This is a genomic window from Microbacter margulisiae (genome assembly GCF_014192515.1).
GTDB lineage: Bacteria > Bacteroidota > Bacteroidia > Bacteroidales > Paludibacteraceae > Microbacter > Microbacter margulisiae.
Genome location: NZ_JACHYB010000002.1, coordinates 461,374 through 692,059, shown reverse-complemented (window position 1 = coordinate 692,059; position 230,686 = coordinate 461,374). Strand labels below are relative to the sequence as shown.

The following is a 230,686-nucleotide window of genomic DNA, read 5'->3' as shown; positions in this document are numbered from 1 at the left end:
CGCTTGCCGGGACCAAAGACGCGGCATAGCAGATCGGCATTCTTGAGTGCAATATCCAAGAAGTTACGTTGTCCGGTGGCCTGGTACCAGGCAGCGGCAGCTTCAAAGAGATGTCCCGAATCGTAGGTTTCATGGCTTAGTATCGATTCATTTACCCATCTTTGGGCACCGGACCATGGGTGCGGATGTTCCGGGTCAATGGTGCGGGCGGTATATAAATATCCGTCCGGTTCCTGGGCTTTCCCAATAATGGTGATCAGGCTATCCACATACTTTTCGAGCTTCGGGTCAGGGTGGACTGTCAGGGAATAGGCAGCTCCCTCAATAATTTTATATATATCCGTGTCGTCAAATGGATATTGGGTCTGGAATTTTCCTTTAAAGGAAGGGTCTGCATTTTTCTTCCCTGCAAGGATAAAGTTTTCTACCCTCCCGGTTTCTTCGCACTTTTTGAACGATGAGGGGATGGTTACTGTCCGGTTAGTGTCAATCCTGGGAAGCCAAAACTGGTCGTCAATAGTTACTTTGCTGAACGGAACTTCCTGAATAGGATAGTCTCTCCTTTGAGCCATCAAAGGCAGTGATATCAGCATTATTCCTAATAATAAGTGCTTCTTATTCCTCATGGTAATATGGATAAAATGCGTGTTTTTACGGGTTGCTTAAAACTTGCTATAATCGTATATTCCCAAATTTTGAATCTGCTTATCGGACTGACTCATCTCCTGAAAAGCTTTATCAGGTCCGTTTGCTTCCTTTTTTTTATTGCCTTTTTTGTAATTTGTATAGCTTCACTCCATGCCGGGGAACCACACAGGTGAATGTTTCGCCAAAATGGCCTTCTGTTTTATGTGTCCAAATATTAGTGACCATGCAGGACGATGCGACTCCTGCCAATTGCCGGTTGACGGACACATGTTGAGGATTCTGATCATCCGTGGCATTAAAAACAGCCAGATATTTATCTCCTTTGGGTGAGTCTGCTGTCCAGATCACTATCCCGTTATCGTTTTTCAACAGCCTGTTATGGATGCTGTGTTGATCAATATACAGCACATCCGGATTTGTGATGAGCGATAAGGTAAAAGCGTCGTTTGAAGGTAAGTCTCCTCCAAAGATCAATGGCGATTTACAAATTGCGAAAAGGGACATCAGCGTATATTGTTCATCGGGCGTGAAGTGTGTGAGCCGATTGTTACCCCGCTCTGAACGAATGCCTATTCTGCCAAGGGGCAGCATATCCCCATCCGGCCAATGCCCATAGCCTGAATACCGAATCCATTGTTCGAACAGGGCAAAATGTGCTTTCTCTTCAGGCCAGTTATCCCAGAAGTCGTCCATAATACGCCACATGTTGGCATGGGTTTCGATGTGGTCTGCCTCGGTAATGGGCGTTGCTCCCGGAGATGTGCTTAATACGATCGGACGGCCACATTGATCTATGGCTTTGCGGATCATATCAATCTCATCTTTGTGGTAAGGACGAGACAGGTCATCGACCTTGACAAAGTCCACTCCCCATGATGCATACAAATCGAACAAAGAGTTATAATAAGCCTGTGCTCCCGCTTTTGTGGCATCTACGGTGTACATGTCATGCAACCATTGGCATAGTTCATTCGTGTTATAGATATCATCTGCATGATAAGGAGAGTTCAGGATAGGCGTATTTTCTTTGACTGCAATCTTGGGTATGCCACGCATGATATGAATTCCGAATTTCAATCCAAGATGGTGCACATAGTCAGCCAGCGGTTTAAATCCTTTATTATTGGCAGCAGAGGGGAATCGTACCGGCGAAGGGACAAAGCGTCCGTATTGATCTAAGCAGTACTCGGGGTTTGTCTCGTTGTATCCGTGGGTTTTAGGATTACTGACGTACCAGCGGATATCTACCACGATATATTTCCAGCCAAATTTTTTCAAATTATGGGCCATATAACTGGCATTTGCCTTAACCTCTTTTTCTGTTACCGTAGGACCATAACAGTCCCAACTGTTCCATCCCATTGGCGGAGTAGGAGCCCATTGGAGAAACTTCAAACTATCGCGAACAGCGGGATGGGCAAATCCGGATATTCCTAATGACAAAGTCAATAACAATATAGCAATACGGGTCAATTTCATGGTTTAGTAAAATATTAAAGAATGTGTGCTTTCAATATGATGTATTTCTATCGTAATAGAGTGTATCAGCAACAACAAGCCTTGTCTCTTTTTTATTTTTGCATAATTAGTTAAGCTGAAACCACATATGTGCCTGGCTTCAAAGAATAAAAAAAGAGGTCCTAATGGTCAGAATTAATGGGTGTAAAAATAACACTTATTTCGTACAGCCATCATTTTAATTATATGTTATGCAACATAAAAAGATTCCCCTCTTAAATCCAATCATGTTGATGTGGGTATAATGGAGTCAATGGTCAGTTTTTCAGCTGATTGATTTTATTACAGGCAGGGTTTGACTATCCGGAAAAGAGGAATGATGGATGGATAAAAAAGAATGCCGGGTAGTATGGCTGTCACCCAACATTCTTCTTTATGAGCAGGGATTCCTTTCATGATCTCATCTGGCTTGGTTTATCCGTGCTTTCTGCTGTTCTTGCTCCTTAACTATTTACGGGGAAATAACGGCTTTCCCAAAAGGAGGTTACGATAACGCGTCAATGCTTCGATGTAATAGTAGTCGGCATAGGTAAGCGGGACATCTATTTCTGTATGTCCCGGCAGGTTTCCTACACTGTGCATGAGAATGAAATCTCCGTTTCCCCCCAACTTTGCCCGGAAGGCAGGAGAGGAGAGTGTCCTGATCTGGGTAGCTGCCACCTGCAAATATTCCTTCGCCTTTTCCCTGGGAACATATTGGCTTAATTCGATCAGCGCCGAACAGATGACCGCTCCTGCCGAAGCATCACGGTAGGTGTGGGGAATTGCCGGATCGTCAAAATCCCAGTACGGAATCTTATCCTTGGGCAGATGGGGATTGTTCAACAGGAACGAGGCTACCTTTTCTGCCTGATGCAAATAGGCCATATCCCCTGTTTCGCGGTAACACATGGTGTAGGCATACAAGGCCCATGCCTGTCCACGTGCCCATGAGGATGAATCGGAATAACCCTGTACCGTTTTATGTGCAACAGCCCTGCCGGTAATGGTGTCATACGAAACAAGGTGGAAACAACTACCATTGGGTCTGAACTGATTCTCCAGCGTCTTGTTGGCATGGGAAACCGCGATCTGCCCGTAGCGTTTGTCTCCTGACAGATGGGCTACGTTAAAGAGCAGTTCCAGATTCATCATGTTGTCAATGATCACCGGATATTCCCATTGTGTACCGTTCCATGAGCGGATGCACCCCACAACCGGATTGAAGCGGGTACTTAACGAGTGGGCTGCGTTTTCCAGTACCTGCTTATAGGCAGGATTACCCGTGATGCGGTATCCGTTGCCGAAGCTGCAGTTAATCATGAACCCGACATCATGGGTATCTGTGTTGTATTGTTGACTGGCCACCCGTTGGGTAAAGGTTTGGGCGTACGACTCCAGGTGTTTGTCTTTTGAATATTCATATAAATACCAGAGCGATCCCGGGAAGAAGCCGCTCACCCACCAGGTAGGGGAACAAGTCACTAAGTTCCCCTGCCTGTTGATGGTTTGTGGTAATCGTCCTGGATAATGGAGCATTGTTATTGCCATGAGAGAGTCTTGCTTAATGGCAAAACTCAGGTTATGGTCAATGAGGGATAACAAGGATTCAGCCCTGGCCTGGCTCACTGGAACGGATAACAACAGGACTAGCCCGAAAAAATATTTTCTGATCATAGGCTATGTGATAAAAAGAGTTGGATCAGTAGTCGGTCTTAACGAAAAGATGAGTGTGCCTACTGCATCCTGAAATTTCCTTTTAATTGAATATCCTGTGATGAAGCAGCCGCATATACTTTATACACTCCCGGCATGATTTTCCATGCATGGGAGGTAGTGTCCCAGTACGACAAATCATGTGCGTTCAGTGTGATGCTGACATGGGCCGATTGTCCCGGCGCCAGATTTACCCGCTTAAAGCCCTTTAATTGCAAAGGCGGTTGTGGAATAGCCGGCGTGGAAGGCATACCGAGATAAAGCTGTGCCACTTCGGCCCCTGCACGTTTCCCGGTGTTGGTTACGATGAATCCTACTGTCACTGTGTTATGCTCAGGTTTGGAAATGGTGAGATCTTTATAGGCAAAGGTTGTATAGGACAAACCATAACCGAAGGGGAACAGGGGTTTAATCTGTTTAGCATCATACCAGCGGTATCCTACCAATATGCCTTCCGAATAATGCACTGTCCCATTTACGCCCGGATACTGTTCCACGGTTTGTGTGGGCAGATCGCTATCCTTTTGCGGGAAGGTGATAGGTAGTTTCCCTGAAGGATTGACTTCGCCGAACAATACGGATGCTACTACATTGCCGTCTTCCTCGCCCGGATACCAGGCTTCAAGAAGCGCTGATGCTTTCGCAATCCAGGGCATGAGGACAGGGCCACCTGTTTTTAAGACCACAATAGCATGGGGATCTGCATTCAGTACTGCTTCTGCCAGTGCGTCCTGATTGCCGCTAAGGGTGATAGGATGATCGCGTCCTTCTGTCTGCCTGTCACCCAGCATAAGGATGGTGACATCTGCCTTTTTGGCTATTGCCAGTGCCCGGGCGATATCCGTCCCGTCATTGACCTGTATGGAAACATTGGCTCCTGCCAGTTTCTGAATGCCTTCCATGGGAGAAACGGTGAGGATGGGCTCCACATGGGAACTTCCGCCACCTCCGGTCATAGCCTCTCCGGCAAAGGGTCCGATCAGTGCAATGGAATGGATTGCATGGATATCCAACGGCAGTACATTATGCTGGTTCTTCAGCAACACCACCCCTTCTGCTCCAATCTTCATGGCAATGGCTGCATCCTTCATCACCGGGATGGCACCTTGTTGGGGAGTCTCCCATACACCGAAGCGCATCATGGTACTATACCTGCGGATTAGCTTTTCATTTAACAGGGATTCGGAGACTTCTCCCGACATGACTGCTCTTTTCAGTGCATTGCCGAAATAGATGCCAGTAGGCATTTCCACATCCAAGCCTCCCCTGGCGGCAGGGACAGTGCTATGTACGGCACCGAAATCGGAAGTAATAAAGCCATCGAACTTCCACTCTTTCCGCAGGATATCCGTTAACAGGAAGTCATTCTCACTGCAAAAAGTACCATTGACCTTATTATATGCTGCCATGACGGAGCCTACATGTCCTTCTTCGACAGCTGCCCTGAAAGCCGGCAGGTAGATCTCCCGCAATGTACGTCCATCAATGATCTCATTGATTTTGAACCGGTCGGATTCCTGGTTGTTAGCCACATAATGTTTCACATTGGCAATGATGCCGCAACTTTGAATGCCTTTGATTTCACCCACTCCCATCCGGCTTGTCAGAAAAGGGTCTTCCCCGAAGCTTTCGAAGGTTCTTCCGCCGTGGGGAGTGCGTGCTATGTTAACATCCGGCGATTCCAGGAAGATGTTGCCTAACAACAGGGATTCCTCACCAGCCACTTTGCCATAATCATATGCGGCTTGCGTATCCCATGTAGCTGCAAGGGAGATAGGGGCAGACAATGCAGTTGCTTTTCCCTGGTGGCCATATCCGGCAGGTCCCAGTCCGGCAGGCCCGTTGCAGACGGTCAACGGAGGGATGCCCAGCCGGGGGATGCCGGGGACAATGCGGAAGTCGGTGTCATTCTGTATCCCGTGAAGCTGGGATATCTTCTCATCCAGTGTCATTTGGGCAACGATCTTCCGGGCACGGGCATTGAAATCAGGATGATCGGCTTTTGGAGCTGTAATAGCCCCCTTCAGCGCCATCGGTAATGCAAGGCATACAGCCATACCGATAAAAATAATCTGTTTCTTCATAGTGTAGTGTAATTTATAGAGTGAATAGATAGTTAAATGCGTGAATATGAATTGTCTTAATGGTTGTGTTCGCGCACACATACCGGGATAGTGTAATCATTGGTTTTGATAGTAATCAATGTTTTCGGGCAAAAGAATATCAATAGGGAGATAATTTTCTTTTGGCGGGGTCTTCTTTAGAATAAGGTATTCGCAGAGCGATTTTATCCCTTCATAGCCCTGTTGTTGTGGGCGTTGTGCGATCAGGGCTTTGATGATGCCTTCCTTGAGCAGTTTGATGTTTGCTTCGATGACATCATACCCGATGACACTGATGTCGTTGATGTTTCTTATTTTCAGATAATTGGCAAGGATATGGGCTTTGGAGTTAAAGACAATGCCACCCCTGATTTTCGGTTTACTCTTTAGCAGAATATCGAGCTCCCTGAAGTTATAAACCGGATCATCCAGATACAGCTCAATACGATGGATTGTGCCGCTATAGGCGGTATGGTTCAGGTAATCCAGGAATCCGGTTTCCCGGTTGATCCATTGATTGGAGTCCTGATCGCCTATGTTTAATATTTTGGGAATGACAATATCAGCATTCTTTTTGATGTTATACAGTAACATCTTGGCTCCGATCTCACCGCTATCCCCGGAATTGGTTCCAAAATAGGCCAATTGCTGCTGTGCGGGGATATTGGCATCGATATAATTATACGGAATCCTGAGAAGATCCAGCGTTTGGGAAAATTCAATCATCAGGTTCGAAAACAGGGTAGCCATTAAGACGGCATTAAAATCAAAAGATCCTGCCAGTAGCTCGTTGATGATTTTGCGTAGTGAATGGCTGTTGTGCTGGTCGAACAAAAATTTCTCAAGATGTACGCCATAGCCCGCAAACTCTCCTTCAGCCCGTTGTATGCCTTTATATACCTTTTCCCAGTACTCTCCCGGTTGAAAAGCGGGAATGATGACGGCAATTTTATAGTGTTTCTTTGAGGCAAGGGTCCGGGCCATCATGTTCGGCTGATAATTGACCACTTCCAGAATGGCTTTTACCTTTTTGAGGTTTTCTTCAGACACCCGCCCCCTGTCATGCAGTACGCGGTCGACTGTGCCAACCGAAACGCCAGCCATTTGGGCAATATCTTTGATCTTGATATTTTTATTTTCAGCCATAGTAAAATGTGCGTGGTTAACCACTGCAAATATAAAAAATAAAGTTTGGATATTTGTTGTGTGTGCGGGCACATTTTTCGGGATAAACTGATCTCCTTTCTGCAATTTCAGGGATGAAGGGTTTCCCTCATTTCTCTTCTCTTCGGCTACTATTGAAGAAGAAGCCGTCTTGATTTTTTCCGGAAATAAAACTTTTTTGTCATTTCGGCTTATTGGTCTCTCCCGGCTTTCGGCCATTCTCTTCCCGTCTCGTCGGATGTAACAATCCGATGGGTCAGGCAACCCTGTTCGCCTTGGTTTGTTTGCCAGATTGTTCTGCCCTTCTGATGAAGGGAAGTACCCGGAACGGGGTTAGGGTTAGGTTTTCTTTAACCTCGTCGCGTTGGATTTACAAACCCGACATGGCAGGGGCATCATTGTGCCAACTGATTTAATATTACGACGCCCTGCATCTTCCTGGCGATATCGTATCATCCTTCTGTAACAAATATTGAGCGGCTCTGCAGCAAGGGAAGGAAAGCGAAATTTGGAAACAGGATTTATGCCATACGGAAAAACACCCGAAGATATGATTGTAAACCAGCAAAGCCGCTCTGCTTCCGTCGCGACGGATTTACAAATCCAACGGGTCAGGCAACCCGATTCGCCTTAGCTTGTTTGTCAGATTGTTCTGTCCTTCTGATGAAGGGAAGTACCCGGAACAGGGGTAGGGTTTGGTTTTCTTTATCCTTGTCCCGTCAGATTTATAAATTCGACGGATCAGGTTGCGTTTTATGTAACATCTTGTTATTGTGTAATATATGGTCGTCATTGTGTCAACTGATTCAATGTTACGATCACATTTTTAAAGTAATAATGCACATTGTTAGAGTATCAATGCACATTATTGGAGTATCAATGCACATTATTAGAGCATCAATGCACATTGTTGGAGTATCAATGCACATTGTTGGAGTATCAATGCACATTATTAGAGTATCAATGCACATTGTTAGAGTAATAATGCACATTATTAGAGTATCAATGCACATTGTTGGAGTAACAATGCACATTGTTGGAGTAACAATGCACATTGTTGGAGTAAAAATGTGATCTGAAATTTTATGCATTGCTATGGATCTCCTTTCTTGTTAGTGAATCATCTAAAGCCTGTCCTGTTTTAATAATTGAAAACTCATTGTTTTTGGTTGAAATAAAATAAATGTGGAAAATCATAATTTGCCTCTTTAATTAACTATTATTTTTGCAATTCAAAATTTTAATACATGATATGATAACAGTAGAACAAATTGTGCATATTACGCGTATACTGGAGCACATCGAAGCCAATCTTGGCCATCACGGCACTTATATGGAGATTGCCCAAATGGTTCCTGTTTCAACCACTAAATTGTGGTGTTTGTTTAAAGAAATAACAGGAGAATCCTATGATAATTATATTATACGTGTCAAGATGGAATTAGCCTACCGTATCCTGCATGCCGAACCTTCCCTGCTTATTCAGCTTATTGCAGTCTTGTTAGGCTATGGGTATTCCGGTAGCTTTAGTACTGCCTTCAACAAAGCCTTTGGCATCCTGCCTTCACATGCACGGTTTCTGAAGCAGAAGCCTGTCACGCGCCATATCAATCCTGATTTTGAATCCGACATCCGGTTCGGGGGCATTTGTGAGATGGCCGATCGGTTTGTGGTATACCGGAGGGTATTCAAAGGATATACTCCTGAAAAAATCCGTAGCAACTTTTGCTCCTTGTCCACCTGCGTTATGCAGGACAACCTGGAGGTATGCCAATCCATCGGGGTGATACACGATGACCCCGATTACACACCTCACAACAAATGCCGCTATGATGTTTGTTTTTCCATAAACACGGCGTTTACAAAGCCACGGCGTTTGTACAACTCGAAATGGATAAAGGGTGGTACTTATGCCTGTTATCATTTCTCGGGAAAAGAAGAGGAACTGCATGCCGCATGGAATTATATCACACGGAATTGGCAAGACGGCAATGAATACATGATTGATATAACTCCCCGTCTTGAAATTTTTTCCAAACACTTTAATAACAATCGGGATAGGTTTCATGCAACATTATACCTGCCTGTCAAAAAGAAAAAACGGTTGAAATCATAAACCGGTTGAGAGTGCATCAGTAGCTACCGCTCTTCATTGGTTTCGTGCATATCAATCGCCTGACTTTATTTATTTAACAATTAAAACAAAAAAAGTATGACAAACACAGCTAGAATTCCACGTTCGATAAATCAATTCGACGAGTACATCACCACCACCACAGCCTATCTTGAGGCGGGGACACCCACCACAAATGCCACCCGGTTGGGAATCACAGAAGAAGAGGTGACGCAGTGGAAGAGTTTCAACACCCAGTGGAGTCCTCTCTATGCCCTCTATGTGGACAAGAAAAACAGCCGTACCACCACCGTAAAAGACAAATTACTGAAAATCATCAGCAACACAGTCGATTTTAATAAATTGTCCCACTTTCTCGATCGTATTGCGGCCTCGGTCTCCGTCACTATTGACGACCTGGCCATGTTTCATATCGGTAAAGGCACTTTGGATGCTGAAGCACGGACAGTAGGGGAGAAACCCATTCAGGAATCGGTGTCGGTGACCCTTGCTCCCTTGGGGGGTAACGTGGTGTCGGTGAAATGCCGTAGCTCTATCGGGAGCCGTTACTCCATTTATCCCGGAGCCAACTGCGTGCAATATCTCTACATGGTGAGCGAAACACCACCCGAATCGGAAGAGGCGCCGGGCCTGAAGATGAATATCTCCACAAAGGCGATTTTCAATCTTTCACTCGGGGCAGGCAACATAGGTAAATTCCTCTATATCTACCTCCGATGGTACAACACCAAACATCCTGAACTGGCCAGCCCGTGGTCAAAACTCGAAAACACAATCGTGACCTAGCCGTCGTAACATCTCATCCGGTGGTCTCTGGCCACCGGGTGGATTGTTGGAGAATCAAATGACTGCATGACCGATTCCATTGACAATTGACAGTTGACAGTTGACAATGGAAATCAACATACAGCGGTTAGCGATAAATGATTAAAGAACTCTTTTCTTGAGACTTGTTGTTGCCTTTCAACTTTACACCTTAAACTTTCAACCGTAGTTCTCTATAAACTTTACACCTTAAACCTTCAACTTTTAACCAGTTTGCCTTTAGACTGTTGTTTCTCTATAAACTTTACACCTTAAACTTTCAACCGTAGTTCTCTTTAGACCTCTTCCACTTTCTGCCTGTTGTTGCCTTTCCATCTTATATGGAAAAATAATTGATATTTGTTATTGTAGCATCAGAAATAATTTTTTATGTTTGTGACTTAAAATTGAGAAACAAAGAAGATAAGTTATCTTACGATACATACGCCTAAAATTGGGCAAAAGGAGAGGGAAAGAGACATACACTCATATTACAAACAAAGGATTTGATCAAATCAAAAGTCCCTTGGATAAATTAGAATTATAATTATATTGATAAACTGGATATGCGCCACATTATGGCGTATACACAGATGTTGAACTAAACCGTTCCGGTAAATGAGATTTGTGATAATTTTGAAGGATATAAACTTCAAAAAAATATCACTATGAGCCCAAACAAGTCCTTCGAGAATTTGCTGATCAGGGAGATGCAGATTCGCAATTACAGTCCGCGCACAATTGATACCTATTGTAAACTACTTTGCAATTTAGAAAAAGAATTTGGGAAATTGTTGTATGAGATTACCACCGAAGACTTTAAATCTAAGTTGCATTTTATGATTACCCAAAAAGGGGCTTCTGTTTCCACCGTAAATCAACTTATTAGTGCGTTCAAAATCTTTTATGTAGCTGTATGTCATCGTGAATGGGAAGAATTCCGTGTAAAACGACCACGCACAGAGAAAAAACTACCTATTGTTTTATCGCTTGAGGAAGTTGGGAGGATGATTTCAGTAACGAATAACCTGAAACACAAAGCCATCCTTATGCTCACTTATTCTGCCGGTTTACGCAGAATGGAAGTATTACAAATTAAACCAAAAGACATTGATTCGCAGCGGATGCAAGTGCATGTAGTTCAGGGAAAAGGTAAAAAGGACAGATATACTATTCTTTCACAAAAGACACTTGAAACACTCCGTGAATACTACAAAGCGGAAAGACCAACAAAGTTTCTCTTTGAACCTGCCGGGCATAAAGGACAACCCTTGTGGGAAAGATCTATGGAACATATCGTTAAGAACAGTGCAAAAAAGGCAGGTATAAAAAAAGACGTTTCATTTCATACCTTACGGCATTGTTTCGCTACACATTTATTGGAAGCAGGTGTAAACCTGAGGCAGATACAACAGTTCATGGGACACACTTCATTTAAAACCACAGCCGTATATTTGCACGTAGCTCATATAAAAACCAATGAGTTTACTTCTCCATTAGATAAAATAAACCTGTATTGATTTTATCTAATGGAAAATAAAAAGCAAACCATAGAAATTGCTGACATTTTCCGGGATTACAAACATGACTTAGCAGACAATCTTACTCTTTGCGCTGTTCAGCAAAAAGCGTTTGAAGATATTGTAGCTTGCCGAACATCCGAGCTAGGTGGACATACTTTATATTGCAATAACTGTGATAATAAGGTTCAATCATACAACTCGTGCCGTAATCGTAATTGTCCCAAATGTCAGTACATAAAACGAATGCAATGGGTGGATAAGTTAGCTGCTAATCTTCCAGCGGTAAAACATTTTCATATTGTATTTACCATTCCATCGTGTCTGCATAATCTGTTTTATATCAATCAACAAGTTGCTTACGGCTTGTTGTTCAAAGCGGTCGGAAAAACATTGGTTCAATGTGCTAAGAATACAGAATATCTTGGAGCACAAGCCGGAGCTGTTGCACTGCTGCATACCTGGGGACAAACTCTGGCGTATCATCCACATATCCATACCATAGTTCCTGCAGGTGGGTTATCGGACGATGGAATGGAATGGATACCGAGTGCCAAAAAGTTTTTTGTTCCGGTAAAAGTGTTGAGTGCAGTTTTCAGGGGTATTTTATGTCGGTTCTTGGAAGAAGCCATCAACAAAGGAGAAATAAAACTACCTGAGGATACTGTCTGTTTTCAAACACTGAAAACAAAATGCTATGATAAAAAATGGGTAGTATATGCTCAAAAACCGTTTTCTTCACCTGACAATCTTATCCGTTATCTGGGAAATTACACGCATCGTGTAGCCATTAGTAATCACCGTATTGTGGATTATAAAGCAGGTAAAGTGACTTTTTACTACAAAGATAACAAAGCAGGGGGAACAAGAAAAGCCATGACTTTAGAGGCCCGTGAGTTTATCCGCAGGTTTATGCAACATATTTTGCCAACAGGATTTTGTAAAATCCGTTACTTTGGCTTTATGGCTATGTGCAACCGAAAATCTCAACTTGACTTGTGTTACTCCATCATACTTACTCCAACCTGTTTATCAAAACTCACGGGATTACAAGCCATGGAAGTATTACAAATCATTACAGGCAAAGACCCTGTTATTTGCCCCAAATGCAACAAAGGAAAGTTAACAATAATTCCTAATAACAGCAATTTACATATAGAGCCGGGCTAATCCTGCTGTTTGTAAAAGCGTTCTTTAAAAAATTGAAAACTATCCCGAAAAAAGATGATCAAAATCTACCGGGGAAAACTATGTCTGTATGTAAATAAAATTCAATCAAAATAACAACTCTGTACTGCATGAAATCTAAAACGCACTTTCTTCTATTTTAAATTCGAGCCAAATATAAAACCTGCCCAAATACCTTTCCCATAGCAATAGGTTCCGTTCAACTATGTTTTATTCACCATTTTCTTCTGCACATTAAATAATGGTCGTAAAAATTTGAAACTTAATTTCTTTTCAATAACTTTGGTGCACGAAAATGATGAATAAAACACTAAGATGTTACATTTTAAAACAGAGACATGCCAGCATCTGAAATACTATTGAAAATTCATACAGACACTAAAGAGGAGGAAAGAGAGATTATTGAACAATTTCTAAAGAGATTGCAATACTCGCCCACATCATTAGTTACTTCTGAATGTCCTGATTACGAAATAGAAATCGATAGTAAACTGATTGGTGTAGAGATAACAAAATACTATTCTGATTTTACCAGAAAAGGTTCGATGAGACAGAAAAAGTTAAGCGAATGGAAAAAATTTGTTGATGAATTAAAGAAAAGATTATCCGCCGTTGAACCAGCCTATGATTACTTATATGGAGTGATTCATTTTCATAATGACCAAGTTAATTATAGGGAATTATTAAATGATAATTATTTCAATGAAATAGTTAAGGTCATTAAATCGGCAAAATTGAATAGAGGTGAACAAAAAACAGAAAAAGTATCACATGACAAGTTCCCAATTCTAAGCAATTATATAGATTCAATATCCCTTTGTGATAAATATCCTGAAAAGAAATACCTGTGGTGGGATTCTTGCTTGCAGTCAGGTGAGATATTGCAAAATGAAACAGCTATTCAAGAAATAGTTGATAAAAAGGAAAAATCTTCAAAGAAATACAAGAACAATTATATACAAAAATGGCTAATAATCTATGCTGGAGGATTGAGTTTACATGATATGTTTATTTTTGAAATGCAAAACACATTAAGACAAGGCGAGATTTCATTAATGCAATTGGATAGTAAAGAGAGAGAATTAATTTTAAATCTTAAATCAGACTATTTTACTCATATCTTCATATGGGATAAGTTTACTGAACGCATATTTCAATTATATCCTTACACAAAGAAAATATTGGACTTTGGTGAAAGGAAAATTTGGATTAATCATTTACCTTTAAAAGAATAAAAACGTTGCATAATACTTAGGCTTCCTGCGGTCGGGACGACCCAGCAAGGAAGCGTGGGTTGAACCCCGTATAACGGGGTAAACCGTATTCCCTGTTCGAGAAGTCTGTTCAGCGAGCTTGGAGTAGAAATGTTGTTATGGAGAAAGCGGCCTGTTTTGATAGGTTGTTGCAGGGAGGAAAGGGCAAAAGAAAGAACAAATAGTGCTGTAATCAGTAGATTTTCTACAAGAAAGCAGCAGATAAAGATAAAAAAACAAGCATAAACAGCGGTTTTTGCTACTGTATAGACAAAGCAATGGCCATCCCTGCGTTATACAGGGCTTTGAGGTTGAGAGATTACAGGTTCAGGTTTGTTGTTCGGGGATAAAACACGTTATCGGGCGAACGGATACGCGGGATTATTTCTACCGGAATCATATTGCCGGTTTTGCATCGGGGGCATTTGCAGGAATTGAATCCGGTAAGCCGGACGATACGTTGCTGTCGGGTTTCCCTCGCTACCGCAGATTTGTAATTACGAGTGTTCGGAAGATTATTAAGTATTCAAAATTAGTAATTTCTCTACTGCCGCAGAGTGTGCTGTGAGAAAAGATTTATCTTTTCGTAACTGCTAATAAGATGATGGAACCGACCTACACGCTGCGGTAGCGTGGGGAGGAGTATATTACTACTATCTGAGAGACCCCCAAGGCACTGAAGTATGAACCAGGCAAAAATGGAATAGAACAAACCATATGGAATCAAATACAACCTATGTTATTAATCATCTGCCTTCGATAAAGTTACGTATTTGGAAAGGGGCACAAATCTTTGTGCTTCAATTTATACTTATTTTTGTTCTTATGCACAAAGAATTTATTTATGGATGGATAGTGTATTTTTTAATTATAGCTTTTACAGTTTGGCAGTTAATAAGCAAAAGAAGCAGGCAGGTTGTTTCTGTTTCTATAGATTATAATAAAGAGGAACTATTGATACAGTACAATCAATTACTACGAACAAAAACAATCAGGTTACCTTTTGAATCATTTAACTATACCTATGCTCATGAGCTTTACGATCGAATCCACACACCAATGACTTTAGTGTTTTATGATAAGAGAAAATTAGTTGCCCAAATCATGCACAAATATAGCGGTTGGTCGGATGATCGAATAAAATCAATTTGCGAAACGCTACTTTTAATAAAAGACCCTGTTAATGATAAAAGGTTATTTGGAGGCAGACTAAAGAAATAAATATTTCTGATACTATCCGGTTCGGGAATGGACAACAGATTATCAACAGCTACGACGCCATGGCGCTGTCAAGCAACTTCAGGGGACAAAAAAGATCAGTTATACCTATAATGTGAGCAGTTGGCTGATGAACATCGCTGGCGGCTATTTCACAGAGAACCTCTGCTACGAGACCCTGTGATGCATATTTTTTGTAAATAAATTCCAGTTATATCCGGAATATATTTGTACTTTTGAATAAAGATATTTTCATTGTAAACTAAAACCAATTCAGATGAAACAGCTAATCTATGTATTAATGGCCATTTTGTGCTTATCCGCAGGGCATTCGTATGCACAAAAAAAGGCTTTTACCATTGCAGACTTGTATAAAATGCGCAATGTAGGCACTCCTGTGGTTTCTCCCGATGGCAAACAGATTGCATTTACCCTGACGGATTATAACCTTCCGGCAGGAAAAGCAATGGTGAATATTTACGTTGCCGATGCCAATGGCAGTCACCTGAGGCCGATTACCTCTAACGGCAAAGGGAATGAGAATCCTCTTTGGACAAACGATGGCAGGGGTATTTACTATGTTTCCAGCGCATCGGGTACGCCGCAATTGTATCTTTATACATTCAGCAGCGGCCAGTCACGCAAGATTACCAACTTTTCCATGGGCGTGGACGCTCCGGTGTTGTCGCCAAATAACCAACTGATTGCATTTGCTGCTGACGTATATCCCGAATGTGGTGCTAACAGCCGGTGCAATGAGATAACCGATTCCCTGGCTACGAATGGTCCTGTGCAGGCATACCTGGCCGATCATTTATTATTCAGGCACTGGACGCAGTATGCAGCCGGGAAGTATTCCCATGTTATCGTGTATAATCTGCAAACCCATACCTATACCGATGTAACTCCCGGGAAGTATGTTTCCCCCACCTTTATGCTGGGAGGCGGTATCGGATATAACTTTTCACCGGACAGCAAGGAGCTTTGCTATGTCTCTAATCATGATGCGCATCCCGAAGCTTCCACCAATGCCGATCTTTTTATCGTGCCGGTGACCGGAGGGAAAGCCGTGGATATCACAAAGGATAACAAAGCATGGGACGGTTCTCCTGTTTATTCTCCCGATGGAAAATATATTGCTTACCGCAAGCAGGTCATTCCGGGATATGAGTCCGATCTTTTCCGGATTGCCTTATACAACAGACAAACAGGCGAGTCAAAGATCATTACCGGTTCGTTTGATAACTGGATTGACGATCTGAAATGGGGCGCCGATTCCAAATCGATTTATTTTACCGGAGAGGTGCTGGGTCGTGAGCCAGTGTATAAAATAGATATCGAGAACCAGGCTATAATAACGCCTGTCAGTGGCGCAAAGACGATCTACGGCTTTGACCTTGACCGTCAGGGAAATCTTTATTACACTGCCAGTACAGTAGGCAAGCCGGTAGCTTTATACCGCATGGATGCTTCGGGTAATGCACGGGCCTCTCAATTGACTTTTTTCAACCGGAAGCTGGAAGAAGAAGTGGATATCCGTCCTGCCGATACGATGTGGGTAGCCGGAGTGGATGGCAAAAAAGTGGAAGTCTTCATTGTTAAGCCACATGATTTCAATCCGGCCCGCAAATATCCGCTTATCCTGAATGTACATGGTGGTCCGCAAAGCCAATGGATGAATTCGTTCCGTGGCGACTGGCAGGTTTATCCGGGTGCAGGCTATGTGGTGGCATTCTGTAACCCGCACGGATCAACGGGATACGGACAGGCATATACCCGTGAGATATCGGGCGACTGGGGCGGAAAACCTTTCGAAGACCTGATGAAAGTGACAGATGCCCTTGCTAACCTCTCTTACGTTGATTCAACACGCATGGGTGCTATGGGATGGTCATACGGCGGATACATGATGAATTGGTTCCAGGCCAGAACCAAACGCTTTAAATGCCTGGCTTCGATGATGGGGCTTTACGATTTGCGTTCCGAATGGGGAGCAACAGAAGAACTATGGTTTCCAAACTTTGACCTGAAAGGCCAGCCGTGGAATTCGGATTTGTATAAGAAATTCTCCCCATCGGAATATGTGCGGAATTTTGCTACGCCTACGTTGATTATTACCGGGCAACTTGATTTCCGGGTTCCATATACGCAGGGGATTCAGTATTTCACAACATTGCAAACTTTGGGAATCCCATCCCGTTTGATCATCTTTAAGAACGATGGACACTGGCCCAACGTGGTTAAATCCATGCCTTTGTATTACGATGCCCATCTGGATTGGTTCCATAAATATCTTGGCGGAGCGCCTGCTCCATATAATGTAAAGGAACTGGTGAGGAACCAGGTCTTTTCGCCTGTAAAGGAGTTGAAGTAATCTGATTGCCGGTATTCCGGATAGCGGATATCCAAAACTTGTCTATGGCCATTTCTGTTCCCCGAAAATGGGGGCAGGGATGGCCATTTTTAGTAGTCTGATGTAGTGTCTCCTGTGGCTTTTTTGTTGCTTTTCCGTCCCTGTGGAGTACCAAACGGCGATTTTTTTTGTATATTTGTGATAGTTTATTCGGGTAGATTAATGATATCCGGTTGAAAATTAGATGTCTGTAAAAGTAACCGAATGAGAGATTCAGAACAAATCATCAAAGTATAAACTAACAACTAAATTATTTTCGATTATGAAACATGAACTACCGGCGCTGCCATATGCAACCAATGCTTTAGCGCCAAAAATCAGCCAGCAAACAATTGAACTTCATTGGGGCAAACACGCACAAACATATGTGAACAACCTGAATAACCTTATTCCGGGTACTCCCTTTGAACATGCGTCACTGGAAGATATCATTCTAAAAGCTGAAGGCCCTATCTTTAATAACGGAGCGCAAACCTGGAACCATATTTTCTATTTTACTCAATTTTCACCTTCTCCGAAAGCAAAACCGGAAGGGAAGCTTGCAGAAGCTATTGACAAGAGCTTTGGCTCGTTTGAAGCCTTTAAGGAACAATTTTCTAAGGCTGCCGTTGGCCTTTTCGGTTCAGGATGGGCATGGCTGGTAAAGAAAGCTGACGGCTCTCTTGAAGTTATTCAGGAAAGCAATGCAGGCAATCCTTTGCGCAAGGGATTAACCCCTGTTTTGACATGCGATGTTTGGGAACATTCCTACTATGTTGATTACCAAAATCGTCGTGGCGATTATGTTTCTATCTTCTGGGACGTCTTAGACTGGAAGGTCATTGAAAGCCGTTTTTAATCACAAGCATTTTTAATCCGGATTTTAAAAAGCGCGTAAGGTTGAGGCCTTAGGCGCTTTTTGTCAATCATGCGCTGGTTGTTTAATGTAAATATTTATATAAAGCATTTATCAACAGGAATATATTGATGTAAGGCCATAAATTTTAATGCATTCACCAAACTAAATTATTATCATATGAGAAGGAATATATTGTTCATTATTCTTTTATTCATACTTCCCAGTGGTATAATAGCCCAAAAGAATCCACGTTACACTATACAAGGTCAGGTCATAGACAAAAATACAAGAGCACCTATTTCATATGCCAGCGTGATCATCTGGAATAGTCAAATCGGAACAACGGCTGATTCGATTGGCCGTTTTAAGTTATCCAACATTGCTCCGGGAAGCTATCGGTTACAGGCTTCTTTTATTGGTTATGCCAACAGTATCACTCCTGAATTTTTAGTTATTAATAATAAGGGATTTGAAACCATAGAATTGGAAGAAACTGCCAAAGCCCTGCAAGAAGTTGAGATAAAGGGAGTCAGCGGTCCATTTCGAAGGTCGGCTATCAGTCCGCTCTCATTAAAGGAAATCGGATTTACAGAGATTGAAAAGAGCGCGGGTTCCAACCGGGATATATCCCGTGTACTCGAATCTTTTCCTGGCGTGGCTTCGTCTACCGGAGGTTACAGAAATGATTTAATAGTGAGAGGAGGTGGCCCTTCTGAAAACAGCTATTATATAGAGGGTATAGCAGTACCCACCATCAACCATTTTTCAACACAGGGGGCTTCAGGTGGGCCTGTTGGAATTTTTAACGCGGAACTGATAAGCAAAGCTGATTTTTATACGGGAGCTTTTCCTGCTGACCGGGGGGATGCGCTAAGTTCCATTTTAAATATCGATTTGAAAGATGGTTCAGCCACTTCTTATAATTACAGCGGTGTGGTTGGCTCATCTGATCTCGGATTCAATACTGATGGCCATATCGGGAATAAGATCACCTATCTGTTTTCTGCGAGGCAATCCTACTTGCAATATCTTTTCAAAGCATTGAAACTTCCGTTTTTGCCAACCTACTGGGATAGCCAGTTTAAGGTTAAAATCAGATTCAACCGCTATAACCAGTTAACCCTACTTGGCCTGGGAGGTATCGACCGGATGACACTCAACACCGATACTACCGGGCAAACGGATGGAAATAAGTATATTGTGGCAACACTGCCTATCATTTCGCAGAATACATACACCGTTGGAGGCGTTTACAAACATTTTGCAGGAAATAGCACGCAATCCATCGTATTAAGCCATGATTTCTTTCAAAACACCAACTTGAAATATCTTAATAATGATGCTGCTTCCGGAGATAAAATTCTCAATTACAATTCATACCAGGCTGAAACCAGATTCCGGTTTGAGAACAGTACCCTGTTAAATGCTTTTCGTATTGACGCAGGAATACATGCGGAATTAGATCATTATTTTAATCATACAGGACAGACCTTATATAGCAATGGAAATGCCTACAAACTCAATTATTTGACTAATTTGTCGTTAATGCGTTGGGGTATTTTTGCTACCGGTGTCTATAAAAGCCCCAATGAAAAATTGACATTGGCTGCAGGTTTCAGAACGGATGCTACTAATTATGCTTCAACAATGAATCATCCGTTTGGGCAATTTTCTCCACGGGTTTCTTTATCGTATCAGCTTTTGCCTAAATTCTATCTGAATGGGAATGTAGGTACATATTTCGAATTGCCTCCCTATACTGTTTTAGGGTATAAAAACAACGAAAATCAATATGTCAACAAAGGCAATGGAATGAAATATCTACAATGCAATCAAGTTGTGATTGGAATAGAACATCAACCCAAAGATTATCTTCGATTATCATTGGAAGGATTTTACAAGAAATATATCAATGGATTATATTCACTGTCTGATTCTATCCCATTAGCATCGGAAGGTGCTGACTATAATGTTTATGGCACAGAAAGTGTCAGTTCAACTGCTACCGGACGTGCTTACGGAGTGGAAGCATCAGCACGTTGGTTTGGATTTGATCATTTGAACTTTATTTTGGCTTATACTTATGTGAGAAGCGAATATATCAATCCAAATACCGGCAAATATATTCCATCCTCATGGGATAATCGAAATCTTCTGACTGTTACCAGTAACTATCAATTTCCCAGAAACTGGGCTTTGGGCATGAAGTTTAGAGCAATCGGCGGAGCGCCCTATACTCCCTATGATTATGCAAAGTCATCTCTTAAAGTTGCGTGGGATGCAAAAAACAGTCCTTACCTTGACTATGCACTTTACAATACCAAAAGACTTGCTACGTTTACTGAACTGGATTTGCGGGTGGATAAGACCTATTATTTCAAGAATTGGATGTTTGGATTCTATCTTGATGTTCAAAATGCTTTGGGAACCACATATCGCGAAGCGCCTGTTTTGTATAGTACCGGGCTGACTGATCCAACAGATCCTACTCACTATTTGATGAAAACTGTTCAGCCAACAAGTGGAACGATTTTGCCCTCTATTGGCATTATGGTCGAATTTTAGGAATACCGACTTTGCGCTTGTCCGGGTTTTATATGTTATGAAACCCGGATAACGTTCCTGTCAGGAACATAGCAAAGAAAAGCTTGTGCCGTAAAGCCCATCTCTTCGAGCAAGCGTTTGTATTGCAACACCTGGCGATGATGGCTGGGATGGGGCATCCCGAATTTGTAGTCGATAATCGTTGCGTTTTGATGATCAAATACGACGCGGTCAGGGATATAAGAAGATTCGCCCGGAATCAGAATGGCTGTTTCGTTTTGCGCTCTCAATGCAGGATCAAACCACTGGCTTGTTTCCGGAATCGTCCAGAATTCCTTCAGCATGTTTTCAATCTCCTCTTTTTCTTCCTGTGATATCTTCCCGGAACGTTCTAATTCTGCTATCACCTTATTCCCGTCATCGATATGTCGGATGCGTCGCAGGACATCATGCATCAGTACACCGTAATTTAACCGCGAAGGTGTTGCCGCTGTCTTTTGTTCCCAGAAGTTTTTGGAATGAAATTTGACATTGAGGATTCGCTTGTCACCGGAAGTTTCTGCATAGGAGTAGTTGATCTGATTGTGTTCGGCTGTGGTTTGTCCGAATAAGTTTAAATTTCCTATTTCAAGCATTAATGAATCCGGATTCCAATATGACAAAAGAGCATTATCCCCGCTGCTGTTGGATGTTATGCACTGATAAAGCAATTCAGCAAAAGTAGCCGCCTCTTTTCCTGGCTTTTCCGGCTTAGGGGCAAATACTACCAGCGCCTCTTTGGCGCGCGTTAACGCAACGTACGCCACATTAAGGCTATCAATGAAAGTTGCTGTTTTCTCTTCCAGAAAGTCTTTGATAAAGATCGTATCAACCAGTTTTGTGTTATAACTTACCGGCACCAGCGGCAAAGCATTAAAGGGTGCTTCGGTGGGCTCGCACCAAAGTATCGCCTTTTGCGGGTCTAATTTCCAATCGGTGAATGGCACTAAGACAGCCTTAAAACCAAGTCCTTTTGCCTTGTGAACAGTCATCACACGCATTGCATGCGATGTGTCCGGCGAAGGCACCTTTTTTTGTGCACCTCCGGTGTCCCACCATTCCAGGAATGCATCGATACCCATGGAATCGGATAACGAAAAATGATGAACCCAATCCTGAAAGGCTTGTAAAAAGACGGATTCATCTGCAACCGTGGCTTGCGGTAGCAACTTGATTAATGATTCCGTCAACTCAAACAGCGACCCGTTTTTCCCTTCCTTCACACAACTCCATACAGCTTTCTCGAAAGCATCAAACGCTGTGCCAGCGCTTTCTTCGGACAGGAAGTAGGTAGAGGCTATCTCTTCCGGCTTCGTTTTCCCTGAAAGTTGAAAAAACAGCATGGCAATTTTAGCGCGTAACAAGGTGTCATCGGCATGTAAAACATACTGAAGTAATAAGATTAATAATTGCACGGATTGCGCATTGGAGATCATTAATGCCTCGTCGGAAATGACACTGTACGAATAGGTTGGTTTAGCGTTCTCACTGTTTTGATAGTGCAGAAGATAATCGACTATTTCTGTGGCTTCCACATTCCGTCTCACCAGAATGGCTATCTCGCCTGCATCATATCCTGCATCCTGCCACTTTTCAATCCAGGTTACCATATTTGCCAATGCTGCTTCGTGATAGCTTTTTTCCTCATCATCGATAACCTGGATGATGACATTCCCTTCTATGGCGGTTTCGGGGCACTGTTGAGCTAAATTGTTGTAAGCATGGGCGATCTTTGCGTTTAGTGGGGCAAGACGTGGATCTTCTGCTGAAGTTACAGGTATCAATTGCCGGATTTGTTGCTGCAGAACATCTGAGGCAAGCTTGAAAAAAAGATTGTTGAACCGGACAATGGCACGCCCGCTTCTCCAATTATCGTTCAGGTAGATCTCTTCTATATAATCATTTCCAAGATCTTTGAATAGTTGACTGTCAAGTAGTTCCCAGTTTGAATTACGCCAGCGGTAGATGCTTTGTTTCACGTCTCCAACTACCAGATCATCATTACCAGTTGCCAGGCTGTTTAACAGCAAAGGCTTGAAATTAAGCCATTGCAAATCGGATGTGTCCTGAAATTCATCCAGCAACAAATGTTGAATATGGACTCCTATTTTTTCAAAAACAAACGGGGTGTCGCTTCCATCTACAATGCGGGACAATAATTCTGTCGTATCCGTGATAAGCAACCGGTGGGTCTCATCCGATTCCAATCGTATTTGCTCGTCAATATCCATCAGGATGCCAAGTGCATATAATTGTTTCAGGATGGTTTTTGCTGTTGAATAGGCACGAAAATGATTCTCAAATAATTCGATAATCAACCCTACTGTGGTATTCAGGCCATCCAGATAGGCTGTTTTGATGCGTGCAGCCTCCGGGGAGTTCTTTGTTGCCCATTCCTCAGGTTCGTTGTATAGTTTCAAAAACGAATTGGATGGGAATGCTATCTCTTTGCGTGTAAATTTCAACAATACATTCAAAGGAGTCCGGGACTGATTTTTAAAGTCAGTGAGCTGTAATCCGTGTTTTTGTATAATTGCCAATGCTTGCTGAGCTTCCTGCATCACCTTTGTCTCAAAAACAGTAATGAGTTTGATCAGAGAAGCTTGATAGTTTTCTAAAAAGTTTTTATCCAAAAGCTTTTCACGAATCAGCGGAAACTTTTTTTTGAAAGATTCTTTGAAGAGTTCTTGTGCTAATGTGCGAAGATGGTTTTTGAGATTCCATTTTTTACCTTCCTCGATTTGATTTGTGGTGAGGCGCATCAACCAGTCAAACAGTTGTTTGTCTTCTTTTGAATCGAGCTGGGCAAGTAAGTTGTCAATGGCTTTTTCCAGAATTTCATTTGTTTCGATTTCAATGGAATAGCCTCCATTCAATCCGATCTCTCTGGCAAAATTGCGTAGTACCTGTTGAAAGAACCGGTCGATGGTGCTGACAGCAAAAAAGGCATAATCATGTAAAAGCTCTTTCAGACATGTCTCTGCGTATTGGTTAACTTTTTTCTCATCCCAATCGTAACGTTGCTTCAACGGTTCACGGAAAGGAGAGGGTTTGTCATGAGCCAGTTTGTCTAACGCATCTACGATACGCAGTTTCATTTCATCCGTTGCTTTATTGGTGAATGTAACGGCCAGAATCCGACGATGGGCATAGGGCTGATGATCGTCAAACAGCATTTGAATGTAGCGTTGTGTCAGGCGGAATGTCTTTCCCGAACCGGCAGAAGCGCGATAAAGTTGCAGCATGTATGAATGTTTGACGACAAAGATAGCACAAAACAAAAAAAGGACTTACCTATTAAAGCTGTTCTTTTTGTTAAAATGAAGTGGTTGAATCAGATTTCTTTTTTGTTTTGATGTATTGAACACCGGCATAGAGCAGGGCAAAAATTAACATGGGCCAGGTACCATCACCTACAGGTAGTGGTTCACTCGGATCTGGTAACCAACCACCATTTCCATAATGACCATGTTGTCCCTGATTATTATGAGTATATGGGTTAGAAGAACTTAGGTTTGTTGTTGCCAAGCTATATTGAGTCAGGTTTGATGTAAATAAAGAGTATCCTCCAAGAGAGGAACTACTACTAGCGGATGAACCGCCACCTCCTGAGCTGCTATTACTAATACTTCCGCTACTGCCTAAAACAGTTTCATCGGCTGCAAGAGGAATGGATAGACCGGAAGATGTATTTGATGATGTTGATGTAGAACTTACATTAGAATTACCTGATATGCCAGATGAATATGAGTTTGCAGTGACCGTGCCCCACATCGGGGAAGTGTTAGATTCTTCACTATTGGATACAATGGAGTGATGTGTTGTAACAATGCCCGATGATTGTTGAAAGTCATTGTAATAATAGATCTGTCCTGCTTCTCCTCCTGGAATGGTGACAGCAGTGGGTTTGCCGGATTCTCCGGTGAACAAGCTTTTTAAAAATCGGATAATTGGTGATGAAGAATGATCCCTTTGATAGACTACCGCGTAACTATCAAGGCTGCTCAATAATAATGCCAATATCAGAATACTATATTTTATTTTTAAGTTCATTGAGTTCCTCTCGGACATTGTATTTATCCTGCTAAAGGCCGGATTTTATTTTTTAGAAATATCAAACGTTCAATCTAATTATCTGTGTTTTAGTTTCAGACTAAACCGGATGCAAAGAATTTATATGCAAAGATAGCATTTAAAAGACCTTATTCAAATGATGCATTGCATTTTGCCAAATTCTGTTTGAAAAGAATGTGCTGTATCCTTGCAACGAATTGTCTGTGCAAAGAGAGCTTGCGTAAAAAACGAAATGAAACAGATACATAACTGGTTCAGGAAACTGTATGGAAAAACCTGTCATATGTTGGAAAAACGGCAATTATGCAATAGCTTTGCACGTACAATTCGCTGGAAAATGTAAGTTAGTCTTCTAAAAACCAATTTATGCAAACTGATAAAATTATATTGAGGACAATAATCTTTTTGATGGGATTATTGATAATAAGTTGTGGTAATTCTGATCAGCAAAAAGCACAAGAATTACTAAATAGAGCCCAATTGCTTTACAACCAACAGCATTATAATCAGGCAAAACTTACGTTAGATAGTGTAAATGTACTGTTTCCTCAAATGATTCCAATGCGTCAAAAAGCAGATACGGTTATGTATCGAATTGAATTACAAGAGGCTATTCGTGATTTGCGTTTTGCTGACAGCACATTGGTTGTGACACAGCATCTTGCTGATTCTTGCGCTCATCCGTTCTTGTTTACAAAAAATACTAAATATGATGAGATTGGACAATATACTTTGAAATCTCAACAGTCTGCCTTTTATGCTACGCATACGTTTCTCAAACCCATTATAGATGAAAATGGTACGTTGACCATAATGAGTGTTTATTGCGGATCCCCCATCGGGCACACTACGGTTAGGGCTTCTGCAAACGGAGTATTTGCAGAAACAAATCCTGCATCTAAATCTAGCTGTTTTAGCTATAGCAATCAAGGGAAAACGTGGGAAAATGTTAATTTTACAGGCAAAGATATTAGTGGCTTAGTATCCTTTATCGCGAATAATCTTAAAACGCCAGTCGAAATTTCATTAGAAGGAGGAAGACGGATCGTAAGGTATGTAATTCCGCAGGCTGATAAAGAAGGCATTCTGCAAGCATACCATTTATCGGAAGCGCTTAAAGAAGTTCGGCAATTGAAATTGAATGTTTTGCAGTCTAAGCAAACCATTGTAATTACCTGTGGACATTTGCACTTAGATCCGGCTGGTTATATTCCAATTAAAACTGTTGTAGACAAAAAATAGTAATAGATTTCGGCAGATGTGAGATTCTGAGCTGTGGATCTTTATCGCCCGTCGTACTGAAATGCATCTTCGCGATAAAGGGATGGAAATAATTTGACCCATGCAAGTACAACGGCTATTGTGCCAACGCCTCCCAGAATAGCTGCCGGCACTACGCCAAACCATGATGCTGTGACTCCCGATTCAAATTCTCCTAATTGATTTGAGGTGCCAATGAAGAGTTGTGTTATAGAGTTTACACGGCCTCTCATGGCATCAGGAGTCCCCAATTGAACAAGAGTTGAACGGATGACAACACTGATTACATCTGCAGCACCGAGTACAACGAGCGCAGCCAATGAAAGCACAAATATTCTGGAAACAGCGAATATAAGGGTTGCAATCCCAAAAACCACTACAGCAGCGAACATTGAACGTCCAACCGCACGTCGAATCGGATGACGTGCCAAATAAAGGGATACTAACATAGCTCCCACTGCCGGGGCCGACCGCAACATCCCAAGCCCAAGTGATCCTGTTTTAAGAATTGAACTGGCATAAATAGGAAGTAAAGCGGTTGCACCTCCGAACAGGACAGCAAACAGATCAAGTGAAATTGCCCCCAGGATGGTAGGTCTTTCTTTAATGAAAGAAATGCCCATGACAAGCGATTTTGCTGTTACGGGTTCTCGTTGTTCCCGGTTCTGTGATACTTTTATGAATAGAACAATGATCGTTGATATTAAGGCAAAAGATCCGGAAATCAGGTAAACTACTGAGGGGCTAAGCAAATATAGGATTCCTCCGAGAGCAGGTCCGACAATAGTTGCTACCTGAGTTAATGAGGAAACGCCAGCAGTAGCTTGCGTAAATGATTCTTTGGAAACAATATTTGGCAATAAAGAACGTATGGCAGGTCCCTGAAACGCATTCGCTGTCCCCAAAAAGAAGACGATACCTAAAATCCATTCCCTGTTAACCCATCCCATATGGCTGCTTATAGACAGAAAGATAAATGCAGCAGCTAGTACAGCCTGACTAATGCAGATGATAAGCTTTCGGTTAAAACGGTCAGCTACCATGCCCACGATCAGGGTAAACAGGACCATGGGTATGAATTGAACGAGACCAACCAATCCAAGGTCGAACGCAGAATGTGTGATGGAGTACATCTGCCAGCCAATGGCCACAGAAGTCATTTGAAAAACAAATGTACTAAAGACTCTGACAATAAGAAAAATAACCAGGGATTTATTCTTGGTAAATGCAGAATATCTTAACGTCGGCATTGACAAATATAGAAAAACTTATGAACGACGGTTCATTTTTGCGGCCAGCAATGTATTTTTCAATAACTCAACCCGCGTCATAGGCCCAACTCCGCCTGGCACCGGTGTGATGTATGAACATTTGGGAGCAACTTCGTCAAATTTAACATCCCCTGTCAGTTTCCACCCTCTTTGTCTTTCAGGACAAGGCACGCGTGTTGTCCCAACGTCAATTACCACAGCACCTTCTTTTACCATCTCGGCTTTTACAAATTCAGGCTGCCCTATAGCTGCAATTAAAATATCGGCCTGACGACATATCTCGGTAATGTTTTTTGACCGGCTGTGGCAAACCGTTACAGTAGCATCTCCGGGATATGTTTTTTGCATCATCAATCCGGCTACCGGTTTTCCGACTATATTACTTCTTCCGATGACTACACAATGCTTTCCGCTGGTTTCAATGTTGTATCTTTTTAATAATTCCAATATTCCTGCCGGTGTTGCCGATACTAAAGAGGGGAGCCCAATCAGCGTCCGACCTACATTCACCGGATGAAATCCATCTACATCCTTCTTGGGATCAATGGCTTCAATAATTTTTTGTTCGTCAATATGCTTAGGCAATGGAAGCTGCACGATAAATCCGGTTACCGAGGCATCCTTGTTTAGTTTGTCGATAGTGGACAGTAATTCGGCTTCAGTCACATCATCTTCATAGCGAATCAGTGATGATTTGAATCCGACCTCTTCGCAATCTGTAATTTTACTGGCGACATAAGTTTCGCTGCCTCCATCGTGGCCTACCAGAACGGCGACTAAATGTGGTATAGCTTCGCCTTTTGATTTCATGGCAAGAACTTCTTGTGCGATTTCTTGCTTTACTTGAGATGCAATTAATTTTCCGTCAATAAGTTGCATAAAGATATGAGAATTTGATTAAACTTTTAGAAAACAAAAAGGGCCGACTGAATTACATTCGAAGCGGTCCTTTGACTGATAGCATGATTGATTGTGCGTTAGATTAATATTGTTCTTTTTCGTTTGGAAAATCTCCTGACTTTACATCCTTGGAATAATGTTGAGCAGCTTCAAAGATGACATCATGTAGATTGGCGTATCGACGTAAAAATCTGGGAGAAAAGCCATTTGTCATTCCCAACATATCGTGGATAACTAAAACTTGTCCATCTACCTGATTCCCTGCTCCGATACCAATAATTGGAATTTTTAGTTCTGAAGCAACCTGTCCGGCAAGCTGAGCGGGAATTTTTTCCAGTACAATCGCAGAACAACCGACTTCTTCCAATAAATGAGCATCCGAAATTAAGCGTTTAGCTTCTTGTTCCTCCCGGGCACGAACAGTGTAAGTGCCAAATTTATTTATTGATTGTGGCGTCAATCCTAAATGTCCGATGATGGGAATGCCTGCAGAAAGAATACGTTTAACCGAATCCAGAATTTCTTCGCCTCCTTCCAGTTTCAAACAATCAGCTCCGGTTTCTTTCATAATGCGGATAGCTGAAGCTAGTGCCAAGGTTGAATTACCCTGATAGGAGCCAAAAGGCATGTCGACTACTACCAAGGCTCTTTCAACGGCTTTCATAACGGATCGCCCATGATAGATCATTTCATCAAGGGTCATTGGTAGCGTGGTAATGTTGCCGGCAATAACATTGGAAGCCGAGTCACCGACCAGAATGACATCAATCCCTGCTTGGTCAACAATTTTGGCCATGGTATAATCATATGCCGTTAGCATGGTAATTTTTTCATTTCGCTCTTTCATTTCAAAAAGGCGATGCGTCGTTACCTTTCTCAACGGTTCAGCAGCATGTACAGACATAATATTAAATATAAAATTGGACTGCAAAGGTACAACAGAAAGACAGGATTGTCATAAAATCATGTGTATTTTTTGCCTGTGCATCAAAAAACTTCAATGCAATCAATGCTTCACAAGATTTATTTTAATTAGCTGAAGACAAAATGCTTGGTATGAAAAAAGAGAATATGAGAATTGCTTTTTTGTACTTGTATTGCAAGCACAAAAAAGTTATGTAAATTTGTACCTAAAATATACATTCTTCAAAAGATAGATTGTCAGGGATAAATAGAATCTATTTTTGTTTACAATAAAAAGTTTCTGGCTTTTTGAAGAATATCAGGACGCTATACGAGCTCTTTAAATCATAGAATATTCAATTTTAACTACTTATTAATTATGAACATTCCCGAAAATCTTTATTACACGCCTGAACATGAATGGTTACGCGTTGAAGGAGCTAATGCTTATGTTGGCATTACAGACTTTGCACAAAATGAATTGGGAGAAATTGTATTTGTTGATGTCAATACGGTTGGAGAAACGTTGAAGGCTGGCAATACGTTTGGTTCCATCGAAGCCGTTAAAACAGTTTCCGATTTATTTATGCCTGCAAGTGGTAACGTTCTCGAATTGAATGAAAAATTAAACGATCATCCTGAATTAGTTAATGATGATCCTTATGGGGAAGGATGGATTATTAAAATTTCGCTGAGTGATTCGTCAGAAACAGTCAATCTCTTAACTGCTGAGAAATACAAAGCTCTGGTTGGTTAAATAAAAGTTGTCTATGAACACACTCCTCAATGAACTATTCTTCCGTACTTCGCCTGTTGATGATCTGGTGTCTCATTTTGATGCCACTCTTTGGAATAGCGCAGAATGAACAGGTGATTGTAGGACAAATCATTGACGGCACAACATTACACCCTGTTGCAAATGCAACAATTCGTTTTTCAAAGACTCTCATTGTCGCTCATAGCAACAGTGAGGGTTATTTTTTTCTCCGGAGTGATGGCAGCCATACCAAAGTAGACTTTTCAGCACAGGGTTATGCTTCCCGTCATTTACGGATTAAACCAAACCGTAGCGCTGTTATTAATATTAAACTAAGGCCTTTGAAGGTTTCAGAACTTCCTTTAGAGGTTTGCAGGCAGGATACTGTAGCAAAATCTATTATTTTACAGGTCATTCAACATAAGCCAGTTAATAATCCCGAAGTGGGTTTTCATCCATCTACTGAATCTGAACGTCTAAAGGCATACGTGTACCATTTACCGCCAGACTGGATTCAAGGCACTCAGGTAGCCGATGCAGCAACCTATTCAATTGATTCGCTTTGTTCATTGCCCTTGTTTACAGAAGACAGAATTTATCGCCAACCTGATTTCCCGTCGGTAAGAGAAGATAAAGAGTTGTTTTTCAATAAAGAATTGTCTGTTTCGCCGCTTGGTAAAGAGTATGTACGAAGATTAGTTGGTTTATTATTGCCTCACCAAAATTTTTATGATAATAAGGTAATCCTTTTAGGGCATTATTTTATTAGTCCGATAGCAGACAATGCGATCCTTCATTATGCTTATTTTATGAAAGATAGTGATGTAGTGCAAGGTCGCAAAATATATACCATCGGATTTCTTCCTCTTCGCCGGAATGATTTTGTTTAATGATTATCCGCAAAGCGACCTGTAGAAAAAGAGGCCAGAATTACGGTTGAGTTTGTAATAAAAAGTTCTCAATATATTTGTATAATTCATTGAAATACATTATATTTACAGCGTATTCAACAGTAAAAATACACGCTATGAATCTCTTGAATTTCATTCTAAATTTTCCCGATGAGGAATCCTGTATTGCGCATTTTAAGGCGCAACGGGATCAAATCGGTATTGTTTGTCCAAAATGCGGCAGCACAAAACATATTTGGCTTAAAAACAAGCTACGTTACGAGTGTACGCATTGTCATCATCGCCAGTCCATACGAAGGGGTACAGTATTAGAATTTTCTAAACTCCCTTTTCGTTACTGGTATGTTGCCATGCACCTTTTGACCAGTACCAAAAAATCTTTTTCGGCTTCCGAGTTGCAACGGCAACTGGGACATAAACGCTATCAACCCATTTGGGAAATGCACAAGAAATTGAGCGACATAATGGGTAAACGCGACAATGAATATCAGCTTTCGGGACAAATAGAACTTGACAATGCTTTTATTACCACTCTGATAAGTGATGACTGTAAGCAACAGAACTTAAAACGTGGTGCAGGCAGTCAGAATAAGTCTAAAGTCCTTGTAATGACAGAAAGCATTGTGGTTGAAAATCCAAAACCGGGTAAAAAGCCCAAAAAGATAAACCACATTAAAATGCAGGTAGTGCCTGATTTAAGAGCTGACACTGCCGTTGAAATTGTCAAAGAACAAATTGATTCAAAGGCGGAATTAACCACCGATGATTCAAAAACATTTTTTAAGCTACATCAAGCTGTGGAGTCTCAAAAGGCTCAGGTTATTGAACCAGAAGACCTTCAGAAGATACTTCCATGGGTTCATATCAGTATTGCAAACGTGAAACGTTTACTACTTGATATGCACCACCAGCTTAAAAAAGAGTATTTACAATATTATCTCAATGAGTTCTGCTATAAGTTCAACCGAAGATATTTCGGGGAAAAGATGTTCGATAGATTAGTGTTTGCCGCTGCAAATTACAATACCGATTTCAAATCCAGAATTTATAACAGGTCGCTTTGCGGATAATCATATTTTGTTTTAAAGGGGTTTTTATCCGTCGATTCGGCTTCCTGTGCAATGACCCATATATCTGTTTGCCTGCCTCGAAATATAAATATTAACTTTATCCATTCTATTTCGGTAGATCAGTCTTTTGCATTCGATCGTGGTCAGTGGTATTATCATAAAATTGATGATTTTCTTACTTTGGAACTTGCTCCTGTCGGTGCATCTTACAAAAAACCGTTTGAAATAGCCATTGCTAAAAATCTGCTTTTTGCTCCACCTAGAGCCAATGATGAAGATTTGAAAATATTGCACAGAGAAAGAGAGGTGTCTTTGGTAAACCCGACTAATGATTCTTTGTATCAACGATTGTCACGATTTAACAATACTCATTTTATGAAGCAGGTGACATGGTTGACAAATCTGTTTATGTATCAATATGCTCATGTTGGGAAAATTGATATTGGGCCTTTCAACCAACTTTATCATAATAATGCGATTGATGGACCGACTGCAGCGTTGGCATTGAGAACCAATCAGTTTCTTTGGAAACGCTTTAGTATTGGTGGAAACATTGGTTACGCTTATCGGGATCATAGCTGGAAATTTGGTGGAACGACGCTTTATCGTTTACCTACCAAACATTTTCAACAAATAGATCTCCAGTATAACAAAAATGCTTATCAGACAGGTTTTAACGAAGATATTTATTTAGTAAGCGAAGGGAAGGTGTCTCCCAGTGACAATGATGTGTTTTCGTCTTTCTTCCGTTATAAGCCGGATACGGTAGCGAATGAAGTTGCGTCTTGGCGTTTTCGTTACCAGCGGGAATGGACCCGGGAATTTAAAACTACGCTTACATTGTTCGATAACTGTATTTTCTCAAATCAATATATTCAGTTTGTTCATGACGGTACTCCGGTAGAGAGTTTCTGGCAAAAAGGGATAAAGATTGATTTCCGTTTTTCCCGCGATCAATTGATATGGGATAATTGCTTTGATAGGAGATATTTGTCGAATCAGTATCCGGTGATTCATTTTCAACTAGAGGGTGGTAATTATGATTTTGATCAAACAAATGGGGATTATCTCAAACTAGTGTCTACCATTAATCATAGTTTTTCGTTTGAGGGGGGGACTTTGTCCTATGTAGCTGAGGCCGGATATATATTAGGACATGTGCCTTTTCCGTTGCTTTCGATAGCAAGAGGGAATGAGACTTATTCTTTCTCTGCTTATAACTTTAATTTAATGAATGATTTAGAGTATGCAGGTGATAAATATGTACATTTGCATATTCATTACTATTCGTCAGGATTATTACTTAATAAAATTCCAATTGTAAAAAAGCTTGGATTGTTAGAGTCGTTTTCTTTAAAAGTTGCTGAGAGTGGATTGAGTAAAGGATATAATGATATTTTTACGATGCCTTCCGGGATGCAGCCGATTTATGTTCCTTATGTGGAAGGGGGAGTAGGAGTGTACAATATATTGAAAGTGTTAGGCGTTGAGTCCGATTGGCGTATTACGCATCGAAATGATCCTAATGCAAATAAATGGGGAATCCGCTTTTTCTTTTATATAAGTCTTTGATTTTAATTGTAGTTGTTCCTTTATGATGCGTCTGTCTTTTTCTTCTATAATTATTATTGCGGTCGTGTTTATCTTGTTCGGATGTACTACAGATAGCACAACGATTCCACTGGCTCCTGTCAATCTTCAGGTCAATTTATTGCAAGCGACTACACTCACAGCTATTGGTGCAACTGAAAGCTACACAACGCCTAACAGTAGTTTGGAGGCTTTAGGATATGGTGGCATTTTGGTGGTACATACTTTAAGTGATTCTTATGTGGCTTTTGATTTGTCATGCCCGTATGAGGCTCAGCAAAATGTGCGTGTTGTGGTGCAATCCGATCTAACAGCTAAATGCCCGGTTTGTGGTTCGGTTTATCGCATTATGGATGGAACAGGCTGGCCAATCAGTGGGCCTTCCCGGCATAAACTGAAACAATATCATGTATATCCGGATGGAAATGTGTTGAATATTACAAACTGATTTATTACAGAATTTCTTTCAATTAAATGGTATGGAAAAAAGAGATTATCTGGAACGCGAAATAGAGAAAATGAGGGCTGTCATTCAAAAGATTTTCAAATTACGCGTAGATAAACCGGAAGAGGTACGAGATTTGATTAGTACGGAATTGAATCAATATTTTCATCTTTCTCTACCGCTGATATCCACTATGCCTGATGAAACATTTACACAATATGTTCAGACATTAAACATTGCTTCTCTTGAATTCTTAGGTGATCTGTTATTTGCTTCTGTCGATTTAAATTATTCCTTACATCAGGAAGATGTAAAAATTCTTAGGAAAGTTTTGTTTGTTTGGGATAACTGGGAATTAAAGACAAAAACATTGGATTGGGAAAAACTGGATCTAAAACAACAGATCAAAACTTTGATTATTGCTTCAGAAAGGGAGCAACTTGACTCATAGATTGTGGTGCAACATCCGAAATTTAGCCATTTCTTCGTACCTTGTGTCTGGTAATCCGTAGTTACAATACGGATGAATGCTAATGCCACCACGTGGCAGAAATAGTCCGGTTACCTCAATATATTTTGGAGCCATCAGCTGGATGAGATCTTTCATGATGATATTGACACAGTCTTCGTGAAAATTGCCATGATTACGAAAACTGAACAGATATAATTTGAGACTTTTGCTTTCCACCATCTTTTCCGCCGGTAGATAATCAATTATAATCGTGGCAAAATCGGGTTGTCCGGTAATGGGACACAATGTCGTAAATTCAGGGCATTCGAATCGTACCCAGTAATCATAGCCAGGATGCTTGTTCCCAAAGGTTTCAAGAACAGAAGGATCATATGAGGCAGGGATTTCAGATTTTTTCCCGAGATGTTGCAAAGAGTCCATAGGTCATGTTTTTAATGAGTTATAAATTTCAGAGAAGCGTTTTTATCCTACTTCAGTGATTTTCCAGATGCTATATGAAATTTCGCGGTCGATAATGTCTGTTTGTTCTCTTTGTTTGATGTAGATTACGATACGTTGTGTAACAGGCAAAATAATGATTTCATAAGCGGTTTTTAAGAAAGCTTGTGTTGCAATCATTATAAGGAGTTGCCGCCATGAAAGGATCGATAAAAATGCAATAGTGATAAAGATTGTCGAATCAGCACTTTCTCCAACAATGGTAGATACGATGACCCGCAATGAGAATTTTGCTCCATTCATTGCCGATTTCATTTTGCTCATGATATAAGCATTCAAAAAAGATCCTACCAGAAAGGCAAGCAAACTGGCAATAGCAATTCTTGGTGTTTGTCGAAGTACGTTAGCGAAGGCGTTTTGGCCTTCCCAAAATGGAGCGGGAGGTAGTGCTATAGCAAACTGATAAAATAATACGGCAAAAAAATTCATGCCGAAAGCAGTCCAAATCATTAGACGAGCTTTACGGAATCCCCAGACTTCGGCAATACAGTCATTGATAATGTAAGTTACCGGAAATAGGAATATTCCTGCGGGAACCACAATAGTTCCCAGCATGACAATTTTAAATGCTACTAAATTGGAAACCAGTAAACAAGTGGTAAATACCACTGTCATAAATAAGAAAAGCGGAGAAAGAGAATTTTTCATTGTCTTGTTTTTTACGTGGTTACCAAGAACACGGATCAAAAAAGATCAAAAATATCTAACTAAAGGGGTGGGCAGTGATGGATTCGAACCACCGAAGGCATCGCCAGCAGATTTACAGTCTGCCCCATTTGGCCACTCTGGTAACTGCCCTTGTGCTCAAAAAGGAGTGCAAAGATAACGAAATTTTAAATAGATCGTTTCAGATGCACCATTTTTATTGCTGTAATAGCTGCTTCATCTCCTTTATTGCCATGAATTCCTCCTGCCCGATCCAATGCCTGTTGCATCGTGTCTGTTGTCAATAATCCGAATATCACCGGAATGCTTTGAGAAATATTCAGTTGCGTGACTCCTTGCGTGACTCCTTGACAAACATAATCGAAATGAGGTGTGCCACCGCGCACAACTGCACCTAATACAATGACGGCATCTACAGCACATTTTTCAGCTAGCAGTTTCGCGCCAAAGACTAATTCAAAACTTCCCGGGACGTGTTGAATTTCGATCTGATCTGGCGTTACTCCATGTTTCTGAAGTGTTTCATAGGCACCGGCGAGCAAACGTTCTGTTACATCTGGATTCCATTCTGAAACAACAATGCCAAACCTCATATTTTCTGTTGAAGGGATAGCCGAGGCGTCGTATTCGGATAAATTATGATAAGCAGTTGCCATAATTAACGTAAAAGCAAATGAATTGATTTTTAAGACAAAATAATAACTGCTTCAACAAAGGCAATTGAAGCAGTTATTGATACGATAAGACTATGTTTATATTTATTGCTTGCCTGCCAAAACAGTGGCTCGACCAATATAGCGTTCAATATCCGATGCTTCCTGGCTTTGAGCATATTTTTCTTTTATTTTGGAGTAGATGGCTAAAGCATCTTTGTATTTTCCTAAACTTTCGTACGCAATCCCGGCCTTCTTCAAGTAAATAGGACTTACTAAATCATTCTGAGAATCAGCAGCTTTTAGAAAATATTTAATACCTTCTTCTGTCTGTCCTAAATTGACATAGCAATCACCTATCAGACCGGTAGCTGCATAGGATTCGTTGATATCATCTGCATCAAATTTTTTCAAATAATGAATGGCATTCTTGTAGTCGCCTAAGTGGTAATAGCAAATTCCGGCATAAACATTTGCCAGATCGCCTGACTTTGTCCAGCCATATTCGTCGATGATGCCTTTAAAACCAATGCATTGATCGGTACCATTCCCATTAAGAGCGACCTGAAATGAATCTGCTGCAAAATAGCTTTGGCATACCGCTAATTTGTCTGCAGCAGTGTTTTCCCTCGGAACCATGTACCAATTGCGGAAGGCTAATATTGCTAAGACAACCAATACGACAACGCCTACAGCATATATGATTTGTTTTTGATATTTTTCTATGAATATTTCCGATTTGGTCAATACATTTTCAACATTTTGAAGATTATCGGGCGTGTTATTGGTATTCTTAGATGCCATACAATTTGAATTTATAAAACAAAACGATAGTTAGGCCACAAAAGTACACATTTCTCAGCAATTAGAAAAACATTCGGTGCTATTTTTATTGAGACAGATGGTGTTTTGTGTAATTATCAAGTAATTAGTGTTTTAATAAAGCAAAGAAGAAACAAAAATTTTTCTTCATGGGTGAGCATTCCTAATAATAAAGATTTTTCCGAAGCGAATTTGGAAATATCATATTTTAATCTATACTTAAGTAGTCATAATGCACAAAAGGACGCTGTCCTTTTTGCCCCATGATTTCTCTCGCTAAGACCGAGTCATATTGCACTTTGCCAACACCAATAGGAACGCCGTGTTCATCTGTTAAACGTACAATGTCTCCTTCTTCAAAATCTCCTTCGATATTTATAATTCCAATGGGTAATAAGCTGTTGGCTTTTGTTTTATCCAGCAAAGCCTGAACTGCTCCATCGTTTAAAGTGATGATTCCCTTGGCAAAGTCTTCACTGTGGGCAATCCATTTTTTGACACTTGATATACCTTTTTCTGAGGGATAAAATCGAGTACAAAGCGTGTGCTCGGGATGTGCCAGCAACTCTACCAAAATGTTTTCCCGTTTCCCGTTGGCAATCATCACAGCGATTCCTTCTGATGCCACTTTCTGTGCAATACTGCATTTAGTGCCCATGCCTCCGCGTCCTAATGACGATTTGTGATCTGATATATAAGATGCAAGATCAGTGTCGTCAGGTTTGACTTCACGTATTAATTTGGCATGCCCTCCCACCGGGTTCCCGTCGTATAACCCATCAACATTACTTAATATGACTAGTGCTTCGACATCCATCATAGTTGCCATTAACCCGGATAATTCGTCATTGTCGGTGAACATCAGCTCCGTTATAGAAGTAGTGTCATTTTCATTTACAATAGGAATCACGTTGTTTTCAAGCATTACCCGAATGCAATTTTGCTGATTCAGGTATAATGATCGAGAACTGAAGTTTTCTTTGGTTGTTAGAATTTGTCCACAGGCAATGCCTTGTTCTCGAAATAGTTCATAATACCGGTTTATTAATTTAGCTTGTCCTACTGCTGAAAAAAGCTGACGTGCGGATACCTCGTCCAGTTTTTTTGTGGGTTGAATTTCTCCACGCCCGGAAGCAACAGCTCCGGAGGAAATAAGGATCACTTGCACTCCTGCGCGGTGCAAGATGGTTATCTGATCGACTAATGAAGAGACTCTTGTTACGTCAAGTCTGCCATCTGTTCTCGTCAGAACATTACTCCCTATTTTAACAGCAATTCGTTTATATATCATTTAATGAATGCTTTGAGATTGCTACTTCTAATTATTTTATGAATACAAAGTAAGTGAATTTTGTGATAGGTTGGTGTGTATGCTTTGAATCCCTTCACATGGTTGTTTTACAGGAGAATGAATTGTATGTATTTCTCTCCAATAATATAAAGTTGTAGAGAAATATGTGTAAGTTTGTGCTTTTAAAGGGGAAAATGACTATTTCAGAGAACATTTTATCGGTGCATTAAGTGCGGAAAAATGCTGGACAGATAATCTAATTATTTAAAAATGAACCTAACACAAACACTGGAAATTATTCCTGCTGCGGTAATCGGACTAACCGTACACGAGTTTTCACATGCGTATGCTGCTTATCGCTTAGGTGATACAACGGCAAAAGAATTAGGGAGAGTGTCATTAAACCCGTTGAAACATATTGATTGGATTGGATTTTTTTTGATTGTAGTTGCAGGATTTGGATGGGCAAAACCAGTTACCTTTAATCCCCAAAACCTAAAGAACAAACATCGGGATGAGATATTAATCTCTATTGCAGGTCCACTTTCGAATCTTATTTTAGCTATCTTGTTTTTTGTCATTGCGCGAATCTTGTACTTTGTTTCGTTTTTTAATGGCACTGATCTTGGTTTATGGATTATCAACTTAATTGTGCTTTGGGGAGTAATTAATATTGCGCTTTTCATCTTTAATTTGATCCCATTACCTCCGCTTGATGGGTCCCATGTATATTTAACATATATACAAGATATTAACCCAAAACTAATGGTGAATTTATATAAATACGGAACTGCTGTCCTGTTTGCTATTATCATTGGTGAAAGTTGGTTGCATATCAATATTTTACATATATCAGAGATGATAAACGCTGTATCATACATTTTTCTGAGGATGTTGGCGTTTCCAGGATGATGCATGATATCTGGAAAGTGAATTGGAGTCGGGAATGGAAATCCTTTCGATCATGAATCACATAAAGTATCTATTTAGAATGCATTCCCCGGTTGTGCCCAATGTCATTAAGTTAAGGCCATCAGAAAGTATTTTTATTGTTTTTCAGCAACTTCGGTTTACCTCTTTTTCTGTATTTGTCAGTATCTCTTTCAAATCTTCTATTTGGTCGTATTGGTATCGTGTGTTTTTTAAACAACGCTTTGAGTTCTGATACTATTTCGTTCATATCCTTTTCCGAGAAAAACAGTAAAATTATCCTGTCTTTGAGAAAGCCGTATGATAAATTGCTATTGACTTTGTATTGATATTGATATTTGGTTGATTCTTTGGCTAATTCATCATTTATGTCTCCAACGATTAAACTCTGAACGTTTGACACAAATAAGGCTGCATAAAAATCCTGCAATATACAATGCTCTGAATAGCCTGAAAAATGTTCTATTTTTATCTTGTTCTTCAATTCATCATAAAACGTTTCTACTCCCCACCTTAAAAAATACAGTTCTTTAAATAAAGAGACTGGATATTTTTTTGAATCAAACAAAGAAGTTATCAGTATTTCTATTTCTCCATCAGGTAGTTCAACCCGAACCAACCGAACTTCTTTGAATGCATTCTTCGAATACGGTTTATCCGACAGTTTTATGTTCTTTCCAGGTTGCATTCGAGCAATAGCTGACTGTAGTCCACTCTGGTAAAATTCCCGGGTGAGGTTACTAAAATCAGCTTTAACCCGAATGAGAAAATCTACTCCTTTTTCAAAATGCTCATAAATCAAATTGAAAGAAGGATAACCTCTATCGTAAATAATCAAGTCGTTAGCTTTTGCAAAAACCAAATGATTCAACGCCAAAACACTCTCTCCAGTTGACAGGGGAGCTAAAACACCATCTATGGCAAACCGATTCAAAACATCGTACAATACTGATATTCTGGTCTGTACCACCCCTGTTTCAGATTGGTTTTTAGTCCTACCATAAATACTTTCCAACTCCTGAGTATCGGGCAAAACCAATCTTGACCCATCAACAGCCAACAACCTAAATCCATTCCAGAGCTTTATCGATGCATCATTGTCTGTATAAAACTCCTCAATCAAACTATCTGAAAGTGACTTAAACACTTCCGGCTTTATCTTTTTACGATACTGTACAAAAGCACTTTTTGTAATACCATTTATCGAAGCACCAGGCATATTGTACTTTATGAAACTAATAAAGTTAGTTATCTCAACCGAAAGACTTTTAGTGAGAAAATTTATCATAAAGACAATAGCACTATGAAATGATTGCTTCCTGTTTCTTGTAAAATCTGTCTCTAACATTTTGAACTGTAAAACTATTTCTTGCGAAAATACTCTTTTCCTTATCAGTTCCAATATACTTTCCGGCGTTTTTTTTCATGATAATAACTATTTGATTCTGAAACAAATATACAAAAAATAACTCATATACACAAGCGTTTATTGTTGATAATCAGATAATTATATCGCTAACTTAATGACATTGCGGTTGTGCCTGGCAATTCTTCAATCTACCGATATGCCCGACGATATTACTGCTGAAGTTACATACGAAGGATTGGTCAAAACTTATGCGAAAATCAAAAGCATTCCGATTCGTGTAATGAAAAAGTTGGAACGACTACAGCCGGTAGCAATAACTCTTATGGAGATGTAAGAGAAGTTGTTTTTCTGAATCCTTCATTGTAAGAGTATATCATTATGATACTGCTTTGTTTCATTGTGGAGGGGCATATGCTTTGCTTATAAAAGTTTAATCATAAAAAAACATAATATACGCTGTGCTATGTATTAATTATATACTTTTGCACACGTGTGCAAATTTGTAAGATATGCAAGGCAAACCAACAATAAAAGACATAGCTAAGGCGCTGAATATACACCATACAACTGTATCCAGGGCCTTAAGGGGTGATTCACGCATAAAGGAGGAAACCTGCAAAAAAGTAAAGGCTTATGCAGCCTCTATTGGGTATGTGGTTGATCAGAATGCGGTGAACTTGCGGAATAAGACTATTAACAATATTGCAGTAATTGTTCCTAACATCAGTCATAACATCTTTTCGAGTTTTATTGGTTTGATTACAGAAATGGCTGATAAAGAAGGATTAACTGTGTCTGTGTTTCAGTCTAAGGAACAGTTTGACCTTGAAGCAAAAGTGATTAAGACGATTGTTCGCCATCGGGTAGGAGGGGTAATTGCATCTGTTTCCAATGAAACACAGAATGGAAAACATTTTGAACCGCTGAAGAAATTTGGAATTCCTTTGGTGTTTTTTGATCGCGTGTGCGAAGATATGAGTGTCTCTAAAGTGTTGGTAAATAATTATGAAGGAGCGGGAAAGGCTGTCGATTATTTGATTGAAAAAGGATACCGGCGCATTGCTCATCTCACCGGTAGGCAGTCTATAAACGTGTTTCGTGATCGTCATAAAGGCTATTTAGACGGTATTGATCGTGCCGGATTGACATACCGGGCAAGCGTTTCCATTGAGAAAGATTTTGAAATTTTTGATGGAGAGAATGCTATACAAAATCTTTGGAATCAAAAAGAAAAACCGGACGCCATATTTAGTGACTCATTTATTCTTTCGGCTGGAGTAATTAAGCAATGCCGTCAGTTGGGAATTCATTTGCCAGATGAATTGGGAATGCTGACCATTACAAACGATCCGTTCAGTAATTTGATTTTGCCTCATCAGACGGTGATGGAGCAACCGTTGGCAGAATTGGCTGCTTCGTCGTTCGATCTATTAATGAAAGCAATGAAAGGAGAGCAAGCCAATGTGCATAGTGAAACCCGGTATCATGCATTCCGTATGATTGAAAGGGATTCTGTCAGAACCTTATAAAACTTTACAAACAATACCACAACAAAAATTTCAAAGAAAAACGCCCATGAAAAAAAACACACAACCACTTACTACGAAGGAGAATCTTATTCCATTTATTTTAATCACTGCGCTATTCTTTCTTTGGGGAATGGCTTTTGGCATGTTGGACGTGCTTAATAAACATTTTCAGGATGTGCTCGCCATTTCGAAAGCAAAATCTGGACTAATTCAGTTTTCTGTTTACATTGCCTATTTTCTTATGGCGCTTCCTGCCGGAATGTTCATGAAACGGTTTGGCTACAAAAAGGGAATTGTTATGGGATTGCTTTTATTTGCAGGCGGTGCTTATGTCATTGTTTCCGCATCTATTCTGCAATCATTCTGGTCGTTCCTGATCGGCTTGTTTATTGTGGGATGTGGTCTGGCCTCGCTCGAAACAGCAGCTAACCCATACACAACACGACTTGGCCCGAAAGAAACAGCGGAACAACGTATTAATTTCTCGCAGTCATTCAATGGGTTAGCATGGATTATAGGACCGATTATCGGAGGCCTGTTCATTTTGGGAAATCATGCAAGCCCAGATGGGAATCAATTGCATTCATTGATTATGCCGTATGCTATTATAGGAACGGTTGTGTTGCTTATCAGCATTATCTATATCAGGACGCCACTGCCTGAGATTGTGGAAGAAACCGTTGAGCAACACAATACTACTGGAAAAGTTCAAAAACCATTGTTCAAGCATCGCCATTTTGTGCTGGGAGTTATCGCTCAATTTGCTTACGTAGCCGCTCAAACAGGTATCTTTAGTTTTTTTGTAAATTATATGACAGACTCAAAATTAACTCCTCATGTTGACAAGGAAACTGCTGCCTTTATGTTGGGGTTAGGAGGCTTCGGTCTTTTTATGGTAGGACGCGTTACCGGAACATTTATTATGAAGTTTGTTCGTCCAACCCGATTATTGGCTATTTATGCTTTTATGAGTGTGGTGCTTTTGCCTGTCATTAGCCTGCGTATTGGCATGGTTTCCATCGTGGCATTGTTTCTTTCGTTCTTTTTCATGTCCATTATGTATCCAACCATCTTTTCTCTTGGTATCAAAGATATGGGAGAGCAAACAAAACGAGCCTCTTCTTTTATTGTAATGGCTATTGTTGGTGGTGCCATATTTCCCATATTTATGGGATGGATAGCTGATATCTCATCTATGGCAATCGGATTCTTTGCTCCAATGCCATGTTTCCTGTTCATTTTGTATTATGCTGTGAAAGGGTACAAAATACGTGCATAAAATTACTCTTTGCCGCTATGGAATATATAGAACAACAGACATATCTAGAATTTAAAAGATTCTGTAAAATATTGTTTCTGGAAGATGATCCTGATTTAATTGCGTCTTATAAAAAGATACATGCTACAGGAGCTGCCTGGCCCGAAATTACACAGGGAATGCGAGACGTAGGTATCCTCGATATGGAAATTTATTGTTCTGGAACTATTTTATTTATGATTATGGACACAATCCCTGATTTTGATCATGAAAAAGCTATGAATGAACTTGCAGGGAAACCACGTCAATCAGAATGGGAAGCATATGTTTCGAAATTTCAGAAAACATCGTCTGCTTTATCAGCCAAGGATAAATGGCAATCGATAGAACGGATTTATAAATTAGGAGAATAATAGTATAAATAAATATAAACAACATGCAAATCAATCAATTAAATCCAGAAGCAATTGACCCAAACAAAGTCCCCAAGAAAATATTAAATAATGGCACAATGATGCCTGTGATTGGATTAGGTACTTTTGGTTCAGATCATTATGATAACGAAGCTATTGCCAAAGCAGTACGTGATGCTATCCAGATGGGTTACCGTCATATTGATTGTGCTTCGGTGTATGGAAATGAAAAAGAGATTGGGGTGGCACTTGCCGAAGTCATATCAGAAGGGATCGTTAACCGGGAAGATTTATGGATCACGTCAAAAGTCTGGAACGATATGCATGATCATGTAATCGAATCTTGCCAGAAATCCCTGGCAGACCTGCAACTGAATTATTTAGATCTTTATCTTGTTCATTGGCCTTTCCCGAATTCACATGCAAAAGGAGTTTCGGTGGAGTCACGCGATAAAAATGCAAGGCCTTATATTCATGAAGACTACATGAAAACATGGCGTGATATGGAAAAGCTGGTTGGGATGGGGTTGGTAAAAAGCATTGGAACTTCAAACATGACGATTCCAAAAATGGAGTTATTATTGCGGGACTGTGAGATAAAACCTGCCTGTAATGAGATGGAACTTCATCCTCATTTTCAACAACCTGAGCTATTCCAATATTTACTGGAACATACTATTCAACCCATTGGTTTTTCGCCTATTGGTTCTCCGAATCGACCGGAAAGAGATAAAACGCCTGAAGATACAACTCCTATTGAGGATCCGGTGATTGTTGAGATTGCCAGAAATCATAATATCCACCCTGCCGTTGTCTGTATTAAATGGGCAGCTCAAAATGGTCAGATTCCAATTCCATTCTCGGTGAAGCATGAAAAATTACAGGGTAATCTGCGCAGTGTTACGGAAGATCCGCTAACAGATGCTGAGATGGAAGCGATTAAGAACGTTGACAAAAGATGCAGGTTGATTAAAGGTCAGGTATTTACCTGGAAAGGGGCAACCTGGGAAGATTTATGGGATGAAAACGGTGTGATAAAGGCATATTGATTTATAATGAGTTATTAAACGTGATTTTCAATGAAACAAACAATGCAAGCGGCATATTTGCCCGGAAATAGCACGGTAGTGCTTAAAGAAGTAGATATTCCTGTCCCTGGACATGGTGAAGTTTTGATCAAGATGAAGTCTTCGACGATTTGCGGAAGCGATATTCGGGCTATTTACCGGGAGCACTTGGGGAAAGGCCCTGAGGGTTATCAAAATAAAATTTGCGGGCATGAACCGGCAGGTCAGATTGTAAAATGTGGCCCTGGCCTTCGCCGGTTTAAAGAAGGTGACCGGATTATTGTTTATCATATTTCCGGCTGTGGGGTATGCAATGATTGCCGACGGGGTTATATGATTAGTTGTACTAGTCCCTATCGTCGTGCTTATGGCTGGCAACGGGACGGTGGTATGGCTGAATATTTATTAGCGGAAGAAAAAGACTTGGTTTTATTACCTGATGAATTGAGTTATACGGATGGAGCTCAGGTAGCTTGTGGTTTTGGTACTGTTTACGAAGGCCTTGAAAAAATTGGTATTTGCGGGAATGATGCCGTGCTTGTGGTAGGCCTTGGCCCAGTAGGCCTCGCTGCATGCATGTTGACAAAAGCTATGGGCGCTTCAAAGATTATAGGCGTTGATACAGTTCGGGAACGTGTTGATATTGCAATTGATAAGAAATTGGTTGATCATGCTTTCGTAACTGATGACCAGGCTATTTCCAAGATTTTGGCGTTAACTGGCGGGATGGGAGTTGAAAGAGCGGTTGATTGCTCCGGACATACTTCAGGTCGTCAGTTGGCTGTGAGAGCAACCCGTAAATGGGGGAAAATTGTTCTTATCGGCGAAGGAGGCACTATGGAGCTTAATCCAAGTCCTGATCTTATTCATGAACAAAAGACTATCTATGGCTCATGGGTTACAAATATCTGGCGTATGGAAGAGCTGGTTGAACGAATCGTTCGTTGGGGTATTCATCCGGACCAGTTGGTCACTAACCGGTTTACCCTGGATCAGGCTTCTGATGCTTTTGCCCTGATGGCTGGCGGTAAATGCGGAAAAGTGGCTGTGGTTTTTGATGAAGAAATAAAGTGATCCATATCTTTTGTCTGTAAACCATGGAACAGAAAAATTACAAAAACGATAAAGAGTTCTTATCCAACCATCTCCGATTGGTTGAGTTAGCACGTGATGGGAAGAAGGTTTTACTATCACAGGATCTTCAGGGACGCGTTTTGACCAGTACAGCGACAGGAGATGAAGGAGATAGCTTTGGGTGGCTTAATTATGATTTAATTGCAATGGGGAAATTTCTTCCTCATTGCAATAATTTTGGAGGTGAAGATCGATATTGGCTGGGGCCTGAAGGCGGACAATTTTCTGTCTTTTTTTGTGAAGGCAGTGATTTTAGTTTTGATGACTGGCAAGTTCCTTCGGCAATAGATACCGATTCGTGGAATCTTTTTCCGGTAGATTCTACGAAAGTGAAATTTTCAAAATCCGTAAAACTACATAACTGGACGGGCAAAGATTTGCTTTGCCGCTTGGACAGGTCTGTTGAATTATTGGATGATGATACTATCAGGAAAGAAATCGGTATAGAGATTCCAAAAGGAGTTGATTATATTGTGTTTAAGTCGGAAAATCAATTGACCAACATCGGTACTTTTCAGTGGAACGAATCGACAGGTATGCTGTCAATCTGGATCTTAGGTCAATTTATTCCGTCAGAAAATAATATTGTCATAATTCCATACAAAAAATCAGATCAAGCACAGATTAATGACAGCTATTTCGGGAAGATTGATGCTGATCGGTTAACGGTGACCGATAATGCTATTTTTTTTAAAGGAGATGGGAAAAACCGTGGAAAAATAGGCATTCCTCCAGAGATGGTTGTTCCTTTTGCAGGTGCATATGATTCTGTGAACGGTATACTTACTATTGTGCATTTTAACTTCCCCGGAAGTAATGAAAAGTATGTGAATGCTATGTGGGAGTATCAAAAAGAACCATTCAAAGGAGATGTCATTAACTCCTATAATGACGGTCCTCTTGACGACGGAAGCATAATGGGGCCTTTTTATGAACTGGAGACTTCTTCACCTGCAGCACGTCTAAAGGTCGGAGAGTCTATTACGCATCGGCATGTTACCATGCATTTTAAAGGGAATTTGGAATCATTGAATATGTTGGCTATGAAGTATCTCGAAACGAATCTGCAAGATATTGAACTTTAATAATTAACCCGGCAACTGTAATTTAGCGTTATTGTAGTTGGTATAAAAATCGAAAACATGAACACAAACAAAAGCAGAACTGTATTTATGATTGGGATTTTTCTTTGTTTAGGCATTCCGTTTGGTTTTGGTGCAATGCCTGACAATCAATCTCTTCGCTTGTGGTATAACCATCCTGCTGAAAAGTGGGTTGAAGCCCTTCCTATTGGTAATGGACGTTTGGGAGCTATGGTTTTTGGAACACCTGGTACGGAAGAGTTACAATTGAACGAAGGAACTGTTTGGGCTGGAGGTCCCGGAGATAATATTAATCCGGAAACAGGGAAGGCTATTCCTGTAATTCGTAAATTGCTTTTCTCCGGCCATTATGAAGAGGCTCAACAATATGCTAATGCTCATGTACATTCCACAGATAACGGAATGCCTTATCAACCGGTTGGAAGCTTGTTCATTGACTTCCCTGGACAATCGCAATTTACCGATTATTATCGCGATCTCAACATTAGCGATGCTATAGCCTCTGTTTCTTACAAAGTTGATGGTGTGACGTACAAAAGAACCATGTTTTCATCGTTCGCGGATAATGTTATTATTGTGAAACTTACGGCGAGCAAGGCAGGAAGCATTACCTGTGATTTGCGAATGAAAAGTCCGCAAAAACACATTGTTTCTGTGAATAGCGATGAGCTCATGTTGTCGGGGATAACAGGTGATCATGAAGGAAAAAAAGGTCAGGTGAGATTTGTGGCATTGGTTAAACCTGTTCTAAATGGAGGTTCTTTGAGTAAGGATTCATCCACCCTTTCTATTTCCAAAGCAAATGAAGTGACGCTTTACATTTCTATAGCTACTAATTTCAAAAACTATCACGATCTCAGCATTGATCCTTTTCAGAAAGCATCTGCTTATTTAAAGACCGCGATGGAAAAAAACTATGATCAGGCTGTTATTGATCATGAGAAAGCATATCAACACTATTTCGACCGTGTTAAACTTAATCTGGGAACAACAGATTCGATAAAGAACCCAACAGATCAACGCTTGGTACAATTTGCGCATGATAATGATCCTCAATTGGTCGCCCTTTATTTCCAGTTCGGACGTTATTTGTTGATATCCAGTTCGGAACCAGGAGGCCAACCGGCTACTCTACAAGGTCTTTGGAATGATCAAATGTTACCGCCATGGGATAGCAAATATACAATCAACATTAATACAGAAATGAATTATTGGCCGTCAGAGATTACCAACTTGAGCGAGATGCAGCAGCCTCTTTTTCATATGCTTCAAGATCTTTCGGTTACAGGTCGTCAGAGTGCGCGGGAAACTTATGGGGCAAGAGGTTGGGTAGTACATCATAACACAGACCTTTGGCGAATTACTGATCCGGTTGATGGAGCATTTGACTGGGGTTTGTGGCCGATGGGAGGCGTCTGGTTGTCACAAAACATATGGAAACATTATTTATATAGTGGCGATAAGGTATTTTTGAAGAAATACTTTCCTGTTTTACAGGGTGCTTGTAAATTTTTTATAGACGAATTACAACCCTACCCTGAACATCATTGGCTCGTGGTTGCTCCTTCCGATTCTCCTGAACACGAGTATGTTTATGATGGAAACAAAAGGGCTGCAATTACAGCAGGTGCTACAATGGATAATCAGTTGATTTTTGACCTTTTTAGCAGTGTAATTTCTGCCACGAAGGTTTTAAATACAGATCATGCCTTTGCCGATACGCTTGAAACAATGATTAAACGGTTACCACCTATGCAAATTGGGCAGTATGGCCAGTTGCAGGAATGGCTACACGATTGGGATAATCCAACAGATCATCATCGTCATGTGTCTCATTTATATGGACTTTTCCCGTCGAATCAGATTTCTCCTTACTATACTCCAAAATTATTCGAAGCCGCCAGAACCTCTTTGATCGAACGTGGAGATGTATCTACCGGGTGGTCGATGGGCTGGAAAGTAAACCTTTGGGCACGTCTTTTGGATGGCAATCATGCCTACAAACTGATTAAAGACCAATTAACACCTGTTGGTACTCAAAACGGAGGCGGTACCTATCCGAATTTGTTCGATGCTCATCCACCTTTTCAGATAGATGGTAATTTTGGTTGTACTTCCGGTATTGCACAAATGTTGTTGCAAAGCGAGGATGGAGCTATTCAGTTATTGCCGGCATTACCTGATGCATGGCACAACGGTAGTGTCAGCGGTTTACGGGCAAGAGGCGGCTTTGAAATCGTTAACTTGGCATGGAAGAATGGAAACATTAGTAGCGTAACTATTAAGTCCACGTTAGGAGGCAATTGCCGGTTACGTACCTATTTGCCTTTAAACAAGGAGTCAAGACTTGTACATATTCATGTGGCAAAAGGTATTAATCCGAATCTGTTTTTTCAGATTCCTGCTGTAAAACAACCTCTCATATCGCCCAAGGCTAAATTACCCGTTCTTGTATTGAGAAAAACATATCTTTATGATTTTCAAACACAACCAGGGGAAATATATACATTAATTTTTCAGAACTAATTCATTATTAAATATCATTCAATGAAACCAATATCCAATCAACCGAGAGTAGGTATCAGGCCTGTGATAGATGCCCGTCAGGGCGGCATTCGCGAATCGCTGGAAGTACAGACCATGAATATGGCGAAAAGTGTTGCTGCATTACTTTCGTCTACATTGAAATATACCGATGGAACCCCTGTGCAATGTGTCATTGCAGATAGCACCATAGGACGGGTACCGGAAGCGGCAGCCTGCGCTGAGAAATTCCGTCGTGAAAATGTTGGCGTAAGCATCACCGTGACACCCTGCTGGTGCTACGGAAGCGAAACTATCGACTATGACGCTCAAACTCCAAAAGCCATTTGGGGTTTTAACGGAACCGAACGTCCCGGCGCAGTCTATCTGGCAGCCGCTTTAGCAGGCCATACCCAAAAAGGATTACCCGCCTTCGGCATCTACGGCCGTGATGTACAAGATTCGACAGATACCACCATCCCATCAGATGTAAAAGAAAAACTATTACGATTTACCAAAGCAGGCTTGGCAGTAGCCTCCATGCGGGGACGCTCCTATTTATCGATCGGCTCCACCTCCATGGGCATTGCCGGATCTATCGTAGATACAGATTTCTTTCAAACCTATCTCGGTATCCGCAACGAATCGGTGGATATGTCAGAGATTATTCGCCGGGTAAAAGAAAATATCTACGACAAAGAGGAATATGAGAAAGCCATAGCCTGGGTAAATACGTATTGCAAAGTAAATGAAGGCGAAGATTTCAATATGCCTTCTAAAGTCAAAAACAGGACAGAAAAAGATGCCGATTGGGAGTTTGTCGTTAAGATGGCTATGATCATGCGGGATCTGATGGTCGGAAATCCAAAACTGAAAGAGCAGGGATTTGCCGAAGAAGCTTTAGGTCATAATGCCATCCTGGGAGGTTTCCAGGGACAACGGCAATGGACCGATTTCATGCCCAATGGAGATTTCGCCGAAACTATTCTCAATTCATCCTTCGACTGGAATGGCCTCCGGGAAGCCTTTACCATGGCAACGGAAAACGATTCCCTGAATGGCGTATCCATGTTGTTTGGACACCTCCTCACAGGGACAGCCCAGGTGTTTGCCGATGTACGCACCTATTGGAGTCCCGAAGCAGTAGAGCGGGTTAGTGGTAAAAAACTTACGGGAGCTGCAGCCAATGGCCTGATCCACCTGATTAATTCAGGTTCAGCCGCTCTTGACGGTACCGGTGAACAGGTGATTGACGGGCAACCGGTGATGAAACCTTTCTGGGATATTACAAATGCAGAAGCAGAACAGTGCCTGAAAGCCACTACATGGTATCCGGCCAACCGGGACTATTTCAGGGGAGGCGGCTATTCATCGAAATTCTTATCCAAGGGAGGTATGCCGGTGACTATGACACGCATCAATCTGGTGAAAGGCCTTGGTCCGGTGCTGCAATTGGCAGAAGGCTGGACGGTAGAGCTGCCGGACGATGTACATAAAATTCTTGATGAAAGAACCGACCGTACATGGCCAACCACATGGTTTACTCCACGGTTAACTGGTAAAGGAGCCTTCAGGGATGTATATTCGGTTATGAACAACTGGGGAGCTAATCACGGAGCCTTCAGTTATGGGCATATCGGAGCCGACCTGATCACCCTGGCCTCGATGTTACGTATCCCGGTATGCATGCATAATGTGGGAGAAGCATCCATTTTCCGCCCCAGTGCATGGAATGCCTTTGGAATGGATGCCGAAGGAGCTGATTTCCGCGCTTGTCAAACGTACGGGGCTTTGTATAAATAATTTGCATTTTTGTTTTGGTGAGTTTATATGAAGATGTAACTATCCGTTCTTTTCCCTATAGTTTACCAAAAAAGATAAATCGGCTTTATCCGGCAAATCGAACCCCAGATGGGTATAATTTGTAAATGCTCATTTTCTTGAAGCAAAAAAGGGATAAGCAAAGGATAGAAATTTTGTGCTGTGGAAATTTTTTTTCACGGCACAAATTTTTTTTTCTGCGCATCCGATTGGAAACGGAACGCCAGAAAATTGTAAGAGAGTGGGCGAAAGCTTTACCTGCTAAGATAAGTTGTTCTATCTTGAACGCTGATGAACTCTGAAAAAAGAGTATATTTGCTTCCCAAATAATCTATCAAATAAAATTATTATGAGTGAAATTGTTGGTCGCCTGTCGGCATTGCGTCAGTTGATGCGTGAGAAAGGGATTTCAGCTACTATTATACCCAGTACTGATCCTCATGCCAGTGAGTACGTGTCTGATTATTGGAAAGAAAGGGCATGGATATCAGGATTTACCGGCTCTGCCGGAACCGTTGTGGTAACGCAGGAGGAGGCTGGTTTGTGGACTGATTCCCGCTATTTTCTGCAAGCTGAACAACAATTGGTTGGTTCTGAAATTACATTGTTCAAGGATGGGGTTCTTACAACCCCTTCAATATCAACGTGGTTAGCTCAAGTTCTGAAACCCCAAAGTAAAGTGTCGATCAATCCATTGCTCTTTTCTGTTTCAATGGTAGAGTCTTTGCGAAATCAATTAACAGATAATGGTTTAACGCTCTTGACTCAATATGATTTGATTGTCCGGCTATGGGAAAATCGCCCTGTCTTACCGATAGATGCCATTTCTCTTTATCCAAACCAATATTCAGGTAAATCCACACAAGAAAAGCTGGCTGTCATTCGTAAAGAAATGGAGAAGCAAAAAGCGGATCATTATCTGATAACTGCATTGGACGAAATTGCCTGGTTGTTTAATATAAGAGGGAAAGATGTAGAATATAACCCCGTTGCTATTGCATATGCTGCCATTGACGCTAAAACTGCTACTTTGTTTGTTAATCCACAGAAAATATCACTGAATGTTGCTGATACGTTGAGTGACGAAGGTGTTAAAGTAGAACCTTATAATGCAGTGTTTGAGTACGTAAATCATTTGCATGTCGGAGAAAAAATATGGATTGATAAGGCAAAAACTAATTATGCCCTTTTTCAGGAAATACCGGCTCACTGCCAGATTATCGTTGCCCAGTCTCCTGCCTTTTATTTGAAAAGCATAAAAAATGAGATTGAATTAAATGGTACCCGGGAAGCTATGATAAAAGATGGCGTAGCGCTGATCCGTTTTTTTATGTGGCTTGAACAAGAAGTTCATTCCGGTGAATTATCGGAATTGTCGATAGCAGATCGGTTGCGCAACTTTAGAGCTGAGCAATCTCTCTTTCAGGGCGAGAGTTTCGGAACAATTGCTGGTTACCAGGAGCATGGAGCAATTGTACATTATTCAGCTTCTGAGAAAACCAATGCGACGCTTCGTCCGGAGGGTTTTCTTTTGTTGGATTCCGGGGCTCAGTATCTTGATGGAACAACAGATATAACTCGCACAGTTGCTTTAGGCGCTTTGTCGGAACAACAGCAAAAAGATTTCACTTTGGTCTTGAAAGGACATATTGCATTGGCAAAAGCAAAGTTTCCTGCGTCAACTCGTGGTTCACAGTTGGATATTTTGGCGCGTAAAGCCTTGTGGGATCTGGGTATGAATTATGGACATGGAACTGGACACGGCGTCGGTCATTATTTGTCTGTGCATGAAGGGCCACAATCCATTCGTATGGATGAGAATCCTACAACATTAGTCCCGGGCATGGTGATCTCAAATGAACCCGGGCTGTATCGTGCAGGGCAATATGGCATTCGGACGGAAAACTTAGTGACTGTTGTTGAGGGAGAAACAACGGAGTTTGGTGTTTTTTATCAGTTTGAGACATTAACACTTTGTCCCATAGATATAAAGGCAATTGATTTGGCTTTGTTGACTGACGAGGAAAAAATTTGGTTGAACGAATATCATTGGAAGGTTTTTTCGAATTTATCTCCGCGATTATCTCAGTCTGAACAGGAATGGCTGCGGCTTAAATGTAATCCTGTATAAATTATTTAGCCATAGATATAATAAAGCCTCGAATAATAAATTTTTATTCGAGGCTTTATTATATTCTGAAAGTTGTTTAGTGTGTGGCGGAATGAAAGAAACGATTCCAACGAATGTTACCTGGGAATCCTTTATCTTTATCTAAAGATAACCAAACAAACAAAGGCTGGCCGACAATATGGTCTTCAGGTACAAATCCCCAATAACGCGAATCAGCCGAGTTATCCCGATTGTCTCCCATCATCCAGTAGTAGTTCATTTTAAATGTATAGTGGGTTGCTGGTTTACCGTTGATATAAATTATGCCGTTATTCACTGAGAGCTTGTTGTGCTCATAGTTTGCAATAATATGTTGATAAAGAGATAAATTAGTTGTGTTAATAGCAATGGTTGCTCCTTTTTTTGGAATCCAGATAGGACCAAAATTGCCGCGTGTCCATCCCTTACCATATCCTAACGGAAAGACATCTCCTCCAAACCAGTCAGGTTCACATTTGATTGAAATTACAAACGGCATTGCTTTGAGTTTATTGTATGCTGCACGGGTCAGAGGTATGTCGTAAACGGGTAGAAACTGTCCGCTGACATTCCGTTGAAAGCCCATTCCTGCTAATATTTCGTCATTGTCTAATCCTTCCTGAGTAAGCAATTGGCGGTCATCCTTGCTGACATCAAGTGAGTTAAAAATATCATTAGTCAAAGGAGCTCCATTGGTTTGTACCAGATAGTTGTATTGAACACCTGGTTGATCGTATAATATTTTTTTGTCAATATATACTTGATTCTGAATGATCTGAAGTGTGTCTCCGGGTAATCCGACACATCGTTTGACATAATTCTCCCGGCGGTCGACAGGCCGGTAAATAATCTGACCATACTTCTGAGGATTGTCTCGTATGATTTGACGTCCATATTGATAACATTCGGTAGCATTCGGTTGTGCACCGGGATTTTGAGATTTTAAGAATGAATATCCTTCTTCATAACAGCTTGTGTAATAATCCGGATTTAGGTCCTTTAGCGTTACAGTATCTCCTGCCGGAAAATTAAACACAACGATATCATTTCTTTTTACATGTCCGAACCCTTTCAGTCGATGATATCCCCATTCCGGCGTTTCAAGATATGACTTGCAGTTGAGAATAGGTAATGTGTTTTGTACCAGAGGGAATGCTATAGGAGTATTCGGCATGCGAGGCCCATAGGCAACCTTCGACACAAACAAAAAATCACCGACGAGCAACGTTTTTTCTAATGATGAAGTGGGAATTTGGTAGTTTTGAAAAAAGAACAAGTTAATGATATACACTGCGATCAGAGCGAAAACAATTGCATCAACCCATTCCATTACCTGGCGAACCGCTGGATTTTTACTTTCTTTCCACCATGTCCAGTGAATGAATTTAGAAATATATACATCAAAAATAAACGGTAATACAATCAATACCCACAAGCTACCGATCCAGATGGTAAATAAAATGCAGATAATGGCTGCAATAGCAAACTTAATCCATTGCTTCATTGGTTGCTTTTTCATACGAAAAAAATTATTTTTGAATAACCGATAGCCTCTTTTTGTAAATGCCTTGCTAATGACTTACTTTGGCTCTCATTGATATGCTGCAAAAGTACAAAAGAATGTTCAAGTTACCAATTAACAATGGTGTTCAAAAAAAGACATTGTCTATTCTTTTAATTTTGTATCAATAATGATAGTGACCGGACCATCGTTAATTAATTCAACTTGCATGTCAGCACCAAATACACCAGTTTTTACCGGCGTTTTTGTATACTGATCAATTGTATTGCAGAATGCATCATACATGATCATGGCGAAAGGTGGTTTTGATGCACGAATATAGGATGGACGATTTCCTTTGCAGGTGGATGCCATGAGGGTAAACTGACTGACAATTAACATTTCTCCGCCAATATCATTGACAGATCGATTCATAACACCTTGATCATCATCAAAAATACGAAGATTGACGATTTTGCGGGTCAACCAATCAATATCCTGATTTGTATCCGAGTCTTCTACACCTATCAGAACAAGCATTCCTTGATGAATAGACGCATGAACTTTATGATGAATGGTCACGGAGGCATTTTTTACACGCTGTACGACTGCTCTCATTTGTTTATAAGTTATTTTGTTCACGATGTACAATTTCTGCACATTTCAAACTGCTTTCGGTTATGTAAGATGGAGTTTCGAAATGTAACTGCTTTTTTATTATGCCAAATTTCCCTGAAGGAAGCCTGTTTCATATTTCCAAAAACATATTCTCCATTTTTATCGAAGCAACAGGGAAGCACATCCCCATTGGATGTGATTACAGCGCTACTCCACTGTCTCCAGCATCGATTCTTTAAACGGTGTTTTAATACCCAATTGCCTTGTTTGTTTTGTTTATATCGGGCAAATTTTGTTTGTTTCGGAACAAAATGAGTTATGTTCGGCCAATCAATTTGTGCTGTCTTTAATCGGGCAGAATCAGCTCCAAGTTGGTTTACCATCTTTTTGAAATCGTGAATTTGATGTTCGTTATGTTGCATGACAATGAACTGTGCTTCAATATGAGGATGGGTGGTGTGTAATTCCTTTTTCCAGTGTGCAATAAGAATGATTGCATCGCGGACTTTCTCTAAGTTTCCTCCTTTACGATATTGATTATAAACATCTTGCGTGGTGCCATCTATGGATATAATAATCCGATTTAATCCTGAAGTGACCAAATTATAAGCTGTCTCCTTGGTAACCAATTGACCATTGGTGGAAATCATGGTGTAAATTTTGTGAGCGTGGGCATATCGAATCATTTCCGGTAGTTTGGAATGAAGCAAGGGTTCTCCCTGAAAATATAGGATTAGATTACTAATGTTAGGCGCTAATTCATCTATAATTTTGGTATACAGATCCCAATTCATCATTTGTTTAGGCCGGATTAAAGAGCCATTTCCGGTGGGGCACTCAGGACAATGCAAATTGCATTGATTACTAGGTTCAATAGAAACAGAAAAAGGATTCATAGGAAATAAAGGGCGTTTTAATATCACTGAAACGCTATAGCTTACAATTAATTGAAGCAAGTTATATCCTTTTCGAATCCATGAAATATAATCTTTTAGGAACATAAAGTGCAATTAATCTCAAAATCCGAAATTTTAGAGTTAAAAAGTCACAAAAACAAGAAGAATGAACCTGCAAAGCGTTCTGTTTTTTTCTGTTTTTTCCTTATCTTTGCTTTGAATATCAGATAATTATTTGTTGCTTTTTTTATGAAGCTAACTTACGACAAAAATATGATATCCTAAAACACTTTTTTTGTTAATTGATTCTGCTTATATTTGCTCCAAATTTTGTGGCAAAAGTTATTCACTTAATCCAATCATTATTGTTATGAAAAAAGGAATTTATTTTATTATGTCGGCTGTTCTCGCATTCGTCTTTTCGTCATGTGCGCCAAAGCCGATGGGAGCTCTTGATCCGAGCTATTTCAGCACCAATCCCAATCCCCTACAAGAAAACGGTGGGAAAGTAGTTGCTACGGTTACCGGCAAGTTTCCTCCTAAGTATTTTGACAAAAAAACAGTTGTTGTTGTAACCCCTGTGTTGAAAACTTCTACAGGTGTTGAATACAAAGGTACTCCAGTGTCTTACCAGGGAGAAAAAATTCAAGGAAACAATCAACAAATTTCTTACGAACTAGGAGGTACATTTACTCAACAAGTTGCTTTTGATTACAAACCTGACATGGCAAAGAGTGAATTATTCCTTCAATTCTCAGCAACAAGAGGTAAAAAAACGTATGAAATTCCTTCTGTTAAAGTTGCTGATGGAGTGATTGCTACAGCAACCCTGGCTGCTGCAAATAGCGACAACCTGAATTCACCGATTGTTCCTGATAAATTCCAACGCATAATTCAAGAAAAACAAGATGCAAACATCATGTTCCTTATTCAACAGGCCAATCTACGCCCAAAAGAATTGAAACAAGCTGCATTGCTTGACTTAATTAAACGAATTAAAGAAGCTCAGGATTCTGCAAACTTAAAAGTGTATGACTTTGGTTTGCACTCATTTGCATCTCCTGATGGTGGATTGAAGATCAATGAACCTCTTTCTTTGAAACGTGAAAAGAATACCAAGACATATCTTGATAAACAAATGAAGAAGTTGAAAGCTGATGTTAATTTGGATGCTACCTATACCGCTGAAGATTGGGATGGCTTTAAAAATTTGATGGAAGCTTCAAATATCCAAGATAAAGAAGTTATCTTACGTGTTCTTTCGATGTATGATAACGCTCCTGATCAACGTATGGCCGAAATCAAAGATCTTGCTGCTGTGTACAAAACCATTGCTAAAGACATTCTTCCACAATTACGCCGTTCAAAAGTTTCCTTAATCATGGATGTTATTGGGAAATCTGACGAACAAATTTCTCAACTGGCACAAAATGATCCAAGCAAACTGACAGTTGAAGAACTATTGTATGCTGCTACTTTAACGAATGATCCTGCTCAGAAAGCTGCAATTTATCAAAAGGTTATTGATATATATCCAAATGATATGCGTGGTTATAACAACTTGGGAACACTTGATTTCAATAAGGGCGATTATGCTGAAGCAGGCCGTTTGTTTGCAAAAGCACTTGCTATTGAACCGAACTCTCCGCAAGCCAATTACAATATGGCTATTATAGCTTTGGCTCAGGGTGATGCTGCAAAAGCTCAACAATACCTTGGCAATGCAGGCAATTTAGGTGGCAATGATGTTAATCAGGCATTAGGTATTATTTATCTGCAACAAGGTGATTACGACAAAGCAAAAGCTGCTTTTGGAGATGCTGCAACAAACAACGCTGCTATAGCTCAGATTATGACTAAGGATTACAGTGCTGCTCGTAATACATTGAATAATGTGAAGACTCCTGACGGTGAAACAAATTATTTGTTAGCTGTTGTAGGAGCCAGAACTAACGATCGTCAATTGGTTTATGACAGCATGCGTAAAGCTGTTGCTGCAAATGCTGATTGGGGTAAAAAAGCAATGACAGATGCTGAATTCGCAAAATATTTGACAGACTCTGATTTTATGAACATCATTAAATAAGATCATCAATCAAAATAAAAAAGCGAGGTTGTTTATTCGGCCTCGCTTTTTTATTTTGTCTTACTTCCATAAAAAAACGCTATTCTTCATGTTGAGAAAGAATAGCGTTTTTTGTTGAGGTCAGTGGCGGATTCGAACCGCCGTAGAAGGTTTTGCAGACCTCTGCCTAGCCACTCGGCCAACCGACCTTAAAAGCGGTGCAAAGGTAATATCTTTCTGTAAAGTGGCCAAATTTCTGTTTGATATTTTTGTATTTCGTAATTGATACGGCAAGTGGTTAGCTGATATTGGTGCTTTTTATCTGGGCTTGACTCTTATTTTGTATAGTTCGTCGATAAAATAGATCTATTAATCGATATTTCCTTGACTGACAAAATAAATTGGAATTATCTTTGTCTATCATTTTTAATTGTTTTGTTATGGAAAAATTACACGAACGGCATCATCATAATAATGGACCTGCATTTGCAATTGTTTTGATTATTGTGGGAGCCTTATTTCTAGGATTTAATGTTGGCATTATTCCGGATCGTTTTCACCCAGTTTTGATCTCTTGGGAAATGCTTCTTATCGTTTTGGGGACTGTATCTTTATTACGTCGTCATTTTGTGGGTGGGGTAGTGTTGTTGCTTATAGGAGGTTTCTTTATTCTCCCAAAACTTCTTGCTATTAGTGGTAATTTTGTTCAGATGTACTGGCCGGTTTTATTGATTTTTCTGGGGATTGTCTTGTTGTTATCCCGGCTTACGCATAAAAACCATGTTACGATTTCGAGATCGTATGACTGGCAAGAAATAAAGCAGGAAGCTATATATAAAGAAGGGAGCGTTCGAAATGGAATTCATAAGAATGTGGCATTTGCAAATGAAGAATTTGTTGTGTTGGATTCTGAATTTGCGGGAGGAAGTGTGAATGTGACATTTGGAGAGATGAAAATTGATTTGAGAAAAACTGCTTTGGCTTCTTCCAAGGTAATGTTTGAAATCAATGTGTCCTTTGGCAACATTATCATTTTTGTGCCCGCAGACTGGCAGGTACAACTACAGGTTAATACTGTTTTTGGCGGCTTTGAGGATAAGCGGATTTTTCCTTCCGAACGTAATGGTAATCAAGATAAAACACTTGTTATTTTTGGATCAACATCATTTGGCGGTGGCGAGTTACGAAATTAAGGGCTCATGGAATCATTCGGTTTTTACAGACGTTGGAAGGTTGTAATTTACATTACGGTGTGGAGTTTGATTACCATTGCCATTGCTTGTGTATTGCTACCCTTCAATAGCCAGTCGTTTCTTAATATATGGTTAGTGGCAGTCGTTTTTAGTGCTTGTCTTGCCGTGATTACTCCCTTTTTGTGGAACATCATTAAATTTGGCAAACTCATGGAACTAAAGGCTCCATTGAATCTTGTGGTCTTATTTGCGCTGGCCCTGTTGGCAATTATTATTTGGCTAGGTGCAGGCTTGTTTCTTCTTTATCTCATCGTTCCAAATCAATGGACATTGTCTTTTTCAACCTTACCGCTATTTGCTTTAATTGGAGTGTTTGTCTATGTTGTTATAGTACAGCGCATTCTTTTGACAGATTCATCCCAACAGGAATGCATTGATGAAATTACAGAAGACCCGCATTTGGAAGTTGCTCCCACTCATGACAAAGGAATGCCATCTGCCATTGACCGAATCTCTGTAAAAATAAATTCAAATGTGCATGTTATCCCTGTAGCCGATATTTATTACCTACAATCTGAAGGTGATTATGTGTTGGTTTTCAGTGAACAGGGAAGATTTATAAAAGAACAAACGATGAAATATTTTGAACAGAATCTGCCATCTCAAAAGTTTGTTCGGATTCATCGTTCTTTTATTGTGAATGTTGAAGCTATCTCCCGCATTGAATGCTATGGAAAAAATAAACAGATTGTTATTCTTCGAAGTGGCGCTCAACTGAAAATGAGTCTGGTTGGATATCGGTCTCTTAAAGCATCTCTTAATTTATAGGTCAACGTTTGCAGCTTGTTTTGGGAATTTATTAGCTGTAAATTTGTAAACCAGGAAACTTATTTGATATCCTAGTTTCCTGTAAATATATGATAAACAAATAAATGATATTTGATTATTTATTATTAACTTTGTTTTTTGAGATTCTCGTCAAAATACGAAGTACCTTTGCGGCGATTTTTGTTACAGAATAATATGGATGATATAAAAGATCAGATTTTGAGTACAGCTTCCCGGCTGTTCCTTCAGTATGGATTGAGGAGTGTCACGATTGACGAGGTGTGCAATGAAGTGCATATTTCCAAGAAGACCTTCTATAATTATTTTAGGCAGAAGGATGAATTGATTGAAATGGTTTTGTTGAATCAATGTGAGGTACTCAACCAGAAGAAAAACAAAAAACATGCTATTTTGGATGATCCGTCATTAAATGCTATTGATAAGCTGGTTTTGGCGTTTAAACATTGGAAACAGGATTCTTCTATGCATTCAATGACGTTTTTGTATGATTTAATGAAGTATTATCCTGAAATTCATTCAAAAATGGTGGAGAGACAAGACCAGATGGCAAAAGAAGCAACCAAAAAATGGATTCAGCAAGGTATCGACGAAGGATTTGTCCGGTCTGATGTCAGTGTAGATTTATTGGCAACGTATATCCAGTTTCAGTTTAGCAAAGTTCTTTCAGAGCTGATTGGAAAATCGGATATAGGGGTAGCGCCAATAATTGATTTTCTGCTGGATAGCAATATAAGGGTGCTGGTCAATGAAAAAGGATATCGTTATTATCAGGAAAAATACAAGAAAGAATATCCTGCTTTGCGTAATGTTGAAAATAAAAAAGAAACAGAATCTAATAATGTATTTTATTGGTCAGAACCCCCGCAAACCAACAAATAAGACACAAGCACAAAAATTTTTAAAATAAACTATGCCTTGATTCGTCTTAATTGAAAGAAAGTAGAGGATAATACTGAGATAACCATGTGAGTGTTAGATTTATAATAATATGCCGGCTTTATTCGTCTTTTTGGAGCATAATTATTATGATATGAAATGAGCCATAAAATAACTCATACTCAAGCAGATGATTATTTTGACGAGTTCCATACATCATTAAAGTGAAAAATAAAAATAGTCGTATGAAAACAAGAAAATCAATTGTGATCGTTTTATTGGTATTTGTTTCGATACAAGTGTGGGGTCAGGATACGCTAAAATTATCGTTACCTGATGCCCAACAATATGCTTTACGATATAATAGATCATTACAAGCTGCAGGCCTGACATTAAGCCAGGCGCAAAGTAAAGTTTGGGAAAGCATCTCGAAAGGATTGCCACAGCTTTCTGTTACAGGCTCATACCAAAACTATTTGGGTGCCACTGCTAATTTTCAGGGCATGGCTCTAAAGTTTGGACAAGCCGGTTCGCTTGATGCGCAACTGAACCAAATGGTCTTCAGTGCAGGATATTGGGTTGGATTAAAATTGGCAAAACTGAATGAACAGTTGGTAAATACCAACAAGCGCAAAACGGAACAAGATGTTATTCAGCAGGTGACTTCATCCTATTATGCCATTTTAGTTGGTGAAAAATTAGGCAGCCTATTGCATCAGACGAAGCTGAACTTACAGGAGATTCTGGCGAAAACCCAATCGATGGTGCAGGCAGGTGCTGCCACTCAGACTGATGCGGATCAAATTGATGTGCAACTGGCTTCAACGGAAGATATGATCAATTCGAACGAACGTCAGGTAGAACTGGGATACAACATGTTGCGTATTCAATTAGGTGTTCCGGCTACTACGAAGCTGATGCTGAAAGATTCTATTTCACAATACGTGAGTGATAATCAGTGTTATGCTCTTTTGTTACAGAAGTTTGCTGCTAAAGAGAATCCTTCTTTCCTGATGTCGGAGAAACAGGTTGAAATTGCCAAGCAACAGATAAAACAGACGGAAGCTTCATGGCTGCCGACGATTTCTGCTTTTTATAGTTATACCTATAAATACATTAAACCACAATTCGACTTAACACCGAAAAGTTATGTGGGGCTTCAGGCATCTTGGCCTTTGTTTTCGAGTGGGGGGACTTTGTCTCAGATTCATCAGGCAAAATTGCAAGAGAAGATCAGTCAAACCAATTTGGCGGATTTGTATGATCAATTGAATGTTCAGGATCAACAAGCGCGCTTCAATCTGAAGAATGCCATGGACAACTTAAAAACGCAAACGAGAAGTCTTGATGTAGCCCATCGTGTTTTTGCTGATATCATCCGTAAACACGATCATGGTATGGCAAGCAGTCTGGACATTACCAATGCTTCCAATAATTTGATTCAGGTAGAAACCAACTATGTGAATGCCATTTATAATTTGCTTACCGCACAGACACAAGTGGAATTGTTGTTAAATAAATTTTAATACACGAATATCTTTATCCTATTTGATATGAAGAAGTTAATATTCTCAATGCTAAGTTTAGCGATTCTTTTGCTATTTACAAGCTGTTCTAAAACGGCTAACAAACAGGAAAGTGTAGCCACACAAATGGTGCGTGTGATCACTTTGAAAAAACAAGTTATTGACAAAACATTGGAATTTCCTGCCACGCTCGAAAGCAAGAAGGAAATAAACCTTGTTCCGGCAACAGCAGGAAAAATTGATCGCATTCTGGTCAAAATTGGCGATCATGTGTCCAAAGGTCAATTGGTGGTACAAATGGATCCTACCCAGTTGATTAACGCGCAGATTCAGTTCGAGAATCTGCAACGGGATATGGCGCGGTCGGAAGCGTTACGTAAATCGGGAACCATAACGCAACAGGCTTATGATCAAACGAAATCACAATTTGATTTGAACAAAACCAATCTTCAATATATGCAGAAGAATATTGATCTCCGATCTCCGATCTCCGGGGTGGTTTCAGCAAAGAATTATGAAGATCAGGAGATGTATTCCGGTTCGCCTATAGGACAAAGTGGCAAAGCTGCCATTATCACGATTGATGAAATGAATCCTCTGAAAGTTTTGATCGATATCCCCGAATCTTATTTGTCACAAATCAACCTGGGCATGAAGGTTTTGATTTCAACAGATGTCTATCCTGACAAAACTTTTCCTGCCCGTGTTGTCCGGATTTACCCCACTATCGACCAGTCTACATTATCCGTGAAGGTGGAAATAGAGGTGGCGAATGGGAATGAACTATTAAAACCCGGAATGTTTTGCCGTGCAACGATAGATATAGGGAAGGTTAATGCATTGGTTGTTCCTTATCAGGCTGTACTAAAATTGCAGGGATCAGATGAACGCTACGTATTTCTGGATAAAAATGGGAGGTCTCAACGAATTACCGTAAAATTGGGGACGCGCTTTAATGATCAAACCGAGATTATTTCTGATCAAATTAAAGAAGGCGATCAATTGATAGTTGTTGGTCAAAGCCGCTTGATTGGTGGCGATACCCTGACTGTCGTCCATTAAGTTTCTACCCTGTAAATAAATCACTGAAAAAAACAGATTATGAGTATTTATAAGTCAGCGGTTAATAACCCTATAACCACCATGATGATTTTTGTGGGAATCGTCGTGTTTGGATTGTATTCGCTAACGCGGTTACCGATTGATTTCTATCCAAAGATGGACTTGCCTATGATTTCGGTAGTGACCACCTACAGTGGCGCCAATGCTTCGGACATAGAAACCAATATTACAAAACCTCTCGAGGATGCTTTGAATGGAATTGAAGGGTTGAAAGATCTGACTTCAACGTCGCAGGATAATTTGTCGGTTATCACGTTGGAGTTTGAATGGGGAACCAATCTGGATGAGTCGATGAATGATATCCGTACAGCTATTGATGGTGTCTATCCCAATTTGCCCGATGGATGTCAACGACCGGCTGTAATCAAATTTAGCACCAGTATGATGCCGATTTTGATGTATTCGGTAACAGCAACAGATAGTTATCCCGGACTGGAGAAGATCATTAATGATAAAATTGTAAATCCCTTAAACCGAATTGACGGTATTGGCTCAGTGACCATGAATGGGGCTCCGGAGCGAACCATTTATGTTGATGTGGATAAAAACAAACTGGCTGCTTACCACATGAGCCTTGAACAAATCGGGAATGCCATTGGCGCCCGTAATTTAAATACCCCGTCAGGAGATGTCAAAATGGGCGCGATGGATTATCAGTTGCGCGTACAGGGCCAGTTTACAGAAAGCAATCAGGTGCGCAATGTAGTGGTGGGAACGGTCAACGGAACGCAGGTTTTGGTAAAAGATCTGGCTACGGTACGTGATACGTTGAAAGATGCTACCATGATTACCAAGGAGAACGGAAAGAATGGAATCCAGCTGATGGTTATGAAACAATCAGGAGCCAATACGGTGGCAGTAGCCCATGATGTTAAGGCTATGCTGACTCAGATTGAGAAGACCCTTCCTTCGGATGTACATGTGAAAGAGGTATTTGACTCAGCATCCTTTATCAAAGGTTCTGTTACCAATTTGTCGGATGCTTTGCTTTTTGCCCTGATTTTTGTGGCCGGTGTTGTATTCTTCTTTTTAGGACGTTGGAGGGCTACCTTTATTGTGTTGCTAACCATTCCTATCTCGTTGATTACGGCGTTGATTTATCTTGCTTTGACAAATAATTCACTGAATATTATTTCATTGTCATCATTATCCATAGCCATCGGGATGGTGGTTGATGACGCTATAGTGGTGTTGGAGAATATCACCAAGCATATTGAACGAGGGAGTAGTCCGCGCGATGCAGCCATTTATGCCACCAATGAAGTCTGGCTTGCCGTTATTGTCACAACGATGGTGGTGGTCGCTGTGTTTATGCCGTTGACATTCATTTCAGGGATTACCGGTGTTATGTTTAATCAGTTGGGATGGATCGTTTCCATTACGGTGGTTACCTCTACTTTGGCTGCTATTACGATTACCCCAATGTTGTCATCACGGCTGCTTCGGTTGAAAACGCAGGCAGAAAAGAATTCAACAAAATTAAGTTGGGATAATACCATTGGTAAATGGCTGAATCATTTGGATCACTGGTATGAACGGAAAATACACTGGGCTCTGGGGCATAAAAGATGGGTTGTAGGGGGGGCTTTTGTCATATTTGCTATCTCTATTTATTTGGGACAGTTTGTTGGAACGGAATTTTTACCCACTTCCGATCAAAGCCGATTGCAAATTACGGCTCAACTTGCTCCGGGAACCCGTGTGGAACTGACGTCACAAACAGCCCGCAAAATTGAAGATATCCTGGCTAAGAAAGTGCCAGAAATGAATTTGGTGACGACTGCCGTAGGGGCTAACGACCAGGGAGGTATTGCCGCTATTTTCAATTCGTCTGCCGGGAGTAACATTATCAATATGACTTTGAGCTTGAAGCCGATCAACCAGCGGAAACGCTCCGATGTTCAGATAGCCGATGCGATTCGTCCGGAAATAGCAAAACTTCCTGAGATTGTTGATTATCATATTTCTACCGGTGGGGTTTCATTCGGCAGCTCTTCTACCTTTGATATTGAGATTTACGGATATGACTTTGATGAAACCGATCGTCTGGCACAGGAAATTAAACGTGCTGTAACGGGTTTGGGTGGAGTGCGTGATGTACAAATCAGCCGGAAGCCCGATCAACCTGAACTGGAAGTTTCTCTCGACCGCCAGAAGCTGGCCATGTATGGTCTCACCAATGCAGGTGTGTCAACCATGATTCATGATTATGTGAATGGGATGACGGCAAGCAAATTTCATGAGCAGGGCGATGAATATGATATTATTGTGCGGTTGAATGCTGATGAGCGGAGCTCTATTTCCGCACTTCAGGAGTTGCTGATTCCTACACCGCAGGGTGGTAATGTAGCATTGAAAGAGCTTGGAACGATTAAGGAATTTTGGGCTCCGCCTAACATTGACCATAAAGAGAAACAGCGTATCGTGACGGTTTCCATCACCCCGGTTAATGTGTCGTTGAGCACGTTGGCCACTGAGGTAAAGGCTAAAATTGCAAAGATGAATGTGCCTTCGGATGTGCAGATTGTCTTAGGCGGTATTTACAAGGATCAACAGGATTCCTTCAAAGATTTGGGGTTATTGCTGGTTCTGGTCATCTTGCTGGTATTTATTGTTATGGCTTCACAATTTGAGTCGTTCTCGAAACCATTTGCTATCATGTTCTCCATTCCTTTTGCTTTCACGGGAGTGATTCTGGCCTTGCTGCTGACCGGCGTGAAACTGGGAATCATCGCGGCCCTTGGATCGGTTCTGCTGGTGGGAATTGTGGTGAAAAATGGTATTGTGATGGTGGACTTTATCAACCTGTTGCGGGATAGGGGGCTGCCTTTGAATGAGGCAATTGAAAAAGGCGGACGTTCGCGTCTGCGCCCGGTCTTGATGACGGCTTCCGCAACGTTCCTGGGTATGGTGCCGATGGCGTTAAGTGTGGGCGATGGCGCTGAGACATGGACGCCAATGGGAATCACGGTAATTGGTGGATTGGTATTTTCCACGATGGTTACTTTGATCATTGTCCCTGTGATGTACGCCATCCTCTCCAGACGTGGCGAACGCGACAAGGAAAGTGTTGTGCGAAAAGAGTTTCATTTTATGGATTAACGAACAGGCAGATATGCTGTTATTGTCTATGCAATCAAAATGATGTTCAGATGAAACGAACCCGAAAATAAGATATTCTTAGGGTCATGATTTTTATGGTGCGTTTCGGCATCCTTAGTATGAAAAAATAAAAATATACGTATGAAAGCAGTTTATATTGTATTTAATCAATCGAATACGGAACGGATAAAATTTGTGCTCGATCGTTTGTCCATCCGGGGTTATAGCTGGTGGGCCGAAGTACAGGGGTGCGGATCAGTTGATGGCGAGCCACGTTTCGGTACTCATACCTGGCCGGAAATGAACTCGGCGGTGCTTACTGTTGTTCCTGAAGAAAAGGTGCAACCTATTTTCGATGCTGTGAAAAAAATTGACAGTATTAATCCTGAAGTAGGTATTCACGCATTTGTCTGGAATATTGAATCGATCTATTAGGTTTTTCTTACGAACCATGAAACAACAGGTTTGAATTGATCTACAAAGTGAGGCCTTCATTGGAAAGGCCTCACTAAACATTTCGTAGATGGTTGCTGGTAGGGATTGATGGGCTGAGGGACAGAAGGAATGAGTAAAAAACAAGAATCTATAGTCAACAACAGATCTCAAGTCAAAGGTCAACCTGTTATAGAAATGTTGAATTAACTTTCCGTCTTCTCTATTTTATTGATATATTGTAACTTATTTAATTTCAGATTCTCGGATTTTTATCTGTCAACTACTAACTACTGGTTGATGTTCTTCTTTAACTTCTTGCTGTTTATATGGAATTAATCAATTTGCAAAGGTCAGCGTTCCATTGTCGGCATCTATCCTGATGGGTTTGTTGCGGTCGACGGTTTGAGCGATAAGCCGCCTGCTGAGTTCGTTAAGGATCTCCCGCTGGATAACTCTTTTTATCGGTCGTGCCCCGAATTGAGGATCAAATCCTTCTTTCGCAATTTCCGTCAGGGCGGCATCGCTGAGTTCCAGTGTCACCCCATTCTCCTGCAACTGCTGTTGAATATGTTCGATCTGAAGTTTGACAATTTGTTTGATCTCAGCTTCATTGAGCGGAGCAAACATCACCAGTTCATCAATCCTGTTCAGAAATTCCGGGCGGATAGCCTGTTTCAGCATCTCAAACACCTCACTTCTGGTCTTTTCAATGATTTCTTCCCTGTTGAAAGCATTCATTCTCGAAAAGTTTTCGCGTATCAGCGATGACCCCAGATTCGATGTCATGATGATTATGGTGTTCTTGAAATTCACCGTACGTCCTTTATTGTCAGTCAAACGGCCATCATCCAATACTTGCAGCAGCACGTTGAACACGTCTGGATGCGCTTTCTCGATTTCATCAAACAACACTACCGAATAGGGTTTGCGGCGGATTGCCTCGGTCAGTTGTCCACCTTCGTCGTAACCCACATATCCCGGAGGCGATCCGATAAGCCGCGTCACAGAGAATTTTTCCTGGTATTCCGACATGTCGATACGCGTCATCATATTCTCGTCGTCAAACAGGAACTCGGCTAATGCTTTGGCGAGCTCTGTCTTCCCGACGCCGGTGGTTCCCATGAAGATGAACGATCCGATGGGTCGTTTCGGGTCACTCAACCCGGCACGGCTACGTCGAACGGCATCGGCCACCACGCTGATAGCTTCGTCCTGTCCAATGACACGCAGGTGGAGCTCTTCTTCGAGATGCAACAGTTTCTCTTTTTCGGCCTGCAACATTTTGCTTACCGGGATTCCCGTCCATCTTGAAACAATATCTGCAATATCTTCTGCGTCCACCTCTTCCTTGATCATCGGCGAGTCGCCCTGCAATGTTTTCAGTTTGTCCTTGCTGGCTTCGATGCGTTGTTCCAGTTCTTTGACCTTTCCATATCGGATTTCAGCTACTTTACCATAATTGCCTTCCCGTTCGGCTTTGTCGGCATCGAACTTCAGGTTTTCGATCTCTATTTTGGCTTGTTGAATCTGGTTCATCACCTCTTTCTCCGACAGCCATTTTGCCTTGTGCTCGTTTTCCTGTTCTTTCAACTCGGCAATTTCGCGGTTCAACTGTTCCAGCTTGAAGGTGTCGTTTTCGCGCTTGATAGCTTCCCGTTCGATCTCAAGTTGTTTGATCCTGCGCGATATCTCGTCCAGCTCTTCAGGGACGGAATCCACCTGCAAGCGAAGCCGGGCAGCAGCTTCATCCATCAGGTCAATAGCCTTGTCGGGCAAAAACCGGTCAGTGATGTAGCGGCTCGAAAGCTCTACTGCAGCAATGATAGCTTCATCTTTGATCCGTACTTTATGGTGATTTTCATACCGTTCTTTTAATCCCCGCAAAATGGAAATGGCATCGGCTTCGTCCGGTTCTTCCACCATCACAATCTGGAAACGACGTTCCAGTGCCTTATCTTTTTCGAAATACTTCTGGTATTCGTTGAGTGTAGTTGCCCCAATAGCCCGTAACTCACCACGTGCCAACGCCGGTTTCAGTATGTTGGCGGCATCCATAGCCCCTTCGCTTTTGCCGGCGCCTACCAGGGTGTGGATTTCGTCGATAAACAGCACCACCTCTCCATTGGACTGGATGACCTCGTTGATTACCGATTTCAGCCGTTCTTCAAATTCGCCTTTGTACTTTGCTCCTGCAATCAATGCCCCCATGTCGAGCGAAAAGATCTGCTTCGATTTCAGGTTTTCGGGCACGTCACCGCGAACGATACGATGTGCTAACCCTTCGGCAATCGCCGTTTTCCCCGTACCGGGCTCTCCGATCAGGATAGGGTTGTTTTTGGTACGGCGGCTTAAAATTTGCAGTATCCGCCTGATCTCTTCATCGCGGCCAATCACCGGGTCGAGCTTGCCGGAGCGGGCACGCTCATTAAGGTTGATGGCATATTTGTTCAGCCCGTTATAAGTCTCTTCTGCAGAAGGGTCGTTCACCTTGTTGCCTTTACGCAGTTCCGTGATGGCAGCGCGAAGTGCAGCCTCGGTCAGGCCGGCGTCTTTCAACAGGGTGGCTACCTGGCTTTTCTCGGTGAAGAGCGCCAACAGGACAAATTCAAGCGACACATACTGGTCGCCTTCCTTACCTGAATAGTCAATGGCTTTTTGCAGCACGGCATTGCTCTCACGGCTCAGGTAGGGCTCGCCTCCGGTTACCTTCGGAAGCGATTCGACCATCTGATCAACCGTGGACGAGATGATGGAAGCGTTTACTCCCGTTTTGCCGAAAAGGAATTGCACGATGTCGTTGCCCACCTTTATCACAGCCTTGAGCAGATGTTGGGGCTCAATAGCCTGTTGGTGGTTGCGTTGCGCGGTGTCAATGGCTTCCTGGACAGCCTCCTGCGATTTGATTGTAAAGTTATTAAAGTTCATAGTTGTAGTCGTATGTCTGTTTTTTTCTATGGAAACAAATTGTTTGCCAAGTGGAATGAAGTATTTGTTGTGTCAAAATGTCATAATTTATTTAAAAAATATATGCCATTATGGCGTTGTTGTGCGTGAGAAAGCATTTTATAATGTGTTAATGTGGAGATTATAACTCTCGATTTCCTTCAACCTTTTCATTTATTGTTTTTTTGCTGATTATAATTCAATGAGTATGTTCTTGTAGTAATCGCAAGATTTATCTGGAAGAAAATTATATCTTCTTCAAAGATTTTTTTTTGGATAAATCCTTAAACCAAAGGCATAATATGCGAAGAAAAAAATATATTTGCACAGTGAATCATCAATATATGGACTGTAAATAAGCAACTCGGAATTAATAAAGATGATGACATTGCATTTTATATATCAAAGGGATTAAACCGGAACCAATATGAGACAATCAATTACATTCATTATTCTGTTATTTGCAGCCCATCTGGTTTTGGGACAAGAAATAGCCAAAATAGAGAATATCAAAATATACTCAAAGGCATTGCACCAGAAGCGTGAAATTTTGGTTTATACACCCCAGAATTACGAAGAGAATAAATTGGTAGTTTATAATGTAATCTACGTATTTGATGCTCAAAACAGAGAGCTTTTTGATTATACACATTCGATAATCAGTTTTTTATCTGATGCAACAAAACAATACATTGTGGTCGGAATTACCTCTCCGTACATAAAAAAATATGATTATGCCCGAAATAATGATTATCTACCTATATTAGAAACAGAAAGCGCTAAAAAGCGCTATGGTAAATACTTCGGTAATGCTGACAACTTTTTGAGATATGTGCAATATGAAGTCATTCCATATATAGAAAATCATTACAGGGTCGGGGCCCAAAGAATTGCCATTGGACACTCTTTAAGTGCATCCTTTATTCTCCATTCGATGGTTAAAGAGCCTCATTTATTTAATGCTTATTTCGCTATATCACCTAATTTGGCCTACGATAATGAAAGGATTGCCAACGAGCTATTGCGCTTTGATTATCATCAATTAGACCATACATTTTTGTATTTAAGTAATGCCAATGAAGGAGTCGGCTATTGGGAACAATGGATTCCAGCAAGAAATAAAGTTTATTCTTTCTTTGGGGCCTCGAAGAATTTCAAAAATATCCATGTCGTGATTCGGCAATTTCCAGATGAATCGCATTGGTCAACATTTGCTCCAAGCTTAGCGTATGGCCTGAAACAATATTTTAAGTACTTAGACACCCTAAAAACAAAGCTTTCCGATGAAACTTATGATATTCAAATCAAGGTGAAAGTGCCGAATAAAAATGACACAGTTTTTGTAACAGGTAACCAGAAGTCTCTTGGAGATTGGAATCCGGATCAAATTAAAATGAATCGTGAATCCGATTATGTAAGGGTTATTAAATTAACAGTACAATCACCTGTAGAACTTAAATTTACGAGAGGAAGTTGGAACACAGAAGGCGAGGTTAAATACATTGGCGGATTCAACAACATACAAATAAATCCTATAAAGCAATCCGAATTCAAATTTGAGATTATAAGATGGGCTGACTAAATGGATTTATGTATAAGATATGTCATCTAAAACGACTTCCATACCATCCAGGTTGTATAGGTATGCAAATGGCAGTGAGCTGAATAACAAATTGAAAAACAAAAAACGAATCAGCTTAAAAAGATTAGTTGAGTAAAAAGCGACTCTGAGAAATAGCAAGAAACAATATAAAGCGTAGCCAGTCAAGAATAATCAATCATGGGCTTGTTGTAATTTATCTGGATAATTGTGGCTGTAGCTTCTACCCACAGGTGGATTCCGCATCATTTTTTTGTTTTGTCAACGCAAAATATGCAAACATCTCTTGATAGTTAGTTTCCTCTTCTCATTTATAAAGTCAACTCATCTTTTAAGGTACTCCAGTGTCTGACAGGTTGGGACGTTTGGTGTTGTACCAATGAAAATAGATGTAGAGTGTTTTTTTTCGGCTATTTCCCGGCTGGGCTAGCCGGAAACAGGCTTTGGTGCTGAGTCCGGTAATGAGGTTTTCCTCTCCGGCAGAAGCAGGTGGAGTGTCGCCTATTGTGTAGAGTTATTGCACAGAGTTGGTTACGGTCACAGAGTCGAGCCTCCCGAACTTCAAACGTTTTTGATCCGCATTGGCGCAAGATATAAGCGTATAAGGAAACGCTAGGAGGTGCCCCTCGCCGCAGTTCTACCAGCCTAGGAATGAGAAGCTCCAAGAATTTGAAAATAGTAAATTGATTGATGTTGCATTCCCTGTTACTATGTAGATGAACGTCTGTTTATTCACTACTCTCATGGTGCCGCTCCAACCGGTAATGCGGTGCAGGCTCCGGCCAAAATTGAAAATATTCTTTGGCGGCATAGCTGAAGAGGGTGAAAACCCAGGAAGTCAGGGAGAGGAAAAGGCAAGGGTATCGGGATGATTTATGTCGAATTTTTATCATAAATATTGCAAAAACAAGCTTATGGGAAATCGTCGTGTTGCGCGTGAGTGATAGTTGTTCAGGCATTACACCATAAGGACGTCCTTCTGATCTTTAGGCCACCTTAAAGCCACCTCAAGGCCTGCTCAAATCTATTTATAGCATATATATAGTATATATATAGCATATATGTAGTATATATATAGCTCCTTTTTAAAGAGGAGTAATATATCTGCTTTATATAAGTTATATCTATATTTATAATGAGTTTTTACTATATTTGAGGTAGCCTTGAGATGGCCTTAAGCATAGGCAGCAGCAGGTATCAAACAAGGCAATTTTAAATGTTTGAAGAGTATGGTTTTCCTGCTTTACTTCGCTACATTGTTTTTGTTTTGTTTCAGCATGTACATATTGTATACAGTACCACAATTCAATAGGGTAGCGATAAAGGGGATTTTTCGATAAGATGAAGTCAAATGTTATTGGATATGCCTATATGCAAATGAGATTGCGGCTACAGGATAAAAACGCACCAAGAAGAAGTGGAAGAACTGTTTGAGAAAAACAGGGAAGATATCCCTCTGGCAGGTCGTCTATGTCAGATGCATCAGTACGAATGCCAGGATTCCACCCAAAAAGCCGAGAAGTCCCAGCCAACTGATTTTTTTCAGATACCACATAAAGGATATTTTCTCCAGACCCATTACGGCTACGCCTGCTGCAGAGCCGATGATGATGGTGCTTCCTCCCGTGCCGGTGGTCAGGGCGATGAAATGCCAGAAGAAATGATCTACAGGGAAGGTCTGCAACGAATACATCCCTTGCGTGGCAGCAACTAACGGTACATTGTCGATGATGGCCGAGATGAGTCCCAGGGCAGATCCAATCAGGTAATCGTTTCTAAAGGTGTCTTCCAGGAATATGGCCAGTCTGGCTAGAAGACCGGATGATTGCAGTGCGGCCACGGCAAGCAAAATACCCAGAAAAAAGAGGATGCTCTGCCCATCGATTTTGTGCAGGGCAAACACTACCGGATGAGGTTTCTTGCGTTTTTTCCGGTTTTCTATAATAGAGGTAGCGACCCACATAATGCCTAATGCCAGTAGCATGCCCATAAAAGGCGGCAGATGGGTAATGGCCTTGAAGAAGGGGACAAATAGCAGTGTTGCAACGCCCAATGCAAGAATAATAGTACTTTCCCTGCGTTCCATCGGGGAAGTTTCGGGTAGCGCATGTTCCCGGATGGTTTGTCCTTTGAACTTGAAAAAGACCACCAATAAAGGGAGTAAAAGCACCACAAGCGATGGAATCAGCAATTTGATGACCAGATGATATCCGGTAACCTGTCCTCCGATCCAAAGCATGGTGGTGGTGACATCCCCGATAGGCGACCATGCCCCGCCTGCATTGGCGGCAATAATAATCATCCCCCCGAACCACCAGCGGTCTTCCTTGTCGGTCAGCAGCCGTCCACACAAAGAAGTCATTACGATGGCGGTGGTCAGGTTATCCAGCAATGCGGATAGGATGAAAGTGATCATGCTGATAATTACCAACAGGGTGCTTTTTTTTGTGGTTCTGATGTATTGTGAAAGGATGGAAAATCCATTATGTCCATCGATGAGCTCTACGATAGTCATGGCTCCGAAAAGGAAAAACAGGATGGAGGAGATATCCCCCAGGTGGATAAGCAACTGCTCATTTACTTTGGAAAAATCAGATTGTTCAACGGTGTATAAAGTCCAGCAGGCTACTCCTGTGAGCAGAGCGGATGCAGCTTTGTTAAGCTTAATGGAATGTTCGAACGCAATGGCAGCATAGCCTGCTATGAAAACCAGAATAAGAATGAAAGAAGACATAGATGATATGTTTTTAAGCTTTTGGGCAGAAGCGTTTTTTTCAACCATAAAGGTACAAAATATCATATAGTCTTACCTAATTATTTGTGATAAGAATGTAATGTTATCTTAATGTTTTCTTCATAGGGTTGTAATAATGCCATTATAATTTTGCCAGCGAAAATAAATAAAATTATTATTTGATTGCAGAGATTATGTATAATCGTCTGTCAGGAAAGTGTTGTTTTCTATTTATAAATATATTGTATGTTGGCTATGAAGAAAATTTTACTGTTCATTTTGTGTGTTGTTTTGCTGGAGAATAATCTTAGTGCTACTGTAATAAAGGGTTATGTACTAGATGCTAAAAATAAGGAGCCTTTAATTGGAGCTGTGGTATATGATCAGAACAATATGAAAGTGAATGATGTAGTTGGGATGGATGGCTCTTTTAAATTAAATAATGTCAATGAAGGAAGTCATGATTTGATCTTCAAGTATATTGGGTATGAAATAAAAGAAAAAAATATATATGTTGCATTAAATCATAAGGTGGTTCATATGACAGTTTTCCTGGAACCTAAGGGACTGTCATTAGCTCAGGTTGATGTTGTAGCGCAACAAAACACAGAAAGCAACGCTTATGCCATCCATAAAGAGCGAACTGCTGAAAATGTGGAAAACATTTTATCTGCCAAGAGTATTCAATTATCTCCTGATATTACGGTTGCCAATGTGCTTTCGCGAATGCCGGGTGTAACGGTACAAAGGACGGCTAACAGTGGTGAAGGACAATATGCAATCATTCGGGGAATGGATAAGCGATACAATTATACTTTAGTGGATGGCATTAAGATCCCCAGTCCGGATGATAAAAACAGATATGTGCCAATGGATATTTTTCCAGCGGAATTAATTTCCAATCTGGTAGTTATTAAGGCATTGACACCCGATATGGAAGGTGATGCAATTGGGGGAGCGATGGATCTTATCCTCAAAGATGCACCCCCAAGCTTTCTTTTTACTGCCAATCTATCTGTAGGGTATAATCAATTATTTTTTGACAGGCCATTTTATCAGTTCGATCACCAGGCTGTCCATCTTAAGTCACCCGCAGAAATGTATGGTGCAGATTATCCTGCTAAGGTTTCTGACTTTACAATCAATAATCTGAAGTTTCAACGTGTCAGGGCGCTTCCGAATTTCAACGGAGGTTTGAGTATAGGAGATCGATTCTTCCATAAGAAATTGGGAGTTATAGTGGCTGTTAGCAATCAAACCAGCTATAGTGGTTCCAATGATTTTTTTGCAACTCCCAGAGCAAAACCCAACGTTGATAATATGCCGGGTTTTGAGTACATGACTACGCGGTATTATTCAACCCAGAACAACCGGCTGGGAATTCATAATAAGAATGACTTTGTTATTGATAAAAATAATAGAATAGTTTTGTATAATGCCTATTTTCAATTGAATAAATATATTTCGCGCAATTCGGTTGAAACTGCTTTGGGAACCGGTGTTGGGAATGTAATCACAAAAGACAGATCCCAAACCCAGCTCGAAAGTATTTATAACACTACACTCCAGGGCTTTCATACATTATTTCCTTCGTTATCATTTGATTGGTCGGCTGTTTACTCGAAAGCATGGGCAAACAATCCGGATGATGTGCAGTTGCAATACAATAGTACCATCATTAATGCTCCAACATTACAGGGGCTTACCCACAAATGGAGCCACAATACCGATCAGGATCTTGCAGGATATCTAAATGTTTACTGGAAACCGAAATTTGATGGCAGCACTCCTGAATTTCAATTTGGAGGAATGTTCCGTCATAAATCGAGGAACAATTATTACAATGAATATAGTTTAACACCGGAGTTAATCAACAACGAACCCCAATCATTCACAACGATTGACAGTGCAAAGTTTGTTTTTCAAGGATACAATGCAAATTTAGGTAGTCCTGTTAATCAAAATGATTATAGCGTTATTGAGAATGTGGTGGCTTATTATGGAGAAGTTAAATATACTTTGGATAAACTTAATGTTTTGGCCGGAGTCCGAATGGAGCAAACGGATTTGCATTATTCAACACCTATGCCAGTTTCATTTGTAGGTAGAACCGGAAGTCAGATATATTCTGATATTTTGCCAGGTATTCATTTGAGATATGCATTAGCCAGAAATCAAAATTTGAGGTTTAGTTATTTTACTTCCATTTCGCGGCCGGGGTATTTTGAGGTCATTCCCTATCTTGTCTCAGGTGAATATTTTGACGAAGAAGGTAATCCCTATCTAAAACGGTCAAAGGCTCAGAATCTGGATTTTCGGTATGAGTTGTTTCCCTCTTCTTCAGAGCAGATATTAGCCGGATTTTTTTACAAACAAATTAAAGATCCTATTGAATATAGTTTGGTGCAGGATTTAGGCCCTTCCTCTTTACAGCTGAAGCCCCAAAACTTCGGTACGGCATTGAATTATGGTTTTGAATTTGTCTTCTTGAAATATTTCAAAAACTTTGGAATTTCAGGTAATTACACTTTTACAAAATCAAGAATTACAACTTATAAATCTAGTTATCAAAGAAATGCATCTGGTGATTTAGTTACGGATAGCGTTTTAGTGACACGTCCAATGCAGGGACAGGCGGAGAATATTGCTAATTTATCGTTTCTCTACAAAAACCTGCGATGGGGACTTAAAATGCAACTGGCGTTTGTTTATACCGGAAAATATATTTCACAAGTCTCTGGCTACTATGGATTGGACTATTGGAGTATGCCTTATACAACAATGGACTTTTCGTTTGATCAACGACTTACCAAAGAAGGAAAGCTGCATATATTCGGGAAAGCCCGGAATATCCTTAATGCTGCTGCGATCACGCGCATATTTCGTCCTAATTCATATTTGACTGGAACATACCAGTTGCCTGATCAGAATAGTCCGAATAGTGTTGTAGTTCAGAAAGAAATATATAAACCAAGTTACTTAATTGGAGTCAGATACTCATTCTAATTTTTATTTAATATGAAAACAAAAAACATTTACTTGTGTATTATGGGCTTTGCTGTAAGCTTATTATTAGCTTCCTGCGCAAAAAATTCCGTGTCAGTTTCTACGCCTCCGCTTGTGATTGGGCAAACGATTAGTGCAGGAACTCCTTTGTCGGGAAGTGTGAAGGGGACTATGCTGAGCGGTCAAACATACACTATGACAGGGAATATTACAATTAATCAGGGAGATACATTGTTGATGCAACCTGGGGTTCATTTAAAGGTTGGCCGAGGATTAACCATCTTGGTGAAAGGTGTATTCATTTCATTAGGAACGAAAGATAATCCCAATTATATAGGCCCTGATAAGACATTTACCAAAACAGACCAGGTGGGATATCCTATCCAAAGCGATTCGGCCTACTGTGGTTATTGGACAGGTATAAACTGTGAACCTACTTGTACATTGGTAGATATTAAATGGACACATATAGATTATACGGGTGCCTCGTTCCCGGCTAATTTCTTCCCCACTGGAAAATCTGCAGGCGACACATCTTTTGGTCTTTATTTCCAAAATATAAATGGTAATTTTATTTTGGAAGATAGTTGGATGTATGGTTGTATTGACGATGCTATCCGCATTTCTGCCGGTAAGTTTGAAGTTATGCGTAATACTTTTGAAAAATGTGGCTATACAGGAGGAGATGGTGTAAATGTAAAGAGTGGAGCTGTCGGTGATATGGCCTACAATTTATGTGTCGGTTCGGCAACCAATGCAACCAAAGCTGCCATGCCCAATAGCACGAACGTACAAACCAATGTCAACATGTACAATAATACTTATATTAATTGCGGATACAGGCAATCTGACCCAACCGGACGTGGTGGTTCTTTGAATTATGAAAGTGGTGCCAAAGGAGAAGCTTATAATAATTTGATCGTAAACTGCAGGGTGGGCTTGCGGATTCATAATAATCCGGCTGCGGATGTTCAGCACATGAAATATGGATATAACTACTCCTATGGAGATTCATTAAGCGTTTGTGATATGTTTTATCCGGTCCCGCCAACCACCTCAGTAACTGTGCCGCAACCAACTGATGTTCCAATTCCTACATCAACAATATTTCCAGATTCCATATACTCAGCTACTTATTTGTATCAGTTAGATGCTAGTGGAAATGCCGTTCATATGGTTAAGCCATACGATGGATCTTCGTTTGTTCAAAAAGGGAATCCTCTTTTTGTTAACTTCCCTCTTCCGGAACAGGGAATAACCCGTTTATCCGATATCTCAGCAGTTGGAAACTATAATTTTAGATTACAATCCAGTTCGCCTGCTGCAGGAAAGGGAACTACAGATCCGGCCTTAATTGCTCCAATTGAAGCTGTCCAAATTACAAATGCCAACCTGAAACCTACCATTACAATGCCTGGCGCTGACATGGGATGCTATCAACTTGACGGATCAGGGAATCAACATTAATTCTCTTTTTGCTCTATATAAAATTGGTTATGGAAATTGTCTATGGTACAGATTGTGTGGTTTTAATTTTTCATTAACTTGCTGAGAGGTGCTTGCCAATAATAATATTGGAGGTAAGCACCTTGCTATTTTTAAAATAAAGTATGTGAAATGAATATGTAGAGGATTTCCATTCAGGAATACAAATGTTGATCTGTGATTTCCAAACAATCTTGAAAATAAAATTATTGCTCTATGAATAAACTAAATCGGGTTTTGTTAATACTATTGTTCTCTCTTGCATTTGTTTCGTGCGGGGAGATGCCCGTCAATGCTCAATCGCATCATACAATACACATTGTATATACTTCGGATTTGCATTTTGGATGGCATCGGCAATTTCGTGGCAAAACGAATTGTAGCGCCAATGAGGTTAATCGCGACATGGTAAGAGAAATGAATACATTGTCTGAAATTTGTTTCCCTAAAGATGGAGGAATCGATCAGGGTTCAAAAGTTGGTCCTGTCGATTATATTATTGTTACGGGTGATATTGTTAATCGTCAGCAAATTGGCATACAATCGGCTACTGCATCGTGGAAACAGTTTGCCGCTACTTATTTAGATGGTGGCATAACCTTAAAGAACGAAGATGGGAAACCGACTCCTTTTTTATTAGAATGTGGAAATCATGATGTTTCGGATGCTATTGGGTTTACAAAACCCATGAATCCAGACAGTGATGCTACTTCTATGGTAAATATTTACAACATGATGTTGTCTCCTTCGGTTCCCCTTACCAATGCAACATTTCATTATAAGGAAGATAAAATTAATTCTTCACGGGATATAGCAGGTGTTCACTTTATGTTTGTCAATGTCTGGCCTGATTCAACAGCACGAATCTGGATGCAACACGATTTAGCATCGGTTAGTTCCAAAACTCCGGTGGTTATCTTTACACATGATCCTCCCATTGCCGATCCAAAGCATTTTATAAATCCAAATGGCAATCATTCCATTAATGCGACGGATAAGTTTGAGAATATATTGGAGGAAATATTTAAAGACGGGAAAACACCAAAATCTTCTACTACCATTGAACAACGTGGTTTTGTCAGTTTCCTTAAATTACACCCTAATATCAGAGCTTATTTTCATGGGCACGACAATTTTAATCAGTTCTATACTTACTATGGCCCTGATGATAATATCCAGCTTCCTGTTTTTAGAGTCGACTCGCCTATGAAGGGTGATATCTCAGGGACTGATGCTCCTAATAAGGTAGGCGATGAGAAGGAAGTATCATTTCAGGTAATTTCAATTAATAGTGATACAAAGAAGATGACGGTCAGGGAGTGCTTTTGGAATAAATCAGGTGCCAACTCGAAACTTGAATGGGGTAATAATGCAACAATTGATTTGAAATAATGTAAAAAAATTGTGTTGTTTCTGTCGTAACAACGGGTATAAAATGTAACAATAATGTAACAATCCCTTCACATTCTTGTAACATCTCCGAAATACTTTTGCTTCCGAAATTAAACACCAAATTTATTCACGATGAAAAAAATCTTTTTGAGCTTACTCGCTCTGGTTGTTATGAGCAATTTGCTTTCTGCGCAAACTTCGTCAACGTCACAAAGTGATTTTAAACCCAATGGAGCTCCGATTGTGACTATCTTTAGCGATTTTACGAGTACTACGTCAAACAGTAAAACGAACAACGCTTTTGATTTGTCGCGCGCTTATTTCGGGTATGGCTATCATTTCAGCAAAGACTTCTATGGAAAAGTAGTTTTTGATATAGCCAACTCGGCGGGTTTATCTCCTTCAGCATTTACGGCTTTTCTGAAAAATGCTTTTCTTGAGTATTCCAATCCGGTGGTTACAGTTGACATGGGTATGATTGGTACAAGTCAGTTCAGTTTACAGGAATCTATCTGGGGAAAACGTTTCTTAGCCAAAACATTTCAGGATCAGTATGGTTTTGGTTCAAGTGCTGACCTGGGAGCTGCTGTAAAAGTAAAGTTTGCACCTCAAGTTAGCCTGGATGTACAATTGCTGAATGGAGAAGGGTACCAGAAAGTGCAAGCAGACAGCACATTTAAGGTGGCTGCCGGTTTAACCGTGATGCCGGTCAAAAATCTTATAGCCCGCGTTTATGTTGACTATATGAAGAAAAACGTGGCACAACATTCTTTTAATGCATTCCTTGCTTACACCGGTAAAGATTTTACATTAGCTGGGGAGTATGACATGCAGAATGGAAATAAGATGATTCAGGATCATAATTTTTCCGGGGTTTCTTTGCACGGGACGTACAATGTAGATAAAAATATGGCTATATTTGTAAGGTTTGATGACTTGACTTCCAAGAAAATAGGAAGCGCAACAACAGGTTGGGATTCTTCCGATGGGCAAACTTATATGGCAGGTTTAGTGTTCATGCCTGCAAAAGGGGTTCAGATATCTCCTAACTTCCGTTACTGGAATCCGTCATCAAGTGCAATGCACTCTACAACAAGTTTAGCTTTGAATCTCGGTCTTAGCTTCTAAATAAATAAACTTCATATAAAATCAATTTCTCACATTAATACCTTTAGTTATGAAAAAAATCGGTTTGTTTTTAGCTCTTGCGCTGGTTATCGCTTCTTGCCATAGTGGTAAAAAGAATTCAGTTGCTTTGTCGGGAGCGGGCTCAACCTTTGTTATGCCATTCTATACAACTGCATTTCAAAAGTATACTCCGCTGACTGGTGTGAAAATCTCTTATGGAGGTGTTGGCTCAGGTGCTGGTATCAAAAGTTTGAAAGATCGCGTTGTGGATTTTGGCGCCAGTGATGCATTTATGACCGATGCTCAAATGGCTGCAATGCCTGCACCGGTAGTAGAATTTCCAACTTGTAGCGGTGCTGTGGTTATGGCATTTAACCTGCCGGGCATTACAACAATGAAATTAACGCCTGAAGTATTGGCGGATATCTATTTAGGCAAAATCACAAACTGGAATGATCCTGCTTTGGCAAAAATCAATCCGGGCGTGAAATTCCCGAATTTGCCGATCACGGTAGTGCACCGTTCGGATGGTAGTGGTACTACAAATATTTTCACCAACTATCTGACTAAGGTAAGTCCTGAGTGGAAATCAAAATATGGTTTCGGAACAACCGTTAACTGGCCGGTAGGAGTAGGCGGTAAAGGAAATCCAGGTGTAGCAGGAACCATTAGCCAAACGACAGGAGCTTTCGGATATGTTGAATCAACCTATGCTTTTGCAGAAAAAATTCCTTTTGCATCCATCAAAAATCAGGCAGGCATTTTTATTACTCCGTCTTTTGCTTCAACAAGTGCAGCTGGAAAAGGCCAAATGCCTCAGGATACACGTATTATGATCACCGACTCTCCTGACTCAGCTGCCTATCCAATTGCAGGGTTTACCTGGGTGATTCTTTACAAGGAACAACATTACAACAACCGTACTTTAGCTCAGGCTCAGGCTCTGTTGAAATTGTGGGATTGGATGTTAGATCCGGATGCTCAGGCAGTTGCTCAACAAATTGATTATGTTCCGCTTCCTGCTTCAGTAGTTGCGCTGGATAAAAGTATTTTACGTACGGTAACCTATGACGGAAAACCAATTCTGCAATAACAAGTAGTTTTAACTCAATTTCTTCATCACTCCTTTCGGGACGCTCCTTTTTGAGAAAGGAACGACCCGAAAGGTTTAGTGTTATAAAAACTTTACTGAATGAACAGTGATAAAATAACGAAGTACGTTTTATTTGTTACGTCCTTTATTATATTGATTGTGACGGGCGGAATGCTTTATTCCCTGATACAGGGATCGCTTCCTTCTTTTCATACATTTGGATGGAAATTTATAATTTCTCCCGAATGGAATCCTACAAAGGGAAATGAGCATTATGGAGCATTGGCGTTTATCCTTGGAACTATATACACTTCCGTATTGGCTTTGCTGGTGGCTTTACCAATGGCATTTTCAACATCGTTGATTGTGGCCGAATATTTTCGGAACAGTTGGTTTGCGAATGTGGTAAGCACATGTGTTGATTTGCTGGCCGGTATCCCTTCCGTTATTTTTGGATTGTGGGGTTTCTATGCCTTGCGTCCGTTTATTGTGCATATTGGTCTGACTCAGCAGGGATTTGGTGTTTTCACTGCGGGGATTGTTTTGGCCATGATGATTATTCCATACGCAGCATCACTAAGTAATTCGGTCATTATGATGGTGCCGAATGAATTAAAGGAAGCCGCATATTCACTTGGAGCAACACGGCTTGAAGTGATTTGGAATGTAATTTTGCCTAATGCGCGTTCGGGTATTACGGCAAGTTATATTTTGGCCTTTGGACGCGCTTTAGGAGAAACCATGGCAGTAACTATGCTTATTGGAAATGCCAATATTGTGCCAAAAGGGCTATTCAGTATGGGGAATACGATGGCGAGTGTTATTGCCAATGAGTTCGGTGAAGCCAACGGGTTGCACCTGAGTTCTCTGATTGCACTTGGATTGATTTTGTTTGTGATTACGGCGCTTATTAATGCTGCCGGAAAATATATTATCAAAAAATTTGCCTAATGGATACATCAATTTTTCAGAGAGGAAAAACAGAAACAAAATCTGCTCATTTGGTACGAAGCTGGAAGAATAAAATCTTTTTCAGCGTTGTGCTTTTATTTGCCCTGATTACCATATCCATTGTCTTTTTGATTATCGGGACTTTGGTGGCAAAAGGCTACCGGCAGATTAATTGGAGCTTCTTTACCCAAGTGGCTCCTGATACGTTTGATGCCATGATGGCAAATGCAAGCGGAAGACTCATCCCTGGTGGAATCCTGAACGGAATTACCGGATCTATATTTTTGGTTGCTATTGCTTCTATTCTTGCTATTCCCATAGGAGTAATCATAGGAATATTTTTATACGAAAATCCTCACAAACGGTATGCGAATCTCATTCGTGACATAGCGGATGTTTTGCAAGGCGTTCCATCAATTGTTATCGGGTTAATTGTTTATCTTTGGGTGGTTGTTTCGGTGACGAAAGGATACTCGGCGTTGGCAGGAAGCGTGGCATTGGCAATTATGATGTTGCCTCTTATCATCCGATCTACCGAAGAGTCGATGAAGATGGTTCCCGAATCGTTGAAAGAGGCAGCTGTTGCACTGGGAACACCTTATTATAAAGTGATTCTCAGAGTACTGATTCCTTCGAGTTTCAGCGGATTAATCACCGGTATATTGCTTGCTGTTTCGCGTGTTTTGGGAGAAACAGCACCATTATTGCTGACTACGTTGGGAAACTCTTCCGTCAACTGGAATCTTTCTAAACCTATAAGCGCTGTGCCCTTGCTGATATGGCAATTTTATAATGATCCGAATATGGTAAACATGATTTGGAGTTCGTCGCTCTTTTTAATGGCATTTGTTCTGATTCTGAACATCCTGTCAAAATGGATTGCGGCAAAAAAGAGTATTCAATAACAATATAAAACGCTTACAAACAAAGATACAATGATGATAAACGAACCGAATGTAACACCGGAGCCAACGATCCTGTCGTTTGACAATTTATCCATTGCATACGATAAGGATAAGTATGCAGTCAAAAATGTTTCGGCTGAAGTACATAAAAATTCTATCACAGCCATTATGGGTCCTTCGGGGTGTGGTAAAACAACCCTTTTACGGGCAATTAACAGGATGCATGAGTTATATCCTAATATCTCAACAGAAGGGAAGATCAATCTATACGGCGATAATATTTATGAAATGTCAACCATTGAATTGCGCCGTAAAATCGGGATGGTTTTTCAACGCCCAAATCCGTTTCCGACAATGAGTATTTATGAAAATGTAATTGCAGGTTATAAATTGAATGGTATTCATTTGAAACGTTCCGAGCGTGATGAAATTGTGGAATCGACACTGCGTGATGTTGCCTTATGGGAAGAAGTGAAAAGTGCTTTGCATAAAAAAGGAACATTTCTTTCAGGTGGTCAGCAACAACGCCTTTGTGTTGCCCGTGCACTGGCATTCAAACCAGAAGTGATCTTATTAGACGAACCAACCTCGGCGCTTGATCCGATTTCAACGGCCAAAATTGAAGATTTGCTGGTTGATTTGAAAAAGCATTATACCATTATCCTGGTGACTCACAATATGTCTCAGGCTGCCCGTATTTCCGATTATTCCATGTTTATGTATCTTGGACAATTGATTGAATATGAAGATACAAAAACGATGTTTACCAATCCGAAAGATTCCCGTACCGAAGGTTATTTAACCGGAAAGTTTGGTTGATAGAATGAATCCAAGTAAAACAACAAAAACTATTTTCTTATGAATACGCAAAAAGAAAACGCCCTGCACGATATCCGCGAAAAGTTTAACGATCTGTCACAGCTTGTCCTGTATCAGCTTGACTTACTGGAGAAGATTATTAATAAAGGTGATCCGTCAATTCCTGACAGTTTACTGGAAGAATTGAATGCAAACGAAGCTGATATTGATCTTCTCGAAATTCAGCTGGGCGAGGAAATTATTGATACAATTGTGTTGCAGCAACCTATGGCCTCTGATCTGCGCCAGGTCATTGCCATAAACCAAATGGTTTCCAACCTTGAACGGATAGGTGATCTGGTAATGAATATCGTTTATTTCCTTCCGAGGATCCAGAATGTTGAGATTTATTCCAAGATGTCTGAAGTGATGGGTAATATGTTGATGACCAGTGTCAGTATGGTAAAACGGGCTATCCAGTCGTTTACCATGAATGACAAGGAAGATGCCATCTGGACCATCAAGAATGATGCTATTGTAGACGAGATGAATCGCAAATTGATCAAGAAAACAATTACCAGAAGCAATCTGCCCGAAGAAACACAACAATTATTGTTTGCTTTCATCAACCTGAATAATATCATTTCGAATATCGAACGGGTTGGAGACCATGCTACCAATATCGCTGAATCATCAATTTATGCCTTGGAAGGGAAAGACCTTCGGCATAAAAAACTCGAGAACGAATGATAAAAGTCATACAAAATTGATGAAATCGATTTTTTTGGCTTGTAATTTGTTGTTTTTCTATCTTTTTTGTTCCTTTGCAAACAAATTGACAGAAAATGATGTGTAACGAATATAGAAACAGTTGGCGCCGTTCATTTTTATAAAAGGTGAATGCGCAATCATTATGTTTTTTAATAAGCCTATAACCGCAGGATCCTTTTCCCTGCGGTTTTTTTATATCATACCAATTCAAATTACTCAATATTTTCAACTTATTCATTTTTAGCTCATGAAGACAACAAAAAAGATTTTATTATCGGAACAAGAGATGCCAAAAGCCTGGTATAACATTGTGGCAGACATGAAGAACAAGCCGTTGCCAATGTTAAATCCAGGGACAAAACAACCTGTGAAACCTGAAGAAATGGAGCCTCTTTTTGCTAAAGGGCTTATTGAACAAGAGTTTACAACCGAAAGATATGTTGAGATTCCTGATGAGGTATGGCAATTGTATAAAATCTATCGCCCTTCGCCTTTAGTTCGTGCTTCTGGCCTTGAGAAGGCGTTGGATACTCCTGCAAAGATTTATTTTAAAAACGAAAGTGTTAGTCCGGTAGGCTCTCATAAATTGAATTCCGCTATTCCGCAAGCTTACTATAATAAAATCCAGGGGATAAAACATATTACTACTGAAACCGGAGCAGGTCAGTGGGGAAGTGCAATGAGCATTGCATGCAAACATTTTGGCCTTGATTTGCAGGTGTATATGGTGAAAGTGAGTTACGAACAAAAACCTTATCGCAAATTCGTAATGCAAACCTATGGCGCTGAAGTGATTCCTTCTCCAAGTGACAGGACGGCTGCCGGAAGAGCATTACTGGCAAAAGATCCAAACAGTTCAGGTAGTTTGGGTGGCGCTATTTCCGAAGCTGTTGAGGCTGCCGTGACACATCCCGATACCCGTTATACGTTAGGCAGCGTGTTGAATCATGTTATTTTGCATCAGACGATTATCGGATTGGAAGCTGAGAAACAGATGGAAATGGTTGGTGATTATCCGGATGTGGTGATTGGATGTTTTGGAGGTGGTTCCAATTTTTCCGGAATCTCGTTTCCTTTCCTGCGTCATAATTTGGTGGATGGGAAAAATACGCGTTTTATCGCTGCCGAACCGGCTTCATGTCCTAAATTGACGCGGGGAAAATTTGAATATGACTTTGGCGATACCATTGGTATGACTCCCCTTATTCCAATGTATACATTGGGACATGATTTTCAACCGGCTGATATTCACGCTGGAGGTTTACGCTATCATGGTGCTGGATCCATTGTCAGCCAATTGCTGAAAGATGGATTGATTGAAGCGCAAGCGGTACAACAATTGGATACGTTCGAAGCAGGCGTTTTGTTTGCCCGTTCAGAAGGTATCATTCCTGCTCCTGAATCAACCCATGCCATTGCCGTTGCCATTCAGGAAGCTTTGAAAGCCAAGGAGGAAGGTAAGGAGAAAATCATTTTGTTCAATCTTTCAGGACATGGTTTAATTGATATGACTGCCTATGACAGTTATTTCTCTGGTAAATTATCAAACTACAATGTGCCGGAAGATATGATTATGGAAAATGTATCCAAGCTGGAAAAATTGGTCTGACCATCCGGTGTTTTACTAATGGTTTTCTGACCAAAAATAGCGAATTTTGTAGCCGGCAATTTCATTAAAGAGATTGCCGGTTCTTTTTATATGATTTATCAGGAAACAATTGAATATCTTTATCATCAGCTTCCCGTGTTTGAGCGTATCGGAGATTCTGCCTATAAGGCCGGCCTTGATAGGGTGATGGACATGGATCGTATTTTGAACCATCCACATCAAAACTATAAGACTATCCATGTTGCAGGAACGAACGGGAAAGGATCTACTTCTCATATGCTGGCTGCTGTTTTGCAAGCGGCTGGTTATAAAACAGGGCTTTACACATCGCCGCATCTGAAGGATTTTCGTGAACGCATCCGGGTCAACGGCGAAATGATTACCGAACAATATGTTGTTGATTTTGTTGAACGTTATACTTCCGAATTTGAATCTCTGCATCCTTCGTTTTTTGAATTAACCATGTCGATGGCTTTTGATTATTTTGCTGCCCAACAGGTAGAGATTGCTGTGATTGAAGTTGGTCTGGGTGGCCGGTTGGATAGTACGAATATCATTACTCCCATTTTGAGTGTGATCACAAACATTAGCTTCGATCATCAACAATTTCTTGGAGACACACTTGAAAAAATTGCAGCAGAGAAAGCCGGCATTATGAAACCAAATGTTCCTGTGGTGATCGGAGAAGCAGACGGGAGTGTGAAAAACATTTTTATCCAACATGCTTCGCAAGTAAAGTCACCTCTTTTCTTTGCTCAGAAAATGATACAGGTATCGCGGGGTAATGATTCTGATCAATTTTATACCAAAGAGTTGGGTAATATTACAATGGGACTAAAAGGCCTGTATCAGGAGAAGAATCTTGCGACTGTCCTTTCAAGTATTTTGTTGTTGAATAAGCAAGGTATAAGTTTGCCTCTTCAGGCTATTCAAAAAGGTATTGAACATGTTACCGGATTGACCGGATTGCAGGGCCGCTGGCAGATATTGCAGAAAAATCCCTTGCTAATTTGTGATACAGGACACAATGAAGCCGGAATCCGATATGTAATGCAACAGCTTTCGCAGTTACCGTGCAGGCAATTGCATATTGTTTTTGGAATGGTAAATGATAAGGATCATCGTAAGATTTTACCTCTTTTGCCACAAAATGCACTTTATTATTTTACACAGGCGGCTATTCCAAGAGCACTTCCTGCTGATGAATTGCAACAGCAAGCCTTCTTAATCGGGTTAAAGGGTACAGCTTTCCCTTCTGTGCAAGAAGCTATTCAAGCAGCTAAAAGTGCTGCAAAAGAGGGAGATGTTATTTTTGTAGGAGGGAGTAGTTATGTTGTTGCTGAGGCTCTTTGAAAAAAACGAATAAAAACAAGATGAATATTTGTCAATATAAAAATCCCTGCTTATCTTTGCAACGCTTTTGACAAGGGCGTTTAGCTCAGCTGGTTCAGAGCATCTGCCTTACAAGCAGAGGGTCGGCGGTTCGAATCCGTCAACGCCCACATGAAAAGGGAGGTTGAATTTCTTATTCAACCTCCTTTTTTTTATTGCCTGTCTCGTCCTGAAATAGCGTTACACAAAAAGCGTAAAATAATGGGAGGAATTAAGAATCAGTATGTAAAGCGCACTCAAAAGGATTATAGCATGTCCTTAAAATTATCGATTATTTCAGAGATAGAACGAGGAGACATCTCAGTCACATCAGCTACGAAGAAATATGGTATACAGGGAAGATCCACAGTAGTTGGTTGGCTCAGAAAATATGGTACCTTTGATTGGGAAAATCAAACGCCGAGTAATATGCCAAAAAGTAAAGATCAAAAGATCCTTGAACTGGAGCAAAAGATCAAGGTTTTAGAAAAGCAAAAAGCATTTCTAGAAAAACAGGCAGAGCAATCCGATATGAAAGCAGCTTTCTTTGACATGATGGTTGATATGGCAGAAAAAGAGTACAATATCTCTATCCGAAAAAACTCTTTACCCGAACAGTCGACCGATTCAGTCAAGAAAACAAAGTGAGCAAAACCTCCACCTGTGGATTGCTCGGGGTAAGTAGGCAGGTTTATTATCGTTATTGTAGGTCAAAACAGAAGAAACAGGATAAGGCAGAGCAAGTATTGGCTATGGTTCGTTCTACACGGATGGCGATGCCCCGAATAGGCTTCAGGAAGTTATATTATCTTCTTTATGAACCACTGAGAGAATTACATATTGGGCGTGACAAGTTTTTGTCTATACTAAAAGCTAATCACATGTTGATTAAACCAAAGAGAAATTATCGTATAACCACTGACTCGCACCATCGTTTTAGAAAACATAAGAATTTGGTGGCAGATATAGAACTGACCCATCCCGAACAGGTTTGGGTATCGGATATAACTTATATCGGGGGCAGGGACAGGAACTGTTATCTGGCATTAGTTACAGATGCATATTCCAAAAAGATAATGGGTTATGATGTTTCTAATAGCTTGTCCACTGAAGGTTCTTTGAGAGCATTAAACATGGCCATTAGGCAAAAGAGATATAAAAACAAACTGATCCACCATTCGGATAGAGGATTACAGTATTGCAGTAACGATTATCAAAATGTTTTGAAAAAGAAAAAGATCATACCAAGTATGACTGAGCATTATGACCCTTATGCCAATGCGATAGCTGAAAGGGTAAATGGGATATTAAAACAGGAGTTTTTTCTGGAGGATTATCTGGTAGATATCAAAACAATGAAATTGTTGGTAGAAGATGCTGTTCATATTTACAATACACAAAGGCCACACTGGTCTTGTTACATGAAAACACCTGAACAGATGCACTGCCAAAAAGAAATAAAAATTAGAAATTATAAAAAGCAAAACCTTATCAAGGCTAGCCTTGATAAGGTTTGATAAAAAGAGTATTTTTGTTCATTAAACCTGTAACGGTTTTTTAGGACTAGTCAGCCATGTCTTAATTCCTCTCCCCTCCGAAAGGTATCTTCGCTCTAAAAAAGTATTGCCATATACATTTATAGTATTCGTTTTTAGTGTATTATAATACAAATGCAAAGAGCATGTTTTCCGGGCTACATGTTTTTTAGCAAACAATAGCCTGTTGTCTTTTTCACAAAGTTTTTACCGGGATCATTTTATATCATTAAAGTCTTTCTTATCTGAAAGATCTTATAAAGGATAACCTTCTTATTTTTCTTCCCTAATTTTTATTGTTCCAATAAAAAATGAGTTGACATTATGCAATGTATGCTTATTGGTGTATATTTGTAGCAGGGTATGCAAGTCTTATGTATTTGGATGGATGTGAATGTCTTGATGATTCTATTGAGCGGATAAGATTTCTGGAAAACTATTGGAATACAAACTTCTTTATAAAATTGTAATAACAATATGGAGAAAATAGTTACGATTGCACTTCCGGATCAGGTCTTGTATGATTTGAAGGCGATGGTTCGTGAGATTTTTTCGGAGGATTCCATACTAAAAGAATTTGATGGTAACCTGGATATTGAACACCTTGTTACTGAAAATCCCGATATGATTTTTTTGGGAGAGGAGGTTGCCGAACAATGCAAAGTTATCAAGCAAGATCTCCGTATGAATGCTATTCCGGTAGCTTTTTTTTCGCAACAGCAAGATATTGCTTTGTTAAGGAAAAAATCGCTTGAATTGAAGGCTGATGCTTTTATAATGCTTCCGATCGAAAAGGTGTTTTTTGTATCACAGTTACATATGTTAGAAGTTCTCGGCAATCTACATAAGCAACACAAAGCACAATACGAACATCTTTCTTCGCTTATAGAATCTCAAAACCAGGACTTTGAACAAAATAACCGGGTAATGCAATCTTTAATTTATGATTTGCAGCATGAGGTTATATCACACCATGCGACTGTAGAAACGTTGCAAAAGAGTGAATTCTTTTTCAAAGAATCACAACGGGTGGCTTTTATTGGATCTTATTTTTTTGATTTTTTGCATGATACATGGGATTCTTCCGAAGTACTTGATGAAATCTTTGGGATCGATAAGCATTATAAAAGAAACGTTGAAGGATGGGAAGCTTTGATTTATCCGTCAGACAGGGAGAAAATGGATCGGTATTTGAAGTCCGAGGTGATGGCTGGACATCAATCATTTAATGCTGAGTATCGGATTATTCGTCAAACCGATGAAGCAATAAGATGGATTTGGGGGTTGGGCAGTTTGCAATTTGATCAAAATGGCGTGTTAGTTTCCATGATGGGGACTATCCAGGATATTACGGAACGCAAGCAGAGCGAACGTATGTTGGCGGAGAGCGAGGAAAAATTTCGCAAGATTTTTCAGGAACACGCAGCCATAAAACTTTTGGTTGATCCGGAAACAGGAAATATTGTGGATGCAAACAAAGCTGCTGTGAATTATTACGGTTGGTCCCATGAAGAATTAATCCAGATGAATCTGGATCAGATTAATGTTTTGACAAAAAATGAAGTACTTAAAAAATTAAGCGAGTCGGCTAACAGAATCCGAAATCATTTTGAATTCAGACACCGATTGAAAAATGGGGAGATTCGTGATGTTGAAGTTTTTAGTAGTAAAGTGGATATTGCTCATAAAAGATATGTACATGCTATTGTGATTGATATCACCGAAAGAAAACGGGTTGAGTCGGCGTTGCGGGAAAGCGAAGAAAAATTTCATAATCTGTTTGATAATCATGCTGCTGTTAAATTACTTGTTGATCCTGATACGGGTGCTATTGCAGATGCCAATAAAGCTGCGGTAAAGTATTATGGCTGGTCACTGGAGGATCTGAAACAGAAAAAAATTCAGGAGATAAATACATTAGGCTCCTTGAATATTGAAAAAAGCATGGCTCAGGTTATGACGAATCAGCAGAATCACTTCGAATTTCAACATCAACTTAAAAGCGGAGATATTCGTAATGTAGATGTTTATAGCAGTAAGATTACGATTAACGGGAAGGATTACCTGCATTCTATTGTTCATGACATTACAGATCGAAAGCTGGTAGAGAAGACGCTTCGTGTCAATGCAGCCCGTATGAGGCGGGCTGAAATTGCCTCTAAATCAGGTAATTGGGAGGTTGATGTGAAAACTCATAAAGTTATTGCTTCCGAAGGTGCAATAAAAATTTATGGAATGGATAAAGGAGAGCTTGAACTTTCAGAAATCCAAGTAATTCCTCTGCCTGAATATCGTTCAAAGTTGGATGAAAGCTTTGTAAATTTAGTAATCAATCAGAAACCTTATGATATTGAATTTAAAATCCAAACACAGGATACGCGCGAAATTAAAGATGTTCACTCCATAGCTATTTATGATGAAGACAAAAAGCGTGTATTTGGTGTTATTCAGGATATAACAGAACGAAAACGGATCGAAGAAGATTTGAGAGAAAGTGAGCAGCGTTATCGTAATCTGGTGGAGAATGCTCCTGTGGGGATTGCTGTTTATCAGGAGGGTAAATTTGTTTATGTCAATCCTGAAGGATTAGCTATGATTGGAGCCAAACACCCTGAAGAATTAATTGGAAAGCCTGTGATGTCAATTGTGCATCCTGATAGTGTTGATGTGGTGAAGCAAAGAATTAGCGAAGTCATGGCAGGACAAACAATACCTCCAACAGAAGAGAAATTGATCCGTTTAGACAATTCGATTTTTATTGCAGAAGTGGTAGCTTTAGCCACTACCTATCATGATGAACCGGCAGGCCAGGTTATTGTGACAGATATTACAGAACGGAAACTTGCTCAGGAAGCTTTGCTGGAGAGTGAGCAACGATATAACGCTTTTATTAACGAGAGTGATGATTTGATCTTTATCAAAGATGATCAGTTTCGTTATCTTGTGGCAAATAAAGCTATGGGAGATTTCTTTGGTAAAAAGGTGGCTGAACTGATAGGAAAAACAGATCAGGACTTAGCAGAACAAAAGAATCTAAAACCGTGCGCTTCTTCTGATCAGAAGGCGTTACATGCGAAACGGGCATTTCGTGTAGAAGAAAAATTGGGAAATCAGTTTTTTGAGACGACTAAATTTCCTTTGGCGTTAAACAATGGCAGAAAAGCGATCGGAGGCATCATCCGGGAGGTTACAGAGAATCGTCTTGCAGCAGAAGAAATTCGTCAACTCAACGCTACACTCGAGCAGCGTGTTACAGAACGGACAGCCCAACTTGAGGTAGCCAATAAGGAACTGGAGGCCTTTAGCTATTCGGTTTCCCATGATCTGCGAGCTCCCCTGCGAGCTTTGGATGGCTTTGCCCGAATCCTGGTGGAAGATTATGGAACCACTCTTGATCCTGAAGCTACACGTCTGCTTAATGTCATTACAGACAACGCGAAGAAAATGGGAAACCTGATTGATGATTTGCTCGCATTTTCCCGTATTAGCCGGCAAGAAATCAAGTTCACGAAAATCGATATGTATAAATTGGCAGAATCGGTTTACCACGATCTTAGTGTAAACGCTTCTCAATCCGAAATAAAGTTTTTACTGCATGATTTACCGGATGCTTTTGGTGATCCGGCTATGGTGCGACAGGTGTGGGCGAATCTGATTGATAACGCAGTTAAATTTACGTCTAAGAAATCTTCCGGGTTAATCGAAATTGGATCTACAAAGGAAACCGCTGAAAACATCTATTACGTGAAAGATAATGGGGCAGGATTTGATATGGCCTATTCCGCTAAATTGTTTGGTATATTTCAGCGACTTCATTCTATAAATGACTTTCCTGGAACCGGCGTGGGGTTGGCTATTGTTCAACGTGTGATAAGCAGAATGAACGGGAGAGTTTGGGCTGAAGGAAAAGAAAACGAAGGAGCAACATTTTATTTTACATTACCAAATCAATAATGCATTAAACAAAGGAGAATTTTTAAATGGAAAATTTATTTGTGGATATTCTTTTGGTGGAAGATAATCCCAATGACGCTGAGTTAACATTGAGAGCATTGAAGAAAAACAACATTGCGAATGATATTCATGTAGTAACCGATGGAGCCGAAGCTCTGGATTATCTTTTTGCAAAAGGGAGATACAGTGGCAGAGATAAAACAGCTACTCCAAAACTGATGATTCTTGATCTGAAACTTCCTAAAGTAGATGGATTAGAAGTGCTTCGCATTGTCAAAGCGGATGAGCAAATGAAGCATATTCCGGTTGTTATTTTGACTTCATCCAAAGAGGAAAGTGATGTTATAGCGAGTTACAAGCTTGGAGCCAATAGTTTTATAGTCAAACCTGTTGAATTTTCTAAATTTATTGATGCAGTCAAGGAATTAGGCATGTATTGGCTTTTGCTGAATGAGCCTCCGAAAACGAAGTAAAATAATAATTTAAGATGCATGGAGCCAATAATACGAGTTTTAATGGTCGAGGATAATGCGTTTGATGTAGAACTAATTAAACGAGAAATCAAAAAGAATAATATATCTTTTGTTCATCATCTGGTAGAGACTAAAGAGGATTTTATAGAAGGCCTGAATACATTCCACCCTGATATCATTCTTTCCGATTATACGCTTCCTGCCTTTAATGGCATGGAGGCATTAGCGATCCGGCAAACAATGTGCCCAGATATTCCTTTTGTTTTATGCACCGGATCAATTAATGAAGAGACTGCTGTGAATGTGATGAAGGCCGGTGCAGATGATTATATTCTGAAAGGGCACATTACCCGGATAGGGTCGGCTATGCTGACCGCGCTTCAAAATAAAGCGAATCTGCGGCTGAAAAAGCAGACGGATGAGCAATTGCGAATTTTTTCGCGTGCGGTAGAACAAAATCCAGCTTCTATTATTATTACCAATATCCAGGGTGAAATTGAATACGTAAATCAAAAATTCACTAAAATTACAGGATATAGCTTTCAGGAGGTTTTAGGAAAAAATCCACGGATTTTGAAATCAGGATTTATGCCTCCGAACCTGTATAAAGATCTTTGGCAGACCATTACCAAAGGGAAGGAATGGCATGGTGAGTTGCAAAATCGTAAAAAAAATGGACAGTTGTATGATGAATCTGTACTAATTGCTCCGATAGCTAATGATAAAGGGGAAGTTGCTCATTTTCTTGCAGTTAAAGAAGATATTACTGAAAAGAGAAAGGCTCAGGTTACATTAGAGAAAAATCAGATTCTTTTGAAGAAAGCACTTTTTGAGAGCTCTCAACTTATAGATGTGACAACCGGAGAAGTCAATTATCAAACAATGGCTGACATCATACGGGATCTTTCGGAAGCGCAATTTGTGGTATTTAATTTGTTTAATGAGAATAGCCTGGACTTTAAAACTGTAGCAATTGCGGGGATTAAGGAGGATATAACCAAAGCAATGTCTATCCTAGGCTTTGAGGTATTGAATAAAACCTGGACAAGGGATTCTATATTGGAAGAGAGGATCAAAGGAGCCGTTATTACACGGTTTGATTCTGTTATCGATATGGCTCAGCATGTAATTTCCAGAACTGCTTGCCGACTCATTGATACTGTTTTCAAAATAAATGAATTACACGTAGTTAATATTAGAAAGAATAACAAAGGCCTTGGTGCCTTTTATTTAATTTACACGCAAGATAATCTATTGAAAAATAATGAGATAGTTTCTATTTTTGCGAATCAGATTGGGTTGTATGTTGATCGAAAACGTGCCGAAGATGCATTAATTAAAAAAATGAATGAGTTGGAACGCTTTCATCGTTTGACTGTAGACAGGGAGTTGGCTATGATCGAATTAAAGAAAGAAGTGAACTCATTGCTCAAAGAATCAGGTCAAGACCCAAAATATCATATCGTTCAGTAAAATAGTTCTCATTATGGAAAATCTATCAAGATTCTTGTCTGATATATATAATGTAGATGTATTGCAATATGACGCTACATTTCTGGAAATGGCTTTAAATAAAAGGATGTTGGCTAATGGATGTGATTCGGTGATTGATTATCGGCTTTATTTGGAAAATAACCAGAACGAAGCCAGTTTGTTGATTGATTCATTGAATATTTCTTTCAGTATGTTTTTTCGGAATCCTCTTACCTATGCTTATCTTGAACAGGTACTTTTGCCCGTTTTGATGGAACGCAAGAAGAAAGAAAACAATAAAGAAATCAGAATCTGGTCTGCGGCTTGTGCAGCAGGGCAGGAAGCATATAGCGTTGCAATGCTTTGTGATGAAATTTTGACGAAAGGCAATCCACAATTATCGTATCGAATTTTTGCTACTGATAGTGATCCTGATGAAATTCAAAGAGCGCAACAAGGCGTTTATAATATTGTGGCTGTTGAAAATGTGTCTTTGAGACGTATCCAAAATTATTTTTTGAAGCAAGATGATTTCTTTTCGATTACACCAGTCATAAAGCAAATGGTAAATTTTTCTACGTTTGATTTACTGGATGAATCTCTGATAAGTCCACCTGCCAGTATTTACGGAGACTTTGATATTATTTTCTGTTGCAATTTATTGTTTTACTATAAACCAGAGTATCGTACCCGTATTCTTGAAAAGATGGAACGCAATCTTGCTCCTAACGGGTTTTTAATTACAGGAGAAACAGAACGTGAAACTCTTGTGCAACACTGTTATCAGGAAGTTTTTGTAAATTCGGCGATCTTTAATGCGAAAGGACATATAGGTTCAAAGTAAATCTTGTATATATGGTATTTTTCGATATATAAATTTCAGTAAATCAATGATATGTTAATTGTCTAACCTTTCATTCTGCTTCTAAAAATAAAATCTTCAATATATGAAATTGAAAAATATAAAGATCTCAACTCAGCTCCAACTAACTTTTGGGGTTATTTGGGTGTTTATTTTGGTGTTGGGACTGATTGCATGGAGAGATACCGATAAAATTGCACAACAAACTGTAGATATGTATAATCATCCTTTAAGTGTTAGTCGATCTTTGTCTGCACTTAGGGAAGATGTGTCTACATATCAACTTGAAGCGAAGAATAACGTATTTTATGCTTCGAAAAAAGAACAAGAAGCTGAACGCATAGCCTTTAATATTCATATAACAGATGCAGAGCAGCAGTTTACAATATTGTATAGTAGGTATTTAGGACCTAGAATTGATATTGATAATGCACACAAGTCTTTTGTCGTATGGAAGGACCTAGAGGATGATGTATGGAAACAGAAACAGATTGAAACAGGTCAGATTAATGAGTCTTTAAGTCGACTGGGGACTCATAGCGATTTAGTACAAGCCAGAGAACAACTTACCTTGTCATTGAATAAGATGGATGCATTTGCACAAAACAAGGCAGATCAGTTTCTTACCAATGCATCTGACCTGAAACGCGCATTGAATGTTCAATTAGCTGTTTTTGTAATCTGTATTTTATTGATTTCAATAGTGATTTTTTTAATTCTAAGCAAAAGTATACTTACGCCTTTACGGGAGATGAGAGATGCTACATCGCGTTTTCGTGAGGGAGATTTGAGTGCACGGAGCACTTATGTTTCGTCCAATGCGCTTGGTCGGCTTGCAGAATCTTTCAATGAATTGGCAGACACGATTGAAACAGAACTGACTTTGAATGAACGAGCTGCCCAATTAGCCGGAGTAATGCTGAGTGAGGAAGATGCTCATCAGTTTAGCCACGCATTACTTAAATCTTTAATTCAGCATACGGAAGCTATCATAGGAGCTGTTTTTCTGCTAAATAACGAAAAAACTATGTATGAGCCTTTTGAGAGCATTGGAATGAACAAAGAAACATATCACTCTTTTTCTGCATTAAACTATGAAGGTGAATTTGGTATGGTCTTAGCTACCCGTAAACTCCATCATATTAAAGGGATTCCTAAAGATAGTAAAATGACTTTTTCTACTGTCAGTGGCGATTTTATTCCTCGCGAAATTATTACTATTCCCATTATAGTAAAGAATGAAATTGCTGCTATTCTTTCGTTATCTTCTATTACACGTTTTAGCGATGGAAGTTTAAGATTGCTTGATACCGTCTTGGTTACGTTAAATGCACGCATGGAAGGGATTTTGACGTATCGTAAAGTAGTTGATTTTGCTAAACAACTTGAGATTCAGAATAATGAACTTGAATCTCAAAAGAGAGAACTAGCGGCTCAAACGTCTGAATTAACGGAACAAAATGTAGAACTGGCTATGCAGAAAAAACAACTGGGTGAAGCCAATAAGATGAAAAATAGTTTTCTGTCAAGTATGAGCCATGAGTTACGTACTCCTCTGAATTCTGTGATTGCGCTTTCAAATGTTCTCTCCCGCCGGTTGTCAGGTAAATTGTCTGATGAAGAGTATAGTTATATTGGTGTAATTGAAAGAAATGGGAAACAACTGCTTTCATTGATCAATGATATTCTCGATCTTTCCCGTATCGAAGCCGGGAGGGAGGAAATAAGGGCGCATCTGTTTAATATGAATGACTTGATTCGTGATGTAGTTGAAACTATCGAACCGCAGTCCAAACAGAAAAAACTGAAATTGATCTATATCCCGAATGAAGCACTGCCAGAGATAACAAGTGATTATGATAAATGCCGGCATATCCTTCAAAATATTGTAGCAAACGCAATAAAGTTTACCGAAAAAGGTAAGGTGGAGATTCGGGCTGACAGAATAGTTGATGCTGTACAAATTGACATTATTGATACGGGCATTGGTATTAAAGCAGAATTTTTGCCTCACATTTTTGAGGAATTCCGGCAAGCTGATGGTAGCAATTCCCGAAAGTATGGAGGAACAGGATTGGGCCTGGCCATTGCGAAGAAATATGCAAATATGCTTGGTGGACAAATTTCTGTGGAAAGCGCAGAAGGCCATGGATCTCATTTTACTTTTTCTATTCCTGTGAAACTGGGAGCTCAGGTAAAAACTGTAGATTATCAGGGGATTTCTGCGCCTGTGTATAAACCTGAAGAGATACAGCATGAATCGCAAAAAATTGATGTAACAAAGAAAACGATTCTGGTCGTTGAAGATACTGAAGCTATTGTGATTCAATTGTGTGATATTCTTGAAACAGAAGGTTATCATGTGATGGTGGCACATAACGGGCAAGAAGCATTGGAGAGAATTTCAGAACAAATGCCAGACACGATGATTCTTGATTTAATGATGCCGGAAGTAGATGGATTTGAAGTTCTAAGGCATATCCGTGAAGAAAAAATTTCAGAACATTTACCGGTTATTATATTAACTGCTAAATATGTAACGAAAGATGAACTTGCTTTCTTGACCCATAACAGTATTTTTCAATTAATCCGGAAAGGTGATATCAACAAGGCACAGTTATTGAACGCTGTGATTCAATCTATGTTGCCAGCTGATCAGGAAATATCCAATACTACAGCAACACCTCAGCAGCTCCGGATTCCGATCAATGAAAGACCAACCGTTTTAATTGTAGAGGATAATGCAGACAACATGTTAACAATAAAAGCATTGTTGGAAGACTCTTGTGTTGTAATTGAGGCTGAAGACGGCATTTCCGGTGTTGAATTAGCAAAACAGCACGTTCCTCATATAATTCTGATGGATATTGCGTTGCCGGGAATGAGCGGTATTGAAGCGCTTCATATTTTACGTAAAAATCAAAAAACGAAAAATATTCCTGTTATCGCGGTTTCAGCGAGCGCTATGAAAGGGGACAGGGAAAGCTTCCTGATAGAAGGATTTGATGATTATGTATCAAAACCTATTGACAGCCGAAGGCTGGATGAGGTAATGCACAAATGGTTGCAAATATAATTTTTGCGTTAAGAGATGAATGTTTTGAGCATTAACACCGGATATAAAATACGGTTTATAGCGTTATGGAAAAAATTCTTGCAATTGATGATAACTCAGATAATTTAATTGTTCTTCGGGCTTTATTGATAGAGTCTTTCCCTGATATGCAATTTATTAGTTGCCAGTCGGGACGAAAAGGCATCTCATTAGCTCTTGAACAACAGCCGGATGTTATTCTGCTTGATCTGATAATGCCTGAAATTGATGGGTATGAAGTTTGTCGGATTTTGAAGGAAAATGAACGAACGAGAATTATACCTGTTATTATCCTTACAGCTGCACGGACTGATAAAGAGAATCGTATTAAAGCGCTGGAAGTGGGAGCGGATGCTTTTTTGACAAAACCTCTGGATGAGTCGGAATTGATTGTGCAAATACGGGCCATGCTGCGTATTAAAGCATCTGAGGATTATAAACAGAATGAAAAAGAAAATCTTACCCGACTGGTTGCAGAGCGTACCCGTGAGCTTGAAGAAAGCCAAGTGGCAATGCTTAATTTGTTGGAGGATTTAAAGGAAGAGAATGAGTCCCGTAAAAAGATTGAGATGGCTCTCCGTGAAAGTGAGACTCATTATCGGACATTGGCTAATTCAGGCCAGGCTTTAGTATGGACATCAGGTATTGATAAAAAATGTGATTATTTTAATCAGCCCTGGCTTGATTTTACGGGTCGAGCTTTGGAGCAGGAAATTGGAGACGGCTGGGTGGCGGGCGTCCATCCGGATGATTTGCCGTACTGTCTTGATGTATATATAAACGCATTTGATAATCATGAGAAATTTAGCATGGAATATAGATTGCTCCATGTTTCCGGCGATTATCGATGGATACAGGACAATGGATCACCACGTTACAATAGTAACGGCGAATTTATTGGATACATTGGTCATTGTCTTGATATTACAGAACATAAGCTCAATGAACAAAAGATTGTTGAAAATGAGAAACTGCTAACGAATATTATAGAGAATATCCCAACCTCGTTGATTTTAAAGGATGCAAACACGTTGAGGTATCAAATGATGAATAAAGCAGGTGAACAACTTTTAGGATTAAAACGGGAACTAGCAATAGGGAAGAACGTGTATGAGATTTTTCATTTAGCTGATGCCGAATATTTGAATGCTAAAGATCAAACAGCCTTAATGACAGGGGCAGTATTAGATGATTCGGAAGCAAATCTTTTTATTCAGGGTAGAGGGAATCTTATTATACATACGATCAGAGTTCCAATTAAGAATGATCAGGGAACTATTGATTCTCTGGTGGTACTGACTGAGGATATAACAGAGAAGAAACAAATTGAAAAAGCACTGATTGAGTCAGAACAAATGTATCGCACGCTCTTGAATGCCTCCCCGGAAGGAATTGTCATTCTTGACATGCAACACAAAATTGTTGAGATGTCTGATATTGTGCTCGAAATTTTTGGAATTCCGAATAAGAACGATTTTGTAGGTGAAAATGTTTTTTCGTTTATTCCGGATAAAGAGGTCGATAAACTGACTTCTGTATTACAAAGAACACTTGAAGAGGGACGCATTCATCAGGTTGAATTTATGATGTCGCGATTTGATAAGTCATTATTTCATTGTGAACTGAGTACTACATTAATTCATGATGCAAATGGTAATCCAAAATCATATATGGCTATTTTACGCGACATCACAGAAAGAAAAGAGATAGAAAGACAATTACTGAGGACAGAACGTATGGTGAGCTTGGGGGAAATGGCATCCGCTATGGCGCATGAAATTAACCAGCCACTACTCTCGATTTCATTAAGCATTGATAATCTATTGATGAAAATGAAGCAGGCTAATGTAGTTGATGAGGCATATTTTACGAATAAGTCTACAAAAATATTTGAGGATGTTTCTAGGATCAGCAGACTTATTGATCATGTGCGAACTTTTTCTCGAGATCATGACCGGGAAAAGCCTCTACCTTTTGATATCAATGAAAGTATACGGAATGCCGTTGCTATGATTTCTGAGCAGTTTTTAAATCATGGTGTTAGGGTGACATTGGAACTGGATCAGGATATTCCTTTGGTAAGGGGCAATGTCTATCAACTTGAACAAGTCGTGCTTAATCTATTGACTAATGCAAAAGATGCAGTGGAAGAAAAAGAAAATACACAACATGATTTTGAAATGCATATAGAAGTTCGCACGTATCATGACGAACGATTTAATTATCTCGAAATTAAGGATAATGGAGTAGGTATTCATTCAAACGATATTGATCAAATAATGCTGCCTTTTTATACTACAAAAGATGTAGGAAAAGGTACAGGACTTGGACTTTCCATATCTTATGGCATTGTGAAAGAAATGGGAGGAACTATCCAAATTGAAAGTGAGTGGATGATTGGTTCCTTATTCAGAGTATGCCTTCCTTTTATGCCTATTCAGCAAGAAATGGCATGGGTTTAATGTAAAAAATTGAGTATGCTTAATGTTTTAATTCTTGATGACGAAAAGAGATTTACGGAAGAATTGGCTGAATTTTTAGAAAATTCAGGGTTTCATGCCTATGAGGCAAATAGTGTGGGGTTGGGGTTATCGATCCTGAAGAAAACGGAAATAGACCTGTTAATTCTGGATGTGCGATTGCCGGGTAGTAATGGGTTGGATATCTTGAAAGATGTAAAATCTCTTTATCCTAACATAGAAGTTATTGTGGTTTCTGGCCATGGAGATATGGATACAGTGATTCAGGCTATGCGTTTGGGCGCATTTGATTATTTGAAAAAACCTTTCCGGCATATAGATATTCGTATTTCTATTGAACGAACGCAAAAATTTCTGGCTTTACAGCGGGAGGTGAAACAATTAGAGGAAAAAAACTCTTTGATTTCAAAGAGTTTGGAAGAAAGAATTGAGCGTCATTTTATTGGGGTTAGCACCCCAATAAAGGAAATATTGGATCAGGCACTTACTGTAGCTCAATATCCGGATACCAATGTGTTAATAACGGGTGAAAGTGGCACGGGAAAGGAAAATATTGCGCGAATTATCCACTATGCCAGTGCCAGAAAAGATGCCATTTTCTGTGCAGTCAATAGTGCGTCCATAACTGAATCGTTATTGGAAAGTGAATTTTTTGGACATAAAAAAGGTTCCTTTACGGGGGCTGTTGCCGATAAAAAAGGCTTTTTTGAAATCAGTAACCATGGAACGTTGTTTTTGGACGAAATTGCTGATATGCAGATTAATCTACAAGCTAAAATGTTACGTGCAATCGAAGAGAAAAAAATTACGAGAGTTGGAGATACCCATTCCATTGATGTTGATTTTCGTATTATTTCCGCCACGAACAATCCACTTGATAAATTAGTGGAGGAACAAAAATTTCGTTTGGATCTGATGCACCGCTTAAACACATTTCATATTCATATTCCTCCATTGCGGGAAAGGCCTGAAGACATAGAATCGCTATTTTTGTTTTTTCTCGAAGATATCGCCAAGAAACTAAATAAACCTATACCCCAATTGAATGATGATGTGATAGAATTATTGCAAAAATACTCTTTCCCGGGTAATGTTCGTGAATTGAGAAATATGGTAGAACGCGCCATGATCTTAAATAAAGGGAGAAAATTATCCATCGAAGATTTTCCTATAAAAGAGAAAACAGTAGCCACGCCAGAAACCTTGTTGCCGGTTGATACGTTCAATTTAGAAACGCATGAAGCAGAATTGATACGTGCTGCACTCAAGGATGCCAATTATAATCGTGTTGCTGCAGCGAAATTGTTAGGCATTGACCGAATGGCGCTAGTACGAAAAATGCAGAAATATATGATCGAACCCGAACCACAAATTGCTCAAAAATGAGCATACTCAATGTTTTTTGAGCAGTTGATATGTTAATTAAAAAGTTATAATGGCGAATTCTTAGAGTTCGCCATTTTTTTATGTCTTTCAGTATGCTGATAATTAATGATATATGTCTTTTTTAGATAGATTGTGCAGCCTTTATTTGACCTGTGGCATGCTTTTTGTTTTGTATTATAATGAGTGAAAAATAAATGAGTTATTTGAAATATCGGGATTTGGAAATCAAAAAAGGTTTTAACCCGATTATTCAATAAATCAGCAAACTAGTTTTATGGATCTCTAAATAATATAAGTTATGAAAGCCTTGTTACTTACCTTAGTTGTTATTTTTGCGGTGGTAGTTGCTCCCGCTCAAACAATAAATAACGTTCCGAAGGAATCGGGTACTGTGATCTTTCTGAAGTCTCCTCAGGTAAAATTTCATCTGAACAGCCAGGGGCTGAATCTAAAACATTTAAATATACAATTAGCTCCTTTGAAAGTGGATGTTCCAAATGTGTTGCACAATAAGATGGAGATGCCTTCAACGCAATCTCAGTTAAGCCTCAATTCAGACATGGCATCACAGTTTAATAATCAAGATGAAGTAAAAGATGAGGCTTTTTCGTGTACATTGTCTATGTTGGTTCCTGGTTTAGGACAAATCTATAATGGGCAAATTGTGAAAGGCGTTGGCATGTTAGCTGTGTCATATGGAAGTTTGGGTATGGCTGCTGTGGCATCTTCTAAAGGAAATCATACACTCGCAACTGTTGGGTTAGCAACTGCAGCTGTTACATATGTATGGAGTTTATTTGATTCTTTTATTTCTGCAAGGTCTATCAATAATCATAGAGATTTAATTAATATAGCAGTAGATGGTAAAAATCATTTCAGTGTTGACCCTAGTTTTTCAACCTTACATGACTTACAGGGGAATGTTCTTCCGAAGTCGACTAATGCAGGTTTTTTAGTAGCATATGCTTTTTAAGATTGAATTTAATGGTTGTAAAATGCATAAATAATCACAATTAATTATTTTCCATAGGTGGAATTTTCTTCTTATATGTAATCGTTTGACTACAAATGTTCTTTTTGATCTAATACATATCCCTTTCCATATCATATTTTGGTCACATTCGCATTATTTTGAAATTAAGAGCATAATTTTGAAACGTCAGAAATGACGGAATAATGATGCGAAGTGATATTTTAATTTTAATGACTATGAAACGTTTTGTTGTAAGAAATTTATTTGCGTTGATCTTGTTCGTAGTTGCTTTGGTGGTAATTCTAGCTTTTGGAGTTAGTAAAGGTGTTTTACCGGTTTTATTGATGAGTTTAGCTGTAATTGTATTGTCATCATCTCTTGTAAGATTCCTCAAGTTGACAAAAGGACAAACATTTGATCCTGTAATCAATTTTGATGAACAACGTATTGAGTGTAAACAAACAGGTAAGATATTATATCAATTTACGACAGGCGAATGGGCAAATTTGTCGTTAGATGAAAAATTTGATATGATTCGTTGGTTTAAATTTGCATGATTTTTTTTGAATGTGGAGGGTTAATGAAGCTATATAAATAGGTGTTTAGTTCAGGCAAACAACAAGAGCATCTTTGTACTCAAAGATGCTCTTGTTGTTTTTTTTGTCAATTAGAGAAAGGTGGTCTCTGTATAATTCTGGACTATATAGACGAGTTCCTTTTTTGAGTAAGAAAAATGCATGAAAACTTTTGTACTTGAAAAATTTAGCGTACTTTTGCAGTCCGATTTATTGTCCAGTAGAGTAAGATAATGGGTAAATCTTTAATAGCAACGATGAAAGCGGATTAGCCTACGTTTTTATTATTGAGTTATTAAGTGAAATGCCGAAGAGTTTAATTAATCATTGTGCCTATTTCCCCGAGTGGTGACGGAGCGAGGTAGGGTTAACAAATTATTCGTATGAATACGTTAAGTTATAAAACCATTTCTGCAAATAAGGCAACTGTGCAAAAAGAATGGGTGGTCGTTGATGCCACTGATATGGTGTTGGGACGCATGGGTTCTAAAGTTGCTAAACTTTTGCGAGGCAAATATAAGCCTAATTTTACTCCACACGTTGATTGTGGCGATAATGTGATTATTATTAATGCTGAGAAAGTTCGATTAACAGGTAATAAATGGACTGATCGTGTCTATTTGAGTTATACAGGATATCCTGGAGGGCAACGTGATATCACACCTGCCCGTTTGATGGAAAAAAGTCCTGAAAAACTGATTATGAAGGTAGTTAAGGGAATGTTGCCTAAGAATCGTTTAGGCGCTCAACTCTTACGTAATTTACATGTGTATGCCGGTCCTGAACACCCTCATGAAGCTCAACAACCCAAAGTCATTGATTTAAACATACTTAAATAAGTAATATGGAACTTATACATGCTATAGGAAGAAGAAAAGCTGCTGTTGCCCGTGTTTTTGTAGCTCAGGGAAATGGCTCTATTATCATCAATAAAAAAGATCTTTCTGTTTATTTTCCTTCAACCATTTTGCAGTATGTTGTAAAGCAACCGTTGAACAAATTAGGTGTTGCTGAAAAATACGACATTCGTGTTAATCTTGTTGGAGGCGGATTCAAAGGGCAAGCTGAAGCTTTACGTTTGGCTATTGCAAGAGCACTGGTAAAAATAAATGCTGAAGACAAACATGCTCTCAAATCAGAAGGATTTCTAACTCGTGATTCACGCGAAGTGGAACGTAAAAAACCAGGTCGCCCAAAAGCCCGTAAACGCTTCCAGTTCAGCAAACGTTAATTGAATCTTTTTGCTGATTTACATGATAAGTGCAAATCTCATAAAAATGATTTCTTTATTGACACGAGCAAAGACCAAGTTTAGTATCTAAATTGATAAGACTTCACTTCTGAACTACCTATCAATTGATTTCATGGAATGTAAACTTAATTAAAACAATACAGATGCCAACAACAAATTTTGAAGATTTATTAGAAGCTGGTTGCCATTTTGGTCACCTGAAACGTAAATGGAATCCTGCAATGGCTCCATATATTTTTATGGAAAGTAACGGGATTCATATCATTGATTTGCATAAAACAGCAGTTAAAATTGATGAAGCTGCAGCAGCAATGCGTCAAATTGCTAAAACAGGCAAAAAGATTTTATTTGTTGCAACTAAAAAACAAGCTAAAGAAGTAGTTGCTGAAAAAGCATCTTTAGTTGGAATGCCTTACGTGACAGAACGGTGGCCTGGTGGTATGTTGACCAATTTCCCGACAATTCGGAAAGCTATTAAGAAAATGACTACCATAGATAAGATGTCGAACGATGGTACATTTTCGAATTTATCGAAACGCGAACGTTTACAAATCACACGACAACGCGCTAAATTGGAAAAGAACCTTGGAAGTATTGTTGACCTGGTTCGTATGCCGGCTGCACTGTTTGTTGTGGATGTGATGAAAGAACAAATTGCTGTAAACGAAGCAAAACGATTGGGAATACCTGTGTTTGCTATTGTTGATACCAATTCTAATCCCAATAATATTGATTTTGTGATCCCAGCAAATGACGATGCAACAAAATCAATTTCCATTATTTTAGATGCTTTAGTTGCTGCTATTCAGGAAGGTCAAGAAGAATTGAAGGCTGTTAAGATGGAAGCAGAAAATAGCGAAGAACCACAAATACATGAAAAACGTGTACGTGGAGCTAAAAAACCTCGCGTTCATAAAGAAGATGAGGTAGCATTAAATGCTAATATTGCAGATAAGTATCTAAAAGATTCAGAGTTGTAATTTATGTTATTATTGAAATGTAAGCCTTTTTGAATAGAGGACAGCATTCAATATATTATTTATCAAATCATTAAAAGAAAAATAGTTATGGCTGTAACAATGGCAGATATCTCAAAATTGCGGACTATGACCGGTGCCGGCATGATGGATTGCAAGAATGCTTTGACTGAATCAAATGGAGATTTTGACAAAGCAATTGAAATCATTCGCAAGAAGGGACAAGCTGTAGCTGCAAAACGCAGTGACCGTGAAGCATCTGAAGGCTGTGTTTTAGCCGGAAACAATGGCAATTTTGCTGCTGTATTAGCATTGAAGTGTGAAACTGATTTTGTTGCCAAAAATGCTGATTTTATTGCTTTAACCCAGTCGATTCTTGATGAAGCTCTTGCTAAACAACCTGCTTCCAAAGAAGAATTATTAGCTATGGCAAAAGATGGGCGTACGGTGGCTGAATTAATTACTGACCGGTCAGGAATTACGGGTGAGAAAATGGAACTCGACCGTTATGATTTTGTCAAGGGAGAAAGTACAATTTTTTACATACATCCGGGGAACAAGTTGGCAACTATTGTTGCTTTTGCTGAGACTTCGGTTGAATATCAGGTTGCTCGCGATGTAGCCATGCAAGTTGCTGCAATGAATCCTGTGTCTTTAGATCGAAATTCAGTGCCGGTTGAAATTGTAGAAAAAGAATTGGAGATTGGTCGTGATAAAGCTCGTCAGGAGGGGAAACCTGAAGCTATGTTGGATAAAATTGCACAAGGTCGTTTGAATAAATTTTATCAGGAGTTTACTCTTGTAGAGCAAGAGTTTATCAAGGATAATAAGATGACAATAGCGCAATATGTGAAGCAACACAATGCAACTCCAATTGCCTTCAAACGTATTACATTAAATCAGGAATAATCGATTCTGATTTTCAATATAAAAACAGCCGATTAGTTTTTTAATCGGCTGTTTGTTTTTATAATCTAAAGAAGTATCGTATCTGTATCCATTAATTCATTATGGCTATTATTAAAAGCGTGAGAGGATTTACTCCTCAAATTGGAAAAAATTGTTTTATTGCTGATAATGCAGTAATTATCGGTGATGTAGTGATAGGTGATAATTGCAGTGTCTGGTTTGGCGCTGTTATTCGTGGTGATGTGAATTCTATTCGGATTGGTAACCATGTTAATATTCAGGATGGAGCTGTTTTACATACTCTTTATCAAAAATCAACAATAACACTTGGTGATTATGTTTCTGTAGGACATAATGTTACGATTCATGGTGCTACAGTATATGATTATGCTTTAATTGGAATGGGGGCAACTGTACTTGATTATGCAGAAGTAGGTGAGGGGGCGATTGTCGCTGCTAATGCATTAGTGTTGAGTAAAACAAAAATTGAACCTAATACCATTTGGGCAGGTGTTCCTGCCAAGTTTGTTAAGGAAATGGATAAAGAGCAATCTGTTGAAATCAATCAACGCATTGCTCACAATTATTCCATGTATGCCAGCTGGTATACTGAAGATGAGCAACTTAAGTAAGCATTACTTCAGTCAAAATTACATCAAATAAAAGGATTAATACACTGCTATTCACAACAGCAGTTGTACTGGCATTCCCTACGTTTAAAGCTCCTCCTTTTGTAAAATAACCGTAATAAGACGAAACTGAAGCTATAATAAAGGCAAAGACGGCTGATTTAATCAATGAGTAGGTCACATAAAATGGAGTAAAGTCATATTGAATGCCATAGATAAAGTTAGATGTCGTGATGATATTCGAGAATACGCCTACGGCATCACCTCCTACTACTCCAAGGAACATGCTGAAAACTACTAAGATAGGCATTAAAATTACTAAGGCTGCTATTTTCGGCAGTACCAGGTAATTGGCGGAATTGATGCCTATGACATCGAGTGCATCAATCTGTTCAGAGATGCGCATACTCCCAATTTCAGAGGAAATATTGGAGCCTATTTTCCCTGCCAAAAGTAAGCAAAGTACAGTTGAAGAAAATTCTAGGATCAAAGTGTCGCGGGTGAGCAATCCGGTTGTGTAGCGAGGCATCAGTGGGTTTGTCGTATTGTGTTGTGCCTGAATAGTAATGATGGCCCCGATGAAAGTAGATATAATGATTACAATCCCAATAGATCGGTAACCCAACTTTTCAAATTCCAAAAGCAATTGTTTATAAAACATGCGCCATTGGTCAGGCACAGAAAATACTCGCTTTAAGAATAAAAAATAGCGACCTACTGCAATAAAAACTTTCATTGATTCTTCTTTTTTTGCAAAGGTAGCAAAAAAACAGCAACCTCGTTAATGTTGTCATGACACTGCAATATTAAGGATTTGCTTATTGTACTGTGATACAAAATTAGGTACTTTTGTTCTTCTTATTTCAATGTAATATGATTGACCCCGTCACTATTGATAAAATTATAAACGCAGCTCAGATTCTTGATGTTGTGTCTGATTTTGTTACTCTGAAAAAACGTGGAGTTAATTATATTGGCTTATGCCCGTTTCATGAAGAAAGGACGCCTTCATTTAGTGTCTCTCCTGCAAAAGGGATTTGTAAATGCTTTAGCTGCGGCAAGGGAGGAAATGCCGTGAATTTTATTATGGAGCACGAACAAATGAGCTATTATGAAGCGTTGAAATATTTGGCAAAGAAATACAATATTGAAGTTGTCGAAAAAGAGTTGACGCCTGAAGAAATAGCCCAGCGGAATGATCGGGAGAGCATGTTGGCTGTCAATAAATTTGCTCAGCAATATTTCAGCTCGTTGTTGTTTGACTCTTCTGAAGGGCGTAATATTGGGTTGGCTTATTTTCATGAACGAGGGTTTCATGACGATATAATACGTAAGTTTCAATTAGGATATTCCCTGGACCAACGCGATGCTTTTACGGTTTCTGCGCTTAGCAAGGCGTATAAAAAGGAATATTTGATTAAGACCGGGCTTTCAATTGATCGCGAGAACGGCTCTCTATATGACCGGTTTTGGGGAAGAGTTATGTTTCCCGTACATTCGCTTTCGGGTAATATTGTTGCCTTTGGAGGTCGTGTTTTAAAGAAAGATGACAAAACAGCGAAATATGTAAACTCTCCAGAATCGGAAATATATCACAAGAGCAATGAATTGTATGGAATTTATTTTGCCAAACAAACCATTGTAAAGTTTGATCGTTGTTTTTTGGTCGAAGGATATACGGATGTATTAGCGATGCATCAGGCTGGCATCGAAAACGTTGTTGCTTCTTCGGGAACTTCTTTGACAAAAGGTCAGATCAGACTCATTCATCGCTTCACGAACAATGTAACGGTTTTGTATGATGGTGATGCTGCTGGCATTAAAGCTTCTATCAGGGGGATAGATATGCTGCTGGAAGAGGGTTTAAATATCAAAGTGGTTTTATTACCACAGGGAGAAGATCCGGATTCATTTGCGAAAAGCCAGGATGCCAGTCAGTTTATTAGTTATATTGAAAAGCATCAGACTGACTTCATTCGTTTCAAAACTTCATTATTACTGAATGAAGCAGGTAATGATCCAATTAAGAGAGCTGCTTTGATTGGGGATATTGTCCGTAGTATTGCTATCATCCCTGATCATATTATTCGGTCTGTATATGTGAAAGAATGCAGTACCCTTTTAGAGACGGATGAAAAGTTGTTGTATGCAGAAATCACTAAATATCAAAACGGACATACTTTTCAGCAGCCTGACAACGGTACCACAACTGTAACAAGTCTCTCCGTTGTCAACTCTGGATCAGAGACGGATGAAAAAAAATATCAACCTCATGATTGGGATGAGGTTGAACGAAATATCATCCAGTATATGATTCGATATGGTGAACGTAAATTATTTTTATCGCGTGATAATGCAAGTGATACACAACTGATTTCTATTTCGGTTATGCAATATCTTATCGATGAATTACAGAACGACCATCTTGCTTTTGCACATCCTTTACATGCTAAAATACTCAGAGAATTTGAAGAGCATCTTCATGATGAATTTTTTGTTCCAGAACCTTATTTTCTTCAGCATCATGATCCTACAATTAGCAGTTTGTCTGCCGATCTGGTAGCTGATAAATATGTGTTAAGTCGGCTATATACTCAAAACGCTACAACGGAAAGAGATGACGAATGGTTGTCAGAAGCTGTTCCGCGTGTTTTGTTTGAATACAAAAATAAGATTGTCATGACATCGCTCAAAGAAAAAATGCTGGCACTAAAGCATGCGAACGAGTTGCATGATGCACTAGCGGAGCAGAGATTAATGGAAGAAATTAGCCAATTAAACGCTATTAAAGCTCAGCTTGCTAAAAATCTTGGCGAACGGATCATTCTTAAGTTATAAAGATATATTGTAAGTAGTGCGTAACGATTGAGCAATAATAATCGATTTTATGGAAGGTGTTGTTGTAAAAACATCAGGGCAATTATATCGGGTTTTGTCAAATGACGGGTCTCTTGTTGAATGTAATTTAAAAGGTAACTTCCGTTTGAAATCTATCTCTACAACGAATCCTATTGTGGTAGGTGATCATGTGTGCTTTGAAAAAAATGCGCATGATATTGCTATGATTACTGCAATTAAACCTCGAATAAATGAAATGGTGCGTCGTGCATCCAATCTTTCAAAGCAAGCTCATATCATTGCCGCTAATATTGATCTGGCAGTATTAGTAGTGACAACTAATTATCCGAAAACTTATTCTGTCTTTATTGATCGTTTTTTAGTTGCGGCGGAATCATTTAAAATACGCGCAATTATAGTGATTAATAAAATAGATTTATATCATGAAGACGAATTGTCCGTTGTGGAACAGTGGCAAACGTTGTATCAATCTATTGGCTATCCTTGTTATGCTGTATCAGCTGAATCCGGAGAAGGAATCAGTACTTTACACCATTCTTTAATTGGAAAAATTTCTTTGTTTTCAGGTAACTCTGGAGTTGGTAAGTCATCACTTCTTAATCGTTTGTCTCCTGATTCTGCGGCAAAAACCAATGCCATTTCGGAATATCACAACAAGGGTATGCATACAACAACATTTTCAGAGATGTTTCCCTTGGAAGGAGGTGGTTTTGTTATCGATACTCCTGGTATTAAGGGATTTGGTATGACGGGTATGTCGTTTGCAGACGTAAGTCATTATTTTCCTGAAATATTTAAAATTGCATCTGATTGTCGTTTCTATAATTGTACACACACCCATGAGCCAGGTTGTGCTGTCATTGAAGCCGTTCAGGATGGTCGCATTGATCCCTCCCGTTATACAAGCTACCTTAGTATTCTTGATGAATTTGAAAAGGGGAAATATCGTTGATTTCTGTGATAAAAAATTTCGTTGAATTATTTTAGATTGCTTGTTTTTGCTTTAATAATTAGGTGTTTATTGTCTGCTCTAAGATTCCATTATTACTATTCTTGTTCATTATTTTCCTCTATTAATTGCTGCCTGCGTCAAAACTTAGTCATTGTATTTTTAAAGTATAAATAAGAGTCTCAAAAAGCAAAAAACAAATAAAAAACAAATAAAAACAATAAACAATTGAATTGGTCTTGTTTATTGAAAAAATTCATCTAATTTTGTGGGCAATGAGATATGAATGATTGTCTTATTTGTAGTCTATTTTCTGCTAATTAATTGTTTATATATCATGTGCTTATTGGCTTCTACGAAATATCATTGTAATATATTTTTGTATTAAAGGTAATATTACGATACAATAATATAGTTTCTTATTATATATGGGTAAATAATGGCGTGAATTTGAAGAAAATTGCTGTATAGTGTCTGTTTATTTATTCAAAATTATCTTTTATCTGATCTTGAGGTATCAAAGAATTTATAAATTAGGGGATTTGTGCGCCTCAGATTTCCTATTGCGTGTAAAAGGTGCAATTAATCATTTCTATATCCTTAAATCCTAGCAATTATGATGAGAATTCTTCAACAACAATGGATTCGTGTGGGTATTGCTGTTTTGTTATCATTTTTTGTGATAGCAAACGGGTATGCACAAACAAGAACCGTTAAAGGGAAAGTGGTTGATGTAAAAAATCAGCCTATTATTGGTGCATCGGTAAAAATTGTCGGTACTTCTACCGGCACTATAACCGATGTCAACGGGCTTTATTCACTCTCGGCAACATCGAAGGATAAGTTGCAATTTTCATTTATGGGTTATACTTCAAAAGAAGAAGTTGTAGGCAATCGTTCTGTGATTAATGTGATTTTAGAAGAATCTAACGTGCAAATGCAAGATATCGTAGTAGTGGGCTACGGTACCCAACGAAAAGCAAACTTGACAGGGGCTGTGGCCACTGTAGATACTAAGATTTTAGATGCCCGTCCTATTACAGATGTTTCTCGTGGCTTGGAAGGTGTGGCTCCAGGGCTAACAATTACGGCGCCGACGGGAGATCTTGGTGTTAATCCGTCTATTAAATTAAGAGGTAGTGTGGGATCGTTAGGGAATGGAGCTTCATCAAACGGGGCGGCGTCTCCACTTATTCTTGTTGATGGGGTTGAGGTACCAAATCTCATGATGATCAATCCTAATGATATTGCAAGCATATCTGTCTTAAAGGATGCGTCTTCAAGTGCAATTTATGGGGCACGGGCCACATGGGGGGTTATTTTAATCACAACAAAGCAAGGAAAGTTTAACCAACGGGCTGTTGTAGATTATTCTGTTAATTTTTCAGAGAATACTCCAACCATAACTATGAATATTGCAGATGCTCCTACAAATGCAGCCTTTTTATTAGCTGTTAATCAAAGAGCAAATCCAACTAATCCTGCTGACGCAAATGGTGGGTTTGTATATGCAAATGCTTCTACTATTCAGACTATGAAAGACTGGTTGAAGCAATATGGTAATAAGAATCTGGGAGAGGATATTGTTAGAGGTAGAGATTATGATATCATTGGAGGAAAGTTTTACGGTTATAGAACTTATGATCCTACTCATTTATACTTGAAGAGATATACCCCCATGAGTCAACATAATATTTCTGTTTCAGGAGGAGGTGAAAAAATTTCTTATAATTTAAGTGGAGCTTATTTGAATCAATCTGGTTTGTTAAAGGTCAATCCTGATAGTTATAAAAGATATAATTTGACGGCTAATATTAATGGGGTTGTCAATAAGTGGCTGGAACTTAGATTAAATTCAATGCTTTCAAATTCTGATTATACAACGCCATTTAATCTTCTTAATACTGCCTCGAGGTACAATGCTTTTTATTATATGTATAGATGGTCAAGTTTCTCTCCTTACGGTTATATGAATGGGCAACCCGTAAAAGATGCAGTCAATGCGGTTCGACAAGCAAATGATAACACTACGGATGCTATACTATCTCGTGTGACAATAGCTGCCACTGCAAAGATATTAGAGGGATTAACTTTTGATGCTGACTATACTTTTTCCAATCAAGATACAAGAGCTACTGTCCGAGGAGGTGATTTTTATGCGTTGAACACATGGGGCACTCCCAATTCATCTACTCCAAGTGGGTTTAATTATGGAATTGTTAGTACCAATACCAATTATATAGAAGAAGATTTCATGTATGAGAGAACAAGAGCGTTCAATGGATATTTTACCTACAAAAAGAAAATTGATAAACATGATTTAAAAGTTACGGCTGGTGTCAATACTGAAGATTTTATAAGGAATGGTTACATATCAAAGAAAGCTAATCTATTAATAAACTCTCAAGCTAATATTGGATTGGCCTCCGGCACTCAAACCGTCGGTGTTATTGGTGCTGGCTATCTGACTAGTTCGCCAACGCAGTGGGCAACTGCAGGTGCTTTTGGTAGAATCAATTATTCATATGATGATAAATATCTATTGGAATATGATATGAGATATGATGGCTCTTCTTTATTTCCTGCTGCAAATCGTTGGGCTGTTTTCCCGTCAGGATCTTTAGGCTGGCGTTTTACCCAAGAACCTTTTATGCGTGGGATTACGAAGATATTAACTTCGGGAAAACTTCGCGCCTCTTATGGAATGCTTGGAAATCAAGATGTTGCTGCAAATTCATTTATATCTACCTTAACTCCATATTATGGGACTAACGTAAATGTTGGAGGTTCATTATGGTATGTAAATGGCGCAAATCAAACCTTTTTTGGTACACCTACCACTGTATCCACTTCGTTAACTTGGGAGAAAGTGACTACGGCAGATTTTGGCGCTGACTTACAATTAATCAATGATTTGAATATAACATATGATTGGTATCAACGTGTCACTTCAGGTATGATAACAGCGGGATCCCCTGTGCCATTGACTTTTGGGACAACTGCTGCCTATCAGAATTTTGGAGCATTGACGACAAAAGGTTGGGAACTTCAATTAAATTATCGACATATTTTTAATAATGGCCTGACAATTAATCTATCTGCTGGTTTATCTGATTATATTGAGACTATAACCAAATGGGTTTACTCAACTTCCTATACGGGCTATCGGGTTGGCCAACGTATCGGAGCTGTATATGGATATAAGTTTGACAGACTTTTTAATGTTGATGATTTTCAACGGGATGCCAATAATGCTATCGCGGTATCAAGCGGACAATATCAACTTAAACCAGGCATTGCGACTCAGTCGAAGTTAGGAACTTTCGGCCCTGGGGATGTTAAATATAAGGATTTGAATGGGGATGGTGTAATTGATGCTGGGGATGGTACTGTTGCTAATCATGGAGATATGTCATTGCTAGGATATAATACTCCTCGCGATCAGTATAATTTTACGATTGGAGCATCTTGGAAAGGGTTCGATCTTAATATGTTTTTTCAAGGTGTTGGCAGCTGTAAAAATTGGATAGCATCATCAGCTACTCTTCCCGGGTTTGATACCGGTAATAGTCCAAGCTTGTTAACGACACAAACAAATTATTGGTATACACCTAATGTTACTGATCCATCAAAATCTGATTATTTTGTATCACAAGTAAAAGATCCTGTTTATCCCCGTCCATCCAACAGTGGTTCGTCTTCAACCGGGAATTTTCAAGTGAGTGATAAATATATGCAAAATCTTGCATATCTACGTTTGAAAAATCTTGCGGTTGGCTATTCTTTCCCAAAATCGATGATTTCTAAAGCATTTATTCAAAATCTTAGAATATACATTAGCATCGATAATTTGTTGACTTTTGATCATGTTACAGCCCCGATTGATCCTGAGACCGGTAGTGTGGGTGATGCAATTGCTTATGGACGTAGCTATCCTTTTGTAAAGGCTTATTCTGCTGGGCTTCAAGTAAAATTTTAATTGAAATGCTCTTTGTTTAATACTTAAAATACTTCAAAATGAAAATGATATATTTTGCCATTGTGGCATGTTTTGTAGTTAGTTGTACTAATTACTTGGATAAAGGGCCTATAACCAGTGTATCCAATTCTCAATATTGGACATCGGAAGCTAGCGTCAGGGCTTTTTCCTGGGGATTCCTTTCGGGGAATACATCAACAGGAGTTTTTGGTAACTATTTTTTTGGTTATGGGCAGGATTATACGTATGGCCCATATTATGAGGCTTTGGGTGGTACCAATACCAGTGACGACTATGCAGGGGGAAGTAATATATTTGCGACAACTGTTCCTAATACCGGAGGCTGGAATTATACATGGGTTCGTAAAGCTAATATTTTTATCGCTAATGTTAACCAAACTACTAACATTGATGATTCTACACGTAACCACTGGTTAGGAGTGGGTAGATTTTTCAGAGCTTTAGCATACGCTCTCATTATTAAATCGTATGGGGATTGTCCTTACTATAATACTGTAGTGGATCAGAGCCAAACGGCTCTACTTTATAAACCCCGCGATCCTCGTTCATTAGTTGTTGATAGTATGATAGCCGATTTTGATTATGCGATTGCCCATACTCGTATTAGCGAGGTGACCCTTGGCTATCCTCAAGGTACTACAATTACCAAAGATGTTGTAGCTGCCTTTGCTTCAAGAATTATGTTATATGAAGCATCAGTATTTAGATATTATCCATCTGTTTTTGGATATGATAAAAGCAAAGCTTTACGATACTATCAAAAAGCTAAGGAATATGCGTTAGATGTCATGAATAGCGGACGCTACAGTATCAATAATACAGTAGTATCCGGAGGTGGAGATCCTTTGCGGTCACTATTTGTTTCAACCAATCTGGCAGGTAACTCGGAAGTGATTATGTATCGTTCGTATGCAAGTGGAATAGTTTCTCATTCGGTAGAATCTTATGTAGCCTATCAAAATGCTCAAGTAGGGATATCTAAAAATTTACTGGATGCTTTCCTCTGTAAAGATGGATTGCCTCAAAAGCAATCACAAACGATAAATCTGGATCCGGCTTCTTCTTCTTTTAGTTATAGAAAATTCAAAACTGGCACGTCATTGCTAGATCCGCGAATAGGTTCAACGATTTGTCCTGATTCATTAAGGTTACAAGCGGCAGCTTTTCCAGGAGCAAATGGAGATGCTGATTATGCTCTTACTGGTATGGCTATTCGGAAGTTTTTAAATGATAATGATTATTATACGGCAGTGTTGAACACAAATATAACTAGCGCTCCTATTATTTGTTATGATGAGGTTTTGTTGAACTATGCAGAAGCCTGTGCTGAAATTGCAAATACAAATATTTCCGGTAATGTTCCTGTGCCGATTTCACAATCTGATTTAGATATTTCAATTAATAAAATACGCGATCGGTCAGGGATAAATATGCCTCATCTACAATCTATAGGTGGGTATCCTGCTGTCAACGGGATATTGATTAATGATCCGGATAGAGATATTAATCCTGATGGGACAAGCTACGAAGTTCCTCCTATGATATGGGAAATTAGACGGGAACGTCGTATTGAATTGGCGTTAGAAGGTTTTCGCTTTGATGACTTAAAACGCTGGGGAAAATTGCATTATATGGATTATACTCGTCAGCCTCAGCTGACAGTCAATAGAGGAGCATGGATTGACATGAGTATCGGATTGGATCCAAAAACAGGAAACGCTTCTTCTCTGATGTATAAATTGAAGCCTTTGCTGGCTGCTAATAATAACGTAGATAACACGGTTGCTACGCCATGGCTTGATAGCAATGGAACCCCAGGCGCAGGTGGAGGTCCAGCCTCGGGTTATATTATATATTCAACATCTCCTACAGTGATTACTTCAAGGTCATTTAATTCAAACGGGTATGGTAGTGGAACCATGTCAGGATTGGAAGTTTACTTGTCTCCAATTGGGAAGGATCAATTTACACTTTACCAGAATGCCGGTTATACTAATAATTTAACACAAAATCCAGGTTGGGCTAATAGGTAGTTTATTATACTTTGAGCAGCATTTATTGAGCAGGACTATGCATTAAATCGAATAATTTTATCATGCGTAGTCCTGCTTTGTCTTATTTTATGTTTCTAACCCGGCTTGTTAATCTTATGGTGCTATGAAGAATAAGCTTTTTATATTGTTTCTTCTATTTATTGTGATATTTTCGTCTTGTAGTAAAAGAGATGATACTCCTGACCAAATTGATGAAAGTTCTACTGTGACATTTTATAAAGCTCCTGTCAATTCGAAATTTCAAGTGGTAGGATATATTCCATCATATCGAAATATTGATGCAATACCCGATTCGAAACTAAGACAGCTTGATGTTGTGATATACGCTTTTGCAACCATTAATTCGTCATTATTGCCGGAAATTGATCAACCGGATAAGTTGCAAACATTGGTTAGTCGATGTCATGCTCTGGGAGTCAAAGTTCTTTTGAGCTTTAATGGGAGCCAGCAATATTTTGTGTTAATGGCTTCGCAAAAATCAACCCGTGATCTGTTTGTAAACGCATTAAAAGAAGATATCAGTAAATACAATTTGGATGGCATTGATAATGACTGGGAATATCCTTCTGTTTCTGACGGTTCCGGTTATTATAATGCACTCTTGATGAAGCAATTGAGCGATTTTTGCCATAAAGGTAACCCATATCTTTTGACTATGGCTATTACAAGCGGTTTATATGTCGGGGCAGTTTCAAATGGAATTTTACCTGATGTGTTTGATGATGTAGATTGGTTTAATGTTATGATTTATGATGATTATAGTACTACGCAATCTTATGTGCAACATAGTCCATATTCTATGTTGTTGGCCAGTTTTAATTATTGGATAACCGTGCGTAATTTGGCACGAACAAAATTTGTTGCTGGAATTCCTTTCTATGGACGCCCTTCAGGAATTTCAATGACTGGGAATACATTGTCATACGCTGATATTATAGATCAGGGAGGAGATTGTATGTCTGACTCTGCGCTAGTGATTACTACTACACATTCTGCTCCTTTTTGGATTTATTACAATGGAATGACTACCGTCCAACGTAAAATACAATATTCGTTTTCCCAGGGGCTGGGTGGTGTTATGTTTTGGGAGATTAGCATGGATACCAATGATAATAGTTCGCTAATGGAAGCTGTTGAAAATGAAATAAATCGTATGAAATAATGCAATATCAATTATCCTACGGAATCGTTTTTCTGTATATAGTTATTTGTTTCTCTGCCACAAAATATAATCTTCATTATTAGATATAGTGTCATAGTAAGTAGTATTGTACTCCTTTTTTAAAAGTGTGTTAACTTCTTAATATATAGAGGTTTTTGTTTTCTGAACTTTTTGCTCCCGATGCATTAATTAGGCGATTGCACCAATAGGTATAGTGAATTTAGAGAAGTAGCAAGTGATCCCTTTGTTCTTTTTTAATATATTCCCTATTTTGAATTGATTTTAGTATCAATAATAGTTTCAATAATCAAAATAAGAATAAAGTAAAAGCAAAAAACATAAATATTACTTTTGCATTTGCTTCTTGAAAAAATTGAACTAATTTTGTTGCGGATAAGATATAGGAATGAGTTCTATGCTCCTTGTTTTTATCTTGAAACTAATTGATTATATGATTTTGCATATTACTGTTATTCACTCTTCTTCTTGTATTTATTTTTTATATTACAGGTAATGTTTGTAGTAACTAAGAAAGTTTTAATAGAAATATGCGTTGTGTTTGAAGAAGATTCAAAGATATTTCCGATTGAAGATGCGTTATTTATTCAAATTTATTCTTTCGCTCTTTTTGATGTTAGAAATTGAGTGAGAAGTTGAATGATCTTAAAATTTAATAGAAAGCTGGAAGTTTTGTCCGCCTCAAATCTTCTATTCCATGAAAAAGGCGTAATTAAATCATTTCTTTATTTTTTAATCCCCAAGGTTATGATGAGAACTTTTCAACAACAATGGATTCGTTTGGGTATTGCTGTCTTGTTATCATTTTTTGTGATAACAAACGGGTATGCACAAACAAGAATTATTAAAGGAAAGGTGGTTGATACCAATAATCAACCTATTATTGGTGCATCGGTAAAAATTGTCGGTACTTCTACCGGCACAATAACTGATGTCAATGGGCTTTATTCACTCTCGGCAACATCGAAGGATAAGTTGCAATTTTCATTTATGGGTTATACGTCAAAAGAAGAAATCGTAGGTAATCGTTCTGTGATTAATGTAATTTTAGCAGAATCGAATGTGCAAATGCAGGATGTTGTGGTTGTAGGTTATGGTACCCAGCGTAAGGAGAATTTGACGGGAGCAGTATCAACTGTAGATGTGTCAAAATCTTTGAGCGCAAAACCTTTCACAGATGTAGCAAAAGGCTTGCAGGGAAATGTTCCCGGTCTTACTATTACTTATGGTGGTGGGTCAATAACCGAAACCCCTTCCATAAATATTCGTGGATTGGTTTCTATCAACGGTGGAAATACTCCGTTGATTTTAGTTGATGGCGTTGTTGTACCTGATATTACCATGGTAAATCCTGACGATATTGCTAGTATCAGTGTTTTGAAGGACGCAGCTTCAACTTCAATATTTGGGGCGCGGGCAGCTGATGGAGTTATTCTGATTACAACCAAATCAGGTCAAAAAAATTCGAAATTTAAAATTGATTATTCTGATAATTTCTCGTGGGGAACTCCGACCCAATTGCCACAATTCCCTAATGATCCAGTAGCAGAAATTAATATGGAAGTAAATGCATTTGCACGTCAAGGCAGTGGTTTTGATATGTTTGGCATGCAGGCCCCTCAATTAATTGCAGGCATTCAAAAATGGGAAGCAAACTATTCAAAAAACAGGACAAGTAATCAGATGGTTAAAGGTCAAGATTTTGATATTGTGAATGGGACTGCCTATTTTTATCGTATTTGGGATCCTACTAAGATCATGTATCAAACTATGCCGCAAGAAAATCATAATTTGCAATTTTCAGGAGGAACTGATAAGTTGTCATACTTCGTATCAGGAACATATAGTTATCAGGAAGGCATTTTAAAAATTCACCCGGATAAATTGAGTCAATACAATTTAATGGCCGGAATTAATGCAGATGTCAATAATTGGTTAAATTTGGATGTTAAGACCACTAATCGTCAATATAATTACGATTATCCATATTCTTATCAGGATTATTTTTATTATATGTGGCGTTGGGGAGCATATTTCCCATACGGACAATATACCGATCCTAATAGCGGGCAAAGCTATTACTTTCGGAATGTGAACGGTTATTTGGCAAATGCTAATAATTGTACTTATCGTCAAAATACACAGAATATTAACATTGCTGCTACTATCAAATTGACGCCTAACCTTAAGTTTCGTTCAGAGTTTAGCTATATGAATATTAATGCCAACAGACATGAGATTGGAGGACAAATTTCATTATGGGATTTCTGGTCAGGAGGATTGGCATTGAACAGCACATTGCCAAGTGCTTCATATAATGAAACAGATTATACCAGTTCGTTTACAACTCAGTTAACTTCTAATAGCTATTTGACTTATGATAAGAGATTTGGGTTGCACTCTATTAAGGCCATGGTTGGGTTAAATGCAGAAAAGGGAACCTTCTTGCAGCAATTTAGTAAAGGCTATGGATTGATGAATAATTCTATGGGTGAAATAGCGTTGGTAACTAATTCAACACCTCCGGTAATCACTTCTACAAGTTCAACCTACGGACCAGCACATACATGGTGGTCGGTAGCCGGTTATTTTGGACGTATAAACTATGATTTTAATAATAAGTATTTGGTAGAATTAGATGGACGATACGATGGTTCGTCAAACTTCCCTGTAAGTGGTCGTTGGGCATTCTTCCCTTCAGGTTCACTTGGATGGAGAGTAACAGAAGAACCTTTTGCAAAAGGTATTAAAAAAGTAGTTACTGATTGGAAGATACGTGGGTCTTATGGTACGATAGGTAATCAAAATGTTGGTACCACCAATTTGTTCTTGCCGGTAATGACTACCGCACAAAATTCTTGGATCGTAGGAAGTGCAAAAGCAACATATACAGGCATGCCTCAAACAGTCGCTTCTACTTTAACATGGGAACGTATTAATACATTGGATTTTGGAACTGATGCTCGCTTTCTGGATAATAACTTAGGCTTAACTTTTGATTGGTTTCAACGTGACAATGTAGGAATGATTTCTTCATCTACAACCTTACCTCAAGTATTTGGGACAAGTGCGTCAAAAACTAATGTGGGAAATTTGAGAACAAACGGTTGGGAAGTTGCTTTAGACTATCATTATCAACTTCACAATGGGATACAATTGTATGCCAATGTTTCTTTGAATAACTACATTACTAAGATTACTAAATGGGGTGGGAACCCATCTAATTCCTTAACAACCTATTATTCCGGTATGACTTATGGGGATATTTGGGGTTTTCAAACTGTGGGATATTTCAAAGATGCTGCAGATGTGGCAAATTCTCCAAGTCAGGTCAAATTGCAATCAGGTAGTTTTGTTTTTGGACCTGGTGATGTTAAATATGCTGATTTGAATAAAGATGGTAAAATCGATGGTGGCTCTTTGACGTTGGCTGATCACGGAGATTTGAAGAAGATTGGTAATTGTACTCCTCAATATCAATATAGCTTCCGTTTGGGTGGCAGTTGGAAAGGTTTTGATCTTGATGCATATTTTCAAGGTGTAGGTAAACGTGATTATTGGGCAACCGGTAGTATTGCTATTCCGGGCTATACCGGCAGTAGTATCTTTTTGCAACACCAAATGGATTACTGGACATCTTCTAATGTAAATGCAACTTATCCAAATCCTTATCAAGGGAATAGTTCATCTAATCTATCAGGTGAAGCATTTTGGTCAGGTAATACTTCTTCAACATCAGGCAATAACTTTTATCCGCAAACAAAATATTTGCTTAACCTGGCTTATTTGAGATTAAAAACGCTAACGATTGGATATACCTTGCCAAAAACTGTGCTTGCAAAAGCAGGTATAAACAAGTTCCGTATTTATGTTGAAGGAATGAATCTATTGACTTTTGCTCAAAACAAAATTCCTATTGATCCGGAAACTACGGATGCATCATCAACAGGAAGCTGGTATGGAGCTACCACACCTTTCACAAAAACATATTCATTTGGCGTACAAATGTCGTTTTAACCCCTAATTATTACTATTATTATGAAGCATATAATTAAAAAAATATTTGTTGCGTTGGTTACATTGCTTTTAGTTACCGCATGTAATTCATGGCTTGATAAACCTCCCCTAACGCAATTTACCGATACAAACTATTGGACAAGTGAAAGTAATGTAAAGACTTTCTGTATGGGATTTTATTCTTTGTTTGATGGTTTTGGAACTGGAGCAACTTCGAGTATTAGCTCAAACGGAGGATCTGGAAGTGAATCTGATTTTTATTTTACTACATTTAACGATGATCAGGCAAACAATGCTATTGATATTTTTCCAACGGCTGCACCTGCATCTTCAACGACGTGGAGTACTCCTTATACGTATATTCGTTTAGCTAATTTGTTATTAACCAGAATTAATTCTGTTCCCATTAGTGACGCAGCTAAGAATCATTACCGCGGGATTGCTTATTTCTTTAGAGCAATGGAATATTTTGATTTAGTCCGTCGTTATGGAGATGTGCCTTATATTAACAAATATTTGGATCAGGTTTCTGATACAGCTTTGATATGGGGTACCCGTACTCCGCGTAATACTGTCATGGATAGTGTTTTGAATGACCTAAATAGAGCTGTTGCCTTACTTTATCCGAAATCCGTTGCTGATACTTATACAGGTGCAAATACAGTGAATCAAGATGTAGCTAACGCGTTGAAATCAAGAATTTGTTTATATGAAGGTACGTATAGCAAATATCAACTTGGGGATAACACGAGAGCTACTGAATATTTAAATCAATGTAAAACTGCCTCTGAAGCTGTGATGAGTAGTTCTAACTATGCATTAAATTCAGATTATAGGACAGTTTATAGTTCTCTTGATTTGACGGGAAATAAGGAAACATTATTATATCGTTTGTATATAGATGGCATTGTTACCCATTCAGTGGTAGGGTACTGTAATAGTAGTACTATCATTTCAGGCTTGACAAAAGATGCTGTTGAATCTTTCTTATGCACAGATGGAATGCCAATTGGGTTGTCTCCGCTTTATAAAGGTGACGTTCCTAATCCTACAACACTTTCTATAGGACAAACTACATTGAAGAATCGGGATAAACGTTTGATTGAAAGTGTAGATAGTACTCTCTGCTATATCAGTAAGCCTAATAGCAGTGGTTTTACATCAACTACAGGATATCGGATTTCTCGTTTTGATAATTCTACTTTGACCAAAACAGAGCTTTTGGCACCAAACAATCCAACTGATGCGCCAATATTCTGGTTACCAGAGATTTTGTTAAATGAAGCAGAGGCTTGTGTAGAATTAGGTGATTTTGATCAAACAGTTGCTGATAATACCATTAATAAATTAAGAGCACGTGCGGGAGTCGCTTCCCTAGAAGTGTCGAATATTCCAGATGATCCTAAAAGAGATCCCGATGTATCTCCACTGTTATGGGAAGTACGTCGCGAACGTCGGGTAGAATTAATGATGGATGGATTCCGCTATTGGGATTTACGTCGTTGGGGCAAATTGTCCTATCTAAATCCGTCTGTCAAACCAGATATATTCAAAGGAGCTAAAGCTCCTGCAGGAACTGCTGGTTCTCCTGGTGGTCAAGATGCTTCAGGATATATTTTACCTTATTCGACGACGACTGCTGCCAAGCGTGTGATTACAACCCCGAAAAATTATTTAGATCCAATTCCGACAGGACAATTGAATTTATATCAAAATCTGGGCTATACATTCCCTCAAAATCCGGGATGGTAGTATTCTCTGAACATATTGGTAGTTTATAAGTAGTAAGTACCTTGTAGTATCGATCAATTATTCAGCGGAACAACGGATAATGTTGCTGAAGAGCAATATGAAATTGTTCCGCTGTTTATTTCTGCTCTTTTGTGAAAACCAGGCAGGAATTTCATCTTCCTAAAAAAGGATATTCCGTACCTTTGCGAATATCTGTTTAATAACCTTTTTTTATGTCGTTGGCTTTACTTCTGACCGTTTTTGTCGTTTATACGATTCTATTTTTTATTATTTCCTGGTACACATCCCGGAAGGCTGATAATAGTTCTTATTTTCAGGGAAACCGAAAATCTCCATGGTTTGTGGTGGCTTATGGTATGGTGGGGACTTCTTTATCGGGCGTTACGATGATCTCGGTTCCCGGCAATGTAATGAATCAATCCTTTTTTTATATGCCAATGGTGTTGGGATTTGTAGTGGGATATGTTGTCGTAGCCTTTGTATTATTGCCGCTTTATTACCGCATGAATCTGGTCTCTATCTATTCCTATCTGGAATCCCGGTTTGGATTTTTTACCTATAAAACAGGCGCTTCGTTTTTCTTGCTATCAAGGATTTTGGGTGCTGCCGTACGTATCTATCTGGTTGTTTTTGTACTGCATGGATTGTTGCCTGCAGGAACGATTCCTTTTTGGGTGGTTGCTCTGATTTTTATGGTGCTGATATATCTCTATACATTGAAGGGAGGTGTCAAAACTATTGTTTGGACTGATATGCTGCAAACTACCTTTATGATTCTGGCTGTGATTGTTGCTGTTGTGGTGATTGCAAAACAAATGGGGTGGAATCTGAATGGTATGATTGCTGCCGTGACGTCAAGCCACTACTCTTCCTGGTTTGATTTTAATTGGGATCACAGTACCTATTTTGTTAAGCAGTTTGTTAGCGGCATTTTTGTTACCATCGTGATGACGGGACTGGATCAGGAAATGATGCAGAAAAATCTGAGTTGTAAGACAGTAAAAGACTCTCAGAAAAACATGATGACTACAAGCTTTACCATTGTGATTGTTAATCTTTTGTTTTTGACATTGGGCGCTGTTCTGGCGCTTTATGTGAAGCAACATGGTGGAATGGCGGCAATGGGTATTTCGGCAGTAGATCAGATATTCCCAGCAATAGCTACCTCTTATTTAGGAGTAGTTGCCGGCGTCATCTTTTTAATAGGTCTGGTATCGTCATCATATCCCAGTGCAGGTGGAGCTTTAACCTCGTTAACTACTTCATGGTGTGTTGATTTTGTCGGATTTAACAGACGAACCGATTTGACGGAAAAACGTAAAATAACGATACGGTATCGCACCCATGCGATTTATTCTATTGTTTTCTTTTTGCTTATTCTTGTGTTTTATGTTTTGAATGATGAGGCTGTGATTAATCTTGTTTATCAATTGGCTTCATACACATACGGTCCGTTATTGGGATTTTTCTTTTTTGGGATTTTGACGCGTTATCAGGTGCGTGACCGCTGGATGCCTTTCGTGGCCATTTTGTCACCTGCATTTTGTTTCTTGCTGGATACGTTGAGTAATCTTTTCTTCCATTTTGGTTTTGGATTCACGTTGTTAATTGTCAATGGATTATTTACCTTCATTGGCATGTGGCTTTTGCGTAAACCTGCTATTCAATCGATCAATGCGGTGACAGAATGAGGTTTTTCACACTCTGTCTCCGGTTAATATGCTGTAATAATGAAAAATAGATATTGGCTTATATTATTATTGAGTATTGGGGGCTTGATATTGAACGCCCAGCAATGGATCAGAGTGAATCAAATGGGATATTTGCCGCAAGATATCAAGGTAGCCGTTTGGTTGAGTAAAGAGAATGTACATCCTGATAAGTTTCAGGTTGTGAATGAAATGACAGGCAAGACGGTATATGTTGGCCGGGATATCTCTTGCAAAAAAGCAAAAGAGCCTTTTATAGCTGCTGCACGCCTAAATTTTTCTCCTGTCAAGGAAGCAGGAAGATATTATATTAAAGTTGGGAATGTTGTCTCTCCATCTTTTCTTATTGGAGAAGATGTGTATGATGGGAGCGCTGATTTTCTGCTACGCTATATGCGGGAACAACAGTGTGGATACAATCCTCTTTTGAAGGATTCCTGCCATCGCTATGATGGAGTAGTGATTTATAATCCAAAACATAACGGGGAGACAATACCTGTGTATGGCGGCTGGCATGATGCTTCGGATTATTTGAAATATGTGACTACTTCGGCAAATGCAGTTTTTGAAATGCTGTTTGCTTATCAGCAGAATCCAAAAGCGTTTGCCGATCATTTTGACGCCAATGGTAATCCTCACAGCAACGGCATCCCTGATATTCTGGATGAAGCTAAATGGGGACTGGACTGGCTGGTACGGATGAATCCAGATAGCGATACCTATTATAATCAGGTTGCCGACGACAGAGATCATGCTTCGTTCCGGCTGCCAACGGAAGATTCTGTGGATTATGGCTGGGGAAAAGGAAGGGCGCGTCCCGTATATGGTTGCTTAGGGACACCGGAAGGATTGTATAAATATAAAAATCGGTCGAGAGGATTAGCCTCGACGCTTGGCAAGTATTCTTCAGCATATTCTTTGGGTGCTAAGCTATTGGCTCCTTATTATCCGCAATTCGCCGCTTTGTTGAAACAAAAAGCCGTGTATGCCTATCGAAAAGGGGCGGCAAATCCGGGTGTGTGTCAGACAGCGCCTTGTGTCTCTCCTTATTTTTACGAAGAAGATAACTGGGTAGATGATATGGAATTGGCTGCCGTTCAGCTTTATGATACGAATAAACAACCGGGGTATTTGAAAAACGCTGTCGATTATGGCCGGATGGAACCGGTAACTCCGTGGATGGGAGCTGACTCTGCTCATCACTACCAATGGTATCCTTTTATCAACTTAGGACATTATTTTTTAGCATTACAACAGTCGAATAAACGGACCAGTGCGGAATTTATCCGCAATATGCGTAGCGGGCTTGAACGAATCAGGGACCGTGCAGGAGATGACCCGTTTATCAACGGCATTCCGTTCATCTGGTGCTCTAATAACCTGGTTGTGGCAGCCGTTACTCAATGCCATCTCTACAGACAACTGACGGGAGATACTACTTTTGAGGAGATGGAAATGGCATTGCGTGACTGGTTGTTTGGCTGTAATCCATGGGGGAAATGTATGGTTATCGGGTTACCGGCTGACGGAGATTATCCGAAACATCCTCATTCAGCTTTGTCGGCAGTGTATCATTATCATATTGACGGGGGTCTGGTCGACGGGCCTATTTATGCTCCTATTTTTCATAATCTTAGAGGAGTGCACCTGACATATGCTGATCCTTATGCTGCTTTTCAATCATCCCGGGTTGTGTATCACGACGATTGGGCGGATTACTCGACGAATGAACCGACAATGGATGGAACTGCTTCTTTGTGTTATTACCTCTCTTCCCTTGCAAATCCTGCTGCTCAAAATGCGGATTCGAAATATCGTGTTTTCGAGGGAGGAATTATCCGTGGGGATACGACACAAAAAAATATCACGCTGGTTTTTACAGGGCATGAATTTTATGACGGATATTCAACGATACAGAAAGTATTGAAAAAGAATAATATTCATGGAGCTTTTTTCCTGACCGGTGATTTTTATCGTGCTCATCCTCTTTTAGCAAGACAACTGCAAAAAGATGGCAATTACATGGGAATCCATTCTGATAAACATTTATTGTATGCCGATTGGACGAAACGGGATTCAACTCTGGTAACGCCTGAAGTATTTGAACAAGATATCATGAATAATTACCATGCCATGCAAGAGGCCGGATTAAAAATAGATACACCCTATTATTTTCTACCGGCATATGAATATTATAATACAAAAATCAGTATATGGGCTAAAGAGTTAGGACTGGAGCTGATTGATTTTACTCCCGGCACTACTTCAAATGCCGATTATACGACTCCCGACATGCAATCGTATCGCTCCTCCAGTCAGATTATGAAGAATATACTTGCCTATGAAGGGAAATATTCATTAAATGGCTTTTTATTACTCACCCATTTGGGAACGGATAAACGCCGGACAGATAAATTTTATGATAAACTGGATCAACTTATTACGACGTTACAGCAAAAAGGATATCATTTTGTGCCAATAAATGCCTTATTAGGACATAATTAATATTTTTACAAGGGATCAACATGTAATTGTTTCCGTTCAGGGTTATCAGCATGTGAGTTCCGTATGACATTCAAAAACCAAACGATTACCGTATGAAAAACATTTTTGCCTTGTGTTTGTTGTTAAGCTGGATTATGGCTGCTCATGGTCAACCTGTAGAGTATGCCATTGTTACCCAGTCGGTCATTAATATGCGTCAGAATCCTTCAGTAGCTGCTGAAATGGGAACGCAGGCTTTGATGGGAACTCCGGTTCATATCCTGAAAACAGATCACGGATGGAAACAGTTAATGACGCCTGATGGTTATGTTGCCTGGGCGACATCAGAAAGTGTACAACCTATGTCATTGGATCAATATAAGGAGTGGAATGCTTCCCGAAAAGTGATTGTGACTCATTATTTTACCGTATTGCATTCCGAACCTTCGGAAAATTCTCCTGTCGTTTCAGATGTTGTTTGGGGCGATGTCATACGATTGACCGGAGAACGGGGTGATTATTTCCATCTTTTACTGCCTGACGGGCGGATAGCTTTTTTGCAAAAAAGCTATGCAGTGCCATTTGATCAATGGATTGCTTCGCGCCAGCCAACTGCAGGTAATATTATTGCTACCGCCAAATGTTTTGTCGGTTTCCCATATTTGTGGGGTGGTACATCTATTAAAGGAATGGATTGCAGTGGATTTACCAAAACCTGTTTCTTCCTGAATGGTGTTGTGTTGCGGCGTGATGCATGGCAACAGGCTATGACGGGTGATAGCGTAAATATTTCCAAAGGATTTTCTGAATTGCGTCCCGGCGATTTACTCTTTTTTGGTTCAAAAAAGAATGGAAAACGACATGTATCACATGTGGGACTTTATATCGGAAACGGTGAGTTTATTCACTCATCGGGAATGGTACATATCAGTAGTTTAGCTCCATCATCGCCCAAATATGATGCGTATAATACAAAACGCTTGCTGTGTGCCAGACGGTTGTTGACGCGAATCGACAAGGATTCGGGTATTGTCTCCATAGCGAGGCATCCTTTTTATCTGGCAGAGTAGATTCAATTGACAGTTGAAATAGCAAAATATTTGAAATGAATATTTTATGATAAATCTAACCCATCCCTCTTCGGGCACTTCCCTTCAACACAAGGGAAGTGATAATCTGTCAAGCAAACAAAGACTACCATAGTTGCCGGAAGATAATGTGCAAGTGCTGTCCCCAATGTTAATAACTGAATGACCGAATTACTGAATAACAAAATGCCTTGAAATTAATGAAGTTATAACCTCGAACCCTCGAACTTTCAAACCTTCAATCTGTCGGGCAATGCCTTGTTCTATTGCAATGGGGATATTAAAAAAGACATTCATTAAAAAAAATAGTTATGATTACCAGAAGATCTTTCATTAAATCATCGGCTCTTTTAACAGCCGCATCACTTATAAATCCAACCGCTATGTTTGCACAAAAAGGAAAATCAACCCGGATGGGTGGAAATGGGAAAATGCAACTCACCTTTCGTCCTTTTGATGCGATTTTAAAGCATCCCTTTACCATCTCGGGATACACGCGTACAACTACTCCTATTGTACTTACACAGGTGACTTATGATGGAATTACAGGTTACGGAGAAGCCGCTATGCCTCCGTATTTGGGTGAATCACAGGCTTCTGTCATGGCTTTTTTGCAGAAAGTGAATCTGCAACAGTTTAGTAATCCTTTTGAATTGGATGATATTTTGGCTTATGTCGACGATATTGCTATTAATAATACCGCTGCTAAAGCCTCAGTTGATATTGCATTGCATGATTTGGTCGGAAAGTTGATGGGGCAGCCCTGGCATGCCATTTGGGGTTATACGGCTGCAAAAGCTCCTGTAACTACTTTCACTATTGGTATTGATACTGAAGCGGTAGTAAAACAAAAAACACTTGAAGCGGCTCCGTATAAGGTGCTGAAAGTAAAACTCGGAGTCGATGAGGTGACGGATAAAATGCTGATTAACACTATTCGTTCCGTGACGAATAAACCAATTCGTGTTGACGCCAATCAAGGCTGGAAAGACAAGCATTATGCTTTGAAGATGATCGAATGGTTATCCGAACGTAATGTGGAGTTTGTGGAACAGCCGATGCCAAAACATGATTTGGACGATATGGCATGGCTTACGGAACAAAGTCCGTTGCCTACCATTGCTGACGAATCGTGTCAACGATTGGAGGATATTCCCCGTTTGAAGGATGTTTTTAATGGGATTAATATTAAGTTGATGAAATGCACCGGAATGCGTGAAGCCAATAAAATGATCAGTATGGCCGAAACCTTTGGGATGAAGCTGATGATTGGGTGTATGACGGAGACCTCATGTGCCATATCTGCTGCTGCCCAGTTGGCTCCAAAAATGGATTATGCTGATCTGGATGGAAATTTGTTGTTGGCTAATGATTGTTTTACAGGTATGAAGGTAATTGATGGTAAGATCACCTTAAGTAATCAACCAGGTATTGGGGCAAAACCCTTGAATGTTTAATCCTTTATGACCAATTTTGACATCATGAGAAACCATCGATTTTATATTATTTTATTCTGTTTCCTGTTTACATCCGTTTTCTCTCAGGCTGCTGTCATCTCTGATCATGCTTTGGAGAAAGCGATTTCGGACACGTTGACGTATTTTTTTCAAAAACAGATTGCCGGCAATACTTCTGTCAAAAGTATTGTGCTGGATAAAAAGAAACATACCCTTACCGTGACAATGGATGATAATCTGGCATACTTACCCTTAAAAGAGTCGGAAGCAGATCAGATGTATCAGGCTGTGCAAACACTTTTGCCCGATTCGTTACTTAAATATCATTTGATTATTACGTCAGAAGATCTGCCTATTCAACAGTTGGTTCCCAACCTTTACCGGACTTCCATTCCAAAAGACAAATCGCGCATTTATGCAAATAATAAACGTACTGAGCCTTTAGTAAGGGATCTTTCAAAACCGTTTGTTATTAAAAAAGGATTGGAGGGAAAACATATTGCTATGTGGCAAAGTCACGGGCTTTACTTCAATCAGCAAATGAATCGTTGGCAGTGGCAGCGCGCCCGGTTATTGCAAACGGTAGAAGATTTATATACTCAAAGTTATGTGCTTCCGTATCTTGTGCCGATGCTCGAAAATGCGGGTGCTAATGTGTTGCTTCCCCGGGAACGTGATTATCACCGCACCGAAGTGATTGTCGATAATGATACATCCGACTATCATTCCAGATATATTGAAACAGATGGTAAAGAACACTGGATAACAGGCGACAGTAGCGGTTTTGCCCATCGTCAGGCTTTTTATGTTGACGGACAAAATCCTTTTCGTACTGGAACTTATCGGCAGGTCAAAACTATCAAAAAAGGGAAAGCGAGCTTTGTTGAATGGATTCCCAATATGCCCAAGGCCGGCAAATATGCTGTCTATGTTTCATATAAAACTTTGCCAAAAAGCCCTGATGATGCTCTTTACACCGTATATCACATGGGTGGAAAAACGATGTTCAAGGTTAATCAAAAAATGGGCGGTGGTACCTGGATTTTTCTGGGATTCTTCCGTTTTGCTAAAGGAATGTCAGATCAATGTAAGATCACTCTTTCTAATATTAGCCATAAAAAAGGAGCTATTGTTACTGCCGATGCTGTGAAAATTGGAGGTGGCATGGGGAATATTGCCCGCATTCCTAATCCTATGGGAGATATGACTGAAAACAAGAAAAGTTCTGATACAACCAGAACTGAACATTTGATTAACCCATTACCAATTCATTATACGCTACAAACAAGCGGTTATCCCCGCTATACAGAAGGTGCTCGTTATTGGTTGCAATGGGCAGGTATGCCGGATAGTGTCTATAATAAAAGTGAAGGTAAAAATGACTATACCGACGATTATCAGAGTCGGGGGTTTTGGGTTAATTATTTAGCCGGTGGATCGCAGGTTTTGCCAAAAGTGAAAGGATTGCATATTCCCATTGACCTTGCTTTGGCTTTTCATTCGGATGCAGGTACGACAATGAATGATTCTATTATCGGGACATTGGGAATCTATATGACGCATATTAATGATGCCAAATTTGTCGACGGAGAATCACGGTGGGCATCCCGTGATCTGGTCGAACTGGTGATGGATCAGGTGGTGCATGATATTCGTCGTGCATATGAACCCAAATGGACCCGCCGTGCTATGTGGGATCGTTCTTACAGTGAAGCTCGTGTTCCTGAAGTACCAACAATGTTGCTCGAATTGCTTGCGCATCAGAATTTTGCGGATATGCGCTATGGCCTCGATCCTCGTTTCCGGTTCACGGTAAGCCGGGCTATTTATAAAGGAATGTTGAAATTCATCGCAGGTCAGTATGATTATCCTTATGTGGTAGAACCGCTTCCGGTATCCGATTTCAGCGCTCAGTTTGCCGGACAAAATCAAGTATTACTAAAATGGAAGGCTGTGGATGATTCGTTGGAAGCTACGGCAGTGCCGAAACATTATGTGGTTTATACACGTATCGGGCACAGTGGTTTTAATAACGGGCAATTGATAAATGATACTGTTTGCACATTGGAGATTCCCTCCGATTCTATTTGCAGTTTCAAAGTGACGGCGGTTAATGATGGGGGAGAAAGCTTCCCATCCGAAATACTTTCGGTGTGCCGTAAATCAGATTCAAAATGCACTGTGATGATTGTCAATGGATTTTATCGCCTTAGTGCACCTGCGAGTTTCGAAACAAAAGATAGCCTTGCCGGTTTTCTGGATGGTGTCGATCATGGCGTTCCCGATCATGTGCAATATAATTACGTGGGAAGCATGTATGAATTCCGTCGTCAAATTCCATGGACAAGCGATGACTCTCCCGGTTTTGGAGCTAGCAATGCAAATTATGAGACCAAAGTCATTGCAGGCAATACGTTTGATTATCCTTTTGTACATGGGGAAGCGATTGCTCATGCGGGTTATTCATTTGTTTCCTGCAGCCAAGCTTCTGTTTGTAACCGGGAAGTATCCCTGAATGAATATCCGGTGGTGGATTTGATTTTGGGGAAAGAAAAAGAAACTGTCATGGGCAGGGGAGCACGACCTGCAGCATTTAAAGTATTCCCAAAAACGCTGCAAAATGCAATTACCGGTTATTGTCAATCAGGAGGTAAAATCTTTATCTCCGGTGCCTATGTGGGAACGGATCTCTGGGACAATCCAAACGCAACGGATGCTGACCGGAAGTGGGCTGAAGATGTGTTGAAGTTTAAATGGGTGAACGATTGCGGCGCCGTTGACGGAAAGTTTGAGGCTACTCCTTCTCCTTTTGCATTCTCGGGTCATTACTCCTATTACAATAAACTCAACAGGCTTTCGTATGCAGTTGAACAACCCAATGCCATTGATCCTGCCGGGAAGGATGTGTTCACTATTTTCCGTTATTCGGCCAATAGAACCGGAGCCGGTGTCGCTTACAAAGGATCTTACAGAACCTGCATCCTGGGTGTTCCTTTTGAAACGATACTACCTGCAGAACGAAATAACATGATGCAGCAAATCATGGATTTTTTCAATGAGAAATAAAAATAATTTTCCTCATAATCGGGTTTTAGGGTTCTTGTAAAATTTTGATTTTATTGTACTTATTGCATTATAAACAAATGAAACAAGCATGAAAGATAGTTACCTCCATGAATATAATGATGTTGACATGCAAGTTTCATACGTCATTTAAAAAAGCGTTTATCCTATGAAAAATCTTTCTCTTTTATTACTGTTCCTGTTTGCAAATCTTCTTGTTGTAAGGGCAGAGCAACCAACACTTAATCAGTTGTCGTTTGCTGAAGAGCATCTTACATTGCTTCGAAATGCGGATAACTTGATCCCGCTTCGTACCCTGGACAGCGCTCGTATTGTCTCCATATCTATTGGTGCAACTGCCGGGAATGAATTCAATGGCATGATGCGTCGCTACATGACATTTGAAAAAGCAGCATTTGACCCCGAATCAAAAGATTCCGTTAATCACTTGCTTTCCAATGCTACACTATGTGTCGTTTCAGTGTTTAAATCACAACTGACACCTGAAGAAACGACTTGGATCAACTCGCTTTCTACTGATAAATATCCGGTTGTATTGGTTTCATTCGTCGCTCCCCAGCAATGGATGACGAAATTACCCGTCACCTCCTGGATCGAAGCGTATGATGGTCAGGTGGCATCGCAACAGATGGCTGCCCAGTTGATCTTCGGTGGGATCAGTGCACAGGGACACTTGCCATTTAAGCTCGGAAAATTCCATAAAGGATTCGGGTTAACCACCCCGCCGGCTATACGATTGAAATATACATTGCCGGAAGAAGTTGGTATCAATGGCGCTTTGTTGAATCACACCATCGATTCACTCGTGAATGATGCCATTGCGCAACAGGCATTTCCTGGCTGTGTGATATTAGTCGCCCGGGATGGAAAGGTGGTTTTCAACAAAGCATATGGCTTTCATACCTATTTTACTTCAGAAGTAAATCATTATCCGAACGATCCTCTGAATCGGCGGGAAAACATATATGATTTGTTCGATTTGGCTTCGTTGACTAAAATCATGGCAGGAGCTCCGGCCTATTTGAAGCTGGTTGATGAAGGTAAAATTAATCTGAATGAGAAGTTCAGCCACTATTTCCCTCCGTTTCGGGGAACTAATAAAGAGAATATTACTGTACAAGAGTTGTTGTGCCATGTAGGTGGGTTACAGCCCTATTATCCGTTTTACAAGTTGATGGTAAATCCTGACGGAACGCTTAAACCTTCTTTTATTCGCTCTGACTCTTCTGCTGCATTCCCGATCAGGATCAGTCCGACGCTTTTTATCCGGAAGGATATTGCAACATGGGTGTACGATTCTATTGCCCATTCTCCATTACTGAAATCGAATGGCAAGCTTCATTATGTATATTCCGATTGGCCTTTCGTGGTTACCCCGCCTGTGGTTGAAGCTATTGTACACGAACCTTTTGAGAAATACCTGCAACAGACATTCTATTTCCCTTTGGGAGCCACCGAAATTATGTATAATCCATGGAGGAGGGTGCCTTTGTCTCGCGTTGTTCCTACCGAACAGGATACTTTCTTTCGGCAAACATTGTTGCATGGATTTGTGCATGACGAAACATCAGCCATTCTTGGCGGACATTCTGCTAATGCAGGCTTATTTGCCAATGCCAATGACCTGGCGAAATTGTTGCAACTCTATTTGCAAAAAGGAGTTTACGGCGGTAAGCGCTACTTCAGTGAGGCTACGTTCGACCTGTTTAATTCGACTCCTTATGCTGCCGAAGGCATTTATCGCGGTATCTGTTTTGAAAAACCCGACATGAAAGATGGCAAAGTTGTGGGAACTTCGTACTTGTCAACGAAAGTAAGCCCACAAAGTTTTGGACATACCGGATATACAGGCACCATGTTCTGGATCGATCCGAAATATAACCTGGTTTATATTTTCCTTTCAAATCATGTTTATCCGACACGAAACAATGATAAGATGTTTACCACCCGAATCCGGGCCAAAGTGCAAACTGCCATATATGATGCAATAAATAAGTAGATAGTAGTTGGGAGACAGTAGGTAGCTGGAATCTGAAGATCACAAGTTAAGGAAGTTATAACCACACTCAATCCGTCAATCGTTTGCCCTTCAATTTCTACCATCTATTAAGACTGTTTATTCTTTAATTTCCTTACGCCTGATTTTATTTTAACTTTTGTCGTTTATTATTCTGATAAAACCTCATATAGATAAATTATAAACACATGAAAATGATTAACCTATGAATAAGACCATTCTTTTTATCGTGATTTGCTTTGCATTTCTGACTTCTGCACAGGCTCAGAAATCGCAAAGAATTGTAGTGGGAGCCGAACGTATCAACATGTATCTGCCGATCTTGCAAGGGAAGCGGGTCGCTGTGTTGACAAACCAAACGGGACGTATTGGCAATGAAAACATTGTTGATTTCCTACATAACAAAGGAGTAAATATTGTAACGATTTTCTCTCCCGAACATGGATTCCGGGGCAAGGCTGATGCGGGCGAGAAAGTTGGCAATTCCATCGATGCTCAAACCGGAATTCCTATCCATTCCCTTTATGGTGGCACAGCGGGTAAAATGATGGATTCTGTGATGCAATCAATTGATATTGTATTGTTTGATCTGCAGGATGTGGGTTTGCGTTACTATACCTATCTGACCACTATGGTTCATGTGATGAACGCTTGCGCTGTTCACCATGTGAAGATGATTGTACTGGATCGTCCCAATCCCAATGGCTTTTATGTTGATGGACCTGTTTTGGATATGAAATACAAATCGGGTGTTGGATCTGTACCGGTTCCTGTGGTTCACGGCATGACATTAGGAGAACTGGCGCGTATGATAAATGGGGAGAAATGGCTTACTAACGGGGTACAATGTGATTTAACGGTGATCCCTTGCCTCCATTATACTCATGCTATGCACTATCAGCTACCTGTTAAACCATCGCCGAACTTACCCAATATGCGCTCTGTCTATCTCTATCCTTCTCTTTGTTATTTTGAAGCAACTCCCGTAAGCGTTGGGCGGGGCACTGATGCGCCTTTCCAACAGTTTGGAAATCCCAGGATGAAAGGGTATTCCTATTCGTTTACACCACGAAGTATGCCTGGAGCTACAAATCCTCCCTGCGCGAACCAGTGTTGCTATGGGGTTGATTTACAGAAAACGCCGGCGGACAATGTATTGTTTAAAAATGGGATTGATCTGACTTACCTGATCAAAGCATACCGGAATCTCAATATGGGAGATGATTTTTTTTCTCCGTTCTTTGAACGATTGATCGGTGTGGGATATGTACGACAGATGATTGAAGCAGGGGCAAGCGCTTCGGCAATCAAGGCCCGCTGGAAGAGTGATGATAAAAAATTTGAGCAGGAACGTCGTCCCTATTTATTATATCCGGAACGTTAATCTAATATACATCTAAAGGATCATTAATGAATTATGAATAAGAGATTTAGTATGAATCAGTTATATATAATGATCATTGCTGTATTTTGTACGGTGGATGTAGTTGGGCAGCAGGCGGTTGCATTGATACCCCGTCCGGTTCAGGTGCAGGAGCTACAGGGCAGTTTTGAGTTAACGGGGTCGACAGCTATAGTAGCCGGGCGATCGGAGAAAGAGCTAGGGGAGTATTTAAGAGATAAGCTGCATTCCTCTACGGGTTATAACCTGAAGGTTCGGGCGGCAGAAGGAGAGACCAACCACATTGTTTTACAGATAGATCCGGGGCTTACCCTGCCTTCGGAAGGCTACCGGTTGACGGTAGGCAAGCAAGGAGCCACCATTACGGGCAAAGACCGCGGGGGAGTGTTTAATGGCATCCAGACGCTGTTGCAACTGTTGCCACCCCAGGTATATGCCGACACGCTGGCGCGGGGTATTGCCTGGAAGATGCCCAGTGTTACCATAACCGACTATCCCCGTTTCCGTTACCGCGGTATGATGCTGGATGTCTCCCGCCAGTTTTTTGATGTACCGGAGGTAGAGCAATATATCGACTGGCTGTCGATGCATAAGATCAACCGTTTCCACTGGCACCTGACAGATGACCAGGGCTGGCGCATCCAGATCAAACATTATCCGCGTCTGACCAGTGTAGGGGCATGGCGCGGGCCTAAGGAGCAGTTGCCTCCGGCATACGGTTCCGGAGATAAGCGCTATGGAGGATATTATACACAAAAACAGATCCGGGCAGTGGTCCGTTATGCCGCACAGCGCAATGTGGAAATCATTCCTGAGATTGATATTCCGGGGCACAGCCGTGCAGTAGCAGTGTCCTATCCCCAAATCCTGTGCAAGCCCGATACGGCCTTCCTAGAGAAAGGTTCACGCGCTACAGCTAACTGGGACTGGCGCGATCCCAACGTATGGTGTGTGGGAAACGAGCAAAACTATAAAATGCTAAAAGTGATCCTTAAGGAAGTCGCTTCCTTTTTCCCCTCCAAATACATCCATATCGGGGGAGACGAAGTCAATCCGTATTACTGGGATCACTGTACGCGGTGCCGGGCCTTGATGAAGAAGGAACACATGACCAACGCGATGGAACTGCAACACTATTTTATGCAACGGGTGGAAGGCATCCTGCACTCTCTGGGCAAAAGGATGGCCGGCTGGGATGAGATCATGGACGGAGGGAAGCTGGATAGCACTACGGCAGTGTATGCCTGGCGTTCGACGGCCAAGGCCTCGGAGGCAGCCATGAGCCATTACCCCACGGTATTGATGATGGGAAGCTATTTCTATTTTGATATGGCCCAATCGGTAAATGACCGGGGCCATGACTGGGCCGGCATTGTATCTCTAAAGAAGGTATACTCGTTTAATCCGTTGGAAAATAACCTGTTTCCCGATGCTTCGTTTCATTATGTAAAAGGCGTACAGGGGGCACTGTGGTCGGAACTATTGAACAAGCCACCCCGCTTTATGGAATACCAGTCCTATCCCCGTATCGCAGCGCTCGCAGAAATCGGGTGGACGCCCCAGGGCGAGAGGAATTGGGGAGATTTCTATACCCGCCTGACCCACACCCATTTTGAGCGGATGAAATACATGAATATCGCTTTCCGAGTACCCCCACCGGAAGTATGGTACCGCTCGGGTTATGTCACCGTTGTGCCACCCTATCCGGGGGCAGAGGTCCGCTATACAACCGATGGGAGTATCCCCACCGTAGCATCACCCATATACCGGGATTCCATTGCCACCCGTTTCCCGGATTCAGTACAATGCCGGACATTTTACAGCGCCTCGCTGGCCAGCATCCCACTCAAGCCCGTACGGGTGGCTGCCGGGGAATGGACGATGGAGCCAGCCACCGGTATGACCCAGCAAGCCTGGAATATCAATCCCGTCTTCGACCAGGCAGGCAGTTGGGATATTGCCTTTACCCCGGATACCCTGGACAACACCTTTTCGGTGAAACAGGTAGAATTGCTGGAGAATGGCATTACCATATCCTCAGCCCGTTTGGGAAATATTACGAAGGGGAGCTGGCGCTATCGCCTGGTTGTCCCGGCCTATGACGCCACGAAACAATATACGCTTCGGGCAGAGATGCAAAGCAGCAAAGCCTCAACAGGAAAGGTCAGCATGCAACGCCTGCCTTACCTGACCCCGGAAACAGGTATTATCGTCAATATGCCGCTGATGCAACACAATGCCCTGCCATTGACGGATTATGACTTCAGCACAACCGTTTCGTGCATGCCCAATGCCAGGGCAGGCGATAACCTGACCTTTGTATTTGCCTCGCCGCTGGTATGCAAAACCATCACCTCGGTCACAGGCATGCCGATGCTGGGCCTGTTCCCGATTCAGCACGGACACCTGGAACTGTCGTATGACGGGACACATTTTGAGTATGCTGTTCCTTATACGGATGGTACAGCATCCGTATCCCCGGCCCATGCGGTAAAAGCCGTGCGCATTGTCATAGACGCCCCGACGGACGCCCCGATGATGGTGATCCAGGATCTGCGGATTGAATAATGGGATGTATGCAGGAGTTGATTCTGCATATACCCCTATGCAAAAGCCGTCTCAAAAACAGATCTCACCCATTAGAAGAAACAGAAAAATATGATCGATGTACCCTTTATATATATAACCTAATCATAAAACAACAGCAATCATGAAACGCTATTTGAATATAACCGGGCTGCTTCTGGCATTATCCGCAGCACTCCCGGCAAACGCAACCAAAGCCGGAGAGTGGAACGTTCAAAAAGAAGAGATACGAAGCAACTGGCAGATACAATCCTCAGCAAAAGCCGGATCCGACGGGACAATGCTCTCGGGAGCGAATGCCACCACGAAAGGCTGGTATGCAGCTACCGTTCCCGGCAGTATCTTAGGCTCCCTGGTCAACGACGGCATCTACAAGGACATCTTCTATGGCCGTAACCTGGAGAAGATACCCGAGAGCCTCTTTAATGTTCCCTGGTGGTACAGGACAACCTTTACAGTTGGAACACCTTCCGCCGGCCAGGTCTACCGCCTTCGTTTCAATGGGATCAGCTACCGTGCCGATATATGGTTAAACGGGAAGAAGATTGCCTCTTCAGATACACTACAGGGAAGCTTCAGGCAATTTGTGCTGGAGGTCACCCCCTACATAAGGAAAGGCACCAATGTACTGGCACTGGAAGTCACCAGGGCAGGAGCAGGAGAATTAAGTGTCGGCTTTGTAGACTGGAACCCCGAACCGGCCGATCACAACATGGGCATATGGCGTGATGTGGAGTTACTGGGCAGCGGGCCTGTGAGCATAGCAGAACCCTTTGTGGAAACCCAGGTAGATACTGCGACCCTCGACCATGCAGCAATTACCATCAGCGCCCGGTTGCATAACCATAGCGGCCAGCGTATGTCAGGGGAACTCAGGGGCATGATCGGGAACACGGTCGCCTTTTCACAACAAGTCACCATTCCCCCTTACACAAGCAAGGAAATACGCTTTACGCCATCCCGGTTTCCACAACTGAAGATGGACCATCCGCGGCTATGGTGGGTACATACGCTGGGCAAGCCCAACCTGTACGACCTCCATTTGCAGTTCTATGCCGGCAAGGCACTCTCGGACAATAACTATCTCCGGTTTGGGATCCGGGAGGTATCCGATTATATCACGAAAGAAGGACACAGGGGATTCCGGCTGAACGGGAAGAAGATACTGGTCAAGGGAGGAGGCTGGACCGACCCGATGTTCCTGAATGCCACGCCAGCCTATGAATCAGCCGGCATCGACTATGCCGTCCACATGAACCTGAATGCCATCCGGATGGAAGGGTTCTGGGGTCATGACCAGCACATCTATGACCTGTGTGACGAAAAAGGTATCCTGATCATGGCAGGCTTCAGTTGCCAGTGGGAGTGGTCGAACCTCATGAAGACGAAAGACGATCAATACAGTGCCATCATCACCCCTGAACAAAACGACATCGCCGCCGGTTCGTGGCAGGATCAGGTCATCTGGCTGCGCAACCACCCGAGCATCTTCCTGTGGCTTTACGGGAGTGACAAATGGCCGCGTCCCACCCTGGAGAAGCGTTACTTAGATATTTTGAAGAAGTATGATCCGACACGGCCCTCGGTATCCTCGGCAGCCGAGCACACCAGTGTGTTGACAGGACCGTCAGCGGTGAAGATGCGCGGGCCGTATGACTACGTTCCCCCGATGTACTGGTATGCCGATACCACTCATGGAGGCGCTTTCGGGTTTAATACGGAGACAGGCCCCGGTCCGGAGATACCGGTGCTGGAGAGCCTGAAGAAGATGATCCCCAACGATTCGATCTGGCCTATCGGCAGCGCGTGGATGTACCATGCAGCACGCGGGGCTTTCCATAACCTGACAGCCTATAACCGCGCCATGGATAACCGGTTGGGTGCCCCCAAAGATTTGGAGGATTACCTGCGCAAAGCCCAATACCTCAATTATGAAGGCATGCGGGCGATGTATGAAGCCTTTGAAGCCAACCGTTTCAGGGCTACCGGCATTATCCAGTGGATGTACAATGCCTCATGGCCAAAACTATGGTGGCAACTCTACGATTACTACCTGATGCCCACCGGAGCCTTTTACGGAGCCCAAAGCGCCAACGAGCCACTGCACATATCCTATAATTACGGGAACAACAGTATTGATGCGATGAATAACACATCCGCCGTGGCCAATGGCCTTTCCGCAGAAGTCAGGGTATTTGATTTCGACATGAAACCAGTATTCCATCAAACCATATCCCTGCATTCCCTTCCTGCACAAGCAACGAAGCAAGTGGTTACTTTACCATCTGATCTCAATGTGAGCACCACCTGGTTCCTGGATTTGCGCCTCTATAACACAACACATCAATTGATCAGCACCAATTTTTATGTACTCTCCACCAGGCACGACGAGCTGGATGAAGCCAAAAGCAACTGGTATATCACACCCCAGTCGCAATATGCCGACCTTACGATGTTACAGCAATTACCCATGGTGACATTGGACAAACGTGTGAGTGTGACACAACAGGGAGGCAACACCCGGGTAACGGTAAAGCTGAAGAACCCCACGAAGCAGCTGGCCTTTATGGTCTATCTCGACCTGAAGGATAAAACCAGGGATGCCTCTGTGACGCCCGTCTTCTGGGGAGAGAACTACTTCACCCTGTTGCCTGGGGAAGAACGAACCATATCAGGGTATTGCCATAGTGCCGACCTGCACGGCGATGCGGCAGAAGTGACGGTAGGCGGGTGGAATGTAAAATGACCACCCATCCCTGCTGCTGTTTGTAAGATATAACATTAAAAAAACGATATCCGGAAATACAATATCCCATCATAGAACAAGACAATGAAAAACCAATCCCATCCCAGGAGGAACTATTATATCGTGTCGCTGATCCTGCTGACCTTTTTTGTGATCTCTTTCCTGACCAACATCATCGGGCCGCTGGTTCCCGACATTATCAAAGGCTTCCATCTGAACCTCACGCTGGTGGCCGTTCTGCCATTTGCTTTCTTTATTGCCTATGGCATTATCTCCATTCCGGCAGGCATCCTGGTTGAGAAATACAAGGAAAAGAAGATGATGGCAGCCGCGTTTACCATCTCATTTGTCGGGGCGCTGATGCTGGCGCTGTTTCCCAACTACCTAACGGCAGTAGTATCCCTGTTCCTTATCGGCTGCGGGATGGCGATGCTGCAGGTGGTCATTAACCCGCTGCTGCGCACCTCAGGCGGGGAAGAACACTACGCCTTCAATTCCGTTCTGGCACAACTCATCTTCGGGCTGGCCTCCTTTCTCAGCCCGTTGGTCTATTCCTGCCTGGTGACCGATCTTGACACCACGGGAGGCACTCATTCCCTTTTGGCCTCGCTGGTACCGCACAACCTGCCCTGGGTTTCGCTCTATTGGTTGTTTGTTGTTGTCAGCCTGGCAATGATTGCCATCATCCTGGTATCCCGGTTCCCGAAGGTCATCCTGAGCGATGAAGAAAAAGCTCCTGCGTTGCAGGTACACATCGCCCTTCTCAGGAAGCCCGTTGTCGTCCTGTTCTTTATCGGCATCTTCTGTTATGTTGGCACAGAACAGGGCGTGGCCAACTGGATTTCGCAGTTCCTCTATGCCTACCACCACTATGACCCACAGATTACAGGCGCCAGGGCGGTAGCCTATTTCTGGGGTTTTATGACAGCGGGAGGATTGCTGGGGCTTGGATTACTGAAGCTCATGGACAGCCGCAAGGTACTGGTAGGATTCACGGTGATGGCCATTGTATCGCTGAGCCTTGGATTGTTTGCAAAGGGAGGCATTGTGTTGGTAGCCTTTCCGCTGGTAGGTTTTTTTGCCTCGGTGATGTACCCGGTGATCTTCTCCCTGGCGCTGAACTCCCTGCAAGAGCATCATGGTGCCTTTTCCGGCATCCTGTTAACCGGAGTGATCGGAGGAGCCATCGTCCCGCTGGTCATTGGATGGCTTGGCGACCATGTAGGTTTGCGCACCGGTATGTATTTCCTGTACCTGACACTTGGTTATATCCTCAGTGTAGGCTTTTGGGCCAGGCCGATCATTGTGAACAAGACTATCCGGCATGGCCACAGGAGGGATCAAATCACTGAATGACAGAATAACAGATGAAACAGCACGAAGTTTGGAAGTTAAATGAAGTCCAGAAGATAAGGAAGAACCGGGAAAATCGGTAATCCGGTTAATCCAACGTTCCCATAACAGATTGACTTTAGACTTTAGACCTGTTGTTGCTCTTGGTTCTTGATTTCTGACTTTGGATGAGTACCAAAAACTAACATATAAACACATGAATACCCAACAAATCATCGGGATTGATCTGGGCGGCACCCAGGTACGGGCTGGCCTGGTGGAAGGACAAAGGATTACACATCTTGTCTCGGGACTTATCCCTGCCGGCGGTAATGAACAAGAAGTACTGGAGGCATTATACCTGCAGGTTGATGCCCTCATGCAGCCCACAACACGAGCCATTGGTATCGGGGTTCCCAGTGTGGTGGATGTGGAAGAAGGAATTGTGTATGACGTGCAGAACATCCCTTCCTGGAAAGAGGTGCATTTAAGGAGCATGATGGAAGAAAGATACCATATTCCGGTCTATGTGAATAACGACGCGAACTGTTTTGCCCTGGGAGAGAAGTACTTCGGACAGGGTCGCGGTGTTCATTCGATGGTAGGTTTGACCATCGGTACCGGTCTTGGATCGGGGATCATAATCCATGATAAGCTCTATGAAGGCATTAATTGCGGGGCAGGAGAATTTGGCGAGGTGGCCTATCTGGATCACAATTATGAATATTTTGCCAGCGGACAGTTTTTCCGTAATTGTTACGACACGACGGGAGAGAAGGTATTCGGGCAGGCAGTAGCAGGAGATAAGGAAGCACTGGCCATTTTTGAATCCTTTGGGATACATCTGGGGAATGCGGTGAAGATGATCCTGTATGCCTATGATCCGGAGTTGATTATCCTGGGAGGTTCAATCAGCCAATCCTACGAATTGTTTCAGGAATCCATGTGGAGAAGCATCCGGAGGTTTACCTATCAGAAGTCGTTGGAGAGGTTCAGGCTGGTGGTCTCGGAACTGGAATCATGCGGAGTCCTGGGAGCAGCCGCCCTCTATTATGACAAGCAACACTGATATGCCTGTCGGTTGATGGTTAAATCAGATTAATCATGCTGAAAAAGGTTTTACTCTTTTGTGTATTGTTATGGGGATGCCTTTTACAGGCGCAAACGGAATTTGCTTTGCTCACTGATATACATGTGAGTCCGGGAAATGCCAATGAGAAGGCCCTTGCAGATATTATTAGGGAGATCAATGAGGCACATGTCCCTTTTGTGATTATTACCGGTGATTTAACCAATCAGGGAAGTAATACCGAATTGTTGAATGTCAAGCGGATGTTTGGTCATTTTACTGTACCCTATTATGTACTTCCCGGTAATCATGAAACTACATGGTCGGAGAGTGCTGTCAAAGAATATTTCAAACTCTTTGGCAACGATCGTTTTGCTTTCAGGAAGGATCATTTCTTTTTTATCGGATATGACACAGGGCCTTTCATGAAAATGGGGGATGGAATTGTAAAACAGGAAGATATGCGTTGGATAGACAGAACGCTGTCACGCGTTCCTCCCGGAGTACGAATTGTTTCCTTATGTCATTATCCTTTCACGGTGGATGATCTTGGAAATGGCCCCGAGGTGATTGCCCTGTTGCAAAAATACCATACCTCGGTGGCGTTTTGCGGCCATGGACATCAGTATAAGAATATGATATTTGGAGGATTACATGATGTGATGCTGCGTTCCACTTTTCTGGCGGGTGATAGTGGACCGGGATATTCGCTGATACGCCTTACAAAAGACTCTGTTCTTGTAGATGAGAAACTGGTTGGTGGTGTATGTCGCCAGCGTTATGCTTTTGCCTTTTCTGCTAATGATACGCTTGTGTCGGTACCCTCTTATGAAAACGGTGTTCCACTTCCTCCAAATGTCCATTTATCGTTAATTTATCAGGATACGGCATCGATTTTTACCGGTGTTGCGGTTGGTAAGCAGATGTTTTATTTTGGCAATTCGCTGGGCTATGTAAAAGCTGTTTCAAAGAAGACCGTCCAGCCTGTATGGAGTTATTCCACAGGTTATCCACTATATTCCACTCCGGTTGATGATGGCGCTCAACTACTCGTTGCTGCCACCAATGATACATTGTACTCTTTTGATGCACAGCATGGAAAGAAACGGTGGCAATTAGCAGGAGATGCTCCGTTTGTTGCCGATGGCATAATAAAGCAAGGAAAATGGTATCAAGGAGGTTACAAAAAGTTTTACGAGATTGATCCATTAACAGGCTCTTTCAATTGGGTTTACTCTGATCTTGGAAGTTACTGTCAGGCGAGGCCTGCGGTCGCTTCGGGTAAAGTGGCTTTTGGAGCATGGGACGGTTACCTTTATTGCCTTAACAACCACAACGGACAGTTAACGTGGAAATGGAATGACGGGAAACGGCAGACTCTTTTTTCTCCGGCAAATTGTATCCCCATTATTCATGACAATCGTGTGATCATTGTAGCGCCTGATCGTTACATGACATCTATTTCTTTGCTTAACGGGCATACGTTATGGCGCAGTCATGCATATACAGTACGTGAATCGCAGGGACTGTCGGAAGATGGAAGAACTGTTTTTTCCAAATTAATGGATGGACGATTGTTGGCTGTTTCGGCTACAGATGCCAATTTTCACCCACTTTGGGTGACGGATGCCGGTTTGGGTTACGAACATGCTCCCTGTCCTGTGATCATGTATAAAGGGGTTGTTTATCTTGGGTCCCGTCATGGTGTGGTGGTTGCTGTGGATGAAAAAACGCATGCTGTTTTATGGCGCATTCGGTGTGGATTTTCAGAGGTAAATCAATTTACCATCGACAAAGCCGGTGCTATCTACTTTTCGCTGGCAGAAGGAAAAGTGTACAAAATAACCTTTGGGACATCCTCCCGATAAATAAACCGTTGTATTTACTTGTCATCTCTTTGCCTTTACCCTTTATCTTTACTTGGCGCTTCATGACGTCAACATGGCAAACTCAATCTGATGATCAGTTTGTTATGAATGGAAAGATTAAATAAATATAATTGAATACGAATTTGGAATATTATTACGAATGTTTCGTAGATTTGCATCGTGATCATAATGGCCATTATATTACAATAAAAAACGATCGTGATGAAAAAACTAAGTCAGCAAGAGGAACAGGTTATGCAGGTGCTTTGGCAATTGCAGGGAGGAGTAGTGAAAGATGTGCAGGAAGCTTATCCGGCACCAGCTCCGCCATACACTACACTGGCGTCGACCCTGAAGAGTCTGGAAAAGAATGGGTATGTTTCAAGTCGGCGCTATGGGAATGTTTACTGGTTTGAACCGTCAGTGAGCAAAGAAAGTTATTCCGAGAATATGCTTTCGGGCATAATCGATACCTATTTTCAAAGTTCTTATCGTTCGCTGGTGGCATTCTTTGCCCAGAAGGAGAAAATTTCGCGTGAGGAATTGGAAGAGATTGTCCGTTTGATAGAAAACAGGAAAGAATAATGGAAACGTTTACCATTTACATCATTAAAGTGAACATTGTGTTTACACTTTTGTTCTTGTTTTATCTCGCTTTTTTGCGTCGTGACACTTTTTACACGGCCAAGCGATTTTACCTTGCGGGAAGTATGGTATGTGCTGCCTTTTTGCCTTTGTTTCATCTGGCAAAGCTAATACCTCAAAAGCAACCGATTCATTATGTGATTATTTTGATTAATCAGTCAATACCCGTGTCACAGTCGCACGTTACACATCAAAATGAAGGCTGGATTATTGCCGGCAGTTTACTGGTCGGAGGATTGCTGATTACGTTTCTGATTCTGTTTGTGCAGTATGTGCAATTGTTCAGTATGGTGCGTCGTTGCCAGACGGCAACGGTGGCCGGGATCAGGGTGTATGTTCCCCGCAAAGAACTCAATCCATTTTCTTTCAGGGGAAGAATCTATCTGAATCCTTCGTCCTACAGCGAGGATGAATTGATAAAGATTATTACTCACGAGCAGGCACATATTGGGCAGAAGCATGGATTGGACCTAATGCTGACTTCTTTTTTTCAATCATTGGTGTGGATGAATCCTTTTTACTACTGGTTTGCGACTTCGGTGCGCGAAAATGTGGAATTCATGGCCGATCATAAGGTAATTGATGCAGGAAATGACCCTAAATCATATCAATATGCTTTGCTGAAGGTTGCACAAACGTCATCGTTGTCATTAATACAGCATTTTAATGTTTCTCATTTAAAAAAACGTATTATCATGATGAATAAAAAGAAAACCCATCTTGCATGGTCGGGAAAATATCTGCTGATATTTCCCGTGTTACTATTGTCTGCATTATTGGTGAATGCCAGTGAATTGAAGTCTGCCTGGATGAATGCCGATTTTTCAGGCGACAGTTCTGTTCCAGCCCTTTCGGGAGAACCGTCAGCTTCTCCTGCGACAGCGCAAAAAACGGATACCCTGATCCTGAACCATCATTCTACGCAAGCTCGTCCCCTCGTAATTGTTGACGGAAAAAAGACATCAATGGAGGATCTTAACAAAATGAATAAGGACGATATTAAATCGATCAATGTCTATTCTGACAAATATTCTGACAAAATATTACAACAATACGGGGAGAAAGGGCCCAAAAGTGTAATCATTGTTTCAACCAAAGGAGGGAAAAAATCTTCGGTGATGATTACGAATGATGGGAATGGTACCAACTCCAGTATGACCGTTGAGAAGGATGGCAAAACAACGAGAATCACTCAAACCGATTCGTTAACCATTGTACAATCTAAACATGGCGAAGTAATTACATCCAAAAATGGGAATATGGCAGTTATAAACCTGTCAGGGAAGGTTGCTTCAGTGGTTGCCGGCACGCATTCGGGGGGCAGTACCTCGGTGTTTACATCGGCAGGCGGCGTTAATGTCCCCTTGTTTATTGTTGACGGGAAAGAAAGGCCGGCGTCAGCTATTTCCCATATTGATTCCAAAGATATCGTGCGCATGGATGTTTTGAAAGGTGAAAGTGCTAAAGAACAATATGGTGAGAAAGGCGCAAACGGAGTAATTATTATCACCACTAAGCATCACAAAACAAACTAGTAAGATCTATACTTTTCTCATACTTAATGAAAATCGTGCTGGCTGCTCTGTGAGGAGCGGCCAGTATCATTAGAGCTGTTTGTTGAGAAACTGTTTCTTTGCATCTTTGAGACTGTAAATTAAACTGTGTCAGTAAAGAATAAAATAATTTTATAACTTTACAATACAGTTTATTTTTATGGAAGAATTTGATTACAAGGCTTTTCAAGCCAAAGTTTTAGAACAGATAAAATCTGGCAAACCCCTTTTAGGCAAAGATGGTGCCTTTGCGCCCTTGTTAGAAAATATTCTAAATGCAGCTTTAGAGGGAGAAATGGATGCTCATTTAGATGAAGATGAGCGTAGTTTAGGCAATCGGCGCAATGGACGTATGTCCAAACAAGTTCAAACCCAATTGGGTGAAGTCACCGTTCATACACCCCGTGACCGCCATTCCAGTTTTGAACCTGAGTTTATAAAGAAACGTGAAACAATACTTGCAGAAGGTGTTGCAGACCGTATAATTGGTCTTTATGCCTTGGGGAACAGTACTCGGGAAATAAGCGATTGGATGGAGGAAAACCTTGGAAACAGGGTTTCTGCTGACACAATCAGTTCCATAACAGACCGGGTTCTGCCAGAGATTCAGTCCTGGCGTAGCAGGTCATTGGATAGTGTTTATCCAATTGTTTGGATGGATGCCATTCACTACAAAGTGATGGACGAAAAGAATCGCCCTGTAACACGAGCCATATACAACGTATTGGGTGTTGACCGTAACGGTTACAAAGATTTGCTTGGCATGTATATTTCCAAAAGCGAAGGAGCTAACTTTTGGTTATCGGTGCTCACCGATCTTCAATCAAGAGGAGTAAATGACATTCTAATAGCCTCTACGGACAATCTTAGTGGCTTTTCAGATGCTATAAAAAGCGTATTTCCACACACAGTAGTTCAAACTTGTGTGGTGCATCAAATCCGCAATTCAATTAAATATGTTGCAAGTAAAAATCAGAAAACGTTCATGAAAGATTTGAAGCTTGTTTATCAAGCAGTAAGCAAAGAGCAGGCAGCAATCGAACTCGATAATCTTGATTCAAAGTGGGGAAAGGATTATCCAATTGTCATTAAATCATGGCGTGATAATTGGGAAAAACTAACCGCTTATTTTGAGTTTTCTGATGCTATCCGAAGAATCATATATACCACCAATACCGTAGAAGGCTATCACCGTCAGATAAGGAAAGTTACCAAAAACAAAGGTGTTTTTACCAATGATACAGCATTGGAAAAATTGGTGTATTTGGCCTATCGCAATATCCGGAAAAAATGGACTATGCCTCTGTCAAACTGGGGGTTAACTGCACAACAACTGGCGATTAAATTTCCTGAAAGGTTTAATTTATTTGAATAAAATCACAACATCAAATAAATATCCAGGCATTTTTCTTAGTTTTGCTTCCACCCAACAAAACGATGGTGAAACTTTGTGCCATTGTAATAAAAAACGATTAGGGGGTCGACCCCTAACCGTTTTTGCCCAACAAAACTCAGGATCTTCATTATCCATTATAAAAAATCGGATTAATTGAGTATCTGAAATTTGATAAGAATTGAAACTGACACAGTTTATTTTACGCTACCGCATCTTTCTGAAGCTTTTCTATTTTTTGCACAAACTCATGTACCATCCGTGCTGTTATCCCCCAGATCACACCCTGATCGGTTTTGTATACCAGCACTTTGTAACGAAAGTTTCCCCACGGTTTTGTATAGGTTTCAGGCAGACCCAACTGTACGACAGGTAAAAGCACAGTTTGTTCTCCTGTGTGTTCATTGTGCAGGAAAGGATGCACCTGTACCTGTACGCTATATTGTTCGGGTAAGTTATTGATGAAATATGATACCGGAACAGCGATTACCCGTTCCACTTCGCTTTTGTTGATTGAAAGCTCGTTGAGGGTTATGTCAGCGATGCCGATAAATGCATCCACGATTACGCCCATCGGTGCCACCAGCGTATTCAGTTTGCCAATGACCTCAATTTTATCAGCAGGAATTCCCATTTCCTCTTGTGTTTCACGCAACGCCACGCTTTCCAGAGTGTCATCAGTCTCGTCTATTTTTCCTCCCGGAAAACATATTTCGCCTCCCTGACGAATCTCTGCCGATCGTTTTTGAAATACAAAATGATATTCGCCATTTATAGGGATTAATAAAACCAGTATCACTGAGTTAAAGTAATCATCCCTGCTTTGCAACCCCTGGTCATATCCAAACTGTGTTTTGAGCTTGTTAAAATCTTCTGTCTTCATGCCTGTTTATGTTCTGCGATGATTTTTACACTTTTCTTGTTGATCACAATCGCAACTCTACATATTTCTTTCATCAATCAACTCTTTTCGATACTTGCATTACCCCCATGTTAATGTTACAATACCTACTCTGTTATTTACATTCCTGCTTTTGTAACATTCACAAGGGCACTCTGCGGTGAACGCAACGGCTTATGTAACGTTACAAAGATAGGTCTGCGAATTACATTACTGCTTTTGTCACTTTAAAAAAACTACTCTGCCGTGCGCAGACCTCCTTCATTAACGTGACAAAACCTACTCTGTCGTGTGCAGAGTCCACTTTGTCACATGAAAAAGGGTGCTTTTGTTATACATTAATAACATATCAAAAGCAATCTATGTGGAATGTGTTTAGCAGAGGAGGTTTCGCACACAACAAAATGTGTTATGCAACATAAAAATAACTTTTTTCATGTGACAAAAACTACTCTGCAAAAGGCTGAAGTCACTTTGTAACGTGACAAAAGCTGTTCTGCACATTGCAGAAATGGGTTTGTCACACAGCATAAATCATATAATCATCTGTTTTATTGGCTAAAATCAGTTGTATTAACTTTTGTTTGTGTTTTTGTATTTGGCACTGTTAAAAAATTAACAATAAAATATGAAGCCTTCCTGTTAGTACAAACCGGGATTAAAGATATACAAACTTATTGCTTTGAAAGAAAACTGACAAGCGTTGGCAGGGTACTGAATTCGAATCAGTGCTGCAAAAAGAGAAGAATAAAAAAGTGCGGACGACGGGACTCGAACCCACACGCCTTTCGGTACCAGATCCTAAGTCTGGCGCGGCTACCAATTACGCCACGTCCGCATTAGCGCTGCAAAGATATTGCTTTTTTGCCAAATACCAAAGCTGTTTGGCAGTGGAAGAAAAAAGCCGTTTCGGTAAATTGAGAGAAAACTCCTATTAAATAGGGTTTGAGTGTCGGTATTCGTTGTAATCTGCCGTGTCTCCCGACAACCCGAAGGTGCAGCCCGCCATTGAATATCAAAACTTTTCTCAGGTCTAAATTTCTGTTGAGTTTTCCAGTTTCCGAAACGACTTTCTAAGAGCAAAGATAAGTAATAATAGCCAAAAGTGTATCGTTTTTTTCAAAAGGAGAAGGCTTGATGCTCCTTCTAATCGTTACTGTCGGCAATTTTGATGTCTTTAATCAGAAGCTGAATTGAGCTGTTTCCGTTGAAGTTGTTTTCTTCCAGTGTATAACAAATGTCCAATGGATTCATTGCTTTCAGGTAATCGTTAAACTCACCCATACGAAATGCAATGCCATTCATGACATTTTCAGAGCTGGCATCTACCAATTCCATTTTGATATGCTCTTGGTCTTTTCCAACCAAGCGACTTGTCCCGTAATCGAATACACGTCTTGTACAAAAAATGGGTTTCATGTTCTCAGGACCATACGGACTAAACTGTTTCAATATTCTGAAAAACTTTGGTGTGATTTCATTAAAATCAATGACGCAGTCGATATCAAGCTGCATTTGTAGTTGTTCATCCGTGATGGTTTCACATACAAAGGTTTCAAAACGATGTTTGAATGCTTCAAGATTGCTTTCTTTTAATGTTAATCCAGCGGCATACATATGGCCTCCGAAATTCTCGAGCAGATCACGGCAATTTTCGATGGCTTTATAAATATCGTATCCGGGGACTGAACGAGCCGAACCGGTGACCAGTCCATTTGAAAGGGTTAGCACAATGGAGGGCCTGTAATAGAGCTCAGTCAGGCGGGAGGCTACAATGCCGACAACTCCTTTGTGCCATGAAGGATGATATACTACGATCGATTTCTTGTCCCGAAATCCTTCCAGATTTAGCAGAAACTGTGAAGCTTCTTCTGTAATTGATTTGTCGAGATCTTTGCGTGTTTCGTTATATTGATTGAGACAGTCGCATTTGGTATTGGCAAATGTTTCGTCTCGTGTAACCAACAGATCTACTGCTTCCCGCGCTGACTGGATACGCCCGGAAGCATTGATGCGGGGGCCAATCTTGAATACAATGTCGCTGATGCTAATCTCTTTTTCGTTTAGAGCACAGAGATTGATGATGGATCTTAGACCAAGGTTTGGGTTTGTACTCAGTTTTTTCAGTCCAAAGTGGGCAAGTACCCGGTTCTCTCCCGTAATTGGAACAATGTCGGAAGCGATGCTGACTGCTAAAAAGTCGATTAACTGGTAAGCCGAGCTTAGGTCAATCTGGTTGTTGATGGCAAGCGCCTGCATTAGTTTAAATCCGACTCCGCATCCAGAAAGATGGGGATAGGGATAAGTTGAGTCTAAACGCTTCGGATCGAGTACTGCGACTGCATTGGGCAGTATTTCGTCGGGCATGTGGTGGTCGCAAATGATAAAATCTACATTATGTTCGTTTGCATAAGCGATTTTATCTACAGCCTTAATGCCGCAATCGAGCGCGATAACCAGTGAAAACCCATTAGCAGCAGCATAATCAATGCCTTTATAGGATATGCCATAACCTTCAGTATAACGATCCGGTAAATAATAATCAAGGTTTGATGTGAATTGTTGCAAATACTTATATACCAGTGCAACAGCTGTTGTCCCATCCACATCGTAATCGCCATAGACCAGGATTTTTTCTTTACGCCCCAAGGCAAGGTTTAGTCGTTCGACAGCTTTATCCATATCGTTCATCAGAAATGGATCATGCAGTTGCGACAGGTCGGGACGAAAAAATTGTTTGGCCTCTTCGAAAGTTTTTATGCCACGTATAACTAATAGTTTTGTCAACACATGGCTGATTCCAAGTTCTCTGGCTAGTTGTTCACTATTAGCTTGCTCGTCGGGTGTAAGTGTACGAAAGTTCCATTGATTTGTCATCTATAGGGTTTATTTTTGTATTTCCTTGTGATATAAAAATACCGTAAGTAGTTGTTTATAAATACGGTATGAAAAGAGAATGGTTGAAAAAAACGATTATGAATTTTGAAGCATAAAATTAAAGAAAAATACCGGTTAAAAGAGTATTTGAAAGAAATAAAATCGTAGACACCGAGATTTCCGGATTGTGATGTTAAAACAGAGAGATAGTTGCACATTTGCTTGATAAATGTGTAATTTTGTGCCCAAATACGAACAACATGATCGAAAAAAACTTCATTAAACTATACGAGAAAAGCTTTAAGGATAATTGGTTACGTAGTGCTTTGTCTGATTACGGGGATCCTACTCCTATGCGCTATGCCGATGTAGCAGAGGAAATCGCCCGTATTCATCTTTTATATCAGAAGATGCATTTACGCAAAGGGGACAAGGTGGCTCTTGTGGGAAAAAATAGCACGAGATGGGTATTGGTATACATGGCTACAATAACTTATGGTGCTGTGATTGTCCCTATTTTGCAAGATTTCAACCCTAATGATATTCATCATATTGTCAATCATTCCGATGCCCATGTGTTATGGGTGAGCGATTCAATATGGGAAAACCTTGAGGAAGAAAAAATGGAAATGTTGCGCGCTATTTTTTCGCTCAATGATTCACGGTGTATCTGTCAGCATGATGGTGAAACTATTCAAAAACTGGTGAAGAATCTGGATCATGAGTTTGCGGCACGCTATCCCCAAGGATTTTCTCCTGCTGATGTTCAATATACTGAGGTGTCGAATGAGGAATTGTTGCTTCTGAATTATACTTCGGGAACAACCGGCTTCACAAAAGGGGTAATGCTTACCGCTAACAATATGGCTGGTAATGTTCTTTTTGCGATCAATTCCGGTTTGATGCACAATCAAACCCGTATTCTTTCTTTTCTTCCGCTGGCACATGCTTACGGATGTGCTTTTGAAATGCTGTCGCCGCTTGCAAATGGAGGGCATGTGACATTGCTGGGTAAAATTCCGTCTCCGAAAATTCTGGTGCAGGCTATGTCGTTAGTGAAACCAACTATTATCCTGACAGTCCCATTGGTTCTTGAAAAGATTTACAAAAAGCAGGTGTTGCCATTGCTGAATCGACGTGCTATGCGTTTGGCTCTGAATATTCCGTTGTTGGATGCGCGTATTCTCTCCACCATTCAAAAAAAAGTGATTGCAGCTTTTGGAGGTGAGTTTATGCAGGTTGTTGTCGGAGGTGCTCCGCTGAATCCTGAAGTTGAAGCTTTTCTTTTGAAAATTAAGTTTCCCTTCACGGTTGGATACGGAATGACGGAATGTGCGCCTCTAATCAGCTATTCTCCTTATTATGAATATATAGAAAGTTCGTGTGGAAAAATCCTGAACGGCATGGAAGTTCGTATCGATGCGTCTGATCCGACAACTAAGGTAGGCGAGATCTGTGTGCGTGGTGAAAACGTTATGTCAGGCTATTATAAAAATGATGTGGCTACACATGACGCTTTTGACAAAGATGGCTGGTTTCATACAGGTGATTTAGGCACAGTCGATAACAATGGGGTGATTTATATACGGGGACGTAGTAAAAGTATGATTTTGGGAGCCAGTGGACAAAATATTTATCCAGAGGAAATTGAAGCAAAACTTAATAATTTGCCTTTTGTGATGGAGAGCCTCGTGATTGAACATGAAGGTAAACTCTTTGCTTTGGTCTATCCTGATTATGAAGGAGTTGATGAGTCGCACATTGCATATGAAGATCTGGAGATGGTGATGGAGCAAAATCGTATTGCTTTGAATAAGGATCTGGCTGTTTATGAAACAATATCGAAAATTGTGCTTTATCCGAACGAATTTGAGAAGACTCCCAAGAAAAGTATTAAAAGATATTTATATATAAATGCCTTGAAATAGTGATTTTATCATTTAATTGTGATTGTATTGGCGGTTTGATATGAAATTATGTTAAAGTGATAAATCTTTGCGCAACGTATTGAAATCAGTTGTACCTTTGCATCGGTTTTAATGCCACTTATTCATAATGTTTAATTTCTAAAGGTAAAAAAAATGAAAAAGGTAATTTTGTTATTTGCTGTCGTTGGTGCTATCGCATGTGTTGCATGTCAGTCTAAACCTGCTCAAGAAGCTGCTCCTGCTCCAGCTCCTGCTGCTGCTCCAGCTCCTACAACTCCAGCTCCTGCTGCTGATTCAGCTGCTGCTGCTGCTCCTGCTGCAACTCCTGCTGCTCCTGCAACAAAGTAATTTTGCATCAGCAAAAAAAATGAAGTCCGTTGTTACAACGGACTTTTTTTTTATCTTTACCGCTCGTTTTGTTTATTCTCAATCTTTATTACCATGCATAAAACCAATACTTTCTTAGTCTTCTTAAGTTTGATTTTTGTTCTGGCAGGATGTACAAGTAAAAAACAATTTACAGTATCAGGAACCATTGCCGGTGCATCCGGTCAAAAATTATATCTCGTTCATGATGGTCTTTTATCTTCTTCTTCGCTTGATTCGTGTGTATTAGATGCCAAAGGAAATTTTTCATTCAAAGCAGCACGTCCCAAATACCCCGATTTTTATCTTCTTAAGCTGAACAATGAATCTGTGTTGTTTGCTGTCGATTCATGTGAACATGTCGTAGTCGACGCAAATGCGAAGACTCTGGACAGTATTTACACAGTGGAGGGATCATCCAATTCTGAAAAAATTAATGAACTGCATTTGTCGTTACTGCGTCTCCAGAAGACTATTGCGCAGGTTTTGAAAACAAAAACCACTACTAATCAGTCACAGATTACGGCGCAATTGGATAGTGCCATAGAACAACATAAAAAGATTGCCCGTGCTATCATATTGACCAATCCTTTGTCAACCGCTGCTTATTATGCAGTTTTTCAACAATTAAACGAGTATTTCGTTTTTTCACCTTTTAATAAGGATGACAGGCGTTATTGTGCTGCAGTGGCAACAGCTTATAGTACTTTTTATCCGAAATATAATCGTTCTATAAGTTTGTATAATTATGTAATGCAAGCCATCGTAGCCGATAGAAAAGCTGAAAACCAGGCGATTCTGGCTCAAATGTTGCAACATGCAAAGTCTGGCATTGTTGATTTAAGCTTGCCGGATATTAACGGAACGATCCACAAATTGTCTGATTTGAAAGGGAAGGTTGTTTTACTTGATTTTGTGATGTACCAAGAGCCTAATTTATCAGATTATATATTTTCACTGCGTGATTTATATTCGAAGTATCACTCCCAAGGATTAGAAGTTTATCAGGTGTCACTGGATAAAAACCAGAGTACCTGGATTAATGCCATTACGAACTTGCCCTGGATATGTGTTTGGGGTAATGGCAACAGTGCTTTGGCTTATAATGTGAGACAGGTACCTACGAATTTTCTGATTGATCGTTCAGGGAATCTTGTGAAGCGCAATGCTTCAAGCGAAGATATTATAAAAGCCATTCAGAGCAAATGAGGTTTCATGAGAAAGATCCGGGTGGCCTCCAACGCATTTCTCGGGCAATAAAAGAACAAGCTGTCAGGTTAGGCTTTGTTGCCTGCGGCATTACTCCTGTTCGTTTATTGGAGGAGGATGCTGCTTTTATGAAACATTGGTTAGCAGAAGGCCGGCATGGTTCCATGTCTTATCTTGAACGATATGCTGAAGAACGTGAAAATCCAGGATTATTGCTCGAAAATGCCCGGTCGATAATTGTGGTACTTTTTCCATATCAGGGAAATAGGAAACAGCCCCTTGGAGCTCCCAAAATTGCTAAATATGCGTATGGCAGTGATTACCATTATGTCATCAAACAAAAACTGCAGCAACTTCTGGAATTTATTCATCATGAAATAACGCCGGTGAATGGAAGAGCGTTTTGTGACACAGCCCCTGTGTTTGAAAGACGGTGGGCACAGCAGGCCGGTTTGGGTTGGATCGGGACAAACAAGTGCCTTATTCATCCTGAATTTGGTTCTTTTGCTATGATTGGTGGGTTAATTTCCGATTTGGAAGTTGCATATGATCAACCGATGGAAGGGGGCTGTGGTAATTGTGGCCTGTGTGTTGCTAAATGTCCGACCCATGCCTTGTCTATTCCGGGCCGTTTCGATGCAACCCAATGCATTTCCTATCTGACTATTGAATCAAAAGAAGAAATTCCTGAAGTATGGAAAGGCAAGTTACAGGGATACGTAGCTGGATGCGATATTTGTCAGGATGTTTGCCCCTGGAATCATAAAAAATTGATCAGTCAATCCTCTATAGACGCAGAGCAGGATGTTTTATGGCAGATGACGCGGGAAGAATGGCGTCTGATGAATGGTTCCTGGTATAAAAGAATGGTTAGAAAAAGTGCCTTAAATAGAATTCCTTATAAAAAGATGAGGCAGAATCTGCTTGCGATCGATCCGTTGTTTTTTGGAGAACACCCGGAAGAGGAATAAAACATAAAATATCATTGCTTCACAAAAAATAAATTGTACCTTTGTTTGGTGAAATGCCTGATTTATTGCTGAATCTATGGCTTTTAATTGTATCTGTCTGACAATATCTTGTTTGTGTTTGTGTCGAATTTTTATTGCTGAAAACCATTATCATGAACTTATTTGCAAAAAAATTTTTTGGGACGTTTAAGGGCACAGCGCAACTTGAACGGGAAATGCATCGAATGGAACAGGTGTATGAGCGTTATATGTCCATTGAAAAATCTGAGCTATTACAGGAATATAAGGCGTTGCGCAAGGAGGTGAAATCGTCGGCATTTAAGGACAATAAGAAAATATTAATTAACAGAAAATTCAAAGATACAGAGGAATATCAGGACTGGCATAAATACAACCACTTGAAAAACAGCCCAAAGCTCAACCATTATTTTACGATTCTTCAATCGCCTGAATTAGCCGCTTTTTTAGCATTCAAACAAACCGACGAATATGAACTGATCGGAAATAAGATTGAATTGAAAAAATCGGAAAAATTACGTCAGTTCAGAGCATACGAGAAATCCAGAGATTATAAATTATACATACGCTTTCATGGTTCGTATCTACTGGAAGAATACGAACGATTAAAACAAGTCGTCTCTACGCCTGAATTTATTGAGTTCAAAGAGTTTTGGTCTGATCCTCACCGTTGGTTAAAAACGGAAGATTATCAGAAAGATGTCAAATTTCGTGAGCTATCGGAACATGCTGATATTATTTTTTATCAGAAAACAGACTCGCAACAATTTGACTTCTTTAGAAAATGGAAAAAGGTATTTGAAGATGATTTTAACGGGCCGGGACTCGATAAATCCAAATGGGAAGTGGGCTATTATTTTGCAGATCAACAATTAATTCGCCATTATTCGTTGACAAGCTGCAAACAGGCTAACAATGAGGGCAAGAATGTGACGGTGGCTGACAGTTGTTTGACGATTGAAACATTGAAAGAATCTGTTGTGTCACGGGCCTGGGATGATCAGAAAGGTTTTGTAATGCATAAATTTGACTACACTTCCGATGTGATCAATGCCGGAAATGCGTTTCAGATGACGTCTGGTCTTGTACAGATGAAACTACGGATTCGTGGAGGTAAAATTACGCATGTCTGTTGTTTGGTCAATGAACGCAAAACGCCTCAGATTAATCTTTTTCATGTTGATCATAAAATGATTTCAGTAGGCTATGTGTTGGATGATATTGCGCAGAGTGAGCAAATCAAAGGTATATCGCCTTATGATTTTTATATTTTCAGTGTTGAATGGAGTAGAGGCGAATTGATTTGGAGAGTGAATAACCAGGAAGTTTTTCGCGTAGAACGAAGTTTTAGCCCATCTGTGCCTCTTTTTCCATTGTTTGCATCTATTGTTCGTCCTGATCAGGAAGGAGTAGGTCATCTCGATGTAGACTGGATCCGTATTTATCAATCACAAAAGCCTGAGTAAAAATGATTTTTCATATTTATTCTTAAACATGTTTTTATACCATCAATGACTAACGAGGAAGTATCACAACTATTGAAGCAAGAGGCTGAAGCTATTCTTAATATTCCTGTGAATGAATCTTTTAATGCTGCAATCGATCTGATTGTGGAGAAGGTACATGGACATCACGGGAAATTGGTGACATCAGGAATGGGTAAAGCGGGACAGATCGCTTTGAATATTGCTACAACTTTTAGTTCAACAGGAACGCCATCTGTTTTTTTACACCCAAGTGAAGCTCAACATGGAGATTTGGGCGTTTTACAAGAGAATGATATCATGCTTCTTATCTCCAATTCAGGAAAAACGCGTGAAATTCTGGAGCTGGTAGAACTGTCTCATCATTTGTACGATACGCTTCCATATATTGTTATTACAGGAAATGCTAATAGCACTTTGGCGGCTTTAGCAGATGTGGTTTTGTTGACCGGCAATCCGGAAGAGGTATGTGCGCTTGGATTGACGCCAACAACATCAACTACGATGATGACTGTTATTGGCGATGTTTTGGTGGTCGGCACCATGCGTCGTATTCATTTCACGCGCAGTGAATACAACAAAAGGCATCACGGAGGCTACCTGGGACAAAAATCAAAAGAGGGAGCCAATTAGCTTCAAGATTTTTTTGTACAATAAAAAAGCCGCCTTTGAATTAAAAGCGGCTTTTTTTATTTGTATGCAAAATGTTTATTCAGAAACCACTTCGAAAGCAATTTCGACACTGACTTCTTTATGTAATTTAAGAATGGCTTTGTATTGGCCAACTTCCTTGATAGCTTCTTTGATAAGAATAATTTTCCGGTCAACATTATATCCTAATTTTTCGAGAGCTTCAGCAATCTGAATATTATTGACCGAACCAAAGATTTTACCGGTTGAACTGGTTTTGGCACCAATAGTAAGAGAAACTCCTTGCAGTTTTTCAGCCAATTCCTGAGCCTCAGTTTTAATACGAGCTAATTTATGAGCACGTTGGCGTAGATTTTCTGCTAACATTTTCTTTGCGGAGGGAGTTGCCAAAACCGCTTTACGTTGCGGAATCAAATAATTGCGTCCGTATCCGTCTTTTACTTTTACAACATCATCTTTATAACCTAAATTGACGATGTCTTCTAATAAAATAATTTCCATATTCTTTTTCCTCCTTTTTATTTCATCATATCAGTTACGTAAGGAAGCAATGCCAAATGGCGTGCTCTTTTTACAGCTTGCGCTACTTTACGTTGGTATTTCAACGAAGTACCGGTGAGACGACGAGGAAGAATTTTACCTTGCTCGTTGAGGAACTTTTTCAAGAATTCCGGATCTTTGTAGTCGATGTATTTAATCCCGTTCTTTTTGAAACGACAATATTTTTTCTTTTTCGTATCGACAGTAGGCGGATTCAAATATCTGATTTCTGGAGTGTTTGTTGCCATAATTATTTTTCCTTTCCTTCTTTTTTAGCCGATTTTAAACTTTTTCTTTTTTCTGCATATTCTACTGCAAATTTGTCCATGTGGAAAGTCAGGAAACGAATTACGCGTTCATCACGCCGATACTGAACTTCCAGCTTTTCTACTAACGAAGGATCTCCTTTGAATTGCAACAATGCATAGAAGCCTGTCGATTTTTTTTGGATGGGGTAGGCCAGTTTGCGCAATCCCCATAATTCTTCATTCATGATCTCTGCCCCCTCTTGTACCAAGAGATCTTTGAATTTGTCAACCGCTTCCTTCATCTGTACATCAGACAAAACGGGAGTTAAAATGAAAACGGTTTCATAATTGTTCAACATACGCTTTAATAATTAATTAAATGAATTTTGAGGGTGCAAAGATACTATTTTTCATTGAACGAGCAAATGGTTTGTACAACAAAATTTTAATGGGTTTTGTGCGTTGGCATTTCAATACAGGTTATGTGTGTTTTTGAGATGAACAAACAGGGGATTAATTTATGGTTTTGGTGGCTTGGGGAAAAAATGTACCTTTAGCATTTCAATTTATTGTATGAAAAGATGCGGATTATTATCATCCGTAAGTTATGCAAATGTTTTAAATCCCGATATTATGTATGTATTTTCAGATTCTGTAAAAGATTTACGGTCTTCAGCTATTCGTGATTTGATGAGTTTAGCAACTCATCCAGACATGATTTCCTTTGCCGGAGGGATGCCGGATAATGAACTCTTCCCTTTGGAAGATGTTGGGGAGATTTTTAATAGTCTGTCAAGACGCGAGCAACAAGCAGCATTGCAGTATGCTCCAACAACCGGATATCCACCTCTTTTGCAAGAACTTGAAAAATGGTTGCGCAAAAAGGGATTACCGGTTGATACTAACCGACTCATTGTCACTACTGGATCCTTGCAGGGAATTAATATTTTTGCTAAGCTATTTGTCAATCCTAACGATGTGGTTTTGACTGAAAATCCATCTTTTATAGGAGCATTATCTGCATTTAATTCCTACTTGGGGAAAATACATGGCATTCCGATGGATGAGGAGGGGATGAATATTGAAAAATTAAAAGAAGCCTTGTCTTTAAACCCAAAATTGTTGTATGTGATGCCTACATTTCATAATCCGGCTGGTACTTCATATAGTTTGGAGCGACGCAAACAACTGCTGGCTGTAATGAATGAAACATCCGTGCCGATTTTGGAAGATGATGCTTATGGCGATTTGGCTTTTAATGCCGAGGATACAGCTTTGCGTGTGCCCTTAAAAGCTCTTTCTGAAAAGGAAAGTCAGATTTGTTACTCCGGATCATTCTCGAAAATTTTTGGGCCTGGCATTCGTTTAGGATGGATGTTGCTTAGTGATGATTTTTATCGTAAGGCTGAGTTGTGTAAACAATCTTTTGATGCCTGCTCTCCGACCTTTACGCAAGTGCTGGCATATCGTTTCCTTGCTTCGGGTAAACTGGATCGTTATGTGGCATGGGTTCGTGTTATTTATAAACAACGCGCTGATTATATGGTGGATGCTATAATGCGCTATTTCCCGGAGGAAGCTAAGTTTGTTCGACCTCAAGGCGGATTTTATTTGTGGGTAAAATTGCCAGACGGGATGGATGAACAGGAATTGTTGAAAGCGACCATTGCCGACGGAGCTGTATTTGTAGTTGGGTCAACTTTTGACCCATCCGGAACATCAAATGGGTATATCCGTCTTTCATTCTCCAATACACCTGAAGAAAAAATAGAACGAGGTATCCGCATTATAGGAGATCGGATGAAACAAATGATGAAAAAGTCTTTGTAGTGCTGTTTTGTACGCGGGCCCATTGTTGTCGTGGTTTGTAATATTCAAGAAAAATAACTATCTTTGCGCCGATTTTATTGTTGGAATGTTTGTGCAACTTCACAATAAAGTTGATTTAAGGGTTGACATTATAATTGCTGTCACAACGAAGATTATAATTGTTTACACTTAAACTCAAGAGGATGATAGTTTTACACGATTTACTACAGCAGTAGTGCTTGGGAAACCCTTTTGAAGTCCTTTCAATGGGTTTTTTTTGTTTTTGATTGATTCGTATATGCTGATAGCTAACAGCGTGGAGATCAATAAAAAAATATATATCTTTGACAACTGTTTTTCATCAAAGGCATCAATGATCGAACAACAAAAAATATATGATTTAGTTGCATCCTATCTGGTCGGGAAAGCAGTTTTTATTGTCGATGTAACAGTTTCTCCCGATAATTCTATCGTAGTTGAAATTGATTCTAACCAAGGAGTGACTATTGATGAGTGTGTCGCTTTAAATCAGTTTCTGGAATCAAAACTTGATCGTGATATTGAGGATTTTGATCTGGAAGTGGGATCGGCAGGTTTGAGTGCTCCGTTCAAAGTGTTGCAGCAATATGAGAAAAATGTGGGCAACGAAGTTGAAGTGGTTACCAGAAAAGGAGAAAAATATACAGGCGTATTGGAATCTGTTTTTTCAGACGGATTTACAATAGTTATAGAAGAAAAAGTGAGGGAAGAAGGCGCAAAACGTAAGAAAACGGTTGAACGAGTATTGCAATTTGCCTTTGAAGAAGTAAAAAAAACCAACTATTTAATTAGATTCAAATAGCTATGAGCAAAATGGAATCCATCAATTTCATTGATACCTTTGCAGAGTTTAAGGAACTAAAAAATATTGATCGTCCTACACTGATCAGTATTTTGGAAGAATCCTTTCGTGGAGCACTTGCCAAAATGTTCGGATCGGACGAAAATTTTGATGTGATCATTAATCCTGATAAAGGAGACTTTGAAATATGGCACAACCGGGAGGTGGTTGCAGACGAAGATGTCGAAGATCCAATCCGTCAGATATCATTGTCAGAAGCAAAGAAGATTGACGCTGATTATGAAATTGGCGAAACGGTTGCTGATGCTGTTGATTTTCTTGGATTTGGGCGCCGGGCTATTTTGACATTGCGTCAAACCCTTTCATCCAAGATCTTGGAACTCCAGAAAGATTATCTTTTTAATAAATATAAAGATCGCATCGGAGAGATTGTTAGTGGTGAAGTATATCAAATGTGGAAAAAAGAAATTCTTCTTTTGGATGATGAGGGCAACGAATTGCTTCTGCCAAAACCAGAACAGATTCCTGCTGATTTTTATCGTAAAGGAGACACCGTTCGTTCTGTAGTTCTGAAGGTGGAGAATCGTAATGGAAACCCCAAAATCATTGTATCCCGGACTTCTCCCATGTTTCTGCAGCGATTATTTGAATTAGAAGTTCCTGAGATTCATGACGGATTGATTACTATTCGTAAGATAGCCCGTATTCCCGGAGAAAGGGCAAAAGTGGCAGTGGAAACCTATGACGAAAGAATTGATCCCGTAGGTGCATGCGTTGGAGTAAAAGGAGCCCGTATTCATGGAATAGTCAGAGAATTACGGAATGAAAATATTGACGTCATCAATTATACCAATAATATCTCGTTGTTTATCGCACGGTCACTAAGTCCTGCAAAAATTTCTTCAATCCAGTTGGATGAAGAGAATCGTAAAGCCGATGTTTATCTGAAACCTGAAGAGATATCAATGGCCATTGGGAAAGGTGGGATGAATATCCGCCTGGCCTCTATGTTGACTGATTATACCATTGATGTATTCAGAGATATTGATGAGGCAGACGACGAAGATATCTATCTGGATGAGTTTAATGATGAAATAGAACAATGGATAATCGACGTTTTGAAATCTATTGGCTGTGATACAGCAAAAAGCGTTTTGGCCATTCCTCGTGATGAATTGATCCAACGTAGTGATTTGGAGGAAGAAACCATTGATGATGTGTTGCGCGTGATTAAAGCAGAATTTGAAGAGTAAATTACCTGAAAAGCTTTTCGATTCTTATGCTATAGTCAATATTGAAAATACTTCTATTGTATTTGAGACAGAATTCAAAACAATATGACAGACAAATTTATTCATCGTGATGATGAAAGAAATTAATGCGATTGGTTTTCAAAAACAAAATTATTATTATGTCGAGTATCAGGTTAAGTAAAGTCGTAAAAGATTTAAACGTGGGCCTTTCTACAGCTGTCGATTTTTTGCGGAAAAAGGGGCATGCAGTGGATTCCAATCCGAACCATAAAATATCGGATGAGGAATATGCATTGCTTGTAAAAGAATTTAGCACGGATAAAGATCTGAAGCAAATGTCGGAGCGGGAAACACAAATGCGTTTGGAAAAGGAAAGGATGCATACTCATGTTTCGAATCCTGTTACGCCATCAACCTCTGACGCTGTAAAAAAGAGTAGCCTGGAAGAAAAGTCTTTACATCCTGCAGAAGTAGGAAAAGATACCCAACAAGAGGAACCGATACACCATGAGGATTATGTATCGAATGAAAAACCTGAAGAAATCAAAATAGAAATTGACGCAGAATTATTACCTCATATAAAAAAGGTTGGTAAAATCGACTTAGATTTTGTAAACAAATCTTCTCAAAGCAAAGAAGAAGCCAATGTTGAATCTGAAGTAGAACCGGAACCTACACCGGAACCAGAAGAACAACTATCGGAACCCGAGGTTAAGGAGCCTGAGATTAATGAGGTTAATGAACCAGAATTAGTGTCTGATATATCTGAAAATCATCCATCTGACAACATAGAAATTGAAGACCCAATAGAGAAAGCTTCAGAAGAGGAACAATCAGAATTGGTTGAAGATGAGACAAAATCTGAATACCCCGATCACGATAATATTGAAATGGAAGCAGAGACTGATACAGAACCAGAGCCGGTAACGGAAACAAGTGAAGCTGTGGCTTCGGGAGAACCCGAAGCTGAAATCTTTAAATTGCATCGCAATATTATTGAACCTAATATTAAGGTTATATCGAAGATTAATCTCAAGGATATCAATCAACAAACAAGGCCTAAAAAGAAAACTAAGGAGGAAAAACGTAAAGAACGAGAAGAAAAAGAACGTCTGCAACGTGAACAACAGGCATCCAACTCCCGTGTTTCTCAAAATAATATAGCTCCTGAGAATAATAACAAACCAAGTGCTGCCCCCAAGGCAGGACAGCCTGATGATAATAAAAAGAAAGAGAAGCGGAAACGCATTCATAAAGAAAAAGTTGATATTGATAAAACGGGACAAGGTGTTTCTCATCCTCAAAGAAATACTGATCATAAGCCCAAAGGAGAAGGTAACTTTATAAAGCGACCATTCAAACCAGAGGTAAGTGAAGAAGATGTTCAAAAACAGATCAAAGAGACACTTGCACGTTTAACACAGAAAAAAACCAAAGGTTCGAAATACCGTAAGGAGCGCCGTGATTCTATTGTTGCTCGTCAAATAGAACGGGCAGAACAGGAAAAGGATGATGAAAAGGTATTGAAGCTTACGGAATTTGTTACAGTTGCCGAATTAGCCATAATGATGGATGTTCCTGTAACGAATGTTATAGCAACCTGTATGAATCTAGGCGTGATGGTTTCCATCAATCAGCGACTGGATGCAGAAACGATCAATATTGTGGCCGATGAATTTGGTTTCTCAACAGAATATGTTAGTTCTGAGGTGATTGAAGCTATTAATCAGGAAACAGAAGAAGAGGATGAATCTGAACGTATCTCGAGACCTCCTATTGTAACAGTTATGGGGCACGTTGATCACGGAAAAACTTCTTTGCTTGACTATATCCGGAAATCAAATGTTATTGCCGGTGAAGCAGGTGGAATTACTCAGCATATCGGAGCATACCATGTGACTTTGGAGGGTGGACGACGAATTACTTTCCTGGATACTCCAGGACACGAAGCTTTTACCGCTATGCGTGCACGTGGTGCTGCTGTGACTGATATAGCGATTATTATTGTTGCTGCTGATGATAGTGTAATGCCTCAGACAATTGAAGCTATTCACCATGCTTCTGCTGCAAATGTTCCGATCGTTTTTGCAATCAATAAGATTGATAAACCCGGAGCAAATCCTGAGAAAATTAAAGAGGCTCTGGCCAATATGAACTATTTGGTCGAAGATTGGGGTGGTAAATATCAATCACAAGAGATTTCGGCTAAAAAAGGTGCCGGAATCAAAGAGTTACTCGAAAAAGTATTACTCGAAGCTGATTTACTGGAATTAAAAGCAAATCCTGATAAACGTGCCATAGGATCAACCATTGAGTCATCTTTGGATAAAGGACGTGGTTATGTTGCTACCGTGCTGGTGCAAGACGGAACACTTCATATGGGGGACGTGGTATTGGCCGGAACGCATTTCGGGAAAGTTAAAGCTATGTTTAATGAGAGAAACCAACGTGTTACAAAAGCTGGGCCGTCTGAACCTGTCATTATTCTTGGCTTGAATGGGGCTCCCCAGGCAGGTGATAATTTCAACGTGATGCCCACAGAACAAGAAGCTCGGGATATTGCAACAAAGCGTGAGCAATTGCAACGAGAACAGGGATTGCGCACCAGTCGTCATATTACGTTGGATGAGATTGGCCGACGTATTGCTATAGGAAACTTCCAGGAGCTGAATATTATCGTTAAAGGTGACGTGGATGGATCTATTGAAGCGTTGTCCGATTCGTTAATCAAGCTGTCTAATGATGAGATACAGGTGAATGTAATCCACAAGGCTGTTGGGCCTATCTCAGAGTCTGATGTGATGTTGGCTGCTGCTTCTAATGCCATTATAGTTGGCTTTCAGGTTCGTCCTTCGCTGGCTGCCCGTAAGATAGCAGAGAAAGAAGAAATTGATATCCGCTTGTATTCCATTATTTATAATGCTATTGAAGAGATTAAAGCGGCTATGGAAGGTATGCTTTCTCCCGAAATTCAGGAAGAAATCGTGGCAACAGTCGAAGTACGCGAAGTATTTAAAATTACCAAAGTTGGGACAGTAGCAGGTTGTATTGTTAAAGAAGGCAAGATTAAGAGAGGCTCTAAAGTGCGTCTGATTCGTGATGGTATCGTTGTGTATACGGGAGAATTGGGATCTTTGAAGCGCTTCAAAGAAGATGTCAAAGAAGTTGCTACAGGGTATGAGTGTGGCTTAAATGTCGCTAATTATAACGATATTAAAATAGGAGATATTGTTGAAGGATACGAAGAAGTTGAAGTGAAGAAAACGCTTTAATTTTTGAATAACATATTGGGTACAAAGCGTTCTTCAGTAAACTGAAAGGGCGCTTTTGTTTTTCTGATCTTTTCACCAGATGTTCAATGAATAAACTGGACTTATTTTTTCTGGTCGTTTTGGGGATAGGATTCATCCGTGGGTTGATGAAAGGAGCTATTATGCAGCTGGCGTCACTGGCGGCCATTATTCTGGGCATTTATGGTGCATCTACCCTGTATGAACCGTTTGCTCATTTTTTAGCACAATCTTTACATGTTTCTGTTCAGCTTTCCGCCCCTTTAGCTTTTTTGCTGCTTTTTGTTGCCATTGGGCTTGGTTTGTTTTTTCTAGGGAAGCTACTGGCCTCCTTTTTCAAAGCGATTTCATTATCGTGGATTGACCGTTTGTTGGGAGCTCTGATTGGATTACTTAAAGTAGCTTTGATCTTGGGAATTTTATTGCAACTGTTTGCTTTTTTAGATGCTGCAAAGTCTAAAGGAGCTCCAACTAAAACACATTCCACTCTGTATCAGACTCTAGAAGCTTTTCCGTCTCAGGTTTTGCCATTTTTTCATTTGCATGTTACAAAATCGTCTGTTTTGAAATAAAACCCTCTTTTTTGTTAGGTTTTTCATTGTAAAAAATGTTATCTTTTGCGGCTTTCGCCCCAAAAAGAAGTATCTTTGCAAAGAAAAATGATTTTCACTCTAAAAACTACAGATATGGTAAGTTACAAAGAATTAGGATTAGTCAACACAAAAGAATTATTCAAGAAAGCGTTTGAAGGCAAATATGCTATTCCAGCTTTCAATTTCAATAACATGGAACAATTGCAAGCAATTATTTCAGCATGTGTTGAAGAACGTTCACCGGTAATTCTGCAGGTTTCGAAAGGCGCAAGAGCCTATGCGAACGAAACTTTGTTGCGTTATATGGCCCAAGGAGCTGTTGAATATGCTAAAGAATTGGGATACAATATTCCAATCGTTTTGCACTTGGACCATGGCGATTCTTTCGAATTATGTAAAGCATGTATCGAATCCGGTTTTTCGTCCGTTATGATTGACGGATCGCATTTGCCTTATGAAGAAAATGTAGCTTTGACTCGTAAAGTTGTAGAATTTGCTCATGCTCATGATGTAACCGTTGAGGGTGAATTGGGTGTGTTAGCCGGAGTGGAAGATGAAGTTTCGGCTGAACATCATACTTATACACGTCCTGAAGAAGTTGAAGATTTTGTGAAAAAGACCGGTGTTGATTCATTGGCTATTTCAATCGGAACATCACACGGAGCTAATAAATTCAAACCTGAGCAATGTACCCGCAATGCTGAAGGTCGCTTGGTGCCTCCTCCTTTACGTTTTGATATTCTGGAAGAAGTTGAAAAACGTATTCCGGGATTTCCTATTGTACTTCATGGTTCTTCGTCTGTGCCGCAAGACGATGTTGATACCATCAACAAATACGGAGGCGCTCTGAAAGATGCTATTGGTATTCCAGAAGAAGATTTGAGACATGCAACTACTTCTGCTGTTTGCAAAATAAATATTGATTCTGATGCCCGTTTGGCAATGACAGCGGCAGTTCGTCAGGTATTTGCTACAAAACCCGCCGAATTTGATCCTCGTAAATATTTAGGTCCTGCTCGTGATCACATGAAGGCTTTGTATACTCACAAAGTGAAAAATGTATTAGGTAGCGCAGGTAAAGCTTAATAACATTATCTATCCTCAAACTTGTTGAGGAAAAAGGAAAGCTGTCTGAAGAAGGCAGCTTTTTTTTTCTCATAGAAAAGCAGAAAGTAGCTATCTTTGTATCAAATCATGACGTTGCAAAATATGTTTCTTCGTTTATCGTCTTCTTTTCTTAATCGTGATGCACGTATTGTTGCTCCGGAATTATTAGGTAAAGTTCTGGTACGAAAACTTGAAGATGGCACTGAGTTGCGTGGAATGATTATAGAAACAGAAGCATACTATGGAGAAGAGGATAAAGCTTGTCATGCAAGTAAAGGACGAACTGCCCGTACTGAAGTGATGTATGCCTCAGGAGGGAAAGTGTATGTGTACTTTATTTATGGCATGTATTGGATGCTTAATGTGGTGACTGGAACCGAAGGGCATCCGCAGGCAGTGTTGATTAGAAGTATTGATAAAGCGACTGGACCTGGAAGAGTAGGCAAATGGTTGCAATTGGATCGTTCGTTTTATGGCGAAGATCTTACTCATTCCCAAAGGATTTGGATTGAAGATAGTGATTTATCCCCTGGTTATAAAACCACTCCCCGTATAGGCGTGGAATATGCCGGTGAAGAATGGAGCAAGAAACCATGGCGATTTGTAGTGGAAAATGCCAATCCTGTGAAGCAACATAAACGTGCAAAATTATAACCTAATCCTGATTAGAATAAGGGATTTTTTGTTTTTTATTATGGATACTACAAGACAACTAAAAATTAACCGGATGCTACAAAAAGAGTTGAGCGAGATTTTACTTGCTGAGGCTCGTGCTACCGGACACGGTACATTATTGACCGTCACCAATGTAAGGATAACTCCTGATTTAAGCATTGCCCGTGTTTATTTAAGTATATTCCCCAGTAATCAAAGTGAAGCAATACTGGAACAAGTGAAAGGTAAAACCAAATCAATTCGTTTTCAATTGGGAGCTCGAATTCGCCATCAATTACGGGTTATCCCTGAATTGGCTTTTTATTTGGATGATTCTTTGGATTATATTGAGAACATTGATAATTTGCTCCACAAAGAATAATTATCTTTTTATTCAATAACGTATGAATTTAGCACTGCAAATTGCCCGTCGTTATCTTTTTGCAAAAAAATCGCATAAAGCGATCAATATTATTTCTGCTATTTCTGCTATGGGGGTGATTGTGGGAACAATGGCTATAGTGGCAGTGCTTTCGGTCTTTAACGGATTTGATCACTTGATAGAACACTTGTTTAGTTCTTTTGATCCCGATCTGAAAATTGAATGTGTTCAAGGCAAAGTTTTTAATGTAAAAACTCCAGAGTGGAATGCTGTACGTCGTTTACCCGGCATTGCCTATTTTGATCCAGTGGTTGAGGATAATGCTATGTTACGCTATAAGGATCGGCAAATGCCTGCAACCATAAAAGGGGTTGGCAGTAATTTTCAAAAGATGACTTCCATTGATACCTTGTTGACCGATGGATCATTTACTTTATATGATGGAGCCTTTCAGAACGGCGTTATGGGAGTTGGATTAGCCGGCGCGTTAGGAACTGTTGCAAAGTCGCTTGATCCTGTAGTTATATATGTTCCCAAGCGTACCGGACAAATTAATTTAATTAATCCGGAAAGCAGTTTCAACCAGGCAACGGTTTTTGTGTCGGGTACTTTTTCTATGAAACAGGCAGTTTATGATGATAATTACTTTATTATCTCGTTACCTCTTGCCAGAATGTTGTTTTCTTACAACGATAGCTGCGCCACAGCAGTTGAACTTAAGCTTCAATCACATGTTTATGTCGGAGAAACGCAATCTGAAATAAAAAAACTTTTAGGGCCATCCTTTATGGTTTTGAACCGGTTTGAGCAACAAGGCGATTATTTCCGCATTATGAAAATTGAGAAATGGATGACTTATCTTATTCTGTCATTTATTCTCCTGATTGCTGTTTTCAATATAATCGGATCCTTGACAATGTTGATTATTGATAAAAAAGATGATATTCAGACATTGCGTAATCTGGGAGCGGATAATCGACTGATTCAAAAAATATTTTTACTCGAGGGTTGGTTGATTTCTGTAATTGGAGCATTTGTCGGCGTCGTTTTGGGCACACTATTAAGCTTTGGACAAGAGCATTTTGGCTGGATTAAATTGCAGGGATCCGGTTTCATTATTCAATCGTATCCTGTTGTCGTACAGTGGACAGATGTCCTTCTTGTGTTTGTCACAGTGCTGGTAATGGGATTTTTAGCTGTACTGTACCCTGTGTATTATTTGAATAAAGAATATTTGAAAGAAAGAAATGGAAAGCAAGATAAGACTATAAACAAATAAAATCGTTTATTATGAAAAAACTTGGATTTTTGATTGGTATATTAGCTGTTGTGTTTGTTAGTTGCTCAAAGAATAATGGAGCAGATCATAGTTCAGCAGTGGTCAATGTTTCAACTGCTGGAACATTATCAGCACTATTGGGGAATAAGTTAACAACTACGATGTTGATTGTCAAAGGTACAATTGATGCACGTGATTTTGTGACTATACGCGACAGCATGCCTGACCTGAAAATTTTGGATTTAAGTGGAGCTACCATTGTTGACTATCAAGGATCGCACGGAACTGTAGCTGCACAAAATGTAAACTATCCCGACAATGTCATTCCTGCTTTTGCATTTTATAATCCTGTATCAAAGGACGACAATACAAACCTGATTAATGTCACACTACCTACTGCTATTACTACTATCGGCGATTCTGCTTTTATGAATTGTTCTGGCTTGTCGTCCTTTTCGATTCCCGCAGGAGTGACAACTCTTGGAAGCGGAGCCTTTTCAGGATGTACTGGTTTTACAGTAATAACTATTCCTTCAGCAGTTGATTTTATTGGAGCCTATGCATTTTACAATTGTAGGAATCTGGCTTCCATTTATGCTTATGCTGCTACTCCGGTCGGACTTAAGATGGCCACGTCGGTGTTTGGCGGAATTAATACAAACACATGTATCCTGTATGTGCCTAGTGCTTCTTTAAGTTTATATCAGGCAGCTGTGGGCTGGTCTGATTTTACAAATATTATAGCGATTGGGGGAGGAATGAATTCCTAACTGTTTTTTGCTATATAATTTTAAAGGCCTTCTTTTTTCAAAGAGGCCTTTTTTATTTTTTGGAGTGAAAACACTAATTTGCAGGGATCGGTTGCTGTTTAACTTGTTTGAAAACCCAATACTTCTGCAAATTATAGTTGAATGCAATGGATACGATCAGGTCAACGATAATACGGCTGATTCTGTAGTCAATATGCATGTAAGTGGTAAATAGATATGTGCCAAGTATTTTTAAAAGTATGCTATTAATCACTACGACGATGAATTTCATCATCTGGGTACGGAATGTGTGTTTGTATGGGAATTGTTTGGACATAAATGCCCATGTTTTATTTAAGGAAAAATTGATCACAGCCCCCAAAACTCCGCTTATAGCGATACTGATAGTATAGTGGATATGAAATACCTGCGTAAAAAACAACATGATGAAGTAGTCTGAAACTCCTCCAATCATGGCAGATATTTGAGCCTTAAAGAAAATAACAAGCTTGTCAAACAGACTCTTATACCGATGATTTTCCCATTTCTTCTTTATCACGAGCATCTGAGAGTTTTAATAGTTTGATAGTTTCTGTTATGTTTGAAATGAACAAGAATACGCAGATAAATAATCCTATATAAAGAATAGAATTGTGGATAAGCACTTCCAGAATCAAAATCAGGGCAACAATGATTCTTACTTCAGTTGGCCCGAATAAACCTGAATCGATAGTATATTTATTTGTAATTTTATAGCGTAGCAGAGCAGTAATCATTTCCCATCCATACAAAACAGCAAATGAAAAACCGATGAATTCCCATGCGTGGTGCAGATAGACAATTAATCCGGCATTCATTAGAATGACTCCCAACCAGTCAGTTGTGAAATCAAGTGCAAAACCATACCATTTTCTGGGTTTTTTGCGATAGTAAGCCAAGGTCCCGTCGAGTGAATCTCCAAACCAGCTAATGCCAAACCCTAACACACCGATTAACAGAAGATGGGGATTGAAGTAGTTGGCTAATAAAAAACTAACAAAGACAGTTACTGTACCCAGAAATCCTATGATTGTCAGCATATCTGGCGTTACCCACGATGGTGTCCGCTGAACAAGAAAGGTGATTGTTTTTAATTCTATCGTTTTCAGAATATTAGTTCGGTCTCTGTCGTGCGCAATAACTTTGTAGACATTTTCTTTGGTTTGGCGATCCTGTTTCATCGATAACAATTTTATAATCAAGGTTAAATGAATGGGCATATGAAATGTCCGGCTTCGTGTTTTCCTTGTCAGTATATGCTTGTTGAGTTCTATGCAATATTAGTATTATATAAGAATACAAAGATACAAATAATACTTAAATGACAAGTATTTGATCTTTTGATTTTGACAAAATCTTGCTTTTTCATTTCATTTTGTGCCATTTTGTTGTGATGTGTCGTGTCTTTCATTTTCCTTCCTTTATGTGATATTTGTATGGGTTAGTTTTCTACTCTGATTAGAAGCTTTTTTTCAATCGGGCATAGATAAGATTGATATTTTGATTGAATGCATTTTTTTTGTCTACGTTTTGTACTAATTGTGCTGTGAAAGAAAGTTCCAGATTTTCTTGCAGTGAAATAGTCAGTGAGGGAATCAAAATCAATAATTGATCATGTACATTATAAATGCCAGCTAACGATCCGTTCACGAGAGGTGAAAAAGGATAGGAGAGCGAACTGAAAAAAGAGAACCCCGATAGAAAAAGATTTTCAGCACTTAAGTTATTGTTGTTAAATTGATCCAGAGATAGAAGGTTATTTGACGAATTATTCCCATTGTAGAGGCCTTCCAGTTGAAGATACAAGGAGTTTTTGAAGGTATAATCATATCCCATTGGGTAGCGTAAAATAAACTGTGTCAGTTTCAATTCTTATCAAATTTCAGATACTCAATTAATCCGATTTTTTATAATGGATAATGAAGATCCTGAGTTTTGTTGGGCAAAAACGGTTAGGGGTCGACCCCCTAATCGTTTTTTATTACAATGGCACAAAGTTTCACCATCGTTTTGTTGGGTGGAAGCAAAACTAAGAAAAATGCCTGGATATTTATTTGATGTTGTGATTTTATTCAAATAAATTAAACCTTTCAGGAAATTTAATCGCCAGTTGTTGTGCAGTTAACCCCCAGTTTGACAGAGGCATAGTCCATTTTTTCCGGATATTGCGATAGGCCAAATACACCAATTTTTCCAATGCTGTATCATTGGTAAAAACACCTTTGTTTTTGGTAACTTTCCTTATCTGACGGTGATAGCCTTCTACGGTATTGGTGGTATATATGATTCTTCGGATAGCATCAGAAAACTCAAAATAAGCGGTTAGTTTTTCCCAATTATCACGCCATGATTTAATGACAATTGGATAATCCTTTCCCCACTTTGAATCAAGATTATCGAGTTCGATTGCTGCCTGCTCTTTGCTTACTGCTTGATAAACAAGCTTCAAATCTTTCATGAACGTTTTCTGATTTTTACTTGCAACATATTTAATTGAATTGCGGATTTGATGCACCACACAAGTTTGAACTACTGTGTGTGGAAATACGCTTTTTATAGCATCTGAAAAGCCACTAAGATTGTCCGTAGAGGCTATTAGAATGTCATTTACTCCTCTTGATTGAAGATCGGTGAGCACCGATAACCAAAAGTTAGCTCCTTCGCTTTTGGAAATATACATGCCAAGCAAATCTTTGTAACCGTTACGGTCAACACCCAATACGTTGTATATGGCTCGTGTTACAGGGCGATTCTTTTCGTCCATCACTTTGTAGTGAATGGCATCCATCCAAACAATTGGATAAACACTATCCAATGACCTGCTACGCCAGGACTGAATCTCTGGCAGAACCCGGTCTGTTATGGAACTGATTGTGTCAGCAGAAACCCTGTTTCCAAGGTTTTCCTCCATCCAATCGCTTATTTCCCGAGTACTGTTCCCCAAGGCATAAAGACCAATTATACGGTCTGCAACACCTTCTGCAAGTATTGTTTCACGTTTCTTTATAAACTCAGGTTCAAAACTGGAATGGCGGTCACGGGGTGTATGAACGGTGACTTCACCCAATTGGGTTTGAACTTGTTTGGACATACGTCCATTGCGCCGATTGCCTAAACTACGCTCATCTTCATCTAAATGAGCATCCATTTCTCCCTCTAAAGCTGCATTTAGAATATTTTCTAACAAGGGCGCAAAGGCACCATCTTTGCCTAAAAGGGGTTTGCCAGATTTTATCTGTTCTAAAACTTTGGCTTGAAAAGCCTTGTAATCAAATTCTTCCATAAAAATAAACTGTATTGTAAAGTTATAAAATTATTTTATTCTTTACTGACACAGTTTAATTTACAGTCTCTCCCATTGACATAACAAAAATTCCTGTGGTGTCTTTCATGTTCTTAGCACGATGAAAATAGGAGGCTTCGCCTCTGAATCCGCCTCCTCCTATTTGTCCCGACCAACCTGCTCCAATCATAAGATCGGATTGATTGACTAAGCCCCCGAGAAACTGAATGTCGTAATTCCATTTATTGAAACGATATAATCCTGCGACAGTCGCTTTATGTTCATTATTCCCTTTAATTGCCAATTCAAGATCTGACGTTGCACTTGGAAACCACTGCATCCGGATGGCATCGCTTCCCGGTTTTTCTTCATAGTCGAAGTCAAAATATGAGTAACTGTTGAAAAGATCGTTCGGATTCCATACAAAGGTTTGTCCCCAGTTGATGCGTTGCCTGCCGGCTGTGATTTGAAAATTTCCTGTCGTATATTGCAGCCAGATTCGATCAATATCCAAGTTTAATACTCCATATCTTGTATCGACCAGGTTCTTAGTTAATGTTATCATCCCGTGATCCGATTCAAAGGTCTTATCATACCCCGGGAAACTGGTGAAAATATTGCCTACGGCCAACCGGTTTCTCATTTCTACGCAAGCTGTCAGGGATGGATTGATAAACCACTTAAAATTTAATCGATTATGAATCAGGTTCTCTGTAGTCCAATCATCTTGTATATTTTGGAATATACAGGTTTGCATATCCTTCATATATCCGTTGAAGGCCAGATTGCTTTGTTTGAGCGTGTCTTGCGAATACAGAAGCAGAGGAAAAAATGCCATCAAAAGAAATCCTCGCTTTATGATATTGTACAACGGGACATACATTTTGTGATACGCTTATTGTAAAATATTTATGCTGTTGGGTTGTTATTCTGCCACACATCTTTAATGACTTTCCCGTCTTCGATGGTAATGATTCGTTTTGCCTTATGCATGACCCTGGCATCGTGAGTGGAAAAAATGAACGTGATATGTTCGTTTTCGTTTAGTTTTTCCATGATATCAAGCAGGTTCTCGGTAGATTTCGAATCCAGGTTTGCCGTGGGTTCGTCGGCCAGAATAAATTTAGGTTTGGAGGCTAAAGCTCTTGCTACGGCTACCCGTTGTTGTTGTCCACCCGAAAGTTTATTTGGGCGACTGTTGATTTTGTCCGCTAAGCCTACAGCATCGAGTAATTCAAGGGTTCGTTGTTCCCTGGTCTCCCTGGGCATTCCCTGCAACTGCATGATGAACTCAATATTTTCTTTTACCGTAAGGACTGGAATAAGATTGAATGATTGAAACACAAATCCAATGTTCATCATCCGAAATAGTGTCTTTTTTTTATTGTTTAATTTCGTGATGTTTTGCCCGTCAATGATTACTTCTCCTTCTGTAGGTTCGTCGAGTCCTCCAAGAATGTTCAGTAAGGTAGTTTTTCCTGAGCCGGAAGGACCAACAATGGAGGTAAACTCTCCTTCCTGAAATGTGAGATTGATGCCGTTCAATGCTTTGACGGGCATTGTTTTTATGTCGTACGTTTTGGCAATTTCTTTAATTTCAATAATATTCATAATGATGATACATTGAGGGTTATGGGTTTAGTCGGTTCGTGTTGCTTCTGCGGGATTAAGTTTTAGTGCTTTATATGCAGGGTATAGCGAAGCAAGTATGCCTGTGATGATTACCAGGATTGCAATCACTATGCCCATTTGAAGATCAATCTTTGGATAGATCAGCGAAGAATAACCCACGCTGGCATAGACATCTTTCCAGAAATACAAGTTTAATCCTACTTTCCCTAAATGTTTGCATAGAATAAATCCGATCAAGATGCCAGCAATACCTCCTGTCGTACTTAAATATACGGTTTCGAGCATAATCATGAAGAATATTTTCGCTTTACTCATTCCAACCGCCATTAACATGCCGATTTCTTTAACTCTTTCGAGTACCACCATTAGCATTGTGTTGACGATTCCGAAGCACAGAGCCAGCAGAATGACCAGCATAAATATCATCAGATATTGATTCATGGCGCTGACAAGGTATCCTGCTTCAGGGCTGATTTGCGTCCAGTCCTGAATGTTCAACCCCGGGAGTTTTGCCTTTAACTGCTGCATTACTGTATGGGTATTCTTATTGTTATCGAGTATGATGGCAATTTCATGAGCTGAAGTCCCGTCGAGGCCAGTGAGCCTGCAAATGTCACTGTAACGGACAAAAAGGGTAGACTCATCAAACATATTGTTATCGGTCTGATAAATACCAATTATCCGAAAAGCTCCACTTGTAATATTCATATTGACATCCTGAAGGGTAATAATTATTTTGTTGTGCAGTTTTACTTTGAGCTTTTCCGCTAATTTTAGACCTATCACAACTTCATTTCTTTCTGGCGATGCGAAATAGCTGCCTGCAATGATTTTATCATGAATATTCGTCACTTTTTTTTCTTCGGAAGGAATGATGCCGATAATTTTTACTCCTGTATTGGTTTCGGCGGAAGCTACCAATGAACTGATGACAATGCGTTTGCTGGCGGCTACAACATGTTTAGTGTCTATTACCACATGCATGATGCTGTCGATATGGTTCATCCGCAATGAAAAATCGTTGTTGACCTGAAATCCAGGTTTGTGAATCTGGATATGGGAGATTTCGGTTTGAATAATGCTTTGGATTCGCCCGTCAACCATGCCTTTTGAAAAAGCAATCAGAAACACGCCGGCGAATACTCCAAGCATGACAGCTATCATTACGACAATGCTTCGTAACTTATTTCTCCATACGTTTTTCCAAGATAATACACCGAGCATAATGTTGCTTTATTTAGTTTCTTAGAGCATGCATGATTTTCAGCCTTCTTATATTTAAAACCGGATAAATACCAATAATCAGGGTAAAAACCAGAATGATCAAAGCTTGATCATAAAATACGGATGGAGCCATTGAAAAGAACATATCCGGCTCAAATCCCATTTGCACCATCATTTCTCCGGCCTGTCCGGTCAATGGAATAGGGTGGTACACAAAATAGGCCAGCAACGGGATGCTTGCGATAATTCCCGCTATTACACCTGTCATGCCAATGAAAATAGTTTCTAACACAACAATGAACATTAATCTGGATTTTTGCAAGCCAATGGCCAGCATCACCCCGAATTCTTTTTTTCTTTCCGCCACCATCATCATGATCGTTCCCAAAATGCCAAAAGCAATAATCATATATAAAATCCCTTTTGTGATTACGCCACTGGCACGATCACTTTCAATTTGTTTCAACAGCATTTGGTTCATCTCTTCCCAGTCCATGATTTCAAAATGAGCGCCGAACGATTTTGAGAGTTCTGCTTTGGTCGGTGCTACTTCATCATTGTTGTGCACCATAATGACCATGGATGTCAGCATATCAGGAGCCGAAAACAGATTTTGGCAATTGTGGATATCCATGCATACCAATGTCCGGTCAACATCGGGTGAAGGATGTTTGATAATACCTCTGACTGGATATTTTCCTGCGGCACTGGCTCCATGATAACCCTGGCCAATCAGTATCAATGTGTCATTTACGCCCAGTCTAAGGTATTTTGCCAGGGCGCTGCCGAGCAGAATGCCATTATCGCCTTTTTTTAAATAGCTGCCCTGTTTTACTTTTACGGCCAAATGTGTGATTAAATTCTCTTTGACCGGATCTATGCCCATTACCATAACTCCTTTGGTTATATCCATGGATGACGCCAGGCAATACGTTTCCAGGCGGGGAGAGTAGATGGTGATGGCCTTGATGCTTTGTAGTTTGTCGGTTATATTTTTATGAAGGGCAAAGGAGTTATTGATTTCTTTATCGTTCCAATAACCTTTTTGGTGAATCTGTAGATAGCCGGAGTATGAATTAACGAGAGTCTGCGCAAAAACCGCCCAAGCTCCCGTAAAAGTTTTATATTTATGTTCTTCAGGCTTTCATAGCTTCCGTTTGCGTGAGGCTATAAATTGCCTGTGTTATTTTTGTGTATTTAGAACAATTGCTTAAATCGCCTTTAAATAAGCCTGTTGTGAACAAATATGAGCTATTACTCCCTTTATTAACTCTTTGAAGGCATTTATCCCTTCGGTTATCTGTATAAACCGGCTCAGGTTGTAGCCGATAAATACCAAACTTACTTCACCCAATACATTTTTCTTTCCCCGGGTCAGTACGTAATCAAATCCCCGTTGCCGTTTGAGTGTGCCCCACGGATGCTCGGCCAATTGCTGGCGTTGTTTGTAGTAGGCCGGATTCTCTTTTACTCGTTGGTTGTTCTGTTCTACATCCGCAGCAAACTCACTGCGGTCTATATTTCTGCCGTTATTTTTACTTTTGGTACACAAACTATGCATTTCGCACAGGCGACATTTCGCCGGGTTGTTGTATCGTTGAAACTTGTAAGCCGACTTATATCCTTTGCTGCTATGCGTGAGCCAGGTGCCATTGGTTGTAAGTGTTTCTCCTGCCGGACAAGTGTAACAATCTTTTTCAGTGTCGTACACAAAACTTGTTATCGGAAAAATATCCGGATCATTCGAAGCCGGCTCTTTGGGCGACACATAGGTGGTGATTCCGTTTTGTTCACACTGCCTGATCTGTTCCCCTGTATGATAACCTTTGTCTGCCAGTACATCCATTTGCTCCACCTGCAACACTTCTTTGGTGGCAACAGCCACTGTGCTCAATGCATTGGTATCGTTTACTCCTCCTGTATCAAAATGGGCAATGAGCTTGTTTTTGGCATCCACCGAAGCCTGTATATTATATCCCACCACGGTTATTCCCCGTTGTAACACTACCGATTGTGCATCCTGGTCTGTTGTGCTTATCTGGTCTTTGCCTGTTTCTTTGAGTTCGGCTTCGATAGCCTGATATTTCTCCATGCGACTTTGCTGTACGGCTATTTTATCTTTCAGTACTGTTTTTTGTTCCTGCGAATCGGCCTCGTCCAGTGCATCTTCAAATTCTTTTATTCTGCCGTCAATATATTCCAGCTGACGGTCTATCTTTTTCTGATTGTAATTGTGCTTGAGTGAGTTTTGTGCCCTCACTTTAAAGGAATCAATGGCAATGGTTTTTCCTTCCATCAAGCCCAACTCTTTGAGCAGAAAAACAAACTTGCGAAAGATCGCTTTGAAGCTTTCGGCATATTCTTTTCGGAACATACAGATGGTGCGTGCCGAAGGTGTCTGCTCACACAAGAGCCAGCGAACTTCCAGATTCAACCTAGCTTCACGTTCCATCTTACGAGAAGAGCGAATACCATACCTGTAGCCATAGAAATACAACTTCATTAGCACAGCAGGATGATAGGGCGGACGACCTTCTTCCTTCAGCTTTACGTTCCGAAATCCGAAACTCTCCAAATCGATGGTATCTACAAAGTAATCAATTACCCGAACGAAACTGTCGGCTTCTACCATTTGCTCCAAACAGAACATTTGAAGCTGATTTCGTTCTTCGCCTTGTATGTGTTGCATAATTCTGTTGTTGAATGTATTATGCTATAAATTTACAAAATATTGCTCACATACACAAGTAATTAATCACTTTTCTTTTAGTAGTCCTAATCTCTTAGTCAAAAACATCCGCTGATGTTTTTGCGCAGTCTGACGATTGAGGATATGTATTGCGCATATGAACCTTCCTGCATGGAGCTCATGAAGGTCGACAGGATAACGCCGAAAAAGATGGATGCTGTTGTAATCAGTGTCCGGCGTTTGTTCCTCCAGAGATTTCTCCATGCCAACTTTACATAGTTATTCATGCGTAATTAAGTTATCTGACGTGTTCGCTAAGTTGTTTCATATTTTGTTGTGAGAAAAAACCGGTGCTGATAGGTTGATTGAATATAGCGCTTTGTGTTTCGAGGATGGTTTTTTGATCTTTGTGTTCAACAGGAATAATCTCGAGCCGGGTAGGAATATCACGATCTCCCATTCTACGAATATTGTAGGCGTTCATTACATTGATCAACGTCATATCTTCATCATAATATTCGGCTTTCCATTCATTGAATCCGTTGACTGTAACCCACATGATGACTTTCCCCCATGTCACTGCAGCGTCGGGAAGTGGAATCAACTCAATTTTGTAGCATAACATTCCCCTGACTTCCTCTTTGCCGAGTAAATGTTGATTATAGTCCGTTACGATGGATGATTCCTTGACCAGATCGTCATTGGTAAAGTCGGAACCCATCCACGATTGCATCATCATGGATGGCGGAATCTTGATCATACGTTCGATGGATGGCAGCCAGTTCCACATGTCTGTTTTAATTTTGAGGAAGACTTGACCTTTGTCTTGTGCAGGGGAAGTGATTAATACCATAGCGTAGGTAGTACCTTTTGCCCAACTCTTCATGCTGATGGATCTCGACCAGGTAGGTCGGACGATCGTCATGGTCATCTCTCCCTGACTGGTCAATCCGCGGTTTTTCTCATCCGCTTTTTTTACAATTTCTTTAGCCGTGAGCGTTTGCGCCCCGGCATTGAAGAAGGCACTGACGCTAAACAATAAAATCATCAGTAAGGTGTTTTTTTTCAGCATATTCTTCTGTGTATTTCAGGTTAAATGACTGTCTCTGTTGATCAATTGTCTATAGGATATAATAAAAAGAAATGAGAGGTAATGTTATTTAGAAAATATTGATAGGGAAAATATTAGAATACGAAACGATATGGTTATCACAAAGATAAATGGTTTATTTGCTATTTACAAATAAAACACAAAGGGAGAGTCTATTTCTACTCCCCCGTCTGATATAGATATCAATTATTTTTCCGGTAACTCATAATTGCCCAGGCATTGAAAAAGGTGGCAAAACCAATCAGCGCAAAGAATTGAGGTAACAGGTCGGAAAACTGGCTCCCTTTCAAATATACCGATCGCATGACCTCAATAAAATATTTCAACGGATTGAACGCGGCAATCCACTGTGCCCATTCGGGCATGCTGTTGACAGGAGTAAATAATCCGCTCAGCAGAATTAACACGATCATAAAGAAAAAGATGACAAACAAAGCTTGCTGCATCGTGTCCGAATAGTTCGAAATAATCAATCCCATGCCGGACACCGCCAGAATATAAATACCGGCAAAAGCGTACATGGTGCTTAAATAGCCTGTTGGCACAAATCCGTAAACAATCCATGCTACGAGAAAACTTATTGAGATGACAAAAAATCCTATGATCCAATAGGATAGGAGTTTGGAGAAAATGAATGTAAATTTAGGAACCGGTGTCACATTAATTTGTTCCATAGTACCAGCCTCTTTTTCGCTTACAATGTTTAATGCAGGCAAAAATCCGGTCATAATGGTCAACACCATAACCATCATGGCGGGAATCATATAGAACTTATAATTTAAAAAGGGATTAAAGCGATTCTGTGAAACAACTTCAATGGTTGGCTGCGTAGATGCTGTTTGTCCTGTCTGTGCCCATTTTTTGCGTATCCCTGCAGCATAACTGTTCACAATGTCAACCATATATTGGCTTGACAAACCACCGACAGAACCGTTAACAGCATTCGACGCAATCAGTACATCGGCCGATTGTTTGTTGATCAGGTCACGTTTAAAGTAAGGAGGAATTTCGAGGATAACATTTGCCTTTTTGGATTCTATCTGTTGCATAGCTTGCTGGTAGGTCGGTTCGATTGCTGTCAGCCGGAAATAACCGGATGATACGGCTTTTTCAACCAGTTGTTGCGAATATGTAGAATGGTCGTTATCCACTACGCACAAGTTGATGTTGCGGATTTCGTAAGTAGCTGCCCACGGAAATATCAGTAGTACAATCAACGGGTAAAACATGATGAGCCGTGGTAAAAACGGATTTCGCGAAATCTGTTTGAATTCTTTTTCTATCAGGTATTTTATCATAACAATCAAAATTGAAATACGTTAATCAAGTCGTACATTGAATTTTTTCATACTGATGATCACAAAAACCAGTGTCATTAGTATCAGTATGCCCATTTCCCTGAGGATATTCATAATGCCTAGTCCTTCGATCATCAATGCTTTCACTGCCTGGATATACCATTTGGCCGGGATGATATCCGAAAGGCGTTGCAGCCAGATCGGCATGTTTTCGATTGGAAAAATCATTCCGGAAAGCAGGATAACAGGCAGTAGGAACACCATGCCAGATACAAGCATTGCTGCCAATTGTGTACGGGTAACGGTGGAGACCAGTAATCCAAGTGAGAGCGACACGATGATGAATAATAGGGATACAGTGATGAGCCCGATTAAACTCCCTGCTACAGGAACGCCAAGCACATAGACAGAAAGCAACAGGATGGTACCTAGGTTGACACATGAAATAATAAAATAAGGGATCATTTTTGCCAGAATGATCAGGATTGGTTTAATAGGTGATACCAGAAGAACCTCCATGGTGCCTGTTTCTTTCTCGCGTACAATGGCAATGGAGGTCATCATGGCACAAATGAGCATCAGGATCATTCCCAATACGCCTGGTACAAAGTTGTAGGCACCCTTCATTTCGGGATTGAACAACAACTTTACATTAGGCGTGATCTGATAGGGTACTTTATTTTGTCCCATAAGCTGTTGCTGATAGTCGTTGATGATGCGCGTTGCATAATAGGTGATGGTGGTGGCGGTATTAGGGTCCGAAGCATCGGCAATAAGCTGAACCTGCGCTTTACCGGTGTGCAATAGTTCCTGATAAAAGTTCGGTTCGAAAGCAACAACCAGCGCTACTTTGTTCTTCCTGAATACCTGCTGGATATCTTGGCTGTTGTTGATGTATTCAGTTATCTTGAAGTATTTATTCGCGTTGATTTCCTCGATGATATGCCGCGTGGCGATGTCATGGGAAGGATCGAGCACTGCCACTGTGGTGTTTTTGACTTCCGTTGTGATGGCAAAGCCAAACAATATGATTTCGACGATGGGCATCCCCAGTAAAATCAACATTGTGCGGTGATCGCGAAAAATATGATGGAATTCCTTTTTGACAAAGGTGAGAAATTGTTTCATGCGATTCTATGCTTATATATTTATGACTCTATGGAGTTTACTTAAAGGCTATATTGGGCTAAAATTAATCGGATTTCCGTGTTGCTTTCCGTGCCAGTTGCTGAAAGACTTCATCCATGTTTTGAGCGTTATATTGTGCTTTCAGGTTACGGGGAGAATCAAGCGCTTCGATTCTGCCGTCAACCATGATCGACACTCGGTTGCAATATTCTGCTTCGTCCATGTAGTGAGTAGTGACGAATACAGTAATCCCTTTTGCTGTGGCCTCGTAAATAAGTTCCCAAAACTGCCGGCGTGTTGCTGGATCGACGCCTCCGGTAGGTTCGTCAAGAAAAACGACTTCCGGCGTATGGAAGATAGCCACCGAAAAGGCCAGTTTTTGTTTAAATCCTAATGGCAAAGATTTCACCAACAAATTACGCTCTTTCTCAAAGTGCAGTTGCTGAAGCAACAATTCGGTTTTTCCTTTGATTTCATCATCCTTCATACCGTAGATGCCTGCAAAAAGGCGAATGTTCTCCCATACTTTCAGGTCATTGTAGAGTGAAAACTTCTGACTCATGTAGCCAATGTTCTTTTTTACCTGTTCCGATTGATGTTCAATGTCAAATCCGGCTACTTTTCCTTTGCCTGAAGTGGGCTTGCTCAATCCGCACAACATGCGCATGGCGGTTGTTTTACCGGCTCCGTTAGCGCCGAGGAAGCCGAATATCTCTCCTTTTTGCACATCAAACGAGATATGGTCAACGGCTGTGAAATGGCCGAAGCGTTTGACCAGATTGTCCACTTCGATTACTTTCTGATCCTGTACAATGGTTGTATTTTGCATATTTTCCATGATGTTGTTATTTGGCAAGTTCCATGAAACAGTCTTCTATGTTTGCTTCTATTGGAAATACATGAACATCGGTATGTCCCTTGTCGAGGAGCCATTTTGATAATGTCCCGATCGTTGTTTCATCTTTACGGATCGTTGCATGAAGCGTGTCTCCGAATGAAAAACAGGTCTCTATGGCAGGATGCAGACGCAGATCAATTAGCAGTTTGTGCATGTTAGAGGCTCGTGCACCCCAGAGTGTTTTGTCGAATTGTGCTACGATGTTGCTTGGCGTGTCAACCTTAAGAATTTGTCCCCTGGTGATCAGGGCAATGCGGTCGCACAACGAAGCTTCGTCCATGTAAGGCGTTGAAACGAGGATGGTGATGCCCTGCGCTTTCAGGTTTTGAAGCATTCCCCAGAACTCTTTGCGCGACACCGGATCGACGCCTGTTGTCGGTTCGTCAAGAAAAAGTACCTCCGGCTTGTGTATTAAAGCGCAGCTTAACGCCAGTTTTTGTTTCATTCCTCCTGAGAGTGCTCCGGCACGACGCGTTTTGAAAGGTTCAATTTGCCGGTAAATATCCTTGATCAAATCATAGTTTTCTTCGATGGTGGTGTTGAACACATTAGCAAAGAAGGTGAGGTTTTCTTCCACAGATAGATCCTGATAAAGTGAAAACCTTCCCGGCATGTATCCGACCCTTTTCCGCATCTCCTTGTAGTTTTTGACTACATCGAACCCACTTACCGTAGCCGTTCCTTTGTCAGGCAAAAGCAGGGTGGTGAGAATACGGAACAGGGTTGTCTTGCCGGCTCCGTCAGGCCCTATGATGCCGTACAACTCTCCGGGTTTGACATCAATGCTCACCTCTTGCAGCGCCTGGATATCTCCATATGATTTGCTGATCAATTGGCAATTGACAGTTGACAGTTGACAATTGACAGTTGACAATTGACAGTTGACAATTGACAGTGGACAATCGGCTTTCAATTCATTATTTTGAGACATATTTCACTTTTAATTTTTTACTACTTACTTGCACTATTTTCCGTGTGTTTCTTTTGTCGTTTTCACAATGCTGATTAGCAAACGGACTATTTCTCTGCAATCCTCGACGATGGATGTGAATGATTTTGAATCAATGTATTCACTGTCTTTAAGCAACATCAGCCAATACTCGGTTTCATTGGCTTCTTTCAATGCGATATTCATTTTGTTGATAAAATCTGCTTTTGACTGAGCATGTTCCGCTTCCTTTACTAAAGCTCCGATTGCCGTCCCACTTCGCAACATTTGTTTTGATAAAACGAATTCACGTTGTTCCAAACTAAGAAACTTGTATGCTTTTATGATTCTCAAGGCAAAAGCATACGCTTTGTCCATCACAATGCTTTCTTTCATCTGTGTTATGTGTTGGTTTATTCTATCAGCTTTCGTGTGATTGTACAGATTTTCATTGTTCATTGTCCATTGTCAACTGTCCATTGTCCATTGTTGTCAACTATCCATTGTCAATTGAATCTGACTTCCCCGTACATGCCTATCTTCAGGTATCCGTTATTTTTTACGTCAATTTTAACGGCATAAACCAGATTGGCGCGTTCGTCACGGGTTTGGATAGTCTTTGGTGTGAATTCTGCTTTGTCCGAAATCCATGTTACGACGCCCGGATATTCTTTCATCCCTTCGCCCCAGTCGGCGTACACTTTAACCGGTTGACGCAGCTTTACTTTTGTCAGTTGGTCGGATGTGACGTAAGCCCGCAGGGTTATGGTGTCCACGTTGGCGATAATATATAACGGTTTTCCAGGCGCTGTCACCTCGTATTGTTCTGCATATTTGGTCAGAACAGTGCCATGAATCGGATTTATGATTTTACATTTGTGCAGTTGGTCGTTTAACTGATCGATTTGGAACTGCATGGCGGCAGCATTTTCGTCAACGCTGCTGTTGGCATGCTCCAGATTGGATAACTGCGCTGCAAGTTGTTTCCGGAGAACCTGCAGGAGCGAATTCTGATCGTCCACCTGCTTTTGCGTGGCGGCATTGGCTTTTAGAAGGTTTTCATAACGTCTCTGGTCCACTTTGGCGGTTGCAATTTGTTGCTCGGTGGCGGCAATCTGTTTCTGGATATCGGCGCGGCTACTGCGAATAGCTTTTAACGAAGCTTCCAACTGCATTTTTTTATAATAAAGTTGCAGGCTATCCACGCATCCTACCTGCTGATTGGCGGTCAGTGTTTTACCTTCGTCGATATTGAATGCCAGAATCTTCCCTGAAGCTTCGGAAGAGACAATGACCTCGGTAGCTTCGAATGTCCCTTGCGCATCATATTGATCGCTGGAATGGCATGAGGTGAATAACAGTGGCCCGGCAAGTGCAGCCAGAAAAGTTATCGCACGGAATGAGGAACTGATGGTTGTCTTCATTTTATAATGTTGTTTAGTGGGTTACAAAATGGATTAATTGTTGGTGGTGTATTTTAAGTTGTAGATGGACAGCAATAACTGCACCTGATGCAATGCTTTGTCTATCCTGGCCTGGTTTTCAGCTGTGATGTCGGTAATCAGATCGGTGACGGATAGCGTCCCGTTGGCTACTTTGGCATCGGCGGCCAGTTTTACGGCATTGCGAAGGCGGATAATTTCGTCATCATTCCGGATTAACTTTTGCCACTGCGTGATTTGGTTCGATTGTTGCATTTCAGTCAGGCGGCTGTTGAAAAGGAATGTTTCGCGTTGGGATGCCACTATCTTCTGATTGAGATCAATTGTTCTCAGGTTGTTTTTTAATGTGTAGAGATTGCCGAAATTCCAGGACAGTTGAATGCCGCCGATGTAGTAGGGCTTAAAGGAGTTGTCGAGCATGTTAAGCCCGGGGCGTCCATATCCTCCCTGAACGAAAAAGTTGATCTTCGGTAAGTTGTCAGCATAAATATTTTTGCGCTGACTGTCATAGAGCTGATTCTCGGCACTGAAGAGGCTGAGCTCTGGCCGTTTGTTCACCAGTGTCCCGGTGATGGAATCGGGTAGAGAAGGCATGGTTATTTCTTCCGGATTTACCGTCGTGCCGATCATGGCAGACAGCATTGCAACATACGAATTCCGGACAGTTTGCAAAGTAATGCGTTGTTGACCGGCATTGAGCAGTTCCACATGAATGTTGTCCACATCGGCCTGATTAGCGACTCCGTTACGGAGATAAGCCTCTATTTTGTTGTACTCTGTTTGTAACTCATTTTCCAGCGCCTTGTTTTGACGAAGCTGTTCGTTAAGGGACAAAATACCGAAGAAGAGTTGATTGACCCTGTCGTTGAGGTCGTATAAGTCTACTTTTACCTTTTGTTGATCAACATTTGACGACGCCCGGATCTCGCCTTTCCGGGCATGAATGGCGCCACCGTCCCAGATCAGTTGCGACATTGCCGCGGTGGTCTGGTATTGATCTTTACTTAAGGACTGAATGTGAATATTCGGAATGCTGATCGGTATTTTGGTTACATCCGACTGGTAAGTAGCTTTTGCTGAAAGCGAGAACTGCGGCAGATAGCCTTTGTTGGCATTTGACAAAGTAAATGCCGTTGATTGCGGGATCAATCCGAGTTGTTTAATTTCCGGATAGTTGGCTTGTGCTTTTTGCTGGCATACCTCTACCGTCAGTTGTCCATACACGACAGGCAGATGCAGGCAGCAGACAGCCACAAATGCAATGATACTTTTTTTCATACGTTTATAATTTATCTTTATTTACTCATTCAAGGTCAAAGGTCTGAAGAGAACTACGGTTGAAAGTTTAAGGTGTAAAGTTGAAGTTAGTTTCCAACCCCTCCGCTTCGCTCGTCCCCTTTCACCAAAGGGGACAGCACTTGAACATTATCTTTTGGTAACCATATTAGCCTTTGCTTATTTGACAGATTCCTCTTCCCTTGTGTTGAAGGGAAGTACCTGAAGGGGGAAGGGTTAGATCTTTCTTATCTTCTGGACTTCCTTTAACTTCCAAACTTCTTGCTGTTTTATCAGTTATTCTGTTACTCTGTCATTCAGTTATTTACTTTCCAACCCCTCCGCTTCGCTCGTCCCCTTTCACCAAAGGGGACAATACTTGAACATTATCTTTTGGTAACCATGGTAGCCTATGTTTGTTTGACAGATTCCTCTTCCCTTGTGTTGAAGGGAAGTACCCGCAGGGGGAAGGGTTAGATCTTCCTTATCTTCTGGACTTCCTTTAACTTCCAAACTTCTTGCTGTTTTATCAGTTATTCGATTGCTACTAAACTACTTTGAGATTGACCTCTTGTTATTTATGGTTTCAAACTGGCGAGTATGATGCGTACATGTTCTTTTTTGCGATGTTCTATTAATGATTCAAATTCTGCATCTTCCATTTTGGTAATTATGCGAAGGATTGGGGAGCCTAAAAAGAGCATGACATTCAGGGAAATGATAGAGAAAGCCAGATCGATCATATCGATCTGACAAATGTTTCCTTTATCAATTTCGGTCTGAAGCTCGTTTTGTAACTGCATAAAGACCGATAATGTGCGGCTTCCCATTTTTTCTTTCAGAGAGTCAATTCTTGACGGGTTTGTGATCAACTCATTGAATATCAGGAAAGGAACTTTTGGATTAGCTCGTATCATTTCGAAGTGTGATCCGATGATCTGCGTTAACCGTTCTTCAAAATTTATCTCCTTTTGATTAGTTTCCTCAAAGGATGACATCAATAGCTTGAGTTTTTGCTCAAAAATGGATTGAAATAAATTCTCCTTTGAACGATAATAATAATGCACCATGGCTTGGTTACAACCGGCTTCCCTGGCAATCTCTACCGTCGAAGTCATTGCAAATCCCTTTTCCAGAAAGAGTCGTTCGGCAGTTTCAAGAATTACCTTTTCTGTGTCGTGATCTTTTTTAATTTCCATTTCAATAGTTGTATATAATAGATCTATTTAATAGTACTATTAATCTGATGCAAAGATATATTGAAAATAATTGCTTGTCAATAGTATGTAATATAATTACGAAATAATAATATATAAAAATGTTTGTTTGGGAATTGATCAATTCAGAATATCTCATATATTCTTTTTGGATAGCAATAAGCAAGGAGGATGACAAATGAGTCAGGAAAGGAGAATGTCCTATGAAATTGAATTAGTAAAGCAAGAATAAGGGAAATAATGGTATATGGTGGATTACATTTGACCTGGATTTACCCCGTTTTGGACAAATTGCGGAAGATGGATAACGAAAAAAGGAGGATATGTCATTCTTAGAAAAAACGTTGGATCAGCCGGATGATGAGTGTCACTACAACACTGACGATGATCATGGTGGTGATCGGGAAATAGAAGCCAAAATTTTCTTTTTCTACCCGGATATCTCCCGGCAAATGTCCCAGCCATCCAAGCTTATCGCCCAGAAAATAGACAATGATTCCGGCTACGACAGATAGGATTCCGAGTATAATCAATATTTTACCGATATAATGCATAATCATTTGTGTATAATTCGGCTGATTTTCCTGCTTCAAAACTACGAAATAGTTTTTTTCCTTGTTCTCTGGAACAGAATTTTTTCTTTACATAAACTTATATTTCAATAAATGTATTATAATCAGTAATATAACCTATTTATGCAAGATTGCGGAATGTCGAAGCTAATTGGCAAAGGGTATATGCTACCTTACAGAAGGTATATATCAGAGTCTGTTCAATTGAAATCATTCCATTGTCGTTTGAAATGGAACGGTGATCGCAAAGGGAACAAAGCCTATAGGTAGTTAATAGTTCATCGCCATGGGTCTTCATCATTCCATACCTGTCGGCTTTGTCTTTTTTGTTTCACCTAAGCTTTTAGAAATTGTTTTTACGGTAATTATTTGATCCGGTTAATGACCATGCAATCCAACATGGCCTGATTGATAGCGCCATTCATGTTTTCATCCGAAGGTTCAAAGGAGAGAACAATCTGATGTTGACCTTTGGTGAGTGATACCTGTACTGTGTTACTGTATCCCCAGTTTGACCATTCATTAGTGCCCCGCTGAGGAAACACAATGGTACCAGCTTGCTGGTGATCGATTCGTAATGTGCGTAATGCACATTTATTGTCAGTATTGATGGGACCATTGCCGTTTGCATAGCGAAACCGGATGGCATATATACCCGGCATCCGGATATTCACAGGAATGGTGATGCTTCTATTTTGGGTTTTGCTTATCTCCACAAAACCCGATCCGGAATAGTTCTTGTAAGGATATCCTGCTTTGGGTGCATACTTTTCCATTTCAAGGGTTTGCGCATCCCATGAAGTATTGACAGCCAGGGGTTCACTGGCAAATGATTCGACTCCGTTTTTATCAACCGCAATAACCTGGAATTCTGCATAATGATTGCCTTGCACAGGATACGACAGATTGATGGTATGCATCACTGCATGGCCGTTTTTGAGTACGAGGTAACTAACTGCCCCCTGCACGGACTTCCACAAAAGTTTTTTCCCGGCAAGCGTTACCGCCGGTGTCTCGGGACTGGTGTAATCAACAACTTTATGTATCTTATAATCGGGGAAGGTATTATTTGCCAGTACGATTTTGATGGTGTGCAGTCCGGTGAGCGTGCATGGCACAAAGGGTTTTGTCGTTTTGCCGTCCAGTTCAAACGAACGGATACTATTGCCATATCCCTGCATATCGATGGTAAGCAGTGCTTTCCGGTATTTGAAATGAGTAAGTGAGCGGTTTCCCTGTAACGTTTCTGGAACAAAAGGATGGAAGATAAGTTTGTCTTTTTGAAATTCCATACCGAAAATGACTTTATAGATAAGGCTCAGGCTACCCGACAGACTCCACAGCATATTGTCGGAGTTGATTTGTGTTCCGGCAAAATCGCCATTGGAAGCCACAAAGTTTTCTTTATTGGTTAGAAAAAGTGCTGCAGGACGATAGACCGAGGCCATAGCTTCAAGCACCGACTTCTCATTGCCAGCTTTGGCAGAAGCTAAAGCCCAGTAAGACTCCACGAAAGGCCATACAGCATTGTTGTGATAGGAAGGAATACCGGGGATTTGAGGATAGATACACGAAATGCCAAAAGTGGTGACCGGTGTGTTTTCGATTACCGACTTTTGCTGTTGAGGGTCAGCAATGCCAAACAATACGCAGAGCGCTTCGCCAAGGGCTTCCGATCTCGGCGAAAGCACCGGATAATTTCTTCCATACCGGTATTGTCCGTAATACCCTTTGTCCTTCATCCATAACCAGGTGTTAATGCCCGCTTTAATTCGTTGAGCCTGCTGGCGGTATAACGCTGCCGCTTTGTAGTCATGAAGTTCCTCAGCCATGCCGGATAATACGATGTTGGCTTCATAATGCACGGCATTAGTTCCCAAATCTTCTCCTGCATAGATATCCGCCGGCTGCATCCATGTAGGATAGGTTTGTTCGCGCCAGTCAAGGAATGTTGATTCGCCATGCACCAGACCGGTAGCAGGATCGTAGGCATTATGCCGGTCGTCATTTTCTGAGTTACGGATAATGGCATAGGCTTGTTGTAGCCAGGCTCTGTCGCCGGTGGTTTTATAGAGTTCCCATGCGGCAACCGACCAGATCATCCGGTCTGTCGATACCGGATAAGCGCCTCCTGTTCCCGTGTCCTGAATGATTCTTCCGTTTTTTACTTTTCGCAGAAGGCTATACCGGGCAACCTGAGGTTGTAGCGAGGCCATGGAAAGAATGATCGAATAACTGATGTCGCGAGTCCAGACACCTCCCCATTCTTTGCCGGTACGGAACGTACTGTCCGGTTCGACCGCCTTGATCATTTCTTCCAAAGCCAGGTTATAGAGGGCATCCGTGAGCGGATATTCCGATTTATAACGGGGACAAGCCGAGAGATTTCTGGAAAGAAGCCATTGGGCACAGGTTCTTTTTTCATCAGCCGGTGTGTTCATGATGAGTGTTGTTGTGTAGATGCCATTGCCTTCCGGGTCATGTAACTGATAAGAAGGTTGATTGCCCAGATTGTTAAAATCCCATGATAATGGACGTGTCCCTCCGGCAATATATACCCCTTTGAAATCCGCTTTGTATAATTTCTCTCCATTGAAAAGTGTGTAGTATCCTTTTTCTTTGAATGCTTTCAGTACGTTACGCATATCAAGACGAACCGTCCATTGTGTACCGGGAGCCAGATTGGTTTCCCGGGCAACAGCAACCGTATCAACGGATGGTTTTCCAAACAAGACGGTAGTGACGCATTTCCCGCTTTGCGGTTGTAACGTGACCCAATGATTTTTGCCGAAGTTCATTTCATTGTCACGAAGGTTAATGCTGAATTTGAAACAAATGGTAGGACTGTATTGATCAATATCTGGACTATGGTAGTTGGAAAAAAGGGACGTATCCGAAGCGGCTTCGGCGGTGAATTTTCCCTGTTCTACTTTATTTTCCAGAATGTTGTATGCTTTTGACCGGAAAATAGTCTTTTCCGGTTGTGCTGATGTGATTTGCCATAACGCGCATGCGAGCACGGCAGCAAGGAAAGAACGCAGCGTTGTGATGTTGTGGGTGATTGTCATGAGAAAAAAAATGATAATTTGAAAAGCTTGAATAAAAGAACCAAGAATCTAAAGAGTCAAAGGTTGAAAGACAGGCGTTTTTGAATCATTAACCATTTACCGCTAACTATATGTTGATTTTCAGATTCTTACTATCTACTAGCTACCAACTACTGTCTACTTTGCAGTTTTTATCTTCTTATCTTCCCGAAACTTCTTTAAATTCATGCTGTTTTGTCAGGTATTCTGTTATTCTATCATTCAGTTATTTACTTTCCAACCCCTCCGTTCCGCTCGTCTGACAGCACTTGAGCATCATCTTCCGTAACCATGGTAGCCTTAGCATTTTTGACAGATTCCTCTTCCCTTGTGTTGAAGGGAAGGACCCGCAGGGGGAAGGGTTAGACATTCTATATCTACCTTAACTTTCTGATGTTTACTATTCAGGTGTTAAGATGTCAGGGCTATGCCTCTTTAAGAGATTGAAGGAGCGAAGGATTGAAGGACAGGGGGTTCCAGCTTTCGTAACTTCTTCTTCAACCATTTGTTGTTTAAAAGTCCTTTAGGGTAAGCTTCCAGATTTTCAGATTTCTACTACCTACTACCTACCGGCTACTACACTACTTTGAGGTTTTCATCTTCTTTAATCTCAGATTTCCATTGTCAATTGAGTCGGTCATTCAGTTACTCTGTCATTCAGTTATTTGATAACTACTATCTACTTAATAGTTATTACTTGTATTCCACCACCACCATATCCCAATAAAGGAGGCTGGGTAGTGTAAAGGTTACGGTGCCATTGGATTGGGTAAAAGATAGCGTCTGAGGCGTTCCGTCATTATAATCAGGGGAGGCCATCCAAACATTCTTTACGGCTTTGGTTGTTGAAAAGGCTACCTGAGTGTTGGCAATGGTAGAGGGAGCCGGTTGTGTACCGTTGGCATCGCGCCAGTTGAGGCTATTGGCATTGGTGAAGTTCAGGAAATGAATGACCTGTGTGTTACCCATATCTCGACCTGTTATGGCTACGCTTCCGGTTTGAGGCGGCCATTCGTTTAATGTCATTTTACCATCCAAACATGCAACGACTGGTGTGTTTTGTGTGCCACCGTCACGAAGCAGGTTTTCGTAAGCTACCAGAAAATCATAATAATGTGTCAGGGCATCACGCAAATCGCCTTTCATTTGCAGGTTATCATTTGGAAAATATTCTTTGTCCAGCATGTGTTCTCCCAATTCGAGATGTGCACCGCCGAAAGCAAATATCACGGCATCGGTCATCAAGACACCCGGAGTATTAAAAAAACCGGTGGAGTTGGCCAGGTCATAATCCATATAAGCAGCCAGAATGCTCTTTTTCGTGTTGTTGCTATAGCTGTTGTTATTGGCAATGATCGTAGCCAGGTCTTTGTATCCGTCATTGGGGCTCCATACTTCCGTGTAAAGGAAGTCAACCGGAGAATTTGCAATGTTTGGTTGCCCGAATTGATTGACGGCATTCATAACCAAATGCTTGTCAGGAGCGTTGCTCTTCATGGCATTAATAAAGCTTCCGAATGCCGCGGGCAGGTTTACGATTTGTCCCGAGTAGTTATATACTGTTCCCTGATCTCCCAACTGGTCGATATGGTATCCGTCGAACCCCAATGCGGCGTAGACATCGTCAGTTTTGGAGGCAATGTATTGCTGCCATGAACTGTTGGAAGGATCGAGAATCCAAATATTACTTTTGAACATTGGAGCGGGCAGGTTGCATACATCCGGGTTGGAGTGCGAAGCATCCTTAAAAATGTACCATTCATCCGAAACGCCATCGGCTGCAGCATCACTTAAAGCTCCATAGGCCAGGTTGTATGACATGGTTTTCATGTTGCAGGCATGAGCGGCATTTATATATCCCTTTACAGTGGAAAGATAAGTAGGCCGGTTAGCGATATCAGTCCATTCCGTGGCAGGATTTGCCACTGTGCCGTCAAGCGGTTGATGATGTTCATATTCCCAGTCGTAGAACTGGAGTCCGTTAATATGATACCTGTTCAGGTTATTAATTACATAGTCTATAGCGGCTGGTGTCATTTGAGGATAGGCGGACAAGAACCCGTACCGCGGAAAATGTGACCAATCGGATGAGACATCCACTCCAATGCTGCCGTAAACCACTTCCTGTCCATTTACTACGTCATATAGATCAACCATATAGCCTGAGAAATCGGTGGATGGAGTTGTCCATTGCCATGTCGCGCCTGATAAAGGTTTCTCGTCCAATATTGTCGATAGATGACGGTATCTTATTTTGACTGTTGAAGGCAGGGCATGGTCAATCGTAAACGTCACGACGCTTCCCGGGGAGTAGCATGCTTTGTCGCTTGATATATTTACCGGCGTTGCCGAGACTTGTACGGGGGGCGAGGATATTCCGTTTCCTTTGCTGCAGGAAGTGGCCAGTAATGAAAATAAAAGGAATAGATAGATAAACGGAGAATGTCTCATAAAGGATTGTTTTATTTGGATATCAAAAGAGGGTTGCCTTGTACCCGAAGGCAACCCTGTGATGTTCTTTTCGATGTTATTGTTTTTGAATGCTTATTTTTAATGTTTCGATGTTGGCCGTAATCACGTAGTTACCGGCTGTAGAGATCGTCCATTTATTATCGTCAGAAGCTCCACCTACATGGCGATACATGGTTGAGTCGCTTGCCATCATGTACATATCCTGCCCCCAATCGGTATTCCGGTTGACAGGGAATTTGAACTGCCCTGCGACCATCGGTCCGCTATAGGTAAAGATACAACCGTTAACGGCATCTTCTGTCAGGGCAATGGCCTGATCAATGTTCCATCCGATCGGCGTTGCGTCTCCCACGATATATAGTTCTGTCCGCAAAATTTTAATCGTGTTATTCGACAGATCGAGGGTCAGGGTATAATATCCTTTCTTGGCTATTGTCCATTTATTGTCGTCGCTGTTGCCGCCTTTATGGAGATACATGTGCGTATCGTCCGTACGCATGTACATGTCCTGATTCCAATCAGTATTTCGATTTACCGGAAATTTAAATGCACCTGCATTCAAGACCCCCTGATAGGTGAAGACAAACGGATTGTTGGGATCTTCTACCAAAGGTGTTGCGTTGGCTATGTCCCATCCATTAGGCGCAGCGTCGCCGACAATATATAAGGTAGAGTAAGGAGGCAAATCCACCTGCTTTATACTTACCGTAAGATCGAGCAGACTGACGGTGACTTTATATACGGCAGACTGACTGACCGTAAACTGATTGTCAGGCTGACTGCTGTCAGTCCGGTAAATCAGATGGGTGGAATCCGCTCCTTCATTGTATGATGGCAGCACTTGTCCCAGTGTGGTGATGAATTTCAAACTTCCGGCATTTAATAACCCCTGATAAGTAAAGATGGTAGGGTCAGTAGCGCTAGGAGTCATTACAATAGCATTGTTGACATCCGCTCCGTTTGGAGACGCACTTCCAACGAGATACAATGTTTTGCTCACCGGTTGATAAGGCGTTACATTCATTGTAAGCAACGGAGATACATCGTTAACGATAGGTTGTGAATAAACGGTATCAATGATCCGGGCTTCGAGCTGTGCAGCAATCCCCGGCTGAAATTTCCAGTGATTCAACAGGGAATCATTTAATTCGGCAACTGTAAAGCTTTTGGTATAAACGCCTTTACCCATGTTAAACTGAATGGCGGAAGCAAAATTGTTTCCTTTCTTGTCAATCTGAAGTACATACGCGATCGAAGCTCCTGTGCCGTGATTGGTACCTGTTGTCCAGCTTAGAGTCAATGCTGTTGTTTGATCGTTCTTTTGTGCCAGAACAAGTGTGTCCGATGAAGTCGAGAGTGCCAGAGGCCCTGCCACGGCAATATTACCGAACAAACTATCCTGACAGGAAGATAATGTGAAAATCAAGGCTATAGCAAGAACTCCAAGGCAACTGGAAAATAACCGATTGAAAAGCGCATATTGCATGGTGATGCGCATTATGTTGTTTTTGTTCATACGAAATAGTTTTTTATCAAGACAGCACGAAACAGATATACTTATAGGCTTATTCCAATTGGGATAAAGAGATAGTTTTTTCATGTCAATCTTGTGTGTGAAATAAATAATTAGTATCCCGGATTCTGTTTCAGATTAGGATTGGCGTCAATATCTATTTGTGGAATCGGTAACAGAAGATATTTGGAGCTCATGTTGAGTTTCCCAATGGAGTGCAGGAAATCAATACCATACTGACCATTATCCACACGAATAAGATCGAACCAGCGCTGACCCTCGAAAGCCAGTTCCATTCGGCGCTCGTGGAGAATCTTAGACTTCATGTCGCTTTGTGATAAACCACTGACAGCAGGCAGTCCTGCACGTGCTCGCACTTCGTTAAGAGGTTCTTCGGCCTGTGCTGTCTGTCCGAGATTATTCAATGCTTCGGCTTTCATAAGCAGCACATCAGCATAGCGCAGGACAGGAAAATCTTCGGGACTATTGTTGTATGCTGATGCTATTGCCATTGGAACAAGGAACTTACGAACATTGTATCCGGTCGAGGAATAGCTGCTTGAATAATCCATCCCGTCAAACTGAGGGCACCCCTGGTATAAAATTGTAGCATCTTTGCGCAAATCGCCCGGTTCGTATGAGTCTACGAATTCCTGTGTGGGTTGGTTCCATCCCCAGCCTCCGGCTACCATGTTTGATCCTCGGGGGCCCATATACGTACTTAACCAGGATGCCTGATTTTCATTTGCCCAGAAATTGTATGCCACACTTCCGGAATACTGGATTTCAAACAACGACTCTTTTGAGTTCTTTGTAAGCGGATTAAAATTGTCCGCATAGTTGGCATCCAATTCATATCCTAACGCTTTTACTGAATCGCACAAGGAAACTACGCGGTTCCAGTTGCCCAGTGTTAGAAATACCTTGGCAAGCATACCTTCTGCCGAACCTTTGGAGGCACGGCCAATGTCCGATCCGGTGTAGCTTTCCCGACGGGGAAGCAGAGCAATGGCTTCGGAGAAATCGGAAACAATCTGATCATATACCTTTGCTTTAGGAGTGCGTGACGGACGTAGATTGTCTCCCGGATTAACCGGTTGCAATACCAATGGTACATCCCCGAAGAAGCGAACCAGTATGAAATAATAGAGACCACGAAGAAAATGAGCTTCTCCTAATATTCGCTCTTTAACCGCTTGATCAAAATTCATATCCGGAACTTTCTGTAAGACAATATTACAACGAAGAATGCCAGGCCATGGACCACGCCACAAATCAAGTACGCCGGCATTATCCGGAGCTGTGACAAAATTGGCTTCCTGCTGGGTTTCAATACCATCGGTACCGCCTCCGGCACCTACTACACTATTTCCTGCCATGATATCGGTTGTCCACATTCGCATATTGTAAAGTTTTGGCCATTGCAAGGGCTGGTAGGCTCCATTGATTGCCGATATGGCGTCATCTTCCGTTTGAAAGAAGTTGGCGGTATTGATAGAGTCTTCAGGCGCTTTGTTCAAAAAGCCGTTGCTGCATCCTACTAATACCATAGCCAGAATAAAGAAGGAACAATATAATATATGTTTCATAATAAGATGAATTTTAATAGATTAGAAACCAAGATTAACTCCCATACTGATAGTGCGCGTGACAGGATATACATTGTTGTCTATACCACTAGCCCCGACTTCGGGATCAAATCCTGAGTATTTTGTAAATGTGTACAAGTTCTCAGCCGACACATAGACGCGGGCAGATGTAAGAGACACGGACTTCAGCCATTTTTGAGGAATTGTATAATTAAGTGTTATATTCTTGATTCTCAAGTATGAACCGTCTTCTATGTATCTATCGGAAGGTCTCGTGTTTTCATTCGGGTCATTGTATATGGCTCGAGGCATGGAGTTGCTTGTCCCGGGGCCTGTCCAACGAGCCAAAACGGCTGTCGTCTGGTTTTGGGCTACTGACATGCCTTCGTCCCAAATTCTGTTGGCATTAAATATCTTATTCCCTGCTACGCCTTGCAGGTAGATACTTAGATCAAAGCCCATATAGGAAAACGTATTGTTCAATGAGAAGATAAACGTCGGGTTAGGATTGCCTAAGAATGTACGGTCTTTGTCGTTGATCACGCCGTCGTTGTTCAGGTCTTTGAACCGGATATCACCCGGGGAGGTTCTGTTATATGGATCATTACCGGGTACTTGCAGTGCATGATTATTGACTTCTGCCTGTGTTTGAAAAATTCCATCAGTTACATATCCGTAGAAAGAATTAATGGGATGTCCCGCCTGAATCAATGCTAAATTATAGTTCAGACCAATGCTGCCTGTTGTCATAGGCACGGTGTCATTGATACTGACCACTTTGTTCTGATTGTAAGCAACATTGAACGAAGAGGACCATTTGAATTTTCCGGTCAGGTTTCGGGAATTAACGGTCAGTTCAATCCCTTTATTCTCCATTTTGCCGGCATTGATAGATGGTACGTAAACATCAGAATAACCTGTAGTAATGGGGACTGACATCGGGACAAGCATTTTGTCCGTATATTTCAGGTATCCGTCAATTGTGAAATCGATTCTGTCGTTTAGCACTACAGCATCAATCCCTACGTTGGTTTGCTTTTGTTCTTCCCATTGTACGTTGGGATTTGGCATCACGCTTGGCACTACAGCAGAGACAATAGAATTGTTGAAATTATAAGTTATGGTCTGTAAAGCCGAAGCAAATGAGTAATTGCCAATTTGTTGATTCCCTGTGATTCCAAAACCGGCGCGCAGTTTCAGATCATCCACAAAATGAATATTTCTGAAGAATTTCTCTTTTGAAATACGCCATGCCGCTGACCCTGAAGGGAAAAGTCCCCATTTATTTCCACTTCCGAACCTGGATGACCCATCTCGGCGTAAAGTTCCTGTTAATAGATATTTGTCGGCATAATTGTAATTTACACGCCCCATGTATGATAATAATGACCAACTGCTTGCATCGCCTCCTACCGTCGGGTTACTTGTGCCGTTTGACATTTGCTGGGTAAGTTCACTGGCAAAATTCTGCACCGATCCGTTCAGGTAATTATACTGGTTCTCCTGGGCGCTTGTTCCTGCCATGACGGTCAGATGGTGTTTCCCGAACGATTTATCGTATGTCAGCGTATTATCCCAGTTCCAGGTGAAGTTTTTGTTGTATTGTTCGCTGAGGTATGCCTGGGAGTTGATGCTGGTATCCCATGTATATTCGGGAGCCCAGGTTCTGCTGTCCCATAGATTTCCCTGCAGGCCAACTGTTGATTTAAGCTTTAATCCGCTAATGATTTCCAGTTCTCCGTAGATTGACCCGATGATGTTATAGCCGTTTGTTGCATTATCAACCGTTTTTGCCAGACCTATCGGGTTTACAAGATCACCATCCCATATTGGTTGTGCAACCGGCCCGGAATAGTTGCCATTTGTTCTGTAAATCGGTTGGGTTGGCAGTGCCAGCATGGTGTTTTGAATGTTATAATTACCATTGGTGCGAATGTCATGATTCAACGTAATGCTATTCCCGAATCGTAATTTGTCTGATATTTTAGTATCGCTGTTGAATTGCAGGGTGAGTTTTTTGTATCCCGTGTTAATCACAATACCATTCTGATCGATATAGTTACCGGAAACATAGTAGCTGCTTTTGCTTCCGCCAACAGAATAAGAGAATGAAATATTGTGCATGGGAGCCGTGGTGAAGAGCGCTCCCAGCCAGTCTGTTCCCTGCCCCAGTGATGCGGGATTGGCGTAAGCCGGATCTTTTGCCAGGCCTGCATTTGTCATCATGTCGTTATGTAATGCAGAAAACTGAGATGCATCCAGCATATGGACAATTTTGGCTGCTTGCTGGATACCAAAATAATAGTTCAGATTCATGCGGGGTTTTGAGTCGGTTGTTCCGTGTTTTGTGGTTACAATAACCACTCCATTTGCTCCCCGTGATCCGTAAATAGCTGTTGCAGATGCATCTTTCAAAACCTGGATTGATTGAACATCGTTCATATTTAGCTCTCCCAATCCGCTCGAAACAGGTACACCATCGATTACAAAAAGGGGTGATGCATCGTTGATGGTTCCGATACCCCGAATCAGCACAGTCGGATCATTACCCGGAACTCCGGAAGAAATGATCTGTACACCAGCAGCCCTTCCTTCCAATGCATCGCCAATGGTTGCTACAGGAATGTTATTCAGGTCTTTGGGTTCAACTACTGCAACTGCTCCTGTGAGGTCTTTTTTTCGCTGACTGCCATAGCCCACCACTACTACTTCGTCGAGTGATTTTGTACTTTCTGCCATCACTATATGAAGCGGGGACAAGCCTGTGACTGTAATTTCCTGGGGAATAAACCCCAAATATGAAACTTGCAATACAGGATTCTGCATTGTTTTGTTTGTTAACGTAAAATTTCCGTCAGCATTTGTAATGGTGCCAATAGAAGTTCCTTTGATTAAGATGCTTACGCCAATTAGTGGTTCTCCTTGTTTATCCACGACCGTACCTGCTATGTGGTCGATGGTTTGGGATGAAACACTGTTGGGAATAAAAAACATACAACATAGCACCACTATGCTGTATAGAGCTTGTTTTAGATAAACCATTGATTCAAAATTTAAGGTTGATAGATTCATGTGCAAATAATTTGTTTTTAAGAAGATCGGCATAAACTAATTACGCCAAAATTGTTGCTTTTTGAAAATTGTTGACTGTGTCGGCTTTACAGAACCGGACAACATAAAAAGGAGAGTCTAATGGGAAGCATGTTTCATAGTTTGTGAATTTAAGGATTGATAATCGATAATCGAGAAATTTGAAGAACGTCCGACGTGCGAACCGGTCGAATTGTTCGTGTTTGGTATTGCAAAATTAGAATCCTTCAAATTCAATAAAATTCTTAGTAATAAAAATGTAGTCGATACAGGAGTGGCTGCTTTTTATTATTTTGATTATCAATGTAATTGTTGTCTTTTTGCTGGTGAAAAATGTAGTGGTGCTAAAAAATAAGCCTTTCAGAATTTACTTCTGAAAGGCTTATTTTAAGATACTGATATTATTTTTACAAGGTGTTTTTAGTGCCGATCTGCATCACTTTGATTTCAAATTCATCTCTTGGGCCGGAAGCTTTGTTTCTGAATTTAGTTCTGTAATTATAAATGGTGGATAATGAATAGCGTAAGAAATGTGAAATCTTGACGCTGTCTGTGATGCCAAGCCTAATCAATGCAAAAATCCGTAATTCGGTGTTGAGATGTTCTCCCTGTTTCAGTGTAATTCGTTCATTGTCGACTAATAAGTTATTGAATTCTTCGACAAAAGAGGGGAATAACTGAAGAAAGGTAGTGTCGAAGTTAGCATAAAATTCCGTAAGCTCATCTTCGATAAATTGCTTTGATTTAATGGCATGCAACAGGTCATCCATTTTTCCTGCTGTGGCTGTTTTGTTTAGGAGGCGGCGATAGTTGTCGAGTTTGTCGATATATGCAGAACATTGATCCATGTAGCGTCCAATGTATTCTTCTTTAATTAGATTGGCTTCGCTAAGGGTGGTGTTTGCTTCCTTCAATTGCTCATTGGTGCTGAAAAGCTCGTGATTGAGATCATTTAACCTGTCATTAGCTTTGCTCAGATCTTTCCGGGCTTTGTTCAGTTTTTTCATTTGCCGGTAGAGCAGAAACAGTACGACTAATAAGATTAGAGATAAAAAGCTGATACTAATCAAAAAGAGAACAAGCTGGCGTTGTCGCGCCGTAATTTCAGATTGATATGCCTTATCAATGATGGGGATCATTTGCGATATTTCGATTGTCCGTAATCGTGCATTACAGAAAAGGGCATCCTGGAGAGAGCGCTTAATGTATTTATATGCCCTGTCTATTTCTTTGTCTTCATAAAGCAGGTAAGCCAGACTGCGCAAGGAAATGTATTCTTTATTATCTGATCTTAAGTCGTAGATGGCTGATATTGCAAGCCATTGTTCTTCCAATTCACGTTCCCTTTTGCCACGATATGCCTGGGATATGCTGTAAGCAATAATAGCGCGGTTGTGATTATCGTTGGCGATTGTTGGAAAATAGGGAAGCAGTAACTTCAATGCCTGGTCGTATTGATGGTTCACAATCAATTGGTCAGATCTGACCATAATATAAGGACTTGATTGTGGCGGATTCGTTATTAGCAAGGAATCGCGATAATTAGCTGTAAGATAATCATATCTGGCTTTTTCCTGACTTGATACGGCATAATCGGCCAGATAGCCGTATATGGTGCGGTAGATGTAAAAGTAGTAAGCCTTCAGATCAGGTGAATACCTTATATTTACGCTTTTCACAATATCCAAAGCCTCATTATACATTCCTACAGTGCCCATAATGGATGCAAGATTCAGGCGCGCATCGTTTAGTTTGTTTTGATCTTGCAGCTTTTCTGCAATCTGTAGTTTTAATCGTGCATAATTTAATGCAGAGTCAGATATATATGTTTTATATTCATCAAAAAGCTGTCCGCATAGGTTGTATCTTAATTCGTCAGAAGGAGCCATTTTCAGTAACTCTTTCAGATGATGGAGCTTTGCCTCTTTTTGTTGGTCATATATGGCATGATTGTCAATGGTCTGATCCAATACATGCAGTAAAGAGTCTATACCGCTTCGGGCATCAACAAGATGCATGATAAAAACAGAAACCATTAAGAGGATAGCTCTTTTCATAATCCATCATTTTTACGACAAATATAGAATATTATGATGGAAAAATAAAAAAAGGTTATTGTGCTTTTTATTCTTCGCAGAAGGATGCCCATACTCCGTTATATAAATGATATATTTACCTCTTTTTGTACGCCCATTCTGTATTGGAACAAACCGTGTGTCATAAGTTCAACTTATTGTATCCATATTGATAGGATTGTGTTCTATTCAAAATCATATGTATCCAAATTGTTCCTGTTATTGGATTGCTCTGGCTACTTTTGTTAAAAAATTGAATTGGTTGTTATGGATAATAATACTACAGAACAAACAATATCCTTGAATCAGAAACTCTATGTTGATTGGCTATGTAGTTATCATGACAAGAAAAGAAATACAAGATTAAAATCATAAATACATCTTATGAAAAACGAGTTTGATATACAGGACAAAGTAATTGTAGTGACCGGAGGAACCGGAATTCTGGGGAGCTCTCTTTGCCACTACCTGGCGGCTCAGGGCGCTAAGATAGTGATTCTCGGGAGAGATACAGATCGCGGTGAAGCGTTGCAGAAACATATTCAGGCATGTGGCTATGAGGCATGTTTCTTTCAGACTGATGTGCTTGATTTAAATGTTTTACACCGAAACTATGACGGGATAGTGGCGCGATATCATCATATTGATGTATTGATTAATGCTGCCGGCGGGAATCGTGCAGGAGCTACTGTTTCTCCAAATCAATCGTTTTTTGAATTGGATATGAATGAATTACGTCAGGTGATCGATCTGAATCTGTATGGGACCATTTATCCTGTTTCGGTATTCGCCAAAGCCATGGCGGAACAAAAACGCGGAGTGATTATCAATTTTACCTCCGCTACTGTAAACCGGCCAATGACCCGCGTTGTCGGCTATTCTGCGGCTAAAAGCGCCATCCAGAACTTTACACAATGGCTTGCCGTGGAACTGGCTCAGAAATATGGACCCCAATTGCGGGTTAATGCCATCTCTCCGGGCTTCTTTTTAACCGAACAAAATCGCAGTTTGTTGACAACCGAAGACGGATCGTGGACAGAACGTGGACGGAAGATTATTGCAGCTACGCCTTTTGGTCGATTGGGCGAACCCCGTGAATTGCATGGCGCAATACAATGGCTCTGTAGTGACGCATCCCGGTTTGTAACCGGGCAAACCCTTGTTGTCGATGGAGGATTTGATGCGTATTCGGGAGTCTGAAATGAATAACGGAATGACAGAGTAACAGAATAACTGACAAAACAGCACGAAGTTAAAGAAGATGACAACCTCAAAGTAATTTAGTAGGTAGTAGACAGTAGATAGTAGGTGTCTGAAAATCTGAAATTAATGAAGTTATAACCCTCAATTTTTCGATCCTTCAATCTTCCCGGCTACTTCCCTTCAACACATGGGAAGAGGAATCTGTCAAACAAGCAAATGCTACCATGGTTGCCGAAACATTATTCTCAAGTGTTGTCCCCTTTGGTGAAAGAGGACGAGCGAAGCGGAGGGGTTGGGGATTCAATTGATCCTGTTGATTCAATATTTCCAGGACAGATTGACCTTAGACTTGTTATTGACTGTTGACACAAGGTAATGGAAAGAGGGAAATGAAAGGGCTATGCAAATAAAGACAAAGACACCAAATATCACAAAAGATAGAAACACCAACAACCAATAGATTTATTTATGAGATTTCATTTTGAGCAATCCTTGCGATGGTTCGGGCCGCATGATCCGGCCACACTGCAGGATATCCGGCAAACAGGCGCCTCGGCTGTAATAACAGCATTACATCATATTCCGGTGGGAGAAGTATGGAGTGTTGACGAAATTCAACGCTACAAGCAAAACATTACCTCCTCAGGTTTAGCTTGGCATGTGGTGGAAAGTGTCAATGTACACGAGGATATCAAACGCAGAACCGGCAATTACCGGCAATACATTGAGAACTATAAGACGACCCTGCGGAATCTGGCAGCCTGCGGCATAGATGTAGTGACCTATAATTTCATGCCGGTCCTGGACTGGGTACGAACCGACCTTGGCTATACCCTGGAAGATGGCTCCACTGCCATGTATTTTGACCAAATTGATTTTTGGGCTTTCGAGCTATTTGTCTTACAGCGGGAAGGAGCAAAGACTTCTTTAACAGAAGAAGCATACCGGATGGCTGAAGAACGGTTCCGATCTATGCAGGAAGCAGATAAACAACGTATGCTGGATGTTATTTTATCCGGGATTCCCGGAGAGGGGAAAAGCTTTACGATAGACTATGTCAAGGATCAGCTAGACAAATACCGCCACATTGACGCAGCTACCTTGCGGCAACATTTGATTCTGTTTCTGGAGGAAATTATTCCTGTTGCAGAAGAAGCAGGCATAAGAATGGCGTTGCATCCCGATGATCCATCCTTTTCGGTACTCGGGCTCCCCCGCATTGTCACCTGCGAAAACGACTATCGGTTGTTGGCAGAGGCAGTACCATCCCTGGCCAATGGGATATGTTTCTGTGCAGGATCGCTGAGTTCCAACCCCGGCAATGATTTGCTGGAGATGAGTCGGCATTTTGCCGATCGCATTCATTTCGTTCATCTGCGTGGCACCCAACGCCTGTCACCCTATCAGTTTTACGAAGCCAGTCATTTGGATAGCAGTGTAGATATGTATCAACTGGTTCGCTCGTTTGTGGAGATTATGCACAGAAGAGAAATCTGTCTTCCCATGCGACCAGATCACGGGCATCATCTGTTTGGGGATTTAGATAACAAACAGTTCTTGTATGGCTATTCCCTTCTGGGGAGGATGAAGGGGTTAGCCGAGTTACGTGGCCTTGAAACCGGAATTGAAAGATCCCTCTATAAGGATGAATCAGGCGAGCAATAAGCTTGGATCCATTGAGTATAAAAACAAAAAAATGATGATATGCCGAAACTGTATTTTTTAATCCTACTGGTCGTTGTAGCTTTTTCTCCGGTTAAAAGTCTTGCAATAGGTGACGCTCCTTATATCCAACATGTTGTTCAAAAAGGTGACTTTCAATTAGTCAACGAAGAACAGGGTGTTCCACTTGTGGTAAATTCTTCTGATTATGAGCCTGTTATAAGAGCTGTGGGCGATTTACAACACGATATTCAACGTGTAGCAGGAGTGCTTCCTTCTATCAAACGCACTCTTCAGCATCCCGAGTCACAAATGGTTCTGATTGGAACAATCGGGAAAAGCCCGATGATTGATCAGTTGATTGCCCGACATAAATTATTGGTTGATTCTATAAAAGGAAAGTGGGAAGCTTTCACCCTCCAAGTGATTCAACATCCGTTTCCAGGTATTCAAAGCGCTTTGATTATAGCCGGAAGCGATATGCGGGGAACGATTTACGGCATATATGACTTATCGGAGCAGATAGGCGTTTCGCCCTGGTATTGGTGGGATGACGTCAAACCGATGCATCAGTCTGTTCTCGCTATTAAACAGGGATTTAGCAAATCAGACTGGCCGGCGGTGAAATACCGCGGTATCTTTATTAACGATGAAGCTCCATGCTTGTCTACATGGGTAAAAAACTTTTACGGCGGAGTATTTGATCATCAGTTTTATGCGCATGTCTTTGAACTGATCCTTAGATTGAAAGGAAATTATTTATGGCCGGCGATGTGGGGAAAAGCTTTTGCTGTTGATGATCCTGAAAATCCTGTGCTTGCCAATAAATATGGAATTGTGATGGGTACCTCCCATCATGAACCGATGATGAGGAACCAAAAAGAATGGGCTATGTTTGGTCACGGAGCATGGAATTTTGAAACGAACCGGGATGAGCTGGTGCATTTCTGGGAAAAAGGTATTGAACGGAATAAGCATTATGAAGATTTGATTACCATTGGTATGCGGGGCGATGGGGATGAACCGATGAATAACAAAAGCGTGAGTTACAACATTCATCTGATGCAACAGATAATAGCCACCCAAGAGAGTATTATCGCCCGTTTCCTGAATCCTGATGTTTCGAAAGTACCGCAAATATGGGCATTATATAAAGAGGTGCAATCGTATTACGATCATGGAATGAAAGTGCCTGATTATGTTACGCTGCTGTGGTGTGACGATAATTGGGGCAACTTGCGGCGTCTGCCATCGCTGGCAGAGCGGAATCGTACCGGTGGCGCCGGTATTTATTATCATGTTGATTATGTTGGCGGACCACGTTCATACAAATGGCTGAATACTGTACCTATTACTAAAATCTGGGAACAGATGAGCAAGGCCTATGATTATGATGCTCGAAAGGTATGGATTTTGAATGTAGGCGATATCAAGCTGTTGGAATATCCGATTGACTTTTTTATGAATCTGGCATGGAATCCCCATCGATGGAACCGGGATAACTTATATGATTTTACCCGTTTGTGGGTAGTTGAGTCTTTTGGACAGCAACATGCAGATGCCATTGCTGATTTGCTCATGAAATATTCCACCTATAATGGCCGGATTAAACCAGAGTTGATTTCGCCGAATACCTTTAGTTTACTTCATTATGATGAAGCCGACCGTGTAGTTCATGATTGGAAAATTCTTGAACGCCAGGCTGATTCGTTGGCGCATATCCTGCCGGCATTCCAACATGATGCTTATTATGAACTGGTACAATATCCGGTTGATGCCTGTGCAAACCTGAATCAGTTGTATGTTGATGTCGCTAAAAACAGACTGTATGCTTTTCAGGGAAGGACTAGCGCCAACTTGTATGCTGATTCGGCAAAAGCTTGCTTTGCATACGATGCAGGGTTGACTTACAAATATCACCATCAGATTGCAAACGGCAAATGGAACGGCGTGATTGGGCAGCCTCATATCGGTTATAGATCATGGATGGATCCTCCTTATAATATTATGCCTGAGACCGATTCCGTTTCAGCAAAAAATATTGCTTCAATGGGAGTAGCTGTGGAAGGAGATTCTTCAGTAGTATCGGAAGGAGATCATAATCATCTCCCTGATTTTGATAGTTTTACGCGTCATACTCATTATGTTGATGTATTCAATAAAGGGACGATTCCTTTCTTATTTACCGTCTCGGCAAACTCTCCATGGATCATTCCTTCTGTGATAAAAGGCATTGTGAAATATCAACAGCGAGTTGTTATTGCTATTGATTGGAATAAAGTACCTTTTGGAAGCAATGTACAGGGAACTGTTTTTATTAAGGCCAACGGACAAACCGTTCCTGTAGAAGTTTCGGTGTTTCATCCGGAATCTCCTGTACGGAACCATCTTCATGGTTTTATTGAAACAGACGGGTATGTATCGATGGATGCCACTCATTATATGGATCGCCATGATGTGAGTGGGGTGGGGTGGCGAAGCGTTCCCTGGTATGGACGTGAATTTTCATCGATGATGCCTGTGCCGGATACAACTGCCAGCATTACAGATTTATCCAAAGCTCCCTATTTGGAATATAGCTTTTACTTGTATACCAAAGGCCCTATCGATGTTATGACATTGATTGCCCCAACCGTGAATTGTCTGCCGGAAGGAGGACTACGGTTTGCTGTTGCTTTTGATCATCAACCGGCGCAAATTGTTTCGATTCCCAAGATTGATATCACCGGAGAAGATGACAATGCCGCGTGGAGCCGTTCGGTAATAAACAATATCCGGGTTTGTAGCACAAAGTTCATTAATGAACAACCGGGATATCATACATTACGTATTTACATGATAGATCCGATTGTTGTATTACAAAAGATTGTTATCAATACAGGCGGGCTAAAGCCAAGCTTTCTTTTTCCTCCCGAAAGTTACAAAGCGGGACAATGAGGCTTTATAAAAAGTAGATTATGAAACGAGCCTATATTATTTATTTCCACTGCACATTATGATTTTGTGGAAGAGTTCTAGTCAGAGAGCATAATCGCTATAAATGAAGTTGCCTTAAGGTTGCACCGAACGAGTTCTGAAGATAGGCCGTTAATAACGCGTCGGTTATTTATCGGTGCTTAATCGCATAAATACCGAAGAATATTGAACAAATATCAAACGAGCATTAATAATCACTCAAGGCTCTCCTGTCTTTTTATCGAAGGAAGCTCTATCCTTTTTGAGTTTATATAGAATGTTTATCGAATATGTGGAGATTATATTCCCAACCTTTCTATTGTTATTGAGCTTTCTCTGTTGTAATAATTAAAAGTTAAAAATCAAAGCAGTGAAATTTGATTCTTTGAGGGAAGCAATCATGTTTTGTTGCGGCTTGAATCAAAATCTACAGAAATAGTATCAAAAAAGTGAATGATGTTACAAGAGTTTTAGTTCTTGTTTCCTGTTTTATGAGTGTGTTATAAACACTTTATTACTTTTGCTCCAGATTATTTGAAAGTAAAGTAGAGAAATAATACTCACATCCATTAATATCATTAACCGTTTAGACCGAAAACAATGAGGCATAGATTAGGTTTTCAAAATGCTTTAGGTTTACTATTTCTGATACCGTGTTTGTTTATGTCGGTTTCGTGCCGGTCGACAGGATATGTACGGCAGGTGAATAATTTTGATGAAGGGTGGCGGTTTCATTTAGGAGACACGCTCAATGCGCAATCCCCAACCTTTAATGATGCCATGTGGCGCAAACTTGACCTACCCCATGACTGGAGCATCGAAGGCCGTTTTGACAGGAACAGTCCTGCAGGTGCCGGAGGCGGCTATCTCAACGGAGGTCTGGGATGGTACCGGAAAACCTTTACACTGAGCCCATCCCAAAAAGGGAAAAAAGTATTTATCGATTTTGACGGCGTATACCGCAACAGCACCGTATGGATTAACGGGCATGAGCTCGGCTTCCGCCCCTATGGTTACATCTCTTTCCGGTATGATCTCACACCCTATCTCCACTGGGACAAACCCAACGTGATCGCCGTGAAGGTGGACAACTCGCAACAACCTAATTCCCGGTGGTACTCGGGGTCAGGCATCTACCGGAATGTCCATTTGGTATTTACCCATCAGGACCGCTTTGCCCACTGGGGTATTTATGTCACCACCCCGGAAGTGAGCCAGGCCAAAGCGACAGTAAAAGTACAATTCCAAACCAAGGTAGAACCCACAAAAGAGCCGGTTACTATCCAGGCACAACTCTATGATGCACACGGGAAACTGGTAGCCTCAGCAAAAGCAATTCCCGTTAAGGACACCCTGAATGCCACTACGATAGAAATTAACACCCCCCACCTGTGGTCAACAACAGCCCCCTACCTCTATACGCTGGTCTCTTCACTTTATGTTGGAAACAAAATAGAGGATCAGGTAAGCACCAGTGTAGGGATCCGTTATTTTAATTTCGATGTGAATAAAGGCTTTTCCCTGAACGGGAAACCGATGAAGATCCTGGGCGTATGCGACCATCACGACCTGGGTTGTCTGGGAAGCGCCGTCAACAAACGAGCAATTGAGCGTCAGTTGGAGATATTAAAAAACATGGGCTGCAATGCCATCCGTACCTCCCATAACCCCCCTGCACCGGAACTGCTGGATCTGGCCGATCACATGGGGTTCCTGATCATGGATGAAGCCTTCGACATGTGGATGATTCACAAGACGAAATATGATTACTCACGCTACTTTGCCCAATGGCACAAAGAAGACCTGAGTGACCAGATACGCCGTGACCGGAATCATCCCAGTGTTATCATCTGGAGCGTGGGAAATGAGATACCTGAACAGGCTGCCAAGAAAGGAAGTCCGGAAGACAGGGGAGCTGCTATAATGAAAGAGCTGTGTTCGATCGTCCGCGGTCTGGATGACACCCGCCCTATTGTTACCGCCAACAGCAATCCCGAACCCACAAATCCATTGATTAGCTGCGGGGCAACTGACCTGATAGGAATGAATTATCATATTGAAGACTGGCTTACCTTCCCCAAGGTATATCCGGGGAAGAAACTCATTATTACCGAATCCACTTCAGCACTGGAGACCCGTGGATGGTACAGGATGCCTTCTGATTCAATTATCCGGGTACCCAAAGAATGGAATATACCCTATAGCACGCCAAACCATTTATGCTCAGCTTACGATAACACATCTGCTCCATGGGGATCGACACACGAAGAAACATGGAAAGTTGTGAAAGCCCATCCCTACATATCGGGAATGTTTATCTGGACAGGATTCGATTACATCGGGGAACCCACTCCCTACACATGGCCATCACGCAGTTCCTATTTCGGGATCATTGATCTGGCCGGCTTCCCGAAAGATGTTTATTACATGTACCAAAGTGAATGGACACACAAGACCGTATTGCATATCTTCCCGCACTGGAACTGGAAGCCCGGACAAATGGTGGATATCTGGTGCTATTACAACAATGCCGACGAAGTAGAGCTGTTCCTTAACGGGAAGTCACTGGGGAAACGGCATAAAACAGGAGATGAACTCCATGTAATGTGGAGCGTGCCCTTTGAACCGGGGGTTCTCAAGGCTGTCTCCTACAAGAACGGCAAGGCGGTGAAAATGGTAGAGGAAAGGACGGCAGGGCCGGCAGACCATATTACCCTGGCGGCAGACCGGAATTTGATCCATGCCGATAACAGCGACCTGTCCTTTGTTACGGTAAAGATAACAGACAAAAACGGAACCATGGTGCCGACGGCAGATAATCTGGTACATTTCACCGTTACCGGGCCTGGAAAGATCGTAGGCGTAGACAATGGCAGTGAGATTGACCACGATCCGTTTAAGGCAAATTATTGCCATGCATTCTTTGGGAAATGCCTGGTAGTGATCCAATCGACCCATAAACCGGGAGTCATTCATTTGACTGCCACTTCGGAAGGATTGCCAGCCCGGAATCTGCCTGTCTTTAGCAGATAGCAGCAATCAAATCACAGAGTCACAAAATAACCGATTTAATGAATCATTGACAATGAAAACTTGAAATTAAAGAAGCTGAGAAGATACCAACTATAAAGTAGTTGGTAGTTGATATACAGTAGTGTGGTGGAAATCGGAGTAATGAAAAATTGATTGTTTACTTTCAACTTTAGAGCTTTGTCTTTATACCTTGCATGAGTAGAAAAAAAAATAAAAATATAAACATATGGGTGTCAACGCGCAAAAGATTTCGGTGATCGAAAAGATTGGATATAGCCTTGGGGACCTTGCAGCGAATCTTATATTTCAGACGCTGATGACCTTCCTGGCCTTTTTTTATACCGATGTGTACAAACTACCTCCGGCCACTGCATCCGCCATTATATTTACCGGTGGGATGTTAGGAGCATCATTCAACCCTATCATGGGGCTTATAGCGGACCGGACGATGACCCGCTGGGGGAAATTCCGTCCATGGATTTTATGGACTGCGGTGCCTTTTGGTATTATTGCCATGCTTGCTTTCAGTACTCCACAATTCAGTCCTGGGGGCAAAGTGGCCTATGCATTGATTACGTATATGTTTTTGGTGATCATATACTCGGCAAATAACCTCCCCTATGCATCCCTAAGCGGTGTGTTAACAGGCGATATGGCCGAGCGCAACAGTATTTCTTCCTACCGTTTCGTGGCTGTTATGATTGCCCAGTTTATTGTTCAGGGATTATTGTTGCCCCTGGTGTTGATTTTGGGCAATGGCAACAAAACGATAGGCTTTGAACATACGATTACCCTATTTGCTATTGTGGGAGTGATCTTCTTTATCATTACTTTTTTGACCACCAAAGAACGTATTGTCCCCAAGCCCGAACAAAAATCAAGTGTGAAAGAAGATCTTGGAGACCTGTCGAAGAACAAGCCGTGGATTGCCATGTTAATTCTGACAATCTTTATTTTCATCACACTCTCCCTGAAGGGAGGCATGTATGTTTACTATTTTAATGATTACCTCGATAAAGACTATCTGGCAAAGTTTTTGGAACATATCGGGTTTAACGGTTTTATCAGCAACCTGAATCACCTTTTAACAAGCATGGGACTAAGCGGTTTTATCTGGCCGAAGGATGCCGCGACCTCAGGGTTTAGCCTGTTTAATGCGGGAGGCATCATTATGATGATTGTTGGCATCATGGTTTCCAAACCACTAGCGGACCGTTTTGGGAAACGGGATGTTTTCGGTGTCAGTCTTTTCATTTCAGCTCTCTGCCTATTCATGTTCTATTTTTATGGGCCAAAGTCTATTCCATTGGTTTTTCTGACACAACTTGCCCATGGATTTTTTTATGGCATTTCCACACCTTTGCTTTGGGCCATGATTGCAGATGTTGCGGACTATTCGGAATGGAAAAACCATCGCCGAGCTACCGCCATTATTTTCTCTGCCATGATTTTCGGTCTGAAGGCCGGGTTAAGTATCGGAGGCGCTTTGGTTGCGGGCCTTCTGGCAATTTATGGGTATAATGCACAATTAGCGGTTCAATCCCCGGCAACGATTCATGGCATCAAACTATCACTCAGCGTCTATCCTACCCTGACTTTTTGTGTAAGTGTCGCCTGTTTGTTTTTTTATGAAATTAATAAGCAAAAGGAAGTACAAATACAAAAAGATTTGCTTGCCCGAAGGGAAAAATCTGAAGGTTGAGAAGATCATAAGTTACGGGAAGATGAGAAGATAACAACCTCAAAGTAGTTTAGTAGTTGGTAGATAATAGGAATGTGAGAATCAGAGCGGTTAGCGGTCAATGGTTAAAGAACTCCTGTCTGTAGACTTTAGGCCGTTGTTTCTTTGATAAACTTTACACCTTAAACTGTTGTTGACTTTAGACCTTAGGCTATCAAGCTTTGATTTAAGAAGAAACTAAATATATGGAGATAAATATGAAAAAAAGAGGACTTATTGGGATTATTATGTTGATACCCTTGGCAATGAATTCCTTGGCAATGGGTAAGATGAATCAAAAGCAACTCACCCTGAAAGAGGCTTTTGCCGGAAAATTTTATATTGGAACCGCTCTTAATGCTGATCAGATCACAGGAAGAGATACGGCGGCACTTCGTGTGGTAAAAGAACAATTTAGCGCCATTGTTCCGGAGAATTGTATGAAAAGCGGTGTCATTCAACCCAAGGAAGGCGTTTTTAACTTTAGCTTGGCTGACCGGTTTGTAAATTTTGGTATGAGAAATCATCTGTTTATCACGGGACATACGCTTGTATGGCATTCACAGACTCCTCCCTGGTTTTTCACAGACAGCCTGGGACATGATGTTTCACGGGAAGTGTTGATTGAGCGGATGAAGAAACACATCATGACCCTGGTTGGCCGGTATAAAGGGAAAGTGAAAGGATGGGATGTTGTAAATGAAGCCATAATGGATGATGGATCATACCGGAAAAATAAATTTTATCGAATTATCGGCGCCGATTACATCAAACTGGCTTATGAGTTTGCACATGAGGCAGACCCCAATGCAGAGCTGTATTATAATGACTATTCCATGGCCAATCCCGCAAAACGCAATGCTGTTGTAGCCATGGTAAAAAAATTGAAGTCGGAAGGTATAAGAATAGACGGGGTAGGTATGCAGTGCCATATAGGATTGGATTATCCGGATATTAACGAGTTTGAAAAAAGCATAGAGGCGTTTGGCTCATTGGGTGTCAAGGTAATAATTTCAGAAATGGACATTACCGTATTGCCGCCTCCCCAGCAACACATGGGAGCTGACGTTTCCAACAATTTTGAATACGAAAAGAAACTGAATCCATATGCCGGAGGATTGCCCGATTCAGTAAATGTACTCCTGGAAAAACGCTATCTGGATTTTTTCAAGCTCTTTTTAAAGCATAGGGATGTAATTTCACGGGTTACTGTTTGGGGCGTGAATGATGGAGATTCGTGGAGAAATAACTGGCCTGTAAGAGGACGGACAGATTATCCGTTGTTGTTCGATCGTAACAACCAACCAAAACCCGTTGTTCAAAAGATTATTGATGCAGCCATGAAATGTCACTAAGGTTTAGGTATAGACTTGTGGAATGAAAAAGATAAATCCATACATCATTAAAAACAACAGGAACTATGAAAAAACCAAGATACCTCGTCGATCATTTATATACGGCTGATCCGGCGGTTCATGTTTTTAACGGGAAGCTATATATTTATCCTTCACACGATATTGAATCGGGTATTCCTGAGAATGATAACGGGGATCATTTCGATATGCGGGATTACCATGTTTTTTCCATGGAAACCATGGATGGGGAAGTTACCGATCATGGCGTAATACTTGATATAAACAATATTCCCTGGGCGGGACGCCAATTATGGGATTGTGATGTAGCTTTCAAAGATGGCAAATACTATCTCTATTTCCCTCTGAAAGATAAAACCGATATTTTCCATATTGGAGTTGCTATCAGCGATAAGCCGGAAGGGCCTTTTATTCCGCAGGAGGCGCCTGTCAAGGGGAGTTATTCGATAGATCCTTGTGTGTTCTGCGACGATGATGGTTCCCACTATATTTACTTTGGCGGGTTATGGGGAGGGCAACTTCAACGGTACCGGAATAACAAGGCAATTGAATGCGGTCACGAACCCAAGGATGATGAACCGGCATTGCCTTCGCGTGTGGCGAAACTGAGCGAAAATATGCTCGAATTCGGCGAGGATCCGCGTGAAGTTATTATCCTGGATGAAAACGGGGAAAAGCTCAAGGCCGGTGATCATGATCGCCGCTTTTTTGAGGCTTCCTGGCTACATAAATATCAGGGAAAATACTACTATTCCTACTCCACGGGAAACACCCATAGACTGTGCTATGCGGTGGGAGACACTCCTTACGGTCCCTTTACCTACAAAGGAGTTATCCTAACTCCGGTAGTTGGCTGGACTACCCACCACTCGATTGTGGAGTTTAAGGGGAAATGGTATTTGTTTTACCACGACAGCGTGCCATCGGGCGGTAAGACCTGGCTGCGAAGCATAAAAGTGATTGAACTGGAATACAATGAAGATGGAACTATCCGTACCATTGACGGGAGGAATTAAATGACTGAATGATAGAACGACTATGTCACAATATTATGTATTTAAGTATTTTTACGGGAAGATGAGAGGGTCAAAAGGTAAGTAAAAGGTGTTATCAATAGATTTTTTGACTCTCTGGCAAGTGGAATATAAAATAAGGCGGCTACAATATTATATGTTATAAAAGACAAGGATCATTCAATTTGATTGTTTGTATTCAATATGTGATATTCAAAAATTATTCCGGACTACTACACTAAAATGCCCCTGAAAAACAAAATTACTCAATGAAAAAGAACATTACAACTATTCTTATTGGCTTAAGCGGCTTAATGCTCTCCTTGGCAGGAGTAGCTCAATCTCCTTCGTTTAAAACGTACATGAATCCGGTAATTCCCGGAGATCATTCGGATTGTACACTAACTAAAATCGGGAAGGATTTTTATACCACCGGTTCTTCATTTAATCCGACTCCTGTCATTTATCATTCGACAGATTTAGTTCATTGGGAAGCCATTGCCCAACCGGTTTCCGCAGCATGGCCTTTGTATGGGGATAATCCTACCGGTGGTTGCTGGGGAGGACAAATGGTGTTTTACAATAATAAGTATTGGGATTTTTTCTCCAGAGCGAATACGATGTATTTTGTTACTGCAAATAAGCCCCAGGGGCCATGGAGCATGCCGGTTAAAATCAATAATCCGCCTCAGCTTCCATTTGGCCTTGGCTATGATAATTCAGTATTTATTGATGATAATGGGAAATGGTATTTGGTTGTTAAAAACGGACAATCCAATAACGCGATTGTCGAATTGAATATGAGTGGGCAGCCAACCGGTGTGGTATATAATCTCAATTGGCTAAATCCCGGACCTCCTTTTAAGTATAGTTGGGCTGAAGGTCCTGTTATGTGGAAACACAACGGCTATTATTATTACTCCTTTGCCCGGGATGTGTCAGGTGGGCAGAAAGTTATGCGAAGTAAAATACTAACCGCAGATAAGTCTGCCTGGACTACGCCGGTAGACTTATTTAATGAAAATGATCCGAATAAGGATAAATCGATCTTTTTTAACCCAAATCATTGTTCGGCAGTAGTAGAATTAAAAGATGGTACAAGTTGGCTTTTGCATCCTCTTTGGGCGAGAGCAAATAATAATGAATGGTATGGGCAAGGACGGCAAGGATTGCTAAATCAGGTAAGATATGATTCTGACAATAATGCTATTGCAGATTATCCGACGAATACAGCAAAAAAAGCGCCATTACTTCCCTCTAGTGGCATTCCATGGATGGTTCCTAAATCTGATTTTTTTAATGAGAAAACACTTTCTCCGGAATGGTCCTTCCTGGGGTATACTCCAAATTCACTTTACTCTCTTACAGCCAGGCCAGGTTGGTTAAGGCTGTTCCCTAAAAGCCCGACCAAGGCTAATACAGTTATAAAAACAGATGCTGAGCATAACTATTCATTAATAACACGTCTGGATTTCAATCCAAAGTCCATATCAGATGAAGCTGGGATAAGGATTATAAATGGCATGGAAGATTTGTTTGCCAAAATATATTGTACAGTCAATAATCAAGGCCAAAAGATTATTTGTTTTAGCTTTAATAAAGCCCGTTATGAAGTTGCCAATACGTTTGGGAATACCGTGTGGTTAAAATTGGTACGAGATGAGCATGAACTAACTGGATTTTTCAGTTCAGATGGAATAAAATGGAAACCTGTTGGCCATAAGATTAATGTAGAAACACTTGATCGGTTTAGTCGTAACTATAACGGATGGTCTGGAAACAGACAGGGATTATATGTACAGGGAGCAAATTTTGCTGATTTTGATTTGTATATATACCGCGATGCTTATACTCCTATTCTTGCAGCGTGTCCGGCTAATCAATTTGGAACAACAAACACAGTATTACCTAACGGAATTGCGCTATTGGATAATATTCATAATAATGATTGGGCATTATATGCTGGAGTTGAATTTGGAGACAAGGGTTATGAAAAAATTTCCCATATGATCTCAATCTCTGCTTCTTGTATTACGAAAGGTGGTAACGTAGAGGTATGGCTGGATTCAATAGGCACAGGGAAGAAAATTGCCACTTGTAAAATTATGAATACAGGCAGTTTGGCAAACATAAAGACTTTTACCGCCAGAACCATTCCTACTACCGGACGCCATGATGTTTATCTGAAATTCACAGGTGATAAAGCCGCTAAATTATTTGTATTAAAGGACTTTGTTTTTACAGAATAGCAGGAAGATAAAGTAGATGAGAAGATAACAACCTCAAAGTAGTGTAGTAGATAGTAGGAATCTGAAAATCAGAAGTTAGAGAAGTTACGGGAAGATACAGGAAGTTAGAACCCTCAATCCTTCAGTCATTCAATCTCTAATGGGGGCTGTCTATTCTTCTATATTTAACAGATAATCCTTATATTGACACACTTAAGTCCCCTTTAGATTTAGAGGTAGACATCAAATAACAGAATAACTGATAGAACAGCAGGAAGATGTGAAGTTAGAGAAGTTACGGGAAGAACCAGCAGCATTGCCAACAGATTCCTTCTTGGTTCTTGGCTCTTGATTCTTGGTTCTCGTCTTTACACCTTAAACTTTCAACCGTAGTTCTCTTTAGACCTTCGACTTTAGACTGTTGTTTGTCTTTCGACCTTGGATGAGTACAATAAAAATAAATTAGAAACCAATGAAAACGAAGGTGTTGATTGTTATAGCAGTATGCTTGGGATTAACTGGATGTGCCAAAGAGATGGAACAAAGCATTCCTGAGCAATATACACAAGATACAATAAAATCCACAGCAGTGATTGATGGTGGCACTTCCTACCAGACTATTGACGGTTTTGGCTTTTCCAGTGCATGGTGTGGAGTGCTTACTATTGCTAAAAATAATGCACTTTATGATACACTTGGCTTTTCTTTGTTGCGGATTCGTATTGATGAAAACAAATATTGGGCAGATGAAATTGCCAATGCCGCTGCAGCTCATGCAGTTGGTGTTAAGGTATTAGGCTCAGAATGGTCTCCTCCTCCGGCATGGAATAGTAATGGGAAAAGTACTGGTGGCTACTTGCTCCCACAATACTACAGTAATTATGCTTCATGGTTGAAAGACGCGGCGGATAGTATTGACCTTGACTATGTTTCCTTTCAGAATGAACCTGATATGGGTTATATCGACCCGAAAGGTGTAGTTTCATGGAGTGCTGACCAAATGTTGTCTTTTTTGAAAAATTACTCTTCTATTATTGGGAAACCAATAGTATATGCAGAATCTTTTTGTTTCAATGATGCCTATACAGATCCTGCTTTGAATGATACATCAACTGTGGGTAAGATTGCCTACATTGGCGGGCACATTTATGGCGGAGGTAACTATGTTCATCAAAATGCAATTAACCACGGCAAGCATGTATGGATGACCGAACATTATATAGACGGGCAAAGCAATATTGATTCATGTATGAGCATTGCTAAAGAAATCAGTGAATGTATGTATAACCAAATGAGCGCCTATTTTTGGTGGTGGGTTTACGATAACGATACGAATGTGAATCTGGTATATCATGACGGAACGATTTACAAGAATGGTTATACAATCGGACAGTTTGCAAAATGGGTACGCCCGGGATATGTCCGGATCAGTTGTACGTACAATCCGGTTTCTAATGTTTATATAACGGCTTATCGCGGTAACAACAATAAAATCGTTATTGTAGCGGTTAATGCTGGAGGATTGCCCGTGAGCCAGACGTTTTCATGTCTGAACTTGTCGATCTCAGATACAATGAACGTCAATAGGACTTCCAGTAGTGAAAATATGAAACCAGAGGGAACAGTTTCATTAGTAAATAATGCCTTTATTTATACATTGCCTGCTAAAAGCATTACTACGTTTCATTAGTGATACTTTGGATGGAAGGAAATGCTTAGAAATAAGAATGTTAAATTGATGTGATTGGAAAGTTAAAATCGTATTTTGGAAGGGTTTGAATCAAAATCTACAGAAATAGTATCAAAAAGGATATTTATGTTACAATACTTTTAGTTTTTGTTTCCTGATTTATGAGTGTAAAATAAACACTTGCTATATTTGTAGCGATTTATTGTAAGAAAAACAAGATGTCTTCTATATTTCTTTGAAGACCCTCTTGTTTAGTTTCGAAATGTATTTCAATTATTAATCATTTAATCGTCCAACTATGAAACATACATTTATAAGAGCAGTTTGGGATTGATTTCCCTATGCTATTTCCTCAGACGTCATTCAATTGATATAATCCATAGTGGATTTAGATTCAAAAAACCGTGACTTGCCAGTGTTTCCGTTTTGTTTATGTGGTTTTGGCTGTTCTGAATAAAGGATGAAGTTTCTTTCGATAAAATTGTGATCTTATCATCTTTCAAAAGACTTTACCGGGATTTCTACAGACAGCATGAATCTGATTCTAAGCGAAGAAAAATATTATTTTTCAAATAGAAATTGTGATATACTTAATAATAGACAAGTTTTTGTTGCTTTGAAAATTTGAAAAGGTGATATTCTTATTTTGCTTTGTAGTGATTGGTTTTTCGGCTCTGCCTGTCAATTGTCGTGTTTCAGGGGTTTCAGTTAAAGGTGTCCTGGTATGAAGCAGGTAAAGATAGTGTAGCAATTATCTTGTTAACAAGTTTATGTTTTGAAATGAACAAGTTTATGTTTTTCCTACATTACCCTATGGATTTTAGACATAGGAAGTATAAGGTGGTGGGGAAACGGTAATGTTTGTCAAGGTATATGGTTATTTTTAAGGCATTAAAAAGAGAGATGTTTGTTAGAGTGTTAACCTTAAATTATATGTGCATATGAAGAGATTTTATGACGATAGCTAGCAATTCAGTGTTTTAGATGGTAGATATTTTAAAATAAATTAATTAGCCATAAAAAATTACGTTATCTATATATTAAAAAAAATATTTAATACAATGAAGCATAATGATAAAAACATACCAATTTGCTTTCTAAGAGTGCAGAGAGGGAGATTGACACTGGTAAGATTTTTCATTCTGTCAATGCTTTCCTTATTAAGTTCTGCTCTTGTTGCGCAAAACATGTATACAGTCAAAGGAAAGGTGTTCGATGAAAAGAATATGCCTATGATTGGCGCTACAGTAGTGGTGAAGGGAGATCTGAAAATCGGTACGGTAACAGATGTTGACGGTAGGTTCACATTAAACGTACCCATGAAACAACCTGTAATCGTTATTTCTTATGTGGGATATAAACCGCAAGAGATTGACACAAAAGGTAAGAATTTTTTTACTGTTGATATGATACCCAACAACGTTAATTTAAATGATGTGGTTGTTGTGGGATATGGACAAGAGAAAAAACAAAGTGTGGTTGGGGCTATCGTCCAGACATCCGGGAAACAGCTTGCAAAGTCAGTCGGTTTACCTGATCTGGGGTCTGCTTTAACAGGTAACTTGCCGGGTGTTATTACGATGACTACAACTGGAAAACCGGGAGATGAAACACCTCAAATCTTAATCCGGGGCGAAAGTACCTGGAATAATACATCCCCATTGATTTTGGTGGATGGTATTGAACGCGATATAAACAGTGTTAATATTAATGATGTAGAGAGTATATCCGTGTTAAAAGACGCTTCGGCAACAGCTGTGTTTGGCGTAAGGGGAGCCAATGGAGTTATCCTGATTACCACGAAACGAGGGGAAGAGGGGAAGGCTAATATTTCGGTTACGGTCAATACTACAGTGAAGATGCCCCAGATGTTAGCCTCTAAATATGATTCGTATGATGCACTCAGTATTCGGAATGAGTCCATTGAACGTGAATTAGGCTTGTATCCTGCCGCATGGGGGAAATATATGCCGAATGCTACACTTAATGAATATCGTAATCAGACTACTCTGGCGCAGGCTGAACAGTACCCCAATATCAATTGGCAGGATGCATTGGTAAGGAAAGCTGCCATGGATCACAATGTTAATATGAATATCTCAGGTGGGACGCCGGAGGTGAAATATTTTACTTCGGTTGACTATGAGGATGAAGGTGATATTTTGAAACATTACCCCAATGGTAAAGGATATACGGGAGGGTATGGTTTTAAGCGCCTGGATGTTCGAAGTAATTTGGATTTTAATTTGACAAGAACCACTACCCTGAAGGCCGATTTGGCCGGTTCATATGGAGTAGTGCAGGATGCATACAACCAGGATTCATGGGAATACCGGATTTGGCAAAGCATCTATAGTAATCCTCCTGATGTGTATTATCCTCGCTATTCAGACGGATCGTGGGGCTATTATCCTCCAAACACAGTAGGAACCATCAATTCAGCATTAACGTTGTCTAACAATGGGATCAGGTATACTACTACAAAACAGATCAATACGGACTTTACCTTGAAGCAGGATCTGAGTATGATCTTAGATGGATTGTCGGCGCAGGGAATGCTTTCGTATGACAATACCTTTGTTTCCGTGGGAGGAATTTATGACAACGGTAATGTCCAACAAACCTATATTGATCCGGTAACAGGCGAAGTAACACAGAGCAGTTATTTAGGAACCAATCAATTCAATTGGATACCTTCTCGTTGGTCGCCTAATGCAGATGCAGATGTTAGTCCGGACGCTACTTATCGCCATACGTTTTATCAATTGCAATTGAACTATGCCAAAAAATTCGGCAAGCATGATGTTACCGGTATGGGATTGTTTAGCCGCGACCAGTATGCTACCGGAAGCGAAGTGCCTCATTACCGCGAAGACTGGGTGGGTCGCTTTACCTATAATTATGCGGAGAAATATTTTGCTGAAGTGAATGGAGCCTACAACGGATCGGAACAATTTGGGCCGAGCCATCGCTTTGCTTTCTTTCCCTCTGCTGCTCTCGGATGGATGATTACAAATGAAAAATTCATGAAACCGATGAAATTCCTGGATATGCTAAAATTGCGTGCTTCCTGGGGACAAGTAGGTTCGGATAATATGAATGGGTATTATAACCGTTGGCTTTATATGACAAGCTGGGGATATGGCGGAACTCTTCCTTTAGGAACAAATCCATACGCTAGTAATCCATATCAATGGTGGTATGTGACACAACAAGGTAATTCGGATATTCATTGGGAAAAAGTAACAAAAACAAATGCTGGTGTTGATTATGCTTTCCTGGGAGGTTTAGTTGCCGGAAATTTTGATGTTTTTCGTGATATACGGACGGATATTCTTATGACCCCAACTGTACCTTCCTACTTCGGTACGACTCCTGCAGCGGCTAACCTCGGGATTGTGCGTAACATTGGGTATGAGTTGGTGATCCGTCTTAATAAACAGATCAACAAGAATCTCAGACTTTGGGGGAATTTTGATATGACCCATGCCAGAAACCAGGTAATTTATGCCGACGATCCTCAATTGTATGATGCTTATCGGAAATCAGCAGGTAAGCCGGTCGGGCAAAACTATTCCTATGTAACGGGAGGCTACTACAATAACTGGGATCAGGTTTATGGCAGTACCCAATTGAATACATATGATACAGAGAAGTTGCCCGGTAATCTGAACATTATCGATTTTAACGGAGATGGTAAGATTGATAATAAAGATTCAGCTCCTTATAGTTATCCCTCTTATCCGGAGAATACATTTACAACTACTGTAGGGTGTGACTGGAAAGCTTTCAGTCTGAGCGTCATGTTCTATGGAGTGAATGATGTAAGCCGTTATATGCAGTTGACAAGCTTCTCAGGTAGCTTGGACAATGTCTATAAACAGGGTTCTTATTGGACGAAGACCGATCAAAATGGAAATGTTCCGATGCCGCGATGGGACTCTCATATGGACTATACCGGATCAACACTGTACTTATATGACGGGTCCTATCTCCGCTTAAAGAATGTGCAATTGGCTTATACGTTCAAGAAAGAGTGGTTGCAAAAATATGGGATTAATTCGCTTCGTGCTTACCTGAATGGTGAAGATCTGTTCTTGTGGACACATATGCCGGACAGCCGCGAGGTAAATACCGCTGGAAGTACAGCCTATCCCCTTGTGAAACGGATAACTTGTGGACTTAATGTAACTTTTTAAAATTAGATACATGAAAAAACATATAAATATAATCGGAGGGATTATCCTAATGTGGTTAATGTTTGGATTCACCTCGTGTACAAGCTATTTGGACAGAACTCCCGATTCGGTGGTTTCTTCAACGGATGCTTTTGTTAATTTCACCAATTTTCAAGGA

163 protein-coding genes, 4 tRNA genes and 1 pseudogene (2 of these 168 running past the window's edge) are annotated in these 230,686 nt (G+C 40.6%); 113 read left to right on the top strand and 55 right to left on the bottom strand.

Annotated elements, in window-relative coordinates; all coding sequences use genetic code 11:
• The 5 genes from FHX64_RS11905 to FHX64_RS11885 form a co-directional block, all read right to left on the bottom strand.
• A protein-coding gene (locus tag FHX64_RS11905) for a glycoside hydrolase family 127 protein (protein ID WP_183414061.1) crosses the window boundary here: on the bottom strand, positions 1-626 show its 5' portion. Its footprint begins 1,369 nt before the window's first position; only the first 626 of its 1,995 coding nucleotides appear in the window; its start codon is at positions 624-626; its stop codon lies off the left edge, out of view.
• Between the two features lie 136 nt (positions 627-762).
• On the bottom strand, positions 763-2,127 hold the full coding sequence (locus tag FHX64_RS11900) for a glycoside hydrolase family 27 protein (protein WP_183414060.1): 1,365 nt from the start codon (positions 2,125-2,127) through the stop codon (positions 763-765).
• Positions 2,128-2,613: 486 nt separating this feature from the next.
• A complete protein-coding gene (locus FHX64_RS11895) occupies positions 2,614-3,822 on the bottom strand; it encodes a glycoside hydrolase family 88 protein (RefSeq protein WP_183414059.1) in 1,209 nt (402 codons plus the stop codon).
• A gap of 59 nt (positions 3,823-3,881) precedes the next feature.
• Positions 3,882-5,945: a beta-glucosidase gene (locus FHX64_RS11890; protein ID WP_183414058.1), complete on the bottom strand. Its 2,064-nt coding sequence runs from the start codon at positions 5,943-5,945 to the stop codon at positions 3,882-3,884.
• 96 nt (positions 5,946-6,041) lie between these two features.
• Positions 6,042-7,109: a LacI family DNA-binding transcriptional regulator gene (locus FHX64_RS11885; protein ID WP_183414057.1), complete on the bottom strand. Its 1,068-nt coding sequence runs from the start codon at positions 7,107-7,109 to the stop codon at positions 6,042-6,044.
• Positions 7,110-8,379: 1,270 nt separating this feature from the next.
• On the opposite strand from FHX64_RS11885, the gene FHX64_RS11880 reads away from it, so the two are divergent.
• The 9 genes from FHX64_RS11880 to FHX64_RS11840 all read left to right on the top strand — a co-directional run bounded on the left by FHX64_RS11880 (position 8,380) and on the right by FHX64_RS11840 (position 21,060).
• Positions 8,380-9,243, top strand: a complete 864-nt coding sequence (locus tag FHX64_RS11880; RefSeq protein WP_183414056.1) for an AraC family transcriptional regulator — start codon at positions 8,380-8,382, stop codon at positions 9,241-9,243.
• A 96-nt stretch (positions 9,244-9,339) separates the two neighbouring features.
• Positions 9,340-10,047 carry a hypothetical protein gene (locus FHX64_RS11875; RefSeq protein ID WP_183414055.1) on the top strand — a complete coding sequence of 236 codons (708 nt, stop codon included), beginning with the start codon at positions 9,340-9,342 and terminating at the stop codon, positions 10,045-10,047.
• A 686-nt stretch (positions 10,048-10,733) separates the two neighbouring features.
• Positions 10,734-11,585, top strand: coding sequence for a tyrosine-type recombinase/integrase (locus FHX64_RS11870; RefSeq protein WP_221202210.1), 852 nt, complete (start codon positions 10,734-10,736; stop codon positions 11,583-11,585).
• Between the two features lie 9 nt (positions 11,586-11,594).
• The gene (locus tag FHX64_RS11865) at positions 11,595-12,755 is read left to right on the top strand and encodes an IS91 family transposase (protein ID WP_183414054.1); all 1,161 of its coding nucleotides are present in this window, start codon (positions 11,595-11,597) and stop codon (positions 12,753-12,755) included.
• A 356-nt stretch (positions 12,756-13,111) separates the two neighbouring features.
• On the top strand, positions 13,112-14,008 hold the full coding sequence (locus FHX64_RS11860) for a hypothetical protein (RefSeq protein ID WP_183414053.1): 897 nt from the start codon (positions 13,112-13,114) through the stop codon (positions 14,006-14,008).
• 735 nt (positions 14,009-14,743) lie between these two features.
• A complete protein-coding gene (locus FHX64_RS11855; RefSeq protein ID WP_183414052.1) occupies positions 14,744-15,247 on the top strand; it encodes a hypothetical protein in 504 nt (167 codons plus the stop codon).
• 274 nt (positions 15,248-15,521) lie between these two features.
• Positions 15,522-17,618, top strand: a complete 2,097-nt coding sequence (locus tag FHX64_RS11850) for a S9 family peptidase (RefSeq protein WP_183414051.1) — start codon at positions 15,522-15,524, stop codon at positions 17,616-17,618.
• 301 nt (positions 17,619-17,919) lie between these two features.
• Positions 17,920-18,495 carry a superoxide dismutase gene (locus FHX64_RS11845; RefSeq protein WP_183414050.1) on the top strand — a complete coding sequence of 192 codons (576 nt, stop codon included), beginning with the start codon at positions 17,920-17,922 and terminating at the stop codon, positions 18,493-18,495.
• Between the two features lie 177 nt (positions 18,496-18,672).
• A complete protein-coding gene (locus FHX64_RS11840; RefSeq protein WP_183414049.1) occupies positions 18,673-21,060 on the top strand; it encodes a TonB-dependent receptor in 2,388 nt (795 codons plus the stop codon).
• Positions 21,061-21,095: 35 nt separating this feature from the next.
• On the opposite strand, the gene FHX64_RS11835 is transcribed toward FHX64_RS11840, so the two are convergent.
• Entirely contained in the window at positions 21,096-24,323 is a 3,228-nt protein-coding gene (locus FHX64_RS11835) for a UvrD-helicase domain-containing protein (protein ID WP_183414048.1), read from the bottom strand.
• A 70-nt stretch (positions 24,324-24,393) separates the two neighbouring features.
• Positions 24,394-25,131: a hypothetical protein gene (locus FHX64_RS11830; RefSeq protein WP_183414047.1), complete on the bottom strand. Its 738-nt coding sequence runs from the start codon at positions 25,129-25,131 to the stop codon at positions 24,394-24,396.
• Positions 25,132-25,560: 429 nt separating this feature from the next.
• Here FHX64_RS11830 and FHX64_RS11825 point away from each other — a divergent pair, with 429 nt between their 5' ends.
• Positions 25,561-26,394: a hypothetical protein gene (locus tag FHX64_RS11825; RefSeq protein WP_183414046.1), complete on the top strand. Its 834-nt coding sequence runs from the start codon at positions 25,561-25,563 to the stop codon at positions 26,392-26,394.
• Positions 26,395-26,435: 41 nt separating this feature from the next.
• On the opposite strand, the gene FHX64_RS11820 is transcribed toward FHX64_RS11825, so the two are convergent.
• From FHX64_RS11820 to panB, 3 genes are all read right to left on the bottom strand, one after another.
• Positions 26,436-27,662: an MFS transporter gene (locus tag FHX64_RS11820; protein ID WP_183414045.1), complete on the bottom strand. Its 1,227-nt coding sequence runs from the start codon at positions 27,660-27,662 to the stop codon at positions 26,436-26,438.
• 18 nt (positions 27,663-27,680) lie between these two features.
• Positions 27,681-28,562 (bottom strand): bifunctional methylenetetrahydrofolate dehydrogenase/methenyltetrahydrofolate cyclohydrolase FolD, encoded by an 882-nt coding sequence (gene folD, locus FHX64_RS11815; RefSeq protein WP_183414044.1) that lies wholly within the window; start codon positions 28,560-28,562, stop codon positions 27,681-27,683.
• A 103-nt stretch (positions 28,563-28,665) separates the two neighbouring features.
• Positions 28,666-29,487, bottom strand: coding sequence for a 3-methyl-2-oxobutanoate hydroxymethyltransferase (panB, locus tag FHX64_RS11810; RefSeq protein WP_183414043.1), 822 nt, complete (start codon positions 29,485-29,487; stop codon positions 28,666-28,668).
• Between the two features lie 378 nt (positions 29,488-29,865).
• On the opposite strand from panB, the gene gcvH reads away from it, so the two are divergent.
• From gcvH to FHX64_RS11780, 6 genes are all read left to right on the top strand, one after another.
• Positions 29,866-30,243, top strand: a complete 378-nt coding sequence (gene gcvH / locus FHX64_RS11805; protein ID WP_183414042.1) for a glycine cleavage system protein GcvH — start codon at positions 29,866-29,868, stop codon at positions 30,241-30,243.
• Between the two features lie 29 nt (positions 30,244-30,272).
• On the top strand, positions 30,273-31,133 hold the full coding sequence (locus tag FHX64_RS11800) for a peptidase associated/transthyretin-like domain-containing protein (protein WP_183414041.1): 861 nt from the start codon (positions 30,273-30,275) through the stop codon (positions 31,131-31,133).
• A 137-nt stretch (positions 31,134-31,270) separates the two neighbouring features.
• Positions 31,271-32,224: an IS1595 family transposase gene (locus FHX64_RS11795; protein ID WP_183411871.1), complete on the top strand. Its 954-nt coding sequence runs from the start codon at positions 31,271-31,273 to the stop codon at positions 32,222-32,224.
• A 51-nt stretch (positions 32,225-32,275) separates the two neighbouring features.
• Entirely contained in the window at positions 32,276-33,796 is a 1,521-nt protein-coding gene (locus FHX64_RS11790; protein WP_183414040.1) for a DUF5686 family protein, read from the top strand.
• A 22-nt stretch (positions 33,797-33,818) separates the two neighbouring features.
• Positions 33,819-34,262: a Rieske (2Fe-2S) protein gene (locus FHX64_RS11785; protein ID WP_183414039.1), complete on the top strand. Its 444-nt coding sequence runs from the start codon at positions 33,819-33,821 to the stop codon at positions 34,260-34,262.
• 31 nt (positions 34,263-34,293) lie between these two features.
• On the top strand, positions 34,294-34,710 hold the full coding sequence (locus tag FHX64_RS11780) for a hypothetical protein (protein ID WP_183414038.1): 417 nt from the start codon (positions 34,294-34,296) through the stop codon (positions 34,708-34,710).
• Here the strand turns inward: FHX64_RS11780 and queF are convergent.
• From queF to proB, 6 genes are all read right to left on the bottom strand, one after another.
• Positions 34,705-35,151: a preQ(1) synthase gene (gene queF / locus FHX64_RS11775; RefSeq protein WP_183414037.1), complete on the bottom strand. Its 447-nt coding sequence runs from the start codon at positions 35,149-35,151 to the stop codon at positions 34,705-34,707. The genes FHX64_RS11780 and queF overlap by 6 nt on opposite strands.
• Before the next feature lie 42 nt (positions 35,152-35,193).
• Positions 35,194-35,877, bottom strand: a complete 684-nt coding sequence (locus FHX64_RS11770; RefSeq protein ID WP_183414036.1) for a queuosine precursor transporter — start codon at positions 35,875-35,877, stop codon at positions 35,194-35,196.
• A 68-nt stretch (positions 35,878-35,945) separates the two neighbouring features.
• Positions 35,946-36,027, bottom strand: a tRNA-Tyr gene (locus tag FHX64_RS11765).
• Between the two features lie 35 nt (positions 36,028-36,062).
• Entirely contained in the window at positions 36,063-36,551 is a 489-nt protein-coding gene (gene ribH, locus FHX64_RS11760) for a 6,7-dimethyl-8-ribityllumazine synthase (RefSeq protein ID WP_183414035.1), read from the bottom strand.
• 102 nt (positions 36,552-36,653) lie between these two features.
• Complete coding sequence (locus FHX64_RS11755; protein ID WP_183414034.1) at positions 36,654-37,352, bottom strand: tetratricopeptide repeat protein; 699 nt, start codon at positions 37,350-37,352, stop codon at positions 36,654-36,656.
• Between the two features lie 226 nt (positions 37,353-37,578).
• Positions 37,579-38,661, bottom strand: coding sequence for a glutamate 5-kinase (proB, locus tag FHX64_RS11750; protein WP_183414033.1), 1,083 nt, complete (start codon positions 38,659-38,661; stop codon positions 37,579-37,581).
• Between the two features lie 270 nt (positions 38,662-38,931).
• Between proB and FHX64_RS11745 the strand changes: the two genes are divergently transcribed.
• Positions 38,932-39,573 carry a site-2 protease family protein gene (locus FHX64_RS11745; protein ID WP_183414032.1) on the top strand — a complete coding sequence of 214 codons (642 nt, stop codon included), beginning with the start codon at positions 38,932-38,934 and terminating at the stop codon, positions 39,571-39,573.
• A gap of 121 nt (positions 39,574-39,694) precedes the next feature.
• Here the strand turns inward: FHX64_RS11745 and FHX64_RS11740 are convergent, their stop codons facing one another.
• Positions 39,695-40,939: an IS4 family transposase gene (locus FHX64_RS11740; RefSeq protein ID WP_183414031.1), complete on the bottom strand. Its 1,245-nt coding sequence runs from the start codon at positions 40,937-40,939 to the stop codon at positions 39,695-39,697.
• A 175-nt stretch (positions 40,940-41,114) separates the two neighbouring features.
• Between FHX64_RS11740 and FHX64_RS11735 the strand changes: the two genes are divergently transcribed.
• From FHX64_RS11735 to FHX64_RS11690, 10 genes are all read left to right on the top strand, one after another.
• Positions 41,115-41,294 carry a hypothetical protein gene (locus tag FHX64_RS11735; protein WP_183414030.1) on the top strand — a complete coding sequence of 60 codons (180 nt, stop codon included), beginning with the start codon at positions 41,115-41,117 and terminating at the stop codon, positions 41,292-41,294.
• Positions 41,295-41,469: 175 nt separating this feature from the next.
• Positions 41,470-42,489 carry a LacI family DNA-binding transcriptional regulator gene (locus tag FHX64_RS11730; protein WP_183414029.1) on the top strand — a complete coding sequence of 340 codons (1,020 nt, stop codon included), beginning with the start codon at positions 41,470-41,472 and terminating at the stop codon, positions 42,487-42,489.
• A gap of 13 nt (positions 42,490-42,502) precedes the next feature.
• A complete protein-coding gene (gene fucP, locus FHX64_RS11725) occupies positions 42,503-43,768 on the top strand; it encodes an L-fucose:H+ symporter permease (RefSeq protein WP_343053521.1) in 1,266 nt (421 codons plus the stop codon).
• A gap of 17 nt (positions 43,769-43,785) precedes the next feature.
• Positions 43,786-44,160 carry an L-rhamnose mutarotase gene (locus FHX64_RS11720; RefSeq protein WP_183414027.1) on the top strand — a complete coding sequence of 125 codons (375 nt, stop codon included), beginning with the start codon at positions 43,786-43,788 and terminating at the stop codon, positions 44,158-44,160.
• Positions 44,161-44,183: 23 nt separating this feature from the next.
• Entirely contained in the window at positions 44,184-45,209 is a 1,026-nt protein-coding gene (locus FHX64_RS11715; protein WP_221202209.1) for an aldo/keto reductase, read from the top strand.
• Between the two features lie 30 nt (positions 45,210-45,239).
• A complete protein-coding gene (locus FHX64_RS11710) occupies positions 45,240-46,301 on the top strand; it encodes a zinc-dependent alcohol dehydrogenase family protein (protein WP_221202208.1) in 1,062 nt (353 codons plus the stop codon).
• Between the two features lie 23 nt (positions 46,302-46,324).
• Positions 46,325-47,446, top strand: a complete 1,122-nt coding sequence (locus FHX64_RS11705; RefSeq protein WP_183414026.1) for a DUF6786 family protein — start codon at positions 46,325-46,327, stop codon at positions 47,444-47,446.
• A gap of 57 nt (positions 47,447-47,503) precedes the next feature.
• Positions 47,504-49,990 carry a glycoside hydrolase family 95 protein gene (locus FHX64_RS11700; protein WP_221202207.1) on the top strand — a complete coding sequence of 829 codons (2,487 nt, stop codon included), beginning with the start codon at positions 47,504-47,506 and terminating at the stop codon, positions 49,988-49,990.
• 21 nt (positions 49,991-50,011) lie between these two features.
• Positions 50,012-51,790 (top strand): L-fucose isomerase, encoded by a 1,779-nt coding sequence (fucI, locus tag FHX64_RS11695; protein ID WP_221202206.1) that lies wholly within the window; start codon positions 50,012-50,014, stop codon positions 51,788-51,790.
• A gap of 367 nt (positions 51,791-52,157) precedes the next feature.
• Positions 52,158-53,939, top strand: a complete 1,782-nt coding sequence (locus FHX64_RS11690; RefSeq protein WP_183414025.1) for an aminopeptidase P family protein — start codon at positions 52,158-52,160, stop codon at positions 53,937-53,939.
• A 76-nt stretch (positions 53,940-54,015) separates the two neighbouring features.
• On the opposite strand, the gene FHX64_RS11685 is transcribed toward FHX64_RS11690, so the two are convergent.
• The 3 genes from FHX64_RS11685 to FHX64_RS11675 all read right to left on the bottom strand — a co-directional run bounded on the left by FHX64_RS11685 (position 54,016) and on the right by FHX64_RS11675 (position 56,972).
• Positions 54,016-55,476, bottom strand: coding sequence for a S26 family signal peptidase (locus tag FHX64_RS11685; RefSeq protein ID WP_183414024.1), 1,461 nt, complete (start codon positions 55,474-55,476; stop codon positions 54,016-54,018).
• A 147-nt stretch (positions 55,477-55,623) separates the two neighbouring features.
• Positions 55,624-56,076, bottom strand: a complete 453-nt coding sequence (dtd, locus tag FHX64_RS11680) for a D-aminoacyl-tRNA deacylase (RefSeq protein ID WP_183414023.1) — start codon at positions 56,074-56,076, stop codon at positions 55,624-55,626.
• 20 nt (positions 56,077-56,096) lie between these two features.
• On the bottom strand, positions 56,097-56,972 hold the full coding sequence (locus FHX64_RS11675; RefSeq protein ID WP_183414022.1) for a radical SAM/SPASM domain-containing protein: 876 nt from the start codon (positions 56,970-56,972) through the stop codon (positions 56,097-56,099).
• A gap of 370 nt (positions 56,973-57,342) precedes the next feature.
• Here FHX64_RS11675 and FHX64_RS11670 point away from each other — a divergent pair, with 370 nt between their 5' ends.
• A complete protein-coding gene (locus FHX64_RS11670; RefSeq protein ID WP_183414021.1) occupies positions 57,343-59,058 on the top strand; it encodes a tetratricopeptide repeat protein in 1,716 nt (571 codons plus the stop codon).
• Between the two features lie 117 nt (positions 59,059-59,175).
• On the opposite strand, the gene FHX64_RS11665 is transcribed toward FHX64_RS11670, so the two are convergent.
• Positions 59,176-59,246: transfer RNA gene (locus tag FHX64_RS11665), tRNA-Cys, on the bottom strand.
• A 231-nt stretch (positions 59,247-59,477) separates the two neighbouring features.
• Between FHX64_RS11665 and FHX64_RS11660 the strand changes: the two genes are divergently transcribed.
• The 7 genes from FHX64_RS11660 (at position 59,478) to FHX64_RS11630 (ending at position 68,140) form a co-directional block, all read left to right on the top strand.
• Positions 59,478-60,230: a LiaF transmembrane domain-containing protein gene (locus tag FHX64_RS11660; protein WP_183414020.1), complete on the top strand. Its 753-nt coding sequence runs from the start codon at positions 59,478-59,480 to the stop codon at positions 60,228-60,230.
• Positions 60,231-60,236: 6 nt separating this feature from the next.
• Complete coding sequence (locus FHX64_RS11655) at positions 60,237-61,058, top strand: LytR/AlgR family response regulator transcription factor (protein WP_183414019.1); 822 nt, start codon at positions 60,237-60,239, stop codon at positions 61,056-61,058.
• A gap of 219 nt (positions 61,059-61,277) precedes the next feature.
• Positions 61,278-61,958 (top strand): TetR/AcrR family transcriptional regulator, encoded by a 681-nt coding sequence (locus tag FHX64_RS11650; RefSeq protein ID WP_221202205.1) that lies wholly within the window; start codon positions 61,278-61,280, stop codon positions 61,956-61,958.
• 242 nt (positions 61,959-62,200) lie between these two features.
• Positions 62,201-63,481 (top strand): TolC family protein, encoded by a 1,281-nt coding sequence (locus tag FHX64_RS11645; protein WP_183414017.1) that lies wholly within the window; start codon positions 62,201-62,203, stop codon positions 63,479-63,481.
• A gap of 27 nt (positions 63,482-63,508) precedes the next feature.
• Positions 63,509-64,543 carry an efflux RND transporter periplasmic adaptor subunit gene (locus tag FHX64_RS11640; RefSeq protein WP_183414016.1) on the top strand — a complete coding sequence of 345 codons (1,035 nt, stop codon included), beginning with the start codon at positions 63,509-63,511 and terminating at the stop codon, positions 64,541-64,543.
• Between the two features lie 39 nt (positions 64,544-64,582).
• Positions 64,583-67,705, top strand: coding sequence for an efflux RND transporter permease subunit (locus tag FHX64_RS11635; RefSeq protein WP_183414015.1), 3,123 nt, complete (start codon positions 64,583-64,585; stop codon positions 67,703-67,705).
• Positions 67,706-67,846: 141 nt separating this feature from the next.
• Positions 67,847-68,140 (top strand): PG0541 family transporter-associated protein, encoded by a 294-nt coding sequence (locus tag FHX64_RS11630; protein ID WP_183414014.1) that lies wholly within the window; start codon positions 67,847-67,849, stop codon positions 68,138-68,140.
• Between the two features lie 336 nt (positions 68,141-68,476).
• Here the strand turns inward: FHX64_RS11630 and clpB are convergent, their stop codons facing one another.
• A complete protein-coding gene (gene clpB, locus FHX64_RS11625; RefSeq protein WP_183414013.1) occupies positions 68,477-71,065 on the bottom strand; it encodes an ATP-dependent chaperone ClpB in 2,589 nt (862 codons plus the stop codon).
• Between the two features lie 496 nt (positions 71,066-71,561).
• Here clpB and FHX64_RS11620 point away from each other — a divergent pair, with 496 nt between their 5' ends.
• Complete coding sequence (locus FHX64_RS11620) at positions 71,562-72,665, top strand: alpha/beta hydrolase-fold protein (protein WP_221202204.1); 1,104 nt, start codon at positions 71,562-71,564, stop codon at positions 72,663-72,665.
• A 1,486-nt stretch (positions 72,666-74,151) separates the two neighbouring features.
• Here the strand turns inward: FHX64_RS11620 and nhaD are convergent.
• On the bottom strand, positions 74,152-75,417 hold the full coding sequence (gene nhaD / locus FHX64_RS11615; protein WP_183414011.1) for a sodium:proton antiporter NhaD: 1,266 nt from the start codon (positions 75,415-75,417) through the stop codon (positions 74,152-74,154).
• Between the two features lie 255 nt (positions 75,418-75,672).
• On the opposite strand from nhaD, the gene FHX64_RS11610 reads away from it, so the two are divergent.
• The 28 genes from FHX64_RS11610 (at position 75,673) to FHX64_RS11480 (ending at position 110,501) form a co-directional block, all read left to right on the top strand.
• On the top strand, positions 75,673-78,423 hold the full coding sequence (locus FHX64_RS11610) for a TonB-dependent receptor (protein WP_183414010.1): 2,751 nt from the start codon (positions 75,673-75,675) through the stop codon (positions 78,421-78,423).
• A 12-nt stretch (positions 78,424-78,435) separates the two neighbouring features.
• The gene (locus FHX64_RS11605) at positions 78,436-79,890 is read left to right on the top strand and encodes a hypothetical protein (RefSeq protein ID WP_183414009.1); all 1,455 of its coding nucleotides are present in this window, start codon (positions 78,436-78,438) and stop codon (positions 79,888-79,890) included.
• Positions 79,891-80,124: 234 nt separating this feature from the next.
• On the top strand, positions 80,125-81,300 hold the full coding sequence (locus FHX64_RS11600) for a metallophosphoesterase family protein (RefSeq protein WP_183414008.1): 1,176 nt from the start codon (positions 80,125-80,127) through the stop codon (positions 81,298-81,300).
• Between the two features lie 132 nt (positions 81,301-81,432).
• The gene (locus tag FHX64_RS11595; protein ID WP_183414007.1) at positions 81,433-82,428 is read left to right on the top strand and encodes a hypothetical protein; all 996 of its coding nucleotides are present in this window, start codon (positions 81,433-81,435) and stop codon (positions 82,426-82,428) included.
• Positions 82,429-82,477: 49 nt separating this feature from the next.
• Positions 82,478-83,521 carry a phosphate ABC transporter substrate-binding protein PstS gene (gene pstS / locus FHX64_RS11590; protein WP_183414006.1) on the top strand — a complete coding sequence of 348 codons (1,044 nt, stop codon included), beginning with the start codon at positions 82,478-82,480 and terminating at the stop codon, positions 83,519-83,521.
• A gap of 99 nt (positions 83,522-83,620) precedes the next feature.
• Positions 83,621-84,472, top strand: a complete 852-nt coding sequence (gene pstC, locus FHX64_RS11585) for a phosphate ABC transporter permease subunit PstC (protein ID WP_183414005.1) — start codon at positions 83,621-83,623, stop codon at positions 84,470-84,472.
• Positions 84,472-85,377 (top strand): phosphate ABC transporter permease PstA, encoded by a 906-nt coding sequence (pstA, locus tag FHX64_RS11580; protein WP_183414004.1) that lies wholly within the window; start codon positions 84,472-84,474, stop codon positions 85,375-85,377. Before pstC ends, pstA begins: the two co-directional genes overlap by 1 nt.
• Positions 85,378-85,410: 33 nt before the next feature.
• The gene (pstB, locus tag FHX64_RS11575) at positions 85,411-86,196 is read left to right on the top strand and encodes a phosphate ABC transporter ATP-binding protein PstB (RefSeq protein ID WP_183414514.1); all 786 of its coding nucleotides are present in this window, start codon (positions 85,411-85,413) and stop codon (positions 86,194-86,196) included.
• A 39-nt stretch (positions 86,197-86,235) separates the two neighbouring features.
• A complete protein-coding gene (gene phoU / locus FHX64_RS11570; protein ID WP_183414003.1) occupies positions 86,236-86,925 on the top strand; it encodes a phosphate signaling complex protein PhoU in 690 nt (229 codons plus the stop codon).
• Positions 86,926-87,193: 268 nt separating this feature from the next.
• Positions 87,194-88,555: a TrpB-like pyridoxal phosphate-dependent enzyme gene (locus FHX64_RS11565; RefSeq protein ID WP_183414002.1), complete on the top strand. Its 1,362-nt coding sequence runs from the start codon at positions 87,194-87,196 to the stop codon at positions 88,553-88,555.
• Between the two features lie 90 nt (positions 88,556-88,645).
• Positions 88,646-89,908 (top strand): bifunctional folylpolyglutamate synthase/dihydrofolate synthase, encoded by a 1,263-nt coding sequence (locus FHX64_RS11560; RefSeq protein WP_183414001.1) that lies wholly within the window; start codon positions 88,646-88,648, stop codon positions 89,906-89,908.
• Between the two features lie 74 nt (positions 89,909-89,982).
• Positions 89,983-90,057: transfer RNA gene (locus FHX64_RS11555), tRNA-Val, on the top strand.
• Positions 90,058-90,148: 91 nt separating this feature from the next.
• Positions 90,149-90,574 carry a hypothetical protein gene (locus tag FHX64_RS14345; protein WP_246392456.1) on the top strand — a complete coding sequence of 142 codons (426 nt, stop codon included), beginning with the start codon at positions 90,149-90,151 and terminating at the stop codon, positions 90,572-90,574.
• Positions 90,571-91,443, top strand: a complete 873-nt coding sequence (locus FHX64_RS11550; RefSeq protein ID WP_343053515.1) for an IS3 family transposase — start codon at positions 90,571-90,573, stop codon at positions 91,441-91,443. Before FHX64_RS14345 ends, FHX64_RS11550 begins: the two co-directional genes overlap by 4 nt.
• Positions 91,444-91,938: 495 nt before the next feature.
• The gene (locus tag FHX64_RS11545) at positions 91,939-95,415 is read left to right on the top strand and encodes a PAS domain S-box protein (RefSeq protein ID WP_183414000.1); all 3,477 of its coding nucleotides are present in this window, start codon (positions 91,939-91,941) and stop codon (positions 95,413-95,415) included.
• 26 nt (positions 95,416-95,441) lie between these two features.
• On the top strand, positions 95,442-95,888 hold the full coding sequence (locus tag FHX64_RS11540) for a response regulator (protein WP_183413999.1): 447 nt from the start codon (positions 95,442-95,444) through the stop codon (positions 95,886-95,888).
• Positions 95,889-95,906: 18 nt separating this feature from the next.
• Positions 95,907-97,361 carry a hybrid sensor histidine kinase/response regulator gene (locus FHX64_RS11535; RefSeq protein ID WP_183413998.1) on the top strand — a complete coding sequence of 485 codons (1,455 nt, stop codon included), beginning with the start codon at positions 95,907-95,909 and terminating at the stop codon, positions 97,359-97,361.
• 13 nt (positions 97,362-97,374) lie between these two features.
• Positions 97,375-98,205, top strand: coding sequence for a CheR family methyltransferase (locus tag FHX64_RS11530; protein WP_183413997.1), 831 nt, complete (start codon positions 97,375-97,377; stop codon positions 98,203-98,205).
• A 103-nt stretch (positions 98,206-98,308) separates the two neighbouring features.
• On the top strand, positions 98,309-101,299 hold the full coding sequence (locus FHX64_RS11525) for a hybrid sensor histidine kinase/response regulator (protein ID WP_183413996.1): 2,991 nt from the start codon (positions 98,309-98,311) through the stop codon (positions 101,297-101,299).
• Positions 101,300-101,364: 65 nt separating this feature from the next.
• Positions 101,365-103,779 carry a PAS domain S-box protein gene (locus tag FHX64_RS11520; RefSeq protein WP_183413995.1) on the top strand — a complete coding sequence of 805 codons (2,415 nt, stop codon included), beginning with the start codon at positions 101,365-101,367 and terminating at the stop codon, positions 103,777-103,779.
• Between the two features lie 15 nt (positions 103,780-103,794).
• Positions 103,795-105,183: a sigma-54-dependent transcriptional regulator gene (locus FHX64_RS11515; RefSeq protein ID WP_221202203.1), complete on the top strand. Its 1,389-nt coding sequence runs from the start codon at positions 103,795-103,797 to the stop codon at positions 105,181-105,183.
• A gap of 298 nt (positions 105,184-105,481) precedes the next feature.
• Positions 105,482-106,156: a hypothetical protein gene (locus FHX64_RS11510; protein WP_183413993.1), complete on the top strand. Its 675-nt coding sequence runs from the start codon at positions 105,482-105,484 to the stop codon at positions 106,154-106,156.
• A 203-nt stretch (positions 106,157-106,359) separates the two neighbouring features.
• Entirely contained in the window at positions 106,360-106,713 is a 354-nt protein-coding gene (locus FHX64_RS11505; RefSeq protein WP_183413992.1) for a hypothetical protein, read from the top strand.
• 401 nt (positions 106,714-107,114) lie between these two features.
• A complete protein-coding gene (rplM, locus tag FHX64_RS11500) occupies positions 107,115-107,570 on the top strand; it encodes a 50S ribosomal protein L13 (protein ID WP_183413991.1) in 456 nt (151 codons plus the stop codon).
• A gap of 5 nt (positions 107,571-107,575) precedes the next feature.
• Positions 107,576-107,962 (top strand): 30S ribosomal protein S9, encoded by a 387-nt coding sequence (rpsI, locus tag FHX64_RS11495; RefSeq protein WP_183413990.1) that lies wholly within the window; start codon positions 107,576-107,578, stop codon positions 107,960-107,962.
• Between the two features lie 164 nt (positions 107,963-108,126).
• The gene (rpsB, locus tag FHX64_RS11490) at positions 108,127-108,963 is read left to right on the top strand and encodes a 30S ribosomal protein S2 (protein WP_183414513.1); all 837 of its coding nucleotides are present in this window, start codon (positions 108,127-108,129) and stop codon (positions 108,961-108,963) included.
• Positions 108,964-109,050: 87 nt separating this feature from the next.
• Complete coding sequence (gene tsf / locus FHX64_RS11485; protein ID WP_183413989.1) at positions 109,051-109,869, top strand: translation elongation factor Ts; 819 nt, start codon at positions 109,051-109,053, stop codon at positions 109,867-109,869.
• A gap of 101 nt (positions 109,870-109,970) precedes the next feature.
• The gene (locus FHX64_RS11480) at positions 109,971-110,501 is read left to right on the top strand and encodes a gamma carbonic anhydrase family protein (protein ID WP_183413988.1); all 531 of its coding nucleotides are present in this window, start codon (positions 109,971-109,973) and stop codon (positions 110,499-110,501) included.
• Here FHX64_RS11480 and FHX64_RS11475 read toward each other — a convergent pair.
• Positions 110,494-111,234, bottom strand: a complete 741-nt coding sequence (locus tag FHX64_RS11475) for an MlaE family ABC transporter permease (protein ID WP_183413987.1) — start codon at positions 111,232-111,234, stop codon at positions 110,494-110,496. The two genes, FHX64_RS11480 and FHX64_RS11475, sit on opposite strands and share 8 nt — an antisense overlap.
• Before the next feature lie 137 nt (positions 111,235-111,371).
• On the opposite strand from FHX64_RS11475, the gene dnaG reads away from it, so the two are divergent.
• From dnaG to FHX64_RS11365, 22 genes are all read left to right on the top strand, one after another.
• Complete coding sequence (gene dnaG, locus FHX64_RS11470; protein WP_183413986.1) at positions 111,372-113,336, top strand: DNA primase; 1,965 nt, start codon at positions 111,372-111,374, stop codon at positions 113,334-113,336.
• A 49-nt stretch (positions 113,337-113,385) separates the two neighbouring features.
• Positions 113,386-114,309 (top strand): ribosome small subunit-dependent GTPase A, encoded by a 924-nt coding sequence (gene rsgA, locus FHX64_RS11465; protein WP_183413985.1) that lies wholly within the window; start codon positions 113,386-113,388, stop codon positions 114,307-114,309.
• Between the two features lie 613 nt (positions 114,310-114,922).
• Positions 114,923-118,285 (top strand): SusC/RagA family TonB-linked outer membrane protein, encoded by a 3,363-nt coding sequence (locus tag FHX64_RS11460; protein ID WP_183413984.1) that lies wholly within the window; start codon positions 114,923-114,925, stop codon positions 118,283-118,285.
• A gap of 38 nt (positions 118,286-118,323) precedes the next feature.
• A complete protein-coding gene (locus tag FHX64_RS11455; RefSeq protein WP_183413983.1) occupies positions 118,324-120,339 on the top strand; it encodes a RagB/SusD family nutrient uptake outer membrane protein in 2,016 nt (671 codons plus the stop codon).
• Positions 120,340-120,463: 124 nt separating this feature from the next.
• Entirely contained in the window at positions 120,464-121,522 is a 1,059-nt protein-coding gene (locus tag FHX64_RS11450) for a glycoside hydrolase family 18 protein (protein ID WP_183413981.1), read from the top strand.
• A 765-nt stretch (positions 121,523-122,287) separates the two neighbouring features.
• Entirely contained in the window at positions 122,288-125,557 is a 3,270-nt protein-coding gene (locus FHX64_RS11445; RefSeq protein ID WP_183413980.1) for a SusC/RagA family TonB-linked outer membrane protein, read from the top strand.
• A 21-nt stretch (positions 125,558-125,578) separates the two neighbouring features.
• The gene (locus FHX64_RS11440) at positions 125,579-127,309 is read left to right on the top strand and encodes a RagB/SusD family nutrient uptake outer membrane protein (protein ID WP_183413978.1); all 1,731 of its coding nucleotides are present in this window, start codon (positions 125,579-125,581) and stop codon (positions 127,307-127,309) included.
• A 212-nt stretch (positions 127,310-127,521) separates the two neighbouring features.
• Entirely contained in the window at positions 127,522-129,000 is a 1,479-nt protein-coding gene (locus FHX64_RS11435) for a sodium:solute symporter (RefSeq protein WP_183413977.1), read from the top strand.
• Between the two features lie 39 nt (positions 129,001-129,039).
• A complete protein-coding gene (locus tag FHX64_RS11430) occupies positions 129,040-131,523 on the top strand; it encodes a bifunctional glycoside hydrolase family 9 protein/polysaccharide deacetylase (protein ID WP_183413976.1) in 2,484 nt (827 codons plus the stop codon).
• A gap of 92 nt (positions 131,524-131,615) precedes the next feature.
• Positions 131,616-132,572 carry a C40 family peptidase gene (locus FHX64_RS11425; protein ID WP_183413975.1) on the top strand — a complete coding sequence of 319 codons (957 nt, stop codon included), beginning with the start codon at positions 131,616-131,618 and terminating at the stop codon, positions 132,570-132,572.
• Positions 132,573-132,901: 329 nt separating this feature from the next.
• Positions 132,902-134,047, top strand: a complete 1,146-nt coding sequence (locus tag FHX64_RS11420; protein WP_183413974.1) for a dipeptide epimerase — start codon at positions 132,902-132,904, stop codon at positions 134,045-134,047.
• 24 nt (positions 134,048-134,071) lie between these two features.
• Positions 134,072-137,113 carry a golvesin C-terminal-like domain-containing protein gene (locus FHX64_RS11415; protein WP_183413972.1) on the top strand — a complete coding sequence of 1,014 codons (3,042 nt, stop codon included), beginning with the start codon at positions 134,072-134,074 and terminating at the stop codon, positions 137,111-137,113.
• 166 nt (positions 137,114-137,279) lie between these two features.
• Complete coding sequence (locus FHX64_RS11410) at positions 137,280-139,130, top strand: serine hydrolase domain-containing protein (RefSeq protein ID WP_183413970.1); 1,851 nt, start codon at positions 137,280-137,282, stop codon at positions 139,128-139,130.
• Between the two features lie 223 nt (positions 139,131-139,353).
• Positions 139,354-140,532 carry an exo-beta-N-acetylmuramidase NamZ family protein gene (locus FHX64_RS11405; protein ID WP_183413969.1) on the top strand — a complete coding sequence of 393 codons (1,179 nt, stop codon included), beginning with the start codon at positions 139,354-139,356 and terminating at the stop codon, positions 140,530-140,532.
• A 51-nt stretch (positions 140,533-140,583) separates the two neighbouring features.
• Positions 140,584-143,118, top strand: a complete 2,535-nt coding sequence (locus FHX64_RS11400; RefSeq protein WP_183413968.1) for a beta-N-acetylhexosaminidase — start codon at positions 140,584-140,586, stop codon at positions 143,116-143,118.
• Between the two features lie 142 nt (positions 143,119-143,260).
• Entirely contained in the window at positions 143,261-145,882 is a 2,622-nt protein-coding gene (locus FHX64_RS11395; RefSeq protein WP_183412424.1) for a glycoside hydrolase family 2 protein, read from the top strand.
• An 84-nt stretch (positions 145,883-145,966) separates the two neighbouring features.
• A complete protein-coding gene (locus tag FHX64_RS11390) occupies positions 145,967-147,238 on the top strand; it encodes an MFS transporter (RefSeq protein ID WP_183412423.1) in 1,272 nt (423 codons plus the stop codon).
• A gap of 193 nt (positions 147,239-147,431) precedes the next feature.
• Positions 147,432-148,283 carry an ROK family protein gene (locus FHX64_RS11385; RefSeq protein ID WP_183413967.1) on the top strand — a complete coding sequence of 284 codons (852 nt, stop codon included), beginning with the start codon at positions 147,432-147,434 and terminating at the stop codon, positions 148,281-148,283.
• 35 nt (positions 148,284-148,318) lie between these two features.
• A complete protein-coding gene (locus tag FHX64_RS11380) occupies positions 148,319-150,151 on the top strand; it encodes an outer membrane protein assembly factor BamB family protein (protein WP_183413966.1) in 1,833 nt (610 codons plus the stop codon).
• A gap of 222 nt (positions 150,152-150,373) precedes the next feature.
• Positions 150,374-150,736: a BlaI/MecI/CopY family transcriptional regulator gene (locus FHX64_RS11375; protein ID WP_183413965.1), complete on the top strand. Its 363-nt coding sequence runs from the start codon at positions 150,374-150,376 to the stop codon at positions 150,734-150,736.
• Entirely contained in the window at positions 150,736-152,331 is a 1,596-nt protein-coding gene (locus tag FHX64_RS11370; RefSeq protein WP_183413964.1) for a M56 family metallopeptidase, read from the top strand. Before FHX64_RS11375 ends, FHX64_RS11370 begins: the two co-directional genes overlap by 1 nt.
• A 178-nt stretch (positions 152,332-152,509) precedes the next feature.
• Positions 152,510-153,724 carry an IS256 family transposase gene (locus FHX64_RS11365; protein ID WP_183412745.1) on the top strand — a complete coding sequence of 405 codons (1,215 nt, stop codon included), beginning with the start codon at positions 152,510-152,512 and terminating at the stop codon, positions 153,722-153,724.
• 220 nt (positions 153,725-153,944) lie between these two features.
• Here FHX64_RS11365 and FHX64_RS11360 read toward each other — a convergent pair whose 3' ends face one another.
• From FHX64_RS11360 to recJ, 3 genes are all read right to left on the bottom strand, one after another.
• Entirely contained in the window at positions 153,945-154,625 is a 681-nt protein-coding gene (locus tag FHX64_RS11360; protein WP_183413963.1) for an NUDIX hydrolase, read from the bottom strand.
• Between the two features lie 774 nt (positions 154,626-155,399).
• Positions 155,400-155,481, bottom strand: a tRNA-Leu gene (locus FHX64_RS11355).
• Between the two features lie 308 nt (positions 155,482-155,789).
• A complete protein-coding gene (gene recJ, locus FHX64_RS11350; RefSeq protein WP_183413962.1) occupies positions 155,790-157,520 on the bottom strand; it encodes a single-stranded-DNA-specific exonuclease RecJ in 1,731 nt (576 codons plus the stop codon).
• A 260-nt stretch (positions 157,521-157,780) separates the two neighbouring features.
• On the opposite strand from recJ, the gene FHX64_RS11345 reads away from it, so the two are divergent.
• From FHX64_RS11345 to FHX64_RS11320, 6 genes are all read left to right on the top strand, one after another.
• Positions 157,781-159,448 carry an AMP-binding protein gene (locus FHX64_RS11345; protein ID WP_183413961.1) on the top strand — a complete coding sequence of 556 codons (1,668 nt, stop codon included), beginning with the start codon at positions 157,781-157,783 and terminating at the stop codon, positions 159,446-159,448.
• A 153-nt stretch (positions 159,449-159,601) separates the two neighbouring features.
• A complete protein-coding gene (locus FHX64_RS11340) occupies positions 159,602-159,796 on the top strand; it encodes a hypothetical protein (protein ID WP_183413960.1) in 195 nt (64 codons plus the stop codon).
• A 93-nt stretch (positions 159,797-159,889) separates the two neighbouring features.
• Positions 159,890-161,023: a TlpA disulfide reductase family protein gene (locus FHX64_RS11335; RefSeq protein WP_183413959.1), complete on the top strand. Its 1,134-nt coding sequence runs from the start codon at positions 159,890-159,892 to the stop codon at positions 161,021-161,023.
• On the top strand, positions 161,020-161,994 hold the full coding sequence (gene queG / locus FHX64_RS11330) for a tRNA epoxyqueuosine(34) reductase QueG (RefSeq protein ID WP_183413958.1): 975 nt from the start codon (positions 161,020-161,022) through the stop codon (positions 161,992-161,994). The genes FHX64_RS11335 and queG overlap by 4 nt, the downstream gene beginning before the upstream one ends.
• Positions 161,995-162,146: 152 nt before the next feature.
• On the top strand, positions 162,147-163,478 hold the full coding sequence (locus FHX64_RS11325; RefSeq protein WP_183413957.1) for a glycoside hydrolase family 16 protein: 1,332 nt from the start codon (positions 162,147-162,149) through the stop codon (positions 163,476-163,478).
• A 45-nt stretch (positions 163,479-163,523) separates the two neighbouring features.
• Positions 163,524-164,129, top strand: a complete 606-nt coding sequence (locus FHX64_RS11320; protein ID WP_183413956.1) for an SIS domain-containing protein — start codon at positions 163,524-163,526, stop codon at positions 164,127-164,129.
• 75 nt (positions 164,130-164,204) lie between these two features.
• On the opposite strand, the gene rplI is transcribed toward FHX64_RS11320, so the two are convergent.
• From rplI to rpsF, 3 genes are read right to left on the bottom strand one after another with little or no spacing between them, the layout of a single operon-like run.
• Positions 164,205-164,648 carry a 50S ribosomal protein L9 gene (rplI, locus tag FHX64_RS11315; RefSeq protein WP_183413955.1) on the bottom strand — a complete coding sequence of 148 codons (444 nt, stop codon included), beginning with the start codon at positions 164,646-164,648 and terminating at the stop codon, positions 164,205-164,207.
• Between the two features lie 17 nt (positions 164,649-164,665).
• The gene (gene rpsR / locus FHX64_RS11310; RefSeq protein ID WP_183413954.1) at positions 164,666-164,935 is read right to left on the bottom strand and encodes a 30S ribosomal protein S18; all 270 of its coding nucleotides are present in this window, start codon (positions 164,933-164,935) and stop codon (positions 164,666-164,668) included.
• 2 nt (positions 164,936-164,937) lie between these two features.
• Entirely contained in the window at positions 164,938-165,291 is a 354-nt protein-coding gene (rpsF, locus tag FHX64_RS11305) for a 30S ribosomal protein S6 (RefSeq protein ID WP_183414512.1), read from the bottom strand.
• 277 nt (positions 165,292-165,568) lie between these two features.
• On the opposite strand from rpsF, the gene FHX64_RS11300 reads away from it, so the two are divergent.
• The 10 genes from FHX64_RS11300 to FHX64_RS11255 all read left to right on the top strand — a co-directional run bounded on the left by FHX64_RS11300 (position 165,569) and on the right by FHX64_RS11255 (position 176,913).
• The gene (locus FHX64_RS11300) at positions 165,569-166,765 is read left to right on the top strand and encodes an aminotransferase-like domain-containing protein (RefSeq protein WP_183413953.1); all 1,197 of its coding nucleotides are present in this window, start codon (positions 165,569-165,571) and stop codon (positions 166,763-166,765) included.
• Positions 166,766-167,117: 352 nt separating this feature from the next.
• Positions 167,118-167,585, top strand: a complete 468-nt coding sequence (gene rimP / locus FHX64_RS11295) for a ribosome assembly cofactor RimP (RefSeq protein WP_183413952.1) — start codon at positions 167,118-167,120, stop codon at positions 167,583-167,585.
• A gap of 2 nt (positions 167,586-167,587) precedes the next feature.
• A complete protein-coding gene (nusA, locus tag FHX64_RS11290; RefSeq protein ID WP_183413951.1) occupies positions 167,588-168,838 on the top strand; it encodes a transcription termination factor NusA in 1,251 nt (416 codons plus the stop codon).
• Positions 168,839-168,996: 158 nt separating this feature from the next.
• Positions 168,997-172,110 carry a translation initiation factor IF-2 gene (gene infB / locus FHX64_RS11285; RefSeq protein WP_183413950.1) on the top strand — a complete coding sequence of 1,038 codons (3,114 nt, stop codon included), beginning with the start codon at positions 168,997-168,999 and terminating at the stop codon, positions 172,108-172,110.
• Between the two features lie 86 nt (positions 172,111-172,196).
• Complete coding sequence (locus tag FHX64_RS11280) at positions 172,197-172,700, top strand: CvpA family protein (protein ID WP_183413949.1); 504 nt, start codon at positions 172,197-172,199, stop codon at positions 172,698-172,700.
• A 114-nt stretch (positions 172,701-172,814) separates the two neighbouring features.
• Entirely contained in the window at positions 172,815-173,807 is a 993-nt protein-coding gene (locus tag FHX64_RS11275; protein WP_183413948.1) for a class II fructose-bisphosphate aldolase, read from the top strand.
• 123 nt (positions 173,808-173,930) lie between these two features.
• Complete coding sequence (locus tag FHX64_RS11270; RefSeq protein WP_183413947.1) at positions 173,931-174,482, top strand: DNA-3-methyladenine glycosylase; 552 nt, start codon at positions 173,931-173,933, stop codon at positions 174,480-174,482.
• 40 nt (positions 174,483-174,522) lie between these two features.
• A complete protein-coding gene (gene rbfA / locus FHX64_RS11265) occupies positions 174,523-174,864 on the top strand; it encodes a 30S ribosome-binding factor RbfA (RefSeq protein WP_183413946.1) in 342 nt (113 codons plus the stop codon).
• A gap of 22 nt (positions 174,865-174,886) precedes the next feature.
• Entirely contained in the window at positions 174,887-176,143 is a 1,257-nt protein-coding gene (locus FHX64_RS11260) for an FtsX-like permease family protein (protein WP_183413945.1), read from the top strand.
• 11 nt (positions 176,144-176,154) lie between these two features.
• Entirely contained in the window at positions 176,155-176,913 is a 759-nt protein-coding gene (locus tag FHX64_RS11255) for a leucine-rich repeat domain-containing protein (protein ID WP_183413944.1), read from the top strand.
• Positions 176,914-176,986: 73 nt separating this feature from the next.
• Here the strand turns inward: FHX64_RS11255 and FHX64_RS11250 are convergent, their stop codons facing one another.
• The 25 genes and pseudogenes from FHX64_RS11250 to FHX64_RS11125 form a co-directional block, all read right to left on the bottom strand.
• Positions 176,987-177,451: a GtrA family protein gene (locus FHX64_RS11250; RefSeq protein WP_343053514.1), complete on the bottom strand. Its 465-nt coding sequence runs from the start codon at positions 177,449-177,451 to the stop codon at positions 176,987-176,989.
• Entirely contained in the window at positions 177,417-178,112 is a 696-nt protein-coding gene (locus FHX64_RS11245) for a CDP-alcohol phosphatidyltransferase family protein (protein WP_183413942.1), read from the bottom strand. Before FHX64_RS11245 ends, FHX64_RS11250 begins: the two co-directional genes overlap by 35 nt.
• Before the next feature lie 277 nt (positions 178,113-178,389).
• Complete coding sequence (locus FHX64_RS11240) at positions 178,390-178,800, bottom strand: hypothetical protein (protein ID WP_183413941.1); 411 nt, start codon at positions 178,798-178,800, stop codon at positions 178,390-178,392.
• Between the two features lie 199 nt (positions 178,801-178,999).
• A complete protein-coding gene (locus FHX64_RS11235; protein ID WP_183412745.1) occupies positions 179,000-180,214 on the bottom strand; it encodes an IS256 family transposase in 1,215 nt (404 codons plus the stop codon).
• 55 nt (positions 180,215-180,269) lie between these two features.
• Entirely contained in the window at positions 180,270-181,052 is a 783-nt protein-coding gene (locus tag FHX64_RS11230) for a hypothetical protein (RefSeq protein ID WP_183413940.1), read from the bottom strand.
• Between the two features lie 71 nt (positions 181,053-181,123).
• On the bottom strand, positions 181,124-181,825 hold the full coding sequence (locus tag FHX64_RS11225) for an ABC transporter ATP-binding protein (protein WP_183413939.1): 702 nt from the start codon (positions 181,823-181,825) through the stop codon (positions 181,124-181,126).
• 27 nt (positions 181,826-181,852) lie between these two features.
• Positions 181,853-183,070 (bottom strand): ABC transporter permease, encoded by a 1,218-nt coding sequence (locus tag FHX64_RS11220; protein WP_183413938.1) that lies wholly within the window; start codon positions 183,068-183,070, stop codon positions 181,853-181,855.
• Positions 183,071-183,083: 13 nt separating this feature from the next.
• Positions 183,084-183,983 carry an ABC transporter permease gene (locus tag FHX64_RS11215; RefSeq protein ID WP_183413937.1) on the bottom strand — a complete coding sequence of 300 codons (900 nt, stop codon included), beginning with the start codon at positions 183,981-183,983 and terminating at the stop codon, positions 183,084-183,086.
• 297 nt (positions 183,984-184,280) lie between these two features.
• Positions 184,281-185,759 carry an IS1182 family transposase gene (locus FHX64_RS11210; protein WP_183413936.1) on the bottom strand — a complete coding sequence of 493 codons (1,479 nt, stop codon included), beginning with the start codon at positions 185,757-185,759 and terminating at the stop codon, positions 184,281-184,283.
• Between the two features lie 98 nt (positions 185,760-185,857).
• Positions 185,858-186,046, bottom strand: a complete 189-nt coding sequence (locus FHX64_RS11205) for an ABC transporter permease (protein ID WP_183413935.1) — start codon at positions 186,044-186,046, stop codon at positions 185,858-185,860.
• Between the two features lie 11 nt (positions 186,047-186,057).
• Complete coding sequence (locus FHX64_RS11200; RefSeq protein ID WP_183413934.1) at positions 186,058-186,831, bottom strand: outer membrane lipoprotein-sorting protein; 774 nt, start codon at positions 186,829-186,831, stop codon at positions 186,058-186,060.
• Between the two features lie 221 nt (positions 186,832-187,052).
• Positions 187,053-188,168: an ABC-2 transporter permease gene (locus tag FHX64_RS11195; protein ID WP_183413933.1), complete on the bottom strand. Its 1,116-nt coding sequence runs from the start codon at positions 188,166-188,168 to the stop codon at positions 187,053-187,055.
• Positions 188,169-188,189: 21 nt separating this feature from the next.
• Positions 188,190-189,296 carry an ABC transporter permease gene (locus FHX64_RS11190; protein WP_183413932.1) on the bottom strand — a complete coding sequence of 369 codons (1,107 nt, stop codon included), beginning with the start codon at positions 189,294-189,296 and terminating at the stop codon, positions 188,190-188,192.
• Between the two features lie 64 nt (positions 189,297-189,360).
• Positions 189,361-191,047, bottom strand: a pseudogene (locus FHX64_RS14475) (ATP-binding cassette domain-containing protein).
• Positions 191,048-191,158: 111 nt separating this feature from the next.
• Positions 191,159-191,518: a four helix bundle protein gene (locus FHX64_RS11175; RefSeq protein WP_183413930.1), complete on the bottom strand. Its 360-nt coding sequence runs from the start codon at positions 191,516-191,518 to the stop codon at positions 191,159-191,161.
• A gap of 110 nt (positions 191,519-191,628) precedes the next feature.
• On the bottom strand, positions 191,629-192,546 hold the full coding sequence (locus FHX64_RS11170; RefSeq protein WP_183413929.1) for an HlyD family secretion protein: 918 nt from the start codon (positions 192,544-192,546) through the stop codon (positions 191,629-191,631).
• Between the two features lie 33 nt (positions 192,547-192,579).
• Positions 192,580-193,842 (bottom strand): TolC family protein, encoded by a 1,263-nt coding sequence (locus tag FHX64_RS11165; protein ID WP_183413928.1) that lies wholly within the window; start codon positions 193,840-193,842, stop codon positions 192,580-192,582.
• Positions 193,843-194,417: 575 nt separating this feature from the next.
• Complete coding sequence (locus FHX64_RS11160) at positions 194,418-195,038, bottom strand: TetR/AcrR family transcriptional regulator (protein WP_183413927.1); 621 nt, start codon at positions 195,036-195,038, stop codon at positions 194,418-194,420.
• A gap of 350 nt (positions 195,039-195,388) precedes the next feature.
• Positions 195,389-195,610: a DUF2905 domain-containing protein gene (locus tag FHX64_RS11155; protein WP_183413926.1), complete on the bottom strand. Its 222-nt coding sequence runs from the start codon at positions 195,608-195,610 to the stop codon at positions 195,389-195,391.
• A gap of 383 nt (positions 195,611-195,993) precedes the next feature.
• Complete coding sequence (locus tag FHX64_RS11150; protein WP_183413925.1) at positions 195,994-198,696, bottom strand: alpha-L-rhamnosidase-related protein; 2,703 nt, start codon at positions 198,694-198,696, stop codon at positions 195,994-195,996.
• Positions 198,697-199,407: 711 nt separating this feature from the next.
• Complete coding sequence (locus FHX64_RS11145) at positions 199,408-201,165, bottom strand: endo-dextranase (protein WP_183413924.1); 1,758 nt, start codon at positions 201,163-201,165, stop codon at positions 199,408-199,410.
• A gap of 76 nt (positions 201,166-201,241) precedes the next feature.
• Positions 201,242-202,702 carry a SusE domain-containing protein gene (locus FHX64_RS11140; RefSeq protein WP_183413923.1) on the bottom strand — a complete coding sequence of 487 codons (1,461 nt, stop codon included), beginning with the start codon at positions 202,700-202,702 and terminating at the stop codon, positions 201,242-201,244.
• Between the two features lie 110 nt (positions 202,703-202,812).
• Positions 202,813-204,288 (bottom strand): RagB/SusD family nutrient uptake outer membrane protein, encoded by a 1,476-nt coding sequence (locus tag FHX64_RS11135; protein ID WP_183413922.1) that lies wholly within the window; start codon positions 204,286-204,288, stop codon positions 202,813-202,815.
• 21 nt (positions 204,289-204,309) lie between these two features.
• Complete coding sequence (locus FHX64_RS11130; RefSeq protein ID WP_183413921.1) at positions 204,310-207,360, bottom strand: SusC/RagA family TonB-linked outer membrane protein; 3,051 nt, start codon at positions 207,358-207,360, stop codon at positions 204,310-204,312.
• Positions 207,361-207,785: 425 nt separating this feature from the next.
• Positions 207,786-209,435, bottom strand: a complete 1,650-nt coding sequence (locus tag FHX64_RS11125; RefSeq protein WP_183413920.1) for a DUF6377 domain-containing protein — start codon at positions 209,433-209,435, stop codon at positions 207,786-207,788.
• A 402-nt stretch (positions 209,436-209,837) separates the two neighbouring features.
• On the opposite strand from FHX64_RS11125, the gene FHX64_RS11120 reads away from it, so the two are divergent.
• The 11 genes from FHX64_RS11120 to FHX64_RS11070 form a co-directional block, all read left to right on the top strand.
• A complete protein-coding gene (locus tag FHX64_RS11120) occupies positions 209,838-210,653 on the top strand; it encodes an SDR family oxidoreductase (protein ID WP_183413919.1) in 816 nt (271 codons plus the stop codon).
• Positions 210,654-211,124: 471 nt separating this feature from the next.
• The gene (uxuA, locus tag FHX64_RS11115) at positions 211,125-212,321 is read left to right on the top strand and encodes a mannonate dehydratase (protein WP_183413918.1); all 1,197 of its coding nucleotides are present in this window, start codon (positions 211,125-211,127) and stop codon (positions 212,319-212,321) included.
• Positions 212,322-212,360: 39 nt separating this feature from the next.
• A complete protein-coding gene (locus FHX64_RS11110; protein ID WP_183413917.1) occupies positions 212,361-215,255 on the top strand; it encodes a glycosyl hydrolase 115 family protein in 2,895 nt (964 codons plus the stop codon).
• A gap of 681 nt (positions 215,256-215,936) precedes the next feature.
• The gene (locus FHX64_RS11105; protein WP_246392454.1) at positions 215,937-218,306 is read left to right on the top strand and encodes a glycoside hydrolase family 2 TIM barrel-domain containing protein; all 2,370 of its coding nucleotides are present in this window, start codon (positions 215,937-215,939) and stop codon (positions 218,304-218,306) included.
• Positions 218,307-218,532: 226 nt separating this feature from the next.
• Positions 218,533-220,008, top strand: coding sequence for an MFS transporter (locus FHX64_RS11100; protein WP_183413915.1), 1,476 nt, complete (start codon positions 218,533-218,535; stop codon positions 220,006-220,008).
• Positions 220,009-220,244: 236 nt separating this feature from the next.
• Complete coding sequence (locus FHX64_RS11095; protein ID WP_183413914.1) at positions 220,245-221,381, top strand: endo-1,4-beta-xylanase; 1,137 nt, start codon at positions 220,245-220,247, stop codon at positions 221,379-221,381.
• A gap of 65 nt (positions 221,382-221,446) precedes the next feature.
• The gene (locus FHX64_RS11090; RefSeq protein ID WP_183413913.1) at positions 221,447-222,415 is read left to right on the top strand and encodes a glycoside hydrolase family 43 protein; all 969 of its coding nucleotides are present in this window, start codon (positions 221,447-221,449) and stop codon (positions 222,413-222,415) included.
• 266 nt (positions 222,416-222,681) lie between these two features.
• On the top strand, positions 222,682-224,661 hold the full coding sequence (locus FHX64_RS11085; RefSeq protein ID WP_183413912.1) for a family 43 glycosylhydrolase: 1,980 nt from the start codon (positions 222,682-222,684) through the stop codon (positions 224,659-224,661).
• Between the two features lie 451 nt (positions 224,662-225,112).
• Entirely contained in the window at positions 225,113-226,330 is a 1,218-nt protein-coding gene (locus FHX64_RS11080) for a glycoside hydrolase family 30 beta sandwich domain-containing protein (protein WP_183413911.1), read from the top strand.
• Between the two features lie 1,187 nt (positions 226,331-227,517).
• Positions 227,518-230,529 (top strand): SusC/RagA family TonB-linked outer membrane protein, encoded by a 3,012-nt coding sequence (locus FHX64_RS11075; RefSeq protein WP_246392452.1) that lies wholly within the window; start codon positions 227,518-227,520, stop codon positions 230,527-230,529.
• A 10-nt stretch (positions 230,530-230,539) separates the two neighbouring features.
• Positions 230,540-230,686 carry the beginning of a RagB/SusD family nutrient uptake outer membrane protein gene (locus FHX64_RS11070; protein ID WP_183413909.1) on the top strand. 1,728 nt of this gene lie beyond the right edge of the window, so 147 of the gene's 1,875 nt are visible here — the first part of the coding sequence; it begins with the start codon at positions 230,540-230,542; its stop codon lies beyond the right edge, outside the window.

Bases quoted from the DNA above. Each gene is read 5' to 3' on its own strand.
- FHX64_RS11900 (WP_183414060.1), bottom strand. From the start codon at position 2,127: ATGAAATTGACCCGTATTGCTATATTGTTATTGACTTTGTCATTAGGA.
- FHX64_RS11895 (WP_183414059.1), bottom strand. From the start codon at position 3,822: ATGATCAGAAAATATTTTTTCGGGCTAGTCCTGTTGTTATCCGTTCCA.
- FHX64_RS11890 (WP_183414058.1), bottom strand. From the start codon at position 5,945: ATGAAGAAACAGATTATTTTTATCGGTATGGCTGTATGCCTTGCATTA.
- FHX64_RS11885 (WP_183414057.1), bottom strand. From the start codon at position 7,109: ATGGCTGAAAATAAAAATATCAAGATCAAAGATATTGCCCAAATGGCT.
- FHX64_RS11880 (WP_183414056.1), top strand. From the start codon at position 8,380: ATGATAACAGTAGAACAAATTGTGCATATTACGCGTATACTGGAGCAC.
- FHX64_RS11875 (WP_183414055.1), top strand. From the start codon at position 9,340: ATGACAAACACAGCTAGAATTCCACGTTCGATAAATCAATTCGACGAG.
- FHX64_RS11870 (WP_221202210.1), top strand. From the start codon at position 10,734: ATGAGCCCAAACAAGTCCTTCGAGAATTTGCTGATCAGGGAGATGCAG.
- FHX64_RS11865 (WP_183414054.1), top strand. From the start codon at position 11,595: ATGGAAAATAAAAAGCAAACCATAGAAATTGCTGACATTTTCCGGGAT.
- FHX64_RS11860 (WP_183414053.1), top strand. From the start codon at position 13,112: ATGCCAGCATCTGAAATACTATTGAAAATTCATACAGACACTAAAGAG.
- FHX64_RS11855 (WP_183414052.1), top strand. From the start codon at position 14,744: ATGGAATCAAATACAACCTATGTTATTAATCATCTGCCTTCGATAAAG.
- FHX64_RS11850 (WP_183414051.1), top strand. From the start codon at position 15,522: ATGAAACAGCTAATCTATGTATTAATGGCCATTTTGTGCTTATCCGCA.
- FHX64_RS11845 (WP_183414050.1), top strand. From the start codon at position 17,920: ATGAAACATGAACTACCGGCGCTGCCATATGCAACCAATGCTTTAGCG.
- FHX64_RS11840 (WP_183414049.1), top strand. From the start codon at position 18,673: ATGAGAAGGAATATATTGTTCATTATTCTTTTATTCATACTTCCCAGT.
- FHX64_RS11835 (WP_183414048.1), bottom strand. From the start codon at position 24,323: ATGCTGCAACTTTATCGCGCTTCTGCCGGTTCGGGAAAGACATTCCGC.
- FHX64_RS11830 (WP_183414047.1), bottom strand. From the start codon at position 25,131: ATGAACTTAAAAATAAAATATAGTATTCTGATATTGGCATTATTATTG.
- FHX64_RS11825 (WP_183414046.1), top strand. From the start codon at position 25,561: ATGGGATTATTGATAATAAGTTGTGGTAATTCTGATCAGCAAAAAGCA.
- FHX64_RS11820 (WP_183414045.1), bottom strand. From the start codon at position 27,662: ATGCCGACGTTAAGATATTCTGCATTTACCAAGAATAAATCCCTGGTT.
- folD (WP_183414044.1), bottom strand. From the start codon at position 28,562: ATGCAACTTATTGACGGAAAATTAATTGCATCTCAAGTAAAGCAAGAA.
- panB (WP_183414043.1), bottom strand. From the start codon at position 29,487: ATGTCTGTACATGCTGCTGAACCGTTGAGAAAGGTAACGACGCATCGC.
- gcvH (WP_183414042.1), top strand. From the start codon at position 29,866: ATGAACATTCCCGAAAATCTTTATTACACGCCTGAACATGAATGGTTA.
- FHX64_RS11800 (WP_183414041.1), top strand. From the start codon at position 30,273: ATGAACTATTCTTCCGTACTTCGCCTGTTGATGATCTGGTGTCTCATT.
- FHX64_RS11795 (WP_183411871.1), top strand. From the start codon at position 31,271: ATGAATCTCTTGAATTTCATTCTAAATTTTCCCGATGAGGAATCCTGT.
- FHX64_RS11790 (WP_183414040.1), top strand. From the start codon at position 32,276: ATGACCCATATATCTGTTTGCCTGCCTCGAAATATAAATATTAACTTT.
- FHX64_RS11785 (WP_183414039.1), top strand. From the start codon at position 33,819: ATGATGCGTCTGTCTTTTTCTTCTATAATTATTATTGCGGTCGTGTTT.
- FHX64_RS11780 (WP_183414038.1), top strand. From the start codon at position 34,294: ATGGAAAAAAGAGATTATCTGGAACGCGAAATAGAGAAAATGAGGGCT.
- queF (WP_183414037.1), bottom strand. From the start codon at position 35,151: ATGGACTCTTTGCAACATCTCGGGAAAAAATCTGAAATCCCTGCCTCA.
- FHX64_RS11770 (WP_183414036.1), bottom strand. From the start codon at position 35,877: ATGAAAAATTCTCTTTCTCCGCTTTTCTTATTTATGACAGTGGTATTT.
- ribH (WP_183414035.1), bottom strand. From the start codon at position 36,551: ATGGCAACTGCTTATCATAATTTATCCGAATACGACGCCTCGGCTATC.
- FHX64_RS11755 (WP_183414034.1), bottom strand. From the start codon at position 37,352: ATGGCATCTAAGAATACCAATAACACGCCCGATAATCTTCAAAATGTT.
- proB (WP_183414033.1), bottom strand. From the start codon at position 38,661: ATGATATATAAACGAATTGCTGTTAAAATAGGGAGTAATGTTCTGACG.
- FHX64_RS11745 (WP_183414032.1), top strand. From the start codon at position 38,932: ATGAACCTAACACAAACACTGGAAATTATTCCTGCTGCGGTAATCGGA.
- FHX64_RS11740 (WP_183414031.1), bottom strand. From the start codon at position 40,939: ATGTTAGAGACAGATTTTACAAGAAACAGGAAGCAATCATTTCATAGT.
- FHX64_RS11735 (WP_183414030.1), top strand. From the start codon at position 41,115: ATGACATTGCGGTTGTGCCTGGCAATTCTTCAATCTACCGATATGCCC.
- FHX64_RS11730 (WP_183414029.1), top strand. From the start codon at position 41,470: ATGCAAGGCAAACCAACAATAAAAGACATAGCTAAGGCGCTGAATATA.
- FHX64_RS11720 (WP_183414027.1), top strand. From the start codon at position 43,786: ATGGAATATATAGAACAACAGACATATCTAGAATTTAAAAGATTCTGT.
- FHX64_RS11715 (WP_221202209.1), top strand. From the start codon at position 44,184: ATGCAAATCAATCAATTAAATCCAGAAGCAATTGACCCAAACAAAGTC.
- FHX64_RS11710 (WP_221202208.1), top strand. From the start codon at position 45,240: ATGAAACAAACAATGCAAGCGGCATATTTGCCCGGAAATAGCACGGTA.
- FHX64_RS11705 (WP_183414026.1), top strand. From the start codon at position 46,325: ATGGAACAGAAAAATTACAAAAACGATAAAGAGTTCTTATCCAACCAT.
- FHX64_RS11700 (WP_221202207.1), top strand. From the start codon at position 47,504: ATGAACACAAACAAAAGCAGAACTGTATTTATGATTGGGATTTTTCTT.
- fucI (WP_221202206.1), top strand. From the start codon at position 50,012: ATGAAACCAATATCCAATCAACCGAGAGTAGGTATCAGGCCTGTGATA.
- FHX64_RS11690 (WP_183414025.1), top strand. From the start codon at position 52,158: ATGAGTGAAATTGTTGGTCGCCTGTCGGCATTGCGTCAGTTGATGCGT.
- FHX64_RS11685 (WP_183414024.1), bottom strand. From the start codon at position 55,476: ATGAAAAAGCAACCAATGAAGCAATGGATTAAGTTTGCTATTGCAGCC.
- dtd (WP_183414023.1), bottom strand. From the start codon at position 56,076: ATGAGAGCAGTCGTACAGCGTGTAAAAAATGCCTCCGTGACCATTCAT.
- FHX64_RS11675 (WP_183414022.1), bottom strand. From the start codon at position 56,972: ATGAATCCTTTTTCTGTTTCTATTGAACCTAGTAATCAATGCAATTTG.
- FHX64_RS11670 (WP_183414021.1), top strand. From the start codon at position 57,343: ATGAAAAAAGGAATTTATTTTATTATGTCGGCTGTTCTCGCATTCGTC.
- FHX64_RS11660 (WP_183414020.1), top strand. From the start codon at position 59,478: ATGGAAAAATTACACGAACGGCATCATCATAATAATGGACCTGCATTT.
- FHX64_RS11655 (WP_183414019.1), top strand. From the start codon at position 60,237: ATGGAATCATTCGGTTTTTACAGACGTTGGAAGGTTGTAATTTACATT.
- FHX64_RS11645 (WP_183414017.1), top strand. From the start codon at position 62,201: ATGAAAACAAGAAAATCAATTGTGATCGTTTTATTGGTATTTGTTTCG.
- FHX64_RS11640 (WP_183414016.1), top strand. From the start codon at position 63,509: ATGAAGAAGTTAATATTCTCAATGCTAAGTTTAGCGATTCTTTTGCTA.
- FHX64_RS11635 (WP_183414015.1), top strand. From the start codon at position 64,583: ATGAGTATTTATAAGTCAGCGGTTAATAACCCTATAACCACCATGATG.
- FHX64_RS11630 (WP_183414014.1), top strand. From the start codon at position 67,847: ATGAAAGCAGTTTATATTGTATTTAATCAATCGAATACGGAACGGATA.
- clpB (WP_183414013.1), bottom strand. From the start codon at position 71,065: ATGAACTTTAATAACTTTACAATCAAATCGCAGGAGGCTGTCCAGGAA.
- nhaD (WP_183414011.1), bottom strand. From the start codon at position 75,417: ATGTCTTCTTTCATTCTTATTCTGGTTTTCATAGCAGGCTATGCTGCC.
- FHX64_RS11610 (WP_183414010.1), top strand. From the start codon at position 75,673: ATGAAGAAAATTTTACTGTTCATTTTGTGTGTTGTTTTGCTGGAGAAT.
- FHX64_RS11605 (WP_183414009.1), top strand. From the start codon at position 78,436: ATGAAAACAAAAAACATTTACTTGTGTATTATGGGCTTTGCTGTAAGC.
- FHX64_RS11600 (WP_183414008.1), top strand. From the start codon at position 80,125: ATGAATAAACTAAATCGGGTTTTGTTAATACTATTGTTCTCTCTTGCA.
- FHX64_RS11595 (WP_183414007.1), top strand. From the start codon at position 81,433: ATGAAAAAAATCTTTTTGAGCTTACTCGCTCTGGTTGTTATGAGCAAT.
- pstS (WP_183414006.1), top strand. From the start codon at position 82,478: ATGAAAAAAATCGGTTTGTTTTTAGCTCTTGCGCTGGTTATCGCTTCT.
- pstC (WP_183414005.1), top strand. From the start codon at position 83,621: ATGAACAGTGATAAAATAACGAAGTACGTTTTATTTGTTACGTCCTTT.
- pstA (WP_183414004.1), top strand. From the start codon at position 84,472: ATGGATACATCAATTTTTCAGAGAGGAAAAACAGAAACAAAATCTGCT.
- pstB (WP_183414514.1), top strand. From the start codon at position 85,411: ATGATAAACGAACCGAATGTAACACCGGAGCCAACGATCCTGTCGTTT.
- phoU (WP_183414003.1), top strand. From the start codon at position 86,236: ATGAATACGCAAAAAGAAAACGCCCTGCACGATATCCGCGAAAAGTTT.
- FHX64_RS11565 (WP_183414002.1), top strand. From the start codon at position 87,194: ATGAAGACAACAAAAAAGATTTTATTATCGGAACAAGAGATGCCAAAA.
- FHX64_RS11560 (WP_183414001.1), top strand. From the start codon at position 88,646: ATGATTTATCAGGAAACAATTGAATATCTTTATCATCAGCTTCCCGTG.
- FHX64_RS14345 (WP_246392456.1), top strand. From the start codon at position 90,149: ATGGGAGGAATTAAGAATCAGTATGTAAAGCGCACTCAAAAGGATTAT.
- FHX64_RS11545 (WP_183414000.1), top strand. From the start codon at position 91,939: ATGGAGAAAATAGTTACGATTGCACTTCCGGATCAGGTCTTGTATGAT.
- FHX64_RS11540 (WP_183413999.1), top strand. From the start codon at position 95,442: ATGGAAAATTTATTTGTGGATATTCTTTTGGTGGAAGATAATCCCAAT.
- FHX64_RS11535 (WP_183413998.1), top strand. From the start codon at position 95,907: ATGGAGCCAATAATACGAGTTTTAATGGTCGAGGATAATGCGTTTGAT.
- FHX64_RS11530 (WP_183413997.1), top strand. From the start codon at position 97,375: ATGGAAAATCTATCAAGATTCTTGTCTGATATATATAATGTAGATGTA.
- FHX64_RS11525 (WP_183413996.1), top strand. From the start codon at position 98,309: ATGAAATTGAAAAATATAAAGATCTCAACTCAGCTCCAACTAACTTTT.
- FHX64_RS11520 (WP_183413995.1), top strand. From the start codon at position 101,365: ATGGAAAAAATTCTTGCAATTGATGATAACTCAGATAATTTAATTGTT.
- FHX64_RS11515 (WP_221202203.1), top strand. From the start codon at position 103,795: ATGCTTAATGTTTTAATTCTTGATGACGAAAAGAGATTTACGGAAGAA.
- FHX64_RS11510 (WP_183413993.1), top strand. From the start codon at position 105,482: ATGAAAGCCTTGTTACTTACCTTAGTTGTTATTTTTGCGGTGGTAGTT.
- FHX64_RS11505 (WP_183413992.1), top strand. From the start codon at position 106,360: ATGATGCGAAGTGATATTTTAATTTTAATGACTATGAAACGTTTTGTT.
- rplM (WP_183413991.1), top strand. From the start codon at position 107,115: ATGAATACGTTAAGTTATAAAACCATTTCTGCAAATAAGGCAACTGTG.
- rpsI (WP_183413990.1), top strand. From the start codon at position 107,576: ATGGAACTTATACATGCTATAGGAAGAAGAAAAGCTGCTGTTGCCCGT.
- rpsB (WP_183414513.1), top strand. From the start codon at position 108,127: ATGCCAACAACAAATTTTGAAGATTTATTAGAAGCTGGTTGCCATTTT.
- tsf (WP_183413989.1), top strand. From the start codon at position 109,051: ATGGCTGTAACAATGGCAGATATCTCAAAATTGCGGACTATGACCGGT.
- FHX64_RS11480 (WP_183413988.1), top strand. From the start codon at position 109,971: ATGGCTATTATTAAAAGCGTGAGAGGATTTACTCCTCAAATTGGAAAA.
- FHX64_RS11475 (WP_183413987.1), bottom strand. From the start codon at position 111,234: ATGAAAGTTTTTATTGCAGTAGGTCGCTATTTTTTATTCTTAAAGCGA.
- dnaG (WP_183413986.1), top strand. From the start codon at position 111,372: ATGATTGACCCCGTCACTATTGATAAAATTATAAACGCAGCTCAGATT.
- rsgA (WP_183413985.1), top strand. From the start codon at position 113,386: ATGGAAGGTGTTGTTGTAAAAACATCAGGGCAATTATATCGGGTTTTG.
- FHX64_RS11460 (WP_183413984.1), top strand. From the start codon at position 114,923: ATGATGAGAATTCTTCAACAACAATGGATTCGTGTGGGTATTGCTGTT.
- FHX64_RS11455 (WP_183413983.1), top strand. From the start codon at position 118,324: ATGAAAATGATATATTTTGCCATTGTGGCATGTTTTGTAGTTAGTTGT.
- FHX64_RS11450 (WP_183413981.1), top strand. From the start codon at position 120,464: ATGAAGAATAAGCTTTTTATATTGTTTCTTCTATTTATTGTGATATTT.
- FHX64_RS11445 (WP_183413980.1), top strand. From the start codon at position 122,288: ATGATGAGAACTTTTCAACAACAATGGATTCGTTTGGGTATTGCTGTC.
- FHX64_RS11440 (WP_183413978.1), top strand. From the start codon at position 125,579: ATGAAGCATATAATTAAAAAAATATTTGTTGCGTTGGTTACATTGCTT.
- FHX64_RS11435 (WP_183413977.1), top strand. From the start codon at position 127,522: ATGTCGTTGGCTTTACTTCTGACCGTTTTTGTCGTTTATACGATTCTA.
- FHX64_RS11430 (WP_183413976.1), top strand. From the start codon at position 129,040: ATGAAAAATAGATATTGGCTTATATTATTATTGAGTATTGGGGGCTTG.
- FHX64_RS11425 (WP_183413975.1), top strand. From the start codon at position 131,616: ATGAAAAACATTTTTGCCTTGTGTTTGTTGTTAAGCTGGATTATGGCT.
- FHX64_RS11420 (WP_183413974.1), top strand. From the start codon at position 132,902: ATGATTACCAGAAGATCTTTCATTAAATCATCGGCTCTTTTAACAGCC.
- FHX64_RS11415 (WP_183413972.1), top strand. From the start codon at position 134,072: ATGAGAAACCATCGATTTTATATTATTTTATTCTGTTTCCTGTTTACA.
- FHX64_RS11410 (WP_183413970.1), top strand. From the start codon at position 137,280: ATGAAAAATCTTTCTCTTTTATTACTGTTCCTGTTTGCAAATCTTCTT.
- FHX64_RS11405 (WP_183413969.1), top strand. From the start codon at position 139,354: ATGAATAAGACCATTCTTTTTATCGTGATTTGCTTTGCATTTCTGACT.
- FHX64_RS11400 (WP_183413968.1), top strand. From the start codon at position 140,584: ATGAATCAGTTATATATAATGATCATTGCTGTATTTTGTACGGTGGAT.
- FHX64_RS11395 (WP_183412424.1), top strand. From the start codon at position 143,261: ATGAAACGCTATTTGAATATAACCGGGCTGCTTCTGGCATTATCCGCA.
- FHX64_RS11390 (WP_183412423.1), top strand. From the start codon at position 145,967: ATGAAAAACCAATCCCATCCCAGGAGGAACTATTATATCGTGTCGCTG.
- FHX64_RS11385 (WP_183413967.1), top strand. From the start codon at position 147,432: ATGAATACCCAACAAATCATCGGGATTGATCTGGGCGGCACCCAGGTA.
- FHX64_RS11380 (WP_183413966.1), top strand. From the start codon at position 148,319: ATGCTGAAAAAGGTTTTACTCTTTTGTGTATTGTTATGGGGATGCCTT.
- FHX64_RS11375 (WP_183413965.1), top strand. From the start codon at position 150,374: ATGAAAAAACTAAGTCAGCAAGAGGAACAGGTTATGCAGGTGCTTTGG.
- FHX64_RS11370 (WP_183413964.1), top strand. From the start codon at position 150,736: ATGGAAACGTTTACCATTTACATCATTAAAGTGAACATTGTGTTTACA.
- FHX64_RS11365 (WP_183412745.1), top strand. From the start codon at position 152,510: ATGGAAGAATTTGATTACAAGGCTTTTCAAGCCAAAGTTTTAGAACAG.
- FHX64_RS11360 (WP_183413963.1), bottom strand. From the start codon at position 154,625: ATGAAGACAGAAGATTTTAACAAGCTCAAAACACAGTTTGGATATGAC.
- recJ (WP_183413962.1), bottom strand. From the start codon at position 157,520: ATGACAAATCAATGGAACTTTCGTACACTTACACCCGACGAGCAAGCT.
- FHX64_RS11345 (WP_183413961.1), top strand. From the start codon at position 157,781: ATGATCGAAAAAAACTTCATTAAACTATACGAGAAAAGCTTTAAGGAT.
- FHX64_RS11340 (WP_183413960.1), top strand. From the start codon at position 159,602: ATGAAAAAGGTAATTTTGTTATTTGCTGTCGTTGGTGCTATCGCATGT.
- FHX64_RS11335 (WP_183413959.1), top strand. From the start codon at position 159,890: ATGCATAAAACCAATACTTTCTTAGTCTTCTTAAGTTTGATTTTTGTT.
- queG (WP_183413958.1), top strand. From the start codon at position 161,020: ATGAGGTTTCATGAGAAAGATCCGGGTGGCCTCCAACGCATTTCTCGG.
- FHX64_RS11325 (WP_183413957.1), top strand. From the start codon at position 162,147: ATGAACTTATTTGCAAAAAAATTTTTTGGGACGTTTAAGGGCACAGCG.
- FHX64_RS11320 (WP_183413956.1), top strand. From the start codon at position 163,524: ATGACTAACGAGGAAGTATCACAACTATTGAAGCAAGAGGCTGAAGCT.
- rplI (WP_183413955.1), bottom strand. From the start codon at position 164,648: ATGGAAATTATTTTATTAGAAGACATCGTCAATTTAGGTTATAAAGAT.
- rpsR (WP_183413954.1), bottom strand. From the start codon at position 164,935: ATGGCAACAAACACTCCAGAAATCAGATATTTGAATCCGCCTACTGTC.
- FHX64_RS11300 (WP_183413953.1), top strand. From the start codon at position 165,569: ATGTATGTATTTTCAGATTCTGTAAAAGATTTACGGTCTTCAGCTATT.
- rimP (WP_183413952.1), top strand. From the start codon at position 167,118: ATGATCGAACAACAAAAAATATATGATTTAGTTGCATCCTATCTGGTC.
- nusA (WP_183413951.1), top strand. From the start codon at position 167,588: ATGAGCAAAATGGAATCCATCAATTTCATTGATACCTTTGCAGAGTTT.
- infB (WP_183413950.1), top strand. From the start codon at position 168,997: ATGTCGAGTATCAGGTTAAGTAAAGTCGTAAAAGATTTAAACGTGGGC.
- FHX64_RS11280 (WP_183413949.1), top strand. From the start codon at position 172,197: ATGAATAAACTGGACTTATTTTTTCTGGTCGTTTTGGGGATAGGATTC.
- FHX64_RS11275 (WP_183413948.1), top strand. From the start codon at position 172,815: ATGGTAAGTTACAAAGAATTAGGATTAGTCAACACAAAAGAATTATTC.
- FHX64_RS11270 (WP_183413947.1), top strand. From the start codon at position 173,931: ATGTTTCTTCGTTTATCGTCTTCTTTTCTTAATCGTGATGCACGTATT.
- rbfA (WP_183413946.1), top strand. From the start codon at position 174,523: ATGGATACTACAAGACAACTAAAAATTAACCGGATGCTACAAAAAGAG.
- FHX64_RS11260 (WP_183413945.1), top strand. From the start codon at position 174,887: ATGAATTTAGCACTGCAAATTGCCCGTCGTTATCTTTTTGCAAAAAAA.
- FHX64_RS11255 (WP_183413944.1), top strand. From the start codon at position 176,155: ATGAAAAAACTTGGATTTTTGATTGGTATATTAGCTGTTGTGTTTGTT.
- FHX64_RS11245 (WP_183413942.1), bottom strand. From the start codon at position 178,112: ATGAAACAGGATCGCCAAACCAAAGAAAATGTCTACAAAGTTATTGCG.
- FHX64_RS11235 (WP_183412745.1), bottom strand. From the start codon at position 180,214: ATGGAAGAATTTGATTACAAGGCTTTTCAAGCCAAAGTTTTAGAACAG.
- FHX64_RS11230 (WP_183413940.1), bottom strand. From the start codon at position 181,052: ATGGCATTTTTTCCTCTGCTTCTGTATTCGCAAGACACGCTCAAACAA.
- FHX64_RS11225 (WP_183413939.1), bottom strand. From the start codon at position 181,825: ATGAATATTATTGAAATTAAAGAAATTGCCAAAACGTACGACATAAAA.
- FHX64_RS11220 (WP_183413938.1), bottom strand. From the start codon at position 183,070: ATGCTCGGTGTATTATCTTGGAAAAACGTATGGAGAAATAAGTTACGA.
- FHX64_RS11215 (WP_183413937.1), bottom strand. From the start codon at position 183,983: ATGGATATAACCAAAGGAGTTATGGTAATGGGCATAGATCCGGTCAAA.
- FHX64_RS11210 (WP_183413936.1), bottom strand. From the start codon at position 185,759: ATGCAACACATACAAGGCGAAGAACGAAATCAGCTTCAAATGTTCTGT.
- FHX64_RS11205 (WP_183413935.1), bottom strand. From the start codon at position 186,046: ATGAATAACTATGTAAAGTTGGCATGGAGAAATCTCTGGAGGAACAAA.
- FHX64_RS11200 (WP_183413934.1), bottom strand. From the start codon at position 186,831: ATGCTGAAAAAAAACACCTTACTGATGATTTTATTGTTTAGCGTCAGT.
- FHX64_RS11195 (WP_183413933.1), bottom strand. From the start codon at position 188,168: ATGATAAAATACCTGATAGAAAAAGAATTCAAACAGATTTCGCGAAAT.
- FHX64_RS11190 (WP_183413932.1), bottom strand. From the start codon at position 189,296: ATGAAACAATTTCTCACCTTTGTCAAAAAGGAATTCCATCATATTTTT.
- FHX64_RS11175 (WP_183413930.1), bottom strand. From the start codon at position 191,518: ATGAAAGAAAGCATTGTGATGGACAAAGCGTATGCTTTTGCCTTGAGA.
- FHX64_RS11170 (WP_183413929.1), bottom strand. From the start codon at position 192,546: ATGAAGACAACCATCAGTTCCTCATTCCGTGCGATAACTTTTCTGGCT.
- FHX64_RS11165 (WP_183413928.1), bottom strand. From the start codon at position 193,842: ATGAAAAAAAGTATCATTGCATTTGTGGCTGTCTGCTGCCTGCATCTG.
- FHX64_RS11160 (WP_183413927.1), bottom strand. From the start codon at position 195,038: ATGGAAATTAAAAAAGATCACGACACAGAAAAGGTAATTCTTGAAACT.
- FHX64_RS11155 (WP_183413926.1), bottom strand. From the start codon at position 195,610: ATGCATTATATCGGTAAAATATTGATTATACTCGGAATCCTATCTGTC.
- FHX64_RS11150 (WP_183413925.1), bottom strand. From the start codon at position 198,696: ATGACAATCACCCACAACATCACAACGCTGCGTTCTTTCCTTGCTGCC.
- FHX64_RS11145 (WP_183413924.1), bottom strand. From the start codon at position 201,165: ATGAGACATTCTCCGTTTATCTATCTATTCCTTTTATTTTCATTACTG.
- FHX64_RS11140 (WP_183413923.1), bottom strand. From the start codon at position 202,702: ATGAACAAAAACAACATAATGCGCATCACCATGCAATATGCGCTTTTC.
- FHX64_RS11135 (WP_183413922.1), bottom strand. From the start codon at position 204,288: ATGAAACATATATTATATTGTTCCTTCTTTATTCTGGCTATGGTATTA.
- FHX64_RS11130 (WP_183413921.1), bottom strand. From the start codon at position 207,360: ATGAATCTATCAACCTTAAATTTTGAATCAATGGTTTATCTAAAACAA.
- FHX64_RS11125 (WP_183413920.1), bottom strand. From the start codon at position 209,435: ATGAAAAGAGCTATCCTCTTAATGGTTTCTGTTTTTATCATGCATCTT.
- FHX64_RS11120 (WP_183413919.1), top strand. From the start codon at position 209,838: ATGAAAAACGAGTTTGATATACAGGACAAAGTAATTGTAGTGACCGGA.
- uxuA (WP_183413918.1), top strand. From the start codon at position 211,125: ATGAGATTTCATTTTGAGCAATCCTTGCGATGGTTCGGGCCGCATGAT.
- FHX64_RS11110 (WP_183413917.1), top strand. From the start codon at position 212,361: ATGCCGAAACTGTATTTTTTAATCCTACTGGTCGTTGTAGCTTTTTCT.
- FHX64_RS11105 (WP_246392454.1), top strand. From the start codon at position 215,937: ATGTCGGTTTCGTGCCGGTCGACAGGATATGTACGGCAGGTGAATAAT.
- FHX64_RS11100 (WP_183413915.1), top strand. From the start codon at position 218,533: ATGGGTGTCAACGCGCAAAAGATTTCGGTGATCGAAAAGATTGGATAT.
- FHX64_RS11095 (WP_183413914.1), top strand. From the start codon at position 220,245: ATGAAAAAAAGAGGACTTATTGGGATTATTATGTTGATACCCTTGGCA.
- FHX64_RS11090 (WP_183413913.1), top strand. From the start codon at position 221,447: ATGAAAAAACCAAGATACCTCGTCGATCATTTATATACGGCTGATCCG.
- FHX64_RS11085 (WP_183413912.1), top strand. From the start codon at position 222,682: ATGAAAAAGAACATTACAACTATTCTTATTGGCTTAAGCGGCTTAATG.
- FHX64_RS11080 (WP_183413911.1), top strand. From the start codon at position 225,113: ATGAAAACGAAGGTGTTGATTGTTATAGCAGTATGCTTGGGATTAACT.
- FHX64_RS11075 (WP_246392452.1), top strand. From the start codon at position 227,518: ATGTATACAGTCAAAGGAAAGGTGTTCGATGAAAAGAATATGCCTATG.